This is a genomic window from Vibrio sp. HB236076, assembly GCF_040957575.1.
Taxonomy (GTDB): Bacteria; Pseudomonadota; Gammaproteobacteria; order Enterobacterales; family Vibrionaceae; genus Vibrio.
Genome location: NZ_CP162602.1, coordinates 288,357 through 519,042, shown reverse-complemented (window position 1 = coordinate 519,042; position 230,686 = coordinate 288,357). Strand labels below are relative to the sequence as shown.

Annotated in this window: 194 protein-coding genes, 1 tRNA gene and 1 pseudogene (2 of these 196 only partly in view); 97 read left to right on the top strand and 99 right to left on the bottom strand. The window is 45.2% G+C overall.

The genetic code is table 11. The features are described 5' to 3' along the window. The 5 genes from arsJ to AB0763_RS15565 all read right to left on the bottom strand — a co-directional run. On the bottom strand, nt 1-804 hold the 5' portion of the coding sequence (arsJ, locus tag AB0763_RS15585) for an organoarsenical effux MFS transporter ArsJ (RefSeq protein WP_306099384.1). Its footprint begins 420 nt before the window's first position; only the first 804 of its 1,224 coding nucleotides appear in the window; the start codon lies at nt 802-804; its stop codon lies off the left edge, out of view. Between the two features lie 51 nt (nt 805-855). Beyond that, nucleotides 856-1,350 (bottom strand): cyclin-dependent kinase inhibitor 3 family protein, encoded by a 495-nt coding sequence (locus AB0763_RS15580; protein WP_306099356.1) that lies wholly within the window; start codon nt 1,348-1,350, stop codon nt 856-858. 11 nt (nt 1,351-1,361) lie between these two features. Then, complete coding sequence (locus tag AB0763_RS15575) at nt 1,362-2,363, bottom strand: ArsJ-associated glyceraldehyde-3-phosphate dehydrogenase (RefSeq protein ID WP_306099355.1); 1,002 nt, start codon at nt 2,361-2,363, stop codon at nt 1,362-1,364. Nucleotides 2,364-2,374: 11 nt separating this feature from the next. Beyond that, nucleotides 2,375-2,716 (bottom strand): metalloregulator ArsR/SmtB family transcription factor, encoded by a 342-nt coding sequence (locus AB0763_RS15570; protein ID WP_306099354.1) that lies wholly within the window; start codon nt 2,714-2,716, stop codon nt 2,375-2,377. 70 nt (nt 2,717-2,786) lie between these two features. Continuing rightward, on the bottom strand, nt 2,787-3,164 hold the full coding sequence (locus AB0763_RS15565) for a hypothetical protein (RefSeq protein WP_306099353.1): 378 nt from the start codon (nt 3,162-3,164) through the stop codon (nt 2,787-2,789). 194 nt (nt 3,165-3,358) lie between these two features. Between AB0763_RS15565 and AB0763_RS15560 the strand changes: the two genes are divergently transcribed. The 5 genes from AB0763_RS15560 (at nt 3,359) to phoU (ending at nt 7,810) form a co-directional block, all read left to right on the top strand. Continuing rightward, a complete protein-coding gene (locus AB0763_RS15560) occupies nt 3,359-4,351 on the top strand; it encodes a PstS family phosphate ABC transporter substrate-binding protein (protein ID WP_306099352.1) in 993 nt (330 codons plus the stop codon). 99 nt (nt 4,352-4,450) lie between these two features. After that, nucleotides 4,451-5,353, top strand: a complete 903-nt coding sequence (pstC, locus tag AB0763_RS15555; RefSeq protein WP_368644283.1) for a phosphate ABC transporter permease subunit PstC — start codon at nt 4,451-4,453, stop codon at nt 5,351-5,353. Between the two features lie 2 nt (nt 5,354-5,355). Beyond that, entirely contained in the window at nt 5,356-6,276 is a 921-nt protein-coding gene (gene pstA, locus AB0763_RS15550) for a phosphate ABC transporter permease PstA (protein ID WP_306099350.1), read from the top strand. Nucleotides 6,277-6,362: 86 nt separating this feature from the next. Beyond that, complete coding sequence (gene pstB, locus AB0763_RS15545; protein WP_306099383.1) at nt 6,363-7,148, top strand: phosphate ABC transporter ATP-binding protein PstB; 786 nt, start codon at nt 6,363-6,365, stop codon at nt 7,146-7,148. 8 nt (nt 7,149-7,156) lie between these two features. Further along, nucleotides 7,157-7,810: a phosphate signaling complex protein PhoU gene (gene phoU, locus AB0763_RS15540; protein WP_306099349.1), complete on the top strand. Its 654-nt coding sequence runs from the start codon at nt 7,157-7,159 to the stop codon at nt 7,808-7,810. Nucleotides 7,811-7,869: 59 nt separating this feature from the next. Here the strand turns inward: phoU and AB0763_RS15535 are convergent, their stop codons facing one another. Further along, a complete protein-coding gene (locus AB0763_RS15535) occupies nt 7,870-8,757 on the bottom strand; it encodes a LysR substrate-binding domain-containing protein (RefSeq protein WP_306099348.1) in 888 nt (295 codons plus the stop codon). A gap of 139 nt (nt 8,758-8,896) precedes the next feature. On the opposite strand from AB0763_RS15535, the gene AB0763_RS15530 reads away from it, so the two are divergent. Next, the gene (locus AB0763_RS15530; RefSeq protein WP_306099347.1) at nt 8,897-10,078 is read left to right on the top strand and encodes an MFS transporter; all 1,182 of its coding nucleotides are present in this window, start codon (nt 8,897-8,899) and stop codon (nt 10,076-10,078) included. Between the two features lie 133 nt (nt 10,079-10,211). Here AB0763_RS15530 and AB0763_RS15525 read toward each other — a convergent pair whose 3' ends face one another. From AB0763_RS15525 to AB0763_RS15505, 5 genes are read right to left on the bottom strand one after another with little or no spacing between them, the layout of a single operon-like run. After that, complete coding sequence (locus AB0763_RS15525) at nt 10,212-11,459, bottom strand: amidase family protein (protein ID WP_306099346.1); 1,248 nt, start codon at nt 11,457-11,459, stop codon at nt 10,212-10,214. Between the two features lie 9 nt (nt 11,460-11,468). Continuing rightward, nucleotides 11,469-12,122, bottom strand: coding sequence for a DUF2848 domain-containing protein (locus tag AB0763_RS15520; protein ID WP_306099345.1), 654 nt, complete (start codon nt 12,120-12,122; stop codon nt 11,469-11,471). Between the two features lie 7 nt (nt 12,123-12,129). Beyond that, a complete protein-coding gene (locus tag AB0763_RS15515; RefSeq protein ID WP_306099344.1) occupies nt 12,130-13,410 on the bottom strand; it encodes a TRAP transporter large permease in 1,281 nt (426 codons plus the stop codon). After that, nucleotides 13,407-13,940: a TRAP transporter small permease subunit gene (locus tag AB0763_RS15510; protein WP_306099343.1), complete on the bottom strand. Its 534-nt coding sequence runs from the start codon at nt 13,938-13,940 to the stop codon at nt 13,407-13,409. The genes AB0763_RS15515 and AB0763_RS15510 overlap by 4 nt, the downstream gene beginning before the upstream one ends. Nucleotides 13,941-13,944: 4 nt before the next feature. Beyond that, the gene (locus AB0763_RS15505; protein WP_368644281.1) at nt 13,945-14,931 is read right to left on the bottom strand and encodes a TRAP transporter substrate-binding protein; all 987 of its coding nucleotides are present in this window, start codon (nt 14,929-14,931) and stop codon (nt 13,945-13,947) included. Between the two features lie 241 nt (nt 14,932-15,172). On the opposite strand from AB0763_RS15505, the gene AB0763_RS15500 reads away from it, so the two are divergent. Further along, nucleotides 15,173-16,066, top strand: a complete 894-nt coding sequence (locus AB0763_RS15500) for a LysR family transcriptional regulator (protein ID WP_306099341.1) — start codon at nt 15,173-15,175, stop codon at nt 16,064-16,066. Nucleotides 16,067-16,090: 24 nt separating this feature from the next. Here the strand turns inward: AB0763_RS15500 and AB0763_RS15495 are convergent, their stop codons facing one another. Next, a complete protein-coding gene (locus AB0763_RS15495) occupies nt 16,091-16,867 on the bottom strand; it encodes a putative hydro-lyase (protein ID WP_306099340.1) in 777 nt (258 codons plus the stop codon). Nucleotides 16,868-16,949: 82 nt separating this feature from the next. Beyond that, complete coding sequence (locus AB0763_RS15490; RefSeq protein WP_306099339.1) at nt 16,950-17,492, bottom strand: ricin-type beta-trefoil lectin domain protein; 543 nt, start codon at nt 17,490-17,492, stop codon at nt 16,950-16,952. Nucleotides 17,493-17,730: 238 nt separating this feature from the next. On the opposite strand from AB0763_RS15490, the gene AB0763_RS15485 reads away from it, so the two are divergent. Further along, nucleotides 17,731-18,663 carry a GGDEF domain-containing protein gene (locus AB0763_RS15485; protein ID WP_306099338.1) on the top strand — a complete coding sequence of 311 codons (933 nt, stop codon included), beginning with the start codon at nt 17,731-17,733 and terminating at the stop codon, nt 18,661-18,663. A gap of 58 nt (nt 18,664-18,721) precedes the next feature. On the opposite strand, the gene nagK is transcribed toward AB0763_RS15485, so the two are convergent. The 12 genes from nagK to AB0763_RS15425 all read right to left on the bottom strand — a co-directional run bounded on the left by nagK (nt 18,722) and on the right by AB0763_RS15425 (nt 37,592). Beyond that, nucleotides 18,722-19,639, bottom strand: coding sequence for an N-acetylglucosamine kinase (gene nagK, locus AB0763_RS15480; protein ID WP_306099337.1), 918 nt, complete (start codon nt 19,637-19,639; stop codon nt 18,722-18,724). A gap of 127 nt (nt 19,640-19,766) precedes the next feature. After that, a complete protein-coding gene (locus AB0763_RS15475; RefSeq protein WP_306099336.1) occupies nt 19,767-22,550 on the bottom strand; it encodes a glycoside hydrolase family 3 N-terminal domain-containing protein in 2,784 nt (927 codons plus the stop codon). Between the two features lie 115 nt (nt 22,551-22,665). Next, the gene (locus AB0763_RS15470; RefSeq protein WP_306099335.1) at nt 22,666-26,100 is read right to left on the bottom strand and encodes a hypothetical protein; all 3,435 of its coding nucleotides are present in this window, start codon (nt 26,098-26,100) and stop codon (nt 22,666-22,668) included. An 87-nt stretch (nt 26,101-26,187) separates the two neighbouring features. Continuing rightward, nucleotides 26,188-27,123: an ABC transporter ATP-binding protein gene (locus AB0763_RS15465; RefSeq protein ID WP_306099334.1), complete on the bottom strand. Its 936-nt coding sequence runs from the start codon at nt 27,121-27,123 to the stop codon at nt 26,188-26,190. Next, nucleotides 27,120-27,989, bottom strand: coding sequence for an ABC transporter ATP-binding protein (locus tag AB0763_RS15460; RefSeq protein ID WP_306099333.1), 870 nt, complete (start codon nt 27,987-27,989; stop codon nt 27,120-27,122). Before AB0763_RS15460 ends, AB0763_RS15465 begins: the two co-directional genes overlap by 4 nt. Then, a complete protein-coding gene (locus AB0763_RS15455) occupies nt 27,986-28,927 on the bottom strand; it encodes an ABC transporter permease (protein ID WP_306099382.1) in 942 nt (313 codons plus the stop codon). Before AB0763_RS15455 ends, AB0763_RS15460 begins: the two co-directional genes overlap by 4 nt. 48 nt (nt 28,928-28,975) lie before the next feature. After that, nucleotides 28,976-29,950: an ABC transporter permease gene (locus AB0763_RS15450; RefSeq protein WP_306099332.1), complete on the bottom strand. Its 975-nt coding sequence runs from the start codon at nt 29,948-29,950 to the stop codon at nt 28,976-28,978. A 103-nt stretch (nt 29,951-30,053) separates the two neighbouring features. After that, nucleotides 30,054-31,700, bottom strand: a complete 1,647-nt coding sequence (locus AB0763_RS15445; RefSeq protein ID WP_306099331.1) for an ABC transporter substrate-binding protein — start codon at nt 31,698-31,700, stop codon at nt 30,054-30,056. Between the two features lie 378 nt (nt 31,701-32,078). Beyond that, complete coding sequence (locus AB0763_RS15440; protein WP_306099330.1) at nt 32,079-33,116, bottom strand: LacI family DNA-binding transcriptional regulator; 1,038 nt, start codon at nt 33,114-33,116, stop codon at nt 32,079-32,081. 184 nt (nt 33,117-33,300) lie between these two features. After that, a complete protein-coding gene (locus tag AB0763_RS15435; RefSeq protein WP_306099329.1) occupies nt 33,301-34,866 on the bottom strand; it encodes a glycoside hydrolase family 16 protein in 1,566 nt (521 codons plus the stop codon). Continuing rightward, the gene (locus AB0763_RS15430; RefSeq protein ID WP_306099328.1) at nt 34,859-36,232 is read right to left on the bottom strand and encodes a glycoside hydrolase family 30 protein; all 1,374 of its coding nucleotides are present in this window, start codon (nt 36,230-36,232) and stop codon (nt 34,859-34,861) included. The genes AB0763_RS15435 and AB0763_RS15430 overlap by 8 nt, the downstream gene beginning before the upstream one ends. A gap of 37 nt (nt 36,233-36,269) precedes the next feature. Further along, nucleotides 36,270-37,592 carry a carbohydrate porin gene (locus tag AB0763_RS15425; protein ID WP_306099327.1) on the bottom strand — a complete coding sequence of 441 codons (1,323 nt, stop codon included), beginning with the start codon at nt 37,590-37,592 and terminating at the stop codon, nt 36,270-36,272. A gap of 379 nt (nt 37,593-37,971) precedes the next feature. On the opposite strand from AB0763_RS15425, the gene AB0763_RS15420 reads away from it, so the two are divergent. The 3 genes from AB0763_RS15420 (at nt 37,972) to AB0763_RS15410 (ending at nt 40,567) form a co-directional block, all read left to right on the top strand. Beyond that, the gene (locus tag AB0763_RS15420; protein WP_306099326.1) at nt 37,972-38,817 is read left to right on the top strand and encodes an enoyl-CoA hydratase/isomerase family protein; all 846 of its coding nucleotides are present in this window, start codon (nt 37,972-37,974) and stop codon (nt 38,815-38,817) included. Between the two features lie 106 nt (nt 38,818-38,923). Continuing rightward, nucleotides 38,924-39,109, top strand: a complete 186-nt coding sequence (locus AB0763_RS15415; RefSeq protein WP_306099381.1) for a YdcH family protein — start codon at nt 38,924-38,926, stop codon at nt 39,107-39,109. A 273-nt stretch (nt 39,110-39,382) separates the two neighbouring features. Beyond that, the gene (locus AB0763_RS15410) at nt 39,383-40,567 is read left to right on the top strand and encodes a NupC/NupG family nucleoside CNT transporter (protein ID WP_306099325.1); all 1,185 of its coding nucleotides are present in this window, start codon (nt 39,383-39,385) and stop codon (nt 40,565-40,567) included. A gap of 94 nt (nt 40,568-40,661) precedes the next feature. Here the strand turns inward: AB0763_RS15410 and AB0763_RS15405 are convergent, their stop codons facing one another. Continuing rightward, on the bottom strand, nt 40,662-40,979 hold the full coding sequence (locus tag AB0763_RS15405; protein WP_306099324.1) for a DUF3574 domain-containing protein: 318 nt from the start codon (nt 40,977-40,979) through the stop codon (nt 40,662-40,664). Between the two features lie 487 nt (nt 40,980-41,466). Between AB0763_RS15405 and AB0763_RS15400 the strand changes: the two genes are divergently transcribed. Together AB0763_RS15400 and AB0763_RS15395 are read left to right on the top strand one after the other, a co-directional pair. Next, entirely contained in the window at nt 41,467-42,117 is a 651-nt protein-coding gene (locus AB0763_RS15400; protein WP_306099323.1) for a hypothetical protein, read from the top strand. 261 nt (nt 42,118-42,378) lie between these two features. Then, nucleotides 42,379-43,758, top strand: a complete 1,380-nt coding sequence (locus AB0763_RS15395) for an L-cystine transporter (RefSeq protein WP_306099322.1) — start codon at nt 42,379-42,381, stop codon at nt 43,756-43,758. A gap of 129 nt (nt 43,759-43,887) precedes the next feature. On the opposite strand, the gene AB0763_RS15390 is transcribed toward AB0763_RS15395, so the two are convergent. The 3 genes and pseudogenes from AB0763_RS15390 to AB0763_RS15380 all read right to left on the bottom strand — a co-directional run bounded on the left by AB0763_RS15390 (nt 43,888) and on the right by AB0763_RS15380 (nt 45,963). After that, nucleotides 43,888-44,151, bottom strand: coding sequence for a hypothetical protein (locus AB0763_RS15390; protein WP_306099321.1), 264 nt, complete (start codon nt 44,149-44,151; stop codon nt 43,888-43,890). Nucleotides 44,152-44,385: 234 nt separating this feature from the next. Further along, a pseudogene (locus AB0763_RS15385) lies at nt 44,386-45,052 on the bottom strand (NAD(P)H-dependent oxidoreductase). A 146-nt stretch (nt 45,053-45,198) separates the two neighbouring features. Then, nucleotides 45,199-45,963 (bottom strand): transporter substrate-binding domain-containing protein, encoded by a 765-nt coding sequence (locus tag AB0763_RS15380; RefSeq protein ID WP_306099320.1) that lies wholly within the window; start codon nt 45,961-45,963, stop codon nt 45,199-45,201. Nucleotides 45,964-46,212: 249 nt separating this feature from the next. Here AB0763_RS15380 and AB0763_RS15375 point away from each other — a divergent pair, with 249 nt between their 5' ends. Beyond that, entirely contained in the window at nt 46,213-47,184 is a 972-nt protein-coding gene (locus tag AB0763_RS15375) for a LysR substrate-binding domain-containing protein (protein WP_306099319.1), read from the top strand. A gap of 369 nt (nt 47,185-47,553) precedes the next feature. Here the strand turns inward: AB0763_RS15375 and AB0763_RS15370 are convergent. Next, a tRNA-Gly gene (locus tag AB0763_RS15370) sits at nt 47,554-47,627 on the bottom strand. On the opposite strand from AB0763_RS15370, the gene AB0763_RS15365 reads away from it, so the two are divergent. The 3 genes from AB0763_RS15365 (at nt 47,607) to AB0763_RS15355 (ending at nt 51,038) form a co-directional block, all read left to right on the top strand. Beyond that, nucleotides 47,607-47,732, top strand: coding sequence for a hypothetical protein (locus AB0763_RS15365; RefSeq protein ID WP_306099318.1), 126 nt, complete (start codon nt 47,607-47,609; stop codon nt 47,730-47,732). The two genes, AB0763_RS15370 and AB0763_RS15365, sit on opposite strands and share 21 nt — an antisense overlap. A gap of 209 nt (nt 47,733-47,941) precedes the next feature. Beyond that, the gene (locus AB0763_RS15360; protein WP_306099317.1) at nt 47,942-49,186 is read left to right on the top strand and encodes an Nramp family divalent metal transporter; all 1,245 of its coding nucleotides are present in this window, start codon (nt 47,942-47,944) and stop codon (nt 49,184-49,186) included. Between the two features lie 271 nt (nt 49,187-49,457). Further along, nucleotides 49,458-51,038: a BCCT family transporter gene (locus AB0763_RS15355; RefSeq protein WP_306099316.1), complete on the top strand. Its 1,581-nt coding sequence runs from the start codon at nt 49,458-49,460 to the stop codon at nt 51,036-51,038. Nucleotides 51,039-51,147: 109 nt separating this feature from the next. Here AB0763_RS15355 and pstB (AB0763_RS15350) read toward each other — a convergent pair whose 3' ends face one another. From pstB (AB0763_RS15350) to AB0763_RS15330, 5 genes are all read right to left on the bottom strand, one after another. Further along, nucleotides 51,148-51,894, bottom strand: coding sequence for a phosphate ABC transporter ATP-binding protein PstB (pstB, locus tag AB0763_RS15350; protein ID WP_306099380.1), 747 nt, complete (start codon nt 51,892-51,894; stop codon nt 51,148-51,150). Between the two features lie 86 nt (nt 51,895-51,980). Further along, entirely contained in the window at nt 51,981-52,817 is an 837-nt protein-coding gene (gene pstA / locus AB0763_RS15345) for a phosphate ABC transporter permease PstA (RefSeq protein WP_306099315.1), read from the bottom strand. After that, on the bottom strand, nt 52,814-53,740 hold the full coding sequence (gene pstC, locus AB0763_RS15340; RefSeq protein WP_306099314.1) for a phosphate ABC transporter permease subunit PstC: 927 nt from the start codon (nt 53,738-53,740) through the stop codon (nt 52,814-52,816). The genes pstA (AB0763_RS15345) and pstC (AB0763_RS15340) overlap by 4 nt, the downstream gene beginning before the upstream one ends. A gap of 71 nt (nt 53,741-53,811) precedes the next feature. Continuing rightward, nucleotides 53,812-54,849: a phosphate ABC transporter substrate-binding protein PstS gene (gene pstS, locus AB0763_RS15335; RefSeq protein WP_306099313.1), complete on the bottom strand. Its 1,038-nt coding sequence runs from the start codon at nt 54,847-54,849 to the stop codon at nt 53,812-53,814. Nucleotides 54,850-55,203: 354 nt separating this feature from the next. Then, complete coding sequence (locus AB0763_RS15330; RefSeq protein ID WP_306099312.1) at nt 55,204-56,091, bottom strand: LysR family transcriptional regulator; 888 nt, start codon at nt 56,089-56,091, stop codon at nt 55,204-55,206. Nucleotides 56,092-56,222: 131 nt separating this feature from the next. On the opposite strand from AB0763_RS15330, the gene AB0763_RS15325 reads away from it, so the two are divergent. Both AB0763_RS15325 and AB0763_RS15320 read left to right on the top strand, forming a co-directional pair. Then, on the top strand, nt 56,223-57,419 hold the full coding sequence (locus AB0763_RS15325; RefSeq protein WP_306099311.1) for an MFS transporter: 1,197 nt from the start codon (nt 56,223-56,225) through the stop codon (nt 57,417-57,419). A 284-nt stretch (nt 57,420-57,703) separates the two neighbouring features. Further along, entirely contained in the window at nt 57,704-59,227 is a 1,524-nt protein-coding gene (locus tag AB0763_RS15320; RefSeq protein ID WP_306099310.1) for an ATP-binding protein, read from the top strand. A 33-nt stretch (nt 59,228-59,260) separates the two neighbouring features. On the opposite strand, the gene AB0763_RS15315 is transcribed toward AB0763_RS15320, so the two are convergent. The 5 genes from AB0763_RS15315 to AB0763_RS15295 are packed head-to-tail and all read right to left on the bottom strand — an operon-like array spanning nt 59,261 to nt 63,996. Beyond that, a complete protein-coding gene (locus AB0763_RS15315) occupies nt 59,261-60,556 on the bottom strand; it encodes an HD domain-containing phosphohydrolase (protein WP_306099309.1) in 1,296 nt (431 codons plus the stop codon). Nucleotides 60,557-60,565: 9 nt separating this feature from the next. After that, nucleotides 60,566-61,867, bottom strand: a complete 1,302-nt coding sequence (locus tag AB0763_RS15310) for a sensor histidine kinase (protein WP_306099379.1) — start codon at nt 61,865-61,867, stop codon at nt 60,566-60,568. Nucleotides 61,868-61,888: 21 nt separating this feature from the next. Continuing rightward, complete coding sequence (locus AB0763_RS15305; RefSeq protein ID WP_306099308.1) at nt 61,889-62,470, bottom strand: chemotaxis protein CheC; 582 nt, start codon at nt 62,468-62,470, stop codon at nt 61,889-61,891. Then, nucleotides 62,467-62,832: a response regulator gene (locus AB0763_RS15300; protein WP_306099307.1), complete on the bottom strand. Its 366-nt coding sequence runs from the start codon at nt 62,830-62,832 to the stop codon at nt 62,467-62,469. The genes AB0763_RS15305 and AB0763_RS15300 overlap by 4 nt, the downstream gene beginning before the upstream one ends. A gap of 3 nt (nt 62,833-62,835) precedes the next feature. Beyond that, nucleotides 62,836-63,996 carry an HDOD domain-containing protein gene (locus tag AB0763_RS15295; protein WP_306099306.1) on the bottom strand — a complete coding sequence of 387 codons (1,161 nt, stop codon included), beginning with the start codon at nt 63,994-63,996 and terminating at the stop codon, nt 62,836-62,838. Nucleotides 63,997-64,246: 250 nt separating this feature from the next. Here AB0763_RS15295 and AB0763_RS15290 point away from each other — a divergent pair, with 250 nt between their 5' ends. Together AB0763_RS15290 and AB0763_RS15285 are read left to right on the top strand one after the other, a co-directional pair. Beyond that, a complete protein-coding gene (locus AB0763_RS15290; protein WP_368644133.1) occupies nt 64,247-65,266 on the top strand; it encodes an ABC transporter substrate-binding protein in 1,020 nt (339 codons plus the stop codon). 9 nt (nt 65,267-65,275) lie between these two features. After that, nucleotides 65,276-66,550, top strand: a complete 1,275-nt coding sequence (locus AB0763_RS15285) for a diguanylate cyclase (protein ID WP_306099304.1) — start codon at nt 65,276-65,278, stop codon at nt 66,548-66,550. 39 nt (nt 66,551-66,589) lie between these two features. Here the strand turns inward: AB0763_RS15285 and AB0763_RS15280 are convergent, their stop codons facing one another. Beyond that, the gene (locus AB0763_RS15280; RefSeq protein WP_306099303.1) at nt 66,590-67,366 is read right to left on the bottom strand and encodes an SDR family oxidoreductase; all 777 of its coding nucleotides are present in this window, start codon (nt 67,364-67,366) and stop codon (nt 66,590-66,592) included. A gap of 126 nt (nt 67,367-67,492) precedes the next feature. Here AB0763_RS15280 and AB0763_RS15275 point away from each other — a divergent pair, with 126 nt between their 5' ends. Continuing rightward, on the top strand, nt 67,493-68,281 hold the full coding sequence (locus tag AB0763_RS15275; protein ID WP_306099302.1) for a lipase: 789 nt from the start codon (nt 67,493-67,495) through the stop codon (nt 68,279-68,281). An 81-nt stretch (nt 68,282-68,362) separates the two neighbouring features. Here AB0763_RS15275 and AB0763_RS15270 read toward each other — a convergent pair whose 3' ends face one another. After that, on the bottom strand, nt 68,363-68,785 hold the full coding sequence (locus tag AB0763_RS15270) for a phosphate-starvation-inducible protein PsiE (protein WP_306099301.1): 423 nt from the start codon (nt 68,783-68,785) through the stop codon (nt 68,363-68,365). 121 nt (nt 68,786-68,906) lie between these two features. Here AB0763_RS15270 and AB0763_RS15265 point away from each other — a divergent pair, with 121 nt between their 5' ends. Together AB0763_RS15265 and AB0763_RS15260 are read left to right on the top strand one after the other, a co-directional pair. Then, nucleotides 68,907-69,116, top strand: coding sequence for a hypothetical protein (locus AB0763_RS15265; protein ID WP_306099300.1), 210 nt, complete (start codon nt 68,907-68,909; stop codon nt 69,114-69,116). A gap of 205 nt (nt 69,117-69,321) precedes the next feature. Next, nucleotides 69,322-70,512: a type III PLP-dependent enzyme gene (locus tag AB0763_RS15260; protein WP_306099299.1), complete on the top strand. Its 1,191-nt coding sequence runs from the start codon at nt 69,322-69,324 to the stop codon at nt 70,510-70,512. Between the two features lie 60 nt (nt 70,513-70,572). Here AB0763_RS15260 and AB0763_RS15255 read toward each other — a convergent pair whose 3' ends face one another. Continuing rightward, nucleotides 70,573-71,625 carry an FAD:protein FMN transferase gene (locus tag AB0763_RS15255; RefSeq protein WP_306099298.1) on the bottom strand — a complete coding sequence of 351 codons (1,053 nt, stop codon included), beginning with the start codon at nt 71,623-71,625 and terminating at the stop codon, nt 70,573-70,575. A 212-nt stretch (nt 71,626-71,837) separates the two neighbouring features. On the opposite strand from AB0763_RS15255, the gene msrP reads away from it, so the two are divergent. The 4 genes from msrP to AB0763_RS15235 all read left to right on the top strand — a co-directional run bounded on the left by msrP (nt 71,838) and on the right by AB0763_RS15235 (nt 77,936). Beyond that, nucleotides 71,838-72,839 carry a protein-methionine-sulfoxide reductase catalytic subunit MsrP gene (gene msrP / locus AB0763_RS15250; protein ID WP_306099297.1) on the top strand — a complete coding sequence of 334 codons (1,002 nt, stop codon included), beginning with the start codon at nt 71,838-71,840 and terminating at the stop codon, nt 72,837-72,839. 18 nt (nt 72,840-72,857) lie between these two features. Then, nucleotides 72,858-73,433, top strand: coding sequence for a sulfite oxidase heme-binding subunit YedZ (locus tag AB0763_RS15245; RefSeq protein ID WP_306099296.1), 576 nt, complete (start codon nt 72,858-72,860; stop codon nt 73,431-73,433). Nucleotides 73,434-73,604: 171 nt separating this feature from the next. Continuing rightward, a complete protein-coding gene (locus AB0763_RS15240; protein ID WP_368644126.1) occupies nt 73,605-76,946 on the top strand; it encodes an MHYT domain-containing protein in 3,342 nt (1,113 codons plus the stop codon). Continuing rightward, nucleotides 76,947-77,936, top strand: coding sequence for an HD domain-containing phosphohydrolase (locus AB0763_RS15235; RefSeq protein ID WP_306099295.1), 990 nt, complete (start codon nt 76,947-76,949; stop codon nt 77,934-77,936). A gap of 30 nt (nt 77,937-77,966) precedes the next feature. Here the strand turns inward: AB0763_RS15235 and AB0763_RS15230 are convergent, their stop codons facing one another. After that, nucleotides 77,967-78,686 (bottom strand): NUDIX domain-containing protein, encoded by a 720-nt coding sequence (locus AB0763_RS15230; RefSeq protein WP_306099294.1) that lies wholly within the window; start codon nt 78,684-78,686, stop codon nt 77,967-77,969. 246 nt (nt 78,687-78,932) lie between these two features. Here AB0763_RS15230 and pncB point away from each other — a divergent pair, with 246 nt between their 5' ends. Beyond that, complete coding sequence (gene pncB, locus AB0763_RS15225) at nt 78,933-80,240, top strand: nicotinate phosphoribosyltransferase (RefSeq protein WP_306099293.1); 1,308 nt, start codon at nt 78,933-78,935, stop codon at nt 80,238-80,240. A gap of 989 nt (nt 80,241-81,229) precedes the next feature. Here pncB and AB0763_RS15220 read toward each other — a convergent pair. From AB0763_RS15220 to aroG, 7 genes are all read right to left on the bottom strand, one after another. Next, entirely contained in the window at nt 81,230-82,198 is a 969-nt protein-coding gene (locus tag AB0763_RS15220; RefSeq protein ID WP_306099292.1) for a succinylglutamate desuccinylase, read from the bottom strand. Between the two features lie 12 nt (nt 82,199-82,210). Beyond that, nucleotides 82,211-83,566 carry an N-succinylarginine dihydrolase gene (gene astB, locus AB0763_RS15215; protein ID WP_306099291.1) on the bottom strand — a complete coding sequence of 452 codons (1,356 nt, stop codon included), beginning with the start codon at nt 83,564-83,566 and terminating at the stop codon, nt 82,211-82,213. Continuing rightward, nucleotides 83,563-85,056 (bottom strand): succinylglutamate-semialdehyde dehydrogenase, encoded by a 1,494-nt coding sequence (astD, locus tag AB0763_RS15210; protein WP_306099290.1) that lies wholly within the window; start codon nt 85,054-85,056, stop codon nt 83,563-83,565. Before astD ends, astB begins: the two co-directional genes overlap by 4 nt. Further along, nucleotides 85,043-86,086, bottom strand: a complete 1,044-nt coding sequence (gene astA / locus AB0763_RS15205) for an arginine N-succinyltransferase (protein WP_306099289.1) — start codon at nt 86,084-86,086, stop codon at nt 85,043-85,045. Before astA ends, astD begins: the two co-directional genes overlap by 14 nt. A gap of 20 nt (nt 86,087-86,106) precedes the next feature. After that, nucleotides 86,107-87,117 carry an arginine N-succinyltransferase gene (locus AB0763_RS15200; RefSeq protein WP_306099288.1) on the bottom strand — a complete coding sequence of 337 codons (1,011 nt, stop codon included), beginning with the start codon at nt 87,115-87,117 and terminating at the stop codon, nt 86,107-86,109. A gap of 99 nt (nt 87,118-87,216) precedes the next feature. Then, a complete protein-coding gene (locus tag AB0763_RS15195) occupies nt 87,217-88,128 on the bottom strand; it encodes a helix-turn-helix domain-containing protein (protein WP_306099287.1) in 912 nt (303 codons plus the stop codon). Nucleotides 88,129-88,279: 151 nt separating this feature from the next. After that, complete coding sequence (gene aroG, locus AB0763_RS15190; protein WP_306099286.1) at nt 88,280-89,335, bottom strand: 3-deoxy-7-phosphoheptulonate synthase AroG; 1,056 nt, start codon at nt 89,333-89,335, stop codon at nt 88,280-88,282. 373 nt (nt 89,336-89,708) lie between these two features. On the opposite strand from aroG, the gene AB0763_RS15185 reads away from it, so the two are divergent. Then, nucleotides 89,709-90,731 carry an OmpA family protein gene (locus AB0763_RS15185; RefSeq protein WP_306099285.1) on the top strand — a complete coding sequence of 341 codons (1,023 nt, stop codon included), beginning with the start codon at nt 89,709-89,711 and terminating at the stop codon, nt 90,729-90,731. 405 nt (nt 90,732-91,136) lie between these two features. Then, on the top strand, nt 91,137-92,843 hold the full coding sequence (locus tag AB0763_RS15180) for a phospho-sugar mutase (protein WP_306099284.1): 1,707 nt from the start codon (nt 91,137-91,139) through the stop codon (nt 92,841-92,843). A gap of 72 nt (nt 92,844-92,915) precedes the next feature. On the opposite strand, the gene AB0763_RS15175 is transcribed toward AB0763_RS15180, so the two are convergent. Then, a complete protein-coding gene (locus AB0763_RS15175) occupies nt 92,916-93,533 on the bottom strand; it encodes a fumarylacetoacetate hydrolase family protein (protein ID WP_306099283.1) in 618 nt (205 codons plus the stop codon). Between the two features lie 370 nt (nt 93,534-93,903). Here AB0763_RS15175 and AB0763_RS15170 point away from each other — a divergent pair, with 370 nt between their 5' ends. Together AB0763_RS15170 and AB0763_RS15165 are read left to right on the top strand one after the other, a co-directional pair. Next, nucleotides 93,904-94,830 carry a porin gene (locus tag AB0763_RS15170; protein WP_306099282.1) on the top strand — a complete coding sequence of 309 codons (927 nt, stop codon included), beginning with the start codon at nt 93,904-93,906 and terminating at the stop codon, nt 94,828-94,830. A 436-nt stretch (nt 94,831-95,266) separates the two neighbouring features. Continuing rightward, on the top strand, nt 95,267-95,884 hold the full coding sequence (locus AB0763_RS15165; RefSeq protein ID WP_306099281.1) for a glutaredoxin domain-containing protein: 618 nt from the start codon (nt 95,267-95,269) through the stop codon (nt 95,882-95,884). Here the strand turns inward: AB0763_RS15165 and AB0763_RS15160 are convergent. Further along, nucleotides 95,881-96,243: a hypothetical protein gene (locus tag AB0763_RS15160; protein WP_306099280.1), complete on the bottom strand. Its 363-nt coding sequence runs from the start codon at nt 96,241-96,243 to the stop codon at nt 95,881-95,883. The genes AB0763_RS15165 and AB0763_RS15160 overlap by 4 nt on opposite strands. An 82-nt stretch (nt 96,244-96,325) precedes the next feature. Beyond that, complete coding sequence (locus tag AB0763_RS15155; RefSeq protein WP_306099377.1) at nt 96,326-97,597, bottom strand: peptidoglycan DD-metalloendopeptidase family protein; 1,272 nt, start codon at nt 97,595-97,597, stop codon at nt 96,326-96,328. A 384-nt stretch (nt 97,598-97,981) separates the two neighbouring features. Between AB0763_RS15155 and AB0763_RS15150 the strand changes: the two genes are divergently transcribed. After that, on the top strand, nt 97,982-99,358 hold the full coding sequence (locus AB0763_RS15150) for a YjiH family protein (RefSeq protein ID WP_306099279.1): 1,377 nt from the start codon (nt 97,982-97,984) through the stop codon (nt 99,356-99,358). A gap of 40 nt (nt 99,359-99,398) precedes the next feature. On the opposite strand, the gene AB0763_RS15145 is transcribed toward AB0763_RS15150, so the two are convergent. Further along, complete coding sequence (locus AB0763_RS15145) at nt 99,399-100,772, bottom strand: alpha-amylase family protein (RefSeq protein WP_306099278.1); 1,374 nt, start codon at nt 100,770-100,772, stop codon at nt 99,399-99,401. A gap of 92 nt (nt 100,773-100,864) precedes the next feature. Continuing rightward, nucleotides 100,865-101,143 carry a peptidylprolyl isomerase PpiC gene (gene ppiC / locus AB0763_RS15140; RefSeq protein WP_306099277.1) on the bottom strand — a complete coding sequence of 93 codons (279 nt, stop codon included), beginning with the start codon at nt 101,141-101,143 and terminating at the stop codon, nt 100,865-100,867. Nucleotides 101,144-101,276: 133 nt separating this feature from the next. Here ppiC and AB0763_RS15135 point away from each other — a divergent pair, with 133 nt between their 5' ends. After that, the gene (locus tag AB0763_RS15135; RefSeq protein WP_306099276.1) at nt 101,277-102,185 is read left to right on the top strand and encodes a chemotaxis protein; all 909 of its coding nucleotides are present in this window, start codon (nt 101,277-101,279) and stop codon (nt 102,183-102,185) included. Here AB0763_RS15135 and AB0763_RS15130 read toward each other — a convergent pair. After that, nucleotides 102,182-102,643 (bottom strand): TetR/AcrR family transcriptional regulator, encoded by a 462-nt coding sequence (locus AB0763_RS15130; RefSeq protein ID WP_306099275.1) that lies wholly within the window; start codon nt 102,641-102,643, stop codon nt 102,182-102,184. The genes AB0763_RS15135 and AB0763_RS15130 overlap by 4 nt on opposite strands. A 403-nt stretch (nt 102,644-103,046) precedes the next feature. Here AB0763_RS15130 and AB0763_RS15125 point away from each other — a divergent pair, with 403 nt between their 5' ends. Both AB0763_RS15125 and AB0763_RS15120 read left to right on the top strand, forming a co-directional pair. Beyond that, nucleotides 103,047-103,346 (top strand): DUF406 family protein, encoded by a 300-nt coding sequence (locus tag AB0763_RS15125; RefSeq protein WP_306099274.1) that lies wholly within the window; start codon nt 103,047-103,049, stop codon nt 103,344-103,346. 238 nt (nt 103,347-103,584) lie between these two features. Further along, complete coding sequence (locus tag AB0763_RS15120; protein ID WP_368644268.1) at nt 103,585-104,106, top strand: hypothetical protein; 522 nt, start codon at nt 103,585-103,587, stop codon at nt 104,104-104,106. A gap of 86 nt (nt 104,107-104,192) precedes the next feature. On the opposite strand, the gene AB0763_RS15115 is transcribed toward AB0763_RS15120, so the two are convergent. After that, nucleotides 104,193-105,308 (bottom strand): 1-acyl-sn-glycerol-3-phosphate acyltransferase, encoded by a 1,116-nt coding sequence (locus AB0763_RS15115; RefSeq protein ID WP_306099272.1) that lies wholly within the window; start codon nt 105,306-105,308, stop codon nt 104,193-104,195. 359 nt (nt 105,309-105,667) lie between these two features. On the opposite strand from AB0763_RS15115, the gene AB0763_RS15110 reads away from it, so the two are divergent. Further along, complete coding sequence (locus AB0763_RS15110) at nt 105,668-106,345, top strand: AraC family ligand binding domain-containing protein (protein ID WP_306099271.1); 678 nt, start codon at nt 105,668-105,670, stop codon at nt 106,343-106,345. Between the two features lie 55 nt (nt 106,346-106,400). Here AB0763_RS15110 and AB0763_RS15105 read toward each other — a convergent pair whose 3' ends face one another. Together AB0763_RS15105 and AB0763_RS15100 are read right to left on the bottom strand one after the other, a co-directional pair. Next, nucleotides 106,401-106,877, bottom strand: a complete 477-nt coding sequence (locus AB0763_RS15105; RefSeq protein WP_306099270.1) for a hypothetical protein — start codon at nt 106,875-106,877, stop codon at nt 106,401-106,403. A gap of 24 nt (nt 106,878-106,901) precedes the next feature. Continuing rightward, a complete protein-coding gene (locus tag AB0763_RS15100) occupies nt 106,902-107,417 on the bottom strand; it encodes a nicotinate-nicotinamide nucleotide adenylyltransferase (RefSeq protein WP_306099269.1) in 516 nt (171 codons plus the stop codon). 95 nt (nt 107,418-107,512) lie between these two features. On the opposite strand from AB0763_RS15100, the gene nadE reads away from it, so the two are divergent. After that, on the top strand, nt 107,513-108,340 hold the full coding sequence (gene nadE / locus AB0763_RS15095; protein WP_306099268.1) for an ammonia-dependent NAD(+) synthetase: 828 nt from the start codon (nt 107,513-107,515) through the stop codon (nt 108,338-108,340). Between the two features lie 68 nt (nt 108,341-108,408). On the opposite strand, the gene AB0763_RS15090 is transcribed toward nadE, so the two are convergent. Continuing rightward, complete coding sequence (locus tag AB0763_RS15090) at nt 108,409-110,220, bottom strand: MOSC N-terminal beta barrel domain-containing protein (protein WP_306099267.1); 1,812 nt, start codon at nt 110,218-110,220, stop codon at nt 108,409-108,411. Nucleotides 110,221-110,432: 212 nt separating this feature from the next. On the opposite strand from AB0763_RS15090, the gene pyrC reads away from it, so the two are divergent. Beyond that, nucleotides 110,433-111,464 (top strand): dihydroorotase, encoded by a 1,032-nt coding sequence (pyrC, locus tag AB0763_RS15085; RefSeq protein ID WP_306099266.1) that lies wholly within the window; start codon nt 110,433-110,435, stop codon nt 111,462-111,464. A 256-nt stretch (nt 111,465-111,720) separates the two neighbouring features. Then, nucleotides 111,721-112,200: a YbaK/EbsC family protein gene (locus AB0763_RS15080; RefSeq protein WP_306099265.1), complete on the top strand. Its 480-nt coding sequence runs from the start codon at nt 111,721-111,723 to the stop codon at nt 112,198-112,200. Between the two features lie 116 nt (nt 112,201-112,316). On the opposite strand, the gene AB0763_RS15075 is transcribed toward AB0763_RS15080, so the two are convergent. Further along, nucleotides 112,317-113,108, bottom strand: coding sequence for a helix-turn-helix domain-containing protein (locus AB0763_RS15075; protein WP_306099264.1), 792 nt, complete (start codon nt 113,106-113,108; stop codon nt 112,317-112,319). Between the two features lie 182 nt (nt 113,109-113,290). On the opposite strand from AB0763_RS15075, the gene AB0763_RS15070 reads away from it, so the two are divergent. Together AB0763_RS15070 and AB0763_RS15065 are read left to right on the top strand one after the other, a co-directional pair. Further along, the gene (locus AB0763_RS15070) at nt 113,291-113,785 is read left to right on the top strand and encodes an acyl-CoA thioesterase (RefSeq protein WP_306099263.1); all 495 of its coding nucleotides are present in this window, start codon (nt 113,291-113,293) and stop codon (nt 113,783-113,785) included. Nucleotides 113,786-113,859: 74 nt separating this feature from the next. Beyond that, on the top strand, nt 113,860-114,111 hold the full coding sequence (locus tag AB0763_RS15065; RefSeq protein ID WP_306099262.1) for a hypothetical protein: 252 nt from the start codon (nt 113,860-113,862) through the stop codon (nt 114,109-114,111). Nucleotides 114,112-114,160: 49 nt separating this feature from the next. Here AB0763_RS15065 and AB0763_RS15060 read toward each other — a convergent pair whose 3' ends face one another. Together AB0763_RS15060 and AB0763_RS15055 are read right to left on the bottom strand one after the other, a co-directional pair. Beyond that, the gene (locus AB0763_RS15060; protein WP_306099261.1) at nt 114,161-114,367 is read right to left on the bottom strand and encodes a restriction endonuclease subunit S; all 207 of its coding nucleotides are present in this window, start codon (nt 114,365-114,367) and stop codon (nt 114,161-114,163) included. Nucleotides 114,368-114,403: 36 nt separating this feature from the next. Further along, a complete protein-coding gene (locus tag AB0763_RS15055; protein WP_306099260.1) occupies nt 114,404-116,320 on the bottom strand; it encodes a methyl-accepting chemotaxis protein in 1,917 nt (638 codons plus the stop codon). A 306-nt stretch (nt 116,321-116,626) separates the two neighbouring features. Between AB0763_RS15055 and AB0763_RS15050 the strand changes: the two genes are divergently transcribed. From AB0763_RS15050 to AB0763_RS15025, 6 genes are read left to right on the top strand one after another with little or no spacing between them, the layout of a single operon-like run. Continuing rightward, nucleotides 116,627-117,580 carry a MoxR family ATPase gene (locus AB0763_RS15050; protein WP_306099259.1) on the top strand — a complete coding sequence of 318 codons (954 nt, stop codon included), beginning with the start codon at nt 116,627-116,629 and terminating at the stop codon, nt 117,578-117,580. Between the two features lie 4 nt (nt 117,581-117,584). Continuing rightward, nucleotides 117,585-118,502, top strand: a complete 918-nt coding sequence (locus AB0763_RS15045) for a DUF58 domain-containing protein (protein WP_306099258.1) — start codon at nt 117,585-117,587, stop codon at nt 118,500-118,502. Nucleotides 118,503-118,506: 4 nt separating this feature from the next. Beyond that, on the top strand, nt 118,507-118,974 hold the full coding sequence (locus AB0763_RS15040; protein ID WP_306099257.1) for a DUF4381 domain-containing protein: 468 nt from the start codon (nt 118,507-118,509) through the stop codon (nt 118,972-118,974). Further along, nucleotides 118,967-119,944: a VWA domain-containing protein gene (locus tag AB0763_RS15035; protein ID WP_306099256.1), complete on the top strand. Its 978-nt coding sequence runs from the start codon at nt 118,967-118,969 to the stop codon at nt 119,942-119,944. The genes AB0763_RS15040 and AB0763_RS15035 overlap by 8 nt, the downstream gene beginning before the upstream one ends. Beyond that, nucleotides 119,944-121,800, top strand: coding sequence for a VWA domain-containing protein (locus tag AB0763_RS15030; RefSeq protein ID WP_368644258.1), 1,857 nt, complete (start codon nt 119,944-119,946; stop codon nt 121,798-121,800). The genes AB0763_RS15035 and AB0763_RS15030 overlap by 1 nt, the downstream gene beginning before the upstream one ends. A gap of 10 nt (nt 121,801-121,810) precedes the next feature. Then, nucleotides 121,811-123,490, top strand: a complete 1,680-nt coding sequence (locus AB0763_RS15025) for a BatD family protein (RefSeq protein WP_306099254.1) — start codon at nt 121,811-121,813, stop codon at nt 123,488-123,490. 307 nt (nt 123,491-123,797) lie between these two features. Here the strand turns inward: AB0763_RS15025 and pstB (AB0763_RS15020) are convergent, their stop codons facing one another. The 4 genes from pstB (AB0763_RS15020) to AB0763_RS15005 form a co-directional block, all read right to left on the bottom strand. Then, nucleotides 123,798-124,547: a phosphate ABC transporter ATP-binding protein PstB gene (pstB, locus tag AB0763_RS15020; RefSeq protein ID WP_306099253.1), complete on the bottom strand. Its 750-nt coding sequence runs from the start codon at nt 124,545-124,547 to the stop codon at nt 123,798-123,800. A 35-nt stretch (nt 124,548-124,582) separates the two neighbouring features. Next, nucleotides 124,583-125,446: a phosphate ABC transporter permease PstA gene (gene pstA / locus AB0763_RS15015; protein WP_306099252.1), complete on the bottom strand. Its 864-nt coding sequence runs from the start codon at nt 125,444-125,446 to the stop codon at nt 124,583-124,585. Between the two features lie 5 nt (nt 125,447-125,451). After that, nucleotides 125,452-126,381 (bottom strand): phosphate ABC transporter permease subunit PstC, encoded by a 930-nt coding sequence (gene pstC / locus AB0763_RS15010; protein WP_306099251.1) that lies wholly within the window; start codon nt 126,379-126,381, stop codon nt 125,452-125,454. A gap of 74 nt (nt 126,382-126,455) precedes the next feature. Then, nucleotides 126,456-127,277, bottom strand: a complete 822-nt coding sequence (locus AB0763_RS15005) for a phosphate ABC transporter substrate-binding protein (protein WP_306099250.1) — start codon at nt 127,275-127,277, stop codon at nt 126,456-126,458. Between the two features lie 288 nt (nt 127,278-127,565). On the opposite strand from AB0763_RS15005, the gene AB0763_RS15000 reads away from it, so the two are divergent. Next, entirely contained in the window at nt 127,566-129,206 is a 1,641-nt protein-coding gene (locus AB0763_RS15000; protein WP_306099249.1) for a methyl-accepting chemotaxis protein, read from the top strand. Between the two features lie 146 nt (nt 129,207-129,352). On the opposite strand, the gene AB0763_RS14995 is transcribed toward AB0763_RS15000, so the two are convergent. Continuing rightward, nucleotides 129,353-130,678 carry a DEAD/DEAH box helicase gene (locus AB0763_RS14995; RefSeq protein WP_306099248.1) on the bottom strand — a complete coding sequence of 442 codons (1,326 nt, stop codon included), beginning with the start codon at nt 130,676-130,678 and terminating at the stop codon, nt 129,353-129,355. Nucleotides 130,679-131,106: 428 nt separating this feature from the next. On the opposite strand from AB0763_RS14995, the gene AB0763_RS14990 reads away from it, so the two are divergent. Next, a complete protein-coding gene (locus AB0763_RS14990; protein ID WP_306099247.1) occupies nt 131,107-131,376 on the top strand; it encodes an Lpp/OprI family alanine-zipper lipoprotein in 270 nt (89 codons plus the stop codon). 542 nt (nt 131,377-131,918) lie between these two features. Here the strand turns inward: AB0763_RS14990 and AB0763_RS14985 are convergent. The 4 genes from AB0763_RS14985 to AB0763_RS14970 are packed head-to-tail and all read right to left on the bottom strand — an operon-like array spanning nt 131,919 to nt 135,992. Next, on the bottom strand, nt 131,919-132,806 hold the full coding sequence (locus AB0763_RS14985) for a L,D-transpeptidase family protein (protein WP_306099246.1): 888 nt from the start codon (nt 132,804-132,806) through the stop codon (nt 131,919-131,921). 45 nt (nt 132,807-132,851) lie between these two features. Beyond that, on the bottom strand, nt 132,852-134,264 hold the full coding sequence (gene phrB / locus AB0763_RS14980) for a deoxyribodipyrimidine photo-lyase (RefSeq protein ID WP_306099245.1): 1,413 nt from the start codon (nt 134,262-134,264) through the stop codon (nt 132,852-132,854). Continuing rightward, nucleotides 134,261-135,055 (bottom strand): MerR family transcriptional regulator, encoded by a 795-nt coding sequence (locus AB0763_RS14975; protein WP_306099244.1) that lies wholly within the window; start codon nt 135,053-135,055, stop codon nt 134,261-134,263. The genes phrB and AB0763_RS14975 overlap by 4 nt, the downstream gene beginning before the upstream one ends. Beyond that, nucleotides 135,045-135,992 (bottom strand): DUF523 and DUF1722 domain-containing protein, encoded by a 948-nt coding sequence (locus tag AB0763_RS14970; protein ID WP_306099243.1) that lies wholly within the window; start codon nt 135,990-135,992, stop codon nt 135,045-135,047. Before AB0763_RS14970 ends, AB0763_RS14975 begins: the two co-directional genes overlap by 11 nt. Nucleotides 135,993-136,235: 243 nt before the next feature. Here AB0763_RS14970 and AB0763_RS14965 point away from each other — a divergent pair, with 243 nt between their 5' ends. The 4 genes from AB0763_RS14965 to AB0763_RS14950 all read left to right on the top strand — a co-directional run bounded on the left by AB0763_RS14965 (nt 136,236) and on the right by AB0763_RS14950 (nt 141,027). Then, nucleotides 136,236-137,723, top strand: a complete 1,488-nt coding sequence (locus AB0763_RS14965) for a lipopolysaccharide assembly protein LapB (protein ID WP_306099242.1) — start codon at nt 136,236-136,238, stop codon at nt 137,721-137,723. Then, nucleotides 137,723-139,300 (top strand): GGDEF domain-containing protein, encoded by a 1,578-nt coding sequence (locus AB0763_RS14960; RefSeq protein WP_306099241.1) that lies wholly within the window; start codon nt 137,723-137,725, stop codon nt 139,298-139,300. Before AB0763_RS14965 ends, AB0763_RS14960 begins: the two co-directional genes overlap by 1 nt. Then, entirely contained in the window at nt 139,297-139,779 is a 483-nt protein-coding gene (locus AB0763_RS14955) for a peptide-methionine (S)-S-oxide reductase (protein ID WP_306099240.1), read from the top strand. The genes AB0763_RS14960 and AB0763_RS14955 overlap by 4 nt, the downstream gene beginning before the upstream one ends. Nucleotides 139,780-140,304: 525 nt before the next feature. Continuing rightward, nucleotides 140,305-141,027 (top strand): PilZ domain-containing protein, encoded by a 723-nt coding sequence (locus AB0763_RS14950; protein ID WP_306099239.1) that lies wholly within the window; start codon nt 140,305-140,307, stop codon nt 141,025-141,027. A 58-nt stretch (nt 141,028-141,085) separates the two neighbouring features. Here AB0763_RS14950 and AB0763_RS14945 read toward each other — a convergent pair whose 3' ends face one another. Next, nucleotides 141,086-143,449 carry a Lon protease family protein gene (locus tag AB0763_RS14945; protein WP_306099238.1) on the bottom strand — a complete coding sequence of 788 codons (2,364 nt, stop codon included), beginning with the start codon at nt 143,447-143,449 and terminating at the stop codon, nt 141,086-141,088. 149 nt (nt 143,450-143,598) lie between these two features. Further along, entirely contained in the window at nt 143,599-144,447 is an 849-nt protein-coding gene (locus AB0763_RS14940) for a mechanosensitive ion channel family protein (RefSeq protein ID WP_306099376.1), read from the bottom strand. A 273-nt stretch (nt 144,448-144,720) separates the two neighbouring features. On the opposite strand from AB0763_RS14940, the gene AB0763_RS14935 reads away from it, so the two are divergent. The 10 genes from AB0763_RS14935 to modB all read left to right on the top strand — a co-directional run bounded on the left by AB0763_RS14935 (nt 144,721) and on the right by modB (nt 154,410). Next, nucleotides 144,721-145,386, top strand: a complete 666-nt coding sequence (locus AB0763_RS14935) for an HAD family phosphatase (protein WP_306099237.1) — start codon at nt 144,721-144,723, stop codon at nt 145,384-145,386. Nucleotides 145,387-145,810: 424 nt separating this feature from the next. After that, nucleotides 145,811-146,782: a ubiquinol oxidase subunit II gene (gene cyoA / locus AB0763_RS14930; RefSeq protein ID WP_306099236.1), complete on the top strand. Its 972-nt coding sequence runs from the start codon at nt 145,811-145,813 to the stop codon at nt 146,780-146,782. A gap of 8 nt (nt 146,783-146,790) precedes the next feature. Beyond that, nucleotides 146,791-148,812 (top strand): cytochrome o ubiquinol oxidase subunit I, encoded by a 2,022-nt coding sequence (gene cyoB / locus AB0763_RS14925; protein WP_306099235.1) that lies wholly within the window; start codon nt 146,791-146,793, stop codon nt 148,810-148,812. Continuing rightward, nucleotides 148,802-149,401: a cytochrome o ubiquinol oxidase subunit III gene (gene cyoC / locus AB0763_RS14920; RefSeq protein ID WP_306099234.1), complete on the top strand. Its 600-nt coding sequence runs from the start codon at nt 148,802-148,804 to the stop codon at nt 149,399-149,401. The genes cyoB and cyoC overlap by 11 nt, the downstream gene beginning before the upstream one ends. Beyond that, nucleotides 149,401-149,715, top strand: coding sequence for a cytochrome o ubiquinol oxidase subunit IV (cyoD, locus tag AB0763_RS14915; RefSeq protein WP_306099233.1), 315 nt, complete (start codon nt 149,401-149,403; stop codon nt 149,713-149,715). The genes cyoC and cyoD overlap by 1 nt, the downstream gene beginning before the upstream one ends. A gap of 7 nt (nt 149,716-149,722) precedes the next feature. Next, nucleotides 149,723-150,586 (top strand): heme o synthase, encoded by an 864-nt coding sequence (gene cyoE / locus AB0763_RS14910; RefSeq protein ID WP_306099232.1) that lies wholly within the window; start codon nt 149,723-149,725, stop codon nt 150,584-150,586. Nucleotides 150,587-150,816: 230 nt separating this feature from the next. Further along, a complete protein-coding gene (locus AB0763_RS14905; protein ID WP_306099375.1) occupies nt 150,817-151,329 on the top strand; it encodes a mechanosensitive ion channel domain-containing protein in 513 nt (170 codons plus the stop codon). A gap of 66 nt (nt 151,330-151,395) precedes the next feature. Next, nucleotides 151,396-152,856, top strand: coding sequence for a deoxyribodipyrimidine photo-lyase (locus tag AB0763_RS14900; protein WP_306099231.1), 1,461 nt, complete (start codon nt 151,396-151,398; stop codon nt 152,854-152,856). 89 nt (nt 152,857-152,945) lie between these two features. Beyond that, nucleotides 152,946-153,746, top strand: coding sequence for a molybdate ABC transporter substrate-binding protein (modA, locus tag AB0763_RS14895; RefSeq protein WP_306099230.1), 801 nt, complete (start codon nt 152,946-152,948; stop codon nt 153,744-153,746). Beyond that, a complete protein-coding gene (modB, locus tag AB0763_RS14890) occupies nt 153,736-154,410 on the top strand; it encodes a molybdate ABC transporter permease subunit (protein WP_306099229.1) in 675 nt (224 codons plus the stop codon). The genes modA and modB overlap by 11 nt, the downstream gene beginning before the upstream one ends. A gap of 19 nt (nt 154,411-154,429) precedes the next feature. On the opposite strand, the gene AB0763_RS14885 is transcribed toward modB, so the two are convergent. The 3 genes from AB0763_RS14885 to AB0763_RS14875 all read right to left on the bottom strand — a co-directional run bounded on the left by AB0763_RS14885 (nt 154,430) and on the right by AB0763_RS14875 (nt 159,409). Further along, a complete protein-coding gene (locus tag AB0763_RS14885; RefSeq protein WP_306099228.1) occupies nt 154,430-156,316 on the bottom strand; it encodes a TRAP transporter fused permease subunit in 1,887 nt (628 codons plus the stop codon). Between the two features lie 125 nt (nt 156,317-156,441). Then, nucleotides 156,442-157,371 carry a TAXI family TRAP transporter solute-binding subunit gene (locus AB0763_RS14880; RefSeq protein ID WP_306099227.1) on the bottom strand — a complete coding sequence of 310 codons (930 nt, stop codon included), beginning with the start codon at nt 157,369-157,371 and terminating at the stop codon, nt 156,442-156,444. 388 nt (nt 157,372-157,759) lie between these two features. Beyond that, nucleotides 157,760-159,409 carry a methyl-accepting chemotaxis protein gene (locus AB0763_RS14875; protein WP_306099226.1) on the bottom strand — a complete coding sequence of 550 codons (1,650 nt, stop codon included), beginning with the start codon at nt 159,407-159,409 and terminating at the stop codon, nt 157,760-157,762. 284 nt (nt 159,410-159,693) lie between these two features. On the opposite strand from AB0763_RS14875, the gene AB0763_RS14870 reads away from it, so the two are divergent. Further along, nucleotides 159,694-160,290: a DUF2057 family protein gene (locus tag AB0763_RS14870; protein WP_306099225.1), complete on the top strand. Its 597-nt coding sequence runs from the start codon at nt 159,694-159,696 to the stop codon at nt 160,288-160,290. A 70-nt stretch (nt 160,291-160,360) separates the two neighbouring features. On the opposite strand, the gene glgB is transcribed toward AB0763_RS14870, so the two are convergent. From glgB to AB0763_RS14855, 3 genes are all read right to left on the bottom strand, one after another. Continuing rightward, on the bottom strand, nt 160,361-162,535 hold the full coding sequence (glgB, locus tag AB0763_RS14865; RefSeq protein WP_306099224.1) for a 1,4-alpha-glucan branching protein GlgB: 2,175 nt from the start codon (nt 162,533-162,535) through the stop codon (nt 160,361-160,363). A gap of 269 nt (nt 162,536-162,804) precedes the next feature. Further along, the gene (gene malQ / locus AB0763_RS14860; protein WP_306099223.1) at nt 162,805-164,994 is read right to left on the bottom strand and encodes a 4-alpha-glucanotransferase; all 2,190 of its coding nucleotides are present in this window, start codon (nt 164,992-164,994) and stop codon (nt 162,805-162,807) included. Nucleotides 164,995-165,009: 15 nt separating this feature from the next. Beyond that, nucleotides 165,010-167,460, bottom strand: coding sequence for a glycogen/starch/alpha-glucan phosphorylase (locus AB0763_RS14855; RefSeq protein WP_306099222.1), 2,451 nt, complete (start codon nt 167,458-167,460; stop codon nt 165,010-165,012). Nucleotides 167,461-167,622: 162 nt separating this feature from the next. Between AB0763_RS14855 and malT the strand changes: the two genes are divergently transcribed. The 3 genes from malT to sstT all read left to right on the top strand — a co-directional run bounded on the left by malT (nt 167,623) and on the right by sstT (nt 173,287). Further along, entirely contained in the window at nt 167,623-170,370 is a 2,748-nt protein-coding gene (gene malT / locus AB0763_RS14850) for an HTH-type transcriptional regulator MalT (RefSeq protein WP_306099221.1), read from the top strand. Between the two features lie 371 nt (nt 170,371-170,741). Next, a complete protein-coding gene (locus AB0763_RS14845) occupies nt 170,742-171,653 on the top strand; it encodes a DUF368 domain-containing protein (RefSeq protein WP_306099220.1) in 912 nt (303 codons plus the stop codon). A 422-nt stretch (nt 171,654-172,075) separates the two neighbouring features. After that, nucleotides 172,076-173,287, top strand: coding sequence for a serine/threonine transporter SstT (sstT, locus tag AB0763_RS14840; RefSeq protein ID WP_306099219.1), 1,212 nt, complete (start codon nt 172,076-172,078; stop codon nt 173,285-173,287). 65 nt (nt 173,288-173,352) lie between these two features. Here the strand turns inward: sstT and AB0763_RS14835 are convergent, their stop codons facing one another. Further along, entirely contained in the window at nt 173,353-174,534 is a 1,182-nt protein-coding gene (locus AB0763_RS14835) for a tetratricopeptide repeat protein (RefSeq protein ID WP_306099218.1), read from the bottom strand. 245 nt (nt 174,535-174,779) lie between these two features. On the opposite strand from AB0763_RS14835, the gene glgX reads away from it, so the two are divergent. From glgX to AB0763_RS14815, 4 genes are all read left to right on the top strand, one after another. Continuing rightward, on the top strand, nt 174,780-176,759 hold the full coding sequence (glgX, locus tag AB0763_RS14830) for a glycogen debranching protein GlgX (RefSeq protein ID WP_306099217.1): 1,980 nt from the start codon (nt 174,780-174,782) through the stop codon (nt 176,757-176,759). A gap of 137 nt (nt 176,760-176,896) precedes the next feature. Then, nucleotides 176,897-177,643 carry a DUF481 domain-containing protein gene (locus AB0763_RS14825; RefSeq protein WP_306099216.1) on the top strand — a complete coding sequence of 249 codons (747 nt, stop codon included), beginning with the start codon at nt 176,897-176,899 and terminating at the stop codon, nt 177,641-177,643. A 271-nt stretch (nt 177,644-177,914) separates the two neighbouring features. After that, the gene (locus tag AB0763_RS14820; protein ID WP_306099215.1) at nt 177,915-179,753 is read left to right on the top strand and encodes an ABC transporter ATP-binding protein; all 1,839 of its coding nucleotides are present in this window, start codon (nt 177,915-177,917) and stop codon (nt 179,751-179,753) included. A 98-nt stretch (nt 179,754-179,851) separates the two neighbouring features. Continuing rightward, nucleotides 179,852-180,559: a DUF445 domain-containing protein gene (locus AB0763_RS14815; protein WP_306099214.1), complete on the top strand. Its 708-nt coding sequence runs from the start codon at nt 179,852-179,854 to the stop codon at nt 180,557-180,559. Nucleotides 180,560-180,623: 64 nt separating this feature from the next. On the opposite strand, the gene AB0763_RS14810 is transcribed toward AB0763_RS14815, so the two are convergent. The 6 genes from AB0763_RS14810 to pdxH all read right to left on the bottom strand — a co-directional run bounded on the left by AB0763_RS14810 (nt 180,624) and on the right by pdxH (nt 188,350). Further along, nucleotides 180,624-180,896, bottom strand: a complete 273-nt coding sequence (locus tag AB0763_RS14810; protein WP_306099213.1) for a hypothetical protein — start codon at nt 180,894-180,896, stop codon at nt 180,624-180,626. A 205-nt stretch (nt 180,897-181,101) separates the two neighbouring features. Continuing rightward, nucleotides 181,102-182,595, bottom strand: coding sequence for a sodium/proline symporter PutP (gene putP, locus AB0763_RS14805; RefSeq protein ID WP_306099212.1), 1,494 nt, complete (start codon nt 182,593-182,595; stop codon nt 181,102-181,104). A 69-nt stretch (nt 182,596-182,664) separates the two neighbouring features. Beyond that, nucleotides 182,665-183,372, bottom strand: a complete 708-nt coding sequence (locus AB0763_RS14800) for a 1-pyrroline-5-carboxylate dehydrogenase (RefSeq protein WP_306099211.1) — start codon at nt 183,370-183,372, stop codon at nt 182,665-182,667. Further along, nucleotides 183,369-186,512, bottom strand: coding sequence for a bifunctional proline dehydrogenase/L-glutamate gamma-semialdehyde dehydrogenase PutA (gene putA / locus AB0763_RS14795; RefSeq protein WP_306099210.1), 3,144 nt, complete (start codon nt 186,510-186,512; stop codon nt 183,369-183,371). The genes AB0763_RS14800 and putA overlap by 4 nt, the downstream gene beginning before the upstream one ends. A gap of 210 nt (nt 186,513-186,722) precedes the next feature. Then, complete coding sequence (locus AB0763_RS14790) at nt 186,723-187,520, bottom strand: AraC family transcriptional regulator (RefSeq protein ID WP_306099209.1); 798 nt, start codon at nt 187,518-187,520, stop codon at nt 186,723-186,725. A gap of 194 nt (nt 187,521-187,714) precedes the next feature. Continuing rightward, nucleotides 187,715-188,350 (bottom strand): pyridoxamine 5'-phosphate oxidase, encoded by a 636-nt coding sequence (gene pdxH, locus AB0763_RS14785; protein ID WP_306099208.1) that lies wholly within the window; start codon nt 188,348-188,350, stop codon nt 187,715-187,717. Between the two features lie 204 nt (nt 188,351-188,554). Between pdxH and AB0763_RS14780 the strand changes: the two genes are divergently transcribed. From AB0763_RS14780 to AB0763_RS14765, 4 genes are read left to right on the top strand one after another with little or no spacing between them, the layout of a single operon-like run. Beyond that, the gene (locus tag AB0763_RS14780) at nt 188,555-189,943 is read left to right on the top strand and encodes an HlyD family type I secretion periplasmic adaptor subunit (RefSeq protein WP_306099207.1); all 1,389 of its coding nucleotides are present in this window, start codon (nt 188,555-188,557) and stop codon (nt 189,941-189,943) included. Nucleotides 189,944-189,970: 27 nt separating this feature from the next. Then, the gene (locus AB0763_RS14775) at nt 189,971-190,648 is read left to right on the top strand and encodes a transglutaminase-like cysteine peptidase (protein WP_306099206.1); all 678 of its coding nucleotides are present in this window, start codon (nt 189,971-189,973) and stop codon (nt 190,646-190,648) included. Between the two features lie 5 nt (nt 190,649-190,653). Further along, complete coding sequence (locus AB0763_RS14770) at nt 190,654-192,570, top strand: EAL domain-containing protein (protein WP_306099205.1); 1,917 nt, start codon at nt 190,654-190,656, stop codon at nt 192,568-192,570. A gap of 17 nt (nt 192,571-192,587) precedes the next feature. Beyond that, nucleotides 192,588-194,705 carry a type I secretion system permease/ATPase gene (locus AB0763_RS14765; RefSeq protein ID WP_306099374.1) on the top strand — a complete coding sequence of 706 codons (2,118 nt, stop codon included), beginning with the start codon at nt 192,588-192,590 and terminating at the stop codon, nt 194,703-194,705. A 9-nt stretch (nt 194,706-194,714) separates the two neighbouring features. On the opposite strand, the gene AB0763_RS14760 is transcribed toward AB0763_RS14765, so the two are convergent. The 4 genes from AB0763_RS14760 to AB0763_RS14745 all read right to left on the bottom strand — a co-directional run bounded on the left by AB0763_RS14760 (nt 194,715) and on the right by AB0763_RS14745 (nt 201,453). After that, nucleotides 194,715-196,091: a GGDEF domain-containing protein gene (locus tag AB0763_RS14760; protein WP_306099204.1), complete on the bottom strand. Its 1,377-nt coding sequence runs from the start codon at nt 196,089-196,091 to the stop codon at nt 194,715-194,717. A 1,015-nt stretch (nt 196,092-197,106) separates the two neighbouring features. After that, nucleotides 197,107-199,104 (bottom strand): GNAT family N-acetyltransferase, encoded by a 1,998-nt coding sequence (locus AB0763_RS14755; protein ID WP_306099203.1) that lies wholly within the window; start codon nt 199,102-199,104, stop codon nt 197,107-197,109. Nucleotides 199,105-199,248: 144 nt separating this feature from the next. Further along, nucleotides 199,249-200,229, bottom strand: a complete 981-nt coding sequence (locus AB0763_RS14750) for a ParB/RepB/Spo0J family partition protein (protein WP_306099202.1) — start codon at nt 200,227-200,229, stop codon at nt 199,249-199,251. Nucleotides 200,230-200,232: 3 nt separating this feature from the next. After that, nucleotides 200,233-201,453 (bottom strand): ParA family protein, encoded by a 1,221-nt coding sequence (locus AB0763_RS14745; RefSeq protein WP_306099201.1) that lies wholly within the window; start codon nt 201,451-201,453, stop codon nt 200,233-200,235. 1,300 nt (nt 201,454-202,753) lie between these two features. Between AB0763_RS14745 and AB0763_RS14740 the strand changes: the two genes are divergently transcribed. The 4 genes from AB0763_RS14740 (at nt 202,754) to AB0763_RS14725 (ending at nt 206,179) form a co-directional block, all read left to right on the top strand. Beyond that, nucleotides 202,754-204,727, top strand: a complete 1,974-nt coding sequence (locus AB0763_RS14740; RefSeq protein ID WP_306099200.1) for a replication initiator protein RctB domain-containing protein — start codon at nt 202,754-202,756, stop codon at nt 204,725-204,727. Nucleotides 204,728-204,883: 156 nt separating this feature from the next. Next, nucleotides 204,884-205,087 (top strand): PA3496 family putative envelope integrity protein, encoded by a 204-nt coding sequence (locus AB0763_RS14735; RefSeq protein WP_306099199.1) that lies wholly within the window; start codon nt 204,884-204,886, stop codon nt 205,085-205,087. A 99-nt stretch (nt 205,088-205,186) separates the two neighbouring features. After that, a complete protein-coding gene (locus AB0763_RS14730; protein ID WP_306099198.1) occupies nt 205,187-205,387 on the top strand; it encodes a DUF3283 family protein in 201 nt (66 codons plus the stop codon). Between the two features lie 75 nt (nt 205,388-205,462). Continuing rightward, a complete protein-coding gene (locus tag AB0763_RS14725; protein ID WP_306099197.1) occupies nt 205,463-206,179 on the top strand; it encodes a YebC/PmpR family DNA-binding transcriptional regulator in 717 nt (238 codons plus the stop codon). A gap of 177 nt (nt 206,180-206,356) precedes the next feature. On the opposite strand, the gene AB0763_RS14720 is transcribed toward AB0763_RS14725, so the two are convergent. Next, the gene (locus AB0763_RS14720) at nt 206,357-206,713 is read right to left on the bottom strand and encodes a DUF413 domain-containing protein (protein ID WP_306099196.1); all 357 of its coding nucleotides are present in this window, start codon (nt 206,711-206,713) and stop codon (nt 206,357-206,359) included. Nucleotides 206,714-206,969: 256 nt separating this feature from the next. Between AB0763_RS14720 and AB0763_RS14715 the strand changes: the two genes are divergently transcribed. Beyond that, nucleotides 206,970-207,869, top strand: a complete 900-nt coding sequence (locus AB0763_RS14715; protein WP_306099194.1) for a LysR family transcriptional regulator — start codon at nt 206,970-206,972, stop codon at nt 207,867-207,869. A gap of 99 nt (nt 207,870-207,968) precedes the next feature. After that, on the top strand, nt 207,969-208,316 hold the full coding sequence (locus tag AB0763_RS14710; RefSeq protein ID WP_306099193.1) for a hypothetical protein: 348 nt from the start codon (nt 207,969-207,971) through the stop codon (nt 208,314-208,316). 31 nt (nt 208,317-208,347) lie between these two features. Here the strand turns inward: AB0763_RS14710 and AB0763_RS14705 are convergent, their stop codons facing one another. The 3 genes from AB0763_RS14705 to AB0763_RS14695 form a co-directional block, all read right to left on the bottom strand. Then, nucleotides 208,348-210,018 (bottom strand): RluA family pseudouridine synthase, encoded by a 1,671-nt coding sequence (locus tag AB0763_RS14705; protein WP_306099192.1) that lies wholly within the window; start codon nt 210,016-210,018, stop codon nt 208,348-208,350. A gap of 206 nt (nt 210,019-210,224) precedes the next feature. Further along, nucleotides 210,225-211,067 (bottom strand): S-formylglutathione hydrolase, encoded by an 843-nt coding sequence (fghA, locus tag AB0763_RS14700; RefSeq protein WP_306099191.1) that lies wholly within the window; start codon nt 211,065-211,067, stop codon nt 210,225-210,227. A 52-nt stretch (nt 211,068-211,119) separates the two neighbouring features. Beyond that, nucleotides 211,120-212,268 carry an S-(hydroxymethyl)glutathione dehydrogenase/class III alcohol dehydrogenase gene (locus AB0763_RS14695; RefSeq protein WP_306099190.1) on the bottom strand — a complete coding sequence of 383 codons (1,149 nt, stop codon included), beginning with the start codon at nt 212,266-212,268 and terminating at the stop codon, nt 211,120-211,122. 186 nt (nt 212,269-212,454) lie between these two features. On the opposite strand from AB0763_RS14695, the gene AB0763_RS14690 reads away from it, so the two are divergent. Continuing rightward, nucleotides 212,455-213,330, top strand: a complete 876-nt coding sequence (locus tag AB0763_RS14690; RefSeq protein ID WP_306099189.1) for a LysR family transcriptional regulator — start codon at nt 212,455-212,457, stop codon at nt 213,328-213,330. Here the strand turns inward: AB0763_RS14690 and AB0763_RS14685 are convergent. Further along, nucleotides 213,322-214,110, bottom strand: a complete 789-nt coding sequence (locus tag AB0763_RS14685; RefSeq protein WP_306099188.1) for a siderophore-interacting protein — start codon at nt 214,108-214,110, stop codon at nt 213,322-213,324. The two genes, AB0763_RS14690 and AB0763_RS14685, sit on opposite strands and share 9 nt — an antisense overlap. 87 nt (nt 214,111-214,197) lie before the next feature. After that, complete coding sequence (locus AB0763_RS14680; protein WP_306099187.1) at nt 214,198-214,350, bottom strand: hypothetical protein; 153 nt, start codon at nt 214,348-214,350, stop codon at nt 214,198-214,200. 561 nt (nt 214,351-214,911) lie between these two features. On the opposite strand from AB0763_RS14680, the gene AB0763_RS14675 reads away from it, so the two are divergent. The 13 genes from AB0763_RS14675 (at nt 214,912) to AB0763_RS14615 (ending at nt 230,501) form a co-directional block, all read left to right on the top strand. After that, a complete protein-coding gene (locus AB0763_RS14675) occupies nt 214,912-216,330 on the top strand; it encodes a sodium:alanine symporter family protein (protein WP_306099186.1) in 1,419 nt (472 codons plus the stop codon). A 542-nt stretch (nt 216,331-216,872) separates the two neighbouring features. Further along, complete coding sequence (locus tag AB0763_RS14670) at nt 216,873-217,559, top strand: GntR family transcriptional regulator (RefSeq protein WP_306099185.1); 687 nt, start codon at nt 216,873-216,875, stop codon at nt 217,557-217,559. Between the two features lie 30 nt (nt 217,560-217,589). Next, nucleotides 217,590-219,101, top strand: a complete 1,512-nt coding sequence (locus AB0763_RS14665; RefSeq protein WP_306099184.1) for an aldehyde dehydrogenase family protein — start codon at nt 217,590-217,592, stop codon at nt 219,099-219,101. A gap of 60 nt (nt 219,102-219,161) precedes the next feature. Then, complete coding sequence (locus tag AB0763_RS14660; RefSeq protein WP_306099183.1) at nt 219,162-220,046, top strand: NAD(P)-dependent oxidoreductase; 885 nt, start codon at nt 219,162-219,164, stop codon at nt 220,044-220,046. A gap of 45 nt (nt 220,047-220,091) precedes the next feature. Beyond that, nucleotides 220,092-220,874, top strand: coding sequence for an SDR family oxidoreductase (locus AB0763_RS14655; RefSeq protein WP_306099182.1), 783 nt, complete (start codon nt 220,092-220,094; stop codon nt 220,872-220,874). 29 nt (nt 220,875-220,903) lie between these two features. Then, entirely contained in the window at nt 220,904-222,037 is a 1,134-nt protein-coding gene (locus AB0763_RS14650) for a pyridoxal phosphate-dependent aminotransferase (protein WP_306099181.1), read from the top strand. Nucleotides 222,038-222,051: 14 nt separating this feature from the next. After that, the gene (locus AB0763_RS14645; RefSeq protein WP_306099180.1) at nt 222,052-222,933 is read left to right on the top strand and encodes an alpha/beta fold hydrolase; all 882 of its coding nucleotides are present in this window, start codon (nt 222,052-222,054) and stop codon (nt 222,931-222,933) included. After that, entirely contained in the window at nt 222,930-224,171 is a 1,242-nt protein-coding gene (locus AB0763_RS14640; protein ID WP_306099179.1) for a hydantoinase/carbamoylase family amidase, read from the top strand. The genes AB0763_RS14645 and AB0763_RS14640 overlap by 4 nt, the downstream gene beginning before the upstream one ends. 43 nt (nt 224,172-224,214) lie before the next feature. Continuing rightward, a complete protein-coding gene (locus tag AB0763_RS14635) occupies nt 224,215-225,036 on the top strand; it encodes an ABC transporter ATP-binding protein (RefSeq protein WP_306099178.1) in 822 nt (273 codons plus the stop codon). 11 nt (nt 225,037-225,047) lie between these two features. After that, complete coding sequence (locus tag AB0763_RS14630; RefSeq protein WP_306099177.1) at nt 225,048-225,929, top strand: ABC transporter permease; 882 nt, start codon at nt 225,048-225,050, stop codon at nt 225,927-225,929. After that, nucleotides 225,926-226,876 carry an ABC transporter permease gene (locus AB0763_RS14625; RefSeq protein ID WP_306099176.1) on the top strand — a complete coding sequence of 317 codons (951 nt, stop codon included), beginning with the start codon at nt 225,926-225,928 and terminating at the stop codon, nt 226,874-226,876. Before AB0763_RS14630 ends, AB0763_RS14625 begins: the two co-directional genes overlap by 4 nt. 52 nt (nt 226,877-226,928) lie before the next feature. Continuing rightward, entirely contained in the window at nt 226,929-227,936 is a 1,008-nt protein-coding gene (locus AB0763_RS14620) for an ABC transporter substrate-binding protein (RefSeq protein ID WP_306099175.1), read from the top strand. 162 nt (nt 227,937-228,098) lie between these two features. After that, the gene (locus tag AB0763_RS14615) at nt 228,099-230,501 is read left to right on the top strand and encodes a putative bifunctional diguanylate cyclase/phosphodiesterase (protein WP_368644275.1); all 2,403 of its coding nucleotides are present in this window, start codon (nt 228,099-228,101) and stop codon (nt 230,499-230,501) included. A gap of 44 nt (nt 230,502-230,545) precedes the next feature. Here the strand turns inward: AB0763_RS14615 and AB0763_RS14610 are convergent, their stop codons facing one another. After that, nucleotides 230,546-230,686: the 3' portion of a copper resistance protein NlpE gene (locus tag AB0763_RS14610; protein ID WP_306099172.1), read on the bottom strand. 393 nt of this gene lie beyond the right edge of the window; only the last 141 of its 534 coding nucleotides appear in the window; its start codon lies beyond the right edge, outside the window; the stop codon is at nt 230,546-230,548.

Below are 230,686 nucleotides of genomic sequence, written 5' to 3'. Positions count from 1 at the left end.
GATCCCCTGAACAAAACCATAACCAATCACCCACAGGGCCAAAAAGCCGCCAACCATGCTGTGATCCCAACCAAACACCGACCCCAAATAGATCGGTAGAGCAATCACAAACCACACATCGCGGGCACCAAATAAAAACAGGCGCGCCGCAGACAAGATGTTGACACTGCGTGACTTAGAAAAAATTTCAGAAAATTTTGGTTTCGTTTTGGCCTTGCCCAAATCCGATTTGAGCCCCATCACACTGCCAATAAACACCAAGACCAAGACCAAAGCCATCGCGGCAACGGCATACTGGAAGCCAATGGTCGCTAGCAATGCACCACCAATAAAGAAACCCACCCCTTTTAAGGCATTTTTTGAGCCGGTTAAAATGGCAATCCATTTGTATAATGCGCCTTGTGCCTCGTCGGGGACCAAGGTTTTGATCGAACTCTTGGCACTCATTTTATTGAGGTCTTTAGCGATACCCGACAGCGCCTGAGCGGCCATGACCCAAGGTATCGTCAACCAAGCCGGCGGCAGGGCCAGCATCGCCAGGGCAAAAATTTGCATCGCCAAGCCAACATTCATGGTCCGATTTAACCCCAGACGCGCTCCGAGCCATCCGCCGATCAAGTTGGTAACGACCCCAAAAAATTCGTAAAAAAGGAACAGTGAGGCAATTTCTAACGTGCTGTAGCCCAAGTCGTAGAAATACAGCACAATCAACATGCGCAAAGCGCCATCGGTGATAGTAAAGTTCCAGTAGTTGAACGTAACTAGCATGTATTGACGAACACTGGCACTGAGTTGAGAAAGCATAAATGTACTCGCTAAATCAAATAGAGCCACAAGCGTGGCTCTTTAAAACACTTATTGTTGCGCCACTTGCTGAATATAAGTGACTTGATCTTGTTTGGTAAACGCCCCTGGTCTAAGGGCTTGTACTTGAGTGATGATCTCATCAAGTTGCCACCCTTTTTCCAACAGCAAATGGGCGGCAAGCAAACCGGTACGGCCAGAGCCCCCCATGCAGTGCATTGCGATTTTTTCGCCTTTTGCCAATGCCGCTTCAAGAGTGGGCATCATGGCTTGCCATTGCGCTTGAAACTCAGCGCCAGGAGCTTTGTCATCTTCGATCGGCGCGTGACACCAGGTCATACCCGCTTGTTCGACCACTTGCGGTAAATCACCAACGGATTTGGCGTCCATCTCTTGTTGACTCAAAGCCGTCACAACCACACTCACGCCTTGCGCTTTTAACTGAGCGACGCTGTCGACTAAGGCTAATTCTTTGGTGCCAGGGCAAGGGGTTAAAATCAATGCCGCTTGGTTTTCTAATGGCAGTTCCCAAGTAGGATGTGTCATGTTGTTATTCCTTATGCCTGACCAACTTTGCGAACTAACTCAGCCGTGCGCGTTGCATAGCCCATTTCGTTGTCGTACCACGCGTAGATTTTGACCATGCGTTTGCCGACAACCATAGTCGATTGCGCATCAACGATAGTAGAACGCTGATCGCCTTTATAATCAATTGAAACCAAAGGACGGGCTTCAAAACCAAGAATGCCTTTAAGTTCGTTTTCTGATGCTTCTTTGAGCAGTGCGTTGACTTCTTCTACGCTGGTGTCTTGCTTAACATCGAAAATAATATCGGTAAGCGAAGCGTTCGCCAAAGGAACGCGAACGGCATGACCGTTAATTTTACCGGCAAGCTCAGGGAAAATTTCAACAATCGCTTTTGCAGACCCGGTGGTGGTTGGGATAAGGCTCATACCACATGCGCGGGCACGGCGAAGATCTTTATGGGGCGCATCCAAAATGGTTTGCGTGTTGGTCAAATCGTGAATCGTGGTGAAAGCCGATTGCTCAATACCCAATTTTTCGTGAATCACTTTCACAACCGGGGCAATACAGTTTGTCGTACAAGACGCGGCAGTGACAATGCGGTGTTGTGCTGGGTCAAAAATCGCATCGTTGACACCCACCACGATGTTGGCGATGCCTTCTTCTTTAACCGGAGCCGAAACCACAACGCGTTTGACACCTTGAGCGAGGTACTTGTTTAAAAATTCGGATTTGCGGTGTTTACCTGTTGCTTCAATCACCACATCGCAGTTTGACCAGTCAACGGCATCGATGTCTTTTTGTTGCGTGGTCGCGATCACGTTACCATCGATGATCATACTGTTGCCATCGCTGGTCACTTCGTGGTGCCAACGGCCTTGAACTGAGTCGAACTCCAATAAATGCGCTAACGTAGCCGCGTCACCTGCGACATCGTTGATTTGAACGAATTCGACTTCTGGCCAATCAAATGACGCTCTTAACGCCAAACGACCAATGCGACCAAAACCATTAATTCCGACTTTAATAGACATGTAATTTTCCTCTACGCACAGCAATTATCTTGCTGCTTCATTTGTGCTAAACGTTGAATATCTTGTTGGTATTGTGCGGTTAAACATTGAGAGTTGACCAAATCTTCAATTTGACGGCGCATCCAACCGGGCAAATCATCCGCCAAGCGATAAAACACCCAAAGCCCTTCACGGGTATCAAGCACCACACCACTCGAACGCAACAGCGCTAGGTGACGAGACACTTTTGGCTGACTTTCATCTAAGGCCTTTGCTATCTCACCCACACAGACCTGCTCTTCTCTGGCAATCAGCAACAAACATCTCACCCGAGTTTCATCTGACAATAATTTAAAAAATTGATGAGGTAGCATAATCAATCTCTCTACATTCGTATATACATATATAGTACCAACCATGGGTATCTTGTCAAACGAAAATTAGTCACAGATGAATATTAAATCGGGAAGTAAAATAACTAATGTGGCTTTGTAGCTGCTGTGTTGCACTTTGATCACTGTCTATCTGCCAATAGACATTTTTTTGATAAGCACTTTTATGCTTGTTGAAGTGGTTCATCGCGCAATTGATATCAATCACATAATCGTAAGCCGGCTCATCGATGAACGAAGGCTCGAGATAGGTGTAACCAAAATAACCCAATCGCTCCAAAGACTGACAACACTGCGGATCACAACAAGTATGGCCATCAAACCGAATGTCGTACCTATCCCCTGCTTTTTCAAACAACAATTGCGCCGCGATGCAGGCCAGTTCTGGCTGAGGTGAACTAATAAGGTAAACCGTTCTCTTATCCGACATTGCTAAGCTCCTATACGATACATTGGCAATATTTCATTTCTATTAATAAGGTCGCTTCTCTATAAACCCTAAATCAAAAATCACGAACTGTATATATGAATAAGTGAATATGTGGATCTGTTAATTAAATTGTCATATTTCTTTTGTAAGGTGAGTTTCGAGTTAATCAATGACACACAAAATGGAGAAATGTCATGAAACACACTTTAACTGCCGCGCTTGTTGGTGCTGCTCTGTTTTCTGTAGCGAATAGCGCTAGCGCTCGTGATTTAGTGAAAATCGATGGGTCAAGTACTGTTTTTCCTATCACTGAGGCGGTTGCTGAAGAGTTCCAAATTGCGGAAAAAGGCAAAACCATGGTAACCGTGGGAATTTCAGGTACCGGCGGTGGCTTTAAAAAATTCTGCCGTGGCGAAACCGACATTTCTGATGCATCACGACCAATTAAAGATTCAGAGCGCAAACTGTGTGCTGAAAACGGTGTTGAATTCATCGAACTACCCGCAGCGCTTGATGCCCTGACCGTGGTGGTTAACCCAGAAAATGACTGGGCAAAGCAGTTGACAATTAAAGAGCTGCAAAAAGCTTGGGAACCGGCTGCACAAGGAAAAATCACGTCTTGGAACCAGTTAAACCCGAACTTCCCTGATCAACCGCTAAAACTGTTTGGCCCAGGGACCGATTCTGGTACTTACGATTACTTCGTTGAAGCGGTTGTCGATGGCAAATCAAGCCGTGGTGATTACACCGCAAGTGAAGATGACAATATCATCGTGCAAGGCATTTCCAACGACAAAAATGGCCTTGGCTACTTTGGTCTTGCTTATTACGAAGAAAACAAAGACAAGCTAAAAGCCGTGCCAATCAGCTGGAAAGGCGGTGAAGCGGTCGCCCCTAGCCTAGAAACGGCTAAAAATGCAACCTATCAACCTCTTTCTCGTCCTATCTTTATCTACGTAAGCAAAAAGTCAGCGGACGAAAAACCCTATGTTGACCGTTTCGTTAAGTTTTACATGGACGAGCACAAAGCGCCTGAGCTAGTCAAAGAAGTGGGTTATGTGCCACTGCCTGAACAAGCTTACAAACAAGCGCAAAAGAACTTCGAAATGCGTCGTACTGGTACGGTTTTCCACGGTGCTGAAATCGGTGTTGGTATCGAAGAGCTACTAAAACGCGAGCCAAAATAATTGCCCTTTTCGCGTCATTGAACGAAGAGGGCCAACGCCCTCTTTTGCTGTTTTTTTCGAGAAGAAATTATGAATCAAATACAATCCTCCCCCGTCAATATGAGAGCCAGTGAGGCCTTTTTAAAACGCCGCGCGTTTTGGAACAATCTGAGCCGCACGTTATTAATGCTGGCGGCGTTTGCTTCCGTGTTTGTCACATTAGGCATCGTTTATGTGTTAGTTTCTGAGTCACTGCCCTTTTTCAAACACGTTGCCATCAGTGACTTTTTAACCGACACCCAATGGACTCCGATGTTTGAAAATGCCCACTTTGGTGTGATGACTCTCGTCTCAGCCACGATCACCGTTGCCGGCATCGCACTGGCCGTTGCCATTCCAGCCGGGATTGGCTTGGCCATTTACCTCAGTGAGTTTGCCTCTAATCGCGTCCGTGAAACGGTAAAACCTTTCCTTGAGCTACTCGAAGGGGTACCGACGGTTGTGTATGGTTTCTTTGCATTGTTATTTTTAACCCCCTTACTGCAAACCTTTATTCCTGGCCTTTCGGGTTTCAACCTACTGGCACCTGGCCTAGTGATGGGAATTATGATTTTGCCCTACACCGCGTCTGTAAGTGAAGATGCGATGCGCTCTGTGCCGATGCACTTGCGCGAAGCGGGCTATGCGCTGGGCTACTCGCGCTTTAAAGTTGCCATGCACATTGTCATTCCCGCAGCGTTATCGGGTATTACGGCGGCCTGTATTTTGGGGATGTCGCGCGCAGTCGGTGAAACCATGGTCGTCGCTATCGCCGCAGGGCAAAACCCCAACTTTGGTTTTGACCCAACAGAAGGCGCGGCAACCATTACTTCCTTTATCGTGCAAATGGCAATGGGCGATCTTCCCCATGGCACCATTGCTTATCAATCGGTTTTTGCTGCCGGCTTAATCTTATTTATTATTACGCTGATTTTTAACGTGATCGGCTTCTTCCTTCGCACTCGTTTCAGAGAGGTTTACTAATCATGTTAAGCCAAAGTTTACCGTTAGAGCGCATTGTCGATAAAAACAAACGCGCGGATAGAATTGTCGCCACCGTCGGCATTACCATTTTGCTGATCGCCTTATCCTTGCTGGTGAGTGTATTTGGCCAGCTGTTATACGAAGGTTTTCCGCGCTTATTTGATGCCAATCTGTACACCAACTTCCCTTCGCGTCACGCGGAAAAGGCCGGAATTTTATCGGCTTGGGTTGGCACCAGCTTGGTGATGTTAGTCACCGCGTGTATCGCCATTCCTTTTGGTGTCGCTGCCGGTCTGTATTTGGAAGAATACGCGCCCAAAAACTGGTTAACCAACATCATTGAAATCAATGTCAGCAACTTGGCCGGTGTCCCGTCGATTATTTATGGCTTATTGGCTTTGGGCCTGTTTATTTATGGATTTGGTCTTGGCGAAAGCATTATTACCGCAGGTTTGGTTCTCGCGCTTTTGATTTTGCCTGTCATTATCGTTGCCACCCGTGAGGCGATTCGCAGTATTCCTCAAGAATTGCGTGAAGCGGCTTATGGCCTTGGCGCGGATCAATGGCAAACGGTACGTATGTACATTTTGCCTGCGGCTCGCCCTGGCATTTTAACCGGCACCATCGTCGGACTGGCCCGTGCAATTGGCGAAGCGGCTCCGGTCATCACCATTGGCGCGTTAACCTTTATTGCCTTCTTACCGACCTCTCCGTTCCAAGGGGAATTTCCTTTTATTAACTTCGAATGGCTATCAAGCCCTTTTACCTTGATGCCAATTCAATTGTTTAACTGGGTATCACGCCCACAAGCTGAATTTCACGTTAATGCTGCAGCGACCGGCGTCGTACTAATGGCCATGACCATTATGATGAATGGTATCGCTATTTACATCCGCTACCGTCTACGCCGTAATCTAAAATAAGAGTGAACCAAATGATGACTACAACTAGTGCAAACACCATGAGCCAAACGACACCGACCGCGTCAGTCAAAACACCACAGCCTGCAATGGCAAGTGCAGCGCAAATCCAACAAGACAATTTGCGCGCTGAGGTGAAAGATCTCAACTTCTGGTACGGTGGTAAAGTCCAAGCCCTTCACGGTGTGAACTTGCCGATTGCCGACAAAAAAATCACCGCTTTGATCGGCCCATCTGGTTGCGGTAAGAGTACCTTATTGCGCAGCTTTAACCGCATGCACGACTTATACCCAGGCAATAAATACCAAGGTGAAATTCTACTTCACCCTGGGGCGAATAATTTAATCAATATGGACCCCGGCTTGGTGCGTTTAACCGTAGGCATGGTGTTCCAAAAACCCAACCCATTCCCGAAAAGTATTTATGAAAATGTCGCGGCGGGTTTGCGCATTCGCGGGATTAAAAATAAAGCCGATATCGATGAGCGAGTCGAAACCTCACTGCGCGGCGCAGCGTTGTGGGATGAAGTCAAAGACCGCCTAAATAGCTCTGCTTTTGGCCTATCGGGAGGACAGCAGCAGCGCTTGTGTATTGCTCGCGCGTTGGCGCCCATGCCAGATTTGTTGTTGCTCGACGAACCGACATCGGCGCTAGACCCTATCGCTACCGCCAAAATTGAAGAGTTGCTCAGCGAGTTACACAAAGAGACGACCGTACTCATGGTGACTCACAACATGCAACAAGCTGCCCGTATTTCACATTACACCGCGTATATGCACATGGGTGAGATGATTGAATTTGCCCCAACCGATCAACTCTTTACGACACCAAGTAAAGAAAAAACCCGTGATTATATTACCGGTCGATTTGGGTAATCTTAGCGATGGTCTCTCATACACTGAGTAATTTTGACCGAGATCTCAATGGTATTCGAACCGAGCTCAATGCCATGGCAGAGAATGTGCAGTTTCAGTGTCAACAAGCGCTGCAGGCCTTGTTAAACCACGACGCCTCTATTGCAGAGGCGGTTGTGGCTAAAGATACACTGACCAATCAATCGCTCAAAAAAATCGAAGGCCACAGCACCAATGTGTTGGCCAGACAACAAGCGGTTGCCGATGATCTGCGCTTTATCTTGTGTTCGATGCGCATTGCCCCTCACCTTGAACGCATTGGTGATTACGCCAAATCGACCGCGCTCAAATCGGAGCACTTTCCAAATGGCTTACCGGCGCAGTGGCGTGAAAAACTTGAGCGTATGCAACGACACTTGCTGACCATGTTTGATCATGTCATGCAGTCGTATAACAGCAAAAATTTGGCTCAAGCTGGGGTAGTGTTTGAAGGCGATGATACGTTAGATGTCTATTATCAAGACATTTACATCAGCTTAATCGATACCATTCAACAGGGGCAAGGGAGCAGCAAACAATGGGTAGAATTGCTGTTTATTGCCAAGAATTTTGAACGCGCTGGCGATCATGTCAAAGACATCTCTCGCGATGTGCAGTTTATGATTCGCGGTCACCTCACTTAAGACTCTCTGTTTGTTCTAATAACAAACCGGCCAAAGCAGACAAGCGCTTTGGCCGGTTTTTAATCTAAACTCAAGCGTGAGTCGATAAAGTCCAAAAAGGCCGATACCCGCCTAGACAGTGTGGTGGATTTATAGTACACCGCGTTGACTTGCTCACGATGTGAGCCCATCACTCTTTGTTCGTGAAACAAGCTCACCAGTCGGCCGGCGGCAATGTCTTGCTTGACCATAAACCCCGACAGACAAGCAATGCCATTGCCCGCTAACACCAACTGGCGCACGGTTTCGCCATTGCTCGAAATCAAGTGGGGCGGCTCATGCATTACAAAGCCCTTCAACGGCCATTGGTTGAGGACTTTGGCCCCCGATAACGCAATCAAATGATGTTGACTGAGCTGCTCGACCTCACTGGGAACCCCCGCCTTGTTTAAATAATCGGGCGAGGCAACAATATACAGTGGGCTGTACCCCAAACGCCGAGCGTGCAGTGTCGAGTCTGTTAGCTTACCGATGCGAATGGCAATGTCGGTGCGGTGTGCTAACAGATCAACAAACCCTTCATTTGAAGTTAATTCCAGATCAATCCCTGGGTACAAGGCTTTAAACTCGGCCACTAACGGGACGATTTGGTGCAGAATAAATGGGCTCGCGGCATCGACGCGCAACCGACCTTTAGGCAGTGTTTTTTTCGTCAATAACTCTTCTTCAGCCAACGTCAAAACATCGAGCCCTGAGCGTACCCTCTCGATAAATTCGCGCCCCTCATCCGTCATTTCTACTCGCCGCGTGGTGCGGTTGAGTAAGCTGACCCCAAGTTTCGATTCAATGTGATTAACCGCGCGTGACACTTTCGCCACTTGCACATTCAGTTTATCGGCTGCCGCTGAAAAACCGCCGCAATCCACCACGGCCAACAACATCAATAACTCATCAGAACGTGATAACACCGCGCCTCCAGTCTGTCATACTCAATATTTTATTAGCTATAATAATTACAAAAGTGTTTTGTTATAACAACTATTTTTGACAACAATAAAGCCGCGCATAATGCCCCCATTCCTTCCTAACACTTTAAGAGAGAACATTATGCCACTTGCATTATTGGCATTGACGCTAAGCGCCTTTGCTATTGGTACCACGGAATTCGTCATCGTTGGGCTGATCCCAACCATGGCCAATGACCTTAACGTCTCCTTGCCCTCGGCAGGGTTATTAGTCAGCTTGTACGCATTAGGCGTGGCAGTCGGCGCTCCTGTGCTCACCGCCTTAACCAGTCGCTTTCGCCGTAAACCGGTGTTATTAGCGGTCATGAGTTTGTTTGTTATCGGTAATATTGTCGCTTGGCAATCACCGAATTACCAAACCCTGATTACGGCACGTATTTTAACCGGCCTGGCTCACGGCGTTTTTTTTTCTATTGGATCAACGATTGCGACCAGCCTGGTTGCCAAAGACAAAGCCGCCAGTGCCATTGCCATTATGTTTACCGGTTTAACCGTTGCTTTGGTCACTGGGGTGCCTTTAGGGACTTGGATCGGACAGCACTTTGGTTGGCAAACCACCTTTTTTATCGTCGCCATTTTGGGGCTGATCGCCTTAATAGGCAGCGCTATTTTGATCCCTCGTCGCCTCGCCCAGCCTAAGCCGACCCGTTTGTCATCGCAGTTAAAAGTACTGGCCGAGCCAAGATTATTACTCTTGTATTTGATCACCGCCTTTGGCTATGGCGGCACGTTTACCGCGTTTACTTACCTAGCGCCTATCTTGCAAGAGATTACCGGCTTTAGTGGTAATGCCATCAGTATCATCATGTTGGTTTATGGTGTTTCCGTCGCTGTCGGCAACATTTGGGGCGGTAAATTGGCCGATAAGTGGGGACCAGTCAAAGCCTTAACCACCATTTTCATTGGCTTGGCTGGGGTATTATTGCTATTTAACGTTACGGCTTATAACCCCGTACTTGCAGTATTAACCATTTTAATTTGGGGCGCGTTTGCCTTTGGTAACGTACCAGGGCTGCAAGTTTACGTGGTACAACTGGCAGAAAAGTATGCTCCCGATGCCGTGGATGTGGCGTCTGGCCTCAATATCGCCGCTTTCAATGTTGGTATTGCTATCGGCTCGATTGTCGGCGGCTCTGTAGTGGAGTCACTGGGCCTAATGAATACGCCTTGGATTGGTGCTATCGGTGTCTTTATCGCCTTACTACTCACGCGATTTAGCGGCGTACTCGATAAAAAGCCCCCTATGCGTACCGTCTCAAACTAGTCTGTTCCCGAAGCCAAATGAGGGTTACTTGAGAAAGGTTTAAATACCAGCCCATAATGAAAAAAAACGCGTTAGGCAGTGCTTTGCCTAACGCGTTTTTGTGACAGCGTCACTTAAACCTTCGCGCTGCTGATCAGATTTCAAATGGCGCGGATATTAGCGCTTCCACTTGCTCTGCGACATTCAGTAAATGCTGATCACAACCGTTGGCCATAGTGAGCATCAAACCTGAAGAGAGGCTGTTTGCGACCATAGGTAATGACACACTACAGGCATCGGCGACATTGGCGACACTGGTGTTTCGCAAACACATCAAATTGAGCTCGTTATACCCTTGCTCAGATTCCAAATCGGCAAACTTAGGCGCGTTAATTGCCACCGTCGGCATCAACAAGACTTTATCTTTAAACTGATGGGTAAACTGTGCAATTAATTGCGCTCGTAACTGCAAGGACTGTTGGAACTCAGCGTCACTCACTTGCTCAGCTTTAGCCAGCCGCGATTTCACCCTTGGGTCGAGATCATCGCTGTCGAGCGCAAAGCGCTCGGCGTAATAGCGACTGCCTTCAACGGCTGAAAAATGCCATATGGGTAAGGCTTTATAATCTTCGAACCAGCTTACCTCTCGCTTTTCAACCGCATACCCCGCCTCAATCAGGCGTTGTACCGCCTCATCAAAACGGTGAGCAACATCAGCATCCATACCATCAAAACCAAAATTGGTGGGTACGACAAAGGTCGGTATGCCGTCGAGGGCATGATCGCTCAAGACCAGCTCTGACATGACTTGCCAGGCCAGACGACAATCTTTCACACTGCGAGCGATAGGCCCAACACTGTCTAAAGAGTCAGATAAAGGCAAACACCCTTGTCGTGGTACTGACGATTGCGAAGGTTTAAATCCAACTAAGCCACAAAAAGCCGCAGGGATACGCAACGATCCTCCCGTATCGGTCCCTAAGGCGATATCGACAATACCCGCCGCCACCGACACCGCACCGCCACTGGTCGAACCGCCCGGTATGCGTGTTTCATCAAGTGGGTTTTTCGCTGTACCATAATGTGGATTGAGCCCCAAACCAGAATAAGCCAGTTCCGTCATATTGGTATGGCCAACAAGGTGAGCGCCTGCGTTTCTCAAGCGCTCAACACTGATGGCATCTTGACGAGCCAGGTTGTTCTGGAGCAATTTGGTCCCCATCGTGGTGCAGTAACCCTTGACATCAAAGGTCGACTTGATCGATATCTTTTTGTTGCTCAATGGCCCTGTTATTGTCTCACCGGTTGGGTGAAACAATTGGTAAAAAATAGCGGGATCCGCTCGCGCAATCTTTTCAGACAATCGTTCGGATAAGTCCTCGGCGTTGACGTGTGAAACCATAATTCTTCCTCAAGAAACGACTGAAAGCTCATCGGCTTGGTAGCAAAGTGTCAGGGTGCGATCCAATACCGGGTCATAGGCCTGCATCTTAAATTTCGGCGTTCGTCTCACGCCGCCAATCGCGCCAAACGTGCCACACAACATGGCACTATTGTCTGGTAATTGTGCTTTGTCGATGAGCTCTGTCAATGGACGAATCGCCGCTAATGTCCCCTCTTGATACAACACCCATCCCTCGCCTTCATCAAGCCAAGACGCCAGTTGGATTTGCTCTAAGTGATCAACAATGTCACCCCAAGGCCAAAGTTCATCACTGATGGGTTTCGAGCACACTTGCTTGGAGTGAGCAACGGAAAACGCTTCGAGCTCTCGGTCGGTATGATCAGAGGCAATGCCAAAAAAGTACTCACCGCCTTGGCGAACCACCACCGGCTCCACTTCTCCTGAGGTGCCCGCACTGAGCACTTGGATAGAATCAGAGGTAGTTAACATCTGCGAACTGACTTGATAAAACAAAGGAACCGTAGATGGTGGTGCTACGCCAAGCTCGGCCAACTCATCGATATGATGCTGCACTGCGGCTTGATCCCGGGCGGTCCACCCCGCAACGATCAAGGTCTTTATTTCTAGATTTTTGTTCATTCCGTTGATTAAAAATTGCATAACACACCTATAAATTATCAGGAAGGTATAAAGAAATGGATGGGAAGGCGATCAGTAACACCACCATCAGCAGCATCACCGCGACATAAGGCAAACTGCCGAGAATAACATCGGTAATTTTTCCGTTTTTACGAGCTGAGTTGACCACATATAAGTTCAAGCCGACCGGCGGGGTAATGAGTGCCATTTCCACTAAGACGATCATTAAAATGCCAAACCAAATTTTGTCGTAGCCCATTTGCACTATGATCGGCACAACGATTGGGATCGTCGCGACCATCAAAGATAAGGTTTCGATAAAGAAACCCAGAACGATGTACATCAAGACAATAATCAACAAAGTAGACAAAGGCGTTAAACCCAAACTTTCAATCGTGGTTTGCAACACTCGACCTATCCCTGCTGCGGTCATGGCAAAGTTAAGCACATAAGCACCTAATACAATCAGCATGATCATCGCGGTAATACGAATGGTGCCTTTTAGCGCCTCAATGAGCATATTGTGGCTGTATTGTCGGTAACTCAAAGCCAACACCAGCGAGAAAATCACCCCCAGTGCGGCGGCCTCGGTCGGCGTTGCCCAGCCAAGATAGATGGAACCGATAATGCAAATGAGCAGCAAAATAATCGGCACTAAATCGGGTAGTGAAGCGAATTTCTCTCCCCATCGGCTGTATTGACGCGGGCCGCCTAACGCGGGCCAAATGGAACAGAGCACAATGGTCACCAGCATGAACATTAACGCCATGGCCAAACCAGGGACAATACCGGCTAAGAACAACTTAGGGATCGAGCTTTCGGTCAAAAAACCATAAACAATCAAATTAATCGACGGCGGAATTAAGATACCCAAGGTCCCGCCTGCGGCAATCGAGCCGGCAAAAAGCTTTTGGTCGTAACCAAGCTTCGCCGCTTGCGGTGTGGCGACCGTCGCCACCGTAGCTGCCGTCGCAACGGATGACCCCGAGGTCGCCGAGAACATGGTCGACGTCGCAATGTTGGCGTGAATTAATCCACCCGGTAACCAAGCCACCCATTTGTTCAGCGCCATGTAGGTGCGCTCAGCGACGCCCGAACGCAATAAGATTTCACCAATCAGTACAAAAAGTGGGATAGCGATTAAGGTGGCATGATTAGACGATGACCAAAGAACTTGTCCCAGCCCTTTCATTAAAGGGAAAAAGCTGTAGAAATGGTCGATGCCAAATGCCAATAAAAACAATACAATACCAACAGGTATCGTCAGGGCTAACAAACCCAGTAACCCGGTTGAGGTAAATAGGATCATACTTCAGACTCCGTTCCAATTACCTTGTCCACTTGCTCAAATCGTTGAGTAAGAAAATAGTAAACGCCTACCAATAACAACACTGTTGAGGACAGGGCGAACCAACACCAACCCAACATCCATATCGTCTGTGGGATCACCAAAGGCACTTCGAGAGCGGTGTTAGACAGCGACTGAGAACGAATGCTTTTTTCAACCACGGTCGTCACTTTTAGCGCCGCATAAATGGCCACAAACGACACGCTGGCCATGGCCGCTAAGTCGAAAAGGCACTTTACCCTTTGTCCAGCGCGGGCACGCAGTAGATCAATTCTGACATGCGCTCGATGCACCAAAGCGTAGCTTATCCCCCAACTGGTGATTGCGGCCATTAAGTAACCAGATAACTCTTCAGAGCCGCTAAAATGTATTCCCAGGGCTCTCAGTACAATTTCCAGGCTAGTCAAACCAACGCCGACTAACAGTGCGATGCCGGCGATGATCGCTACCCCATTGTTGACTCGCTTAACGAGCGTAATAATAGGGCTCATTGACTTATTCCTTGTTGGCGGTTAACCCAACCACTTGACCGACGCTGGCATTCCACTGCTTGGTCCACTTGTCACCGGCGCGTGTAGACCAATCCGGTAACACATTGGCTTCAACCAATTGGCGAGCTTTGTTCTTATCCGCATCACTGGCTTTGACTAAGGTCATGGTGCGCGTATCGCCTTTGCTACACTCGCCATTGCCAGTCAAACACGCAATGTCTTCTTGAACGGATTTTTCGGCATCTTGCCAAGCGGGTTGCTCAAATTGCTCGCTGACTTGGCTTTGTATCAAGGTTTGCTGATCAGGCGACAGCGATTGCCACTTGTCTAGGTTGATTGCCGTGACCACAGGATCCCAACCACCAATCGGCAAATCTAACAAGTACTGACTCACTTCCCACCACCCGGCACTGTAGCCAGAACCGGCGCCGGTCACCGCACAATCAATCACGCCGCGTTGCAAAGCGCCGGGGACTTCACCAAAGCTAATGTTGACACTTTGTGCCCCAAGCGCCTCTAAAAATTTCGCCGTCATACGCCCTGAAGCGCGAATTTTCTTGCCCGCTAAATCGTCTAGGCCTTGGATCTCTGACTTACAAAACACCACCTGAGGCGGATAAGGGGCAATGGCTAACAGCTTGGCATTGAATTGATTTTGGTAAATTTCATCCACCATAGGGCGAGCAGCATCCACAACCGCTTTGAACTCTGACACTGTGGTCGCGGTTAAAGGCACATCGAGCGCTTCCAGGGCCGGTGCATCAGAAACGGCATAATCGGCCACCGTCATCCCGACATCAAACACCCCGTCACCGAGCATGCGAAACACATCACCGCCACCAATGCCCATCTGATCATGAGTCGTCATCTGTACGGCAAATGCATTGTCACTCGCTTTGGGTAGCGTTTCGGTCCAAAAAGGTTGTTCGTACTGTTTGTACAAAGGCAAGCTACTCCAACTGCCCACGACAGCTAAGGTTTCATTGGCCATTAACGAGGAGGAGCCGGCCAATAGCGCGATGGCAACAAGAGTACGGGCCGTAGACGGCAAGGTTGAGGTTGGGAGCACAGTAGTCATACATTGATTCCTTTCAATTGAACGTGTGAGATTTAACCAAGTTGTTTTTACACTTTCAGTGTCGGTGTCACTACCAATAAAGTCAAATCATCATTTTTTTTCTGCTATGATAAATTTAATTTATCACATAGCTCGAAAGAGTTTGGACGCTTCGATGACGTTTGAACAATTAAAAACCTTCAGTCGCGTGGTGCGACTTGGCGGTGTGCGCAAAGCCGCTCTCGAAATGCATTTGACCCAACCTGCGGTATCCGCCCGTTTAACCGCTCTAGAGCAAGAGCTTGGCGTGTTGTTACTCAACCGACAAAAAAGTGGCGTGACACCGACCAAAGAAGGGCTGTTGTTGTTGGCTCACGCTGAAAAAATCGAAGCCAATATCGAACAAATCAGAAAAGATTTGATCCCTAAACAAGAAATTGTTGGCGTGTTAAGAGTGGGCGTTGCCGAGACCATTGCCCGCTCTTGGTTGTCAGAGTTTTTAGCTGAGCTTAGAGAATGCTATCCGAAAGTCATGATCGAGCTCAGTGTCGATGTCTCTCACCACTTGCGAGATCTGTTACAGCACCGGCAGATGGATTTGGTGATCTTGATGGGCCCGCTGCCCGAAGGCAATGTTGAAAACTTATCACTGCCGCCTTTTGAACTGGCGTGGTATTGCGCGGCGAGTGCGTCAATCACCAATCTGAGCGCACAACCGATTATCACTTTCCCAAAGGTTTCGAGACCTTATAAAGAATTGGTCGCTCAATTGCTTGAACGTTATGGCGATCCTGGGCAAATTTTCTCATCCACAACCTTGTCGACCAGTTTGGAAATGGTGTCTGCTGGGATCGGGATTGGGGTGTTACCGGTTTATTTGGCTCAGCCATTAGAGCAAAGTGGTAAATTAAAACGATTTGACCCCGGTTGGAAACTGTCTTCACTGCAATTTACGGCGTCTTATCTCAACGACCCTACCGATCACCTGGTCGCTGAAATTGCCAAAATGGCGCAAAAACAAGCCTATCAATACGCGCTACAACACGATGGGTTATCCTCGGATTGGTGATCAAAGCGAGCACGTGCAAACCAGTTATTCACGCAAAGCAAATTCGCGATTTAGCCGGTCGGTGATGAGCATCTTACCCGGAGCGTGGGTAATACAAAAAGGCGGTTTACTGCGGCGAATGGCGTTTTGTGGTGTCACCCCACAAGCCCAAAACAGCGGGATCTCGTGCGGCTTCATGTCCACCCTATCACCATAGTCAGGGCAATTGAGATCAGCAATGCCGATCAAGCTCGGATCCCCCATATGAATGGGCGCACCGTGCGCTTTGGGAAAACGACTGGTGATTTGAATTGCCTCAATCGCGTCTTTGGCAAGAAATGGACGCATCGACACCACATAGTGACCTTGAAATCGGCCAGCACTTTGGCACGGTAAATGAGTGTTAAACATTGAGACGTTTTTGTTTTGCTCAATGTTGCGCACACTCAGGCCCGACTCGATTAAGGCTTCTTCAAACGAAAAGGAGCAACCCAGCACAAAAGTGACCAGGTCGTCACGCCAGTGCTGCTGTAGATCTGCCACTTCAGCCTGGTATTCGCCGTCTTGGAAAAGGTGGTACTGAGGTACATCGGTCTTAATATTGATATCGTCGCCAAGCGCCTTGATATAGGGATTGCCGGCTTCTCCAACCGCAATCAAGGGGCAAGCCACTGGGTTGCGTTGGCAAAACAACAAAAAGTCTTCGGCCCAATCTTCGGGTAAAATAACCAAATTGGCCTGTAGATACCCTTTCGCCAGGCCACTGGTGGTGCCCTGAAATTGATTACTGCGGATTTTTTGACGCAATTCTAATGCCGTCATACCCTACTCCTTTAGGTTTTATTGGCGTTTCGCTGTTCATGCTACCCTTGCTCAGGCGAATCTATCATACTCAATCAAACAATTATCCGTCCATGTCGGTTCGGTAGCGCCATTGCTGAAAACGAGCGCGTTGCTCACTGCATTGAGCTAAGGTGAGATCTTTAATTTGATGATCGGAGGTGCCATTACGACCGCGTCGGGTATCTAGTGATGCAGTAAAACACAAGGATTGGTCACTGACTGGTCGCAAGGTGCCATCCTTTGCCAGCACAATTTTTTGTCTTGGGTCGTCAGCGCATGGCGCCAAGCTCACCGTGCTGCCTGCCTTGATGTCTTCAACTTGAGCACACACGTCAAATTTAGGCATATAGAGCTGATGTTTTGCCAATAACTCGCTATCAAACATTTGATCGTCACCCAACGCGCCTTTATAGCTGTAACAGGTATGCACTTGTAAACCATCACTTGGCTTAATATTAGGGCCGCCTCCTTTGATATCGAGACAATACCCGTTTAAATAGCCATCCAGGTTATCTTTTAGTACCACTTCAACCTCGGTCGCTTTCACCGACGTTGACAAACACATTACCACTACGCTTAGCGCCGTCACCATTGTGTTATGCATGATCACCTCTCTTGTAATGAACACATTCAATATAAAGACTCTACATAGTGATGTCTATTTTTCGTTCAGGCGTTAATAGCCAAGCTATCAATAGAGCAAATCAATGATAAAACGGTGAATGATAACTTAAAAAAGTGTGACTTTACACAAGGTTATGAGGAGATATCACATTAAAATCACTCCACATTTTCCATAACCGTTTATACTTAAAACAGACCCTTTAGGCTTGAGTTACACAATGAAAGATCACCTCGAATTTAATTTATACCAACAAGTACTCGATATATTACCCACCCCCGTTTTGATCAAAGATCACAGTCTTCGTTACGTCTTTATCAACACAGCATTTGAGCAACTTTTTCAAGTTGAAAGGGAAAATATCATTGGCCATTTAGATTCTGAAGTGTTCAAAGATCGTCAAGTGTCGCAATGTAATGGCGGTGACCTAAGGGTTTTAGCCACAGGTGACATAGATGAAGCGTACGAAAGTGTGTTTAATCGCGAAGGGGAACAAAGAGAAGTCATTACCCGCAAGAATCGATTAGTACTGACGACGGGAGAAGTCTTCTTAGTCGGTACCATACACGACATTACCGAAGTCTCTCAAATTAATCAAAAATTACTCGCCAGCCAAACCAAGCTCAAATATCAGTCTCAACAGCTTGAAATTATGGCCGCAACCGACCCTTTAACCGGTTGCGATAACCGGCGCTGTTTAGAAACAAAATTGCCGTCATTATTTGCGCAAGCTAACAATAACGGCGGGCTATTAGCGCTCGATATTGACCACTTTAAACGCATCAATGATTCATTCGGCCACCAAATGGGGGACGTCGTGCTTAAAACCTTCACCGATATCATTCGTGCACAAATTTCTGAAAAAATCCCATTTATCCGTATGGGGGGCGAAGAGTTTTTACTCGCTTACCCCGGTGCGACATACGAGGAGCTCAGCCATTTAGCGAACACCATTCGCGAACGCGTGGCATCCTACGACCAATGGCCAGTAAACGCGCCCCTTTCTATCACGGTCAGTATTGGTCTGTCACACTCTACACATCAAGAAAATTGGCATCTTGAAAGCTTAATTCATCAAGCAGACGAAGCGCTTTATCAAGCCAAAGATCAAGGTCGCAATCGCGTCATCACCGCACACACGGCAGGCCAATAAAAACCCAATGGCAACCTAGTTGGTTGCCATTGGGGTATGCGCCAATAAAAATTGTCTCTTATTGTTCACTGGGTAAATTTAAAAACGCCGCCCCGCGTACGCCCCCCGAGTCACCAAACTGAGCCGCAACAAATTTTGGCGCTTGGACACCAGGCATGAGCTCTGGCTGAATGTGAGACGCTAATTTGTCAATCAGCCACGTAAAATTGGACAAACCGCCGCCAAACACCACAATATCTGGGTCGAGAATCGTGATGATACTGGCTAGGGATTTTGACAACACAGACATAAAACGGTCTACGTGCTCACACGCTTTGCCCTCGCGCTGTGAAAATCGTGCCACTATCTCTTCTGCGCTCAATTGCTCCTGATAATACGCGTGATAGAGCTTTTCGAAGCCCCGTCCCGATAAATACGCATCCAAACAGCCTTTTTTGCCACAACCGCACTCAAACAGAGGCGGGTTTTCGCCTAACGCCCACCAAGCATCGATCGGCAAACGCGTGTGACCATACTCCCCCGCCATATGATTATGCCCTGAAATAATTTTCCCATGGTGAACGATGCCCGTGCCACACCCCGTGCCGAGAATCACGCCAAGTACGGTGGTCATCCCTTGACTGTGTTCAGCGTGAGATTCAGATAACGCAAAACAATTCGCGTCATTTTCAATTTTGATCGGTCTTAAGAGCAAGGCTTCGAGATCGGGGCCTAAACATTGCCCATTCGCGGCGGGCACATTCACCGTCTGCACCTTCCTGGTGACCGCATCCTCTATGCCGGGAATACCGACACCGATGCTTCCTTGGGTATTAAATTGCTTATCCGCCTCTTGAGCCAGTTGGACGACGGCATTGAGCAGGGCTTGGTAATCCTTGGTTGGCGTGGCCACCCGCTTTTTATGTACCGCTTGTTGTGCTGAATCGAAAACACACAATTCTATTTTGGTGCCGCCGATGTCAAATCCATACAGCATATCTGCTCCTGTTATACTTTGCTAAGTTCAAGTCAAGATAAGGCGCTGACCTAAACTGACGGTCACATATCCGAGTACTCACGACCTCACGATCAAAGAATACTCGGACATCAGATTGTTCAATCGCCTATTGTTTTACCAAGCTTAAACATTCGATGACAAGACCGGGTTTAAACCATTCCAGTTCAACCGTGTATCCACCTGGCTCTAAAGAGACGGTGATCCCTTCAATATCAACCGGCTTTCCTTGGGTACCATTGGTCATCACTGACATCGCATAATGACCGTTAAAACTGACACTGCAAGCCGATTGTGCCAATGCATCCCTTGAATAGACGACCTTAGCCACGATCTTGTATTGACCGGCTTGCTCGACCCGTAAACGGATGCGTTGATGGCTCGACTGAGAACGAGTGACCTCACCTTGGTGGTGATTAATACAAACCTCGGGCGTGAAGTTTGTCTCTTCACTGGCCACAAAGTGCTTGACCGGCTGATAACGAACTAACGGCCTTTGCATGGCTGGGGTTGTCAAAATAAACCGGCAAATGTTGATTGCACTGCGCTGCAGTTCGCCAAGCGTTAACTGCCCTTGCTCTAAGCCACTGAGCGTATTGTCATTCATGGGGTTTTGCTCTGCTCTGTCATTTTCCACCACCATGTAAAGATCGTTTTGCGCTCTGACCATGTGCGCGGTATTGGACAACGCCGCTTCGCCTCCGTCGACCGGATGATTCATTTTCGCCCACCAATCACTCATCACAATACCATCAAATTGCCATTCGTGGCGCAAAATATGGGTGGTTAAGTCGTAATGAGACGCCGACCAATAATGGTTAACTGGGTTGTAAGCCGTCATGATGGATCTCACTTTGCCTTGCTTGACCGCCATCTCAAACGGCTTTAAATGCAACTCACGCAAAGCCCGCTCCGACAATTGGCTTTCCACATCATGACGCTTGGTTTCTTGATCGTTGGCACAGAAGTGTTTGACGGTCGCCGTCACCCCCGCAGAGTCCAGCCCTTGAATTTGCGCAATGGCTATCGCGCCGGTCAAGAAGGGGTCTTCGGAAAAATACTCAAAATTACGACCATTGAGCGGATGTCGGTGCAAGTTGATGCCAGGGCCAAGCAAATTATCGATCTGATACGCCTGCATCTCTTGGCCTAACGCGCGGTAAAGGGCTTGGTTAAGCTCGGGATTCCACGTACAACTTAATAAGGTGCCAATCGGGACCTGTGTGGCTTTATGGCCACTGTCTAGCCGAATACCTGATGGGCCATCACTACAACACACTAATGGTATGCCCAAATCAAATAATGAATCACTCACTCCGCCAAAGGTTGCCGCCGTCCCCGGGGTAACTTTCGGACTGCACATGCCTTCACCGCGAACCAAGGTTGCGAGCTGCTCTTTGCTCATTTGCGCGACAAAGTCAGTCAACTCGGCGTGGCCATCTCGGACATCAGCCAATCGTATCCCCCGCTCGCCAGTGATGCTCAACGCTGGCGGCAACGCCCTTTTAATGCGTTTTTCAAGGCAATATTGCCGAGTCGGGACCGGCTCGTAACGGGCGTTATATGTCCTATCGCTCAGTTCTTCACCTGGTCGCAAACGTTCAAAAGCCACCAGCGGTGCCATCGCCGACTGCTTTTTATCGACCACTAACGTCGATGAAAGTGACCAACAAGACGGCAATAGACTCGCTTGTTTTACGCTGTTACCCAAATAGAACCGATACTCGCCTGCTTCGAGTACCTCACAAAAGCGGTGGCCTGATACCCCACTATCGTCGTACGATGCCAAACTTGACACTGGCACCGATAAAGACAAGCTCTGCTCACCACCAGGGGCAATATTGGCCGTTTTTTGAAAAGCCACTAAAACTCGAGCCGGTTTACCAAGCTGCCCCTGCGGCGCTTGGCAATACAGCTGAACCACTTCTTTACCGGTAAACGTGTCACCATTATTGCGCACGGCAATATCAAAGTGCAGCACCTCATCACGTCCTTGGCCCTCGGTTCTAAAGCCAGACAACTGGGTGGTAAAATCGGTGTAAGACAAACCAAAACCGAATTCAAATTGCACGCGATCAGGGGCAAAGGTTTCAAAATATCGATAGCCAACATAGATATCTTCGCCGTATTGATTCGCCTTGATACCGCCAAAATGCGGGTCGGAGGGGTAGTCACTGAGTTGATAAGCAATGGTGTCGCACAGCTTTGCGCTCGGGCACACTTGACCAGACAGCACATCAGCCAGTGCATGGCCGCCTTCCATACCCGCAGCCCAACTGTACAACACCGCTTTAATGGTTTCGTGGTGAGGAGTACTCGTTAACCAAGACATGTCGATAATATTGGTGACGTTTAATACCACCACGACCTGTTGAAAAAACTGGCAGCACTGGGTCAGTAAGCCTTGCTCGGTGTCGGTTAAAAAATAACTGCCGGCTTTGGCTTGATTGTCTTGATCTTCACCCGCCGTACGCCCTATCACCACGATGGCGACATCCTGCGAATGGCAATAACGGCGCAGTAAATCGCTATCAATGGGCATTTCTTTTTGAAACCACGGCTCGGTCGCCCAACCGCCGCCGCCGTCATCAAACGGGTTTTCAGCCACCCAGTCTTGATATAGCGACGCCAGCGGTTGATTAAGCGTTAGACCAGGCTGTTGGCGAAGGCCGTCAATAATGTTAACCGCATAGGGGACATTAACCGCGCCACCAGAGCCGGTTCCACTGCGATACGTATCTAGTTGGCAGCGGCCAAACACCGACACTCGTTGATCCGGTGAACACGGCAGCACACCATCGGTATTTTTAAGTAACACCATCCCCTCCGCAGCCGCTTGGCGACTGAGCGGAGCTATGGCTTGTTGAGCGAAAAGAAAACGATTTTGTTCCATTTTTTTACCTAATAAATTGTTCGTGTCCGCACCTAGAAAGCGCTTTCTTAATTGGCCTCTATTTCGTCCTTGAGACCCAAAACAGACCGATCAGCGTGCGGCCACTGTCTATAAATTATTGACGGAGCCACGAAGCCGGGATATCAACTTCGATGCGTTCTATATCCCCATTACGAGCAAAGACACGTTCACTCACCTCACGGCTCAGCGGCAGCGAACCATTCTCAATGACCGATGAATCACGAAAATAGAGACGACACTGGCCTTGCCCATTGACACTGAGACGATAAATAAACGGCACTTGGCAATACGTGAAGGCCAAACACCCGGCTGGCAACGCTATGGTTTGTCGTTCGCCATTAAGCGACACGTATTCAAAATCTTGAGGCTGGGTTAAGAATTCACTCACCGGCAACAAACTCGGATTAATGTGTATTCGGCCTTGTATAACCTGAATGCCGAGCTCGTTAAAACGAGTCAGAATTTCTTCTTTGACTTGGCCAGTCATACCGGGTTGTTGCGCCCCTGCCTGTTTAGGGGTGTGAGAGTAAGGGTCGGTAGGAAAGGCACCGTAAGTCGCCGGAGTCTTGTTAAAGCCAATGCCTTCGCGAATGCGATAATAATAATCCGCTAACTGGTGGCACTGGGTACTTTGCGCGTCTTTTGCCCGCGCGGCGAGGTAGTTTTCTTGAACTGCCAAGAGCAATTTCGACACCATGTGCCAGTAAATACACCCTAGGCCCTCATAACCAAACATGGTGCCTGAACGCCCCGTGAACTGACGATGATTAAAGACCGATTCATAACACGCCAACACGGTTTCTCTATCCTCTTGTGTAAGCGCCGGATTGTCTTTTGCCATTTGCTCTAGCATGCGCGCGCAGTCACCGGCATTGGCGAACTCAGGGTTAAAGTGATACTGACCATTGATATCGCGCTCAACCAGTCGAGTATCGCGCTCTTCTACCATTCTCGCTAGCCAAGGCAATGTGTGAATTAGGTCAGCCTCAAGGGTATTTTTCTCCATGAACGTGGCCAATGGACGGTCTGGATACAACATAAAACTCTGTTGATCGGGGCGATACAAGTCGCTGTCAAATAGGCGGTCTAACAACTGCACCGCTTGCTGAGCAGACAAAGCCCCCGAACTCAATACCGCCACTTGCCCTTCTAACATGGGGTATAGTGTCTCGACCGACACGTTTTTTCCCATTGGCTTAATGATGTTGTAAGCGTGGTATAAACCATCGGCGCGCTTATTGTGCGCAATGCTGTTATCGATGACCACTAGGCTGGCATCCAGCAAGCTCAGGATCTCGTCTCGCTCCAGAGCGCGTTGCCCAGAGAAACCATCCGGGTAAACCTTAGCTCGGTAAGTGTGGGCAATGTGTTGTAGTGTTTCGAGAAACTCGCCTCGCTCTGTGTCGTTAAGCGGACGTTGCGCCAATTGGCTCGCAGCCTGGGCAAAGTGGTTTTGCAACGCCAATAGCCATTCGGTCACTTCGGTGGACAGACGCACCTCGGCGGGCAGATTGAGCAACATTTTTTGCATAAATACGACATATCGGCGCAGATAATACAAGGTCACCATCGAGAGGCCATTGCCAACAATGGCATTATTGGCATCGTTCCACTCCGGTCTTTGGGTATTAAGCCAAATGCCACCATCCACCACCAAATTGCTGAGTTTAGACAACAAGGGAACGAGGATTTTTTCCAATAAACTCACCAAGTAGACTTCACCTTGCTCATCTAACAGTAAGCGTCCGTCACTGCCCATACTGGCTACGCGCTGATCGATCTGCGCTTGGCGTTGATGATCAAATTCAATCGTCTCTTTGGGGTTTTGATACAATTGTTCAACACCACACATCCGATACGGAACGTTGGCGTAACTGTAACAAGCATTCATCAATGCCTGCTGTAACCATTCGGGGTGGTATTGATTGGCCAGTTCGAGAAACTTGAGTAAGTAGATGATTTGATGATCGCCCCAATAGCCAATATTGCTCCATGGGTCATCGGCATCCACCACTTCCCAGTCGATACCGTCTTTGCTAATGCGATATGGGTTGTAGCCATCAAACGTCGATGCATTGACAAACTTAGCGATAAAAGAAGCAATAAAATTGGGGTAACTGAGTGCCAGCGCTTCCCAGTTTTGGAAAATATCGCGCCAATTGCCTTGGTAAGACAATAATCGCTCTCCCGCTTTATTGCGCACTTTGATCTCATAATGATTCCACGGCCGGCTTGGGTCGCCATGCCGACGGCCAAACGTTAACGGCAAGTATTCGTAACACAGCCTTTGCAGTTGCTTATCACCGGTGTGTTGCGCTTTTTTAAGTAAAGTGAGTGACGACAACTCATTGGGTAAGTTATCGAGAAAAAGGTGATGTTTTTTCGCCAAGACACGGTTGGTCTGACCGCACCATTGGCGAAAGTCACTTTTTTCGAGATCGTAGTTATGAGCAAAGATCCCGCCGCGCATGGCATTAAACAAGACATTGGCATAGTGGTGAACCGTGGTCGTTTCTTGTGAGGTTAACTGCCAAGCATCGGCCCCAGACATTAACTTTTTAAGCTGGTCGTGATTCTCTTCAATGCTAAGCTCGATTTGCGCGGCTAAATCGGCAGTGGAATGCAGTGTTTGCTCAAGCGCCGCGATATCGCTGTGGGTTTGATCGATCTCGGCCACAATCCACCACTGCTTAGCGTCGCCAGCATCTAATTGACACGATTGAGTCACAAAATACGCCCCGCGTACGCCACGAGTGTGCCGCTCTGCGCTGATCGATTTGCCTTGGCGAAAAGCCTTGAGCTGAGTGCTCGACAGTAACGTCGGACCTTGCTCAACCCCGACAGAGAACACGGTCGTCGCTCTTAATGATTCGGCTGGCTCCGCTTTATCACTTAAAGCCGCGTACATAGAAAATAATGCCAGTGAGCTGTCGTTCACTCGCTCATTCCATTTATAGGCGTCCACCAATGCACTACGCGTTTGCAATGCCGCCAAGGGGGCCCCGGCCGGCAACAGATTTTGAATGCCATCGAGCAGTTCAATCGACAGTGAAGCGTCGCTGAGGTTGCGCAGCGTGGCATGCCGCACAAAGCCAAACGCCTCACTGGTACACCAGCGATAGCAAAAAGACAGGCCTAACGTATGGTTGATTTCTTCGAAGACAATTTGATCGCCCACGGTGTTTTTATACACATGGCGTTCAACACAATAAAGACCATCATGGTGTGGGTTAAAGGGTTCCCAACAACGCCATTGCTGATCTTGTTCGACTTTGATGATGGTTTTTGAACCGGTATTGTCGGCATTTTCGTGAATATGATCGACTGAGCGGTAGGGAAAGAGCGCATTTTCAGGCCGAATTCTCCCCGCTGTCAGTCCTCCCGTCGAGGAAATAAACAACCAGTGATCACTGGCTGACACTAAGCTAATAAAAAACGCGGGCATCTGATCGACGTGGGTAATTTTATAAAAACGATCGCCGTGGAGATCGACAAACTCACCAGATACAGATTGATTGTTATGTTCCATATTACCACCTAAGAAAGCGCTTTCTTAAACGCTTATTTTTTTAGTTATATAACGGCTCTTATCGGCACTTTTGCTAACGAACCTAGTTCAAGCGACACTCTGCCATACTTTGACAAAGTGATTTTTAGACACTTGGCGAAAATCACTTTGCCACTTTGCACTGACTGAGCGTATTTTCTCCGCCGCTTGTGCGTAATTTGGCTGACTTGCCAACAATTGAGAAAATGGCAAATCGGGATCCGGGACGGCGGAAATTAACAGCTTGGTGTAAGGGTGCTGTGGGTTGCTCAATATTTCTTGTGTCTCTCCCCACTCCACAATCTGTCCTCGATACATGACCGCCGTTTCCTCTGCGATGTAATGTGCCGTAGTTAAATCGTGGGTGATATACAAAAAGCCAATGCCCAACTCCCGCTTCATTTTTTGCATCAAATTGAGAATGCTCAAACGAATCGACACATCGAGCATTGAGGTCGGTTCATCGGCCAAGATCATTTTTGACCCAACCGCCAAAGCGCGCGCCAAATTAATTCGCTGCCGCTGGCCTCCACTCAATTGATGAGGGTATTTTTCCAACACTTCGTTCGGCAACTCAACCAAATCCAGCAGCGATTGGATTTTTTCAGAGATAGCGCGATCCCCCATGCCCTTTTGGTGAATTTTTAACGGCCTCATCAGGTGATGATGAATGGTGTGAGTCGGGTTTAGGGAGCCAAACGGGTCTTGAAATACCATCTGCACCTGGCTTCGATAAGCGAGCTCTTGTTTTCGGCCTTTGATATCATTGATATTTTTACCCTGAAATAAAATTTCCCCTTCGGTGGCGGCGTGCACTTTGGTGATCAGTTTGGCACAGGTACTTTTGCCACAGCCCGATTCGCCCACTAAGGCCAAGGTGCGACCGGTATAGAGATTAAAACTCACGCCTTGCAGTGCGTGAAATTGCGCTTTTTTGGCGAGTGGGCCACCGCTTGAAAAGGTTTTTACGACATTATTGAGTGAGATAAAAGGTTGCTGACTCATTGTATTTCCTCCAAAACCTGATCAAGATCGATACTAGAGCGTCTTCCCTGATGAATATTTGGAAAGGAAGCCCATAACTCTTGGGTATAGGGATGTTGTGGGTGATTGCGAACTTGACTCGCCTGATTTACCTCGACTATTTTTCCATGACGCATAACCGCTATGCGATCGCATAATTGACTCATTAAGGCTAAATCGTGGGTAATAAACAACACAGAGAAACCAAATTGTTCTCGCAGTTGATAAATTTGCTGCAGTATTTCTCGTTGTACTACGACATCCAATGCGGTGGTCGGCTCATCCATAATAATGAGCTGTGGGCTGAGCGCGAGCGCAATGGCAATCACCAGACGCTGGCGCATACCACCACTAAATTGATGGGGGTAATCATTCAGGCGCGACTTGGGAATATTAACAATTTCTAATAGTTCTTCAGCTCTGGCTTTGATGTCTTTTTTGGTCACTTGATTGCCCATGTGACGAACAATCACATCTTCAAACTGCTCTCCGACGGTGATCACGGGGTTGAGGGCGTTCATCGCGCTTTGAAATACCATGGCAATGTCGCTCCAACGTATCGCTTGAAGCGCCTGCGGTGACAAAGATAAAAGATCTTGCTGATCAAAGAGGATTTCACCGTGTGAGATCAAAGCCGGTGGTCGATGTAACTGAGTCAGGGCAAACGCAATGGTGCTCTTGCCACACCCTGACTCACCAGCCAAGCCAAAAATTTCGCCTTTACCAATATCAAAACTCACGCTTTTTACCGCTTGAAACGTGCCTTTTTCCGTAATGTAATCGACACACAACTCGCGGACCTTAATCAGCGGTTGAGGATGAAAGGCATTTTGCTCTATAAAACTCATTGTTTTGCTCCTCTTTTCGCGTCAACCGCTTTTTTGCGCAGCGCCCACAATTTCATATGAGATCCGGTCTTGAGTTTAGGATTGCTGATTTGATCGATGGACATGTTAATCAGCGCTAACGCCCCGCCGGTCATCGCCAAGGCCAGCGCCGGTACCAACATTTCCCACCAAGCTCCGGTATAAAGTGATGAAGACGTTTGTGCCCAATACAGCATAGAGCCCCAACTCACTTGTGTGGCATCACCGAGCCCTAAAATCCCCAGGCCGGCTTCAGCGCCCATGGCGTAAATGACCGTACCAAGAAAGCCACCGAACACGATCGACACTAAGTTGGGCAAAATTTCGACTAAAATAATGCGTATTTTCGATTCACCCATCACTTCAGATGCGATAATAAACTCTTTGTTGCGCAGTGCCATGGTTTGCGAGCGAATGACACGCGCCCCCCAAGGCCATGAGGTAATTCCAAGCAGAACGGTGATGACCATCGACCCGACCTGCCCCAAAAAAGCCGCCAACACGATAAGCAATGGCAATTGTGGAAAAACCAAAAACACATTGGTTAGGAAGTTGAGCCACTCATCGGTTTTTCCCCCCAGATAACCGGCGGTAATGCCCACTGCGACGGCGATACCCATCGCAATCAAGCCTGCAAAAAACGCCACAGAAAGGCTTTTTCGCGCGCCGTAAAGCACCTGACTAAACACATCGCGTCCACTGCGCGTGGTGCCCAAGACGTGCTCCGCATTCGGCGCAACATGGGGGCGTCCCGTGCGTTTGTTGGGATCGTATTGAGTGAGTAAAGGCGCCGCTAACGCGCACAGTAAAATCACCGTGATCAATCCACCGCCTATCATGCCGGTGTAATTGCCCTGGAAAAACGCTTTGACCTTAGCGCTGAACAATAGCGCACTGCGCCATCGCGAAGTCGGTTTCATATCGGAGTCACTCGTGTTAGATGATAGTGAAATACTCATATAGGGTTCCTACTTAGAAATTCGAGGATCAAGCCAAACGTACAACAAGTCGGCAATCAGGTTCGCCGTTAACACCGCCGTCACTAAGATAAGTAAAATCGCTTGTATCAATGGGTAATCCCTGGCCATGATCCCTTTGAGCAAAATATTGCCAAGCCCTTGGTAGTTAAACACCACTTCCGTCATGATCGAGCCGGCAAAAGAAAAGCCGATTGCCATGGCAATCGCTGTGGCCACCGGTAGGATTGCGTTGCGTCCGGCGTAGCGAAGCATGACTCGGTAGGAGCTCAACCCTTTGGCTTCGGCCATGGTGACGTAATCTTCACCGAGAACATTGATCATCGCATTGCGCATATTAAACACCCAAGTGGCGATCCCAACGACAATCATTGAGCCCATAGGTAAAATTGCATGTTTGGCCACACTGCCAATAAATTCCCAAGTCAACCCAGGATCAATTTCGGGATCATAAGTGTAGGCCAGGGGTAATAATTCCAACTTCAAGCCAAAAAAGTAGAACAACAATAACGCCGTGACGATATAGGGAAAATTACTTATAAACGCCAGTATCGGCGGAACCCATTGGCCAAATAATCCGTCTCGTCGATACGAGGCATACGTACCAATACTGACCCCAATGATCAGCGACACAATTAACGAGCCCAAGGCAAGAAACAGCGTCCAAGGCAACGCCATGCCAACGACAGTGGTCACATCGATGGGGAACATCAATACCGAGGGACCGAGGTTGAGTGTAAAAACGCTGTGTAGATACGCGATGTATTGTTCAAATAACGAGCCATCGACAAAGCCATACATTTCTCTGACGGCGTCCATCTGCGAAAGATCCATTTTACCCTGGGCCGCAGCGAACATGGCTTCAATCGGATCGCCAGGCATGAGCCTTGGAAGGTAAAAGTTAAACGAGATGGCAATCATAAATGCAGTAAAATAAAAGCCGAGCCTTCTCAAAATAAAGTTCATAATTTGGTTTCCTTTTGCTTTGAGCGCTTTGGTGAACCGCCATATGACAGAGCCAGGTTACATGGCCCGCCAACAAAACCGCACCAAGCGCTCATCACACTCATCATTGCTTAAGGTGCAAATGATTAATAATTAAGTTGCGATTACCACCGTCGTAAAAGCTTGGCTGTACATAAGCATCATCGGCATTAGGCCAACCGACAAAGGTTTTTGTGCTGTATTGAAACCAAGTTGGGTTTGAGAACAAGGGAATAAAAGGCAACTGCTCTGCGGTCATGGTTTGCAATTGAGACAAAATTACAGCTTGCTTTTCTTGATCATTCGTCAGGCCAAAATCGTGAAATAACTTATCGAATTGTTCACCATTGATACCGTGCCCAGCATGCCAACTTTTGCCAATTTGTGAGCGAGCATAATACGCTTGATAAGCTTCTATCGGGTTACTGCCGATCAGTGACCAGTTGATCGACATGGCGTAATCTCCCTCTTTTAAGCTGCGATCGTAAACAGACCAATCCACTGTTTTAATGTTGGCTTTAATCCCTATCTCTTGGTAATACTCCGACACCATCTGAACTACCTGTATCCAGTCGGTCCATCCGTTGACGACATCGATGTCGAACGCTATCGTCTCGCCGTTGGGCAAATCGCGAAACCCATCGCCATCCAAATCTTTATAGCCCGCTTCATCCAACAATTGGTTGGCTTTATCTGGATGATACTCGGTTAAGTAGCGGTATTTTTCACTGATGTTGGTGTCGATGTATTGCTGATAAAACTCACCGATCCCACCGGCATGGTGATTGACGGTTGGGTACCCATAAGCGGCAATATCCACGATCTCTTCTCGATTTAATGCCATCGAAAGGGCTTGCCTAACTCGCACATCATCGAACGGTTTGCGTTTGGTATTAACGTAAAGGTGAATGGCATCATTGGCGGGGTACCAGTAATGATGATGTTTGGGATCCAAAGACACATAAGTGCGATCGACATCGGCAATAAAGTTAGAGCCCCAATCGAGCTCACCTTTCATCAAGGCCGGTTGGACCTGAGAGTTATCGTTGTAAGAGCGATAGGTGATGCAATCGATATAAGGTCGGTTCGGCAAATAATAATGCTCGTTGCGGCAAATTTGCATCTGTTGTGGCTTGATAAATTTTATATTTGTCAGTGGACCACTGCCCACCGGATCAGGGTTAGTAAAGGTTGGCAAGTCTTTGGTTGGGATGGTCTGCCACACCGCTTTTGGCACAATATGATATTTGGCTAAGCTCCACAGAAAGGTAGAATCTGGGCGGTTTAACTTAAAGACCACTCGAGAATCATCCATCGCCTCCACACTGTTGAGTTGGCCAGAGCTCCAAATGGCTTTGACATCAAATGCGGGAACATCCTTGGTTAACTGATAGCTAAACGCAACGTCTTGCGCAGTTAATGGTGATCCATCTGACCAGTGTAAATCAGGTTTTAACCTAATGGTGATTTGTGTTAAATCTTTTGAATACTCGGCCGATTGCGCAAGGCGGTATTCCATCTTGCCGGTCATGTTATTAAAAAACATCAGCGGCTCGTAGAGGACACCATCAAATAAGCCCCCTGCCGTATACGGGTTGTAGTTTTCCACAAAACCGGTATTGATGATGGGCACGGTTAAATTTCCGCCGTGAGGGATCTCAGAGACCTCGGCGACCGCCCCCGTAGAGAAGGCCCCGACAAGCGCGAGTGCAATGTGTGTTTTGTTGTGCATGGCAAACCCTTTTCTCGTTTATATTGGAATGTCAATGTGGTTATTTTTATATCGTTTGTGTAATGTCTGCTAAAAAGAAAGCGCTTTCTTTGTGGTGATATTAGTGACAGGCAAGTACAGAAGCAAGGACAACAAGGGCAAAGCTATAGGTGGATCACATTAATCAATTCACTTGTGTTAACTCGATCAACACGACAGGATGGTTCGTCATTTAATAAAGAAAATCATTAAATTAAAGCGTTGATTTTAATGAATATATTCACATGAGGCGCAATCGTATGAGTTTAAAAATAAAGACGCAAATAAACAACCTCACCAATCTATCCCTTGGTGAGGTTATCTTCGTAAGCTAGGTTTAATCTCTGAGGTGTTCTTTGACTAAGAAAGCGCTTTAACGGAATGACGCTCGATTAACGTAGGCAACAGCATTTTATCGATGCCATCATTGGAACGGCCCATTAAGCTGTTTAGCACGCATTTCGCCCCTTGAATGGCCATGTCTTTGATAGGAAAGTCAATCGTGGTGAGTGGAGGCGACATGTATTGGCTGTAATTATTGTTGTCAAAACCGACAATCGAGATGTCTTCTCCAACGGTTAACCCTCTGTCTTTGCAAACATTATAGGCCATCACGGCGATATTGTCGTTCATGCAAAATAAGGCTGATATTTCGGGGTCGCGATTTAATAACCGCTTTATCGCTTCATCGTTTTCTTGATAATCAAAACGACCTTCAACGACGAGAGAAGCATTGTATTCAATGCCATGCGCAGACAGGGCGTTGCGATACCCTTGCAAGCGTTCGCGACTGTCAACTTTGCTTAATTGCCCGGTCACACAGCCTATTTTCTTATGACCTTTGTTCACCAGGTAATCAACCGCTAAGTAGCCACCGAGTTCATTGTCGATGCGGATACACTTGTCTGCAATTTCTGGAATATAGCGATTGAGTACCACTGTCGCGGGCGATGTTGAGACAATCTCGAGAATGTCGTTATCGCTGAGCATATCGGGGATCAAGACAAAACCATCGACTTTCTTCGCATTCAAAAACTGTATTGAATCTTGCTCCCGCTCATAAGACTCATAACCACTGGTGATGATTAAGTGATAATTTTGCGCGCGGACAATCTCTTCAACGTTGTGCATTAAAGGGCCGTAAAAAGGGCCGTCTAAGGTCCCCACTAGCATCCCGATACTGAACGACTTGTTCGATGCCAACGCTTGAGCGAATGCATTCGGTTTGTAACCTAGCTTTTCTATCGCCGCAAATACTTTTTCTTTGTTACTGGGTTTTACCGACTGATGGCCGTTTAATGCACGAGACACGGTTGACTGAGAAACACCGGCTAATTCTGCAACTTCTTTTATTGTTATCAATGTTTTATCCCTGAGTTGGCTATTCGTCGCTGACATGCATAGCAACCTAAACAAACCTATTGACTGGCGTTATATAAAATATTACCACAAAACCGAAAAGATAAAGATAACCTTAACAATCGCTTAAGTCATATTTTTGCATCAAAACCCCGATCGAACTCAAGTCTTTTGCTCTTAAATGTCACTAAAAAAGTCAGGGTGGTCTAAGCCACCCTGCCATTTATTTCTCTAGGGAAATCGACCTCACTTTCAATTTCATATCTCGGCCATTAATTGGCTCAAATACCACCGCATTGACAATGCTGGCTAAATCAAACCCCTTGGTATGCGACTTAAAAGACGCGATGGGAAATTCATAGCGTTTCCATTGGTCTAAAGAGGCTAATTGATTGTTATCAATATCAATTTGAGCAACATTTGGCCAACCGCTGTCTAACTTGATCGCCAGGCCATCGGCGTCGTTGTTGACGATAGCCATCTCGATCACCAACTTGCCTTGTGAAAAACCCGACAGATCGAGCGTGCCGTTACTCGCCCCGATATACGCATTGCCTTGATTGATGATGTGGATATCCAACTCGCCATCGTGCCATTGGCGTTGATCATTACTTTGGTTATCCCACCCCGATAACGCCATGCCATCGGCAATGCCTAACGGTGTCAGCACCTCGAGTTTATCGGTGCCAACCATCACTTGGGCGCTGGTCAGCGGCGGCTCGGTTGTCCCTGTATTTTGTATTGCATCAGGGTTAACCGGGCTTGAACAGCCTTGGCCTGTCTTGGTATTTGCACTGCACTGATAAACCCGAACGTAGTCAATTTGCATTTCGGCGCGTTCTAAATTGGGGTCGATCCCCTTGTCATTGGTTTCACCTGCCCAAGAGCCACCGATTGCCAAATTGAGCAATAAATGAAATTTTTGATTAAAGGGGGCGTCGTCTGGACCACTGACCCATTGCTGTTGGTCATTTTGATATTGGGTCCACCAGCCGGCTTGGGTTTGCGTCGCGTAGTGTACCTCATCGACGTACCAACGAATTTCGCCTTTTTCCCACTCGATGGCGTAGGTGTGAAAGTCATCGGCAGGGTTAATCTCATCGTTGCCAAAGGTGTATTCTGTTCCCGATGAAACATTATTGGGCCAATTTTTTCCGTAGTGCAGTGTGCCATGCACTCGGTTTTCCGGTCTGATATTCCCCGCTTCATCTTGATAGGTCGTGTGCAAGTTAACGGCTTCAACAATGTCAATTTCACCAGATGCCGCCCACCCGCCATAGACAAAATCACTAGGGAGCATCCATACCGCCGGCCAAGTGCCCTGCCCCTGTGGCATCTTAGCTCTGACCTCAAAGCGGCCGTATTGCCAATCGGCTCGGTCTTTGGTCCTTAACCTTGCCGACGAGTAAGGCAGTGTCTTTGTTGCACTCGATTCATTCCAATCTTGTGGAGTGGCAGGGCCAGTGGTTTGCTGTTTTATTGCTCTGAGCGTTAGCACACCTTGATCAACGAAGGCATTTTGATCATTTTTGACATAGCATTGTTGCTCATCATTGCCGCCGCCCCAACAGTTCTCTTCAAACTGCCATTTACTTTCATCGACTTTCGAACCATTGAATTCATCATGCCATACCAGTGACCACTTCCCTTTTTGAGTGGGGACTTGCTGTTGGTTTGTCACACTGGTCACAACAGGGCTATTTTGCACTGTTTGAGGCGTAGAATCGGCACACCCAACAATCATGCCAGCACAACTGATGACACCGACGAATGGAATGTATTTATGCATGATCATTATCCTTATTGTTTTTTTGGACCACCACGGTTTGGATGGCGCGTGCGGGTAAATCGATATATTGCGCTTGGCCACCATGTTGCAAGCGGTAAGTCATGGCGTCACTGGAGCGATTCATAACCACTAAAATTAACCGCCCATCGAGGTTTTCAAACGCGGTGGCTTCGAGTTCATCACTGCTCGTCGCGACTGCCACGCGTTTAGCGCCTAAACCGATAAATTTTGAAAAATGGCCAATGTAATAGTAAGACGGGTTATAAATTGGCAGTTGGTTGTCGAGATCACAAAGGATCGGCGCACTGCACAAATTGCCAACGTGATTCGGCCCGCCAAACTGATCCAAAAACAAATTCCAATCACACCAGCTGCTGGTACCGTGATTTAAATCATTGATGATCGAATGACCATAGCGCTCAGCAACCTCCCAACTGCCAATGTGCGGGCCGCCCTCTTGGCAACCTTCGGTAAACCAGATCGCGGTATCGGGATAAAGCTGGTTAATCAAACTCAAGTTGTCGTAGTTGTCACCTTCATACCAATGTATCCCGACCCCGTAGACAAATTGACTGGCAATGGGGTCATCGAGCATGACTTGCGCGCGGTGAAAAGCCTCGGCGCGGTTGTGATCCCAAAAAATGAGTCGAACATCACTAAGCGCTTGTTTGCCCAAGGTTGGGCCGAGATAGTCACGGACAAAATCCCTTTCTTGCTCTGCGCTGTACAAGCAAGAATCCCAAATTTGCGTGGCAGCCGGTTCATTTTGCACACTGATGGCGTCAATCGTGACCCCGTGCTCACGCATTGCCTTGATGAACTTACAGTAATAGTTTGCCCATGTTTGACGATACTCCGCTTTGAGTTCGCCGCCGTGATTCATCTGCTGATTGGTTTTCATCCACTCTGGCGGACTCCAAGGCGAGGCAAGCAACGGCAATGGTTGTTTCGCCACTTGCTGTGCCCGCAAGATAAGTGGGATGATTTCTTGCAACTCTCGCTCTAGGCTAAACGCGTTTAAATCGGGGTCTTCAACCTCGCAACACGCCCAGTTGTGCAAAGAAAAATCACAGCTGTTGATGTGGGTGCGGCCTCGGTTGTAGGCAAGTCCTTGAACTGGGTCAAAATAAGCGCTCAGCAACTCTTCTTGTACCTCGGATGGCATGGCGTGGAACACATGCGCCGCCGATTCAGTAAACGCGCCACCGAATCCCTCCCAGGTTTGAAAGTGAAAACGACTATCAAGATAAACCTGTTGTATCGGTTGATGGCGTTTTTCGGCTAATTGTGACGTTGGCACCAAAGGCTCGCCGTCGTATTCACGCCATTTTTGCTCACTGTGTAGAGCGGTTTCTACGATTTTCATTCTTCATTCACCATAGTCGTGGTTAAAGGGCCATTGATTACCAGGAGACATCGGCTTGAATACCGACGATGGTATCGCCATCACCATCGTTCGCTTCTGGCAGGTAACTGGCCACAAAGCGAATTTCTGGCGCGATGCCTTGCCCAACGCCCATCACGACAGTCGGTGCAACAGTGATTTTTTTCTCAAACCAAGTACCGCCATTCCAGTTTTTGTAGGCGTAACCGATTTCAGATTGAATATAAAAGTTTTCACTGACAGGAAAAGTAGGTCTTACCATGGCTGAGAACCAATAATCGTAAATATTGTCTTCTGCGTGATCATTGTATTGCGCTTGAATTGACGGGAATACGTTGATGCCGTTGTCAAAGAAATACCCACCCCAGAACAGCAAACGCGCGGAGGTGTCATTCGTGTAGTTATTGGCCATGGTCGCCGCGCCGCTCACGCCCCCTTTGGTGACACTGCCTGGGCGATAGGCGTTATAAGTGGTCAAGGTTCCGCCTAATAATTGCTGAGACCCCAAGCCGATACCCCCTTGAGCGATGATCTTGGAAAAACCATTGCCTGGTATCCAGAAAAAATCGTCTCTTGAATAAGTTAAGCTCAAATCGGCACCGCGGTCTGTGTATTTGGTGTAGTAGGCATCCACCGCCTCAACCCAAACACTGTTGTAATCGTCCCAATAACCGTCTGTCCCGGAGGTATAACTTTGGTTGTCGTGCATGTATTTTAACGAGCCATCGAGTTTCCAGGTGCCCCAATCAACCCCTAAATGCACCGTGTGTAAAATATTATTGGTATCGAGATCCCGTGTGAGGTTATAGTCTTCGTCTTCGGTGCGATCACTGGCGATGTAGGCAAAATCCACTTTCGCATCACCGACTTGATAATCAATCACACCCGCCCCGGTTCCGGAATAATCGATATAGAAAAAATCGGTCATAAAGATGTAGTTTTCATCTTTGGCATAACTGCGTTTTCCGGCCCACAAAATGCCTGAATCTAAAACCCCTTCGTACTCGAGATAAGCATCAGGAAAATCCGAAGCGCTGTATGAGTCCGTGTTATCTTCCTCACCGACCGTGACTTTGACTGATTTTCCATTGTCTAACACCCATTTTTTAGACAGGCTGATACTAAAGTCGTTATCAGCCTCAACCCCAAGACGACCGACCATTTCTTTCGTTACGCCAGCCCAGGTTGAGCGCTCCCAATCGTCAGTGCTAGACGATAGTGTACCGGAGCGAAAATAACCGTGAAATTCAAAGGTCTCATCAACCGCCGCTACGCTAGGATGAACATAACTCAGTGATGTGCACGCAATCATTAAAGAAAGCGCTGTCTTTTTTGTTTTCATGTTTGCCTCTCGAGACTTTTAGGGTTATTGGTTTTTTTATTTCATCTTACTTTTGAAAGCGCTTTCTTTTAAGTTTTTATCGGTTTTATCAGAACTGCTTTCGCCAATCAGTATAAAAGGCCTAAAGATTAAAAAAAGTGACCACTCTCACTTAAGAAAGCACTTTCTTCTGTTTGAGTTCACATTTTCACAAGCTCAATGACTTCCACAGCTCGAAATGTTCGCCGTTTGTTGATCAGTCTTTTACCGCTTCATTGTTTACTTTTTATAGAAAATGATTAGCTAATAATGTTTATTATCAACAAAACCATTGCTTGATAGGCTTTATTTGCACCGAGAGTGTCGCCAGACCATAGCCCGTACACAAAAGGAATTCATCATGAACTATCAAGGTTATACCACATTCACTGCACAACAAACGGGGGCGGTATTACGCGTCACGTTTGATTTTGGTCCCGTTAACGTACAAGGGCAAGAGATGCTTGAAGATCTCATGGGGCTCGCCATGCGCCTCGAAAGGGATCGCAGTGTTAAGGTCGTCATTTTTCAATCCGCAAACCCAGAAATTTGGGTGTGTCACTACGACACCAATTTGCTTAAAGAGATGTCCACCGAAGCCGTTGCTCGCCAGGATGCTAAACTGCTTGATTTGCAAATTGTATTAGAGCGGATCAGTAAACTGCCCCAAGCCACTATTGCCAAGCTAGAAGGGGTCGCGCGTGGTGGTGGCCACGAGTTTGCTTTGGCTTGTGATATGCGCTTTGCGGTCCGCGGTAAATTCAAAATGATGCAAATGGAGGTTGGAATGGGCATTTTGCCTTGTGGTGGCGGCGCTTCTCGTATGGCTCGCCAAACCGGCCTTGGTAGAGCACTGGAAATCATTTTAAGTGCTCGAGACTTTAGCGCCGATGAGGCCGAAGCCTATGGCACCATCAATAAAGCGCTCGATGCCGATGAAATTGGCCCTTACGTGGATGCATTAGCCGAACGCATTGCTCAATTTCCCCCAGAATCCATTAATGCGTGTAAGCAAGCGGTCTACGAGTCGATAGATAAGCCCATTGATGAAGCGTTAAAAGCGGAAACCTACTGGTTATATCAAGCCACCAGTAAAACACCCGCCATCAAACGCTTTGCTACCGCCGATGCCAAAGGCATGGAATACGACCTTGAGAACCAACGCCATTGGGAAGCCTTGGTCATGAAAGTACAAGATATTCAATAACCTTACCCCGTAATACCGCCAACGCAGCTCGATTACTTACTAAGAGGTGATTTATGTTGGGTGAAACCATTGTTTACTAAACGACTTTCCCCATTTAACGGATACAATCCAAACCTTAAACCAGTCGGATCAGACCTTTGCGCAAAAAGCGAAGGAGTACCATCAAATCGATGAGGAAATCCGCAAGCTAGAACTGAAAGACTCACCGATCATTGATGAAGCCATGCAGCGATTAAAACACCATCGAACAGTGTTAAAAGATTGGCTATATCGTCAATTGATTTCAGCTTAAGTGGATGTGAGTCATAAAGGGTGAGCCATAGTTTTTTATATTTATTAATGCCATTCACCCTTTTTACTTTTGATAACTCAATCAAGGCTTACTCATCAATATAATATTCAGTTACGGTAAAATGACTAGAAAAAATCAATATATAGGTAGATAGAGAATCACTTCTATTTAACACCTGATTTCAACGTATTCTACCCCGTACAACATTAAATATAATCGTATTTTAAAAAAAGAAACGATATTATTATCAGACTCTAAGAAAGGATTATATTTATGCCATCAATTTTTCACTTTATATTATCATTAATAATGATATTTACTTTGTCTTTTATTGTCAGTTATGAAAAAAAATCGGTCAAGGTGCGTTTTATTGTTCAACTGCTATTGGTAGAAGTCGTCATCGCTTGGGTATTACTCAATTCGAATGTTGGTATCACGGTAGTCAGTGCCATTGCCGGTCTTTTTGATCACCTATTAGCCTTCGCCGCTGAAGGGATAAACTTTGTATTCGGCAACATGAGCCAGCAAGGGTTGGGGTTTGTTTTCTTTAACGTACTTTGTCCTATTGTTTTTATTTCTGCCTTAATTGGGATTTTGCAACACTTTCGCCTATTACCCATTTTCATTCGATTAATCGGAACCGTACTGTCCAAGATCAATGGTATGGGCAAGTTAGAATCTTTTAATGCTGTCAGCTCACTCATGCTAGGGCAGTCGGAAAACTTTATCGCCTATAAGGGCATATTACACACCTTGTCAGCACGCCGAATGTACACCATGGCCGCAACGGCAATGTCTACTGTATCGATGTCGATCGTTGGCGCTTACATGTCGATGATCGAAGCAAAATACGTCGTTGTCGCCATCATACTGAATTTATTTAGTACCTTTGTCATTCTGTCGATTATCAATCCATATGACGCGACGGATGAACCTGAGCCAGAGCTCGCTGACTTGCATGAACAACAAAGCTTCTTTGAAATGTTAGGCGATTATATTTTGGCAGGGTTCAAAGTTGCGATGATCGTTGCAGCCATGTTGATGGGCTTTATCGCCTTACTATCAGCCATCAATGCAGTATTTAGCGCCGTGTTTGGTTACAGCTTTCAGGAGTTAATGGGCTATCTTTTTTATCCATTGGCCTGGATCATTGGCATTACTGGTGATAACACCCTGAGCGCGGGCAGCATTATGGCAACCAAACTGGTATCCAATGAGTTTGTTGCTATGTTGCAACTCAAAGAATTGGCAGCGCAATACACACCTCGTAACCTCGGTATTTTATCGGTTTTTCTAGTGTCATTTGCTAATTTTGCCTCTATTGGTATTGTCGCTGGTGCCATAAAGGGCATTAATGAGCAGCAAGGTAACCTTGTCTCTCGGTTTGGTTTTCGCTTAGTTTATGGTGCGACATTAGTCAGCTTATTATCAGCAGCCATTGTTGGGTTAGTCATTTAAATGTTGTACTAGCAACAAACTTTAGACTAACGTTAAGTCTGCCCATCACAAATACCCTTTTTTCTAGTACTTGTGATGGGCAAGCAAAAATACTCTAGAAAGAAACGCAGCGATGGCTGTCCAGTCTCATCACAGATTCTTGATCAAATTGAGATTGATACAAAGCACGTATCTCGTCGACACCACGAAGGCTTTGCTCCTCACGCATTGGGTAAATCAAGGTCAAAACCCGACTGCCCTCTTTTACCACAGCGCCATTATTACCTAACCATTGCCCTTGGGCTTGGCTTACGGTCAAACCCGCAGTAAAGCGAGGCGTCACTTCTTGATCGACAAAGGCTTGCCATTCACTTTCAGAAATAGTGGAGCCATCAGGACGACTCAAACCAAAAAACAACTCACTCTCTTGCATGGGGTTTCCCACAATACAACTTTTACTTTCTGGATCATGAGATTGTACAGTGCTACAACCTGGTAAAACCAAGCCGAAGAATAAAGCTGAGATTAATTTGTATTGTTTTAATAAACCATTGTTTTTCATTTACACGACTCATTAGGGTTAACTTTTATTACATGATAATAAATATTTTAATGAGCATGAAATAATATTTAATGTTCTCAATGCAACTTAATAAACTTTCATTTATTAAGTTGCGAGTGTTATTTATATTAATAGTTACGTTCACAGTATTTATCAATAAATATCCGTTAATGGGCATGAACGTTTCTCTCTGCAAGGCGAGACAACCATCCTGTTACCCGTGTAGATGGCCACTTAACTTCTAGCTAAAAATGTCGATTGATGCGAATTTATCTACAATCAATTGACAGAACACCTCTTTTTTGTGATCTGCGTCAAATGTTAATATTGTTTTATCTTTTTTATATCAGGTAATACCATGAAGAACGTTACAATCAAAAACGCGTTTTTACTGCAGTTTCTGCCCTTGCTTGCCACCTTGCTCATCACCTTGGTGATTGGAGTTTACAGTGTAAAGTGGGATCACACGACCTCAGAAAGCTCCTTGATTGAACTGTGTCAGGCCGGCTTTATGTTGTTTGCTTCCGCTATTTGCTTCGTTCAACGCAAAAAAAGTGCGCACCTTCCTTTGATTTTTACCATTTTGAGTGCTTTCTTTGCCGTTATTTTCATTCGTGAAATGGATTATCACATCGAGTTGTACTTTCCCCATGGTGCTTGGAAGTACCCTGCTCTTTTGATCATGGCGTTGACTGGGGTCTTTGCTTGGAAAAACCGCCAAGCCTTAGTCAAAGAAATCAACGTATGGATTAACCTTCCACAGTTTCACACCTGGTTATTGGGCTTTTTGATCGTCTTCGTCTTCTCGCGTCTAGCGGGTATGAACGATTTTTGGCAGTCTTTTTTAGCTGATAACTATATGCGCGATATCAAAAACTTAGTTGAAGAAGGACTTGAGTTATTGGGCTACGCTTTAATGCTCAATGCCGCTTTATTCTTTGTGATATTAGATCCAAGGGTCAAACAAAGCCAGACCGTCGCCAATAAGACCATCGCCACTCACGGCTAAACCTTGCGTCAAGATGTGAAGAAAAGCATGAGCACGCCTCATGCTTTTTAGTCTCTCAGCGCAATCTATTTATCCCTCGTGAGGCAAATATTTAACTCAGACCTTTTTATATCAATAAGTTGCTTATTTGTTATTACTATAAGCTATAACTCATACCACTTTGTCATTTTAAAAATAAGCCTCTAGCCGCTACCTTACCGCGCTTATTTTATCCCCCACATTTTAAATTATCAGAATAAAGTTCTGTACAAAGGTATATCCATGACCCTGGCTGTAATAATTTCACTGGCTGTTTTTATTGGCATTATGTTGTACTTGTTCAAGCAGCAACAAGCACAACACACCTTGTCAAGATTGGTGCTCATAGGACTGATCACCGGTTCGCTGTTTGGTTTGGCCTTACAGTTGATCTTCGGCGAAGGAAGCGCCGTCACTCACCAAAGTTTAGAATGGATTAATATCGTCGGCAAAGGTTACGTCGGCTTGTTAAAAATGGTGATCATGCCTCTCGTTTTAGTGTCGATGATCTCCGCAGTGGTCAAACTCGACAAAGGCGGCTCACTGGGCAAAATTTCTTCTCTGACCATAGGTGTGCTGTTATTGACCACTGCAATTGCCGCGCTGATCGGTATCGCTGTTGCCAGTATCTTTGGACTCAGTGCTGATGGACTCACAGAGGGCGCTCGAGAAACCGCTAGAATCGCAGTATTACAAGACCGAGCGGGTATGGTCAGTGATTTAACCATTCCACAGATCTTGGTCAGCTTTATTCCGACCAACCCTTTTGCAGATTTAACCGGCCAACGTTCGACCTCGATCATTGCCGTGGTTATTTTTGGCGTACTGGTCGGTATTGCGACTCGTAAAGTCATGCATGAGAACGCGCAATTAGAATCGCCACTGCGTAACTTTGTCGAGTCTGCTCAATCTGTTGTTATGCGCTTAGTTAAAATGATCATGGCCTTAACGCCCTACGGTATTGCCGCGTTAATGGCAAAAGTGATCGCCACTTCCAGCGCCAATGACATCCTCAACCTGTTGGGCTTTATTGTCGCTTCTTATGTGGCGATTGCGATCATGTTTGTGGTACACGGCGTCTTGGTCTCCTTTGTTGGCGTCAGCCCAATCGCTTTCTTCAAGAAAATTTGGCCAGTCTTAACGTTCGCCTTTAGCTCGAGAAGTTCGGCGGCAACCATTCCGCTAAACGTGGAAGTGCAAGTGAGCAAACTCAATGTGCCACCCGCCATTGCTAACCTTTCCGCTTCCTTTGGCGCGACCATAGGCCAAAATGGGTGTGCCGGGATTTACCCTGCCATGCTGGCGGTGATGGTGGCGCCAAGTATGGGCATTAACCCACTTGATGTGCATTTTATCGTCTCTCTTGTTGCCATGATCACCATTAGCTCATTTGGGATTGCCGGTGTGGGTGGCGGCGCGACGTTTGCGGCGTTAATCGTGCTCCCAGCAATGGGCTTACCGGTTACCATTGTGGCCTTATTAATTTCAATAGAACCTTTGATTGATATGGCGAGAACCGCGCTCAATGTCTCTGGTGCGATGACGGCCGGTACCATCACCAGCCGCGTATTAAAATCGTCAGCAGAAAGTGATGATGTGCAATACCAACAGCGCCAAGCTTAATAACACCTTAGCCAAGAGTTTGAATACTCTATATGGCAAATAAAGAGTAAAATACTGTTTGTTTTAAAATAAAAAACGGATAATGCCAACCAGGGCATTATCCGTTTTTCGTTATCATATCGCGCTTAATTATGATGCCGGCTTTTCAAAACACATAACAGCGGCCGAATTAGCCTTGTTGTCCGTAGTATATTCCGAGACATAAATCAGCTTCCAGCCATCGTATTTTTCTAGAATACTATTGGTACGACTATCACTACCGGTTGAATAGTTCACACAACGAGTCATCATATTTGTCCCCTCAACGCCAGACTCTCTGACTTGAGAACTAATATTTGCTCCAGAACAACCTGCCAATAAAATGACCAAACCTAAACTGATAATTGATTTCATTATTTTTCCTTATTAATTCACATTAGCAACATTGGCTAATCGAGTTGCATAATAAGGCGTTAACATTTTTCTGACAATATAAATATTGTTTTATGACTAAACTTTCCGACCTCATTTCATTGTCTATTTCTAACCTTTATGTATCTTAGTTAGCAGAGACATGATAGCTACAAGTCATTTTTCTGGCTGCTCAATATTGACGTATTTACTTATAAAAATATTCTCGACTGAGCCTTAGATAACTTCAACAACCGTTTCTAATGGTAAACGTGCTTTTGGCAATCCGTAGTTGTAGTCTTCATCGACTTTGCTGTAACCCATCGCCAATGCCACTTCACAAACATGACCATCGAGCTCTTTGGCAAACAGCTTACCCAGCATGTCTGGATCTACCCCTTCCATCGGCGTAGAAGCAATACCTAAACGCGCCAAAACGTGCATGATGTTACCCAAAGCAAGGTACACTTGCGCCTTAGTCCAATTGCCATTGTAACCCTGTTCATCGGTATTTTGCTCTGCAAATGCGTAAGCGCCCATAAACATATCGTACATATCGTACATATCGGGCGGTAAGTGACCTGAACTGACTTCAACATCAACGCGCTTGCTAAACTTCTCTTTAGTAAAAATGAGGATCGTAAGCAAACAGAATCGTATGAGAAGCAGCCTTGGCATGTGGCTGATTAAATTGATGTTTATGCTCAAAAGAATCGTGCAATCTTTGCTTGGCGTCGTCGCTTTCAATCACGACAAACTTCCAAGGTTGCGAATTAATTAAAGAAGCAGACAAACGCAGCGCTTCGTTAATAATCTCGAGGTCTTGTGCAGAGATGCGCTTTTGTGGATCGTATTTTTTGGCGGTGTAACGCGTGTTCAGATCGTCGAAAATAGATTGAGACATTATTTTCTCCAAGGGCTTTGCTTTGACAGGGGCTCAGTGTATAGCGCTGTCGCAAAAAGAGAATACGCCTTGAATTGAAAACAGTTTTCAAACATTGTTGATAATGAAAAGCGCCTTGTCTCAACGACGCCTTTCGGCTGTCTTCACTATTGCAGTTGGTTATCTTGCATTATCTGTTTATCAATCCCTTTGAGTACCAACTCATCCATCATAAAATTCACCGTATTAAGCCAACGTTGCTCCCCTTTCGGCACCAAATAACCAAATTGACTTTTCGTGAAAGGGTTTTCTTCTCTGACCGCTTCAAGTCTCGCGTCGGTCGCTTGATAATACAAGGCTTCAGGCGTTTCTGTTACCATGACATCGACGTCACCTCGAGCTACCGCTTTAGGTACATCGAGATTATTTTCGTATTTCACCAACCTCGCCTCGGTAAGAAACTGGTCGGCAAATTTTTCATTGGTACCGCCGATATTGACCCCGACTTTAACCTCTGGCTGATTGACCTTATCCAAACGATCAAACTGCGACGATTTGCCTTTTGCCACCAAGAACACTTTACCAAAAGTCATGTAGCCTTGAGACTGCTCGGCAACCAACTGTCGACTGATTTTGCGCGTAATGCCACCCATGGCAATATCGTATTTGTTTGCTTGAAGATCCGCGGTTAGCGTTTTCCAGGTTGTCGGAACAAAGCGCACCTCTACCCCAAGTTGCTTAGCAAAGTATTTTGCAACATCAATATCATAGCCGCGGTAGGTTTTATTTTCTAAGTGGCTAAACGGTTTGTAATCGCCCGTTGTGCCGACTTTGACATAACCCCGTGCGACGATGTCGTCCAGGACATCGGCTTGTACTTGAAAGGCCAAAGCCGCCAGTGCGGTGAGAGCGACCTTGTGAACAATTTTCATATTGACTCCCTATGAGTAAAACCCTTGACTTATCAGCATCAACAGATAAGCGAAATGATTTCACTGTTTTATAAATAACATCAATAATCTACAATACAATAATCAAGAGTGATTCGATATACGCGAATCAGGAAAGCACTCTATTTTCGCTGTCAATATAAGGTATACTGTTGTTTATCTTGTACATAAAGCCAGACTCTCAGTGTGTTTTGACAGTTGGCATACCTCTTTTCAAGCAAGGAAACCGCTATGAAGCTGCAACAATTGCGTTATATTCGTGAGATCCAACGAAATGGCTATAATATTTCTCTCACCTCTGAAAAGTTGTTTACTTCACAGCCAGGCATCAGTAAGCAGGTGGCTTTACTTGAAGATGAATTGGGTATCCAAATTTTTGAGCGCCAAGGCAAACACTTATCAGGGCCGACTGCGGTGGGGAAACTGGTCATTGATGAAGCCAGTAAAATGCTGGATATTGAAGAGCGGATCAAAGCCATTTCCAATAGTGTCACGTCACCTGATTCAGGCCAGCTTCACTTGCATACGACCAATGCCATCGCCAAGTTTTTACTACCTCAAGCGTTGGAGTACTTTATGAAAAAATACCCCAACGTCACCTTGCATTTAGGCACCATAGAACCGGGGACAAAAAGCGTCGCTTTCCCCTCTGGCCCGTTTGATTTTTCGATTGTCGCTCATGATGTCGAAGAGCAATTAGGGCTGACCATTTTACCGGCTTACAAGTGGTCTTTGTCCTTGATTTTGGCCGCCGATCACCCTCTGGCTCAAACCGATCAATTGAGCCTCAATGATCTTGCCGATGAAAAGATCATTAGTTATGAGCTCAAATCAACGGGAAGAACCGCAATCGATCAAGCTTTTTCACAAGCGGGGCTACGACCTCATTACGCCATTACTGCGATGGATTCAGAAGTGATAAAAGAGTATGTGAGCCGCGGCGTTGGGATAGGAATCATTGCCTCTGTGGCCACTCATGAGATCAGCGATAAATTAGTGGTTCGTTCGCTAGAAGGGCTTATTCCAGATTGTTACGCTTGGATCTGTTTCAACAAAAACAACTTCTTGCAGGGGTATATGTATGATTTTATCGAAAACTTTGCCCCTCACCTTACTCGCTCTGTCATTCAGCACACTGCCACCCTGCCAAAAGCCGAAATGATGCAGTATTTTAATGACCACCAACTGATGACCTATCAGTAAACCTTAATTCGAGGTTGATGATGTAGTTTCCCCACTCCATGGGTAAGATTAGAGTACAACCGGGTAAAGGATGGTTTGATGGATTATCAAGCCATAACCTATCCAATATGACTAAATGCATTACATTTCAATAAGATTGATATCGTATATCTTAACCCAATAGCACACCTTGCCATTATTGACGCAATGGTTTTTAGTCATCGAGACACAAAAGCTGTACCATTAATAGTAATGAGTCGATCATTTCGTCATTGAAGAGCATTTAAATTAACGTATTGATTGAGTAAGGCTGAATAATGTACATATTACATTATTGAATAATGTGGGCATCGTTTTTTAAACTGGATATAAATGCACTGGATAAGAGATTGGAGCGGGCAGCGGGAATCGAACCCGCATCATTAGCTTGGAAGGCTAAGGTAATGCCATTATACGATGCCCGCAGCACCGAAGCGATGGAGTTACTATGCCATAACTCTCAGAAAATAAAAGCCCTTTTTTATCAAGACGAAACCGTTCGCTCAAACTTTACCCAAAACGTTGAATAAGCCAGCATGATTCACAGTCTCTTCTGCCTATTGCCGGTAAACCGCTCTTGGTATGATGATTTTCATTGACTTACCACGCCAAAGGGGTATAAGCGCATTGTATCAATCTCTCTGACCTATGACAGCTATCGGTAAAAACCTTGACTCATGGCTTTAAATAAAAGTGATTCTCATTTACAGTATGTCAGAATTTTTATGTGGGTATTTCCATGACAACCATTTCCAGCTCAACAAAAAAAGGGCTTTTTGCCTTCCCACTTAAGCTTAAACGCCAACTCTTATTACTTGGCCCAGCTTTTATCGCCGCGATTGGCTACATTGACCCCGGTAATTTTGCTACCAACATCGAAGCCGGTGCCTCTTATGGCTATCAACTGCTCTGGGTGATCCTGGCCGCGAACTTGATGGCGATGCTCATTCAGTACTTGTCAGCCAAGCTAGGTATCGTGACCGGTAAAAACCTCGCTGAACACTTACGTGACCGGCTGCCTAAATGGGCCATTATCCCCTATTGGATACAAGCTGAATTGATCGCCATTGCCACTGATCTTGCCGAGTTTATTGGTGCCGCTGTCGGTTTCCAGCTTGTGTTTGGTTGTAGTTTGATGGAAGGGGCAACCATTACCGCCTTTTTCACCTGTGCTATTTTGTTGATGGCAAACAAGGGGCAGAAACCCCTTGAGTTTATTATTGGCAGTTTACTCGTCATCGTTGCGGCAATTTACATTGTTGAGCTTATAATGGCGAAACCCGACGGCGCAGCCTTTGCCACGGGCTTATTGCTGCCTTCGATCGCCTCTACCGAGCAAATCTTTCTCATCGCCGGTATGTTAGGAGCAACGGTAATGCCCCATGTTATCTATCTGCACTCCGCTTTATTTAAACAGTCCACGGGACAAAATAAGCTTTCACAGCTCAAATCAACTCGAGCGGATGTCTTGGTTGCCATGACCATTGCTGGCTTTGTCAATATTGCCATTGTAGCGATGGCAGCAGCGGTGTTTCATTTTTCCGGGCACCAGCATGTCGCTGAGATTGAAACCGCGTATCACACCCTTACACCACTGCTTGGGCAATCTGCAGCGACCTTATTTGGCTTGTCTTTAATTGCCTCTGGTCTTTCCTCAACCACAGTCGGGACTATGGCCGGTGATGTCGTGATGCAAGGCTTTGTCAAATTCCGTATTTCGCTGTGGCTAAGAAGACTGGTCACCATGGTCCCCTCCTTTGTCGTTATCGCAATGGGAGTTAACACCACTGACATTTTGATTTTGAGCCAGGTTATTTTGAGTTTTGGTATTGCGTTAGCACTGATCCCATTACTCAAATTCACCAATGAAAACAAGACAATGGGCGACTACACCAACAACCGATTGACTCAGGTGACCGGTGTTTTAATTACCGGTCTGGTTGTGTGCTTAAACGTCTATCTGCTTTATACCGTTCTCGTTTAATATGTTCAGCTTAGGGTGTCTTGGATAAGAGACCCTTTTTAGGGTACGCGCTCAATAATTATACGTAAAACAGTCAAATTTTTAACACAGCACAAACTATTATTACGCTAATAAAAAACAACTTATGCCTTAATAAACAATAAGATAAAAAAACAAAGCTGTACATTTACATTTTTGATCACAAAAAAAGATTTGTGCACTAATCATTTTTTCTCTATATTTATTGAGCAGCAATTGTGCTGAGGATGTTTTATAAATATGAGAACCCATCATGGATTACCATAATAAACAATACAGTATCGACACGACAGATTATCAAGTCGGGCAAGACAATATTCAAAAATGGGGATTTGATGTTCACAACTCCGTTTTTGGTATCAGCGCTGGACTGATCCTGTTATTTTTACTTTCTATTGTGTTGGTTGACCCAACCACCGCAAAAGATGCCTTGAATGGCTTAAAAAATGGCATTATTGACCAGTTTGACTCCCTCTTTATGTGGTCCGCTAATTTCTTTTTAATTTTCAGTCTCGTGATCATGTGTTCGCCCCTTGGCAACATTCGCCTTGGTGGTAAAGAGGCCAAACCTGAATTCTCAAAAGCATCGTGGTTAGCCATGTTGTTTGCCGCGGGTATTGGTATCGGCCTACTCTTTTGGGGGGTGGCAGAGCCTACGGCTTATTTCACCGACTGGTGGGGCACGCCTCTCAATGTAGAGCCTTACTCTGAGCAAGCGCGCAGTTTGGCCCTTGGTGCCACGGTCTTTCACTGGGGTTTCCACGGCTGGGCTATCTATGCGTTAGTCGGCTTAGCGTTGGCCTTCTTCGCCTTCAACAAAGGGCTCCCTTTGTCAATGCGTTCCGTTTTCTACCCAATCTTTGGTGATCGTGCCTGGGGTTGGCTAGGTCATGTGATCGACATTTTAGCCGTTTTATCGACTTTGTTTGGTTTAGCGACTTCCCTCGGGCTTGGCGCTCAACAAGCGACCAGTGGGATTAATTATATCTTTGGTACCGACGGTGGTATCGGCATGCAAATTGGCGTGATCATCTTTGTCACCTTGATTGCGATTGCCTCTGTGGTCCGCGGCCTTGATGGCGGTGTGAAGCTGCTCAGTAACATTAATATGGTCTTTGCTTTTTTGTTACTGGTATTAATTTTTGCGCTGACGGCAGGCAACGCCATAGACTCAATCAAAGCAACACTGTTTGGGTATATCGAAAATATCATTCCGCTTAGTAACCCACATGGTCGAGAAGATGAGAGCTGGATGCACGCTTGGACCGTCTTCTACTGGGCTTGGTGGATTTCTTGGTGTCCTTTTGTTGGCATGTTTATCGCGCGTGTCTCGAAAGGCCGTACAGTCCGCGAATTCATTTTTTGTGTGCTGTGTATTCCAACTTTGGTGATCTTGATTTGGATGGGTGTCTTTGGTGGCTTGGCAATCGACCAAGTGATCAATAAAGTGGGTGAGCTTGGCACCAATGGTTTAGGTGATATTTCACTGACGCTATTCCATGTCTATGAGCAATTGCCTTTTGGCCATGTGATTTCAATGGTATCCATTGCCTTAGTTTTGATCTTCTTTATTACCTCATCAGACTCAGGCTCATTGGTTATCGACAGTATCACAGCGGGTGGTAAAGTTGATGCACCAGTGCCACAACGTATTTTCTGGGCTTCAGTTGAAGGTGCCATCGCCGGCGCTCTATTGTGGGTCGGTGGGAGTGATGCATTGCAAGCGCTGCAATCTGGTGTGGTTGCAACAGCATTGCCGTTTAACTTCGTGCTTATCTTGCTGTGTATCAGTTTATGGCTAGGCTTGAGAACAGAGCAAAAGTACTATCGTTAATTATGGCTTTTTTGCCATTTGCGGTTGAGCCTGTATTCTTAGCTCAGCCGTAAAGAGAACACAAGGCCAGTCAGCTCCCTTCTGACTGGCCTTTTTCATAAAGCCCGCGTTAGCCAAAGCGGCCTTGAATATAATCTGCGGTCATGGCTTGCTCTGGTTGCATAAACACCTGCTCTGTTTGACCAAACTCAATCAACTTACCAAGGTGCATAAAAGCGGTATAATCGGATATGCGCTTGGCTTGCTGCATATTATGCGTCACTATCACAATGGTAAAGTTCTCTCTTAAGCTCTCCATCAAAGACTCGATGCCTTGGGTCGCAATCGGATCGAGAGCCGACGTTGGCTCATCCATTAACAGAACCTCGGGTTTTAAAGCGATGGTGCGGGCAATACATAAACGTTGCTGCTGGCCACCTGACAGCCCACTTGCATCTCGGTCGAGCTTATCTTTGACTTCCTGCCATAAGTGAGCCTGTTGTAACGCTTCTTGGACTCGTTTATCCATATCCGCTTTATTCAAAGTTTCGTTCAAACGAAGACCAAAGGCGATATTGTCATAAATACTCATTGGAAATGGCGTCGGTTTTTGAAAGATCATACCAACCTTGCTACGCAGTTGATTAACATCACAGTGTGGGCTGAAAATATCTTGCCCATCGAGTAAGATCTTCCCTTCGGTAAAGGGCTCAGGATAGAGCTCAAAAATACGGTTAAACGTACGTAGTAACGTTGACTTACCACACCCCGATGGACCAATAATCGCCGTCACTTTGTTTTTATAGATTGGCATAGTCACCCCATACAGGGCTTGATTTCCTTTGCCGTAATAAAAATCGAGGCTGTCAATAGACATTCTTTGAACAGGGTTTATCGATGGCTTACTCACCGAAAGCGCACCGGGGCTGACCACAGCAAGTGTTTGATTGTTGGTATTCATTGTCATCTCCGTTGTTTGAGCAAGACAGGTAAAAGCCTTGAGGACATATTGATCGCCAGTACCGTGACGGTGATGATCAGCGCGCCACTCCATGCCAGATCATTCCAATGCTCATAGGGGCTCATTGCGAGGTTGTAAATCGTCACCGGTAAGTTGGCCATTGGCGCATTCATATCCCATGAAACAAACGAGTTACTCAAGGCGGTAAAAAGCAGCGGAGCGGTTTCTCCACTAATACGCGCAAATGACAACAAGATGCCCGTGATAAGACCGGGCGCAACGGCTCGATAACTCAGTGTCACCGTCACTTTCCACTGCGGTGTTCCTAACCCCGCGCCGGCTTCTCGCAAGCTGCTTGGCACCAGTTTGAGCATCTCTTCGGTGGTAGAAATGATCATTGGCAGAGCAATGATCGCCAAAGCGGCACTGCCCGCCCAACCAGAAAAGTGACCAAAAGGCTTAACGAGTAAAAGATAAACGAACAAGCCAATCAAAATAGAGGGGGCAGACATCAACATGGCATTCATAAAACGAATGGCATCCGCCAATTTAGACTGTCGCCCGTACTCAGCAAGCCACGTCCCCGCCATGACGCCCACCGGAATCGCCAGTCCAATCCCAATCGAACTGATCAGCAGTGAGCCAATGATCGCATTAGCCAGCCCGCCTCCGCTTTCTCCCGGTGAAGGCAAAGCCTGAGTCAATGTCGACCAAGAAAGCGCTTTGCCACCTTTACTGATCAAACTGACCATGATCACCGCTAATACCAACAAACCAAAGGCACTGGCCAGGTAACACAATGCTTTAAACAAGGTATTCTTGATTTTTCTTTTCTTCATTTTTTCAGTTCGCCTTGACGCAATTTGATGCGGGCATACCCCATCACGATCAGAGTTACAATGAACAACACCACACCAAGTGCCAATAACGTCGACATTTTGATCCCTTCTGCCTCGTTAAACTGATTGGCGATCGTGGCAGAAATCGATGTCGCCGGCATAAATAATGAGGCGTTAATCTCTTGTGAGTTGCCAATCACAAAAGTGACCGCCATGGTCTCTCCCAAAGCCCGCCCGAGAGCAAGAATAAATGCCCCCAATATCGCACTTTTGATCGCGGGTAACAGCACATACAAAATCACTTCAAAGCTGTGGGCACCAATCCCATAACTCGCCTCTCTGAGTACGGGAGGAAGCGTTGATAATGCCTCTTTGATCAGCGCCGTGATGATCGGTAAAATCATCATGGCCAAGATCAAACCCGCCGTGAACAACCCCTGGCCAAGTGGCGCGCCGCCAAACAGTGCACCCACTATCGGCAGACCGCTGACGTGTTGAATAATCCACCACTGTGGGCCCGCTGCAAACCAAGGGGCAAAGACAAACAATCCCCACATACCATAGATGATACTCGGTATGGCCGATAACAATTCGATGGCCATAGAGATCGGCTTGGCAAGCCAAGAGGGCATAAATTCACTTAAACAAACGGCAATAATAATCCCCAATGGCGCTGCAATAATCACCGCAATCAGTGAAGACACTAACGTCCCGTACAACGCATTGCCAGCACCATACAAGGACTGCATCGGATCCCATTGGGTACTGAAAATAAAGTCGATGCCAAAGGCTTTTATCGCGGGGTAAGCACCGCCAATCAAGGTGGCAAAAATGGCGATCATGATGGCGCCAATGAGCATGGCACTCGACCAACTCCATCGCTTAAATAAGCGGTCGTGAAAAGTATGAGACGTAGCGAGCACAGGTATTCCAAACTTTTATTCAACTAACGATAAAAAAGACAGGCGCAAGCGACCTGTCTTTCGCGAGACAATTAATACACAGATTGACCGTTTTGGCCTTTAATATCGTGCTTCCACATCGTCTCAACCCTATCCACAACCGTAGCCGGCATAGGTACATAACCTAAGTTCGCCGCCAAGTCGCCATGTTGATATCCCCAGTTAAAGAAGTTGAGCACTTCTTTCGCCGTTTCTGGTTTCGTTTGTTCTTTGTACATCAAGATGAAGGTGGCAGCCGTGATTGGCCAAGATTGAGCGCCTGGTTGATTGTTGAGATCAACCGCAAAGCCCGGAGCGTGCTGCCAATCGGCATTGGCAGCCGCGGCTTGGAAACTGGCTAGGTTTGGCTCGACAAAGTGGCCATCTAGGTTTTTCATCGCGGTGTAGGTGAGGTGATTTTGTTCAGCATAGGCAAACTCAACGTAGCCCAATGCACCTGGGGTGCGTTTGACCATGTTGGCGACTCCTGCATTGCCTTTACCGCCGAGATTGGTCGCCGCTTTCGGCCAAACCACTTGTTTCCCTTGCCCAACGTGATCAGCCCAGTCTTTACTCACTTTTGCAAGATAGCCAGTGTAATTGTAAGTAGTACCAGAAGAATCAGAGCGGTGGACGACAAAAACGGCTTGGTGAGGTAAAGCTAGGCCCACATTATCGGCTTTGACTTCCTCATCATCCCAAAATTTAACCTTGCCGGAATACAAGTCTACGAGCAATTGACCTGAAAGTTTTAGCTGACCCGGTTCAATGCCTTTTAAATTGACAACCGGCACAATGGAGCCCATCACCGCTGGAAATTGCACCAGGCCAATCTGATTGAGCTTTTCTTCGGATAGGGGCGCATCAGATGCGCCAAAGTCGACGGTTTTAGCGGTAATTTGTTTAATGCCGCCCCCGGATCCAATGGATTGATAATTTAATTTATTGCCCGTTTGCGCTTGGTATTGTTTGGCCCATTTCATATAAACTGGGTATGGAAAAGTCGCCCCTGCCCCAGTAATGGTGGTTTCCGCCATCACTGAAGCAGACATTACGCTCAAAACGGCAGAGATTAAAGCAATGCGTTTCATGTTAGTTCTTCCCTAAAAAAGTGTTAGTAAATATGACAAAGCGCTGCGAGCGTAAACAGGCTGTCACTAAAATAAAACACTCAAAATTGAAAGGGAATTTGCTTTATTGATCGGCAAATGTGACAAAAAGTACATTAAAATGTCATGTTAAGGCTTTATTTGCTCATTGACTGAAAGAATAAAAAATGAGTAAAAATGCTCGTGAATAATGAATAACGAGCAAATATGACGGATAAGCCCAGTGACTGTCACAAAAACTTCATAACGATATGACGTTGTTTATTTTTCTTATCAATACCTATGTCGATAATAGGCACGGCCACTTATAATATAACTATATATGCATATTAACTTTTAAACATTTTGGTCTTTATTGACTTCTGATAAAACAAAATCGCGAAACACTTGGTTAGCACGAGATAAGTAACTGTCTTTACGCCAAGCGAGGCTTAAATCGATATGAAAGTTTTCCTTGAAAGGTCGGGTAACAATGTCATCGTCTTCTTGTATCGCGACCTTCCACATCGGTGAGATTGCATAGCCACGCCGGATCACCGATTTAATCAGAGGAAGTAAGTTACTGGTGAAAGCCACTTTGGGACTCATTTGCTCAATGACACTCATTTTTTCTATTAGTGTATGGTGGTAATACCCCTTGCGAAAAAGCACCAGTTCATGACTCAGAAAATCACGATAGTCAATACTTTGCTCTTGGGTTAAAGGGTGATCACTTGACATGCACACCACCATTTCCTCGCTGATCAGCGGTCCGCTCGCCAACTCTGGAACCAAGTCTTTATCCGCCACCACCCCAAGTTCAATACTGCCATCTAACACCATTTGGCGGATATTTCTCGTTCCGGTATCTAATACATTCACCGATAACCCCGGGTATTGATGTTTAAATCCCATCAAAAGTGGCGGCAAAAAATACGAGCCGAGCATACTTGGCACCGCAACTTCCACTTCGCCTTGCTCGACGCCTTCTAAGGCTTGCATCGCCATTTTAGCGTCTTCAGACTGTTTAAGAATTTGTTTAACATGCAACAAAAATTGCTCGCCGGCTTTGGTTAATACCACGCCTCTGTCCCGTCGGTGAAACAGCAGTATATTGAGTTCTGTCTCCAACTTTTTCACACTGGTGCTTATCGCCGGTTGGGCAAGGTGCAAGTGCCGAGCCGCTGCAGAAATACTGCCGAGCTCAGCAACGGCGTGAAAGTGTTTCATCTGTTTTAATTCCACTCTTTGTACTCTTTTTTTCTAAGCCACATTGGGTATAAATAATATTTATCTATGTCATAAAAACAAGATATTTTATTTATTATCGATGAATCGGTAAGCTGAAAGCCTCTTTCAACAACCTATGCGACGAAGTGAAAAATCTAACCCATTACCAACGAGTAACCCTCTCTATTTGTCTTTGCTCTTTTGTCACCTTTGCTAACATCTATTGGATGCAACCTCTTATCCCTGTGATTCAAAGCAGCTTTGACATTACGCCTTTACAAGCCAATCTATCCATGTCGGCCCCTCTACTCGGCATGGGGATAGGATTATTATTTTTCGCCAGTCTTTCTGATGCGATGGGTCGCTGTTCATTGCTGCTAATGGGTTCTGCGGCAGGGTTGTTGGTCTCCTTGATGCTTCCATTTGCCGACAACTACACAATGTTTATTGTTTTGCGTTTTGCGCAAGGTGCTTGCCTCGCGGTATGCCCTGCAGTTGCCGTACCACTGCTTGGTGATGAAATGCGCAAAAGCTGGCTACCTGCGGCAGTCGGCTACTACATTGCGTGTAATACGCTTGGCGGTATTAGCAGCCGCTTAATTGGCGGTATTGCCACCGAGCATCTAGGGGGGTGGCAACTTTCTGCGGTGGTGATTGGTATGACGAGCTGCCTGTTTTATATCGCGATTTACTTTATCTTGCCCAAACAACGACACTTTGTGGCAAAGCCCTTTAAAGCCAAAGACAGTCTGGTTCAATTTGCCAAGCACTTGTCATCAGCACAGCTCCTTTGCCTATACACTCTTATCGGTATTGCGTTTGGTTGCTTTGTCAATATCTCAAACTATTTGATGATTGAATTAGAAGGCGAACCTTTTAACTTGTCTAGCGATTTGCGAAGCTTGATGTTTTTAACCCTTTTAGGCGGTACTACCAGTTCCACTTTAGCGGGCAAATTTTCAGCTCGCTACAGTCTTCGTGCGGGTATCGCTTTAGGGTTAGCCATTATGTTGACAGCCAATGTATTACTCAGCGTTCACCACCTTTTTACCCTTATTCTTGGCATGATTTTATTGTCATTTGGCTTCTTTTTCTGCCACAGCCAAGCGAGCACCTTAGTCAATCAAAGTGTCACTAAAGCCAAAGGCAGTGCTCAGGCTCTTTACAGTTTGTTTTATTATGCTGGGGCAAGTTTAGGTGTGTTCGTTTTAGAGCCGTTTTACCAAAACTGGGGCTGGCAGGGTATGTTATTGGCGACAAAAGTCGCTTTGGTATATTGCATTGGCTTGGTCATGTGTTATCGCTACATTAAAAAACGTCAATACAACAAACTTCATGCTTAATTGGCAAACCGTCATTACTCAATAGAGGATAATTATTCTCGACCTCGACGCGAGCGAGTAGCTTAAAAGAGTTACTTAGCTCGCACTTCTTATCGAATTCTTAACTTTTTAGCGCTTCAGCGACTATTATTAATCATGTCTCTAATTAACCTTTGCAAGTATATTCATATTGTTTAATCGCATACTCTCCGTTCTGATTTAGCCTTTCAATGATTAAAACACCGCTGTCATTCGACAGGAAAAGTAACGACAAGGTGAGTATTTTCTAAGAGGCGTAATAAACCATGTCAATAAGAATGAAAACCATCCTTGGCCTTAGTATGATTCAACTCTTGCTGTGTATGGCTATTTTTACGCTGAGTTTTCGTTACTTAACCCATGAAAATAAACAACGCTTCGAGCAGCAGGTACAAAGTACGCTATCAATTAGTCAAACACTGACTCTCAGACCTATTCTTGCCAATGATTTAATTGCTCTACGAAAACTATTAACCACACTGGTTGAGCAATATAACATGGTATACGCTGAAATTCGCTCGCCAAATAAAGTGATACTGGCTCAAAGTGGTGATAGAGCATCACTTAATAACTTAACTGCTGAGAATAAAGTGGCCCTAGATCAAGTGATTGTCTACCAAGGGACCCCCATCGCGTTCGCCACTCTCTACTTTGATCTCACCGAAACTAACACCCAAATGGAAACCATCAAACACAACTTTTTGGCTCTTAGTTTTATTACCGTGCTTATTATTATCGCTATCGCTTATTGTTTGGGGCATTATTTAACTCGCAGTTTATCTAAACTCGAGCAGGCCGCACTCAAGGTGGCGTCAGGGGAACGAACATTTACTTGGCAATCATCAGGAAATGATGAAATATCTGTTGTGGTCAAAGCTTTTCGACATATGATTGATAAGCTTTGTGAATCTGAACAAATCTCAGCTCAATATCAACGAGCACTAGAGCAACAAGTACAGCGCAAGAGCCACAGCCTTAAAGAAACCAGTGATGCTTTAACGCTCGCGCAACGTCAGTTGGTCGACTCTCAGAAAATGGCCGCCATTGGCGTTATGTCTGCAGGTGTTGCCCATGAAATAAATAATCCCATCGGGATTATTCACAGTAACTTGCAATTGTGTAAAGAGTATTTAGTTGAATTAGAAGACCAAACTGTAAACCCCAACATTCAAAACAACCCGCAAACTGACGACAGGATAACGCTCATCAATGAGTTAAATGACTGCATCGACGACTCACTTATCAGTGCCAATAGAGTAAGAACAATAATTGAAAAGTTAAGTCACTATGCTTCAGATATTACGATTGATGAAGGTAATTCAAGCTCATGTGATATCGTATTTCCCTTGTTTAAAGCGATTGAAGAATTGGATACGCTCAACGAGGTACAAATTAAGACAGATCACAGTTTATACAGCTTGCCTAAAACCACTGGCAGAGAAGCTCGTTTAAAGGCGTTATTTGTCGAAGTTCTTAAAAACGCGATCAATGCCTGTCACAAATCGCCTCATGATCAACCTAAAGTAATTACGATAAGCTCTCGCCAAGAACAAACGCAATTTAGTATATTCATCCACAACACTGGGCCATTTATCGATGAGAAAGATTTAGAGCATATATTCGAACCGTTTTTTACTACCCAAAAAGTCGGTAATGGCGCAGGGTTAGGCCTCACTCACGCCTACGACATAATGAAACGGTACAATGGCAAAATCGAGATTGCCAACCACCCAAAGGTTGGCGTCGAAGTTGCGCTAACTTTTCAGGCAAATGTCAATAAAGACAATTAAAAGCCATAACGCAATGATTAAATATCTTAATGTCTAAATATGAAACGCCAAGGGCTGCTCACTGGTGCGATCTAGCTCTTTTAACCTTTGTAGCAACGCAGAGTTAATCTCTTGACCCGCTGTCAACATCAAACTGCCATTGGGTAAATACACATCTTTTTTAATCGTGGTGCCCACTTTTAAATCATCGACACCGACACACAACTGCACGCCATCAGTTTGAGTTAGGTTCTTAATCATCGAGAGATAAAATTTGACAATAGCAGGATCGTACAATCGGTTTTTGTTCTTGTCTAAAAAGGCGTAAGCACTTCTCGTCGTCATACGACGGGCATTAATGGGCGATGCCACCAGGTAATCGTAGTTTTTAACCACCCTCAAAATCCGCGCGCCAACCGGTATTTGCTCGGCTTTTAAATGTTGTGGAAAACCTGAGCCATCATAGTTTTCATCCTGATGCAGAACAATGTCGACAAGAGGTGAAAAACGTTTGATTTGGCCAATAACCTCACTGCCTAGTTGCGCATTGACATTGGGAAACTGCACACCACCAGATTCATACTTTTTGGCTAAATCGTGATTTAAACCGCCAATCAGGCCAATTTCATGCATCAATGCCGCTAAGTACACGTGGTTAATTTCACTATCGGACAAACCTAATACTTTCGCAAGCATCTTGGCTTGCTCAGCAATTCTTTCTGCATGATCCCTTGGCTGACCAGTGGCATGCTGTATAATGGCAGTTAACATGCTCAGAATATCTTTAAAAGTTTGCTGACGACTTTTTAACACCGTTTTTAAGTTATAATTTGTTTCTTGCAGCAACTTTGTTCGCTGAGTAACCTTCTCTTCTAACTGTTGATTCCACTGCGCTAGTTGCAGGTTTTTTCCTTCTAGCTCTATCATGAGTTTGGCTTTTTCTTGCCGTAATGTATAAAGCTCGGCCACTTTTTCAATTGTCAATTTTAAACCGGCATTGTCCCAAGGTTTGGAGAGATAAGTATGAATACCCCCCTCATTCACAGCGCGTATGGTCGAGTCCATATCACTGTAACCTGTCAATAAAACCCGCATTGACTGGGGGTTTATCTCTTTTGCTTTCGCGAGAAACTCCGCTCCATCCATCTCTGGCATTCTCATATCGGAAAGTAAAATAGGGACGTCATTAGAAGCTAAGTACTCTAACGCCTCCACTCCTGAGGTAAAGGACACGACATCGTAATCACGCCTTAATACTCTCGTGAGCGATTTTAAGATATCGGCCTCATCATCAAGTAAGAGTAGTTTGAGCTTATCGACATCAGTCACAGTCTCTGTAATCGTGTCCATATTTCCCCCTTATAGAGCAGTGTCTTTCTTTTTCGGCCCCGCTTGGGGCAAGATAATTTTAAAACAGCTCCCTTGTCCTAATTCACTCGTCACTTGTATTTCTCCCTGATGGGCCTTGATAATGTTATAAGACACAGATAGCCCTAACCCTGTCCCTGACCCTATGGGCTTGGTGGTATAAAAAGGCTCGAAAATTCTTTTTATTGTTTTTTTATCCATCCCACATCCAGAGTCTTTAATGACCACCTCAACATTGGTGCCACAAGGTTGTATACTGATAAAAATACTTCCAGATTCTTCAATCGCTTGACTAGCGTTAACTAACAAATTGAGAAAAACTTGATTTAACTGCATAGGCTGGCAAAAAATTTCTGGTGTATCAGGATGATAATCTTTAATTAGTTCAACATTGTACTTAAGCTCGTTATTTATTATTTTCAACGTTGATTCAATACCTTTTTCAATTGACGCCATCCCCCACTCCGAATTATCAACATGCGAAAATTCTTTTAAGTTTTTAACAATTGACATCACCCGAGACGAACCTTCCAATGATTCTTTTATTAAATCTCCAATATCATCAATGAGATAATCAAGCTGCTTAGTTAAAAATATAGATTTACAGTCTTCAATTAAGCTATCATCACCTTTTTCAATAATTTTTTTATTTATTTCATCAAAGGCTTCATTATACGATTTAAAATACTCCTTCAAGGATTGTAAATTTGAGCTGATAAAACCAATTGGGTTATTAATTTCATGTGCAATACCTGCAGACAATTGCCCGATTGATGCCATTTTCTCTGATTGTAAAAGTTGACTTTGCGCTTCTTTTAACTTCAGCAAGGCTTTTTGTACTTCAGAGTGTTCTTTTTCGACTAATTGAATAAATGCTTTGATCTCTTGCTGTTGGCAAGCTTGAGTTGTCACGTCATAAACACACAAGCACACGTGTTCTAGTTGCCCATTATCACTGTGAAGAGGAATAAACTCCAAATCTTGGAACATTTTCTCTTCCACTCCAGAAATAGGGCGTGAGCTAGTAAAAGGTAATATGTGGGGTGCGTGCTCCCACGACGAAAAACTAGGTGACTCAATAACAAAAGCCGTATCAATTTTGCGTTTCAAAAAGGTTTCCACTTCAGGGAAAACCGTCAAAATGTTACGACCAACAAGTGTGTCAGAGATGTATTTTGCACGAGTTACAAAGTACTCATTGGCGCTAACAATCGTATAGTCTTTTCGGATAATACAAATCGCAAAAGAAAGTTGATTAAGTAAATCAGACAACATGAGCTTAGCTTTCATCAGTTACAAACCTCACTCTCTAAATTAAAGCCATTCATTTAATTGTTCGATTACTTTATCCATACCTTCATCGGCCAAACAAATAACCGTTTTTGTTTCAAACTCTGCTGACTCAATTAAAAAAGCCACTTCCATAACGATAAAAACACGCCATTGATCAATCGCCATCGATTGATTAGAGGGTTTAAACATACTGGGAGGTTGCACTCTACAGTTCAATTCAAGCTGCTGACATACCCCTTTTAAACTCGCGCCGCTTAAAATATTTGAAATCTCCAACAGACTGTCAAATATTTCCATCTCGTTAAGGTCGTCCTTATCGTGATATTGCAAACCTTTGGCGACAGTATGACCGCCTTTTTTACTTAACAGCGTAATTAATTCCCCGGTCATTCCACCATAAAATGATTGCCGAGTGTAATAATACTCTGACTCCACTAAGCTTAATTTTTCTAATTCAGCTTCATTCGCTAATCGAATTGCAGGAATAGTTAATGTGACGTGTAGATTAAGAAGACGAGCTAATTTATCTGCAGCTTGCCCCATCGAGATGTTTAGGAACTCTTTTAAGGTATCCTGGTGATCGCTATTTAGCATGATATTCATAGCAACCCCACCTTTTTAAGTTCGTTCGCCAACAAGTCTTTATCGAGAGGTTTTTTTAAGAAACAAACCGCACCGAGTGAGGCCACTCTTTGTTGGGAGTAAGGCTGAATGTCGGCGCTGATAACAAACACAAAATTCCTCGCCGTTTGCTCTTTTAATGCTTCTAACACCTCAAACCCATCCATCTCTGGCATGGTCAGGTCTAAAAACAACACATCGGCTAATCCCTTTTGGTAACACTCCAACGCTTGTAATCCATTCTCTGCTTCAGTAATGGAAATGTCCCAGTCGCTTGGTAGCGCTCTCATCACCGCTTTGCGAGACATGCGTGAATCATCGGCAATTGTGACCATTATCGACATCATTTACTCCTTGAATGAGAGTGACAACTCTGCTAGTTTTTCAACCACTTCAGGTTCAAATTGTTCGGCAAATTGTTCGGCACAACCTTGTTGATTGGCCCTCTTCCAATCTCTGGCTAACCAAAGGACGAAACACACCGATTTATCCTCAAGCTCGACTTCATCTTCAACGGCGTCGAGCATTAAGGTGACATCACAAAGCTCCATCTCTAACCCCCAAAGTAAAAATAAGTAGCTATTAATGATCGCTTGATTAGAAAAGTTTTCAGAAATTAGCAAGTCCGGTAGTTGTTTCTGATTATCTAGCAAGATGAGATCGCCCAAGCTAGACAATAAAGCCACTAAATAAATGGACTCTTGTTGTTCTAAGGTCAAACTGAACCTTTTTGCTAAGAATCGTGCCGTTTCTGCCCAATGTAAATGGTCTGAAGTGATGGTCTGGTACTGGTGGGGTGATAACGTTTTGAATTGGTTTTCAGTAAGCATGATAGAAGCAATGGACTCCACCACATTAAGACCTAACCGGTTTACCGCATTTTCTAATGACCGAGTCGGGGTCATAAAACCGAGAAACGAAGAATTGGCTGTATTGACAATTTTTGCTGATAAACCGGGTTCTTCTTCTATAATTTTGACAATTTGCTTGGCATGCAAAAACTCTTGTTTTGCCGCTTTCCTCAGTTTTTGGATACATTCAGGCAAGACAGGAATATTGTTCAGCCCAAGCAGAGTTTCCTTAACGTCTGGTGAGAATGGGAACTGATGTAAACGCTCGGTACGAATAAATACATCGTTAAAATCATCATCGGTGAATGGCTTGGGAATCACAAAATGAATTGATTTGTCAACGATGATGTTAACATCAAAGTTGACTCCCCCGGTAATCAAAGCTCGTACGGAGAGAGGAAATTGCTCTGCCGCTCTTTGCAACAGCTGTGTGCCTTTTATCTTGGGCATCATCAAATCGCAAATGATTAAATCGGGCGCTTGCTCAATCTGCGCTTGCCAATCACTCGCCTCTTGAATACAGGTCAATGTCCATCGTGGGCGTAGTCGACGAATCAAGCGACGGGCGGCACTTAGCATCAACTCATCATCATCAATGTAAACGACATGAAAACAATCTTGATTCATCAGCGCGGATTTCCCCTGTAAGTTCATCATTATAAGTTATTTAATACTATGAACATTAAAGTTGTGAACAGATTAGCTTGTCTATTCAATTATTAGAAGTTTAGAGCCGCAGTGCAGAACTTGCGTACCATTGACTTAAAAAACTTCTCTCTCAACTTATGATTTGTGATAGAGCTCAAGCAATCCACATTCTTTGTGCAGAAGTAAGAATCCAACTATATAGTTTACTAAGATCGTTTTAATTTCACTCACTAAAATTAGAAAAAAACAAGTATCGGCAATGTCAGTTACACGGGTCAAAAAAATGACAAAAACAATAAAATTCAAGCTATTATTTCCAATAATCCTATTAACTTCATTGGCTTTTTTATTATTCCAACAAAAATATTCACAATTGAAAGACTCAAAAAAGACATCCATTTCCATCGCAGTTTCACACACCCCATTATCTGCGCCTTTTTTTATTGCTCAGCAACAAGGTTTTTTTTCACAACACAATCTTGATGTCACGCTCGTTAATTGCAGCGGAGGTGTCCGTTGTATGAAAGAAATGTTTTCAGGGCATGTCGATTACTCAACAGCATCAGAGACGGTCGCCATGTTTAATCGATTTAATAGACAAGATTTTAATTTGCTTTCCAGCTTTGTCACCTCAACCAATGACATTAAAATCATCACGAAGAAAAGCAATAACATTACACGAGCTGCCGATTTACTCTCACGACCAATTGGGGCAATTAAGTCAAGCGCCAGTGAGTTTTACCTCGATACCTATTTATTGTTAAACAATATTAATCCCAATTCGGCTCAAATCGTTTTTTACTCCCCAGAGGAGCTCAGCCAAGCTTTGCTCAACGATGACGTCGTCGCCATCAGCACTTGGGAACCGCACATTTATAATATAAACAGCCAAAATGCCAATTTGCTAACCGATCTTAGCCTTAATGGTATTTATCAATTGAACTTTAACCTCTTTTCGATGAAACACCCGATGAGTACTCTTTCAACAACCGATAAAAAACTGCTTGATTCACTTCGCAGCGCGATTGACTGGATAAGCAATAACGATGAAGAAACACAACAAATCATCGCCGACAAACTTTCAACATCGAAACAGCAAATCGCATGGACATGGGGAGATTACTTTTTCCATTTATCTTTGAGTAATTCTTTGTTAGCAAATATTGAATTACAAGCGCGATGGGCGTTGGAAAAAGGGCGGATACCAAAGCAACCCATGCCCAATTTTCGAGATTTGTTGACGACCGAGTCCACTCCCGCCCCAGTAAAATTAAACTAGGCCGCCGCCATGCTAAAGTCTCTCTCTCACAAATTAATGCTGCTTATTGTGATCACGCTGACGCTTTTTGTCTTGACCGTAACGTCAATGAAAGCACTGTTAAGTACACAGCAAAGCAATCAAAGAAGTATGGAAGTATTGATTCATCTTCAACACCAGGTCGACCGTATTCAAAGTCAACTTTGGACCTATCTTCAATACCAAGACGAGCCCAGCTTAACCAATATTGAGAAAAGTCAGGTACATTTAGAGGCATTCTTAAATACTGCCCCTGATTGGTTAGATAAAAGGCATCATTTATTTCGCCTTAATCGCGATTTGTCATCATTGATCGCTTTTGAGCAAGGATATCAAAGAGTCAGTCCGCCATTTAATAATACCCTACGAGGTATCGATATCCTCAATGCACGATATGACATGATCACTCAATCGATGAAGGATGCTGTCGGACAAATTCAACGGCAGATTATCTCTACCAACACCTTGATTCACCGTACAACTCTCATTGCAACTTCAACAAAATTACTGGCTTTCACTGTGGTCATAATGGTGATTTCCTATATCATTTTTCGTCATACTCAGACTGGATTTAGAGTGTTAAATCGCCGAATAAGTAAACTTGCCAATGGCGACATGGACTCTCAGATAGCCTGTGCGAACTTAGATTTAGAGTTCGACACAATCGCCAAACAATTTAATAGTATGACGGCACAGCTCAAAAACATTACCTTTAGCCGAGATGAACTCAAAGCTGAGATCGAGAAGCAAACACAGATTTTAACCACGCAAAAAGAAGAATTGGTTTACCTTTCAGAGCACGACTCTCTCACGGGGTTACTCAACCGACGTGCGTTAACAGAAGCACTAGAAACCGCAATTCACAAAGCCAAGCGAACTAAATACAAGTTAGCCGTACTCTTTATTGATTTAGATAAATTCAAAGCCGTGAATGACCATTATGGCCATTCCGCAGGGGACTTCGTATTACAGACGACAGCTAAGCGCATCTCTGACAACATAAGAGAGTCTGACTTTGCGGGGCGTTTAGGCGGCGATGAATTTGTTATCTGTTTAGACTTAGTGGATAATTTTGTTGCTTTGCAGCCAAAGATTAAACAAATCCACGCGGTCATAAAAGAACCAATTTATTGGCAAGACCAAGAGCTATCTGTTGGAGCCAGTATTGGAGTGAGCTATTATCCAGACGACACACAAAATACCCATGAACTGTTAACCCTCGCCGACCAACGTATGTATACAGATAAAAAAGCGACGTCTATTTAGTTGACCGTTTTGATTAGCGGGCTGACAAAATTGCTCTCGCTATAAGCGACGCTCCATGGTTTTTTGTGAAAAATAGCTCACCCACCGTCTCGGCAATAGTGGCACGATCCAAGTTAATAACGCGCCCAGTCCTTTGTTATCAAATGCAATGCGTTTTCCATTGAGCATGGCCTGATAACCCACACTCGCGGTGTGGGGGGCAGATTTTGCCATCCCCCACGCTTTTACGCCCTGCAGCCCTCCTCTTTTGACAAAGTCGGTATCCACAGGGCCGGGACACAAAGCGGTAACCGTCACCCCTGAGCCGGCTACTTCTTGTGCAATCGCTTCGCTAAGTGACGTGACGTACGCTTTAGTCGCGTAGTAAGTCGCTTGCAATGGCCCAGGTAAAAAAGAGGCGGTCGAGGAGACATTGAGGATTTTCCCCGAGCCTTTGACGATCATTTCTGGCAAAAAGCAATGGGTTAATTGTGTTAACGCCAAGATATTGACCATCACCATTTCCCTATCTTGCTCAAATTGACGTTGATAGAAAGGCCCGTAGCCGCCAAAACCTGCATTGTTTATCAAATAATCGACTGACATATTGAGCTGCTTAACACTTTGATACGCTTCATTAACGGCCTGAGTAGAAGAAAGATCAGCGACAATGACCTCGACTCGGATTGGCCAACGCGCCAGTAACTCGTTTTTCAACGTAAGCAAATCGCCTTCGTTACGGGCGATCAAGATTAAATCACCACCATGACTCGCATGTATTTTAGCCAGCTCTTTACCTATACCTCTTGAAGCTCCGGTAATTAACGCTGTTGCCATAAAAATCTCCTGACCCTTTAGTGAAAAGCGTATAATTTTACCTAATTTTTCTGCTCAAGTTCATAGCACGGTCACAAAGTTTGCATAGTGTATGTCATTCTGCTTGTTTCACAATCACGATAAACTTTGAAGCCATTAAAACGTTATCAATACGAACGCTACGCTGTATTATGTAATCTTGCCTACCCCCGTGTTTTCAAACAAACGCGCTACGGTTTTGACCCTAACGGACAAAGAGTCATTAAAAACCAGTATGGTAAGATCATGATCCGAGTGCTTTGGAACAAGGAAAAAGAAGAAGTGGTGGTGGTATTTAAAGGCTCTCACAGCCTAAGTGACTGGCTGTGGAATTTTGCCATGTGGACGAAAAGTTTAGAGCAATGGCGATTGCCTTATCGCATTCACGCCGGCTTCCATCATTTACTCCATCAAGAAAGCCAACCCAGTCACAATGAAGACTCGTTAGGCTTGAGTGTTTTTGAACGCCTGAATGCGATTTTGGTCCCTCTCATAAAACAGGGAAAGCGCATCTCGATCACTGGCCACTCCTCAGGCGGTGCCATTGGTTGTGTGGTCGCCGATTATCTCGAGCGACAATATCCTAAATCGATCAAGCGCGTCGTGACATTTGGTCAACCTGCTGTCGGAGATTGGCGGTTTAAACGTCGCTATAAACTGAGCCACAAAACCTATCGCATTTGCTGTGATATCGATATTGTTACCTTTATGCCTCCAGTGCCCTTTGTCTATTGGCATGCCGGTAAAGCTCTGTGGCTTTACAATGGCCGTATCTATGAAAACACCCCCACACTCATTCGCCTAGGGCGCTCACTGCTCAGTTGGATTATTCGTCCTTTCTCTTATCACCTCATGAGTAAGTACATTAGAAACAAAGATTTTTTTGACGAACGCTAAAAGCCACCAACGCAACGTAAACACAAAAAGAGCCACGCCGCCCTCGGAATGGGGTATGACAAGGCCCAGTATAAAGCTCAGTTAAGGCTGGTTGTCTTTTTTGGTCATGCTGTTGTCAGCATCGCCGTAGGGGTAACGGGTGTGCCCGAAACGAATTAATAAAATCGCCAAAGCGACAATAAAAATCGCCCCCGACAATCCGAGCATACGCCAAGTATCAAGGTTTTTCATATCAAGTGCCATGTACCTAGCCAAAGCAACAATCACGATGTACAAGGGCATTCTCACCGGTAATCGCCCCGATTTTAGGTACAAACCAACCATTGCCAAAACTTCAAGATAAATAAACAGCAATAGCAGATCGGCCAAGGTCACTGCTTTATTACTGATGACTAACCAGACTTCTTGCCCCATGGCGATGACCGTCATTACCGCGATGAGTAATAACCCGAGATCCTCGACCAAACTCAGTGACCGGTTTCCTATTTTTTTTAATACGCTCATCCATAACCCCTTAGGCTATTCAACTAACTCAAAATTGACTCAAAACTGGGTAAAACCCCACAGAACGGAACTCAAGTTCTGGCAGCATAATCAAACTCACCCTAATTGGATTAAACTGAACATGAACAACTTAAAACCATTAACACTAGCACTGCTTATTCTCGCCCCCAATGCGTTCGCTAACAGCCAATCACCAAACCAAAGACCTAAAAACTCAGATGTAAAAGTGTGCCAGCAAGATAAAGATTGTCAACAAAATCAAGAATTTCTTAACAACCAAGAGCAAGAGTTACAACACTTTTTCTCCCAAGAAGAAAAAAAATCGAAATAATCGGTAAATTTTTATTGCATTTAAAAAATGATGCCACTACTATCGCGACGATTCTTGATGATAGCCAATCCGAGTACATCACATTCGTGGCAAGGCGATAGAGCAACTATCCAAGGGGTAAACTTTGCTAGCGTTCATCGCGCTCAATTTTGCTCTTTCACGGCCAATTTCACCTTGTAAGAGCAATGTTTTTCGGATAAAAAACATGGCACATTTCACTCCCATCGGCGAAACTTTTCTTGCAAAAAATTCGCTTAATTCATCACAAAAGAACTGGCTAGCTCAAACCGCTAACCACTACGGTACGCCGAGTCTTATACTGGATCTAGACAGTGTAAGAATGCAGTATCGCGCCTTGACTCGTGCATTGCCCAACGTCACATTACATTATGCACTAAAACCGCTTCCACATGCTGAAGTCGTCAAAGTGCTGGCACAAGAAGGGGCAAATTTCGATCTGGCCACCAATGGTGAAGTGGATTTGGTGCATCAATTAGAGATTGACCCGAGTCGTACCATACACACTCATCCAATCAAAAAGCCAGCCGATATTCAACGCGCATTAGACTATGGCTGCCGTGTGTTTGTCGTTGACAATTTGAATGAACTCAAAAAGATGATTGAGTTTCGCCACCAAGTGATGATTTTGATTCGTTTGAGTTTTAAAAACCCCGATGTGTCGGCCGATCTATCGAAAAAATTCGGTTGCTCGCCACAAATGGCCATAGATATTGCTAAACAAGCTTATCAGTGGGGAATCACAGTACAGGGCTTGTCATTTCACGTTGGCTCACAGACTTGCGATCCACTGAAGTATGTCCACGCAATCGACGTTTGTGCTGCGGTCATGGAGCAAATTATCGCCCAGGGGTTACCGGCTCTAACCACCCTTGATATCGGTGGTGGTTTTCCCGTTGCGTACAGTGATAAAGTGCCGAACATTGACGAGTTCTGCCAGCCGATAAACTTGGCCATCGCAAAGTTGCCGCAGAATGTCACGGTCATTGCTGAGCCTGGCCGCTTTATAGTTGCCCCGTGTATGACCGCGTTAACCGCTGTGATAGGCAAAGCCCAGCGCGACAACCAAACATGGTATTACTTAGACGATGGTTTATATGGCTCTTTTAGCGGGTTAGTTTTTGATGAGGCTCGATATCCAATTCAAGCTCTTAAAGAGTCTGAACAGCGTTTTTCGAGTGTGTTAGCGGGACCAACCTGTGACAGTATTGACGTAATTCACGATAATATTATGCTGCCTGAGCTAGACGAAGGGGATATTTTAGTGACTAAAATGATGGGCGCTTACACCAGCGCCACTGCAACGGATTTTAACTTTATCCGCCGCGCCAACATCATCGTGGTTGAGCAGCCTGCCCTTTTATCGATGGCAGGTTAACCCCGAAACACGGACAGAACGACCAAAACGAGACGCATTGATGTCTCGTTTTTTAATGGCTTACTGCGTCAATGAAACACGGGGGCTATGGCGCAACGCATCACTAGTGTGCTGCGTCAAAACCTGGCCGTCTTGCTCAATAAAAAAGACCTCAAGCCCTTGTTTTTTAGCAATAAGTTGTCCTTGCTTCGGCCCTAGACACATCATGGCCGTTGCCCAAGCATCTCCCAACACAGGATCTTGGCCAAATACCGAGCTTGAAACCAAATGATGGGCGACTGGGGCACCGGTCCTGGCATCGAGGATGTGGGAATACGACTTACCATCTTTGTCAAAGGAGTGATGATAACTCCCCGACGTATCCAAGGTCACCCCCGCTGTCGATAAAATGGAGACCAATTGATATGGCTCAATCCCTTGCTGTTGAGGAATGGGCTTCTCAACGGCAATCTTCCAATGACTGCCGTCGGGTTTTTGGCCTTTTATCTGCATATCTCCGCCAAATTCAATCAAGTAATTATCAATATGTCGCTGTGCCATTATTTGGCTCAATTCGCCAATGGTATACCCCTCCCCCATAGACGAAAAGTCTAAGGCAACACTCGAATCGAGCTTGCGAATTCTTTTGTTGGTAGGGTCGATCTCTATTTTGTCCAAACCAAGATGCGCTTGAACCTGCTCAATGTCTGCTTGGCTAGGAACGACGAATTGATCTTTATCAAAGCCCCATAATGAAAACAAAGGCCCAATAGTAGGATCGTAGCAGCCTAAGCTCTGCACATTCACTTGATGAGCAACGTGCAGTAATTCGATGAAATCCTCAGAGACCTCTTGCCAAGCAAGAGACGGATTGCGATTGAACCGAGAAATGAAAGAGTCTTCGCGATACGTCGATAATTCTTTGTCTATTGCTGCCAATTTTTCTTCCAGTAACGGCTGTAAGACTTCGGCAGAAACATCAGACTCTGACCACCAACTAATATGATAACTGGTACCTTGAGCAAATCCTTCTGTTTTGTGCAGCGGTGCCACTTTACTACAAGAAACTAACACGGTGAGAAATGAAAAAATAACCACGCGGGGAAAACTCGAAAACGAGGTAAAATACGACATGTGTAAACCGGTTAAATAATGAAGTTATTTATAGTATCAAGGAGCTATCACGAATACCACGACATCCCTGTTCTCTGTTCTCTGTTCTCTGTTCTCTGTTCTCTGTTCGGCTAGCGTATTTTAAACCAACGAAAAAGATATTCCTGCTCGGTGAAATTTTTTCATTCTTTGCCAGGTCTTATCATTAGTAGAGGCCTTTGCGAGTACCAGCTATGAAAAAGCGTTTTAAACCATCCCAATCGTTTAAAGATCATCAGGTTACGGATGAATCTGTGTATTTATCCCGGCGAAAAGTCCTGGCTCAAATGGGCTTTGCCGGCGTCGGAGCTTTAATCAGTCAAAAGGCGAGCGCATTTGATTGGTGGCAACAAGGCGATGATGACAATACCCCCCCCATGACACAGTCATTGACATATTCAGCTGACAAGAGTCAGCAGCAAACCTTAACACCGTTTGAAAAAGTCACCCAGTACAACAACTTTTACGAATTTGGCACCAGTAAAGAAGCCCCTGCCGAAAACGCACAAAACTTTAAAACTAACCCCTGGCAATTATCCATTGAGGGATTGGTAGAAAAACCCATCACATTAGACTACGACGACCTACTCAAACGCTTTGCCTTACAAGAGCGCATTTATCGACTGCGCTGTGTGGAGGCTTGGTCTATGGTAATCCCTTGGATTGGTTTTGAGTTGGGCGAACTCATCAAACAAGCCAAACCACTTTCCAGTGCCCGTTATGTTCAATTTGAAACCCTTTATGACCCGGAGCAGATGCCTGGTCAAAAAAGTCGTATTTTAGGCGGAGGTTTAGATTACCCTTATGTCGAAGCGCTAAGACTCGATGAAGCCATGCACCCATTAACGTTAATGAGTGTCGGTTTATACGGAAAAACCCTGCCCCCTCAAAATGGCGCACCAGTACGCCTTGTCGTGCCTTGGAAATATGGGTTTAAAAGCATTAAATCGATTGTAAAAATAAGGCTGACGGATAACCAACCATTGACAACTTGGAATAAAATCGCCCCTCAAGAGTACGGCTTTTATGCCAATGTTAATCCCAACGTCGACCACCCACGTTGGAGCCAAGCCACAGAGCGCCGCATTACTGCTGGAGGACTATTTTCAACCAAAAGAATCGATACCGAATTATTCAACGGCTATCAAGAAGTGGCCTCTTTATATCGCGATATCGACTTAAAGTTACAGTTTTAACCTCCAAGTGAATTCATAATGAAGTTGCTCAAGTTTGTTCTAAACCTTTCAATTCTTGGTTATGTGGCCTACGCGGTGACAATTGCCATTTCTGGCCAAGTGGCAGACCCTGTGCAATATCTTTTGCATACGACCGGATTAACGGCGTTAAAACTGTTATTGCTGACTGTTGCGATAGGACCGATAGCAAAATGGTTGAATAAACCCGGTTTAAATATGTGTCGAAAAATGCTGGGGCTTTATACTTTTGCCATCGCGGGGATGCACCTACTTACTTATCTCACCTTTGATTTGCAGTATCAATGGGCAGAAACCTTTCAAGCCATTATCTATCGACCCTATATCACACTCGGTTTTTTGAGTTTTGTGTTATTGACCCTATTAGCCCTCTCATCTTTTGATTGGGCTAAAAAGAGACTCAACAAATATTGGAAACGTATTCATAACGGGGTGTATGTCATTATCGTTTTGTGTTTATTACATTTTTCTTGGTCACAAAAAACCATCTGGGATGAGGCGTTATACTACTGGCTGACTGGGTTAGTGCTTTTGTACCTCAAAATGAAACCTCAATTAACCAATGCCAAACGATAAATAGTGACAACAAAGAGTGGACATAGATTGTGCATAAACCGGCAATAAACACTGGTAATAATTATTTTTGAGTAAAGGATCAACACAAATAAGCTGAATTTGTATATAACACTAAAACTCTTAGCAAAAATAGACTAGTATTAACTCATTGATAATTTATTTGCCCTATCCATGCTTGAGTCTATTTTTTCAGCCTTCACTATTCCTCCCAATAGTGAAATGCTCGTTGGTCATTACAATTATTGGCTTGTGACACTATCAATTTTAATCGCCATCTTTGCGTCATGGATGGCCTTTAAAGCCGCATCCTTTACCCGAACTCAAAGCAAATTTTGGGCGCGGCAACTTGTGTTGGCCAGCGGTAGTCTCGCGTTAGGATCTGGGATCTGGTCAATGCATTTTATTGGCATGCTCGCCTTTGATATACATATGGCAATTCACTACGACGTCGTATTGACTATTATTTCAATGCTACCTAGTTTGGCGGCCTCGTGGGTAACCCTTTATCTTTTACACCAACGAATTTTATCTTCTCACAGTGTCGTCATGGGCGGGATCTTAGTCGGCCTTGGCATAGGCACTATGCACTATATGGGCATGGAAGCGATGCAAATGGGCGCTATGTTGCGCTACGATTTGACTACGTTTTTGTTGTCTATTGTTGCCGCCGTCGTTCTGGCTTCCATCTCCTTGTCGATTCGTTATAGCATCTCTCGCTTGTTGCCAATTGTATTGAGCGATAATACGGTGCAAGTGATCGCCGCGATTGTGATGGGCTCGGCAATCTCGAGTATGCACTACCTAGGCATGGCCGCTGCTCGTTTTCCTCAAACGGCAGACATGGCACACCATGTAATGGATGACTCTTACCGTACAGGCCAATCGATGTTCTTATCGGCGGCGGTAACTTTTGTGACAATCGTAGTAATAATATTGGTTTTTATCATCAACCTAGCGCTGCAATACAAAGAAGTTTCTGAGCGAGCAAGAAACAAACGCAACCGATTACAAGCGATGATGAATACTGCGGTTGATAGCATTATATTGATCGATGAGAACGCCATGGTTGTCGACGCGAATATGGCCGTTTACAAATTATTGGGTTGGCGACCTGAGCACATTATTGGCCGCAATATCAAAATGATCCTGCCACCCATGTATCAGCCTGATCACGACAATTTTGTTAAAAATTTCATCAACACAGGCCAAGCAAAAATTATTGGCTCAGGCCGTGAAGTCGAAGCTCGGCACAAAGATGGTACTCACATTCCCGTAAGGCTTAGCATCGGGCACTTTGAAGATAATAACCAGCACTATTTTGTTGGCTTTATTTCCGACCTCAGAGACCGAATTGGCATTGAACAAGCATTGAGAAGTAATGAAAGTCGCTTTCGTTCTGTACTGAGTAACATGCCAGGTACCGCTTATCGACGTGCCGACTATCACCAAAGCCCGATGGTTTACATTGGTGAGGGTATTGAAAGCCTGACTGGCTACCCAACCAAAAACTTTTTATCATCGAACAAATCCGTGCATTTTTTAACCTTGATTCACCCCGATGATCGAGAGCGCTATCAAAATTTAAAATGGAACAACAATACCTTCGCCATTGAATATCGCTTAATTCATAAAGATGGCAGTGTACACTGGGTCTATGAACACGGGGTCAAAGTTCACGATGAAATCACCCAAGAAGCTTGGATTGATGGTTTTATTATGGACATCACTGACCGTGTTACTTTGCTTGATGAGCTAAAAATCGCCAAAGAGAAAGCAGAGCACGCCTCGGCTGCCCGGGCGGCCTTTTTGGCAAATATGAGCCATGAAATCCGTACGCCAATGAATGCCATTATTGGCTTTAGTGATCTTTTGATGCAATCACAACAAACTGTTGCTAATGCCAAACAAATTGCAACAATCAATCAATCGGCTCGTTCTTTATTGCATTTGCTCAACGACATCCTGGATAGTGCGAAATTAGAGAAAGGGAAACTGGAACTTGAGGTCAGGCCCTTTTCTCTAACGGAAGAAATCGACACGGTTATCTCTACGTTGTGGCTGCAAGCTAAAAACAAAAACATTGAGCTAAACACGCAAATTTCAACTGCGTTGCACCCTGCTTATATCGGCGCACCAGAGCGAATTCGACAAGTGCTGATGAATTTGATTGGCAATGCGGTAAAGTTTACCCAACAAGGTCACGTTTTACTGACCGTTGAAACGACAGATGATGGTGTCTGCTTCATTATTGAAGACTCGGGTATTGGCATGAATGAAGCACAAATTCGTCAAATTTTTGAGCCTTTTGCACAGGCAGATGCCTCTATGAGTCGACGCTTTGGCGGAACGGGACTGGGTACGACGATCAGTAAACAATTGATTGAACTTATGCACGGAGACATCGAGTGCCATAGTGAATTAAATGTCGGTAGCACCTTTATCATCACCTTACCGCTAGAACCTACGGAACTCCCTCAAGAGGCACAAAAAAGCCAGTCACTACAAAATTTACCGCCATTAACTGTGTTGGTCGTTGACGATATTGACCAGAATATTGAACTGCTCTCCCTCATGCTAAAACGAGATAACCACAAGGTCCTCACCGCCAAAAATGGCGAGCAAGCATTGGAAAAAATGGTTGATCACCACTGTGATGTCGTTCTGATGGACTTACAAATGCCGATACTTGATGGCTTATCGGCAGCCAGCCTACGCCGTGATTTTGAACGTGAACACAACTTACCCGCGACACCGATCATTGCCCTAACCGCCAGTGTGTTACAACAAGACCGTTTAGAGGCCACCCAAGCTGGTATGAATGGTTTTGCCAATAAACCCATTGATTACCCGAAGCTATGTAAGGAAATGGCGACCGTATTACAACTCGATTGGCACAGTGAAGGGGACACTGAGGACGATCAATCCTCCGACAACCGCTTGTTTAATTTAAATCAAGCCATTAATTTATGGGGTGATGAGCACAGTTATTGGCATCAAATTAGACGTTTCCTACAACAGTGGCCAAACTATATTCAAGAGTTTGATGAAGCCATTGAACAAAAAGACAATATCAATGTTGTACGTCTTGCTCATACTCTCAAAGGCTTAACTGGTAATCTTGCTTTACCCGCAGCAATGGAGAAATTTGCTGCATCAGAAAAGCACGCCAAGCACAACCAATTGTCTCTCAGTCAGCAAGATTGGCAACAAGCCACCGATTACATCGCGCAATTAACATTACAAGTTCCCAGTGATGACAACGCCGTTGAATCAGACAACGCCGATACCCCGTCACTCAATAGTGCCGACGTGATCGCTCTATTCGATACCTTAATTGGGCAACTAGAGCACCACCAATGTGAAGATGAATTGATTGAACAACTAACAAATTTACTAGCCAAACAGTATTCAAGTCAATTAGAAAAGCTGATCAATGCCGTTGAGGACTTTGAGCTTGAACAAGCTCTGCAACATGCACGTACGTTAAAGCAACAATTTCATAAGGCAAGTTAAATGGATAAAAACGCACTAAAACAAAAGCTTTTAATTGTTGATGACGAAGCGGTCAACTTGCGTATTTTAAAAATCACTCTTGAACAAGACTACCAATTAATGTTTGCCAAATCAGGTCAACAGGCACTGCAAATTGCACAAAAAGAAACACCCGATTTAATCTTACTCGATGTGATGATGCCAGACATGACTGGTTTTGAAACTTGTCAGCAACTAAAACAACAATCTGACTTAGAACATATTCCGGTCATTTTTGTCACCGCGCTCAGTGACCCTGATGATGAAACCAAGGGCTTTGATGTCGGTGGCGTGGATTACATTACGAAGCCGATTTCCCCCGCCATCGTCAAAGCTCGCGTCAAAACCCACCTATCCTTGGTAAACGTCGATCAAATAAAGCGCACTCAACTCGATATTATTCACATGCTTGGTCGCGCGTCTGAATACAAAGACAATGAAACTGGCTTGCACGTCAAACGCATGAGCGAATACTCACACTTATTGGCTTTAGCAGCAGGATGGAGCGAAGATGAAGCGGAAGCTTTACTGTATGCCGCTCCCATGCATGACATCGGCAAAATTGGTATTCCTGATGCCATATTGCAAAAGCCGGGCCCTTTGTCTGATGAGGAGTTTGATATCATGAGGCAACACCCAATCATGGGGCTGCACATTATTGGCGAAACCCGTTCGCCATTACTGCAATTAGCGAAAGTCGTTGCCCGGACCCATCACGAAAAGTTTGACGGCAGCGGATACCCTGAAGGGCTTGTTGGCTCAGATATACCTCAAGCAGGGCGTATTACCGCCATTGCGGATGTTTTCGACGCCTTAACCAGTAAACGTCCATACAAGGATGCCTGGCCTTTAGAAAAAGCATTCGCACTTTTAAACGATCAAAAAGGCAAGCACTTTGATCCAGAATTGGTCGATTTATTTATCAGTCAAAGAGACAAAGTCGCTCAAATAAACCAAAAGTGGCGAGACTAAGCACCAGTCTCGCATTTCTCATCAAATCAATTAGTTACGAAGGCAAGTTTGAAAATACGTGACCCTATCACAAGCTAATCGAAAAACTTTTGCCGGTTTGCCTCCAGTGCCTTTGGGTGATGAGGCCATTTTATTCGCACTGACAATCACACCAGTATCAATTAAGCGCCGTTTAATGGTCATGCGATTTACCTCAACGCCGAATTTTTGGTACGCGGTAATGATGTCGGAGACCAAGAATTCCTTTTCCAGTAAAAAAAGGACCACAGAGGTATATTCGACGGCAGCGCGCAGCTTTTTCCAGGCGTGGTGAATTTGAGCCTGATGGTCGAACGCTAACCCGGCCTCCTTTGTCGCCATTAACTCATCAATATCAACCCATTTGACTCTATCTTGCTCTAAGCCTGAATCGTTAATCTGCTGGACATTAGACGCATTACACAGGGCATAATGCGAAATACTGACACTCCATCCCTCTGGGTCGCGTTTCGCGTTGCCATCAACCAAAGGATCGCTAATGAAATTGGGGTAAGTATGAACTTTTTGCCGACAAATCCTTTTACGTGCTGACTCAAAATCTTTGTCGGCCGGCTCCCCCCCAAGATGGGACATATCTTCGTCATACACCCAGCCCCCCGGGATAGCCCATTTATTGAAATCTGGCCGCTGGGGATTATTCCTTTTTAATAACAACACTTTTAAGCCTTTCTCTGACAGACAAAGACAAACCATATCAATGGTAACTATCATCACTCCCCCTATTTTTTACTCTGTCATTCTAGATCAGAGCACATCGGCACTCAATGAGTTTGTTCAATATTGTTCCAAACTTAACGTAATGACCAAGACAAGTAACCCAGAAGCACATGACTCTTCCATGTTGATATATCGACTTTATTACCTGCTAAATTTGACTTTGAAGAAGAGCTGAATTATCTTCACTTCAAGTTAACAACATTTTGTTACTAAGTCATATCACTAAAAGAGGATAGGGGAATGTGTGCAACAGTATTCTCACCATCAATCATACAAAGTCTGTTAGATTTGGACGCCTACAAAATCAATATGATGCAGGCTATTCACACCTTTTACCCCGATGTCGAAGTGCGATACGAACTGATTGTTCGCTCCGATGAAGATCTCAGCCCTCTCATTTCAGACATTCATAGCCAAATTCAATCGCTGGCTGGATTATCCTTTTCACCTGACGATATAGACTACCTAAAACAACACGCGCCTCACCTTAAAACAAGCTTTCTCAATACCTTGCACTATTTCCGCTTTACCCCGAGTGAGCAGGTACAACTGGGCTTTGTAGAACACCATGATCGCAAGCAACTCAGCATCAGTATTCGCGGCGCTTGGCGTGATACCATTCTGTATGAGACCTTAGTCATGGCCATTATTTCTGAAGTCAGAAGCCGTCAATATTGGCACTCCGTTTCAGCGCAGCACATCAAAAACGTGATTGATGACAAAGTACAACACCTCAAATCAGAATTAATGAAAAGAAACATCGACAACTTTTCTCTCACAGAAATGGGCACGAGACGTCGATTTTCTTCACAAGCTCAAGATATCATTCTGTCAGTGTTGACCAAGGAAATACCTCAGTGCCTCGTCGGCACCAGTAATATTCATTTCGCCAGAAAATATGACTTAACACCGATAGGCACCATTGCCCACGAATGGTTTATGGGACACCAAGCGTTTAGTCACGTGGCAGATTCCCAACAACAGGCATTGAAACAATGGCTCAATGCCTTTAATGGTCAACTTGCGATTGCGCCAACGGACACCATTTCGATTGATGCATTCCTTAACGATTTTTCTCCTCAGCTTGCCAAAGCTTATGATGGTGTAAGGCATGACTCGGGCTGCCCATACACTTGGGGAGACAAGTTAATCGCGCATTATCAACAATTGGGAATTGATCCAAAATCAAAATTATTCATCTTTTCCGACGGTCTCAATTTTGATCAAGCACTCGATATTTGCCAATACTTTGCGGGACGCGTTAACGTGTCCTTCGGTATTGGTACCTTTTTAACCAATGATTTAGGGGAGTATTATAATAATGAAGGGGAGCTTTATCACCCGCTCTCTATCGTGGTCAAACTGGTTGAGTGTCAGCACAGACCCGTGGCTAAAATCAGTGATGAGCCCAAAAAGGCAATGTGCGAAGACCCTATTTTCCTCGCCCATGTGAAGAAAACGTTTAATCTCGATCTTAACCTAGAGCAACTGTGCGAAACACTACGAAAAGCGCCATATCAAAAAAGGCGCTTGTACATCGCCGCATAGCGGATGTTCTTTAATGAATAGTGGCCCTGCTCGCCAGGGTCACCTATGCCGCCAACGTAATCGATTAAGAATGACGCCTTATTGCAATGAGCCGTGAACAAACCGCACTCACCATGGTTACTTATACCAATATGGCTCAGCCACTGCGTTGATATCTCATTGGTATTGGAACCTCACCTCTAAAACAGCCACTTTTTCACACCGGATTTTGCAAAATAAAAAATCACTGCAAAATAAAAACAAACCTTTGAAATCAGTTGCTATACACCAAAACAAAAAATAAAGATTGCCTTAAAAAACATATAGATAGGGTCGGCGAAAAGTTGGCATAGTTAATGCCTAATAGATAATGACCCTTATTAAGCCGAGGGTCACCTAGCCAACTGACGTTGTTAGTGAACCCTATTTTGTTCACATGTTACGCGCCAATCCATTTTATGGGTTGGCGCTTTTTTATGCTTTATACCTAGACCCAGATAAAACTCAATAAAACACGCCACTTTTCAGTCCCCTCCCCTGTTGTAATGCAAGTGCCCTTTTTACTGTATTGCAAAATGAAATTTATATTGCAAAATAAAAACAAGTAATTGAAACAAGTTGCTATACATAGACAACAGAAATAAAAAAAGCAATTTAAAAACAATAAGATAGGGATAAATAAAAAACTGGCACGGTTAATGCTTATTAAATAATGACCCTTATTAAGCCGAGGGTCACCTAGCCAACTGACGTTGTTAGTGAACCCAATTTTGTTCACACATTACGCGCCAATCCATTCTCTGGGTTGGCGCTTTTTTATTGATACCCAAAGTAGCAGTGACAAACATAAAACCAACTTGCTTTTAGCAACAAACGCACTCTTGCTTCCCATGGGTCATTGCCAAGCTTGGCAAAATAAAATAACGGTTTGCAAAGCAAAAATGCACATTTGAAACAAGTTGCAATTCCCAGTCGCGAGAGATCATGATAAACAATGCCTTTTACTCTTTTTAGTCACAAGGCACAATGATCATCCCCGCCCTCAGGCCGACAGCAACATTCGGATTAGGGAATAAAATACATGCGCCAGCATCTTGGTTCCAATATTCATAATCGCCGTCTTGTGCAACTTTGTGATTCATGGCTATTGGCGTGAAATTAGGCGCCGTGTCTTTGAGGTCAGTGAATCTAAACTGTTCGCTTTGTTTGTGAAGGACTTGCTTGACAGTAAAAAGTTCAACGTTTCGTAAGGTATCGCTTTTCGACAATTCGTCGGTGAGTAAAAGCTGGATGGCTTTGATTATCGACTGGAATGGTTCGAGCTTGTTCTCACCAAATGGCAACGCTTTACCCAACTCTAAAGTACAACTTAGCGCCCCTAATTGATGGCATGTCCAAGATGTAAACGTACCACTTGGCACCGAATTGATCACCAACGCATTCAACTCACAATGGCAAAACAAGCGGTAAAATGCAGACGATTTATCACAGTGATCGGGTAGCACACCAAATTTTACTTTCAATGACTCTCTAATCGCCGTGTGCATATCAAGGTGCCAACACGTGTTACCATTCGCTTGCATGATAAACTTCTCGACCTGAGCTTTGATTGCCACAACGCGCTGGTATTCGCCACCTAATTTTGTCTGCGTGGGCGCTAAAAATAAGCGGTTCATATCAAACTTTATAAAGCGCTGACCGGCTATCATGGCATCGAAATTACCGAACACGATTAACACATTTTGTCGCAGCGCCAACTTACCCTTGAGCAAATCCATCATAAACGAAAACAAGATCTCTATCGGCGCCGTTTCATTACCGTGGATCCCGGCGGAAAGCACTAAGTACTTGGTAGAGGCCGTTCTTGGTGTAAACTCGATGATGCCCTTTGCATGACAATGCCAGGCTAACTGTGCATTTTCACCTATGCTTGGCTCAACTTGCCCTGAACGTAACCACGATTTGAGATCATAATCCACGGGGGACTCCTCTTATGACTTCGACTTGTTTCCATTTTGTTGAAACGGATACAAAGATCCTAGATTCAGTATTTGTGTCAGTTGATCAAGCGCCACTCGATTTTCCTCAAGCAATTGTGGATCGAGTAAATCCTCTTCACTTAATCGATCGCGATAATGCTTTTCAACCCAGTTCACTAAGCGCTGATATTGCTCATTGTTCATGATGCTCGATGGATTCATTGCCATTCGCTCTTGCTCGGTCAACACAACCCGTAACCGCAAACAAGCCGGCCCGCCGCCATTGCGCATGCTTTCACGTAAATCCATCACCATCACTTGATCGATACAATCACTCGATGCAGTCAAATGTTGTAAGTAAGCGGCAACGTTGCGATTTGCTTGCGTCTCTGCAGGTACCAATAACAGCATTCTTCCATTGGCTTTGCTCAGTAGCTGACTGTTAAATAAGTAACTTTCAACCGCATCTTGAACACTCACTGCCTCTGTGGGAACCTCTATTGGTTGAAATTTGCTCCCTTGTTTTGCCAGTCGCTGCTCGATGGTAGAAAAAACCGAGGTTTGATCGACAAAAGCCTCTTGGTGATAAAACCAAACCGGGCCATTCGTGACCGAAATAACGTCATTGTGAAATACGCCTTGATCGATGACGTCTGGATTTTGTTGCAAAAATAGAGTGTCATCCTCTAAAAGCCCATGCCGATAAGCAATAGAGCGACACGCTTCCAGCGTTTGTCTCGCCGGATAATGACGTGGGCCAGGTTGAGTTTGACTGCGCCCATAGACAAACACTTCGACGCCGGGCTGCCGGTCATCGACCGATAATCGATTGTGATTCGCCGCACCTTCATCGCCAAATAACGCCTGTTGTGGCAGTGCCGAATGAATAACAAAATGATTGGAATCATTAAAGGTGGCTTTTAACGCCGCCTCTGTTGCTTTCGCTTCAATAGAACGGTGAAATTTATTGTTGAGGTTCGCTACACTAAAGTGCACTTTGCCATCTCGCGTATCAGCGGATGGAGAAACCGTCGCCGCATTGGCCACCCACATTGACGAAGCCGAGCTGACTGCAGAAAGTAATTGAGGATGAAATTTATGTACCTTGGCTAATAATGATGCGTCATTGTTGGCCGAAAAGCCGAGCTGATTTAAGACCTCAATGCACGGGCGCTCCTGGGGAGGCAGTATTCCTTGCACATACCCCATGTCGTGAAGCGCTTTCATTTTTTTTAGCCCCTGTAGCGCCGCCAGTTTTGGGTTTGAGACCGCTCTTACATTGGCCGTCGAGGCAATATTACCGTGTGATAACCCCGCATAGTGGTGTGTGGGGCCGACCAATCCATCAAAATTGGCTTCCGTACTCATTCTGACTCTCCTGGTAATGGGAACAATGTTAGGCCAGGTGCTAATTGACTGGGTAGGCTAACGTATTGAGATTCGATACTGGCCATTGGCCAGGCGCAGTAATCCGCGGCGTAATAGGCGCTCGGGCGATGATTACCCGACGCACCAACCCCGCCAAATGGGGCACGACTCGACGCGCCAGTTAACGGTTTGTTCCAATTAACGATTCCAGCTCGAATCCGCGCAGAAAAGTACTCGTATTGACTGCGAGATTCACTAACCAAGCCAGCTGACAAGCCAAATCGCGTGTTGTTTGCCTCCTCAATCGCTTGGTCAAACTGCTGATAGCGCTTGATCATCAAAAGTGGGCCAAAGTATTCCTCATCTGCAGCATTATCAAGCTTAGAGACATCTAAAATACCCGGGGTCACAAAAGCGAGCTCAGGTTCTCGATGTTCCATTGCTAACAAAACGCTTGCACCTTGTTGAATCAAACCTTCTTGTACCGCCATTAAGCGCTCTGCCGCCTGCTTGGAAATAACCGGCCCCATAAAGGGTTGTGGCTCTTCATTCCAACGACCCACTTGAATCGCTCGGGTTACCTCAACAAGGCGTTCCACTAACGCATCCCCTTGAGCTCCTTGTTTAATCAACAAACGGCGCGCACAAGTACAACGTTGACCCGCAGAAATAAAGCTGGATTGAACAATTAAATGAACAACGGCATCAATATCTGAAAAATTGTCGATGACTAAGGCATTGTTTCCACCCATTTCCAAAGCCAGTATTTTGTCTGGCTGGGTCGACAGTTGCTGATGCAATTGATAGCCGGTATTGGCACTGCCAGTAAACAGCAACCCATCGACGAGCCGGTGACTGGCCAACTCTTGACCAGTCTGTCCTCCTCCTTGGACAAGATTAATCACGCCACAGGGCAAGCCTGCGTTTTGCCACATCTCTAGAGTAAACTGTGCCGTCCAAGGCGTGAGTTCACTGGGTTTAAATACTATGCAGTTACCGGCAATCAGTGCGGGAATAATGTGGCCATTGGGTAAATGACCGGGAAAGTTATAGGGACCAAAAACGGCCATGACACCATGTGGCCGATGGCGTATCACAGCCTGACCGTCGGCCATTGCCGTTACACACTGTCCGGTGCGCTGATGATACGCCTCAATGGATATCTCCACCTTGTTTATCATGGCTTGTACTTCGGTACCACTCTCCCACAAAGGCTTACCTGTTTCTTGACTGATGATCTTCGCAAGGGCTTGTTTGTGTTGTTCCAGTTGCTGTGCAAATGCCTTGATTACCGCCAGTCTCTGCTCTAATGGCAACAGAGACCAAGAGATAAACGCTACTCTTGCGCTCTGTACCGCGTTATCGACAGTGTCTGAGTCGCTGTGAACCCCTTGCCAAATCGTCTCTCCCGTGGCGGGATTTTTTTTCGTCAACACCGGACCTTGTGTGGACTGCCATTGTTCACCAACAAGTGCATTAGGCTGCTGCATGTGTCTTCTCCTGTGCAAATAAAGAGACGGCTTTCACTTCATCACCCGTCTGTACCGATAAGGCTTTGGCTTGTTTTGCCGATAAATAAAGACGGTGCCCTTTGATTAATGGGGTAGCCTTGATCGCTCGATAATCCTGAAAAGACGTATTTCCAACCAACATTTCTGCTTCACCAGCAGACACTTGTTCCTCGATAACCACTTGGTAGCTGAGGTGATCTTTAACAATACGCAAATCTCGGACATAGGCTTCTAACGTTGGCCCGCCATCGAAAATATCGACATATCCTTCATAACGCATCCCTTCACTCTCCAAAATTTTACGCGCTGGCTCCGTATTTGGATGGACTTTAGCGATGGCGTCTTTGGCCTCTTGACCTAAAAAGTCGATGTAAAGAGGGTGTTTGGGCATCAGTTCAGCAATAAAGGCTTTTTGGCCAATTCCCGTTAAATAATCGGCTTTGGCAAAATCAAACGTAAAAAAGTGACGTCCCAGGCTTTCCCAAAATGGCGATTGCCCATGCTGGTCGGAATACCCTCGCATTTCAGCAATGATTTTACTGGTAAATAAAGATTGAAACGTGGCGATAAACAGCAAACGAGCCTTCGATAAAAAGTGGCCATTGCGGCTATGACGGTAATCGGGGTGCAAAAAAAGTGTACATAACTCACTGTTGCCGGTGTGATCATTACTCAAAAATAACGTTGGCATAGTAGTATGAACGCCCAACTCTCTCGACGCGTGTACGAGTGTCCCGACTCGGTAGTGATACCAAGGGTCACAAAGCCCTATCGCCACTTCAATACCCGATACCCCAACTGCTTTTTTCGTCTCGGTATCTTCAAGAACAAACAAAAAGCCTTCATCTTGCTTCTCTGCCTTTCCTTGCCAAGTCGCTATCATACGCGCAATGCGCTCGTTCAAACTGGCCTGGTGCTGGGGCAACGAGGTAAACCCGACACCGGATAATTCCGCTAATGCCATCAATAAGTCACAATCCGAGCCTTGAACTGGGCGAATGACCATCATAATAATTCCCTTTCAATAAATTACAGCGCAAATAACGTGACTTTTTGCGCTAAAGCAAGCCCAAGTTGTGCCATGGTCTCACGATCAATGACGCAGCGATCTCCGCTGACATCAGCATGCACCATGGCCGTTGAAAAACCATTAACATGCTCAAAGCCCAACAAGTACTTCTTCGCTCCAATGAGAACGTCACCTAGCTCAATTTGAGCCTTAAAGCAAAATTGCCAAATCGCTAAGCTGTTTGCCTGCGCCGTGACGATCGGGCCGGCATCAAAGATTTCAACATACTTATTGGAACGAAAGCCTTGGTCGCTAAGCAATTGATGTTGTAGATGAGTACTGTCATTCACTTGCCCGATGGCAGCTTGTGCCTTTTGACTTAATAAAGGTACATAAATCGGGTAATGGGGCATGAGTTGAGCAATATATGAGCTTCCTTGAGGCCCGTTGAGCAACTCGACGGCTTCATAATCCATTTGAAAAAATCGTCGTCCGACATCTTGCCAAAAAGGGGAATCACCCTGATCGCAAAGACCGCAAATGACCGCCATCCAATGTTCGGAGAAACGGTTGGGCTGCGCGGCCATAAAAAGCAAGCGCCCCAAAGTCAGTAAAATGGGAGAAACTCTATGCTCGACCTCTTTTGCCAAACAAAAAGAAACCAGTTGTGAGTGATCACTTAAATCGTGGGTCAACGTCAGGGCATGAATACGACTGTGGACCCCTAAAGACGGAGAAGAGTGAAATAAGGTCTCGTTTCGAAAAGAGTAAAAAGGTTGTTTATGACCAGCAAGGGCGTGAATCCCTGCAACGCCAACCCTTTCGTTGGTCGCCGAGTTTTCCAGCACAAACAAGTAACGCTCTTCACCAGGGCTAACCACTTGTTGAGCAAAAGACCAAATGGAATGGTCGATTTTCTCGCGTAGTAGAGACTTATCACTGGGTAGCGTATAAACCATCGCACCGCTTTGACAAGCTAATTGATAAACAAAATCCAAGTCGGATTGATTGACGGGTCGCAACACCAGCATACGACGCTCCATGTCGTTAATCGTGTCTAATAACTTATCGCAACCCCGCTGCCAATACTTTCAAATTTACGACCTTAGCTATCAAATTTGCGACAGGCTTTATGAATAAAAAGCCTTGCGTTCATCGCTTGGCGTACGTTGAAAACAAGCTCGATAGGCAGAAGAAAAGTGAGCGCCACTGGAAAAGCCACACATCAACGCAATTTGTACAATAGAATAATTACTCTCGCGCAGTAAGAAACGCCCATGCTCTAAGCGCAGCGATAAATAAAACTTAGAAGGTTGCTCACCGAGAACCTGTTTAAACCGCCGCTCTAACTGACGTCGTGAAATGGCAAGAGAATGGGCAATGTCTTCACAGGTTAAAGGCTCTTCTATATTGTGTTTCATCAAACTAATCGCCTGATCAAGATCATCGGGCAACTCTCTGGTGTCGGTCGGTTGCTCGTGTTCATCTTGAGCCACTTCTAACACATTTTCGCCGCCTAACAGGCGCTGAAACGCACTGTGATCGGCAATAGACAATACCTGCCGGTCTTGCCATAACGGCTTTTGAATGACTTGGTTTCGGCCAGGGGTTGAGCCCCAATCGCCGCTTTCTTCGAGTGTGAAAGCAAGGTGGTGCTGTTGATCTAACCCTGATGTCAACCACCATCGGCGAGCCTCACCGAGCAATACCATTTGGCTATTATTGCTCAACAAGTCTCGTAATGTGTGACACTCCAGAAATGATAAGCGGCACTCATGCTCAGCGATCAACCAACAGGAATCACAGTGCTCTAAATCAATCAGGTGCCGATCAAAATTTAAGGTTAAACACGGTTTCTCGAACTGTTGCCACGTGCTTAATGAACTGGCTTGAGTGGCGATGAGTTGGATACGTATCGAAGGGGAAGCGTTAGAGACGGTTGCCAACCAACCAAACAGAGTATTGAGCGTTGAGACGGACACTTCACCACAAATCACCCATGACCATTGGGTCCCCAACCTAGGGAGAATTGCATCATGCACATAACATCCTTTTACAGTAAGTGCGACCACAAAGCCTCAGCACTTATCAAAAAAGTCATCTTAGCGAAGAGCGCTTTTCATTCACAAGCACAAGGTACAAAAAAACCCGGTTTATACCGGGTTTTGGGATCACAATCATAGTGGCTGCGTATTAACCTCGTTGGCGGCGTTGTTCAACCGCTTGCGCCAATTGACGTAAAACATTTTCGGTATCTTGCCAACCTATACAAGCATCGGTAATCGACTGGCCGTAGTTCTTAGCACGACCATCAATTAAGTCTTGGCGCCCTTCTTGTAAATGCGATTCTATCATCACCCCAAACACGGCTTGCTCACCAGAGGCAATTTGCTGACTGACATCCTCAGCCACCAACATTTGTCGTTCAAACTGTTTTAAGCTATTCGCATGGCTAAAATCAATCATCACTTTTTGCGGCAATCCTAACTTTTCTAGGTTCGTCTTAACCTGTGCGACATGATCAGCACTGTAGTTTGGCTCTTTACCACCGCGTAAAATTATGTGGCAATCGGGATTACCGTCCGTCTCTACAATAGCGGAATGGCCAAATTTGGTGACAGACAAAAAGCGATGCGGCGCACTGGCTGAGCGAATCGCGTCTGCAGCAATGCGAATATTACCATCAGTGCCGTTTTTAAAACCAACCGGACAAGACAGCCCTGAGGCAAGCTCACGATGGACTTGAGATTCGGTGGTGCGAGCACCAATCGCGCCCCAACTGATCAGATCGGCCAAGTATTGAGGCGTAATCATATCGAGAAATTCACTGGCCGTAGGCATGCCCATTTCAGTTAGATCAAGTAACAGTTTACGGCCGATACGCACACCGTCGTTAATCTCGTAAGAATCGTTGAGATACGGATCGTTGATTAGACCTTTCCAACCCACCGTCGTTCTTGGCTTTTCAAAGTAAACACGCATGACCACTTCAAGTTGGCCTTTTAACTCATCACGCAACACTTTTAAACGCTGACCGTACTCTAACGCCGCTTCAGTGTCGTGGATAGAACACGGGCCAATCACCACTAATAAACGATCGTCTTCGCCTTCGAGAATTTGATGAATCGCTTGACGTGACTGATAGGTTGTAGCAGCAGCTTGCTCACTGGCTGGAAACTTCTCAAGAACCGCGACCGGTGGTAGAAGTTCACTTACTTTTTTTATTCTTACATCATCAGTTTGCAACATACTATTACTTCCTAGTTTGCAATGAAAAGTTAACCGCTCAAAATGCGTTTGCGTTCAATGGGGCTTAACTTATCGCCTCTGACCAAAATTGGCAAGCACTAAATTAAAAAAAAGGCAAACAAAAACCAAACAATGAAATTAAATTACACCGTAAAGAAAAGTTTACTTACACGAACGTATCTAAATCATTGCAAAGAAATGACATTTTTTTTTGAACTTGATCTAAACTTACCCATGTTGTTAGTGAAATACAGTTTCATTAACACTAATAATCTATCTCAGGTTCATAATAAAGATAATTATGGAAGGGTGAGCTTTTCAACGAGCCACTCTAATAAAGCAATAAAGCAAAAATTAAGTAGAAGGGTTTCAAATGAATAAAAAATTCACCTTGTCTCTAATTGCAGGACTTGTGAGCAGTGGTCTTGTCGCGCAAAACGCACTCGCAGAAGTCTACGTTGGCGGTCAAGCAGGCTACACTAACCTAGACAACGCTTGTTACGTCAGCGACGGTTGTGATGACGAAGGCGGAGCTGCTGGCCTTTACCTAGGTTATCAAGCCAGTGAACACGTTGGCATTGAACTCGGTGCTGACTGGTTAGGTAAATACGATGTTAATTACCTTGACAACGGGGCATTGGCAACCAGCGAGCACAACCTCTCTGCTATTTCTTTAATGCCTAAGTTTAATTTCCCTATTGCCGATAACTATGACGTATTCTTCAAACTCGGTGCAGCTTACATGCAGTTTGGCGATGCCAATGATGTCGTACCAACGGCGGCTGTCGGTGCGGAATACCACATTTCAAAAGATTGGGGTGCACGCTTGGCTTACCAACGCTACCAAGGTTTTGATGATTCTGTTTTTGACGACATGGACACCAACGTGTTTACGGTTGGCCTAACGTACAAGTTTGGTCAAGCAGAAGCGGCGCCAGCGCCTGTTGCTGTCGAGCCAAAACCTGAGCCGAAACCTATTGTTGAACCAAAACCTGAGCCAAAACCAGAGCCAATCCCAGAATGGATTACTAAACAGCACGCTAAGCAATACGACGAAAGCACCTTTGAAGTTGGCAGTGCCGTTCTTTCTGACGCGGGTAAACAAGCGTTGACGCCATTAATGCACACTTTAGTGCGCTTCCCTGATGCAGAAGCCGTGATCACTGGTCACACTGACTCAACTGGCGCAGCGTCATTTAACCAACGTCTCTCTGAGCAACGCGCTCAAGCCGTGGCAGATTTCCTTACTGCAGGTGGTGTGAACCCAGACAAATTGACCGTGCAAGGTAAAGGTGAGTCTTCTCCTATCGCGAGCAATAACACTTCTGAAGGTCGTAAACAAAACCGCCGTGTAGAAGTTGAAATTCCTAAGTTTGAATACAAAACTCAGCAATAATCTCTATTGTGAAGACGTATTGAACCAAAGGGCGCCTCGGCGCCCTTTTTTACGTCTGAATTGACCGAACACTCTGCCTTCAACTGCACCATTAGATAGGAGCCGCAATACCAACCTGATTAAATATGAAATCGCGTTATTTAACCCGCTAGGGTAGCCAGCTATTTAATCAGAAGATATAACATGCCTGTGCTCAATAATCGCTCGCAATACAGGGCAACAGACTGCTGGTTAAAAAAGCTCAATCGGCTATGTTGTTGCACTTTTTTACAGCCCGGTGATAAGCGACCTCACCGCCTCATCGTCAGGCTAGGTTAAATGTCAGTTTATCGATTGCTCTCTTGGAAATATGATCTCAATTCCATTACATTGACAGTCTATGTGGATAAATGACTTAGGTATAACATGACCGATATTCAAACCTGGCTAGCACGAGATCCCGACCCTCGTACTCAACAACAACTAGAGCAGTTGCTGCAAGAAAACAACCAAACTGAGCTTAACGACCGCTTTCGCGGCCGCTTAGAATTTGGAACAGCAGGCCTGCGCGGCAAAGTGGGGGCAGGCCCCAATCGAATGAATCGCCTAGTTATCCAAGAAACCGCAACGGGTCTAGGTCAATATTTACTATCACAACATGACGATGCCACAAGTCGTGGTGTAGTGATAGGTTATGATGGCCGTCCAGACTCTCAACAATTTGCCCAAGATACCGCGGGCGTGTTGTGTGCTCTCGGCATTAAGGTATATTTGACCTATCAAGTCGCCGCCACCCCTATTGTTGCCTTTGGCATCCGTCATCTCAATACCGTTGCCGGTGTTGTGGTCACCGCCAGTCATAACCCGCCTGAGTACAATGGCTTTAAGGTGTACTGGCAAAATGGCGCGCAAATCATCGCGCCACACGACCAAGGCATTGCGGCTGAGATAGAGAAAGCCACCACCGAGCCCCTCAACGTTATGCCGCTAGAGCAAGCTGAGCAACAAGGTTTACTCGTTTGGCTTGAAGACGATTATTACCAAACCTATCGCACTGCCATTAATCAACAGCCTCTGTTAACGCCACACGCTAATAGCGCCGGTCAAGTAATCATTGCTTATACCGCCATGCACGGGGTGGGCGCACAAATGGCTGAGGCATTGCTCAACGATGCCGGCTTTACACAGGTATTTAGCGAAGCATCACAACGCGAACCCGATGGCACCTTCCCAACCGTCAATTTCCCCAACCCAGAAGAAGACGGCGCAATGGATCGCGTGATCGCACTAGCCAAAGTGAAAGGGGCCGACATCGCCTGTGCCAATGACCCTGATGCCGATCGCTTTGCGGTGGCCGCTAAACAAGCGGATGGTCAATACACCATGTTAACCGGTGATCAAGTCGGGGCATTATTAGGTGATTTTGTGCTCAGTCAGTCTAAAGATAAGACGGTCTTGGTTGGCAATACCATTGTCTCTTCGCGCTTACTCTCTGCGATCGCACAGCAACACAATGCCGAATACTATCAAACCCTAACAGGATTTAAGTGGCTGACTAATGTCGCGATGGAAAAGCAAAGCCAAGAGAAGCCTTTTGCTTTCGCCTACGAAGAAGCCTTGGGTTACACCATCGGCAGCACGGTGTGGGATAAAGATGGCTTGAGCGCTTTAGTTGCCTTTAGCCAACTCACCGCACAGCTCAAAGCGCAAGGCCTAACGGTATGGGACAAATTAAATTCTCTCTACCAAGAGCACGGCGTGTATCTCAATGCTCAGCGAAGCATCGCACTAGATCCCAACCAGCCGCCAATCGGCGATAGCTTGCGCGCCAATCCGCCAGCCAACATTGGTGGACAGAATGTGTCTGCAGTCGAGGACTTTAAACTCGGTGTGCGCACTACCAAAGAGGGGCAGACCTCTGAGATTGATTTGCCAAGCAGTGATGTCTTAATCTATCACCTCGCTGACCAATCTCGCGTGGTGGTTCGCCCTTCGGGTACTGAGCCCAAGCTCAAATGCTACTATGAAGTGATTCAAGACGTTCAAGACGGCCAAGATGTTCAACAGGCTTATGAACACGCCAAACAACGCATGGCAGATCTCATTGCCACGCACCAAAGCACCATTGCCTAACTGAGTACGATAAATCAGCGGCCGAGTGATAAAGGGTTATCACTCGGCCGTTTATTCAACACCTTGCTTTTTTTATTGTGCAACCCACTGAATTTCAGTGATGATGGTATCGGCGTTTTTAAGCCGTGCGAGAAATACATCGCCTTGTTCTACCACTCCCACGCCTTTTGGTGTGCCTGTCATAACAATATCGCCATCTTCTAGATCGGTATAGGCCAATATTTGAGTTAAAATTTGTTCGGGCTTGTGGATCATTTCACTTACCCCACCCGCTTGTACGCGCACGCTGTTGATCAACAACTCCAACTTTAACTGCTCAATCGGCATGTCGCCGAGGTCAACAAAGCGACTGAACAACGCAGACGCATGGAAACTCTTCGCTTTTTCCCAAGGTAACCCCTTCCCTTTCAAACGTGATTGCGTCTCTCTCTTGGTCAAGTCCAAGCCTACCGCCACACTGACAAACTGGCCCCGTTCAACCAAAAAGCACAATTCGGCTTCGTAATGTAGAGGTTCATCGAGGTGGCGGCTGTGTAAATGCGCACTAATGGCACTGTTGGATTTATGGAATACCACCATTTCATTGGGGGTTTCGTTATTTAACTCGCGAATGTGCTCAACGTAATTACGTCCGACACAGACCACTTTTGACGGGCTCAACTCACCTCGTGAGCAGGTAATTGTTTGCATTGCTTGTCCTTAATCGCTGCACTAAACCGTATGAATGAGAAATGTAGCCTAACAGAAACTTATCCTGTCGTCTGTTGTGCTATACACAAACTCAACAACGGCCACCGCGAATACGCTTTACATCGACACTAACATGGCTGAAAAAGTTCCAAAGGCAAAAACGGTCATCGTACTTTTTCTCACACACTTTCAAAGCAATTAAAATAAACCAATGAATTTAAATGCAATTTTAAACCTGTGTCATGGCTAGGTCATAAAATAAAAATATAACTGTCATCAATTATCCATCTCTCTTTCATTTTTAAATCGTACCTTACTCGCAAACGGCAACGAGCACGTAAGCTCATTATTCAAATAAGGTAAGAAAATCATGAAAAAAGCAGCGATCGCAACTGCAATCCTATCCGCATTGGTTTCTGGCTCGACACTCGCAGCCACTGTCTATGACAAAGAAGGTACGTCACTCAAGATTGGCGGCCGTGCAGAAGCGCGTTTCAACATTTCTGACAACAATGAATCAGATGCCGACGGTACGAGCTCATTCGAAGATAAATCTCGTGCGCGTGTCAACATCAAAGGAAAAACTCAGGTTACGGATTCATTGTATGGTTTTGGTAAGTACGAAACCGAATTTGATACGGATGATGAAGTCAACAACCGTTACGTTTTTGCCGGTATTGGCACCGAGTTTGGCGAGTTTTCTTACGGTAAACAAGACAGCGCACAAGTCATGCTAACCGATTTCACAGACACCCTTGCTACCTTTGGTGGCGAAGCGGCTGATGCTGTTGATGGCAACAAAGACAAGCGCACCAATAACTTCCTATACTCTGGTAAATTTGACGCAGTTAAATTGCAAATGAACTACATCGCGGCGGATGAGCAAGATGCGGACAGCTTTGGTTTAGCAGCGCTTTACTCAGCAGACATGTTCTCTGTCGGCGCGGGTTACGTTTCTCAAGAAAATGGTGACGATGACGACAACCAAATCAATTTCGCCGGCGAACTTAGCCTTGATATGTTCACGCTAGGCGCGCTTTACACCATGGCGGAAGTAGGTGACGACGACTACGATGGCATCGAGCTTTCTGCGAAAATGAAAGCCAGTAAAGAATTGAGCTTACTTGCGGTTTACAACAAGGGTGAGTACGACGATGCTGGTGATATTGTCGATGAGTTCACTCTCGAAGCGGTCTACAAGTTTAACGGTCACATCCGTACTTACGCCGGTTACAAATTCCAACAAATCGATGACAGCGATGACGAGCTTCAAGCGGGTATTCGTTACGATTTCTAAATGGATAGCCAATCAACTGCCTTTAACCAGCCCTCGGGCTGGTTTTTTTATTCCCCATCAATGAGCAAGGTTCACTAATTCAGTGCAAAAACACGTGCCATTGAACGAAAATATCCATCAAAAAAAACAAAGTTCCCAATTATCAGTAACTTATATAATTGGCACGCTGATTGCTTTATTATACTTAGCAAATGCTTGGCAGCGTTTGTGCTTCTCGTTCTTAATTACCATTCAATTCTCCCGCGGTGGGAATTCTTTGAATCGGCAGTTTGCCTCCATATTTGGAGGCTTTTTTTTGTCCTTTTCTAACTCAAGTCACAAACCAATAACGCTCACGATGCCTGAAAGAAAATCACCTGTGCTTGGGTCTATAATGAATAGAAACCAAACCATACTCGTTACCCGTTACTTGGTACTTTTTCTTTCGAGGACTTCAATGATGACACCAATTAAACTCACCTTATATCGCTGGGCCGGTCAATGGGGACCATTTAAAGTCAATATCCCTTGTGGCGAATGCACTTTAACCTTAGATATCATTAAAGATGTCATGGATAACGAACTGAGCCAAGTGCCGATCGAACTTGAGGTAAAAGATTGGTTACCCAATTGGTGGAAAGTGTTGCCCAAAGGCGGACTCCACGCGCCTATCGTTTTATTGGGTAACAAAGTTATAAGCCAAGGTGAAGCCCTAAACAGAGCCGCGTTAATCCAACATATCATCGGGGTTTGGGCTCAACAGCAATCCCCCCAAGGCAACGTTATTTATAGCAAAGATAACTGCCGCTATTGCAAGCAGGCTAAACAATTACTGGACGACACCGGCATTGAGTACACCAACCACAACGTTGTCAAAGACAGCGCCGCCTTGTATTTTATGATCCCAAATGTCAAAGCCCACATCGGTTTAAAAAGCCCAGTGACCATGCCTCAGATATGGTTAAATGGGCAATACATAGGGGGTTACCAAGAGTTACAAACTTACATCATTGACAATCAGATCACCGCCGATAATGTTTTGGATTTTAACCACAAAAGCGCCGTCAGTGGTTAATTTCGCTTGGGTTTGCTGTAAGGTTTGCCGGCCGCTTGGTAGGTGTCTTTGTCTTTAATATCAAATTGAGAATAAAAGAACCACGCCACAAATTGAACAACATCGTCCCCTTCATTCATGATGTGATCAAGGTATTCTTGCTCTTCACCTTGATCATCTTCGTCGGTAAACACGTGGTAAATACGCTGTTGCCCTTCGACTTCTGCCAACGCAAAGTGCCCACTAAGGGCTGACGCCGCACTGGAAATGTCTGTATTCTCGCACGCTTTAAGCCATTCAAGTGCTTTGGGTAGCGTACCTTGTTCAACGCAAGCGACGACTAGCTGTTGAAATTCATTGTCTGAAAGAAACGTATTCATGATTTTCCTCTACTTATAAAACAAGCACATAACCATTCAGTTATGTGCTTGTGGATTACTCTTATCGCTTTAGATTAGCCAGTTAGCTTGGGTTGTTTAACTGCTTTTTCTCTTGTAAAGCGATCAAGTTATTCATTTTATCACGCTGTGCATCAAACGCTTTGCGCTCTTTCTTAGGCACAGAGCTTGCCATCGGAATTTTGGCCGTCATGGCGTTAACCGGGCGATTGTAGACCAACAACTCATAGTGAAGATGCGGCCCGGTCACACGCCCAGTAGAACCGGACAGTGCTATCTTTTGCCCACGTGTTATTTTTTGCCCTTTTTTCACCAATATTTTACTAAGGTGTAAATAACGCGTTTTGTATTTGTTACTGTGCTCAATCACCACGTAATTACCCGCATAAGGGTGGTGTCTGATCATGACAACACGGCCGTCCCCAGTTGAATACACAGGTGTCCCTGTCGGCACAGCGAAATCCGTACCGTTATGAGGCGAAATACGCCCTGTGACGGGATGGCGTCTATTGGGGTTGAAGCCTGAGCTGATTCTTGGGCGATTGTGGACTGGATAGCGCACAAAAGCCCTTTGCAAACTTTCCCCATTGGCATCGTAAAATTGGCCATCGGCGTTCAAATAGGCCGAAATCACTTTACCACGATTGTAAATGCGGATCGCTTCAAGCTCAGTTTTACCAGTTGCTTCCCCTTTGATCGTTTGATTTTTTCTCACGATTTCAAATTTATCGCCAGCGCGTAAATCTTTTGAAAAATTGAGTTTATCTTTTAATAACGTCACGACTTGATAAATTTCATTACTGCTCAGCCCCAATTTATAAGCCGAACCGGAAAAGCTGCCACTAATACTGCCGACAACGGCTTGATGCTGCCATTGACCCGGCAGAGAAATATCTTGGTACGTGTAACTGCCATCGCTTTGTAACGTGTACACGGCTTTATCGGCAACGTTAAATACTAGCTCCATTTTGGCCAAGTTTCCCGTGGTTTCATCACGCCAAAATCGCAGGATGTCACCGGGCTTTAAAGTATCGAGCACCAAATAGTTTAAGTCGGTTTCCATGACTTTCATCATTTCACTGTAGCGAAAGCCCAACTGATTGAAAATCGAGCTTAGGTTATCACCTTGCTGAATTTGATACTCATAGTTAGGCGGGATCAGTTGTTCCACCTCTTGTTGTTCTTGTTGCCATTGAGTGCTCACGCTCTCAGTGGTTAAATTAAGGTCGATGGTTCTCGATAACTGTGGACCGATAATACTTTGACTAAAGCCCCAAAAAGCCACGATGGGCAAACTGATCGCCCAGAATTTTTTTTGGCTCAGTGTTTGCTTTATGGCCTTATTACTAAATTGAAAAGACACTGTGATTTACTCTTCTCTATATACAGTGGAAAAATGAGCGCAATTTGCACCAATAAAGTCATCATTGCCGCACATTCTACCGATATTTTGCAAAAATAACCATCTCACCGCCACTATGTCTCATTGAGTGACTATGGATGTGAGTGATACTTTAACTTGTGTTTCGGAGTGTCCTAGCACACAAGGGAAGATAAAAGCCACAGGTTGCACAACAACCCGTTTGAATATCTAATGATAGTAAGTGAATAGTATTGCAATGGCGACTTGAAACCGTTAATCTCTCGCCCCTTAAAATTGCACTTTGACTTAACTATCAGTTAAACCCTAAATACCGGGTTTACTTTATGAGTACTGATTATGAAACACAGCAACCAGACGCAACAGATAGGGACTATCTTCAAATTAAAATCGTTTTGGACTTTTTTCATCCCGTCATTAATTGGTGTTTTGCTCTTTATGGCGCCCATTCAGACGGATGACGGATTGACGATCCCAGTCGCTATCCTTGCCAAACTGATCCCTGCATGGTTTGGCGATCGCCTGGTTGCTTTGATCACCGCTATTGTTGTCGCGATGGCAATACTCTCTGTTGTCTATAGACTTTGGAATAACAAAAAAATTCCCTCTGCATCTTTTATTCACAGTTTATTGAACGTCACCACAACCTGGCTGTGCGTTCGCCTGTTTGGGGGGATTGCGATTTTTTGTACCTACTTTGAACTCGGACCAGAAGCGATTTGGCAAGCCAATACCGGTGGATTGGTTTTGCATGATTTAATGCCGACACTGTTTTCTGTCTTTATTTTTGCAGGCTTGTGTTTACCATTGCTGCTCAACTTTGGTTTGTTAGAGTTATTTGGTGCTTTGCTCAGTAAGATCATGCGCCCTGTGTTCAATTTGCCCGGCCGCAGCGCCATTGACTGCATTGCCTCTTGGCTTGGCGATGGCAGCGTCGGTATTCTGTTAACCAGTAAACAATACGAAGGTAAGTTTTATACTCAACGTGAAGCGGCCGTCGTCGGTACGACGTTTTCAGCCGTGTCGATTACGTTTAGTTTGGTGGTGATCGCCCAGGTAAAACTCGAACACTTATTCTTGCCATTTTACGGCGCCATTTGCCTAGCTGGTATCGTTTGCGCCATCATCATTCCCCGCTTGCCACCGCTTTGCTGGAAAAAAGATCATTTTATTGATGGCACTCCGGCTTGCGTTCAAGATGATGTCGTCCCCAATGGCCATTCTCGATTTTCTTGGGGCTTATCGCTGGCGCTGAGTAAAGCTGATTCTGTGGCTTCACCACAAGATATGCTCAAAGAAGGACTTAAAAATGCCATTGATATGGTGTTTGGCGTATTGCCTGTCGTGATGGGGATGGGGACGATTGCACTGATCTTGGCTGAGTACACGCCGCTATTTTCGCTTTTAGGCCAGCCTTTTATCCCTTACTTAGAGCTGCTCGGTATTCCTGATGCCCTACAAGCGTCGCAAACCATGGTCGTAGGTTTTGCGGACATGTTTATTCCTTCTATTTTAGCTGCGCCCATAGACAGTGACATGACTCGCTTTGTTATTGCTGCTATGTCTGTCACTCAGCTTATCTATATGTCTGAAGTCGGCGCTTTGCTGTTGGGCAGTAAAATCCCTGTCAACATCATCGAGCTGTTCGCCATTTTTATTTTGCGCACCTTGATCACGTTACCCATCATTAGCCTAGTCGCGCACGCTTTGTTTTAACCTTCTCTGTGACGGCGCTTACCCTGCGCCGTCCGTTTTCTCAATCCAGAACCCAAAGTGAATAGCTTTTTTCTGCCACGGTCAACTGACGCTGTGACAAACCTTGAGCACAGTCCTCAGGCCAAAGGCATCTCGCCTGCTCGCCCAACCAATCCGGTAAGCTCACCGATATCGAATGAGGCGCTTTGTTTATCACCACCCAGCCTTTAGGGCCTAAATCTGGGTGATAACGAGTAAAAATAAGTAACTCTTTTTGCGCCGAGTCAATACGCATCTCAAACCCATGCATGTGGTTGTGAAAAGACAATAATGACGACATTTGGGCCGACTGCCAAAGCGTTTGCCACCGAAGGTGAACATCGCTATCTTCTATGCCACTTAGGCGGTGCTCTGCATAAATTAACGGTACCCCGCCATCTCGGCAGAGCAAGTAGGCGTAACCCAACCACTCGCTGGTTTCATCAACTAACAAGGGCAAAAACACATCATTATTGGGAATATCATGAGTGATGATGAACGTCACGGCACGTTGTGGTGATAAAGCCTGACCAAAACAATAAGGGTCGATGAGCGTTTGTAAGTCTCCCTCAGAAGATAACGCCGAGCGCAAGGTATGAAACAAGGGAAAGTCATAAGCATCTAACGCGGTATCGGCTAAATAAGGGGCGAGGAACAATTCGTACTCTTGTTGCGTTGCACCGCCATCGGTAATGATTTCGCCAAAGACATGGCAATCTTGGCAAAGTTCTTTGTCCCATACGGCTTTTAAGTGTTCCAGGGAGAGGTGTTTGGCCGCATCAATACGAAACCCCACCGCGCCAAGCTGCTTAATGGCTTTGATATAAGCACGTTGGGCCTCAATCACTCGAGGTGTTGGCTTTAATGTCGGCAACCCTGGGTCGGACTGACCACCAGAAATACGCCCTTTTTGCACCTGGGTGCGATTGCGCCAGTTTTTGATCGCAAATGGCCGTTCAAAATCACCTTGTTCAAATAGGGGTAAGCTCAAGTCGCCAAACAACCGCCATTGGCTTGTTTGAGCTTCATTGTTGCGGTACTGCTTGAGCAATGACTCACTGGGGTATTGCAAATCATCGCGAAGAGAAGATTCATTGGCCATGTGATTGAACACCACATCGACATACAAACGTAAATTTTCTTTTGCCAGCGCGTGAGTCATGGCGACAAAGTCGTCGGTGTTGCCCAACTGATTATCGATGAGACGATAGTCTTGAGGTTGGTACCTTTGCCACCATGGCGTACCATCGCTTGTGTGCTCCGAGCGCATTGGCGGTGATACTAACACCGAGGCAAACCCAAGTTGTGCTATGGTCTTTGCGCACTTTGCCACTTCGGTATACGGCCAATCAAAGGCATGCAATATTGCATCGGTAGGCTGAACAACATCATCCATGATTCTTTCCTTCACCCTCTGTGCTTAACGATTTCAATGCCTAGCTATTTTTCTGATCAAGTAACATCATTGGCGTTGTCATTGATTATAGCTTAAGTCCGGTAGAGCACTTTAACCACATGCCAGCCAAACTTAGTTTTTACCAATTGAGGCGTGAGAATTTCACCTTGAAAACAGGCTTTATCAAATTGAGGCACCATTTGCCCACGGCGAAATTCACCTAAATCCCCACCGCGTTTGCCCGACGGACAAGTGGAATGTTTTTTAGCTAGAGTTTGAAACTTTGCCCCTTTTTTAAGTTGTAAGATCAGATCTTCGGCTAACTCTTTGTGTTTAACCAATATGTGTAAAGCTGCTGCACTTTGAGCCATAATACGCCTCTAAAGGTAAATTTCGTGTAGTATAAGTATCACAAATCACGAAAAATGATTGTGATAAAGCAATTTACCTATTATACCACTATGCTTAGTTCAGTGAATCATTATCCCAAAGCTAGGATAACCAATGAATAACTCGCAACGCGCCGCAGTAACTCAAGGTTTGTTGACCTTTCAATTAACCAATCGACAAACGTTTGCCATTGGTACGCTAAAGGTTCAAGAAGTGCTACCGCTGCCAAAATTAACACAAGTACCGGGATCACCAAATCACGTGATCGGTACCTCATACATCCGCAATCGCAAAGTACCGATCATTGATACCGCCGCAGCGATAGGCTTTCGGCCATTGAGTCAAGAGCAATACCCCAATTGTCAGCTGATCATTACCGATTGTCTTAAAATGGTGGTGGGCTTTTTGGTCAATCGCGTCGACCGTATTATTGAATGTGATTGGAGTAAAATTGAGCCGCCGCCGCACACACTGGGTTCGAATACCTTTGTTACTGGTGTCACACGGCACGATCAATCCTTGGTGCAGCTTCTCGATGTTGAACGATTGCTCGATCGCATCTCACCCAACTTAAAGCAAGCCGAGGTCAGTGCCATTGCTGTTAAAGAACAGCAACAATTACAAAAATTAAACTTATTACTTGTAGACGACTCTTCCATTGCGAGAAGACAGCTCTGTGATGCCTTAGATAAATTAAATGTCGAATACACGCTGTGTACTAACGGCAAAGAAGCGCTAGTCGCGATGAATCATGCCGCCAATGCAGACCGAGCCATCGATATTTTGGTCAGTGATATTGAAATGCCAGAAATGGATGGCTATGAACTGGTCTTTTCGGTCCAAAACGATCCCAGACTCAACAAAGCGTATCGCATTTTACACACCTCGTTATCGAGTGAGATTTCAGTAGAAAGAGCTCAGCAGGTCGGCGCACATCGAGCATTAGAAAAATTTAATGCCAACGAACTGATAGATGCCATCATTACTGGTGCAAAGTACTTAGAAAAAAATGCCGCTGTCTAACGGCATAAGTCAATGATCGACTGGCCTAATAACGCATTAATTCGTTGGTCACTTTGCAAAGACAAGCGAGCTTTTATTTGCACCAACAAATAATCAATGCACTTAGCAGCAAAACACTTGGATCCTTGCTTGGCAAACAAGTGATAAAATACCGTCTGTAAGATGATGGTAAACTCTCTCACTTTGAGCGCAGACATCCAACTTCGCTCAAAGGCTTCCACCCCAGATTGGCTGTCGAGATGCGACAGTAGCCGCTCCATGAGTATTGCTTCTACGCCTTCAGTAAAGTGGATTTTTTTAGGAAAGTGATGACAGATCCCCGTGCGAGAAATACCCGTTTGCTGACTTAAAGACGTGTAGGACATCTCTTCATACCCCAATGTTAACAATTGGTCGAACACCGCGCTTTTAATGGTATTGATCGTTTCATTGGTTTCTTGTTTACTGCGTTTGGGCATATTATCAACATTTCCGAACAGTGAAGTCTTGCACAGTTAGCCATACCAAGCTCAATGAAATAAAACCATTGAGAACTCAGCAGAATGATCTGATAAATCAACCAGAGCTGTACCGGACAACATCTCGTTAAAATCCTTGTTAATCAGACAATTAATGGTCTTATAATTTTTTTCCAGCTGCAAGTACAAAGCGAAAAATGCCGTAATAACTTAAGTTTTTAATATAAAATCATGAATGGGATCACATACTGTATTGTTATTTAAATCAATTAAAAGGCAATGAAAATGCTGCCTAGGTCACAGCAAACAGAATCGCATTCTGTTTGTTTTTTGATTTAAATCATAACGTCGGTTCAGTATTTCACTACTATTGCTCTATAGCCCCATTTGGAGATAACTAACAATGAGCAATGAATGTAATAACGTTTGTGAAGCCTGTGGCTGTGCTGGTGAAATTGGTTACATAATCCGCGAAGGCGATGAGTCCGTCAGTGTTAACCTTGAGTCTGCGACTCAGATGGCTTTAAACGATAAGATTGAGGTGTACCGTCAGCTCGCGCAATCCATCAACTCTGAAGTAGGGATAAACATTGATCTCAGTACCACGTACAACAACAAAGCCACTTTGCACTTTGTGTTTCCGGTCAGTGTAGAAAAGCTCATCTTTGAGCTTAAAATACGACAGTTTCCTCAGCAGGGGTAACCGATTCGCCACCCTCAATACTCTGTATAGCGTTGTCGTTATATCGTCGGATAAAGTAAGCGTTCTTTATGGATTTTACCTTCATCATGGATAATGATGGGTTATCGCTAGTGACCGACTTGAATTTACAGTAAAGTAGTATTGTCATGTTTTGCTGTGGTCGTTCATCTTGCTTCGATACTTGTGTTTACCTCTACTTACTTTTTGTGCTCAAGCAATAACGCTTGAGCACAATGACGTGCTCAATTTTCTCGATAACTATGGCAATTTAAATTTGACCCAAAAAGCCTTTTCCCAGCTGCCAAGTGGCCTGACTCTGCAAGGCAATCTCAACATCTCTCGAACGAACATTCAACGTATTCCTGAAGGGCTCAGTATCGACGGGCATTTAATCGCGTCGCACAGCGCCTTAAGCCGACTCGCCCCTGGAACCGTTATTAAAGGTTTTGCTGATCTCAGTTATACTCAGATCGCAACCTGGCCAATGGGGGTGAACGTGGGAGGCTATATCAATCTCTCGCACACCCCTATCGAATCGCTGCCAAACCGTTGGGTGGTCAAAGGGGATTTAAGTTTAGTAGGGAGTCGAATTGAAACCTTGCCTGAAGGCCTTCACGTGATGGGCAACTTATACATTGGGGGATCGCGGTTGACAACTTTTCCCAATACCATGACCGTGGATGGCAATATTTACTTGGGGGGTAATCGCATTACTACTTGGCCAACCGCACTCACATTAGGTGGTGCTGTCGCCCCTTAATCTACGTGGTTTGCAAGCTATGGTTAACGGGGGTCACAGGTGTTACCAAGCGCAGTAAACCGGTATTTATTGCGCTTGGCTAAACCCTATTTGTCGAGGCTGGTGTTGTTTACTGGGTTGGCGTAACTGGCGACGAGATAGCGCTGAGCACCTTCTGGCAAAGCTTTGAGCTTATCGGCAAAGCGTTGACAAGTTTCTTGGCTGATCGCATCGGTTTCTTGCCCAGAAGCCAATAAATTAATCGGGAACAAGTGATAATTGAGATGAATTTGACGATCGATTTCCGCCGCTAACGCTTCTGGCGTTTCAAAGTCTTGCTCAATCACATCACCAAATGACACCACAACTTTCCCCTTGTAGCCTGTGATACCTTTGATAATGCTCTCGATATCTTCAAACTCGCTTTTTTCGTAATTGCCGAGCTCGGATTTGGCATACAATTCGTTGGCCTTGGATAAATCACACGGGTCGTTTTCATAAGAAATCGAAACCGGGACAATGTTGAGCTGTTTCATGTAGTCAGCAAAGGACTGTTTGCGCTTGCGACCCTCAACGTGGAACATTTTCAAAATGGCCGGATCGGTAAAGTCATTGCCATCTTTTGCTCGCCCTTCTTTTTGTGCAATCCAAATAGAGTTATTGGTTTCTAAAGAATGCTTGATGTACCCGGAGAGTTGGGCTAATGCCTTCATCATTTCTCTCGGCGCTTTAAGTGAGCGTTTTACAATAAAGCTCTTATTGAGCTTCATAAGCTCCGTTGCACAAGGCATTTTCAAAAGGTTATCGCCAATGGCAATACGAACGGTTTGGTGCTGATGCGTGTGCAAGCCATAGTTGACTAACGCAGGATCCATGGCAATGTCACGATGGTTGGAAATAAACAAATACGATTGTTCTTTGTCCAATTTTTCCAAACCTCGGTATTCAACACCGTCGGTGGTTTGCTCAAGGGTATGCTCGAGAAACTTTTTTACTTCGTGCTGAATGACGGCCACCGAGTCTAACTTTCGCCATTTCATTTTAAGATACAAACGCAATACAGGCACAATACAACGACGAAACCACAGCGACTTTTGCTGATAACGGTGATCGATAATGGCGCGTAAGAAATCGTCATCATTGATCAAACGATCAATGGCAGCAGGAATTTCATCATCGTTGTAAGGACGAATATCTGCAAAGGGGTCTGTCATGTTGGTCATAGTTTTTCGCGATGCTCATTGCCCATCAATACATATCAAACCATGCATTCACAAGCTTTATTTTCAAGGGTTGGCATTAAATTGGAGCCATATTCTGAAGGTATTCGATAACATGTCAATACCTTTCACCTGCAATACTCGAGTCAAACCGGTTTATGAGAGGGCTTTGACCTAGGGGGAATATTGGTCGCAAGGTAAATTCATGACAGACCGTGTGTGTAAGGGCGTGTTCAGTGCGCATCAACAACGCGTATCAGCGAGCATCAACCGGCCTATCATCAATGACATTGTTGCCTTTTACCTCTTGGCAAGCCATTGACAACACGTTACTCTAGCGCACTCTTTTCAAGGTCTGCCTTATGAACATTGCCATAGAATATCAATACCACACGCCAACTCGTCTCCATATTTCGCCAAGAAAGCCGGCACTGAAACACCAGCTGTTTTTGCCGATGTCGGGCTTAGTACTGATCCGGATCGGGCGTTTAGACTATGCCATTGAACCAGGACAAGCTTTTTGGGTACCACAATCGTGTTTACACAGCGTTACCCTGCTACCGAATACGCAATTGCATCAAGTGAGCTTTTCCGTGCGTTTGCTCGACGCTTTTCCTCAGCAAGCCGGTTTTTTCACTCCCTCACCTTTATTGTCTGCCCTATTAGACAGAGCGCAACAATTACAACAGCGCTTTGATGATGCTCACCGGGACACGGCGTTCAATGACCTTCTCAACGTCATTAAAAACGAAGCCACATTGTTTTGCCCGCAACTTAACAGCACCGCCTTGAGTACAATAATACAAAACTGGCAGCACCTTGCTCCGTCTTCGTCAGTTGAGTTATCTTCGGACACAGAACCATACTGGCCAACAGAGATCAGCGATAAAGACGGTGTGGAGAGGCTATTGCTGGCAGTACGTGTACGAGAAGCAAAACGCCAGCAACTGTCAGGTCTTAAAGAATCGCAGATCAAAGGCGCGCTCTTCCCTGAACATGCACAAAGTTTACAAGAGATTCTGAGCCCTTGGTTTGACTAAATACCGAAGGGGGATTCTTGAGAAGGCCACTAGTGAGCATGAGATAGGACAGTGGCTAAAACGGCCACTCAACTTGTAATTGAATGTCTTTTAAGGCTTCTTGATGCCAACGGTAATCCAAGCGCCACCGGGCATCTCCGGCGTTGCGATCACCTAGGCCTAAACTCAATTGTAAGCCCTGGTTCATCAACCACTCTGTGGTGGTCATTTCACTTTCCATTTCCTTGAATTCATCAGGGACCCATAACCCTAAGCCAAGGTAATTGTCGTCAATACTCTGACTAATAATCGGCGCCTGATCTTCATTCATCCACCAAGATGACCAGTAGTCATTTTCTTTGTCACTTTCCAACCAAGGCAAGGCGACGTCAGCGACAATCCCGATATTGTAATTGAGGGTGTTGCACCATTCTTGTTGATATTTATTTTGATCAATCACAAGAGAAGGCTCGGCTACACAACTCGCCGAAGCGACATTCCATCCTGATACGACCAAAGCCGCGAGGAAAATGATATGAATGATTTTATGCATAACACGAAACCTAAATAATGAAAACTAAAGAAAGAGTTGTTGTTGCTCAATCATCTCTGCCACCGTTGGTGTGGTCAATTGATCAATTGATTGCCCTGACGCGAGCCTCTGACGAATCACGGTGCTTCTTATCGACACACGCTCTGGGCAAGCCAGTACAGACCAACGCGCCAAAATATCGTTTGCGCGATAAAACTGGCCAAACTTTAACAAATTATCGGGACCAATCACGAAAGTAATATCGGCATTGGGATACAAATCTTGAATTTTCTCTAACAATTGGAAAGTAGTCACAGTTTCAGAGTCTTGGTAAAGCTCTGACTCTAGTCGCAAACAGTCAATATTGCTCAGGTTGAGATCCGACATAAACGCCTCAACCAAAGTGCAACGTGTAGCATAGTCAAGCATCTCCTTGCCCCAAGCGTGCGCAATGCTAGGCTCAAGAAGCACGCGATCAAAATGGCTTAACGATTCAATGACATCTTTATGTCCTAGTGACGGCGGGTTAAATGCACTCCCAAATACAGCGATTTTTTCCATCTTATTTGCTTTCCCCTTTCAAGGAAGTTTTCTAGTGATATTATTGAGGTATGATACTATCAGATTAACCATGCTTGCAGAAAAAGGAATGTAGAATGGAACAAGAAATTCGCGATGAGATGCGTGTTTTACCCTCAATTGATGCTAACTTCGAAATAGAGCGCCGCGTCGCTTTCATAAAGAAAACGCTAAAGGCTGCAGGTTGCAAATCGGTCATTCTTGGCATTAGCGGTGGGATTGACTCAACCACCTGCGGCCGACTAGCACAACTTGCGGTCGATGAACTCAACCAAGAGACTGATGGTGGTTATCAATTTATCGCGGTACGCTTACCTTACGGTGAACAAAAGGACGAAGATGAAGCGCAACTGGCTTTGAACTTCATTCAGCCTTCTCATTCAGTCGCTGTCAATATTAAGCCTGGTGTCGATGGGCTTCACCAAAGCGCCCAATTGGCCCTGCAAGGTACGCCTTTATTACCGGCCGATCCAGCAAAATTGGATTTTGTAAAAGGCAATGTCAAAGCACGCGCTCGTATGGTGGCCCAATATGAAATCGCTGGTCTGGTCGGCGGCTTAGTACTAGGCACGGATCATTCTGCTGAGAACATCACTGGGTTTTATACCAAGTTTGGCGATGGCGCTTGCGATCTCGCACCTCTATTTGGGTTGAGCAAACGCCAAGTTCGCCAAGTGGCTGCCGAGCTTGGTGCTCCTGAAGTCCTAGTTAAGAAAACACCGACCGCCGATCTCGAAGATCTCACACCACAAAAAGCCGATGAAGCCGCACTCAATCTGACTTATGATCAAATCGACGATTTCCTCGAAGGCAAGCCTGTCAGTGAAGCCGTTGCCGCTCGTTTAATTGACATTTACACCAAAACACAGCACAAGCGTCAACCTATCCCAACCATTTACGACTAAAGCTGTACAGCCGGTGCTACGACACCGGCTTTTTACATGCATACGCTTTATTCGCGTTATCAGCAGGTTCAACGCTCGATTTCAATATCACTGTCGGCAATACAGCTACACGCTAACACAAACCCCTGCAGACGTTGTAACGTCGTTAAACCCAATAGCGAGTCAGGTTGAATGACTTTCCCTGACTTGAGTTTAACTTTACAACTGCCACAAAACCCAGCCCGACAACTGCTGGCAATGGGCAATCCCATTTTTTCAGCTTGGGCGAGTAATGACGTTTGATTATCGATGGTATAACGCTTGCCCTCACACGTGAGTTCAAACTCTTTTAATGGCGCTTGCTGCGCTTGGTAGCCAAACTGCTCCTCTTGTATGTCACGCACGCCTAACGCTTCGAGAAAACGTCGGCTGACTTGACGAAAGCCCGCCGGGCCGCAGAGATAAACACCATACTCATCGATGGCCGGTATCCCACTTAGGTGAGCCAGTGCCAAGCGCCCGTGTTGACCACGCCATGATGACGATGGCTGAGACAAAATATATTCCACCGTCAGGCTTGGCCACACTTGCTCTAATAAGGCCAGTCGATTGCGCCACACCATATCTTGTTCATCTCGACACTGATGGATAAAGTGCACTGGAGATGAATACCCTTGCTCAAAAAGCTGAAATAACATCGGCATCATTGGCGTAATACCGCTGCCCGCTGATAAGAATAATAACGGCTTAGTCACTGATTTTGGCAGTATAAACTCACCTTGTGGAGGCCATACTTTTATCGACTGGCCTGGTGAAAAGTGCTCGTGAAGATAACGCGACACCAGGCCATCATCTTGTTTTTTGACTGTAATTTGCACACCGTGGTTTAAGTCAGGCTCACCAGACAAACTGTAATGACGACGGTGGCGCTCACCATCAATCATCACCTCAATCGCGACATGTTGACCCGCTTGATAAGACCAATTGGTGTTTTCGGGTAATGAAAAATCAAAACTCATCATATCGTGTGTTAAGGGATAAGTGTCCTCACAAGTTAAGGTCAAGGGTTTCTGCTGCAGATCTTGATAGGGTTCTGGTGTTTGCCATTCAAGGACTTTGACCTCATCCCCTTCTTGAATCATACCTTCATTTTTAGCAACGAGGTTTTGACCAAAAAACACCCCCCCTTTTGCGGATAATCGAAATTGTGACAATGTTTTTAACGGCTCTTTTGAGGGTTTAAACGCCGCTTTATCAACATCAACGGTGGTTAAGATACAACGTTCACACGGCTTGACCACGTCAAATAGTACGTCGCCAATTTGCACAGTTTTCCAACGGTCTTCGACAAAAGCCTCGGTCGTCTTCACCACTAGATTCGGCCGAAACTGCGCCATTTGATGTATTTCACTGCTGCGCTCATTGAGCTCATTTAATGAGGCTTCCCCTATCAATAACAAGGGGTAACCATCGGCAAAACTCACAGCATGACCCAATTTAGGCCGAATTCGTTTCGACACTCGGCCAGTAAAGAGTAAATACACCTCTTGGCCCAATAAGTCAGAAAACCATTGATCCGCTTGTGGTGTTGTTCGATGCGCTTCAAAAGTATCGCTCCACACGGTGACCGTATGTAAGTCAGGCACAAACTCATCAAAGTTAAGCGTTAATGCCGGTCTATCATCGGCTGAGACAATCAATCCATCGGCGACAATAACCGCGTTGACCGACACCAATTCAGGGTAAACTCGAGCAGTCACCATTTTTCCATCCGCGGTGGCCAACATAAATCGGCGATCAAAAGCTAAACCTTGCTTTTCAACCCAAGAGCGCGATTGGCGAACTCCTGACGTCGATTTAATGGGATAGACAATGATATTACTCAACCTAGGCAGTGACATGAGATTCCTTATTCAAAAACGTGGGGTGAAAGCGCTAACAGACAGCCGAATACGATCGGTAATATCGGTTCTATTCAGACATTAGGCCGATAAAATGAACAAACTAACGTGCATTGTCATGCAAATTACTCTATCATCCTGTCGCCTAAAGAAAACGTTTGCGTTTACTCTTAGGTGACAGTTTAAGATCATAACACCACGGGAGCAATCAAATGACACAGATTTCACTTACTCGCCCAGATGATTGGCATGTTCACTTAAGAGATGGAGACGTATTAAGTGACACCGTACGTGACATCAGTCGTTATAATGGTCGCGCTTTAATCATGCCCAACACCACTCCTCCTGTGGTTAATACCGACATGGCAATGGCATATCGCGAGCGCATTATGGCCGCCAACCCTCGTCCTGGCTTTGAACCGCAGATGACGTTATATCTCACTGATAATACGGATCCTGCAGAGATTCAGCGTGCAAAAGACGCCGGCGTAGTTGCCGCTAAGCTCTACCCCGCTGGTGCGACAACCAATTCTGACTCCGGTGTCACGGACCCGAAGAAAATTTACCCGGTCTTAAAAGCGATGCAAGAGGCCGGTTTATTGCTTCTTATCCACGGTGAAGTCACCACGCATGAGGTGGATATTTTTGACCGCGAGAAAACCTTTTTAGAGCAGGTTCTTGCGCCTATCGTCAACGACTTCCCTAACCTAAAAATTGTCCTTGAGCACATCACAACCAAAGAAGCGGTGGAATTTGTTCGTCAAGCGAATGATAATTTGGCGGCCACCATCACGGTTCACCACTTGCTTTTTAATCGCAACCATATGCTGGTGGGAGGGATCAAACCTCATTTTTATTGCTTGCCCATTTTAAAACGCGGTACACACCAGCAAGCCCTTATCGAAGCGGCGACCAGTGGCAATAAAAAATTCTTCTTGGGTACCGACTCGGCCCCACATCCGAAAGGGGCAAAAGAGTCTGCTTGTGGCTGCGCTGGCTCTTATACCGCGCACGCCGCGTTAGAGCTTTATGCTGAAGTGTTTGAATCGGAAGGAAAACTCGATAATCTAGAAGGGTTTGCCAGTTTCCACGGCCCTGATTTTTACGGCTTACCACGTAACCAAGACCACGTTACTCTAGAGAAAAAAGCCTGGCCTGTCGCTGACACCATGCCATTTGGTCAAGATGTTGTGGTGCCAATCCGCGCCGGTGAAAACATTGAGTGGACCGTCACTGAAGGTTAATTTCTCTTACACGCCAACAGGAAATGCGATGCTGTTGGCGTGTTCTATGACCCATCCTATAATCATTCACCGTTGAGGCGACTAGGCCCATTCAAACGCCCTCTTCATCAAACTTAACTGACTAAAGCCGTAAAGAGTTAACCCAGCAACGCTTTAACCGACATTGCGCTCAGCAATAAGGTCAATGTGCTTTGCTCCCCCCTTATTGTCATGATATTAATAGTTATTCTAATATGACTACAGCAAAGGAGAGGCTATGAGCGTTGAACGCGTGAAAGCATTTTTAGCTCAGCATGCAACGGATTTAGAAGTGACGGAACTCACACAAAGCACAGCGACTGTACTAGAGGCCGCTCGGGCTTTTCAGGTCGAGCCTAGCCAGATAGCGAAAACCCTATCTTTGTATCTAGAAGAAGGCGTCGCTCTCGTTGTTATGGCGGGTGATGCAAAAATCCACAATAGTAAATTTAAACGCCATTTTGGTATCAAACCTCGCATGTTAAAAAGTGAAGACGTCGAGCCGTTAACTGGGTTTCGACCCGGTGGCGTTTGCCCTTTTACCTCACATCAAGGGGTCAGGATCTTTTGTGATGAAAGTTTAAAAGCCCACGAACATGTGCTTCCTGCCGGAGGCAATAGCAACTCTGGCGTGCGCATAACCCCCAATCAGCTTGCCAAGATTTGTCAAGCCGATTGGATTGATGTGGCCAAAGATCCCAGACTCGAAAACGCTTAAAAGGCCCGATGATAAAGCGCCCCGCCTGCGCTTTATCATTTGTCATTGCTTCCTATGTATATAAAGGCGACATTGACTGACGCAGCATCTGTTCTATTGCATTGAGCGCCCTTCAATCAACTCCATTTGAGTTTGTATTGCTCTGGGGTAACACCTGCGTATTTTTTAAACATATTGATAAAGGGGCTCGCCTGATTATAACCCAAGGTGATCGCCACTTCTTTTACCGTTTGCCCTTTGCGCAACAACTCCATCGAATACAGATATCGGCAACGCAAGCGCCACTCGGTAAAGCTCATCCCAAGCTCTCTTTGACAGTGTCTCGCTAACGTTCTCTCTGTGGTATGCACCACTATCGCCCACTCTTTTAGTGAACGCGTATCCGCCGGTTGTTGCTCAACCGCAGCCAAAATGGGAGCGAGGTGTTTGTGGGTACTGGTGGGTAAAAACGGCTCTTCGCTGGGCTGAGAGATAAATTGATCGAGCAAAACTTGAACTAGGCGTTGCTCGATTTCATTTCTGGCCCCAGCGGCGGATTTGCGACGGAAATCGTCGATAATGGCGGTGATGATGGGCGTCACTTTGATCAAGCAGGGCGTGGTAGCAAACAAGTCAGTGATGGCTGAGTCATTAATATTGATAGAACAATACTCCAATGGGCGACTGTTATAACTGCGGTGTACCACCCCAGCAGGTATCCAAATAGCCAAGTGAGGCGGGATAAAAAAGCGCGTATCATCACATTCCATTTCCAGCATTCCCCCACTAATGAGCTGTATTTGCCCCCAAGAGTGACTGTGTAAACGCGTTTCAGTGTGAGAAGAAAACGCTTCAAAATTAAAAAAAACGTCGTTGGGAATATCGGTTAACTCCAACGAGGGGTGCAATGTTCGCTTCGGTTGGTTCATTCGTGACTCACTTCCCCTTGAGCATCAGGTTGGTTTCTCTGTCTAGCAAAATACCACCATAGCGAAGTGAAGTCATAAGTTAATTTACTTTGTTGAATTACCGAGAAAATCAGAGCTATTTCAAGTTAATCCTTCATGCAAGCGGCTATAGTGTAGAAACAATAAGACAAGGAAAATAATTGATGACAGATCATACTGGAAAAAGAGACCTAACGCTGCGCTTTATGGCAGAACCTGGTGATGTCAATTTTGGTGGCAAAGTTCACGGTGGCGCTGTCATGAAATGGATTGACCTTGCGGCTTATGCCTGTTCTGCGGGTTGGAGCGGCAAGTATTGTATCACCGCTTATGCCGGGGGAATACGCTTTGTACAGCCCATTCATGTCGGCAATTTAGTCGAAGTGAATGCCAAGGTGATCTATACCGGGCGTTCATCCATGCACGTTGCCATCGATGTTCAAGCCAGCGATCCTAAAGTGTTAACCAATCGCTTAACCACTCACTGCATCGTCATTATGGTCGCGGTGGATGAACAAGGTAAACCAACCGATGTGCCCAAATGGGTTCCACAAACCGATGAAGACATCGCACTGGAACAATCAGCGATAAAACTCATGAATATGCGCAAAGAAATCGGTGAAGAGATGCAAGCCCATGTGAAGTATCTTATTGATTAAACATCATTGTCATATTTTGTTCACACTGTTTTGGTTTAATTTTTGCCTCTCTTTGATGGTAAGTAGGCAAACGTTTGGGTATTAAAAATACAACACTCAGTGAGTCCACCTTAACGGATCTCAAATCGGTCGAATATCAATGGGTCAGGACCATGTATGTCGAAGGTTACAACGACGATGACATTAATCGCTATATTCTGACTTGCTTTGGTGGAGATGAGATTTTTGCCGACTTGTTTCGCAAAGTCGCCTTGCAAAAAGAAAGTGTCTATACCCTACTAAGGTATTTAGAGTGTGCCCCTTCTAGTCGCGAATTCTTGCGCTGAGCACAGACGAATCGCTTAACAAAAAAAGGCTGCCATCGGCAGCCTTTTCTTAATGGATTGGCGCAGTATCATCCGGATTGTATTGCGAGAAATAATGCTCCAATACTTCGGGGGTTAACTTGCCCTCTTGCTCTAACTTTTTTAATTCAGCAACAATTTGTTTTTGCTGATCTAGGCTAGGTAATGCAACCTCAGCATCACTATCGCCCGCTTGTTCGAGAATCGACTCAAGCTCATTTTGGTCTTTGTCAGACATCTTACTACCTCTCAACTTTTGCTTGTGAGAAGAATATCAAATTTTAAAGCGGCCCACCAACTCATCGAGATGACGAGAGAGTTGTCGCAATGCTTCACTCTCTTGGGCGAGGTCTTGCGACGTGGACGTGGTCAGCTCGTTAATGCTGTTGATCTCTTCAACATTGTTGTTGATCGTTTGTACCACACTTGACTGCTCCTCAGTCGCGGTGGCGACTTGCGTATTGCGATCAGAAATATCCACAATGTGCTGAGAAATATTCGCCAACATAGCAACAGCTTCATCGCTGCTTGACACGCCTTGCTGCGTGATCGTTTGACCATTCTCCATCGCCGACACCGCTTGTTGAGCATCTTGCTGTAACTGGTGGATCATCTTCTGTATTTCCGATGTGGAGTCAGCCGTTCGACTCGCTAAGCTGCGAACTTCATCGGCAACCACGGCAAAACCTCGTCCTTGCTCCCCAGCTCTCGCCGCTTCAATCGCCGCATTAAGCGCCAGTAAATTAGTCTGCTCCGAGATGCCTTTAATCACATCCAGAATCGAACCGATGTTATTGGTGGTCAGAGCCAGTTGATTAATGACGGCGCTGATTTGCCCCACATCCTCAGAGAGTTTGCCAATAACAGATTTGGTATGTTCTACCACATTGCGCCCTTGATCGGCATGATCAGAGGCTTGGTTAGCGTAGTCGGCAGCGGTTGCCGCATTGGCTGCGATTTCAGAGATTGTTGCTCCCATTTGGTTCATCGCGGTGACAACTTGAATCGTTTGATCCCGTTGTTCTTGGCTATTGCTGTGTGTACTAGCCGCTTGCTCTGAGACCATGTGTGCCGTGGTACTCAGCTGGCGACTGGTATTAGACACCTCATCGATGGTGCGGTGGATTTTATCGATAAAGCCATTAAACCCACGTGACATTTGCGCAATTTCATCTTGACCTTTGATATCGATACGCTGGGTTAAATCCCCTTCACCCTGACCTAATTCGATGAACCGCTCTGCCAATAACTTAATCGGGCGCGTAATACTATTGGCTATCATCAAGGCCATGGCAATAAAGATAACCGCGACAACCGCAGTCACGACAATAATGTAAAAAAGCAAATCATTAAGCGCAGCAAACACCTCGGATTTGGGCACAACGCCAACCACATACCAATCCATACTGGCGATATATTGACTGGCGACAAAGACTTCCCCCTGCGCGGCATCCGCATCGATCAAGTTAAACTGCTGTGGGTTTAACAGCCCTTGTGAAGAAGCGCCATAAAGACTGAGTAGCGATTGATCTGACTTTGCGGTTTTGGGGTGAATTTTAACGTTGCCCTCGGCATCCGTTAAAAAGACATAGCCACTTTGTTCTAATTGATAAGACTGTAAGGTGGTGACCATCGACTGCAAAGAGCGTGACATACCCGCAACGGTGTTATTCTTGCGATTTTGGTAGTTGGTGAACATTTTAACTTCACCCGTTGGTTCTTGAAAAATACTGACGTTGGTGGTTTTTCCCGAATTCAGAAAATCAAAAAACCAGCTGTCTTGTTGATGGTTTAGCTGTCTTAGAAAGCCATTTTGATTCCAGTAATACGCGGTCTCTCGATTGGCAATTGAGGCATCATTCAGATCGTATTGCGCTTTAAGATCGTTAAGTTGTTCTACGATCATCGCCTCGGTAGCGCTATCGCGTTGCGACCCACTTACCGCCGAGGTAATAAATTCACTACTCGCCAACTGCTTCGAAGCCGACAGCATTTGGCTCACTTGACTGTCGATATCGGCACTAATTTTACTCAACACTAGGGGCAGTTCGATATCCACCAAACGATGACGCAGGAGCTCTCGAGCTTGCCCTTGAATGAGATAACTAACGATAATCGTGGAGGCTAAGACCGCAAAGGCCATAGCAAGGACAATTTTTTGTTTGATTGTCCACGAGTGAAAAATTGACATATAAATACCCAAAATATGAACAGGTTAAAAGTATCGGCGGAGGAGGTAAAAACTCAAGTTGAGTACGGCGACTAGCAGAAAAAATTGGACCCATATCACATTGATAATATTGTCTTTCCGTGCCAATTCAATACTATAGTGTAGAAATGACAATTGGAATTAGGGCTCAGTGTGCCGACAACAGACCATTGTATACCGGCCGTCAATACAAGACCAACAATTAAATAAATATCTTTAATATCAAAATATTAGTTGAACTTTTTCCTCAGATGAATGTCTGTATAAAAAACGAGTTTTGAGGCAACAATGCAAGATAACTTCCAACAAGTTAGACACTATTTACACTCTCAAGTCATTGGCCAACAGGCCTTAGTGGATCAACTCTTGATTGCGCTGCTCGCTGATGGTCATATTTTGGTTGAAGGGCCCCCTGGGCTGGCAAAGACCAGAGCCGTCAAAACCCTGGCAGATATCATTGAAGGCGATTTTCACCGTTTGCAATTTACCCCAGATTTACTGCCGGCGGATTTAACTGGCGGTGATATTTATCGGCCAGAGACAGGCTCATTTACTTTTCAAGCAGGGCCCATTTTTAATCCTTTGATCTTAGCCGATGAAATCAACCGAGCACCGGCTAAAGTACAGGCGGCCATGTTAGAAGCCATGGCAGAAAAACAAGTGACCGCGGGGCGTAAAACCTACCCATTACCGGATTTATTCTTGGTCATGGCCACCCAAAACCCCCTCGAACAAGAAGGCACTTACCCCTTGCCAGAGGCACAACTTGACCGCTTCTTGTTGCACTTAAATGTCGATTACCCAGACAGTGACTCAGAACTTGCGATTTTGCGATTGAACCGGGGTGAAGCTCAAGGTCAGCAAGGAATGGCTAAACCACATCTGTCTCAGGCAGATATTTTTACTGCAAGAGAACAAGTCCTCAATGTGCATATGTCGGAAAGCGTCGAGCAATACATCATTCGCTTGATCATGGCAACCCGACAACCTGAGCACTATGACGACCAAGTGGCGAAATGGCTCACGATGGGAGTGAGTCCGCGAGCCACCATTGCCCTTGACCGCTGTGCTCGGGCCCACGCCTGGTTAGAGGGGCGTGATTACGTTACCCCAGAAGACGTTCAAGTCATGGCTTTTCCCGTGTTGCGCCACCGCTTGCTACTGAGCTATCAAGCTCAGGCGGAAGGCATCAGTGGCCATCAAGTCGTTGACCGCTTACTTTCTTTAGTCGGCAGCGCTTAATATCATGGCTCAAACTTCCCTACCTCCTCATGCCAACGGTGTGCACTTGACGCTCGATGAACTGCTGTATTATCGCAGTCAGTCGGTTCGATGGCTGCCTCCACAGCGCTCGATTTGGCGTCAAATGGCCGGCAATCAAACCAGTAAAAGCCCCGGACGAGGCATGGATTTTCACGAAGTCCGTCAATATCAAGTCGGCGATGACATTCGCACCATTGATTGGCGTGTCACAGCGAGGACGGGCAAGGCCCACACCAAGGTGTTCACGGAAGATCGCGAAAAGCCGTTACTCATATACCTCGACTTACAACCGACTCTATTTTGGGGCTCGAATTATGTGTTCAAGTCTGTACAGCTAGCGCATTTTACCAGTGTGCTAAGTTGGCTCACTTTGGCCAATCGCGATCGCGTCGGAGCCGTCATTCACTCGCCATCGCAAACCCTTCAATTGCCACCGTCATCAAGGCAAGCTAGGGTATTGTCATTATTGGAGCAAATGTGCGCGCTTCACAACCAGCACGTCACCGCGGCCTTTCAATCAGAGCAAGCCTTTCACCCAAGACCTTGGCAGACCATCGACCGATTAGCCCCTCACGGTGCCGATATTGTCTTACTCGGCGATTGGTCGCATTGGGGAAAGGACGATGAAAATGGTCTGCATTTGCTCGCTCATCGACACAGCCTGAAAATGGTTCAAATTGCCGACCCCATGGAACAAGGTCAAAGCCGGTTTCGAGGCCAATTTTGGGCAAAAAAAGGCCGCCGACAACAACGGATTAACTTTGGCCAACGCAAACAGCGACAATCATTTGAACACAATTTTATTCACCATCAGCAACGGATTAAAGATCTGTGCCAACAGCGAGAGATTGCTTTTCTCTGCCTCTCTAGTGGCCAGCCCCTTTTAGCACAACTCACTTAAACTTATGACGACGAATACGCACCCTTTACCTCTAGAACCTTCGCTATTACCCCCGACGCCATCTTGGCTGCCATTGTCGTGGGGCTGGTGGTTCATCATCGCTTTTATTTTGCTAAGCCTGGCAGGATTGGTGGTTTTTATACGCTGGCGCCATCGCCGCTACCGAGCAAAAAAAGCCGCGTTGGCTTTGCTCTATCGCCCAACCGCCCCACTGACCCCCTCTTCGGCTTTAGAGATTTTAAGGCAGGCCGCATTGAGTTATTTTGATCGACAAACCATTGCTAAGCTCAGTGGAACCCAGTGGTATCAATTTCTCGATCAGCAGATGAAAACACCTTGCTTTGTGGAACGGCAAAGCGCTTGGCAAAAAGCCCTCTACCAAGATGTTCACCAGGACAATCAAACACTGATCGACGATTGTTGCCTGTGGGTTGAACAGGCACTGCCACCCAAGAGAGGACACCATGAGTGACTGGTTAAGTGCGTTTAGCTTTCAATGGTGGTGGGCTTGGCTTGCTCTGCCATTGCCATGGTTTGTGTACCGTTTCTGGCCACCTCTTCCCAAACCCGGTGGCGTACAAATCGGCTACCTAAGCGATAGTGAGTCCTCCCCCACACAAGTGTCGCCTGTGCTTAAACTCTTGCTTTGCTTAAGCTGGTTTATGTTGATCGCCGCCTGTGCTCGACCTATATGGTTAGGCGATCCCATCACTTTCCACCCTAAACAAAGAGATTTGATGTTGGTAGTCGATTTATCAGGCTCAATGGCACAAGAAGACATGAAATTGGGTGATGAGTATATCGACCGTTTATCCGCCACGAAAACGGTGTTAAAACACTTTATTCAAAAACGACAGGGGGATCGGTTAGGCTTAATACTCTTTGCCGATCACGCCTATTTGCAAACGCCTTTAACCTTTGATCGTCAAACTATCGAAAAGCAACTCGACCGCACCGTGATCGGGCTAGTCGGCCAGCAAACGGCACTTGGTGACGGCATTGGGCTAGCAACGAAAACCTTCATTGACGACGACGCCCCTCAGCGAGTGATGATCGTTTTAAGTGATGGCAGCAATAACGCCGGCGTCCTCTCACCGAACGAAGCCGCGCAATTAGCTAAAAAATACCACGCCACGATTTACACTGTTGGCTTAGGTGCAGGAGAAATGTTGGTCAAACAATTTTTCATGACCCGCAAAGTCAACACGGCTGAAGATTTGGATGAAAAGACCTTGCAACAAGTGGCCGACCTAACGGGCGGTCAGTACTTTAGAGCAAGAGATACCGAAGATCTCGAGCAGATTTACAACACCATCAATCAACTCGAACCCGTGACAGGGCAGAGTCAAACATGGCGGCCACAAACCGATTGGTTTCACTATCCACTCGCGGCGTCTTTAGTTCTTTCCTTGATTGTTTTTGCTTGGCGGAGATTGCATTAATGACGGCCTTTCACTTCCTTTCACCTTATTGGCTACTCAATTTATTGTGGTTGCCACTGTTTGCTTTTTACCTCAACCGCCGCACTCAGTCGACGTGGTTGGCCCCACATCTGGCCAAACACCTGCAATCGGTCTTACCGAACAAAACCACCTCCGTGAGACTGTGGATGGCGATATGGATACTCATGACCCTGGCTCTCGCCGGTCCAAGTTGGCAAAAACAAACGACCGCCAATTTCTCCTTAAGCAGTGCACGAGTCGTTGTCATCAGCATGTCTCCATCAATGTATGCCAAAGATCTAAGCCCAAGCCGACTCGAACAAGCTAAATATAAAGCATTAGACATGCTTCCATATTGGCAAGAAGGCAGTACTGGGCTTGTGGTGTATTCTGATCAAGGCTATACACTAAGCCCTATGACCTCAGACAGTCGGACATTAAAAAATTTAATTGAGCCTCTGTCTCCCGCTCTGATGCCCTCTCAGGGCGATGAGGCCGACAAAGGCCTTGCAGAAGCGATTGATTTACTAAAACAAACCGGGCAAGCCAATGGCAGTATTATTTTGATCACCGATCAGCTCAGTGATCGCAGTCTCAAGCAAAGTTTGGATCTGTTGGCGAATCATCATTATCGCCTATCGGTTCTCATGACAGCGACCGCGGACGGTGCCCCAATTCCATTGCCCTCAGGTGAGCTCGCTACGTCACAAAATGGTCAAACCGTCATTGCCAAGCCCAAGGTGGACAACTTACGCACCTTAGCCAGTGAGCAAGGCGGTATCGTCGTCCCCATTCGCGCCGATAATCAAGACGTACAACAGCTGATCGATTGGTCTAATAACGAGGATTTCAAAGGCGCGTCTGCACTGGGTGAGCAGCAATCAGACCTCAACAGCGGCATCTACTTATTACCTCTCATCGGCCTATTGGCGGCCTTGCTATTTCGCAAAGGCCTGGTTTTAACCCTCGTGGCCATTTGTACTCAGGCTTGGTTCCCTAGCCCAGTTCAGGCCGCAGCCTTTTACAATGACGATCAAATGGCGATGCAGGCTTTCGAACAGCAGCGATATTCACACGCCGCAGAGCAATTTCACGACCCGCAATGGAAAGGTTTGTCCTATTATCGAGACGGCCAATATTCTGCTGCGATCCAAGCATTACAAGGTCAGCATGACCCCAATGCACGCTATAATTTAGCCAACGCTTACGCGCAGGATGGCCAATATCAAAAGGCAATCGATATTTATCGAACGCTGATTGAAAACAATCCTAATTTTACCGCTGCCCAGAAAAATTTAGCGATCGTGGAACAGGCCCTCAAACAACAGCAACAGCAACAGCAACAGCAACAGCAACAGCAACAGCAACAGCAACAGCAACAGCAACAGCAACAGCAACAGCAACAGCAACAGCAACAGCAACAGCAACAGCAACAGCAACAGCAACAGCAACAGCAACAGCAACAGCAACAGCAACAGCAACAGCAACAGCAACAGCAACAGCAACAGCAACAGCAACAGCAACAGCAACAGCAACAAAAATCTGCGCCACAAAATCAGCGCAGTCAAGCACAATCGGCCAATAATGGGACCGCGCTATCGCCTAAAAAGCGCCAGAGTGAGCAGCTACCTAACTCACCAGAAACACAACGACAAAGCCAAATACCAAAAGAAAGCCAACAAGATGCCAAAGGCCAAAAAGACCATCAGCAAGCCGTGAGGTCACGACAAGACAACCCCGCAGACCCAGAGTTGAAACGGCTGCAAGCGGTCGAAAATGCGCGAGACCCCGCTGGATTGATCCGTGCCGAATTGCGATTGCAAGCACAACAAAAGTTAGCGGAATCTAAACAATAGTGTGGTAACCATGAAAATAAACCTCTGTAATGTCTTCTTTTTCACTCTGTTTGGCTTATTCACTTGCCCGTTGTTTGCCGCGCCTGTGGCCAGCGTATCGAAAACACAGGTTGTTAAAAATGAGCTGATCCAACTGACCATTCGCGATGACGATATCCACGACTCAGACGACTTGGATTTGAGCCCGCTTCGAGCGCGTTTTGTTGTTGGCCAGCCCCACTACTCAACCTCGAGGAACATTATCAATGGCCAGTACTCCTCGCAAAGTGAGTGGGTTATTTCACTGGCGACCAGTGAGACTGGGCAAGTGGTTATCCCCGCGCTTAAAGTGGCCAATCAGGTAACCCAGCCGATCACGCTCAGTGTGTCCGCGTCACCGACTACTCTCAAAGCCAGTCAATTCATCGCCAGTGATGTCAAGGTTGCCGATACCACTCTTTACCCACAACAAAGTACTCGAGTACAAGTCAAACTGATCATCAAAGCCGATACACGTCGTATTGAAAACCCGAGTATTACCCCGCCCACGATTGAAGGAATGACGTTAACACCACTGGGAAAATCTCGCCAATATCAAGCCGTGGTTGAGGGCATCAATGCGACGGTTGTCGAGCAAAACTTTGAACTAACGGCAGAAAAAGCAGGGACTTATCAGTTAATTGGTCCGGCATTTAATGGCACTTATTACTATCATGCCATCAATGCCAATCGCACTCAGGTTTTATCACTACAAACGCAAGGAACGCAGACCGCCATTACCGTAAGCCCAATACCAAACCAGACTGATGGCGATTGGTTGCCAGCTCATCACCTGGTCCTTGACCAACAATGGCAAGACAGCGATGGACAAACCATTAAAGAGCCAGCAGCGGTCAAAGTGGGTGATGCCATTACACGCACCCTCACTCTAAGCCTCTCTGGCCTGAAACCCGAGCAGTTTCCCAGCCTAGACATCAACTATGGCAATGATGTTCGCGTTTATAAAAACAAACCCCAATTTAATACCGATGAACAAGGCCGTACAACGATGACAGTCAAGCACGTTTTGATCCCCACTCAACAAGGGCAGGTTTCGCTCCCTGCATGGTCTCTCAACTGGTGGGATACCGACAGCAATCAATCACAGACATCTCAAGTCGCGGGATTGACCTTAACAATTAAAGAAGCAAACACGCCGCCTGCCCATTCCGAGACTGTCCAAACCGGAAAGTCGCTGAACACAGCAGGCTCTCGCGACATGCAAGGCGTGAGCGCTTTTTGGCAATATGCGGCTCTATCCTCTTGGGCCGCTTGGATTATCAGCGCGGGCTATTTTATTTGGTATCGCAAGCGACGCTCGACGCCTTCCACGTCTGCTCATGACAATGAACCAATGGGCAACGAAGAGAAAGCCAACGCACCGATGATCCCAGGCATAAAAAAACGCGTTAAGCTAAGCCGTGATCCACTGGCTGAAATGATAAAAACCGGTAACGCGGCTAACATCCAATTTCATCTTGCCAAGTGGCTGAAAACGCAGCCATTGTCGGACACCACTAAACAGCAGATCACACAAGAGCTGCAAGTCATGATGAAAGCCCATTACCATCCACAAGGTGGAAACTGGCAGCCAGACCACTTGTTGACGCTCTATCGACAAGCGAAAAAAGAGCAACCGACTAAGGCCGCCCCACTTTTAGCAAGGCTCTGAATCGCGTCGTATACTACCGAGGTGACTCACAGTAACTCGCGAGTTATACCAATCTGATTAAGTATGTGGTCAATGATAGCGCAGGGAAAAAGCTTGAGAACAAGGCAACCTATTTATTTATAAATACAAGACAGTTAGTAGTTGTTCTACAAGTGATTTTCTTAACGACGTTATCGAGTTTTTTAACCCGCTAGGGTGAACAGCTATTTAGTTAGATGGGTATAAAGAGTAAACACAAAAAAGCCCCTCAATTGAGGGGCAAAGTGTTTCCATCGCTTAATTATTATTCTGTTATAAAAAGAAAGAGTTAGCCAAAGTCACCGTTAACGTACCCTTTGGTACGGTCATCTTTAGGCTGATTAAAAATATTGGCCGTGTCATCATGCTCAACCAACTCACCCATCAAAAAGAAAGCCGTGCGGTCTGAAATACGACGAGCTTGCTGCATCGAGTGCGTTACAATGACAATGGTGTAATCTTTTTTGAGCTCTTCCATCAACTCTTCAATTTTGTGGGTAGCAATAGGATCGAGCGCTGAGGTAGGCTCATCCATTAGGATCACATCTGGCGCCATGGCGATTGTGCGCGCAATGCACAAACGCTGCTGCTGACCACCGGACAAGCCAAATGCATGTGCTTTTAGTCGGTCTTTCACTTCGTCCCACAATGCTGCACCACGCAGCGAACGCTCAACCACTTCGTCGATGTATTTCTTGTCTTTGATCCCTTGAGCGCGTAAACCATAGGCGACATTTTCATAAATGCTCATCGGAAAAGGGTTAGGCTTTTGGAACACCATTCCGACTTTAATACGCAAATCCGCCACATCTACGTCGCCGTAAATGTTTTGTCCATCCATATCCAGCTTGCCGGTTATTTTGACGCCTTCGATGAGGTCATTCATTCGGTTTAAACAACGCAATAGTGTTGACTTACCGCAGCCAGAAGGGCCGATAAGTGCGGTTACTTGGCGAGTTGGAATCGGCAGATTAATCGATTTCAATGCTTGGTTATCGCCGTAGAATAAATCGAGATTTTCAATATCAAACTTGTTCATTTTATTTCTCTTAAACTTGTCAATGCATTGGTTGATCAGTACGTCGCAGTATTAAAGCGACGGGCGATAAGCTTAGTAATAGTGTTGATCAGTAACACCACGACAATCAAAACCGTTGCGGTACCGTAGGCTTGGTTCCACTCTTCTACGGTAAATAATTCTGTGGTTAATTTGTATAAGTGCACAGTGAGGGTCCGCCCTGAGTCAAGTAATGAATCAGGAATACGCGCCACCATCCCCGCGGTGAGGAAAACCGGAGCAGACTCACCGATCACACGGCCAATACTCAAGATAACCGAGGTCAAAATACCCGGCATCGCACTGGGCAAAATAAGACGCCAAATGGTGTAAATTTTTGATGCTCCAAGACCATATGACCCCTCGCGATAGGTCTGAGGCACTGACATCAATGCTTCTTCCGTTGTGCGAATGATCACAGGTAAGATCAAAATACTTAGGGTTAATGCCCCTGAGAGAATTGAGAAGCCCAGTCCCAGAATCGCCACGAAGAACGTCATCCCAAACAAACCAAAGATGATCGATGGAATACCGGCCAGTGATTCAGTACAAAAACGGATCACTTTCACCAATCGACTGCCCACTTTGGCATACTCGGTTAGATAAATCGCCGTCATAATCCCCAATGGCGCTGCCACAGCAATCGAAGCAATCACCATGTACACGGTCGAAACAATCATAGGGAAAATACCGTGCTCATCACCCGTGCGGGTGTAATCATCACTGATAAAGCTCCAATCGACGTGTTGTAAGCCATTGGATAATATGTACCAAATAATCCAGAACAAAAAGCCAACGGTAAGCCCCGCTGACACCCAAATCGCGCCGTTCAATAGACGGTCTTTATTTTCTCTGGCTTGTTTTAATTTTACGGTATCCATGGAAATCACCTTGCCTTCTCACGGTTTAAATAAAGTAACGCCGCATTCAAAATCATAATAAACACCAGCAAAACTACCCCAGTCGCATAAAGTGCATTGGCGTGTACACCACTGGCATAAGACATCTCAATGGCAATATTGGCTGTTAAAGTACGCGCTGAATCCAAAATACTGCCTGGCATTGCAGGCGCATTGCCCATCACCATAATGATTGCCATGGTCTCACCGAGCGCACGGCCGATACCCAAGATGACCCCGGTCATGATGCCAGAACGCGCAGCGGGAACGAGAAGTTTAAAAATGGTGTAAATTTTTGAAGCGCCGAGCGCCAGCGAGCCTTCTTTATAAGCTCGAGGTACCGCGCGAATCGAGGTTTCCGAAACAGTAATCACCGTCGGTAAAATCATCACACCGAGCACAATAATCCCAGCCAAAATGGTATTACCGGCTGGCACATCAAAAATTTGTTGAATCAAGGGAACAATGATGACCAAGCCAAAAAAGCCATAAACCACGGATGGGATACCGGCTAACAGCTCAACGGCTGGGCGAATAATATCCGCCAGTTTTTTGGGGGCGACTTCGGCAATGAAAATGGCCGTTAATACACCGATAGGAACACCGACAACGACTGCGCCAATGGTAGAAACAATCGACGCCACGATCATCGTCGCGACACCGTATAGCGCGGGTGGAAGCCAGTTTTGGCCTAAGACAATGCCCGAAACCCCAACTTCAGCAAAAGCAGGGATACTTTCTTGGAAAATAAAATAAGCAATGATGGCAAGGGAAACAATGCCGATCACCGCACTGGTGAGAAACAAACCGTGAAAGATGCGCTCTTTGACATCAACGCGTTTGGAAGTGCGCAGTCTTGGCTTGGTCTCTACTTGAGCAGAATCATTCATAATTTTCTTACTAGAAGCGATGGTCATAATATAGGTCTCACAGTTCACTGTGAATCAAAAATGGCTCAGCCCAAGGTGGGCTGAGCAACTAAAGGTAGAGATTAATGGATTGAGATGTAACCTTGTGCATCAACCATTTTTTGTGCTTCAGCAGAAAGCATCCAGTCTAGGAATTTTTGTGTTTCTGCTGACGGTTGGCCTTCTTTGTAAAGAACGAGGAAAGGACGCGCCACTTTGTATGAGCTGTTTTTAACATTGGCAACAGTGGCTTCTACGCCATCAACGGCCAAAGCGTGTACTGTGCTGTCCACGGTACCCAGAGAAATATAGCCAATCGCGTATGGGTTTGAAGCAACCATGGTTTTCAAAGCACCGTTGCCGTTAGCAACTTGAGCGCGTTGAGAAATTGCAGAAACGCTCTTACCATTGATTTTCATTTTTAGAGACATGATGTCTTCAAAAGCACCACGAGTACCTGATGCCGTATCACGAGTGATAGCAACGATAGGCTTGTCTTCGCCGCCAACTTGTTTCCAGTTAGTGACTTCGCCTTTGTAAATGGCTGAAACTTGATCAGAAGTTAAACCTTTAAGCGTGTTCTTTGGGTTAACAACAACCGCGATACCATCGCGTGCAACCACTTCTTCAACCAAAGTAGGTTCTTTTTCAGATTCTTTTAGGTTGCGAGATGACATACCTAAATCCGCACTGCCATTTTTAGCCGCTTTAACACCTGCAGAAGAACCTGGGCCTTGAACTTCGATAAATACTTCAGGGTGTTTTTTCATGTAAGTTTCAGAGAAAACTTCCATCAATGGTGTCACACTACTAGAACCCACAGCAGAAATGGTTTCTTTTGCTGAAACGGGAGTGATTGCCATAGCGCTTAGAAGTGCAACTGCACCGATAAATGTTTTTTTCATCACAATATCCTTTGTTGGCTTAATTGCCGTTGTTGTCTGAACGAGAGTCACTCTAGATATTTAATGTGACACTTGTGTTTCAGTTAATTGAACGCTAGATGACAAATTACCTAAAGCTATACTTGGTTCACAAAACACTCACTAAAGTGATATCATTAATAGGCCAAACCCACTAATGATAGTATTGAAAATAATATTCATTCCCTCATAATACCGGCTATACCCTTGAGTTAAGCTATTAAATTACTTTTAAAAGTGACGACTTTACTTTATAAGGCACCTATTTAAATGCGGCATTTGTTATCGAACTTTTCAGTCAAAACCCAAATATTTACCCCGGTATTACTGAGTACACTGTTGTTGTTAGCCGGCTTGCTGTACACCACTCAATCGCTCAAATCGGCTTTTCAAGAGGTCAGCCAGGCCACCGCGAGTTTAGTTGACTACAAATCGGCAGAAAGTGATATCGTATCAAGTGCTTACGATATGAGAATCAAAGCGATTTACAGTTTGTTTAACCCTGACGACGTACGTTCATTTTTCTCAGTTCTGCGTCAAAAACAAAGCTTGATTGAAGAAAAACTGGCTATTATCGATAAAATGCCCGGCATTCACCAAGAGACCATGGGCCTATCCAATGCGCTAAAAGCGTACGTTACCTTTTCCCAACACACCATTGAGCCACAACTCATCACGCGTAATCAATCGGGGTTTACTGCTTCGCAACAAGCCGAGTTTAACCGAGCAATGGAGACGTATCGTCATCTAGGCCAAGACATGCTCTCTGCGATCGATGCCCTGTCACTCAAACTCAATCAACTCTCGATTGACAAGGTCGCGCAAAGCGAAGCCACCCACAGCCAAGTGCTGTCCTATGCCTTGATTGGTTTGTTCTTGGTGTTGGGTTTCGCCATGTTCATTAGCTGGGCCTTGGCCGGTTGGATTGTTCAACCAATTCAATCTCTACAAGCCACGATGCGCAGCGTTGCTCAAGGCAATTTATTGGTCAAAGCCGAAGAAGTTGGCCGCAGCGAGGTCGCCGATTTAGCGCAAGACGTCAATAAAACCATTGTCCAACTAAGACAAACTGTGCAAGTGCTGGTACGTATTAGTGTTGAAGTTTCGGCAGCAGCCACCGAACTTGCGACTGTAATGACGCAGTCGAGACAAAACTCCGATCAAGAAAAAATGCAGGTCGAGCAAGTGGCGACGGCAGTAAATGAATTAGAAGTAACCGCCAGTGACGTGGCTAAGAGTGCCGAAAACGCTGATGAGGCATCACAAGAGGCCCATCAGCTCGCTCAAGACAGTATGAATATGTTTGATCAAAGTAGCCGAGCAAACTCGCAAATGTTTGCTCAACTTGAGCAAGCAGCGGATGTGGTCAGCTCTTTAAAATCTCAGTCGGATAAAATTGGTCAAGTGATTGAAGTGATTCAAAACATTTCTGAACAAACCAATTTATTGGCTTTAAACGCGGCCATTGAGGCCGCCCGCGCCGGTGAAAGTGGCCGGGGCTTTGCGGTGGTCGCAGACGAAGTGAGAATGCTTGCAGCGCGAACTCAAGAGTCAACCAAAGAGATCCAAACCATCATTGAAGAATTGCAAAACAAATCTGGTGATGCGAACAACAGTATGCGCGCGAGCATCGAAATGTTGGGTACCAACCAAACCTTATCGACCGAGCTCAATAAAGCCCTAAGCAAGATTACCCAATCCATTGAGTCTGTCACTCAAACCAATATTCAAGTCGCAACGGCTTCAGAGCAACAAAGCCAAGTGACCAGTGATATCAACACAAACTTAACGAATATATACGATCTCGTGAGCCAAAATGTAACGGGAATTACTCAAGCCGCTGCCGCTAGCCAAGAGTTATCCACGCTAGCCGAAAACCAAAAGAACAAGTTGGATTATTTCAAAATTTAATGTCGTTACAATTAAGTTCTGTTGCTTAATGAGACGTATACTTTAGCGCATGACAGCCATTATTCCCCTTGTCATTGATGTAAAGTATTCGCCAAATAAAAAAACCGCTTCATAAAGCGGTTTTTTTAGTGCTGAGCAAATAAGGATTATTCCGTTGGCTTAGGCTTTTTTTTAGGAACAAAAACATCATCACCAACAGAGACATTTTTGTAATAGCTTTTATCGCGTGCCTTCGTAGACTGGCTATTTTTGTTCTTCTTCGCGACTGGTTTTTTCGCTTTCGGTTTCTTGTTAACACCTTTAAAAGGTTGACGCTCTTTAATGCCTTTGAATTTACCGGTTAACCCTTCAAAGACATCGAAATGGATATCTTGTTGTAGATAAGCCTCGACACGTTTAAAACTTTGCCAATCTTTGGGCCCGACAAAAGAAAGTGCGAACCCTTTATTTCCAGCGCGGCCGGTACGACCGACTCGATGTACGTACTCTTCTGTATGCTTTGGCATATCAAAATTAATGACGTGAGTCACCGAAGCAATATCAATTCCTCGCGAGGCAATGTCCGTGGTGACCAATATTTTAAACACCGCGCGTTCAAATTGACTCATGATGGTATTGCGCTGTGATTGATTTAAATTGCCACTGAGCGCGACCGCTTTCATCTTTAACTCGTTCAACTTAATAGTTAAACGCTCAGTATCAGCACGGGTCGCGGTAAAGATAATCACTTGCCGGTATTTTGCTTGCTCTAGGGCTTTCATCAGCAGCGCTTCTTTGTGATCAAGGTGATCACAAAGATAAAACTTCTGGGTGATATCCTTGTGTTCCGCGTTAGCAGAGCCAATGGAGATACGGCGCGGAGTATTGAGCATATCACTGGCAAGATCATTGACTTCAGCATCGTCAAGCGTGGCAGAAAACATCAGCGTTTGACGTCGGCGGTGTTTGGCCGCTCGGTGAATATGAATCAGTTGGGCGGCAAAGCCAAGATCCAACATTCTATCCGCCTCATCGAGAATTAAAGTATCTAAGCCGTCTAAAAACAGTGAGCGGTGCTCAAGGTGATCCGCTAAGCGGCCCGGAGTCGCGACAATAAATTTGGGGTAGCGACGCAAGGCTTTCACTTGGTCATTAAAGTTTTCACCACCAACAATGAGGGCGGCGTGATAAGTCAAACCGCCCAACATAGAACGCAGCTCAGTGTACACTTGCTTGGCCAACTCACGGGTGGGCGCCAAAATGACGGCTCTTGGGTCTTTTGCCGAAAACGCTTTACTCTTAAGCGCTTTGTGGAGCATGGGGAGAACGAATGCCAGTGTCTTTCCTGAACCGGTTTTTGAAGACGCGAGAAGATCCTTGCCCGCTAACGCAACGGGTATCGCTTGCTTCTGAATATCAGTAGCCTGTTTAAAATCGTAGTGATTCAAGTTTTTTAATAGGCGATTGTCTAGACCTAACTCTTTAAATTGCAAAAGTGTTTCCCCATAATGAGTTGAGACATAAAACACGGTTTATCCAAAATGACGGTAAACCTAAGTAACTAACCATGGCGATGATGCCAATTAAAGCAACCATGACGATGGTGATAAAAAATCAACCGCCACTAATAACCATTATATCAAGGGCCGGTTTGAGGGCAATAATACCTTGAAGTAGGCATTTAAGCATAGTGATCACAAAAATTTTATCAAAAATTGAAATCGATTTTACACAACAGCCATTGTAAGGTGAAATAATGATTCTACTTTGCGCTTTGAAGCCATACTTTAAATTCGTATTTTCACCTGACGCAAAGAGAAATGACGAATAATTAGCCAACGCGCTGAGAAAACGTTACTATAAAAATAATCGTTTATACAAAATGTTAAACGAGCATTTAAAAGCATCTAAGGAGTTTCAAATGAAAAAGATTTTGATCGCGACTGCAGCTACTTCTGTTCTACTTCTTGCTGGTTGTGCGTCAGGCCCAGATGAGCAAACCACTTCAGCGCTATCTGATATCCAAACTCGCCTTGATTCTATCGAGCAAGATATCTCTAGCATCAAGAGCCAACAAGCAGATACAAATGCAAAAGCATCACAAGCTGCTGAAGCCGCTGCTGCTGCTCAAGAAGAAGCAAGCCGTGCAAACGACCGCATCGACAACATTGCTCAGTCTTACACTAAGTAATGTGCAAAGTATACACGTAACAACCTTGGTTAATCCGTGTATCACATTGAGATATTAAAAAGTGGCGACATATTCTATGTCGCCACTTTTTTATTTATCGAATCGATAGAATACCAATCTAACTCAATATCTGGTCATCTTAGCTGGTTAAAAAACTCGATAACATCGTTAAGAAAATAACAGGTAGAGTAACGACTTAGATTCCGTGCTTGATAAGAAAAGGCTCGCCTTGTTCTCAAGCTTGATCTGTGCGCTGTCATTGATCACATACTTAATCAGATTGGTATAACATCATTGAAGTGTCGGCTTAAAGAAATATCACTTGCCGTTTTTATTACTTATTCGATCTGTGCAACCGCCCCAGATCATTGACTACCCCATTGCGTAAAGGTATTTCTGTTTTCGTTGCCACACGTCTGTTTACGGTAACCTTTATCATCAAAAGCAGGATAATTGAATTGCCCACTCATCGTAATCAAAAAAACTCGTTACTCAGCTAAAGCGAGCAACGAGTTGTTGTTATTCATCAAGGTAGGCAACCGCTATTGATGCGCCGCAATCATTTTGGGGATCCCCGTCTGAGTTAAGATGGTTGATTTCGCTAGTTGAGCATCTAACTGATACTCATCAAGCCACCATGATAATTCGTCAGGGACTTGTAACGACTCTTTCTTACCATCACTGCGAGTTAAAGGTTCATGAGCTTCAACAAATACGGTTCTGTCCGGCTCTAAAGACACTTTCACCGGGCGGTTAATGATTTGTACTTTTGTCCCTCGTTCGACGTGATGAAATAACCAATCAATATCTTCTGGCTCCATTCGAATACAACCGGCACTGACTCTAAGCCCAATACCAAAATCTTTGTTAGTGCCATGAATCAAGTATTCTCCGCTGCCATACGCTAAACGCAAGGCATATTCCCCAAGCGGATTATCGGGACCAGCTTGCACCACTGCAGGAAGGGTTTTGCCTTTCGCCGCGTATTCTTTGCGAATGTTTGCTGTCGGTGTCCAGGTTGGGTTCGGTCTTTTCTGGCTGATATGGGTTTCCATTTCAGGTGTATCGCGACCGATACGGCCAATACCAACCGGGAAAATATGCACCACAGGTTTATCTGGGTCGAAGTAATAAAGCCTTAATTCCGCTAAGTTGACAATAACACCTTCTCGCTTGACCAAAGGAAGAATAAATTGAGTTGGAATCGTCAATGCAAAGCCAGGTTGTGGTAAAAATGGATCGACACCGCGATTGGCTGCCATTAATGACAAGAAACCAATATCGTATTGTTTGGCGATACTGGCCATCGTCTCGCCCTCTTCAACAATGTGATGCTGTACACGGCCGACTAGGCGGCTACCTTCAGGGGGCAGTGGAAACGTGAGTGCATGCGCTTGGTTTGCCAACAATGCCAAAGCGCTTACCGCCATGACTTTCCTAAAGGTTAAGCGCAACCTATCGCCAAAATGAAACATCTATTCACCATCTTTTGCTTGTTTAAACCAGTCTAAGGTTATCAGCCTTGCCTGCTTGTGTTCTACCATGGGCTCGGGATAAGTCAAGGTGTTAAATCTCGACCAGCGCCAAGGCTCGTGTATATAGTTATCCGGCACTGAGGCCAACTCAGGCAGCCAACGTCGAATAAACTGACCCGCCTCATCAAAGCGCTTACCTTGGGTTATCGGATTAAAAATCCTAAAATATGGCTGGCCGTCACAACCGGTTGATGCAGACCACTGCCAACCTCCATTATTAGCGGCAAAGTCACCATCAATCAATTGACTCATGAAATACTGTTCGCCCAACCGCCAATCAAGCTGCAAATCTTTAACCAAAAAACTGGCAACCACCATTCTTAATCGATTGTGCATCCAGTAATCTTGATTGAGCTGCCTCATTGCGGCATCGACAATCGGATAACCTGTTTTCCCTTGCTGCCAACGCGTCAACCAGGCTTCACTTTGTCGCCATTGAATACGAGTTTCCCAAGGTAAGAATGCCTGACCTTTAACTAACTTGGGTTCAAAAAACAACAAATGTTGGTAAAATTCTCGCCAAATTAATTCACTCAGCCAAGTTTCTTGCCCCTCGTTCAAATCACTATGATGACTTTCATAAAATAAACGGGCAACACATTGACGTGCCGATAATGCCCCTATCGCCAAATACGCCGATAAACGACTGGTTGCATCCAAACTGGGAAAATCTCGTCGCTGATGATAATGCCGGCTTTCTTGTCGACAAAATTGCCGTAAGGCGGCTAGGATTTCACGGGTTTGTACAGGCCAATTCGTCGCAGTATCGACAACAGGGTAATCCCAAACCACATCGCCGTGATAGCGCCATTGAGTAACGTCTTGCCGATGCTCTGTTGCAGGGCTCGTTTTCTCAATAACAGGGGGTTGATATTGCTTTAACCACGCTTTTTTATAAGGCGTAAAAACTTTAAAGTACTCGCCTTGTTTGTTTAACACCGCACCCGGCTTTAATAGGCATTTATCGTCGAAACTGCGCCATTTAACCTGATGTTTGGTCAAGTGCTCAGCCACTTTTTCATCTCTGAGCACCTCGTTGACTTCATACTCTTTGTTGGCGAAAACCTCATCACAGTGATACTCACTCACCACTTCGGCCAACAGGTCAACCATGTCATCGAACGTCGCCACTTGCTGGTATAGCAAAGGAATATTGAGAGCGTCCAGCTCATGATTTAATTCTACTAGACGTCGCTTTATCAAATCCGATTGCGCCGGTGACATGTGGTGTGTTTGCCATTGCTCTGGGCTAGCTACATACAGCGCAAGTACCGGCTCCCCTGTGTCTATTGCTCGCAGTAACGCCGTGTTATCCAAAGTGCGTAAGTCGCGTCGAAACCAAACTACTTTCATGCATCCCCCCCGTCAAAGTGTAGAGTGGTAATCACTTCACTGACCTCAAGCGCCACACCTCGCTGCTTTAATTGCGCAATCGTCTCGAGTTGTTTAGAAGTCAGTTGATGTTCAGAGAAAATAGAAACGCGGCTCAACTCATCAATATCGAGTAACTTAGAAAAATCTTGGCAACCAAAGAGAGTTGTCACCACCACGCCAGATTCACTCAACTCTAGGGCTTTCAACCAAGTGCGAAGACTCTCCATCGGCTCTAGGCTCACCAACATGCAATGCCCTTTGCTCGCGGCCTTATTATTGGCGTCGATCATCCACGCAAACTGTTGAGAAACCAAGGTTACTAAGCAACTTGACGCAATGGATTTCACATTGACTTTTAGCGCGTTAATCGCCGCTAACAAAGGTTCAAAGAACTGATCTTTGACAATGTCTAAAGGGTACTCTTTACAAACCGTCGATAAAATGGCCTGTGCTTTTTGTGACTTTAATTGCGTCAGTGCCTGCACCATTTCTTGCACTTCATCAAGACGCATTACCGGTTGTGGGTTGACTTCTTGAGTCCCCAATAAGGGTTTCACTTTGCCTATCGCGACACCGCGTGACAGCCAGTGCTGAATTTCTTTTATCAGAACAATGTGCTCTTCAGTGTATAAGCGATGCCCTTTTGGTGTACGCTCAGGTTGAACGAGATTATAACGCCGTTGCCACGCTCTCAAAGTCACGGGCTTGACACCGGTCATTTCAGAGACTTCACGAATCGCGTAGTAGCAAGGTGATACTTTAGAGTCCATAGCGCAGTTTTAACTCCTGAGGATGTGGTTGTAGAAATTTTTGCGTCTGCAAATAATCGTTTGGAAACATGTGTAGATAGTGCTTTAACAAGGTCAACGGAGCCAGTAAGGGTAACTCACCTATGCGGTATTGATTGATCACTTCAGCAAGTTCTGATTTTTGTTCTGTCGTCAGTGAGCGTTTAAAGTAGCCCTGAATATGCATCATTACATTGGTGTTATTTTTTCTGCTCGCTCTGTTTTCCATCGCTTGCATAAACTGCAAGCGATACTTTTGGTAAAATTCATCCGCTGGATATTCTTTGATGTTAGCGACCAGTTGGCCAAGCTCGCGGTAGGCGCTGGGATTATGAGCCATCAAGGTGAGTTTATAACGCGAGTGAAAGGCGACAATTTGCCCAGCGCTGTGTGCGTCTGTAACGGATTGATAGAAGTCGAACAAGGCGTATACACGGGCGATGAAGTTTTCTTTTAGCACAGGATCATTCAGTCGTCCGTCTTCCTCAATGGGCAACCAAGGCATGGTTTCCATCAATTGCTTGGTATAGAGACCAATGCCATTTTTTTCGGCGTGATTGGTTTGATAAACTTTGACCCTCTCCATGCCACAAGTTGGCGATTTTGCACAAACGATATAGCCACACAATTGATGGCTCAAGAGTTCTTGTGCTTTGTTTTTGGAATAGGTCTCCATTAAATCCGTATAATCTCGGTCGGGATTTTTCGTTTCGACCAGTGCAATTCGCTCTTGTTCAGATACCAATCGAATCGTCGGTCTTGGCACAGGTAGACCAATACCGACTTCAGGGCAAATTGATACAAATTCAAAGTGAGGACTCAACTCTTTTGTTACAAATTGGCTCACTTTGTGGCCTGAATCGAATCGAACCTTTTCACCAATCACACAAGAGCTAATACCAACAGGAATCTTTTTCATCTCAACACCTATACGAATTTATAATGTGTACAATTATTTTAGCAAAAAATCAGAATTGTACAATAATTAAAACTGTAGAGGTTTTTTGTGTAATAACTCACTGAATTAAAAGTAAATCAGAACAAAATTAGTGAGAAAGTGCTATAACTCTTATACTGATGAAAAATTTGTATGTCAGACGACAGCACGACAACCGATGTGGCTCACGCACAATTAAGTTCTATTCTGGGGTAGGTTATTACGTTGAATAAAAATCAAGAGCAACTCGAGAGTGAATTGGTACACTTAAAAGAGCAAGTTGAAGACTTTCCCGAAAAAACCTTGTTCATCGCTGAGCAATGCCAAATTCAAGCGCAAAAAATGTTATTTCCGCAAGGCGAAATTCAAGCATTGCTCATTCGTTCACATTGTTGTTGGTTTTTAAAAGAGTTTCGACAAGGTTACAAACTGGCGCGCGATGCTTACCGGCTGCTCATGACCCTTGAGACTGACGAGTGGTTGCCTCAGATATTGTACTTGCAAGGTCAGCATCACTGGGGACAAAAAAAGTTTTATTCTGCTCAGCAAGCATGGATTCAAAGCCTTGAGCAAGCAACATTGAGCAATGATCATCACATTTTGGTTGACAGCCTCATTGGTATTGCCAATATCTGGCGTGAAACAGAGCGTTTATCCCTTGCCACCAGCACGCATCAACTCGCTGCCGATATTGCCAATCAAGTGCGACTGCCGTTCAGAGAGTTAGATGCACAGCTGTTGGTCGCCAGGGATTACTACCTTGATAACCGCTATGTCGATATGTTGTCTACCCTTGATTCAGCTAGGGATTTACTCAAACACCACACGAATGATATCGCTTTAGCGAAAATCTGGGATTTTCGCGCTCTAGCACTGCTTGGCTTGGAGCGTTATCAAGACGCTGAAGCCGCGACTCATAAAGTCCATCAGCTCGCGGTTTCCCATGACATGACCTGGATGAAAGCCCATACCTATGTTAGGCAGGCGAGGCTCGCTTTGCTCAAACAGGAAACCGAGCAAGCGGCCCTGTACCTCGACAAAGCCCAAATTGCCGCCACCAATAGCGAAGACAAAGAAATCATCAGTCAGATTTATTTTCAAAAATCACAATTAGCAGAGCAACAAGGTAAATTTGATGTGGCGCTCGAAGCGTTTATCGAATACAAAAAGCACTCGCTTGTACAGCTTAAAGAACACACACAAAAAATCAGCTTTGACAACGCCCAAGATTCTCGGGCTCAACTAGAGAAACGATCGCGCAAAATTATCAACCGAATTCGCGGCCAATTCGAATACGATAGTCATAACCCCCTCACGCACTTGGTGTCTGAGACGTTTTGGTGGGAACAATTGGTGCTCTTTAAATCTGAGCTCAGCCATAGCCCCTATGCCATTGTATTGTTACACCATCAAAATAGTGTGTATCTAGATACCTGTACAGAAATCATTCATAGCTTGGCCACGGAGCACGATTATATCTCTCGGCTGAGTTCGGAGTATTTGGCTTTGTTGGTCACCGAAAATCACTGTGATTCTGAACGGGTTTATAACGCGATTTGCACCACACTTGACGCCTACCCTTGGGAAAGAAAATCCCTTGATAGCAACGATAAAGTGATGATTTCTTTACACGACATTTTGACTTTTCCCTTTACGCTCGATCAGCTTGAACAACACCAGCCAACCGCACTAAAATCGACAGGCCAACAATAATGGAAAATTTGCTTAACAAAGTCTCTGAAGCGGGTCTAGACCCCTCCGCCCAGTCTGGTGAAAACGCCATTATTTTCTGGAATCACATTCGCAAGCACATTGCGACAACGCCGATAGAAAGAGCCAACTGCTATATCATTAGCTCTGATTATCGATATTTACTGCAACAGCCACAACTCAGTATCGAAGAACTGCACTATGCATTGCAATTATTGAGCTTACCAGACGATGCCGAAACCATTTTGTTGGTGAAGATCAAACTCAGTGAGCGATTAATCGAAAGTGGTCAGTTCCAAGCGGCACTCGATGAGTTCGTCGATATTTCCAATATTTCTGTCAGTCACGGGTTTATTGATTCTTACGCGCACGCTTTGTTAGGTATGGGGGATCTTTGTCGCAGCTATGGCGACTATAAGCGAGCACTTAAATTTTATCAGCTGTTTGAAGCCATCGATCACGCTGTGAGCAGCCGTGCACTGCGACTGACATTTAAATTGGCTTTTCTCGACTGCTTTTTGCAACTTGGCCGCCTCAACGCCGCAGAAAATTTACAACAAGAGTGCGAAGACTTAGCGATACTGGTCAGTGACAAACGGTTATCCGGGTTGGTTTCTGTCTATTTTGCGCGCCTGAGTAGAACGAGAAACAAACCACTTGAGGCGCTAAAAGCCCTGGCAAAACTTCAACAAAGTCATGGAACTATCGATGCCTTTCTCGCCTGTCAAATACGAATGGAATTGTGCCAATGCCTGATGGCAATCAATCGTTCTGAATTGGCTTACAGCTTGCTATCCACTGGGAAAAGTCGTTTATTGTCAGTGAGCTCTCCTTCGGTAAAACATCACTATTATCAAACATTTTGTGATGTATGCACCAGCCTTAGGCGCTATCAAGAAGCCCTTAGCCATCAAAAGAAAAGTTTTCAATTGGAAACTGACCTGCTACGCAGTATCCCAATCATGGAGTTGGGAAGCAGTCAACTACGCCGTTTAAGTCGCTTTGAGCTCCAACTTAAATTGATATTATCAGAAATCGAAAATAAAGAGCTCAAAGAAACAACCGAGCAACACAAAAACAAAGTTGAAAAACTGACCCAGGATGTGCACACCGATCCTCTCACTCATCTCTTTAATCGCCGTTGGATGGAAATTAAGCTCAAAGATCTCTTGTTGCATCAAACGCCGTTCACCCTCTTAGTCATTGATATCGATCACTTTAAATCGATCAACGACGAGTTAGGCCATTTGGTGGGTGATAAAGCCATCGTCACCGTGGCAGAGCAACTCACCAAATACTTTAAATTTAGAGGGGCCTCTTGTGTGCGCTTTGGCGGTGAAGAGTTCTTAATACTGTTAGAGAAAAACACCCCCATACAAGCCAATATGCACGCGGAAAGACTAAGAGAAAACATTGAGTTATTTCCGTGGCAAACGATTTTAGGAGAGCGGGGCTTGACAGTCTCTATCGGTTTGACAGACCATCGCGATAATGAAAATACACAGCGAACATTTTATCGTGCCGATAAAGCGTTATATCGCGCGAAGGCCAATGGTCGCAATCAGGTTTGTAGTGAATGAAACACGTAATTTATTTTGCCGGCGGGTGTTTATGGAGTGTGCAAGAGTTTCTCAAACACATTCCCGGTGTCATCACCACCCAAGCGGGCAGGGCGAATGGCAATAGCGATCAACTCGTCGGAGAATACGACGGTTACGCCGAATGTGTCAAAACACAATTTGACGATCAACAAGTGAGTGTCGAACAACTGATGCACTTTTTTTTCGAGCTTATCGACCCTTATAGTATTAATAAGCAAGGTTGGGATGTTGGCCGAAAGTACCGTACTGGGGTATACAGTCAAAACGAACGACATTTAATCGCCGCGAGAGCCTTTATTGCCAAGCGTGATGACGCCGACAAAATCCAGGTTGAAGTGCTACCTTTGGTGCGTTTTATCGCCAGTGCTGACGAGCATCAAGACCGGCTTTCTCGTCACCCGGAAGATCACGTGCTCTGCCCTATTCCTTGGTCTCTACTGCACAAATACAAATCCTAAACGCTGTGATTATCGAGGCGATAAGTATAAACCCCACGTCAATTATCGCTCGTTAACAATATAGGGTTAACCACGCCATTTCCCCGTTGACGGTGAGGATGTATTTCTGGGCGACGACTTCCCTATCTAACGAAGATGGTATATAAAAAAGATAGGGTTCGCCGTAATCGATAACGAAAAACCAAGCGGACTTTTCAATAGAATAAAGCCCAATCTCATTGAGTACGCGGTCAACAAAATGCCGAGAAAAAACCGATAATTAGACCAACGTTTTTTAACACAATACGATTGAGTAAAACGGCTCAATATCATACCGATTTAACGGAATAACGGGTCACTCTAACGGGTTAATAAACTCAAAACATCGCTGAGAAAAACGCGGATAGACGAAAGACTAGAATTCTTATATTAATAAGAAAAGAGGTTGCCTTGACCTAGAGCTTTTTTCCTGTGCTGTCATTGACCACAAACTTCATCGGATTGGTATAAAACACATTTATAACGTCAACAGGCTTAACACAATTCATGACTCAATCAACACTTCAAAATACCTCTTTTCCCGATTCACCCACGTCCCCTTCGACGTCGACAATCAATAGTACAGACGCCTTAGCCATGCTTGATCACAGCTCAACCGTGGAGCTTGAGATTTGTCCACCCATTGGCGACAGTTGTCAGGTTCAAAGCCGCTTTTTAGGCTGCTATGATCATCAATACATTCTCATAGAGGAGCCTAGGCTGTCTTTCTCTGATAAACACTTGTATTTACAAGAAGGGTTTCGTATCAAAGTGCGAGCGATTTCGCCACAAGGCGAAGGGGCTGTGATCACCTTCCAATCCAAAATTGAGCTGACGATTAAGCACCCACTCAAATTACTGGCCTTGGCCTTACCCAGTGATATGCAAGTCTCCCAATTGAGGCAAGAGACGCGTGTGGCAGTCAAACTGCTGGGTCGAATTCGCTCGGGAGATTATAAAACCGAATGTGAAGTGCGCGATCTGTCTAAGGGAGGATGTCGCCTGTTAACGGCCCCGATGAGTCGCAACTTCACCGTGGGTGATCACCTGCAAGTCGATATCTTGCAAAGCGCTCCAAATGGTAAAACGCTCGTCACTTTAAGTGGGCAGGTCTGTAATACCCAACGTTCGATACATTACGCCAAAATAGGCATCGCCTTTGATGAGTTTGGCCAAGTGATGATGAAACGGTTAACCGATAAACTCAACCTCAGTACCACGAGGTCTTAGTATAAAAAAACCACCGTGATGTTACGGTGGTTTTTTTGCCTCAATTTATCGAATGGCCTTAACGGCGCAAAGCATTTAATCGCGACTGCGCGATACCCAAAATAGTTTCGGTTGGGTATACCCCTTCGCTATTCATTTCTCCTGCCTCTTTACCCATAAACATACTCAACGCCTCGTTGACATGATCGATAGCCCAAATGTGGAACTCCCCTTTTTCTACCGCTTGAACCACATCTTGTCGCAGCATTAAGTTGTGTTGGTTTGACTTTGGAATAATGACCCCTTGCTGAGCATGACGGCCTTTTATTTTGCACACATCAAAGAAACCTTCGATTTTTTCATTGACGCCACCGATCGGCTGGGCTTCACCAAATTGGTTCATTGAACCGGTGATCGCAATGTCTTGACGATTGGGCAATTTGGCAAACGCCGACACCACGGCGCAATACTCCGCCATACTGGCACTATCACCATCGACGCCACCATAAGATTGTTCAAAGGTTATCGTTGTCGATAGCGGCACTTTCGCGGTTTTACCAAACACAGAAGAAAGGTAAGCCGTTAAAATCATCACCCCCTTAGAGTGAATACTGCCGCCGAGATCAACGCTGCGTTCAATATCGATCACTTCACCGTGCCCATAAGACGTGGCGGCGGTAATCCGGTTTGGCGCACCAAACATATGATCGGTCGTTTGCAACACCGAAAGTGCATTGACTTGACCAATGGCTTCACCTTGGGTTCGGATCAGGGTCGTTCCCTTAGTAAAGGTTTCCATCACATTTTGCTGTAAGCGATTCGCTCTTAACTCTTGATTGTCCAATGCCTCTTGAACGTGCCCCATGCGGATCATGTTGGAGTTAGCCTGACGAGCGACATAATTGGCTTCGCGCAGTAAATTGGCGATCGTTGCCGAAAACAGTGAAATTTTATCTTGATCGCCTGCCAAGCGCGAACTGTATTCAATGATACGGGCAATGGCTTTTTTATCGCAATGCAGCAGTCCATTGTCGTGAACAATACTGGAAATAAAGCGAGCGTACTGCCATTCAGACTCACTGTTACGTGGCATTTCATCTTCAAAATCGGCGGTCACACGGAACAATTCACCAAACTCAGCATCGTAGTGTTGCAGCAACTGATAAGTGCGATAATCGCCAAAGAGAATAATTTTCACATCCAATGGGATCGGTTCTGGGTCAAGAGAGACCGAACCACTTAATGACACTTCTTTCTCCAATGACGTAAAACTCAATTGACGTGAGCGCAAGGCGCGCTTTAAGCCATCCCAGACATAAGGCTGCTCAAGCACTTTTTGTGCATCCATGAGCAACACACCACCGTTGGCTTTGTGTAGGCTGCCTCTGCGGATCAGTGAAAAGTCTGTAAACACTGTGCCTTTAAACGTGGCGGTTTCGATATAGCCAAATAAGCTGTGATAATTAGGCGACTCTTCAACAACAACAGGCATTTCATTGTTTTGATGACTGACTAAGACATTGACTTTATAGCGGCGTGGCAAATTGTTATCGAGCGCGGCCGTAGCAATTTCACCTTGCTCATTACTCTCTTCAATAAATACCGCCACATTGTCGATAATGTCCTTGCGCAGCTCGTTAATGTACTGCTTGAGTTCGCTGTAAGTGCGATACTTCTCTTTGAGCGATTTGATGACATGGTCAATGACGCCTTTGGTCACTTCATCGTTGAGCTTTTTAATTTTATCGCTGTAGCTTTGTTCCATTTCGGTAAGATCGCGCGCCATACCGCGCAACTTTACTTCGAGCTCGCCAATGGTTTGGTCAAAATAATCTTGCTCTTCCGGACTGAGCGCATCAAAGCTCTCTTCGGTGTGCTGTTCATTATCAGATGTAAGTGCGACAAACTGATAATCACCTTGGGGCGTGATCGTTAGGCTGATACCACTTTCTTTGGCTTCTTGAGTGATTTTCTCTAATTCGCTCTGTTGCTTTTGCGCTAACTGATTTTTGAGTTTATCGGCTCGGCCGTAGTAAAGCTCATTATCAAAAGCAAGCGGGATGGCATTGACCAATTTTTTGATCATCGCTTCCATGTCGACTTTAAACTCTGCCGCCACACCTCGAGGTAACTTGAGTACCTTAGGAACGCGAATATCGGTAAAGTTAGCCACGTAACACCAGTCAAACAAGGCATTTTCGTCGTGTTGATGGCGCTGTAAATAACGCAACACCATGGTGCGTTTACCCAGGCCATTTTCACCAATGGCAAAAATGTTATAGCCTTTTTCTTTAATAGACATGGCAAACTCAACCGCTTTTTTAGCTCGGTCTTGGCCTACAATATCATCGATTGGTTGCAACTCTTTGGTGGACTTACACGATAGTTGTTCAAGCTTCGCCACTGAATACAGTTGATTTGCGGATAATCTTTCCATTCCCATCAGCAACTCCTTGCGATGATTCTTTTTATAGTAAGAGCATTGTAAGCGGTTTTATATGACTTTTTAGTGACTTACACCTCACCCTACACCGTGTGAACACTTCTTGTACAAAGAAGTGCCAAAATTGTTTGAAATGCGAGCACATTGGGTTAATTTTTTTGCTCTGATGGGTATTTTCGGTGGTAAATCTCCATAAAATCGGCCCGTATTTGCTGCTCTAAAAGCGTTGCTTGTTCGGTTGGGCAAAAAATCATAATTTTGACTAACTGTTCACCGGTTAAGGTACTTTGAATATGAACATGTGGCTCAGAGCTCGGCAGGTCAACACCAGCGTGCTTTTCAATCATACTGTTGTAGCGTTTGGCAATTTCGTGAAAAGCGTGACAGTGTTCATGTATGCTCGCCATGATATTCGGAACCACTAAATACAAATTGACGAACTCCGTCACGGTAATCGTAAAATTGTGAAACACATAACGCTTCATAAAATTTAAGTTTTTTACTGGGTGGGTGAAGAATAAACTATTTGGTAACGTGGCGGTTTTGCCATTAAAGTGGTACTGGCCGTGATGTAAATCAATCTCTTGAATCACGGTGGCCATCAAATTGTGTTCGATCACTTCACCGCACAAATTGCCCACTTCAATCCAATCACCCACTCGAAAAGAACGTGAACTGGCTCGCTGGATCGAACCGGTAAAACACAAAATGATTTCTTTTGACGCCACAACGATCGCCACGGCAATGGCGGTCACAGACAGCGCAAACTCACTGATTTCAGATTTCCACAACACAAATAAACTCAACACCAATAGAGCAAAAATGCCATTTTTGGTCCACGACATCCAACTGCGCTGCTTTTCATTGATAAAAGCCCCTTGCCCCCGAATCCAAGCCAAAAGCACTTTTCTTGTCATCAGTAGAAAAAGTACGAGCACGCCAGTAAACAACGCCTTTTGTTGTGCAAAAAACTCGATTATTTGCCCCAAACCTTCCATCCACATATTCTACAACCTGTTGTTATTTGTGGTTTCGACACTCGCAGATCTCAAAAGATCCGTCACCTGTAAACGCAACTCAAACGCGTGTCGCTGATCCTAATATTAAGTACACTGAGTGAAGTCAACCGCTTTGCTCAAGGTCATACCAAGAGCAACACGCCACCAGCTGCCATGACTCATTGTGCTATGGTAAATGGTTTTCTTCACGGCATCACTATGAAACAATCACATTTTGCAAATAATAAAACGCTGGTTAATTAGGGAGTTTCAATGAGTGTTAAAGCGGTAATATTTGATATGGATGGACTACTTCTCGATACCGAGACATTGTGTCTGAGAGTGTTTGAACAAGCTTGTGACAAAGTCGGGGTCCCTTTTTTAGAATCGCTTTACCTCAGTATTATCGGTTGTAATGCAAAAACCATCCGCACTAAGCTCATCGAGGGTTATGGAAAGGATTTAGATTATGAACGGCTGCACCAAACGTGGCGACAAGATTACTATCGCATTATTAGCACCACGCCGATCGATAAAAAACAAGGAGTGTTGCCGTTGCTCACTTGGTTAAAATCGCAAAAGATCCCCACTGCCGTGGCCACCAGTTCAGAGCGCAGCGTCGCCGAGCAAAAACTCAAACTGGCCAACCTCGACCAATATTTTGACCATATCACCACGGGTTGTGAAGTCAGCTGTGGCAAACCCGACCCCGAAATCTATCAACTGGCAGCCTCGCGACTTAACGTACCATCTAAGCAATGTATTGCACTAGAAGATTCCAACAATGGCGTTAAAGCGGCCCTTGCCGCACAGATGCTGACTTACCAAATTCCCGACCTTGTCACGCCAGAAGAGTTCAAATCCAGTAAATACAAAATTCATGCCAATTTAAATCTGGTTTTGTCCGATTTTAAAAAAATGCATTCAGTCAAAAAATGAATTTGTAAATAAATATATCAATTCAGAGTAATGACTCGTAATCACTTCGATTAACACCTCCTAAAAAATGGACATGCAATTACTTAAATTCATGTTTTAATTACATTTAATTTAAAATGTCCATTTTTTCACAAAATCATACAAGATCAACAAAAATTTAATATATTAAAAATCCCCAAAAAAAACCCAACAAAAATGAAAACTTATATTTCATTTTCATTACGTGATGTTACTTGGGTTTATCAGGATAATGCGCGAAATGTAACAATTTGTTATTGATCTGAAATAAGTTAGTTTCATTTTTTGTCTCCTTTTCTTATTTCTTATCACTTAAGCCTTGTTACAGATTCACAAACATTATTCTTATTACTACCAACCCGCAAAGTGAAGCGATGCTTTACTTTGCAAAACATCGAGAAAGTCAATGGAAGCCTCAAGATATAAAAACATTTTGTCGCGGACTGGATTATGTGGTGCGGTTTTATTCCTGCTCTCAGGGTGTAAATTCGTGCTACTCGATCCAAAAGGCTCGGTCGGAGTACAAGAAAAAGAGCTCATCATCACGGCTCTTCTTCTGATGTTAATTGTTGTTATCCCAGTGATTTTAATGACAATTTACTTCTCCTATAAATATCGAGCGTCCAACACCGACGAAGAGTACAAACCTGAATGGTCTCACTCGACAAAAATTGAAATTGTCGTGTGGACTGTGCCATTAATCATCATTGCCATTTTGGGCACCATTACTTGGCACAGTACCCATGAGCTCGAGCCCTCGGTTCCTCTCAAGCACGAAGGGAAGCCGATGACCATTGAAGTCGTATCACTCGATTGGAAGTGGTTGTTCATCTATCCCGAGCAACACATTGCAACCGTCAACTACGTTGCCTTCCCCGAAGATGTACCGGTTAAGTTCAAGATCACGTCTGACAACATCATGAACTCATTCTTTATTCCTCAGCTGGGAAGCCAAATCTATGCCATGCCAGCCATGGTTACGCGCTTAAACTTGATCGCCGATCACCCTGGTGAGTTCGACGGAATTTCATCTAACTTTAGTGGTGATGGTTTTTCCCACATGAAATTTAAAGCGCGTGCTTTTGAGACAGAACAAGGCTTTAACGCTTGGGTTGATGAAGTAAAAGCGTCACCAAACTCTTTAAACTCGTTTGCTGATTACCGCCAATTGGCCAAGCCAAGTATCGACGTTCCGGTCACTTATTACTCTGCGGTTATGCCTGATCTCTTTAACTCTGTCGTCACACAATTCCCCGGTGGTATGCAACATTCAGGTGGTGTCGGCATGGGTACGAGCAAAGCAACAGGTCATCAGCACCATAGTATGACTATGGATGTTAAAGAGAGTCATGAACACATGACTGAAGATAAAGGATAATTGAGATTATGCTTGGAAGATTATCATTAGAATCGATTCCATATCATGAGCCTATTATCATGATAACCCTCGCAGTCATTGCTATTGTGGGTTTAGCGGTTGTCGCTTGGGTGACACGCCTTGGTAAGTGGCAATATCTATGGAATGAGTGGTTTACGTCGATTGACCACAAAAAACTGGGCTTTATGTATATTGCCCTTGCGCTGGTTATGCTACTGCGTGGTTTTGCTGACGCCGTCATGATGCGTAGCCAACAACTGCTTTCCTCTGCCGGTGAAGCGGGGTATTTACCGCCGCACCACTACGATCAGATTTTTTCTGCTCACGGTGTGATTATGATCTTTTTCGTCGCCATGCCATTGGTAATTGGTTTGATGAACTTGGTTGTTCCCTTGCAGATTGGCGCCCGTGACGTTGCCTTCCCCTACCTCAACAACTTGAGCTTTTGGTTGTTTGTCGTTGGTGTAATTTTAACCAACATGTCGTTGGGCTTAGGCGAATACGCACGAACGGGTTGGCTTGCTTACCCACCGTTATCGGGCATTGATGCCAGTCCAGGCGTCGGGGTCGACTATTGGGATTGGGCTTTACAGATTTCAGGGGTTGGTACCACGCTAACTGGGGTCAACTTCTTTGTGACCATTTTGCGTATGCGTGCACCGTCAATGCCAATGATGAAAATGCCTGTTTTCACATGGGCTTCATTGTGCGCTAACATCTTGATCATTATCTCTTTCCCAATTTTAACGGTCACACTCGCCCTACTCGCACTCGACCGTTACTTGGGCATGCACTTCTTCACCAATGATTTAGGTGGCAACATGATGATGTATGTCAACCTCATCTGGGCCTGGGGTCACCCAGAAGTGTACATTCTCGTCTTGCCTGTTTTTGGTGTGTTCTCCGAAGTGACCGCCACCTTCTCGCGTAAAAAACTGTTTGGTTACACCTCATTAGTTTGGGCAACACTGGTCATTACCATTTTGGCTTTTGTCGTTTGGTTACACCACTTCTTTACCATGGGTGGCGGTGCCGACGTCAATGCCTTCTTTGGTATTGCAACCATGATTATCTCGATTCCAACTGGGGTTAAGATTTTCAACTGGTTATTTACCATGTACAAAGGCCGTATTGAGTTTAAAACGCCAATGTTGTGGACGGTAGGCTTTTTGATTGTCTTTACCATTGGCGGTATGACAGGTGTCCTCTTGGCCGTACCGGGTGCTGACTTTATTCTTCACAACAGTGTTTTCCTAATTGCTCACTTCCACAATGTGATTATCGGTGGTGTGGTCTTTGGTTGCTTTGCTGGTGTCACTTACTGGTTCCCGAAAGCGACAGGCTTTATGCTCAATGAAAAATGGGGCACCAGAGCCTTCTTCTGTTGGGTGATTGGCTTTATGTTCGCCTTCTTACCACTCTACGCACTGGGCTTTATGGGCATGACACGTCGTATCAGTCAAGACATTAACCCAGACTTTATGCCATTCCTTGCGGTAGCCGCATTTGGTACGGCTATCATTGCCGCGGGTGTTTTGTGCCAAATCATTCAAATTGTGGTCAGTATCCGCGATCGCGATCAGAATCGCGATTTAACCGGTGACCCATGGGATGCGCGTACCTTTGAATGGTCTACCTCTTCTCCCGCTCCGTTCTACAACTTTGCGAAGTTGCCAAAAGGCGATGAAATTGATGCATTCTGGTATCAAAAGCAAAGCGGTGAGTTCAATCCAATGCAAGAAGAAGAGTACGAACCAATCCACATGCCTAAAAATACCCCAACGGGTATCTATGTTTCGGCGTGGTCATTGGTGTTTGGCTTCGCGGCCATTTGGTACATTTGGTGGCTTGCCATCATCGGTTTTGTCGGCATCGTCGTCACCTGTATTCGTCATAGTTTTAATGAAGACGTTGACTACTATGTACAGGTTGATGAAATCAAAGAGATCGAAGCCAAACGACGCGAGCAATTAAAGCAAGCGGGTTTCCAAGCTAAACAAGGTGATAACGAGGTGAATCATGCACACTAATGACGCTTCACACGCTCATGATCATCATCATGAAATCGCTGAAAATAAACTGTTCGGCTTTTGGGTTTACTTGATGAGTGACTGCATCTTATTTGCCAGTCTCTTTGCGACTTTTGCCGTATTAGCCGATGCAACCGCTGGCGGCCCAAGCGGCAAAGATCTTTTCGAGTTGCCTTTTGTCTTTGCCGAAACCATGGCGCTACTGTTTAGTAGTATTACCTTTGGTTTTGGTATGATTGCGATGAAACGTCGCAATCTTGCCGCGATGAAACTCTGGCTCGCGGTCACATTCATACTCGGTGCCTGTTTTATTGGTATGGAACTTTATGAGTTTCATCACCTGATCGAACACGGTGCAACGCCACAAAGCAGCGCATTTCTATCCGCTTTCTTTACTCTGGTCGGCACGCACGGACTTCACGTCAGCTTCGGCCTGATTTGGTTAGTGGTATGTTACTTCCAATTGAGTAAGAAAGGCATAACCGACACGTTAGAAACGCGCTTTGGCTGCTTGAGCTTGTTCTGGCACTTCCTCGACATTGTTTGGATTTGTGTTTTCACTGTCGTTTATCTACTAGGAGTAATGTAATGAGTCAACAACACTCAGAAACAGGCATCCGTGATTACGTGATAGGTTTTGTCGCTTCATTGGTATTAACGGTAATCCCGTTTTACTTTGCCGCCACGCAAAGCTTACCGAAGGGAGTAACGGTCGCCATCTTGTTAGGTTGTGCCATTGTACAAGTGATTGTCCATTTTGCGTACTTCCTACACATGGAAACAAAATCAGAAACCGGACGCTGGAACATGACCTCGTTATTGTTTTCCGCTGTCGTTGTCCTGATCCTGGTTGGGGGTTCAATTTGGATCATGTGGAACCTCAACATCAACATGATGATGTAGAGGCAGTATGATCAAAAGCTACCTTACCATTACCAAACCAGGCATTATCATTGGTAATTTAATTTCTGTCGCGGCGGGGTTTTTCCTCGCTGCAAAGTCAGAATCGGCGAGTGGTTGGCTGTTGTTGATCACGATGGCAGGTGTTGCTTGTGTGATTGCTTCAGGGTGCGTGGTCAATAATATTTTTGACCGCGATATCGACAGCAAAATGTCACGGACTCAACACCGCCCAATGGTCAAAGGTGATATCAATATCGATATTGCCTTTATCTATTCGGTCGGATTACTGATTGTCGGCACAGGCTTGATATATCAATTCACCAATCCACTTTCGGCAGTGGTGGTGTTACTTGGTTATATATTTTACGTTTTCTTTTATACCATGTGGTACAAAAGAACGTCCGTCTACGGCACGTTGATTGGCAGTATTTCTGGGGCGATTCCGCCACTTGTTGGCTATTTAGCGGTGACCAATTACATTAGTTTAGAAGCGATTATTCTCTTCGCGCTATTTTGTATATGGCAAATGCCGCATTCTTACGCCATTGCGATGTTTCGAATGCAAGACTATCAACAAGCCAACGTCCCTGTATTGCCGATTGTGTGTGGTATTGAAAAAGCGCGCAAGCACATGCAAGCCTATGTGGTGCTGTTTTCTGTGCTCTCGCTCGCTTTATACGCTTTTGGTCATGCCGGTTTTGAGTTCCTTGCGGTTGCCGCTTTGCTCTGCTTTATGTGGCTGAAAGTAACATTTCGTCGTATCAAAGAGGGCAATTACATCGCTTGGTCAAAAACGGTATTTAAAATGTCACTGGTTATTGTGATGAGTTTTAGTACTGTTCTTGGTATTGAGTTACTCCCCTTAATTTAACCCAAAAAGCGAAAGCACCCGCTTTCGCTTTTTCTTTTCCCCTACGATGACCTGCCACAAGTTATTTTGACCGCTACGAGATTCCGTTGTAACGTATTCTTTGTCTCTTACCATTGTGTTACTGAGCGAGCCTCTACCCCAGTGTATAAAACAAAGGATTACTTGTGATTGAATTTGCGCAGCTTCATCAAACTCTTCTGCTGAATCACGCCACGGGATACCGCGTGATCATGGCCTGCTTTGTCGTTGCCTTGTTTTGGTTAGTCAAACGCATTTCCAATCGCACTTTACAACAACTGGCCACGTCCAAAGGGGTCACACCCGCGCGCTACAGTTTTATCAAACGCTGTGTCAATGTGGCTTTGCTGTTTATCGCTTTTGCTTTTTTTTCGATAAGCACCGGGATTGGCTTTGGCGATGTCTCCTTATTTTTGTCTTCTATTTTTGCCGTACTCGGCGTTGCTTTAGTTGCGCAGTGGTCGATTTTGAGCAACGTCACTGCCAGCTTTTTGATTTTTTTCTCTTTCCCCTACCGAATTGGTCACCATATTCGCGTTATCGATAAAGACGAAGATATCAGTGGTGAGATCATAGACATTAGTATGTTTCATGTGGTGATTCGCCATAAAAAAGGGCATGTCATCGTTTACCCTAATAACCTGATATTACAAAAGGGCGTCATCAAGATTGCCCCCCCAGTAAAATCTTCGGTCAGCCGACTGTATACACGCCGTTCGAAGTAATCAGCCGCTGATCTGCTCTGTTTCCAACAACGTACTAAGTGATACCATTTTCAATGTCATCAGCCCATGGTCAATGTTGTTTGGTTTAAACGAGATCTACGCCTTTCTGATCACGCTCCACTCGCCCAAGCCTTGAGTGGTACAAAACCGGTTTTACTCATTTATATTTTTGAGCCTGAACTGCTCAACGATGCCCATTACCACACCCGTCATTGGCGGTTTGTGTGGCAATCGATTCAAGATATCAACCAGCAACTGAATTTGCATGGTGGTCAATTGATACCACTTTTCGGCCATGCGGTTGATGTGTTTCGAGCCCTTCACCAATACTTTGCCATCGACACCATTTACTCTTACCAAGAAGTGGGGCTTAAACTCACGTATCAAAGGGATCGTTCATTGCAACAGTGGTGTAAAGAACATGAGGTGTCTTGGCAAGAAAGCCCCTACACCTTGGTTAAACGAGGCCGAAAGCATCGCACTCAATGGCAACAAGATTGGCAACGCTACATCCACGGGCAACTTGAAAATATTAACTGGCAGGCGCAAATGCCTCCGTGGGCCGAATGGGACAAAGCGCTAGAATCATTACGCATGATCGCGCCTCAATCATGGCAAGCTCGCCAAAGGGGCTTTCAGACCGGCGGGCAAAGCATGGCATTGAACACCCTCAACGATTTTCTCAATCGACGGATGCAAGGATATCGCCAGTCTATCTCTAAACCGGCTCTAGCCAGGCATCATTGCTCACGTCTGTCTCCTTATCTTGCTTGGGGTAATATCTCGCTTCGACAAGTGTATCAAGCTTTGAACCGGTCTTCGTCACCTTGGCCACAGGCGGCGCGCTCATTTGCTAAGCGTCTACATTGGCATAGCCATTTTATTCAAAAGTTTGAGTCTGAACACCGCATAGAAAGCGAATGTTTCAACCCCAATTATGAGCGCTACCCCTATCGTTCATCGCAAGAGTGCCATTCTGATCTGCTCGCTTGGCAACAAGGGCAAACCGGGGTGCCGTTAGTGGATGCCTGTATGCGATGTTTACATGCCACCGGCTATATTAACTTTAGAATGCGGGCCATGTTGGTCAGTTTTCTTTGCCATCACCTCAACATTGACTGGCGACTCGGGGCAAAACACCTCGCCTCAATGTTTACCGATTTTGAGCCCGGCATACACTATGCCCAAATTCAGATGCAAGCAGGCGTCACTGGTATACACACGATCCGAGTTTACAACCCATACAAACAAGCACATGAGCATGACCCTGAAGGTCATTTTATTGCCACTTGGGTACCTGAACTCGCCGAATTGCCCGTTGAGTTAAGGTGGCGCCCCTCAGATATTACGCCAATGGAAGCCAGTATGTTTGACTTTCAATTAGGACAAAACTACCCCTTTGCGATTATTGATGTAGAGCGACAAGCGGCTAAGGCAACAGAACGCTTATGGCAATGGAAGAAAAAGCGCTCCACGATAAAACACACAAAGGCTTTGTTGAAAACCCATGTGGTTAACTCGGACTAACCCCAGCTCTAACAATGGTTTATTTCTCTCCACTTGCTAATTGCAACCAGACTCGCTTTAATAAGCTTTTGCCTTATAGAACTTTTCTCATGATGAATACATTAACGCTCTTCTTTACCTTGCTGTTGTCATTGTTACTCATACCCAACAGCCAAGCCGATGAAAACCAATCAGCTGAAAACAAAGTCTACGTTTATGCCGCCTCTTCTTTAACAAATGCATTAACTGACATTGCTAATCAATATCAACGTCATTACCCCAATCAAGCGGTCATCCTGAACTTTGCATCGTCATCGACATTAGCGCGACAAATTGCGCAAGGGGCCCCCGCTGATATCTACCTGTCTGCCAACGAAAAATGGATGGACTTTCTAACCGAGAAGCAATTTATTACCCCCAATACAAAACGTGACTTACTGACAAACCAACTGGTCCTGATCGCCAATAATAAGGTCAACATCGATGCGATAAACAGCGCTTCCAACTGGCCACTGGTCTCCTTTTTAGGTCACCAAAGACTTGCAATTGGCGACCCAGATCACGTCCCTGCCGGCATGTATGCCAAGCAAGCTTTACAAGCTTTATCACTGTGGGACCAACTCGACCAATTGATTGCTCGAACCAGTAATGTGAGAACGGCCTTAGCGTTAGTCGAACGAGGAGAAACTCCCCTTGGCATTGTTTATGCCACCGACGCCGCTATTGCCCAAGGGATCCGTGTGGTACGCCCATTTCCTGAACAACTGCACAACCCCATTCGCTATCCCATCGGTTTGATTGGGCCACATCCCTCACCTGAAGCGAAACGTTTTTACCAATACCTCAGTGAGAACGAGGCCAAGCGCGTGTTTAAACACTATCAATTTGGGAACGCTGAACGTGATCAGTGACTATGAGTGGGCGGCCATCATTTTAAGCCTTAAAGTGGCCTGTATTGCGGTGCTGGTCAGTGCCCCTTTTGCCATTGTGTGTGCTTGGGTCCTGGCCAAGAAAGAGTTTAAGGCCAAAGCGCTTCTCGATTGTTTTATCCACTTGCCTTTGGTATTGCCCCCTGTGGTCATTGGGTATCTGTTGCTGGTGGTTATGGGTAGGCAAGGGATAATCGGTCAGTGGTTATACGAATGGTTTGGTCTCACTTTTAGCTTCAGTTGGCGAGGGGCTGCCCTTGCCGCCGCAGTGGTGTCTTTTCCGCTTATGGTGCGTTCAATCAGACAGTCACTTGAAGCCATTGATCATCGATTAGAACAAGCAGCGCGGACCATGGGGGCATCAAGTCTGGCAACCTTCTTTCGCGTTACCTTACCGCTTTCATTACCAGGGCTGTTATCAGGGGTGGTGTTAGCCTTTTCAAGAAGCTTGGGAGAGTTTGGCGCAACCATTACCTTCGCTGCCAATATACCCGGAGAAACACGAACCTTACCGCTCGCGATGTACACCTTTATCGAAACTCCTGGTGCCGAATACGAGGCGATGAGGTTATGTCTCTTTTCCATCCTCATCGCCCTACTTTCACTACTCGTCTCTCAATGGCTAAGTCAAAGGATACATCGTTAGCGACCGGTGCCGAAATGTCTTATGCCTGTGTCACCACAGGCTTTTTCGCATTGACAAACACAATCACACCAATCGCCAATATCGCGCCAATACGCAGCATGTCACTGCTAAACAACACCATTAAAGCCAGAGCGAGTAATAACAAACGCGCTGGTTTTGATAACGGATTGATTAGACGCGCTTCAATACCACCAGCAAAAGCAACAAAGAGTGCCGCAGTTGCCAACACCCCAACCAAGAAGTGGAAAAGACTGCCATCGAGGAAGATTAACCCTGAGAACGCCATCATAGCGGGGATCAAAAAGAAGCCCTGAGCCAACTTAAAAGCTTGCACAGCCGATTGCATCGGTTTGGCATTGGCAATGCCCGCCCCGGCAAACGCTGCCAAGGCAATTGGCGGCGTGACGTTTGACGTTTGAGATAACCAAAATACAATCATATGCGCAGCCAAAAGCCCAACGCCAAAATCCATCAACGCGGGCACGGCCATAATAGACAAGACAATGTAAGCGGCTGTCACCGGTAACCCCATTCCTAGGATCACCGCCGCAACCGCAATCAATGCCAGCACAGACCACAAATAACCACCTGACATGGCAATCAAAAACTGAGTAAACTGTAAACCAATCCCCGTTTGACCGACGACACCAACCACAATACCTGCCGTTGCACAGGCGACGGAAATCGGTAATGCTAAGATTGCCCCTTCTTTGAGCCCTTCAATCACTTTTTGCCATTGTATCCGACTGTGGGCACGCAACATCGAGGCAATTAAAATCGCCGCGCATCCGGTCACGCCAACCAGTTGAGGGGAATAGCTCATCATCAATAATGTGGTGATCAAAACCAAAGGCAGTAAAAAGTGCCAACCATTGACTAAGATGGCTCTGGCTTTTTCGGTGGTTTCCATGCCTTCTAAGCCGAGTTTACAGGCCATCAAATGAACATAAAGCAACGTACAAGCAAAATACAAAATTGCAGGGGCAATGGAGACTAATAAAATATCACTGTAAGGAATACCCGTAAATTGCGCCATGACAAAAGCGCCCGCTCCCATAACCGGTGGCATGATCTGCCCTCCCGTTGAGGCTGCCGCTTCAATCCCTGCCGCTTGTTCTGGCTTATACCCGAGCTTTTTCATCATAGGTATGGTTAATGCACCCGTGGTGACAGTATTGGCAATGGCACTGCCAGAAATCGATCCCAAAGCGGCCGATGCGATCACGCTCGCTTTCGCCGGCCCACCGCGATATTTACCCGCAATGGCAAACGCCATATCAATAAAAAACTGCCCCGCCCCTGTCACTTGTAAAAAGGCGCCAAACAGAACAAAGATAAACACCACCCCTGCGGCAATCGCCAAGGGCGCACCAAACACACCATTAGTTGAATAGATATGGAAGCGGATGATTTCTTCTAAGCTAAACCCTTTGCTCGCCACCTCTGCAGGCAAAGCATCACCAAATAGCGCATAAGCCAAAAATAATGCGGCGATAAACACCATCACAAAGCCCACGGTACGTCGCGTGGCTTCTAATAATAACAACATTAAACTCAGGCCGGCCAATTGCTCTATTTGGCCTAACCCGTCTAACAAGAAACTAATATCATCATAGTCAAACTGTGCGATTACCAAGCACGACCAACAAGTCAATGCCACCAGCCCAAGGTCGACACAGCGACCTAAAAAATACCAAACGGGCTGACGCTCTGCACTGACGGAAGGATAAACCAAGAAGACCAAAACAAGGGCCCAAGTCAGATGGATGGGTCGAAAAACTGGGGCGGAAAGAGAAGGGTCAATACTTTGCCACAGTTGAAAAAGAGAAAAAAGGGTGGCGATAACAGCAGAACAATAAAGTAAGCCATCGGACAACACTTTATTTTTACAGATTGATGAGGTCATTGCGTACTCCGTGCAATTAATGAGAAATCAAATCCTCGATATTTGTTCAACCTAACAAACTCAAATATCCAAACAAAAAAATGCCCACCTATCCGGTGGACATTTCTCTCAACTCAAAGATGGATCTACTGACCCATTTCTTGACGGTATTGCTCAGCACCCGGGTGAAGTTGAGCACCTGGCAATTTTGTCATGTTTTCCAAGGTGGTGAATTTAGTGACACCAATCACTTGACGGATCTTATCGATGTTATCGAACGCCGTTTTGGTCATTTGGTAAGCGAGGTCTTTGTCCATTTTATTGTTGACGACCAAGACATTCCAAACCGCTGGCGCATTGAACGCATTGACATTGTTGTAACTGCCTTGAGGAACATCCAATTCAATGTAAGCCGGATTCGCCTTAGTGATTTCAGCCAACTCTTGCTCAGAGAAGGAAAGAATACGGATATCGCGAGTCAGGGCTAACTCGGTAATCGCACCCACACCAAGACTGCCAACAATGGCCCCAGCATCGATTTGACCATTGGCAAGGGCACTGGTGGTCGCCGTGTAGTTCAATGACTGCGCTTTGACATCACTTTCTTCAATACCCAGTGTTTTTAAAATATTTAATGAGCTCACTCGCGTACCAGAACCCGGGGCGCCAAGCGAAACACGCTTGCCTTTGAGGTCTTGTACAGAGTGAATATCAGAATCGGCAGGAACAATAAATTGCACGACATTTGGGTAAAGGGCAAACAGTACAGACACATCTAATTGACGGGGAAACGGCTTCTCTCCGGCCATCGCTTGAAGCACAACGTTGCCTTGTGCAATACCGACCAATTGCTTGCCTGATGCCACTTTAATGGTATTTTCAACCGATGCCGCCGTCACCTCTGCACGCATGTTAAAATCGGGTAGGTTTTCACTCCAAACCTTAGATAAAATACCGCCTAGTGGGTAGTAAGTGCCACTTTGACTACCGGTACCTATGGTGTAATTTTCAGCGTGTGCGGCTGTAGAACACGCTAACGCTAGTGTTAATAGACTCGCCTTAATGACCGACTTCATAGTTACTCCTTTCCTTGAAGACATTGTTGTTATCGTTATTTTTTAAGGCTCACTAGTAACGCGTCTACCCCCAAAACGTCAATCACTCACTTGTGTAAATGAGATCGCGATAACTATATTTCATTGTATCTCTTACCATTGTCACTCGATACGTGGGCAGTGATAATGACGCACAAGGGCTTAATAACGAGGCAAAAGGCGGGTTTATTGCCACATAATAAGTCTGGTTAATTATTGTCACGACGATGGTTTAAAAGCCAACATCGCGTTTTTAACCCGTGTTTGAGTCCTGTCGCTAGTAACTTGTTATCAATTTTTCGCCGAGATTAAAGCAAAAAAAAGCGCCTAGGAGCAGGCGCTGTTTACTTAAGAGACAAAAGCTTGGCATCTAACTCAGTTTAAAGACGCCAATTTGCTGGGACAATTTCTCAATCGACGTCGACACGTCTTCAATCGCTCGATTCACTTTAGCGCTACCTTGAGTGACTTGCTCACCTTGTTGGTTCATCAACTCCATGTTGCTGTCTACTTGACTGACGACGGCGCTTTGCTGCTCTGTCGCCGCGGCGATCTGCATAGAAAAGTCGGTAATGGTATTCACCCTTGAATTAATCAAGTTCATGGCCTCACCAGCAGACTCTGTGTAGGTTGACGTCTCAGAGGCGCGCTTAGAGCTAGAATCAATCACATTGACCGCTTCGCTCACTCCTTTATTTAATCGCTCAAGCATATCTTGAATACTCTGTGTCGATTGTTGGGTTTTTTGTGCCAACTGGCGAACTTCATCGGCTACCACAGCAAAACCTCGACCAGAATCACCCGCCCTCGCCGCTTCAATCGCTGCGTTCAAAGCGAGTAAGTTCGTCTGCTCAGCAATACCGCCAATAACATCAATAACGGAAGTGATATCGTGACTGTCTTGCTCTAAGCGACTGACCACTTGCGCGGCGGTTTCCATATCAGATAACAAGCTGCGCATTTTCTCAACCGCCAACTGAATGTCTTGGTGCGATTTTTCGATATCACCTTTTGACTGATTAGCTTCATCCGCAGAATTTTGTGACTGGGTAGCCACTTCACTGATGGCTGAGTTTAACTCTGACACCGCATCGACCATTTCTTGTAAAGAGCGGCTTTGTGAATGGATATGAGTTTGTGTATCCGCAGACACTTGATGGATACTCGCAGAGCGATCTTTAATTTCGACCACTTCATTATTGACTTTGAGCAGTAACGCCTGCAAATGACTCAAGAATTGATTGGTTGAACGAGCCAATTGAGAGAGCTCATTATTGCCAATTTCAGGTAACCTCAAGGTTAAATCACCACCAGACTGACTGAGTTCTTGCATTTTACTTTTCAATAAATCCAATCGTTCAATAAGCGATTTTGGCAGCCAAATCAAAAAGAAGAGACCGATTAGAATCGTCACACAAGTAATGTACAGCGTATGGGTCAACTGTTCTTTTTCGATGACGACGGTTTCATCAGCGATGAGGTGTCGAAACTCATCTAAACGGCCTTCAAATTTATCGTAAAAGTCACGCGTTGAACTAAACAATTGATTCTGTTCGCCCATTAGCAACTCTTGCGCCTTTGTCAGTTGGTTGCTATTAATCAGTGCCACCACCTTATCAGCACTGGCTTTCCATTGCTGGAACGACGCTTCAAACGCGCGTTGATGCGCATTGGCATTGGGCAAACCCGCTGCGGTGGCTAACGCTATCGGGTGCATCATACGATCAAGTGCTTGTTGTTGGTTTTCTGTATACCCATCAATGAATTTGGCTGGATCAGCGCCATCTTGAGCCGCGGTTAAGGCATCGCGAAGGCCAATAGCCGATTGATAAAGATCGCGGTCGCCATTGAGCAGCTCCAACGAGGCTGGGGTAATTTGTATTAATAGTTGATCAACATGTTCCGTTAATTGCTTGTTGTTATTCCAACTGACACCAGCCAGTATCAGTAGCGCGGTGATCATAAGCACCAATGGAATCGTCAACTGGCTTCTCAATGGTAAATTTGCGTACGCTTTCATCCTGTTTCCCTCAAAGTCAAAGCCAAAAATAGACTGCCAAACCGTGCCTCTGCCCTCTTATTTTCTTTCCGTTAAAAAACCGTTTTTTTAGGTGTACTAAATCGCGGGGCATGATTTTTAAACTATATCGGTCGAGTTGTTGACTCTTACAGGGGGAATTATTTGATCCGTGATATTCATCAACTAATTTGGTGATTTTTATGAGAAAGGCCTAAAAAATCGATTCATCATATCTTCATTTCTCTGTGTCACACTGGTCTAATATCAACAGGAAAACTACTGTCATGAAAAAATCATTTATTCTAGTCGGGTTAATGTTGAGCGCTTTCAACAGTTATGCTGAGGTCAGTATCGAGGTGCCAGATACGATCCAAATTTTAGCGGTCAACCAACAGGCGCCAAAACTCGAAGGCCATTTTTTTGCAAGCCAGAAAAACCTCACCCTTGCCGACGGCGAAAACCAAATCGTTTTTCGTTACCGTCCCTATTTTGATAAAGGCAGTGAACAGGTGATTGTCGAAAGCAAAGTCATTATTGCTCGATTTCATGCAACGAAAGAAAACCTTCGGTTTGAGCTGCCCCATTATCGCGATATTGACCAAGCGCAAGAGGCCATTGCTGATTTGCAATGGCGGTTACTCAATCAAGATAATCACCCAATTGAGCTCACGCAAGACAGACTGATCAAAGAAGGGATTCAAATCGGCCGAGACTACGTGCTCGAGGTTAAAGCTTACAACCAAAATGGCGGTAAAGCGGCTGTGTTGAGCAAACCCCTTACCGGTCCAGACAACAGTGTCGAGCAAGCACTGCATTATTGGTACCAACAAGCCGATGCCGACACTAGGCAGAAATTTAAAGCCTTTATTAACCAGCAATAAAATCCAATAAAGGTGGTGGATTGATGGCAGCCATCAAGCACTCAAACCAGAATACTTGATGGCTTTTGGCTTAGTCGAGATAGCGGTAAAAAACCGTCGCTAGGGGTGGGAGGCGTAAACACAGCGATTGAGCTTGCCCATCTTGAGCGCTCACTTTGGTTGTCACCTCTGACAATACCGAGTAATCACTGCCGCCATAAACGGCATTATCCGAGTTTAGCAGCAACTGGTAACGCCCAGCCTTTGGCACCCCCAAGCAATATTGATCATGAGGTACAGGAGTGAAATTGGTAATAATCAACACGCGTTGTCCATCAAGTCCAATCCGCTCGTGAGCAATAATACTCGCCTGACTATCGTCTTGTTTACGCCACTCAAACCCTTGTGACTCTCGATCGTTTTGATAAAGTGCAGGGGTATTTTTATACACGTCGTTAAGTTCAGACACGAGACGCTGAATGCCCTGATGGCGATCAAATTGCAACAAAAACCACTGCAGTTGGTCATCGTGATTCCACTCGGCGGTTTGCCCGAGCTCATAACCCATAAAGTTGAGTTTTTTACCTGGCTGACCATACATATAGGCCAAGTAGGCTCTCAAGTTTGCCGTCTTTTGCCATTCATCACCTGGCATTTTGTCTAACAGGGCTCTTTTTCCGTGCACCACTTCATCATGAGACAGTGATAAAACGTAATTTTCACTGTGGGCGTAAATCAGTGGAAAGGTGATGTCGTGATGATGGTATTGTCGATAAATAGGCTCTTTTTGAATATAGTTGAGTGAATCATGCATCCAACCCATGTTCCACTTAAAACCAAAGCCCAAACCACCGTATTCCGTGGGCGCGGTCACACCAGGAAAAGCCGTCGACTCTTCTGCAATCGTCATGGCTTTGGGGAAATGGAGGTAAACTTGCTCGTTGACCCACCGGAAAAAATTGATCGCATCGTAGTTTTGATTGCCGCCGTCTTGATTGGCAATCCATTGGCCGTCTTCTCGGGAATAATCCAAATACAGCATTGAGGCAACGGCATCAACACGGATGCCATCGATATGATATTTATCTAGCCAGAACAGGACATTGGCCAACAAAAATCGCCTGACGTGTTCTTTGCCTAAGTCGTAAATAAAGGAGTTCCAATCCGGATGCCAACCGCGACGTGGGTCGGGGTCGTGAAATAACGGCGTGCCATCAAAGTTCGCTAAGCCGTGACCATCGGCTGGGAAATGAGCCGGTACCCAGTCCAAAATAACGCCAATGCCGGCTTGATGACACTGATCGACAAAGAATTTAAAGTCATCGGGTTTGCCGTAACGACTGGTGGGAGCAAATAATCCCACCGGTTGATACCCCCAAGAGCCATCAAAGGGGTATTCCGAAATCGGCATCAGTTCAATATGGGTATAGCCAAGAGAAACAACATAAGGGATCAGCTGCTCTGCTAACTCGCGATAGGTTAACACCTGGCCGTTTTCATGACGTTTCCACGAGCCTAAATGCACTTCATAAATCGATATGGGTTGCTGATGTAATGGCTTGTGTTGACGATTTTGCCAAGCAGTGTCTTGCCATTGATATTGGCTGTGATCATAAACAACAGAGGCGAAAGAAGGGTATTGCTCCGCATAATAGCCCCAAGGATCCGCTTTATGAGGGAGTCCAGTGCCATCAGGTCCCTTAATTTCAAACTTATAACGCGTCCCCTCTGGCAAGTTAGGGATAAAAATCCCCCACACACCGTAGTCTAGCTTTTGCATCGGACACAGTCGACCATCCCAGTGATTAAACTCTCCAATCACACTGACCGAAGAGGCGTGAGGGGCATAGACTAAAAAGCGCACCCCGGAAATCGACGCCTCACCTCGCTGTAAAGTCACACAGTGGCTGCCAAGCGCTTGCGCCATTTTATCGGCCTGGTGAAGTGTCTCAAAGGCGCAGTAAATATCGTGAAATTGATATGGGTCTTCAATCAGCCACTCTTGATCACCTTTTTGCGCGAGTAAGGTGTAGTATTGGTCAGTCAAATCTAATGAGGATTCAAGAGTAAAGACACCTTGGTCGCCAACAAGGGCGAACCGCTCATCACCTAAAGACAAAAAAACGCGCTCGGCTTCTGGTGACCACACTCGTAAAGCAACATTTTTATCGGACTGATACGGGCCTAAAAAACTGAAAGGATCAGCAAAATTTGCCGCTGACAATTGAGCAATAACTTGCTTGGTATGACGTGGATGACAATGCAAAGGACTCTCCCTGTTCACACGTTTGGAATCATTTATAATCGAATTATCGTGCCAATCTCATTTGATAGCAGGGCGACATAGCGGGTAAAAAACTCGATAAGCCATTGAAAAAATCACCATTTGAAAACCAAATACCCCCAAATTAGTGACTCGGTTATCAAGTTTTTTAGCGCTATCACTGACCGAATACGTATCAGATTGGTATTACTCTTTTTGTAAACGCTGAATTTCGATATTCTTACCTTGAAGGAAACCCAGTTTAAATGCAACTAATTGAGCTTTCTTGCTTGGTCAATTGTGACCGCTAACCTCTCTACCTGTTGATGGTTAAACAAGTCCTCGATAGTCACCGACAGTTTTCGGCGCCAATTGGGGTACTCCTCAACCGTACCGGGAATATTGACCGGTAACTCCATTCCTAACCAATCTTCTAACTGCACCGCCATCAAGGACGAAGAGCCCAGCGCCAAATGTTGATGCAGCGCTAAGGCTAGCGTGTCATCCATCGGCACATACCGCGCGTCGTGCCCAATGTGACTGGGTAAACGCTGATACCAATGCAAACTATTGAGGATACTTTGTTTATCAGCCAGTCTTTCATCGTACAATCGCTTTAGGATGTCAGGATCATCATACAGACCAAATTCTTGCCCCATTTTAAGATCGTGGCAATGCCAATACCCTGTCAACGTCGGCATATCATGGGTACACAAGGTCGCAATCGACTTAGGTTGATGATGCTCTGGGGACACGATTCCACCATCGTGTTTTGATTGCTCAAAGAAATAGACGATAAAAGCATAAATACCGGTATCGAGAAGCTGTTGTTTGATCTCTTCAGGCACCGTCCCCAATGCCTCGCCAATCACACTGCACTTCGCAAGGTGAGATTCTAGCGCTAACAAGCCGAGTAAATCTTCTACTGGGTTATTAACATAACCGCCTTGATCCGCTCCCCCCGTTCTGGGAATCCACCACAAACGCAGTAAACCTAAAATATGATCAATACGCAGCGCGCCGCAATCTTTCATATTTTCGCGTAACAAGGCAATAAAACTTTGATAACCATTTTGTTGTAGTTGCCGAGGATCCCACGGTGGCAAGCCCCAATTTTGACCTTTCGGTCCCAGGACATCTGGCGGAGCGCCGATACTGGCAGAAAGCACCAATTGCCCCTCATCAGCCCAGGTTTCACTGCCTGAGTCTGCCACACCAACGGCGAGATCGCGATACAACCCAATCTTCATCCCTAAGGCATTGGCTAAACCCTGCGCCTCATCGAGTTGCTGGGCTGCAACCCATTGTAAATATTTGAAGAAATCTACCTTTTCTTTATTATCCAACACAAAAGCTTGTGAACCTTTCGCGTGGAAATGGCGAAAAGCTTCATCAAATACGGGCCAACCCCATACGGTTTTATCGTCGTTTTGTTGTTGACAGTGAATGGCGTCAAATGTCGCTTGATGAGTTAAGCTTGCTCCCCCCTGCTCGACAAATTCGACAAAGTCTTGCCCACGCTGTGAGTGCGTCAGTAAATGTCGCTGTACAAAGTCTTGATACAGCAAAAACAACACCTCGAGTTTTAACTCACTCACCAAACGATAATCGACCCAATCACTTTGCCTTGCCTGTTCAATTTTGTGTTGAAACTCAGTACTGCCCACTCGCTCTTGCGCCGTTTCACAATGTGAAAATTCAGCAACGGAGGTCACATCGATATACAAGGTATTTAGCCAACGTCGTGACGATGGACTATAAGGACTGACGGCTTCAGGGTTGGCGGGAAAAAGCGCGTGTATTGGGTTTAAGCCGATAAAATCGGCCCCTCGTTGCGCCATTTCACTCACTAACAATTTTAGATCACCAAAATCGCCAATACCCCAGTTATGTTCACTGCGCAATGAGTATAACTGAACACTCGGACCCCATAATTTTTCCCCCGCCGCTAATGCCGGTGCTTGGTAGCACTGCTGAGGGACAATCGCCACTTGAACTTGATAAGGATGACGGCGACGCTTGCGAATCACCGTCAGTTGGTGATAACCACATTCCAGCTCAACGGGAAGGTGTATGAACAGTGCCCCCCCTTGTTTTCGCTCATCTCTTACGACCGCTGCTTGCAAGTAACCTTCAAAGCATTCACCTTTGCTTGATTTAAGCTGCCATTGAAAGTCACTGGGCCGAACGGTGACGCCAAGGTTTAAGGCAATTTCGACTGCCTCTCCTTGTTTAATCACCGTTAAAGGCGCAATAATATCTGGCTTATTGATTTTTTCAGCCGACAGACGCAGCGCATCTTCACTTCGCGTGTCATAGCCCAAGCAAGCCAATAAGTTTAACTGAACTTGACTATCAATGTCGGTCTCTTGCCCCCAAGCATTGATATATCGTTGCGATAAATTGGCTCTTTTTGCCAACTCAACAATCACTTCTTCACTGATTTTTTCTGCAGGTTCCATCAACAATCTCCTTGCTTATCGAGCGGCAACGTCCAAGTGCCAAATGCGTTCAACGTAATCTTGAATAGAGCGATCAGAGCTAAATTTCCCCATTCTTGCCGTGTTCAAGATAGCCGATTTGGCCCATCGCTCAGGTTGCAAGTACAGAGCATCGACCTCGCGTTGTGCTTTTTCATAAGCCGCAAAGTCTGCCAAACACAAATAGGGATCGCCGCCATCGAGCAAACTGTCATAGACAGCGCGCAATTTACCCGGTTCACCAGGCGTAAATTCGTCGCCCAATAACAAGTCCATCGAGGCTTTTAACAATTCATCGTTATGGTAATAATCAAAGGGGTTATAGCCTTGTTGACGCAGTTCAGACACTTCATCCACCGTTAAGCCAAAAATGAAGATGTGATCGTCACCCACTTCTTGTTGAATTTCGACATTCGCCCCATCTAGAGTGCCGATCGTTAAGGCGCCATTCAGTGACAGTTTCATATTCCCCGTCCCTGATGCCTCCTTACCTGCCGTCGAGATTTGTTCGGACAAATCCGCAGCCGGAATAATTAACTCGGCAATACTGACGCGATAATCGGGTATAAAGACCACTTTTAAGTGCTCACACACTTGTGGGTCGTTATTAATTTTTTCGGCAACCTTATTGATGGCAAAGATAATCTCTTTTGCAAGGTGGTACCCTGGCGCCGCTTTCGCGGCAAAGAAAAACACTCTTGGTGCCATGGTAAAACTGGCATCGTTTTTAAGGCGGTAATACAGCGATAAAATGTGTAATAAATTCAGGTGCTGGCGTTTGTACTCGTGCAGACGTTTAATTTGAACATCAAACAATGCGCTTGGGTCAATCTCGACATCGAGATGCGCTTTCACCCATTCGGCCAATTTGGCTTTATTATCCAGCTTGATGTCCATAAACGACTTTTGAAATTCTTTGTCGTCCGCTAGAGGCGTCAACTCTTGCAGTTGTTGCAAATGCTTAGGCCAGTTTTCACCGATGTGACTATCAATCAGAGCAGACAAGGCTGGATTACAAAATTTAAGCCAGCGCCTTGGTGTTATCCCGTTGGTGACATTGGTCAAGCGCTGAGGAAACATCAAATCGAACTCAGGAAACAAGTCTTTTTTTACCAGTGATGAGTGTAACTCTGCTACGCCGTTGACGGCATAAGACCCGACCACAGACAAGTTAGCCATGCGTACCATGCGATGGAACCCATCTTGGATAATCGACAGTTTTTGTTGCTTAGCCACATCACCAGGCCATTTTTTGCGAACTTCAATCAAGAATCTGTGGTTAATTTCGTAAATGATTTCCATGTGCCTTGGCAGCAGTTGCTGAATCAGTGCTTCATCCCAGGTTTCAAGGGCCTCAGGCAACAAGGTATGGTTCGTATAAGCAAAGGTCTTGCTACAAATCGCCCATGCCTCGTCCCACTCTAATTGGTATTGATCGACAAAAAGACGCATCAGCTCAGGGATGGCAATGGCTGGGTGGGTATCATTGAGCTGTACGGTGTGAAACTCTGGCAGTGATGCCAGTGAACGATTTTGGGCAAGGTGGCGTCTTAAAATGTCGTGAATCGAGGCCGCACTGTGAAAATATTGCTGCATCAGACGCAGCGTTTTGCCTTTTTGGTGGTTATCGTTTGGATAGAGCACCTTAGTGATATTGCCAGCGTCAATCAAAGCGTGCTGGGCTTCGAAATAGTTGCCATTATTGAAACTTTCCAGCGAAAAAGGCGCAACTGCTCGACACTCCCACAAACGCAAAGGATAAACCGAGTTATTTTGATACCCCACCACAGGTATGTCCCAAGGCATGGCTTTCACTTCCATCCCGGGCACCCAGCGACGGCGCTCTTTACCCGCCTCTTGATAAACCTCAACATGACCAAAAAAGCCTATGTTTTGCGCAATTTCTGGGCGGGCGATCTCCCACGGATACCCTTCAACCCCACACCAAGCATCCGGGGCTTCTTTTTGTCGCCCTTGTTCAAAAGACTGCTTAAATAAGCCGTACTCATAATGAAGGCCATAGCCTACGGTTGGGTACTCTAACGTTGCCAGCGAATCCATAAAACACGCGGCCAATCGTCCAAGGCCACCGTTGCCCAGTGAGGGGTCACGCTCATTTTCAAGTAAATCCACCAATGGCTGGCCAAGCTCACTCATCACTTGTTCAACTTGTTGGTAAACGCCCAGACTAATCAAGTTGTTACCCGTTAAACGCCCAATCAAGAATTCAAGAGACAGGTAGCTTAACTGCTTCGATTGAGTGATAACCGGATCCGTTTCAGTATTGAGCATGGTCAGTACCGTCTGTTCGGCCAATGCACTGCCCATCGCCAAGTACCAATTGCGGGGCGTCGCATTGTCTTGCGTTGTGGCATAGGTTGCGGATAAATGGCGAATAACGCTTTGCTTAAAGGCCTGTTGATCAAATGAAGCTTCTTGGGTTGTCATCTTAAATCTCTCTTTCCGTAGAGTGTGGATCTCTACTATGAGACGATTTTCATCTGGCTGCATCCTCCTCCTACATCTCATTTTAAGGCTGAGACAAAAGGCGTAGACAAAATTCCTGTTATACTGTGTTCAGTTGAGTATATTTTTGTGAAAGGATTGGCAATGAATGAAAGCAAAGGCGTAAAAAAAAGCCACGGTCAATTACCCTGGATACGGCACAAAAATCAATGCGCCACGTATCCACAAGAATGGCCTATTCGCCGCCGCTTAGACACCCTACTCCATCGCCATGACAGACATTACCAGTGCATTTTCATCGAGGCGCCAGCCGGCTTTGGCAAAACCGAACTGATGCGGCATTGGTATAATACTGTTGACAACAAAGGTTGGTTAACGCTTGATGTCGATGACAGTGATCCTCAGCGCCTGATCTATCATTTTTTAAAAGCCTGCTCTCTCGCCTGCCAACATCCCATGACCCGGTGTTTTGACTGGTTAGCCCAAGACAACGTCGAGCAAGCACTTGAAACGGCTCTTCTCATTTTACAAGACCAGCCCCGCCGCATGTATGTGTTTATTGATGATATCCATGAAGTGGCAAGCACGGATGCTTTCGCGATGTTATCGAAGTGGTTCAAGCCGTTGGCGTACTCAATCACACTGATCCTCAGTTCACGCCAAAAAATGCCTTTTGCCACCGCGAAACGCGTGCTCTCTAAGCAGGACGCATTAATCACTGCAACACAACTGGCACTGACTGAAGAAGAAGCACAACTCAGCGCACCCATAAGCGCAACACAAGCTGATGCATACATTGCTTATACCTCGGGCTGGCCTGCTTGTTTTCAACTGCTGTGCCAATCTTCAGAGCCAATCACCATCGACCCTCAAGATTTACCCTCTCTTGATCCCGACACAAAAAAGGGCGTTCTTCACTCGGCGATATACCAATACGTAACAGAAGAAGTCATTGCACCGCTGCCCTTAGACTTACAATCTGCCTTACTCGACTTGTCGCTGTTTGATACCGTCAACAACGCCTTACTTCACGCTTGGCCTTTTGAAACAAATATCGAGCACGCCGTTGAGCAATTGACCACACGCTTTCATTTACTCAGCCGTTCTCGTGACGGCCAACTGGGTATGCCGGCCGTATTAAAAGGCAGCTTAGCTCAACTAAGAAAGCAGCGTTTCAGTCAACAACAACAGGCATTAAGTCATCGGCAAGCCGTTGATACTTTTCTTGATTTACAAGACCACTCCGCCGCTTTACGGCATGCATTGGCAAGTCAAGAACTCACAATTTTAGAATCGATACTCAATCAGCACGGATGGCAACTGTTAAACAGTGGTCAAAGTGTATTGGTCGAACAGGCGCTCAATCAACTTCCTTACCCGCATATTCTGGCCCAACCGGAAATTACCGTCTTACAAGCTTGGGTTCATCAAGGGCACAGCCAATTTGGACAGGTTGAGCGCTGCCTCCTTGAGTCAGAGCAATATTGCACACAAAATAAGATCAATTGGTCGCGGTCGGCATCAGGCCGTTACTGTGCGTTATTAGCCCAAATTGCCATGAATCGACACCAGGCTGACAAAGGCAAGCGATTGGCCAAAGAAGCCTTAGATAACATCCCCGCCGATGACTATCGCAGCCAAATGCTAGCGACCTCTGTGCTCGGTGAGAGCAACTTAGTACAAGGGCATTTACTCCGGGCATTATCCTTAACACAGCAAAGTGAACGATTGGCCAGACGGCATCAAGGGCATCAACAAGTGCTTTGGTCTTTGATACAACAAAATGAAATTTACCTCGCTCAAGGACGTACTCAACACGCCTATCAGCATCAAGAGCGTTTATTTCAATTTGTTCAAGACTATCACCTGTCCAACCATTCCTTGCACGAGATGGTCATTCGTTTGCGAGTCAAGCTGCTTTGGCACTGGGGACGCTTCGATGAGGCCATGTCTTACTGCCAGCAACAACCATCAAATGATGGCGAACACGCCGCGTCACATGACCTCTATCGTCAAGCGTTAATGGCAATGATAATGTATGCCGATCCGATTAAAAAAAATTGCTTCATCGATTGGGATTCGCTCAGTGATACCTTAACAACGGGTGAATACCACCCCGATTGGGTTGCTCAAGCATCGTCTGCATTGATCTATCATTGGGTAGAGCGAGGCAACCAGCATGCGTTAGTCGATTGGCAGAAAAACCATTCCCTTCCCAATACCTTCTGCAACCACTTTGATCAATTACAAGGCAGAAATCACATTCGTGTCCTGCGTTTTCAAGCTCAGTTCAAACAAGCGATTCATTTGACTCACCAGCTCATCGATACCTGTCATCACCATCAACTAAATTTTGACTGCCAGCTCAATGAAATTCTCTTGGCCGCCTTATACGTTGACAATGGACAGAAAACCAAAGCCCGTGAAGTCCTCAGTCAAGTCTTACCCAAAGTGCAGTCAAGCGGAATCGTCACGGCTTTTTGTTTAGAATCATCCCGTCTGCTTGAACTGCTAAACGATTGGCAAGACGATGGCGCACGACACCCTTGGCCGAAACACCACTTGCAGTACCTGCAAAAAGCGATGCAACAAAGCCAATATTCAGAGCGAAATGCAGAAACCACATTATTTGCTCCCGCCTTTGTCGAACAACTCCTCCATCGCGAGACTGACGTGCCTGAATTTATTCGCACTAGCCCGCTCACACCGAGAGAATGGCAAGTACTTGGCTTTATTTGGCTCGGATTGAGCAACGAAGAAATTGCCTGCAAGATGGACGTGGCGTACACCACAATCAAGAGCCATATTCGCAACCTATACCAAAAACTTGCAATAAGCAGTCGCAAGCAAGCGAAACAAAAAGCACAAGCCTTGATGGATTTAATGCATTAGTGCCGTAGAGAGCGCAATGGGAAGGCAAAAAAAAGCCAATCGCAAAAAAGAGGCGATTGGCTATTATATGATGTGAACAAAGTCCGTTCACTAACAACGTCAGTTGGCTAGGTGACCCTCGGCTTAATTAGGGTCAATTTAATTAATGCATTTAGTGTGCCAACTTTTATATTCCATAAGTAATCGATAAATGCACTAAAAATGTGTGATTGATTCCAATTTACAATGAAACGTTGCATTATGCGAATTTCAATTTGCAAATATAAGCCTATTTTCATATTTTTGCAAAAAATCATTCCAAGGGCTGTATCGCCATTATATTGCGCGCGACTTTCGGTATAATCAGTCAAAAAGTCACATATGGGATTTTCATGTCAATACTCAAAACCGTGTTGAAAGGCATTGCTATGGGCGCTGCCGACGTCGTACCTGGTGTCTCAGGAGGAACGATTGCTTTTATAACGGGTATATACGATAAATTACTCGAAAGTATTCGCCGTATTAACCCCTCTTTGTGGCGTCTTTATCGTCAACAGGGATTTTCCGCGCTGTGGCAGAACATCAACGGGACGTTTCTGGTCGCTTTGTTTTCTGGCATATTGTTCAGCATTGCCACCTTAGCCAAAGGCATCTCTTGGCTCCTTAGCCACCATCCAATCCCCACTTGGTCATTCTTTTTTGGCTTAATTTTGGTGTCGGTTTATCACATGCTCACTCAAGTTGATAAAAAGCGATTTCATCATTTTGTGTTACTGTCTGTGGCTGTGGCTTTTGCCTATTTTATTACCGTACAAAACCCGATCGATTTATCTTTTAATTTAATGACGGTTTTCTTCGCCGGTATGATAGCAATCTGTGCCATGATACTACCCGGTATTTCTGGCAGCTTTATATTGTTGTTAATCGGGATGTACACTCCGATTTTATCGGCAATTAAAAGCGCGCAGTTCGAGGTGATTGGCATTTTTATCTTGGGTTGCATTACCGGCTTGTTGTGTTTTTCACATTTGTTATCTTGGCTGTTAAGGCAATATCGCCATGCCACAATGATGACCTTAACCGGGCTCATGATCGGTACATTACCTAAGATTTGGCCTTGGAAGGAAACCCTGACCTGGCGAATCAATTCACACGGTGAGAAGGTGCCTAACCAAGAGCACAACTTATCGCCTTGGCAATTTGAACAAACACTTCACCAAGACCCGCAAGTGTTGATGGCGGTAGTCATGGCTGCGCTTGCTATTGCTCTGGTTTTGGTATTAGAAAGAAAAACCCGCGCTTAACTCTCCTCTACAAGGCAAACACAAACGCTTTATGTTTGCCTATTTTCTGCATAAACGTCCTAAACAAATGATTTAGAGCAAACAAAGCTGCTAAATATCAACAAAAACTAGACACAAAATAATACCAAGTTAGTATATGACCCCTCAGTTCTTCACGAGCTGAGGCGGTCACAACCACCTTGTGTTTTTCGCACGGAAAAACCGACTTTTTCAACCTGGCGTATCACTTAAGTTCACTATGAAGGAATCATAGTGAGTGAAAGAAAACATCAGGACGTGAAAATCGGTCGCGAATCAACTTGTGTGGCGATTTCAATGCCAATTCACCTTGGCCTGGCGGTGCCCGTTTTTAGGCACTGACCGATAACATTGAGATCAACTACTACGGTCACACTATCACCTAAATATTGCAGGAACAAAATATGCAACCAAACACTCTCGTTGCTCGATTTTTAAATGGCAACTTAGTGCTTCAAATCTTAGCCGGTATTGTACTTGGCTTTATCGCCTCCATTGCAACCCCTGGGTTCGCTCAAGACATCGGTTTACTCGGCTCTCTTTTTGTCGGTGCCCTCAAAGCTGTCGCGCCCATTTTGGTTTTTCTACTCGTTGTCGCTTCTATTGCTCAGCAAGGTCAAGGCAGTCAAACTCAAATGCGCCCTATCGTCTTACTGTATTTAGTCGGAACGGCTTTGGCCGCTTTTGTCGCGGTTATTATGAGTTTTCTCTTCCCTACTACGCTAACCTTGGTCGAAAGTGCTCAAGGGGCGACACCGCCAAGCGGCATTGCAGAGATCATGAAAACCCTCTTGTTTAACGTGGTCGACAACCCTGTACGCGCTTTGGTTAATGCCAACTATATCGGTATTTTGGCATGGGCAATTGGTTTTGGCTTAGTCCTACGACAAGCCGGAGAAACCACGAAAACGCTACTACATGATTTCAGTCATGGCGTTTCTCAGATCGTAAAATTTATTATCCGCTTAGCTCCTTTTGGTATTTTTGGCTTAGTGGCTTCAACCATGGCCACGACAGGTTTCTCAGCTTTAGCCAGCTATGCTCACTTACTGGCGGTTTTGCTCTGCTCTATGCTGATTATTGCCTTGATCGTCAACCCTGCTATCGTGTGGCTGAAAACACAGCGCAATCCCTACCCCTTGGTATTTAAGTGTTTACGCGAAAGTGGTGTCACGGCATTTTTCACTCGCTCTAGCGCGGCGAATATCCCTGTCAATATGGCGCTTTGTGAAAAGCTTAATCTTGATGAAGACACCTATTCGGTATCAATCCCGCTCGGCGCAACGATTAATATGGCCGGTGCGGCGATCACCATCACCACACTGACCCTGGCAGCCGTTCATACCATGGGCATAGAAATCGATATCGCAACAGCTCTGTTACTTAGTATCGTTTCTGCGGTCTCTGCGTGTGGCGCGTCAGGCGTTGCCGGTGGTTCACTGTTATTAATCCCTCTGGCGTGCAGCTTGTTTGGCATTTCTAATGATGTGGCAATGCAGGTCGTTGGGGTTGGCTTTATCATTGGGGTTATCCAAGATTCTGCCGAGACGGCTCTCAACAGTTCAACCGATGTGGTCTTTACAGCAGCCGCGTGCCAATCTAAACAAGACGCTTAATCTCAAATCAACGCCCCAAACCTATCTTTTGGGGCGTTTACCCACAGCCAAAACGGATATTGCACTTACTGAAAAGGTTTTGAAAAATCTAAAGTATTGTCCTGATTGCCATCCTCCGCGCGCGCTTCTGCTCCAGCGTTATCATCATTCAAGGCTTTTTCTTCCTGCGGGTTCTCTTTGTGCTCATTGTTCAATGGGGCTTGTGCATTCTCTGATCCGTCATATTGGTCTGACTCAACGGATTGCTCGGAAGGAAAATAACTAGGTCGTGAATACACCTTGTTGAGTGCTTTGATGATGGTATGTTTGCCAACATGGCCTGAATTGATTTTGTTAATCAGAGGATTCGCAATCGCTTGTAAACCTACAACGGTATCAACCCCTATGGTTGTTGCCACCTTATCTCGTGATGAGCGCGCTTTTTCATAACCAAAATGGCACGCGAGATAAAGCCAGACATAAGCCAAAGCATTACCGACAGGCCCACTTCCATACCATGCCATCCCTGCGTGATACATGGCCGCTGGGTAACCTTGCTCTGCCGCCCTTTCAAACCAATAGGCACCTTTAATTTTACTCGGCGCAGTACCTATCCCGTGAATATAACAATCACCCAAACCGACCATGGCTTGCGCGCTGTTTAACAGACTGGCTTTTTGATACCAAGATAAAGCCGATTCGCCTTCCCCCTCTTGCTCTTTATACTCATCGGCCAGATACAACATTGCATCCAAAGACCCTTTTTCGGCCGCGCGATGGATAAAACTCAGTCCTTTCGTCGAGTTTTTTTCTATGCCTTTGCCCTCGATATACGCCTTACCTGCTTTAAACAGAGAGTCAATATCTCCTTGATGCAGACCGGCAACCGCATAGCGCCAGAAGTTAGCCTTTTCTTTTAAAACAATGTCATCGTTAAACTTTTGACTTAAGCGAATAAATCCATACATGCCCATTTCGTTGTCTTTTAACGCCGCTTGCTCGTACCAATAGAGGGCTTGTTTAACATTATTTCTTTCTGACTCTTTGGCCAGAAACAACATGGTTGGAACGTGGCCAGACTCCGCTTTAAACTGGCGATCTTTCTTTTCTTGCTCTTTGGCTTTTAACATGGCATTTCGATAAGCCGCGGCCTGCTTTTTGCGTTCAGCCTCTAATCGTTGACGACGTAACACCATAGAAATCAGCCAGATAATAATGACCACCAAAGCCAATAACGTCGCGCCAATCGCCATTGTTATCGCGCTCATAAGTTTATATCCATTCCTTTATTCTCGCTTTTATATCGACCAATGTTATTCATACTAAACCTATTTTACAGACAAAAGTATTTTGCTGGGTTTTTATTTATCTCAATAATCAAAGATATTTTTGTATAACGTGCTCAAAAAAATCACTTTTTTCCCTTGTTTTCACCAAAGCGGTGTAATATTGATCAATCGTTTCAGTGGCGATGGACCGCCACTCCCGTTTCGTCAACTTAAAAGGGACCGCTATGACTCTCCAACACACGACTTGTTGCTCGCCTTTCCCACTAGGTGCGACCCTGTTAAAAGGCGGATGCCAATTTTCTGTCTACGCTCCTTTTCACTCTAAGATTCAATTAGCACTTTTTGATGATGAATCAAATAGCTATAACATCATTGAGTTGCCTTACCAAGAGGCAGGAATTCGCTATGGATTCGTTGCTGATGTCGTGGCAGGGCAAAGGTATGGCTACCTGATCGAAGTGGACGGCGAGCCGTTATTGATTTCTGACCCTTATGCGAAAAGCATTGATGCGCCGCTGAGTTATGAGCCCCCTTTTAATGCGAAAACCAGTTTTACTATTGCCAAAAGCGTGGTTATTGATAATGCATTTGATTGGCAAGACACTACGCCGCTGGCATTACCAAGAGAATCCGTGATTATCTGTGAAGCGCATGTCAAGGGGCTCACTCAGCAAAACCGCAAAGTGGCAAAGTCGCACAGAGGAACCTATTTAGGCTTAGTCGACCCTGCTATGCTGGAGTTTTACAAACAACAAAATATCAATACGTTACAATTACTTCCCGTCGCAGCTTGCATGCCGGAGCCACACTTACTCGCCCAACAAAAGGTCAATTACTGGGGGTACAATCCCTATTTATTTATGGCGCCCGATCCAAGATTTGCTATTAATGATCCGGTCTCTGAGCTTAAAACCACCATTCGAGAGCTGCATAAAAACGGCATTCAAGTCATCCTTGATGTCGTGTTTAATCACACGGCTGAAGGAGGTGATGACGATGTTATTTTTAATCTGCGCGGACTCAATCCAACGTATTACATTCAATATGGTGACCATTACGCCAACTTCACAGGCTGTGGCAATACGCTCGACCTTACCCACCAGCCAACCTTAAACTTAGTAATGGACTCCTTGCGTTATTGGGTAGAAGAATTCCACGTCGATGGGTTTCGCTTTGATCTGGCGGCCACTTTGGGAAGAGAGGGTGAACAGTTCAATCCGCAAAGTGGCTTTTTTAAAGCCGTCGCTCAAGACCCGGTTCTCAAGAAAACGTTACTGATCGCTGAACCTTGGGATATCGGGCCAAATGGTTATCAGGTCGGCAACTTTCCCTATGGTTGGAACGAGTGCAACGATAAATTGCGCGATGTCTCCAGAAGCCTTTGGCGTGGGGATGACGGTTTTATGCAAGACTTTACCACTCGCTTGATGGGATCGCGTGATTTATACCAAGCCATTGATTGGCCACATCGGTTGACCGTCAACTACATTACCTATCACGATGGGTTTACCCTACAAGATCTGGTCAGTTATCAAGACAAACACAATGACGCCAACGGCGAGGAAAACCGCGACGGCCACGGTGATAACCGATCTGCGAACTACGGCGTAGAAGGCCCAAGTAAAGACAAAAAGATCATCGCGATTCGCGAGCGTAAAAAACGCAACTTAAGCGCCAGTGTGCTGTTTGCCTTCGGGATCCCCCATGTCTTAGCCGCCGATCTTTTATCTCATTCACAGCAAGGAAATAATAACGCCTATTGCCAAGACAACGAGATCAGCTGGATCGACTGGGATCTCAATACCAGCAAGACATCTTTTCAGCACTGGCTAGCAACATTATTTTCATACCGACAATCTATCATGGCCAACTTTGTTGCGGCCTTTAGTGGAGAAAGCCGCAACAAAAACCGCGTGGCATGGTATCGCCCTGAAGGAGGCGAAATGTCGATGGACGACTGGCATCACTGCCGAGCGTTGCTATTGCATCTAGGTATTGGCAAAGACGGAGAAGAGTTGCTGTATTTACTCAACACCTCAGACCAAGAGTTGACCTTTTCCTTGCCTTTAGCCAGTTTGAGTGCTGCCAGTCTCATTTGCAACACAGCCAATGGCGAAGTAGGACCTAAGAAAATCTCTGCTAAAAAAAGGCGTGTTAAAGCAGACAGTATGCAAATTATTCACCTTAGGTCACCAAAGGTGTAGCCTCGCGTTATTCTTATACGATTTACTGTATTCTAATTGATTTTTAACACGTTTCTGACTTGTCAGCAGTGATGTTTTGACAAGTCAAAACGGGGATTTAGCTAGCCTAGTGATTTAATATCAACGATGAGGTCACTATGAAATTAGCGGTAATGGCTCCCCTGTTAGGTGGGCTTTTAATCTCGACAAACGCATTGGCGGAGACGCCGAGTAAAGATAAAGATGAAGGGTTAACCGGAAGCGCTAAACTGGGTTTTATTTACTCAAAATCCGATGATACCTCTTCTTCTCTTAACAGTAGCGGCGCACTGCAGTACAAAAAAAACAAAATCACCCATGCCTTATCCGCGAGCTCTTACTACACCAATTCCAGTGATGATGACGACGGGGTCAATAAATACACCCTTGATTACAAAGTCTCTTACACCTTTTATGAAGAGTATGCGACCTACCTTTCAAACCAATATAAGCATTCTCAATACGGTACGTATCGCCACGTTTACGACATTACTATGGGTATTCAAAACGACTTGGTTGACTCTGAAACCGCAACCTTAACCGTCGGTGGTGGTCCGGGTTATCGTTATTCAAAACGCCAAGCAAACGATGATGATTACCCAAATCAGGAAGAAAACGATTTGATCCTCAATGCCTTTATCTTGGGCAGTAAAGAGATTTCGAAATCTCTCTCGGTCGGTGGTAGTGCGGATGTAGATTACGGTCAATCAAACACAGAGTATACGCTGGGTGCAAATTTAACCAATAAATTGGTCGATGACGTCTCATTAATCCTCGATACTCAGTATATTTACAACACTGAGGTTTCTGATGATGATAACCATGATGAAATCTACAGCACTGTTAGTATTTCTTATGCTTTCTAATTGCTAAGCTCAGTGGTCATTTAAGCTTTAGGGCAATCCTCGATGAGGGGTTGCCCTAACAAGCACGTTGGTCTGATTGATTTTTAACCTCACCTCTTTTACATCAGCGCGATACATGCGCACTTTTCCCCTATCTTGCCAGGGCTTATGTCACGGCAGACTGTCATTATATTATTGCTCCTTTAACATCAATGATGTGATTACATTTTAATGCTTTTTCGCTAGTATCAATGATTCTCTTAGCCTCTCACCTTACGTTCTAGGATCATTAATGCTTAAGCGATTTGAAAAACTGACTTCCCCTTTTCCCAAGCGACAAGCAACCACCCCACCGTCTGGGTTGTTTGCCTTTTGTCGACACTACACCCGCGGTTTTGAAAAGCCTTTAGCCATCATGACACTCATGGCGACCTTTATTGCCATTATTGAGGTGAGTCTGTTTAGCGCCATGGGCCAGTTAGTCGACTGGCTGAGCACCAGTGACCCAGCCACCTTCTGGCAGGAAAATCAGACCTATTTGATTGGGTTTACTCTGTTACTGGTTATTGTGATGCCCATAGTCATCTTTTTTTATTCGATGCTGATTCATCAAACTTTGCTTGGTAACTATCCCATGTCAATTCGCTGGCTGGCACACCGCTATTTACTCAAACAGAGCGTCAGTTTTTATCAAAATGATTTTGCCGGACGCGTAGCGACCAAAGTCATGCAAACGTCTTTAGCAGTCAGAGAAGCCGTAATGAAAACCTTAGACGTTTTTGTCTATGTGTTGGTGTATTTTACCAGTATGCTCGTCATATTAGCTCACGCGGATTGGCGCTTGATGTTGCCGATGTTAGCCTGGCTAGTGACCTATATTGGGGTACAACTCTACTTTGTTCCGAAATTAAAAAAAGTGTCTTCTAAACAGGCAGATGCGCGTTCAACCATGACAGGACGCATCGTCGATAGCTACACCAATATCCAAACGGTCAAACTCTTTTCACACAGTCAACGAGAAACCGAATATGCCAAACAAGGTATGCAGGGCTTTCTTGACACCGTCCACGCGCAGATGCGCTTGGTCACTGGCTTTGACACCATTGTACAGATCAGTAACTACCTATTGGTTTTCTTTGTCTCCGCGTTGTCGATTTACCTGTGGATGAATGAAGCGATTTCGGTAGGCGCTATTGCGATCGCCGTCAGTTTGGCATTAAGAATCAATGGTATGTCTCGCTGGATCATGTGGGAAGTGAGTATGTTATTTGAAAATATCGGCACGGTGATGGACGGAATACGAACCTTATCTAAGCCCATTGATATTGAAGATAACCACAATGCGACCCAGCTTAAGGTGAGCTCTGGCGAGATTCAATTTAAGAATATTAACTTTAACTATGGCGAAGAAAAACCCGTCATTCAAAACCTCAATCTGTCGATCAAGCCTGGGGAGAAAATTGGCGTCGTGGGTCGCTCTGGCGCGGGAAAATCAACGCTCGTCAATCTGTTACTGCGCTTTCACGATATTCAGCAAGGAGACATCACCATTGATGGCCAATCTATCCGCACCATTTCACAAGACTCATTGCGAGCCCATATTGGTATGGTGACACAGGATACATCGCTACTGCATCGTTCGATCCGCGACAATATTCTCTACGGCCGCCCGGAGGCCAGCGAAGCAGAGTTGCAACAGGCGACAATACAAGCCCATGCCAATGAGTTTATTGATGACTTAACTGACCCCTTTGGCCAACGCGGCTTTGATGCTCAAGTCGGTGAACGAGGTGTCAAACTGTCGGGTGGACAGCGACAACGCATTGCCATTGCCAGAGTATTATTGAAAAACGCTCCTATCTTGGTCTTAGATGAGGCGACCTCTGCACTCGATTCTGAAGTCGAAGCGGCAATACAAGAGAGTCTGAACCAATTGATGGATGGTAAAACCGTAATTGCCATTGCCCACCGACTGTCCACCATTGCCGCCATGGACAAATTAATCGTACTCGACAAAGGTCAAATTGTAGAGCAAGGCACACACTCAGAGTTGTTAGCGCAAGAAGGAATTTATGCCCATCTTTGGCGCCATCAGACTGGCGGCTTTTTAGGTCAAACCCCAGAAGAGTAATATTGCTAGGCACGCTTAAGGTTCTTACTGGCTTGATTAAGTGTGCTTGGCGTAGATAATACTTGCCATTGATAAAATAAGATGAAGAAAGAGGTCTAATGAACAAAAGCATCGTCACCAATATCATTGCCATTACCGTCTGGGGCTTAGGCTATTTGACTCATCAGCCCTATTTAACTTATGCGGGATTATTTGCTTTTTCTGGCGCTGTCACAAACTGGCTTGCCATACACATGCTGTTTGAAAAAGTCCCGGGGCTGTATGGCTCAGGGGTTATTTTAACGCGTTTCGAAGAGTTTAAAACGGCGATTAAAACGTTATTAATGGAGCAATTTTTCAATCAAGAGCAATTAGAAAAGGCCATGAGTCAAACTCAGGGAAGTGACCTTATCGACTTTGAGCCGATCCTTAACAAGATCGATTTCGAACCGACTTTTCACGACCTCGTCGATGTCATTGAAGCCTCATCGTTTGGCGGTATGCTGGGTATGCTAGGAGGCAAAGAAGCCTTACTACCTTTAAAAGAACCATTCATTGATAAAATGCAAGTCGCCGTTGTTGAGCTGAGCCAACAACCTCAGGTTCAAGACGCGATACAAACGCAATTACAGCAACCTTTCGTCTCTGAAAAAGCATTAAGTAAAGTGGAAATGCTCATCGATCAGCGATTGGCAGAACTGACCCCACAAATGGTCAAACAGATGGTACAAGACTTAATAAAACAACACTTAGGTTGGCTCGTTGTCTGGGGCGGCGTGTTTGGCGGCCTTATTGGGTTGTTATCCAAATTAGTGATGACGATGTAACCGTTCTGTAGGTACGACAACAATCACGAATACCAGCCTGTGCCCGTCACAGGCTATTTTCATTCTAAGGCTGAAGTTGCTTGAAATTTAAGCGCGGTGTTGCTGATGGGCTCGAGGGAGAGTGGGATTCTCCAATCATTTTGGCGTGATTGCACACTCGACAAAAACACTGTGGTTCTAACTGATAATAATGCTGCCCCGAGATACACTTCGCCACGGTTGATGTCATTGACCAAATTCGTTGCACCAAAGAAGCGTCTTCAACAGCGTGACAACGCGTCATGATAACTTTGTGCGCCGTTTTCTTATCGCACACAGGGCAGTACATATCTGGCATAATTTCCTCTTAGCCTAAGGTTGAACATTTTTCGAGCTAAGCTAGCAAAATAATTCAATTCTCGAGTAAAAAATGAGACATGCTTAACATTATGTAACTTTAGATTGCAAACTTACAAAACTTTACTTTGTGCTAACAAAAATGCCCAGTGCAAAAACACTGGGCATGAGATCACAGGGTACACCGCAATGAGGTTACCTTTTACTTATTCAAGGTCGACCAATTTCTTTTCAAACTCTTGAAATTGAGTCTCAACATGGCTTTCTGGTTTACCCGTTAACAGGCTCACTAATACGATTGAAATCGATGAGAAGACGAAACCTGGTAAGATTTCATACAAATCAAACCAACCGCCTGAGAGCTGTTTCCAGACCACTATGGTGACACCACCAACAATAATACCGGCCAATGCGCCATTGCGATTCATCTTAGACCAGAACAAGCTGAGTAAAATAGCAGGGCCAAAAGCCGCGCCAAAACCAGCCCAAGCGTAAGAAACCAGTCCAAGTACCGAGCTATCAGGGTTTAAAGCCAATACCAAAGCGAGGAGAGAAATGCCTAATACCCCCACACGGCCAACTTTAACAATGTCTTCTGATGACGCGTCTTTTTTGATTACTTGCTTATAAAAATCTTCAGCCAGTGCAGAAGAAGAAACCAATAGCTGAGAATCCGCTGTACTCATAATCGCAGCAAGGATGGCTGCTAATAAAATACCTGCAATGACAGGGTTAAACGCCGCATTCACCAGCAACATAAAGATTTTTTCACCGTCTTCGAGCGAAGTTCCGGGATGGGTTGTGACGTACACTAAGCCAACCAGACCGATGGCGAGCGCCCCAATCATAGAAAGGATAGTCCACACTACCGCAATGCGTCGCGCCGTGGTCAAATCTTTATTAGAACGAGTCGCTTGGAAACGCGCCAGGATATGAGGTTGGCCAAAGTAACCTAAGCCCCAAGCCATCAAAGAGACTATCGCTATCCAACTTAATGGCTCCCCTTTCACATCATTCCACACAGACAATAAATGAGGGTTAATGGCTTCAAGGTTGTTAACAAGCTCTGTGGTACCGCTTTCCATCATCACGACGGGGACAAAAACCAACGCAGCTGCCATGAGTAAACCTTGGACTAAATCGGTCCATGCCACAGCAAGAAACCCGCCAAACAAGGTGTAAGAGACCACACAGACAGTACCGATGATAACGGCGGTGGTGTAATCCAAACCAAAGACTGTTTCAAATAACTTACCACCAGCCACTAATCCTGAGCTCGTGTAGAAAAGGAAGAAGAGCAAAATGAATAACGATGAGATCACTTGGATCAATTTCGACTTATCGTTGAAACGGCGTGACAAGTACTCAGGTAAGGTCAAAGCATCCGTTTGGATGCTAAACGTTCTCAATCGTTTGGCACAAATAAGCCAGTTGAGCCAGGTCCCCATCAACAAGCCACCACCTAACCAAACCGCTTCAATGCCAGACGCGTAAGCAAAGCCGGGCAAGCCGAGCAGCAGCCAACCACTCATGTCCGATGCGCCAGCGGAAAGCGCCGCAGGCCATGGGCCTAAGGTTCTGCCTCCGAGGAAGTAGTCTGAAGAGTTTGACGTTCGTTTGTACGCAATAACGCCAATTGCCAACATCAAAATAAGATAGGCAAGAAACGTACTTGTTATTGCGAAACTATTTTCGATCATGTGATATCCTCACTTGAAATAAGCCTTCCATGACCCTTTGACTTTCGTCAAAGGGCTAGAATATTCGAGTTAATGCGCCTCATTACCAAGCTCTAGTAACGTCGCATTGCCCCCGACGGCCGTTATATTTATTGTACGTGTGCGCTCGGTAATAAAGCGCAGCACAAGGTTGGGATCCTGCGCGGTCGGTAACGCAACAAAATCCGTTTCTGACACCATGCTGATGATCGCCCCATCGCGCTGAGCCAATGTTAGGTTGAGTGTTTGCTCGACGTCTGCAGTGCCGACATAAGCAAAACCTCTTATGTCCATCGCCAACAATGGCTGTAACGCATCATAAGGCGTTAACTGGACAACATTGGGTGTCAGATTGTTCAACTCATTTAATGCTTCAGTCATAATGGTATTGAATACTTCATTATCTGAACAAAAAATGATGGTATTTCCCGCTAAAAGCGAACTGGTCACTATAGCAAAAATCGCCTGTAATGCCGAGGGGGTATCGGTGTCCTTTGACATTGCGATGACACACACACCACGCCCTGAGCTGTACAACTCATTGGTTTCCCCGGTTGGCCCAGGCATATTCTCAACCTTATTGACCCAAGCTAAGCTGTGCTTTAACTGATAACGCATCGCCTTGGCAAGATCCGGGTAGCGGCCAAATAAAAAGCGCTCAAGAGAAAGTAAGTACTGACGTTTAAAGTCAACATCACTTTGGTTCCACTGTGGCCAAGCGTGATTGGCATCGGTAAAGTAGGTAACTTGATGACTCATTGTTGCTCTCCTTGTTTTGCCATTACTAAGCGCGTTTGACTAAATCGATACAAATAATGTGGCCCACCGGCTTTCGGCCCAGTTCCTGACAGCCCTTGTCCACCAAAAGGCTGAACCCCTACCACGGCACCGACTTGATCGCGATTGATATAGCAGTTTCCCACCCGCGCGTGTTTTTCAATCCAGCGATACGTGGTTTCATTGCGGCTGTGGATACCAAAGGTCAACCCAAATTTGGTATTATTGATGCTATCGACAACTTGGGCTAACTGATGCGAACGGTAACGAACAATGTGTAAAATAGGGCCAAAGTGTTCTTCGGTTAAGACAGAGATATCGTCAATTTCAAACGCCGATGGCGCAACGAAAAAGCCACGTTCACACTCAGGCAGCAATGGCGTTTTAGCAATCAAGGTGTGACTTTGCGTCATATTGTCAATGTGAGCGATCAATTTACTCTTGGCGACTTGGTCGATGACAGGCCCCACATCGGTGGCGTGTAAATAGGGCAGCCCTACCCGCAACTCTTTCATCGCCCCTTTGATTAATTCGATAATCCTATCGGCGACGTCTTCTTGTAAAAATAATACCCTCAATGCTGAGCAGCGCTGCCCCGCAGAGGCAAAGGCCGAACGCATGACATCGCGTACCACTTGCTCAGGCAGTGCCGTGCTGTCGACGATCATCGCATTCTGCCCACCGGTTTCAGCAATAAAAGGGACTGGAGTACTGTTGCGCTTCGCCAACGTCGTATTGATGCGCTGAGCCGTAGGTGTTGAACCAGTAAATGCAACACCAGCAATGGCGGGGTGAGAAGTCAGCGCTGGCCCTAACTCCGACCCGCGACCCGGCAATAATTGAATCACACTTGGCGGAAATCCCGCTTCTAACATGAGTTCAACTGCGCGAGCGGCGATTAAACTGGTTTGCTCGGCAGGCTTAGCAATCACAGTATTGCCCACTGCTAAGGCTGCGGTGATCTGACCGAGAAAAATGGCCAAAGGAAAGTTCCACGGGCTGATACAAACAAAAACACCACGTCCTTCACGAAGGGTATGGTAATCTTCCCCATCAAAACCGGTCACCGAATGCGAAGAATAGCTTTCTGCTTGCATGGCGTAATAGCGACAAAAATCCACCGCCTCGCGGACTTCATCAATCCCATCGTGTATGGTTTTTCCCGCTTCTTGATGACAAATTGCGACCAACTGCGCTTTATTCTCTTCCAATTTGTCGGCAAAAACGCGTAATAGCCTGGCGCGCTTACTCACTGGCTGAGCATTCCAATCGCAAAAAGCCGCCTGACTCGATTCAATGGCAACGGAAACATGATCAAGGTTAGCCTCAATAACACGACCGACTTCTATGGTTTTATCGTAAGGAGAATAAATCACGGTTGGACTCGCATTTTCCTTGATCATGCTTTCATAAGTAAATAGGCCATTGATCATCGGAAAAGCGTGCCATTTTCGATCTAAGTAACCCTTGACCTGCTGCTCAAAAGGTAAACACTCACTATCAACATTAATATTGACACCGCTGGAGTTTTTTCTCTCTTGGAAAATAGCTAATGGCAAATTGATCTGGTGATTGTGATAGGTTGAGTGTCGCTGCAATCCATCGACAGGGTGCTCGGTCAATTGCTCAACAGGGCAGTCGGCATCGACTAAACGATGAACGAAAGAACTGTTGGCGCCATTTTCCAGCAGTCGGCGAACCAAGTATGGCAACAAATCCTCGTGGCTGCCAACAGGGGCGTAGATCCTCACGCTTTGTTGATGATGCTTTTTAGCGTGCTCGTGTAACGCCTCCCCCATACCGTGTAAGCGTTGAAACTCATAATCTCGATGCTCTGCCATGACAGAAATTGCTGACACGGTATGCGCATTATGACTGGCAAATTGAGGGAATATATGACCTCTGACACTCTCGCCCAGTAAAAACCGAGCACAGGCCAAATACGCCACATCCGTTGATTCTTTGCGGGTGTACACCGGGTAATTTTGATACCCACCTTGTTGAGACCATTTGATTTCACTATCCCAATACGCTCCCTTTACCAAACGAACTGGAATGATATCTCCTTGATCCATCGCCAATTTAGTTAACCAAGCCAGCACCGCCAGAGCGCGTTTTGAATACGCCTGAACGACAAGGCCAAACTTGCCCCACCCTTTAACGCTAGAATGACGATAAAGTTTGGCAAACAGCTTGAGCGAAAGCTCTAAACGATCCGCTTCTTCGGCATCAATGGTGATGGCAACATCGTGCTCTCTTGCCGTTTCGAGTAGCTCAACCACTGATTGGTAAAGCTCAGTGAGTACTCGCTCTTGGTTAGCCGCTTCATAGCGAGGGTGTAAAGCAGACAGTTTGATAGAGACCGAAGGCGCATGCAGGCCAGTTTGTCCTGCTTCGGCAAGACCAACGGCTTTAATGGCGTGTAAATAATCTTGAAAATAGCTCTGGGCATCATCGTTGGTGAGCGCGGCTTCACCGAGCATGTCGTAAGAGTAAGTATACCCCTTGCTTTGATATTCGCGCCCATTTTTCTGTGCTTCTTGAATACTTCGACCAAGTACAAACTGGTGTCCCATCAACTTCATGGCTTGATACATGGCTTGTCTAACAACGGGTTCAGATAACTTATTGGCAAGGCGATTTAACGCTTGTGTAGGACTATTGATTTTTCGACTCTCGATACCGATAACTTTTCCCGTCAGCATCAACCCCCAAGTCGACGCGTTGACGAACACTGAATCAGAGTGCTTCAAATGCGACTTCCAATCCGCGACGGTCAATTTGTCTTTTATTAACGCATCGACAGTGGCTTTATCGGGAATACGCATTAACGCTTCCGCCAAACACATCAGTAAGATCCCCTCTTGGGTATCTAGGCTGTATTCCAGTAATAAAGCATCCACCATTTGCAATGCTTTTTTGTCGGCACGCACAGACTTGATCAATCGCGACGTTTGCTCAGTCATGAGCGCTTTTTCAGTCTCACTCGCCTTGGCAAAAGGCAGTAACTGCTCTATCCAACTCGATTCATCCACTTGATATAAAGGGGAAATAAACGACCATATTTCCTCTTTAGATTGAGCAAAAAACTCAGGTTTAAAGACCTCATTAGCAATCAACACAGGGCGTCCTCCATTCAACATTACTGACCGAAATCAACTTTCGCTCCCAGGTGCATAACCACGTCACTCCATTGTGAGCTAGGCTTATATTTCCCAGTGTAGATTGAGACGCCAATGTTTACTTGCGAAATACTCGTGTCTTTTTGTCAAAAGCTCTGATTATTAACACTGTCAATACATGCCAGTAACACGATTGGTCAAAAGACACAACTATCCGTAACGCTTTTTAAATGCGGAGGGTGAGAGCCCTTGTAGGCGAGTAAAAGTATGGGTAAAAGTACTTTGACTAGAAAACCCTGTCATGCCAGCGACCTGGCCAAGGGATAAATGACCTTGCTTAATTAACTCACAAGCGTGTTCAACGCGTTTGATCAAAACGTATTGATGAGGGGTCAGTGACATCTTTTCTTTAAATAATCGATAAAACTGGCTTTCACCGAGAAACACACATCCAGCTAATTGCGCGACACTAATACGGCGAGCAATGTGCGTGTCTATGTATTGATCCAGCAAGTCGATATTTAACCTCGACCGTCGATCCCCAGTCGATAGCCCAGTGATATGCGTATGCATCAAAGCAACGAGAGTATCGTGACACGCTCGGCTCAATAGTACGTCATCAGGGTATTGGTTCATCTCAAAGACCAACATTTCAATGATCTTCTTTAGGCGTTGATCCAGTTGAAAGTATACATGTGAAGTCGCTATCTCATTGATCTTATCTAAAAAAATGGGATCAGAATGGCTTGGAGAGGGCAAGTTTAAGACCAAAATATCCGGCGAAGATTGAAAACCGCCAAAAGCATGATCATGGCGAGAGCTGACAATACAACCTTGGCCAGGATTTAATACACTACCACAGCCAAGAATATCAAATTCTGCCTGTCCTTGAAGACCGATCACCACCTGCGGGTGCTCATGCTGATGACTCGCCATGGTCGAAGGCAAAGTCAGGATCTCGGCAGGTTTTAAATTGTATTGACTCAATTCAACAACACGACTCGACACTTTCATCCCTTAAAGCTGATTGGTGATTATTTAATATAGTAAAGGCAGCAACGGTAACCCATGCGTCTTGATCCTTGCTGGCACCGGCTGCCCATTTTACCTTCATGATCATAGTTCCGGAACTATGATCATGAACCACTAAGTTACGGCTAAAGTAAAATCAATTAATATCTATATTTCAATGCATTATATGATTAAGGCGCCAAACGATCGACGATCCACACTCCCCCATCACGTTGATAGAGAAAACGATCGTGTAACCGGTGTTCGCCACCTTGCCAAAACTCGATACTGTTCACTTTCACACGAAAACCGCCCCAAAACGATGGCATTGGAATATCTCCCTCAGCAAATTTTTGTTTTAATTCCAAAAATTTACCCTCAAGTACCCCTCTAGCGGATAAACGCTGGCTTTGTTTACTGGCAATGGCCGCTAATTGACTTTCTTTTGGACGCGATAAAAAGTACTTCATATTTTCTGTCGCACTGAGTTTTTCCACCTCGCCCGTGACATGAACCTGGCGATCAATATCATGCCACGGAAAGTGCAAACTGATTTTCGCGTTCTTTTCTAAGTGAGTCGCCTTGCGACTACCAAGGTTGGTATAAAAAACAAACCCTTGCTGATCGACATTTTTAAGCAGTACAATACGTTGAAAAGGCTGACCATTTTCGTCGACAGTGGCCACTGTCATCGCTGTGGGATCACTTAAATTAGCCTCTATCGCTTGCTTAAGCCAGTGGTTAAATTGTTCGATAGGGTCAGCGGCCAAATCCTTTCTTCTCAAACCACCTTTTGTGTACTCACGTCTAATATCTGATATTGACATATTGGTTCCTTTTGCTTTTTGTCTGATTTTGCGCTTGTCTTAATACAAACACAAGTGAGTTTAATTATAGATACGCACTCAAATAGACCCAGTGCCAAGAGTTTAGACAAAAGATGGTCATCTGATTGAAAAAGCAGCAATATTAAGTTAAAAGGTTGGGTATTATAATGAAAATGAATCATCCTATACGATTAGGTAGTCTCTATGCGAAATAAAACAAAGCCAGCGAAAGGTGCTGAGCTTGATTTTGTCGACGATCAAACGGCCGCGTTGCTTCTCAATACCCCCTCTAATGCCAAAGTACTGCTTTGGGTACTGGTGATATTTTTTGTATTAGCGACCTTTTGGGCTTCATGGGCACAAATCGATAAAGTGACCGTCGGCCAAGGTAAAGTCGTGCCCTCCTCACAAATTCAAATTGTACAAAGTCTTGAAGGTGGACTGGTCAAATCGATTTTGGTCAAAGAAGGTCAACAAGTTAAAAAGGGACAACAACTCCTTCTCATCGATGACACCTTATTTCAATCTAACTTTAGAGAAAAAGAGCAACAGGTCACCAACTTAAAAGCCAGTACCCAACAGTTCAGAGCGGCTGTCAATAGCGTTGTGATCAACCACGATGTCGACCCAACCGATATCGTGAATAGTATCAAGATCGACCAAAGTACTTTGACATTTGACGATGAATTTCAACAGGCTTACCCAAGCTTAGTGGCCAGAAGACAAGCTGAATATCTGCAGGATTTGTCAAACCTCAGTAACCAATTATCCGTTCTTCGACAACAAATTACGCAAAAGCAACAAGACTTAATCGAAGTCAAAGCCAGAATTCGCAATTTACAGTCGACGTTTGATCTGACACAAAAAGAGTACAATCTCACAAAACCTTTGGCAGATGAAGGCGTGGTACCTGAGGTCGAGTTGTTAAAATTGCAACGACAACTCAATGAAAGTCGCAAAGAGCTAACTTCGAGCCAACTCAAAGTACCTTTGCTCGAAGCAGCGGTGAGAGAAGCAGCATTGGCAAGAGTCGATGCGGCCCTGAAGTTTCGAACCGAACAACAACAAAAACTCAATCAAGCCCAAGATGAATTATCGTCGCTTACTGAGTCGACTGTGGGTCTACAAGATAGGGTGAAGAGAACAGTGATCACTTCACCAGTGACAGGCACAATAAGCAAACTCAATATCAATACCATCGGCGGCGTTATTCAACCGGGTAAAGATATTGTCGAAATCGTGCCAACAGAAGACTCACTCTTAGTAGAGGCGCGAATTTCCCCGAAAGACATTGCCTTTTTACACCCTAACCTGCGAGCGATTGTGAAATTTACCGCGTATGATTTCACTCAGTTTGGTGGCTTACAAGGTGAACTTGAACACATCAGTGCTGATACCAGTCAAGACGAGGACGGCAACAGTTTCTATATCGTCAGAATTCGCACTGACAAATCAGGCTTTGGTAACGAACAAGAATTGCCAATCATTCCGGGTATGACCGCATCAGTAGACATTTTAACGGGCAAACGTACGGTACTCGAATACTTAACCAAACCCATCTTGAATGCGAAGAGTAATGCATTAAAAGAATAGGAAACATGATGAGTAATACGCTTTAGTATGAAGAAATTATCCGCTTTTCTCACGACCATTATTCTGGTTTGCGCCAGTGTATTTGGGCTGGCTAACTCGACAAGCGATCAGATGTGGGTCAACGCTGTGACCGAATCATTTGGGCCGCGTGCAGGTCAGCGAGTGCAAGCTTGGCGCACACTTATTGAGCAAGGCCAACGCGACTCAACCATGGAAAAGCTAAACGCGGTCAATGATTTCTTTAATAGCCTGTATTTTGTCGACGATATTTACCTATGGGGAAAAAATGACTACTGGGCAACCCCTTTGGAATTTTTGGGCGCCAATGCGGGTGACTGTGAAGATTTCACCATAGCCAAATATTTTTCTCTGCTCGAGCTGGGCGTCCCAGATGATAAATTGCGATTAATCTACGTTAAAGCTCTTAAACTTAACCAATTTCACATGGTCCTGGCTTATTATCCAACACCAAGCTCGGTTCCATTGATTCTCGACAATCTCGATAAAAGCATCAAACCGGCCTCTTCGCGCGGAGATCTACTACCGATTTACAGTTTTAACGGTAAAAACCTTTGGCTAATCAAATCATCCTCAAGCAATGGAAAAGTCGCCGGAAACGCCTCCCGATTAAGCTTGTGGAACGATTTGCGTTCACGGGCCAAAAAAATGGAATTTAACAAACCTATTATTAACTATGATGAGTAATCACTATGACACTGTATAGACAACTTGTAGTTGGCATGATAACGGTATTCATCTTTTTGATGGCTGCAGTGCTAGTCATTGAGTTCAACACAACAAGAGATAACCTGCTTGAACAGCAGCGCTCTGAAATCAATAACACCATCAATACGGTGGGCTTAGCACTGACGCCATATTTGCAAGACAAGGATACGGTTGCCACAGAATCCGTACTCAATGCTCTGTTTGATGGCAGTAGCTATTCTGTGGTTAAGCTATCCTTTTTAGACAGCGATCAAGTCATTGAGCGAAAATACCCACAACGCTCAGCAAACGTTCCCGCTTGGTTTAGCAATTTAGAACTCTTCCACCCCATCGAAGATACCCGAGTATTGACCAGTGGTTGGATTCAATTTGCCGAAGTAACCATCATCAGTCAAACCGCCGCAATTTATGAACAACTATGGGATGCTTTTACCAAACTGATCAGTGCCATTGGCCTTACCTTTCTATTTGGTATACTGTTTATCTCGGCCATTCTCCATCGCGCCTTAAAACCGCTCAAAGCCATTACGGTCAAAATGCGAGATATCGCCAACAATCAATTTGGCCAGCCTCTCAAGACTCCTTCAACCACCGATCTCATCGCTGTGGTCGATGGGATTAACTTTATGTCGGCGCAAATAGAGGCTTCGTTTAAAGAACAAGCCAAAGAAGCACAAAGCTTACGTCAACAAGCCTATATCGATCCGGTTTCAAATCTCGGTAATCGCTCATACTTTCTCACTCAACTCGAGCAGTGGCTCAAAGAAGATGGCCATGGCGGTATTGGTGTTTTGCACGCGGAATACATTAGTGAGGCTTATGATGACAGAGATTATCAAAGCGCAGACCAAGCCGTTCGCAGCTTAGCTACACAGTTGACCAACTCTGCCGCTGTCGTCAATCAACAGGTGATGATTGCACGTATCTCTAGTGACGAATTCGGGTTTATTTTCCCCAATGTAGACGCTGATGAATTGCAAACTATCGCTGGTAATATCATTCACGATGTTGAAATGCTCGGCACTGATCCTACTGGCTCTGCCGACATGGCGATTGCATTAGGCGTCGCCTATAACAGTACACATAAAAGCCGTGGTGAAGTGTTATCTATGATTGATAATGCGCTGTCTAAAGCCAAAGCGGCACCAGAAAACAAATTTGGCTTTGTGAGCTCGGATACGGTTTCTAGTTTAATGGGTAAGCAGCAATGGAAGACCCTTGTCGAAGAAGCCATTCACGAGCACTGGGTAAAGCTTCGTTTCCAAAATGCTTGTTTCCCAAATGGCAAGTTATTCCATCGAGAAACGTTTTCATTGATCCAAAAAGACGATCAAGTGTATCGCGCTACGCAGTATCTCTTTGCCCTTGAACAACTTGATGCCACCGACATGTTCGATCAATACGTCATTAATGCCGTTATTGAAAAGCTTTCACAAGAGGAGAACCCCATTCCAACGGCCATCAATATCGCTCGCAGCAGCTTAATTGAGCCTAGCTTTATTCGTTTTGTCTCTCAGGCATTGGCCAACAATCCGAAGATTGCCGGCTACCTTCATTTCGAAATTGGTGAAGAAAGCTTTATTCATCACCCGAATTACTGTGCCCTTTTCTGCAACGCGATTCGTCAAGGCGGGGCAAGTTTTGGCGTGGATAATTACGGCCGTCACTTCCAGTCTCTCGATTACCTGAATGAATTTAGGCCAAATTACGTAAAACTTGATTATCTATTTACACATAATTTAGACGACGAAAAACAAAAATTCACTCTCACATCGATTTCGAGAACGGCGCAAAACTTAGGTATCACCACCGTTGCTTCTCGAGTAGAAACCCAACAACAACTTGATTTTCTTTCTGAGCACTTTGTGAGAGTTTTTCAAGGCTTTATTTTTGAGCAGTAAGGAGCCAGTGAGTGAAAATTAAAGACTCTCTACTAAATTCGTTGATTTACATCAGTCGTTACTACAATCTTGCCAACTCACCAGATGCTTTGATTGAGGGGTTGCCCATGTCTAATGGCAAGCTTACTCCTTTCTTGTTACCTAGAGCGGCAGAAAGAGCGGGTCTGATTGCCAAAGAAAACCAAGCTGAACTTAGCGATATTTCACCCATGACGTTACCTGTGATTTTGTTACTGGCAGACGGTGAATCTTGCGTACTCAATCAAATTGATGAAGAAAGTCAGACTCTTGAAGTCACCACGCTCGAGAGTGGCATGGTGCCAATCTCAGTCGATTTTAACGACATTGCAGAACGATACACCGGTCATTACTTTTTGGTTAAACGTCAGTTTCGCTATGACAACCGCACCGCTAACCTCAATCAATCGAGTCAAGGCCATTGGTTTTGGTCAACCTTGTGGCAATCAAAATCCATCTATCGCGATGTGTTTATCGCCTCAATATTTATTAACCTGTTTGCGCTTGCCGCACCACTGTTTACCCGTCTCATTTACGACAAAGTGGTACCCAATTTGGCATACGATACGCTCTGGGTTTTATCGAGTGGTGTCGCAGTCATTTTTATTTTCGATCTAATTTTAAAATTATTACGCAGTTACTTTATTGATGTGGCTGGTAAAAAGTCGGACATTCTTATTTCTAGCCGCTTGTTTAGCAAAGTGATGGGACTGCGCATGGAAGCCAAGCCTGCCTCAGTCGGTGCTTTTGCTCGTCACGTTCAAGAATTTGAATCCATCAGAGAATTTTTCACTTCCGCGACGATCACGACACTGATCGATTTGCCATTTGCCATTCTGTTTTTGTTGGTAATTTGGTATTTGGGTGGCCCTATTGTTTTGATCCCAATCATTGGGGTCGTTATTTTGATGCTTCACTCTTTTATCATTCAAGCACCACTAAGGCGCTCAATTGAAGAGGGTTCTCGGCTCGCGGCGCAAAAGTACGCCAATTTAATTGAAAGCCTCATCAGCCTGGAAACGGTGAAGTTATTTAGTGCACAGAGTCAATTTCAATATCGCTGGGAAGAAGCCGTAGCACATATGTCGAATTGGAGTATCAAAAGCCGACGTATTACCGATTCAATTCAAAACGCGGCAGGCTTTGTTCAACAACTGGCCAGTGTTGGATTGATCATTTTTGGTGTCTATCTCATTGCTGAAGGTGATCTTTCTATGGGCGCTTTGATTGCAATTACGATGTTAAGCTCTCGAGCCATTAGCCCTTTAGTGCAATTATCTATGCTCTCGACTCGTTACAATCAAGCAAAATCGTCAATGGAGATCATAGAGCAAGTCATGGCTTTACCTGAAGAACAAGAAACCGATAAGCGCTATATTCACCGTCCGATGATTCAGGGTAAAATTGAGCTCGACCGGGTTTCTTTCCGCTACCCAGACACCAGCACTTCAGCAATCCGAGATGTGAGTTTAACAATACATCCTGGAGAGAAAGTGGCTATTATTGGGCGTATTGGTTCAGGTAAAACCACACTAGAGCGTTTAATTATGGGGTTATACCAACCTACCGATGGTCATGTGCGTATTGATGACACCGATATTTCGCAACTCCACCACGTTGACGTACGTCGCAATATTGGCTGTGTGACCCAAGAAAGTCAGCTCTTTTTTGGTAGTGTGCGAGATAATATTACCTTAGGTAGGCCACTCACCGATGATCGCGATGTGCTTGATGCCGCTCATCGCTCTGGTGTTACCGCCTTTACCCAAGCTGACCCAGCAGGCTTAGAGCGACAAATAGGCGAAGGAGGCCATCAGCTGTCAGGGGGGCAAAGACAAGCGATTTGTATTGCTCGCGCGTTTTTAGGTCGACCGCCAATTTTATTGCTCGACGAACCGACGAGTGCCATGGACAACCGCTCTGAAATGCAGATCAAGCACCAACTCAAACAGTTACGCAGTGATGAAACGCTCATTTTAATCACTCATAAAACCTCCATGCTCGATATTGTCGACCGCATCATCGTCATGGAAAAAGGCGCGGTAATTGCCGACGGTCCAAAAGAGCATGTGCTTAATTCGCTCAAACAAGGCAAAGTTAAAACCCCAGCAGCTTAGACGCAGTGGCTAACTAAATTGGTAAACTTTATCTGAACTGAAGAAAACCTGATTTTTGCCTTTCTTTTTTGCCTGCAACGTCGCCATCTCTGCTTTAGAGATGGCGAAATTGATTTCTGAGCCACTCTCTTGATAGGCAACACCAATCGATACTGTTATGGTTTGTCTGTACTTTCTGTACAGTTGCTCGGTAAGATGGTGGCGCAATTTTTCTGCTAGCGACCAAATTAAATCCAGATGAGCTTGCTTCACCACAACAAGATAACTGTCTCCGTCAAAACGCACCAAATTTAACTTCGCTGGCAAACTGTCTTGCATCAGTTTTCCCATCTCAGCGATGACTTGATCTCCGAAACTAAAACCACAGTCTTGGTTAATTTTTCTCATATTATCAATGTCAACATTCATGACCCATAGCGAGTTATCTAGCGCATGCTCCTCCACCATCGATTGTTGTAACTCAGTCATAAATACATGCCTATTTAGCATGTCCGTTAATACATCATGGCGTTCCACCTTAGTAAGACGGCGAGTCAACACCGCGATACTTTTCTCGTGTTTTGCTCTTAACACCATATCGTAAATAACAAACGCAATACCTAACCAGCAAGCCATCATCACCATCAAACTAAAAAGGCTCATAACTGATGAAGCAATGGTTGTTTGCAATACTGTATAGCCAAGTACAAAAGGCACAAAATAACTCAGTAGTACTTTCATTCTCGCTTCACGGACGTCTTCACCTTGGCGCCAAAAATAGCCAAGTATGCCCTTTTTTGAGCGAACCAATAAATTTGCCCCGGTTAACAACATACCTAAAATCGTTGTAATCAAAGACATTTGACCGTGGAAATTTTCAATCTGATAAGCGTAGCCTGTGATCGACAACAAAGGAAAAAACAACGTCAAAAAACCAAAAATTTGGCTTAATGAGACTTGGTGACATTTACGAAAATAACAACTCAATAATAGAAAACTAAACATCAGTAACGTATTAATGCCCATCTCGTTATTCAATCCAGCGAGTTGTTCCGACTTTACTACCTCTGAAAATGGGCTAATGTCTTTTGTAATTTCAAGAGGTAGTAACCACTCAACCCACTCGGCAAATAGATAAACACCGGCTATCAGTAACGCCAGTACGCCCAAAGCATGCCTAACCTTTTTACGTGGTGTCACAAAAAGAATATCTAGGCTCAGTAACAAAAAAAGGATTGCCGTTACCGGATTAGTCGCTGCGCCATTTTCAATCGGGCGATAGATATACTCAGCATTTAATGCATAACCAAGCAAAGTAAAAAGACTAAAAAATGAAACAATTGATACTAACGTGATCGACAGTTTTATCACTGACTGTTTAACAAGAATTTTCGGTTCCATTGACATGGCTTTATGCACCTAGGTTTGTATATACATAAAGTGTAGTCAGTAACATTTCAAACTGCGAGTTTTTACAAGACAATTGTTTTCTTTAGCTTTTTGTCAATAATTTACACTGTAAATTACCACACAGTGTGTTCTCGTTACCATCAGAGCTCCTAACGGTATCCATCATTTGACGCTATCAATATTATGGGCGTTTATCTCTTTTCCTAAGCGATAAACAAGCCCTTTGAAACGTCATTGTAAGCCATTAAAACACTTACTATGACCTAAGTAACAATAAGGCCTATATTCGCTCTCATAGGCCTTTACAGAGCGTAAAAACAGCAAAAAAGCCCAGAGTGAACAGAGAGATGTATTTCAACGATACTGTTACCCATCACCGTAACGAGTATTAAACAATAGCCTGCCTATTCATTTAATTTGCTGTACGGTTCTACTGAGCATCAATATCGACCTATCAGGCAGAGTTTGCAATTCCCATAATTTGACGGCAAGTCAACAATATCACGCTTAATATTTCTGAAGGGAAATGACTTAGGCTGTCATAGTAGAAGGAGAAAAATATTGATTTAAGGACAATCGTGAAATGACAAATTGAGATTAGGTGGTGTGGTGTCAACAATATTTGAGCGACAACAATAAACGCATTATGATTTTGCATGGTAAGTCATCGTCTTAACATGTTCTTGGCAACTCAACAGAAATCGCCACTCGAACAAGTACAGCCCGCGATCATAAACCCGTCATCTTTGTAGCGGATGTTATTTAGCTTCCTCAATAGAAAAAACACGCCATCACCGTTATATCCATTTCCTTCACCGCCGTTAATGACAAATGCAGTCATCGCTTCCTTTGACCCTCGGTTAATTTACACTGTAAATTAAATGCCAGAGACCATGTCGTTTTCTATTATAGAATTAGCACAGATGTTTCGAGTTGCCTTGAGCACTCAAAATTTACAGTGTAAATCGACACTGATACAAATTTACACTGTAAATACCCCTGCCTACTGGATTTAAATGACGGACATAACGTCTTGGCGTAACGCCTTCTCAAGTTGCTTTTTACCGGTCAAGGAAAATTCAAAGCAAAGTGATTGGGTATCGTAATGGCAAAATACCGCGCGCAGCAATAACGCCGAGCAAAGCGATACTCGCCCTGTCGATAACAACCAAGGTTGTAATAACGGACGAACAAAATCAAAACTTCCGCCCCCTTGGCTAAAAATGTTGAGTACGCTTTCACGGGCAGATGCAACAGCGCCAGCTTGAGGTGAGGTACACACATTACTGAGTAATAAACGCAATAATGGAATGTCGATCGGGGTGTTCAACTGCTTCATATTCTCAAGCAATTGTTCAGAGTAAATATCGCGTAAAGATGTCAGGACTTCTCGACTGCGCTGATGGCAGGGTTTCACCATCAATATAGAGTGAGTACCACTTGCGGCATCACGAGTTAACCCAAATCGAACGGGAAAGAAATCTAAGCTTAGCCAAAACGACAGTAGCTCAACATCCGCACCAAAACTGACACTAACAAAATCGAGCGGTAAGTTTGCTTCCACATACTGACATAATTCAGTCGCAATACCTTGCCGTTGTAGGTGAGGATGCACAGCAATTCGCATGATACGCTGACTGCTCCAATAACCGGCTTCTAAACAACCTAGATTCGTCATCAATATTGAGGTGGCTAGTTGCCCTTTAGGACGAGATTTTCCCGAAACAATATTGGTGACCTTACCGGTGTCTAACCGCCCCTCTTGATTAACTAAACACGTCGCAACAACCTGATCGTTGAGTTCAGCGATCACCATATTTTGCTCAGAGTTTTCGATCAATTGATAGACATCATTCGGGGTCGTTTGATAATGAGCTTGGACTAACAAGCCGATACATTGGCGCAATAAAGCAGGGTTATCGATTAAGTCGGCCTTGTCTAATACGCGGTAACGAAGATGAGTTCCCGAATGGTAAGTGATGGGCTCAATCTCGCTATCGAGCACAAAATGATGATTCAGCCAATGCTCTATTTTATCGTTTGCAGCCCAACGTATCGGTTGATCTAAATGCAAATGAAGCACGGTTTCTCGCAATGACGCTAACCAAGGCAGAAACTTTAATGTGAATCCCCTGCCTGAACCTTCATACCCATGAACTGTGGTTGAAAAAACCATACGCGAAAACGCTCGAGCCCAGTGCTTTAACATAGGAACAGGGATAGCACCCGCTTCATCGACGAATAACAAATCACAATCCATTCCCGGGGTTACCTCTGCAGGAGGAACAAATCGCAGACTGTTAGTACTGTACGTGAGTTGATGAGGATGAAGTGTTTGTGCATCAGGTAATTCACTTAAGGCATGCCTGAACAATGTCGACACTTGACGAAAAGAAGGTGCCGTCACCACTATCGAACATTGGGAACGAGTTGACAGTAAATGAGCACAAGCAATACCAAGTGCAGACGATTTGCCACGCCCTCTATCTGCGGTTAACACCAAAGGCCGGTTCCGATGACCTGTGGCAACCTTAATAATTTTTCGAATCGCTTCATTTTGTTGTTTAAAGGAGAGATTATTTTGACTCGATTTGAGCTCTTCAATATCCTTGCCACTCATCGGCCAGTGAGTCAAATCAGAAAAAATACGATTTAACCATTGACTGGCTAAAGCATCATGTTGTCGTGGAGGAATAATTAACGCAATGCCCCCTCCTACTAAGGTCCCTAAAACACGACAAAAGTGATTGGCATCAAAACCGCAGCGAAAATCAAGGACGATAAAATCAAACTCCATCCCCAACACATGCTGAGATTGAGATAACGTAATATGAGTATCGGCATTAAATGCACAATGGCCAACAGAAAGCGTGTTCGAAGCGATGCCATTTAACTCAGCAAAATAGAGTGGGATATGACCATCAATCCAACTATCACTCTGTGTGACTAAAAAAGCACTACGAATAAAGAGGGATTGGTGTTTGATTAAGACATCACGAATAGTATTCAAAACAAGTCACTTGATAATAACAACATGATTTAATGGTATCACAACGGCTGTTCGGTCGGATATACAAGTACTACCGACCGAAGAAACAAAAAAACCTCAACGACCTTTCGATCATTGAGGTTGATACGTGACAAAACAACGAGACTATTGAATTTTTTGTTTGATTAATGCCAAAATTTCTTCCGCTAATCTATCGTCAACTTTACTCAAGTTAAGCGTTAATTGCTGCCCTTTACGCACATAATGTGCTTTGCCTTTAACCAATTCTGTTTTAGAACTGGTTGAAGGCTTAGACGGCTTAGGTGCAATTTCTTCAATACAAGACTCTAATTGCTCCGTCACTTCTTTGGTGATACGAGCCACACCTGATGAGTGAGACTGTTGCCAAATAGGGACTTCATCACTGTGACAACGCTCGATAAGTTGTTGCTGCTGTTCATGACTGAGATTAAAAAACTGCTTATGCAGTTTGACGATCGTGGGACGACCTAATTCACTGACATTTGGATAAGCTTGCAATAATTCTAAGGGTAGAGACGCGGCTTTTAATGCCCCACTCACTAAAGCTTCACTGCATTGAAACATCGCAGCGAGGGCTTTTTGATCGCTTGCTTCACCACTGTCTAGCTTAGCCTGCATCTCTTTGCCGCGCTCATACAGAGATAAGGGTTTATGAGCATTGGCTACATCAGAAAGAAACTTGGCATGCTTTGAATCAATGTTATCAGCAACATAGATTAAAAAATCTTGTTTCGCTAATAAACATGACATACGGCGGCGACTGCCATCCAAGACTTCAATGCTGCCATCTTGAGTACGACGCCCAACCGCTGGGTATTGTTGACCATGAACCTTCAGGGTCGTCAAAATATCGGCAAGCGCAGGTTCGGTAAGAAATGACTGCTCCCGAGCATTCTGACTAAAGACACGCGTTTTCGCTTCAATTTGATCTGCGGGTATCTGTTGCAGTTCAAATTCAACCTTGACCTCCCCTGCAACGGCTAGTTCAATAATTTGCGCTTTATCCTTTGCAGCACTTTGCGCTTCTTGTACCGTCGTTGCTACACGACGTTTATTTGCTTTACCAAATAATTTGGCATTCAAATCCGATGTTTTAATACTCATACATTACACACCTTGATTTAATGCATTCCAGTGGGAATGAAGAACTCGCTCAAGCTCCAGGGCACTTTTTTGTACCGCATCTTGAGCTGTAGCTAATGTTTTTTTACCGCCTTCGAAATCGCCAGTCGTTAAGTCAAATACGGTACTGTAGGTATCGGCGCAAGTTTCAAAAGCCCGACTGCGGGGAATCGTTGCCATCATCACTTGCTCAGCCAGTAGGTAATTCATTTCCGTTAAAACAGAGACTTGTTTTTTATTGTCATCTTCAAACATGGTTGGCATCAGACGGACAAACTCCAAGCCCCGCCAGTCTTCAGGGAACATTTCATAGACCGTAGGTAAATGTTGGAAAAAGTTAACCGTTGAAGCCCAGTCTAAGCGTTTCGCAGCACAGGGGATCAACAAAGCGTTAGAGGCGTACATCGCATTCCAAACCAAGGGATCGACGTGTGGACCGGTATCAATCATGATGATGTCGAACTGATCTGAAATTTTGTCAATCAGCTTTTCTTTTAATAATTTGACTATATCAAGTGATTGATTGGTCGATAAATACTGCCAAGCTTCTGCGTTAAACATCGCATCTTCAGGGAAGGCAGAGATCGTTTTTAAGTTCGGATACTGAGTAGGCATCAAAACGCTTTTTTGTAAAAACTCCAAGTCGACATCTTGCCCTTCAGGGACATTATCCAACATAACATCGACAGCAGAATAGATATTATCATTTTCAGATAAACTGACTTGAGGGTTAAGAAATAAACGCAATGAGCCTTGTGGGTCTAAGTCAATTAAACAAATTCGATAGCGTTTATCAAGATTAAGGGCCAAACACGCCGCTAAATGTACGGCAGTCATTGATTTACCCGTACCGCCTTTTTGGTTTTGTACGTTAATAATCCAAGGTTTATTGTCCTTACTCTTTTTTCGCTGATGAAACTTATCCACGCCTGCCGCATCCATGAGCATATGTGCTTCATCTAAAGAAATAGAATAATGGTTGGCATTGTTTTTCGTAAACTGATGTCCTTCAGATTCCATACGGCTGATCGCATCGTCTAATTTTCTGCGAGTCAAACCAGAGCGAGTTTCCATTAATGCTTTAGACATAGGTGGAAAGTGATTGTCTTTTCTTTCTTCTAGAACAATTTCAATTCGATCGGCTTGGACTTGTTGAGTTTGTTCGGCAAGTTGATGAAGATTATCAATTGTTTGCTGTCTTTTCATACGGATCAAATTCCTTGGAGTATTTAAACACAATAGTACAGCAAAAAGTAAAAAATACAACAAATAGGTGAACAAGACTTTTAGTGACTAGATCACAGATTTGATTACTGATAACAATAAAGAGCTGAAATAGTTCATTAGAATAGTAAATAAAAAGCTCAATTTTCACTGCAATTTTTTCTGGTAACCAACTTGTTTCTCTAACTTTACAAAAGAGTTACAGCGTCACATATTTACATTGTAAACACGGAACGATTAATTTTATGGCATAAATTACGGTCGATGTGATTTCAATATGTACTGACGATGAATATTCGCGAATGAGTCATAAGAAAGTTGAGCTAAACAAATTCAAAAGCACTGAATCAAGTGTAGAAAAAATCACGATCAGACTGAAATCGATAAAAGACAAATTAAAACTGAATTTTTTGCTGACCAAATGAAAGGATAAGTCATGGGAATAGGGGAGTGGGCTCATTATCTCCCCCCCCAAGACAAACGGAACGATGATCAAGGAAATAAGGCGATCAAATGAAAAAACAGGCCTCTAAAATGAAGCATGATCAAGGGATAGTAAAGCATTTAAGATCCTTGTCATTGGATCACAAATGATTGGAACGATGATCAAGAGAAAAAAAAGTCCCGGAAGCATATACTTTGCCCAGTAAATTACGGAAAGTGTTTATTCAACTGGGCTCAATCTCATTAGAACGGCTTCAATCAACCTTCTTCAATGCTGTAAATCAATTCAAATCACCGAAATACACCTTGATCATGCTTTCAATATCAAGCTAAATAGTATTGATACTCAAGCAATAAGTCCGATAAATGAAAATAAATAAACTAAATACAAAAAATAAAGATATTAGCGATCAAGCTTAAACTTGATCATGCTTTCGAACCCCAAAAAAGCTTACTAATCCCTGATAATGATGTTGAAGAACAGTCAATGAAAAATAAATTGTGGATAACTTGAGGATAGACAATGATCATCGTTTTGAGATCGCCTTGATCATTGTTAGTGCAACCCTTTGATCATACTTACAGAAATAGTTGATCATATTTCCAGGCTTTGATTGATCATCGTTTCAAATCAACTTTGATCATGCTTTCGAAGAGGATTTTTAAAAGCATCTTAAAAACAGAGACTTATAGTTATACTCGTCGTCAGATCACTTAATCATTTAACCACTTAGATCATTAAAATCATAAAGATCAGTTTATAAGCTTTTTCTTTATTTATTTTTAAAATTACTTTATGCTATGGAAACATAACTAAATTACATAAAGTGTATTCCCAATGATTACCCAAGAAAAACGCTTGATCAAATTGCCAAGAAATCACAAAGATGGGCATCTTTTTGAAGTACACCCATCGTTAACAGATTGGATAGAGCAATATCAACATTTTAAAGGGGTAACAAAAAGCATCTTAGAGTTATTAAATTTGATCTCTCTAAGAGGGCTGTCGACAAAAGACGGCTTAGTTTCAACCACTGAAATCATCGAAGCTACAGAAGGACAAATTACTCGAGCCGCGATTCAACAAAGATTGCGCTCTGCCGTTGCCATTGGCTTATTTCAACAAATCCCAGTTCGTTTTGAGGAAGGATTAGCTGGGAAAACAATGCTGCACAAATTTGTTAACCCAACCCAACTTATTTCCGTTTTAGGCTCTTCTGGACTGGTCACAGACAAAGTTAGACTCACAGAAAAACAAAAACGCTCTAAGGCATTGGCACAAACTCAAGTCAATAAACAATTGCTCACAGAACACGGGCTTAACACACCGCCATCCATGCGTGATGAAGCTGATCAATTCATCGTATCACCAACAAATTGGGCAGGGATCATTGATCAAGCACTCGCGCCACCCCGAACACGAAAAAGTTATCAGAAATCGATGGTGTCAATCTCTGGCACTAAAGCGATCATTGAAACACGATCATCAAAAAATATCATGACCGTTGATGATCTCATGACACTGTTTGCTCTGTTTACTTTGACGGTTCAATATCATGATCACCACAAAGAATACTACCAACTCGATGCCAAACACGTACCTAACAAGACGCCATTATACATTACTGATATTTTAGCTCTGAGGGGCAAAAAAGACAGTGGCCCAGCTCGTGATTCTATTCGAGACAGTATAGACCGTATAGAGTTTACCGACTTTCAATTACACGAACTCACCGGACAATGGCTGAGTGAAAATATGCCCGAAGGGTTTAAAAGTGATCGCTTTCGTTTTATTGCTCGAACGATCACCGCTTCAGAAGAAGCACCGGTAGAACAAGCTAGTGGTGAAATCCGTATTAAACCCAATTTATACATCTTGGTTTGGGAACCCTCGTTTTACGAAGAGCTACTCACAAGAGATTACTTTTTCTTGTTCCCACCTGAAATTTTGAAGCAACATACCTTAATATTTCAGCTCTATTCCTTTTTCAGAAGTCGTCTGGTAAGACGCCATAGCGATACGATGTTATTGAGCGATCTCAATACCAAATTGGCGCGCAACATTGAATGGCGACGTTTTTCTATGGACATGATCAGAGAATTAAAAAAACTCGCCGATAAAAAGATCAGCGATGATCTGTTTGTGGTCAATCTATGGGGTTATCACTTAACGATAAAAACAGTAAAGAAAAATAATAAAATTGCAGATTATTCATTTGATATTCGTTGTGATGTCGATGAAGTACTCAGGTTTTCACGGGCGAGAACCACCAATGCGGGCAAGCGAAACATGGCGCCAACATTGCCGAACCCACTTCGCCATGAAATGGTTTCGAAACAACAATTAGAAAAAATGGCGGAGATTATTGACGGCGAATTTGAGCCAATTCAACGTAAAACCAATCGATCTAAGAATGGGTTAGGAAGGCGGATCAAACTCAAAAAGCACTCGGTTGAGATCAATGCCGACGAGATCACCATTACTTTATCAAAATACACCTCCACAGAAGCGCTAGAACGCAGTATAAACGCGTTATCTGCTATGACGGGTCATAGTTATTCATCTATCGAAGAAGAATGCGTAGAGCTCTTAGAGAAGCTTGAATGGCTAAAAGTGGATGATGAAGTCATCCCTTATGAAACCTTGAGCAAATTGGTTGAACTCTACAGTGATAGAAATGGTGAAAATTTACTTTCAATTGAACGCTTAATCTCGGGTTTAGCCGTTCGTCGTAAAGTATGCCGACAGATTTTTGAAGGCCACCTTGATGAAACGGTATTTCGCGCGTTAGACGACATGGCACGGACGTAGATCTTTTCTTTATCACTTTAAAAAAACAGCGTTATCGTCTTGATCATCGTTCCGTGAAAATGGTGATCATTGTCACATAAAGCGATTTTTATTCTTATCAGTAACGAGGAGTTTTGTTATCAAGTAATGGCTGTTCCATGGTGACTGGGAGGGGTTATGTCAATTAATTCTATCGATCATGACGAGATGGCAACAATGGCACATAAATGGGAAGAAGATGACGACTCACAAGAACTCACTTCTAAACGTAAGACCAGCGCTGATTCTGCGGCTGCACGCCGACGAATTGAAGCTTTGAGAGACATTCGAGAAAGTGGTTTGTCAATTGAAGAAGCGAAAGAACTGGGCTTACTCCATTAAATAACAACTTCAAGAGGCGATGTTCTATCGTCTCTTTATTTTTGAAATTCCTATCTTATGCTATCATCCCGGTTTTGTTATCAACGATGGGATAACACAATGCCATACAATCTTTCATTGTTGTCGCCCGATGACAAATACAAGATAGAATTAGACAAACAAGCTTCTTTTCTCGTCTGGCAATGGCGTAATGCCAAGGTTGGCGAGGAAGTGTTTGAACAGGAAATTCAAAAACTAAAACGTGAACAATACCAACAATGGTTTATCGAATCGATTGAAAAGTACAAACAACTCAGTTGATTACCTTATTGATCTTCCATTATGATCACGTTTCATTAAAGAATATTTTATTTTTCAGTTAGAGAGACCACCCCAATGGGAAGAAGTTTTGAAGTGCGTAAGGCCTCAATGGCCAAAACTCAAGGCGCAAAAATTAAAGTTTATTCCAAATATGGTAAAGAGATTTACGTTTGTGCCAAAAATGGCGGTCCAGATCCTGATACCAACTTGTCTTTACGTCACTTGATCTCAAAAGCCAAAAAAGATCAGGTGCCTTCACACGTCATTGATAAAGCATTAGATAAAGCAGCCGGTGGCGGTGGTGAAGAATATCAACCTGCGCGCTATGAAGGCTTTGGTCCTGGTGGGGTTAGTGTGATTGTTGACTGTTTAACAGACAACGGCAACCGTACTTTCCAAGACGTTCGCCAGTGTTTCGTCAAAACCGGTGCAAAAATTGGTAGCCCAGGCACCGTGGCACATATGTTTGATCATCAGGCCGTTTTTCAGTTTGCCGGAGAAGATGAAGAGTCGATTCTTGAGACGCTCATGATGGCGGATGTTGATGTTACCGACATTGAAGAAGACAGTGGTACTATTACTGTCTTTGCACCCCATACCGAGTTTTTCAAGACCAAAACCGCGTTAAATGAAGCCTATCCTGAATTGACTTTAGACGTTGAAGAGATCACTTTCGTACCTCAAACGTATTCTGAAATTGAGGGTGAAGACGTCGAGAAGTTTCAAAAATTCCTTGATATGCTTGATGAATGTGACGATGTACAGCAGGTTTATCACAACAAACAAGACTAATACCAATCTAACTAAATAGGTATCACCCTCATCCGCTGTGGCGAGGTAGTTGGTTATTTAGTTAATCCGATTTGTTAAGCGTCTGAATAATTAAGGCCGGTGAATACACCGGCCTTCTTTTTTATAGGAACAATGGTCTAAGTGACCTTTGCTTTCACGGTTTATAGTGCAACTCGATCAAGCTTCTTCGACCAATGAGCTGTCGTCTTGATAATCTTCGAGGCTCTCTGGTTTGTTCTTGCCGTTTAAGGTGTGAAAACGCTTGCGACCTCGGGCCAGTTGAATGTACTTGAGCCAAGTTCTCTCAAGTTTAGTTTTCGCTTTTCCTGGGTTTTCTAACACTTTGACAAAATGCTTTTCTTCGCTGTTTTCTGGCGTGAGTATTCCAGTTTCAAGCCCTTGCATTGTGTCGCCATATTGAATCAGTAACTCTTCTTCCGCAAGAGTAAAATCGCCAGATTTAGCAAAGCCACGTGGGAATTTAACATTATCATAGAAGCGTTTTTTCCCATTTCGGAATTCAGTGTCAGACATGTCTAACCTCATTAAGTGATAAACTCACGGCTACTCCCGTTGTGCACTTGGCACTTTATTCGTCACTTGTGACAGGAATAGGGCATAACCTTATTAATTGGTGGTACTAACGGGCTTTTCTTTACTCGATATACTGATATAGTTCAGAAACAGCCTTTAATGCGAAACTTAGGCTCAAAAGTAAAAAAAGAAAAACAAAATCTTTTTATCGTGATGATAGTATTTCATTATTAGTTTAAAAACGGGTTTGGATTTAATGGACGTCAAAGTATTTCGTACTTTCTTAGAAGTGGCTAAAGTTAGGCATTTTGGTCGTGCGGCAGAGAATTTATACATAACTCAAGCAGCGGTGAGTGCCAGAATCAAGCAACTTGAGAGTTATTTTGATGCACAATTGTTTCAGCGTGACCGCAATAACATTCAGCTGACCAGTGCGGGAGAGCGTTTGATCAGTTACGCTGAAATTATGGTCAATACCTTACAACAGGCTAAAATGTCGCTGTCTTTAGAAAAAGATCAAAGTCTTCAGTTAACTCTCGCGGGCACGGCGAATATTTGGGATGCTTTTCTACAAAATGGCCTGAGTCTGATCACGGAATCTTTCAGTGGCTACGGCTTTTTGGCTGAAGTCATGCCAAGAGAACAACTGACTCGTCGATTGAGTGAGAGGACGCTGGACATGGCTTTTTCACTTGAACAGATAAAGTCCGATGAAATTACCTATAAGCATATCGCCGATCTGTCACTGATTTTTGTGTCAACAGAAGCTCAGTTTGATGAGAACAATTTTAATGCGCCCTATGTGTATGTTGACTGGGGTACGCGTTTCGCCTCTGAACATTCAGAACGTCACGTCAATGCCAATACGCCGTATTTACGCACTTCGACAGCGAGAATCGCTTTAGATTTTATTCTCGAAAGGGGAGGGTGTGCTTATTTACCGATTTCGCTGGCTAAGCCTTTCGTTGAAACTAAGCAGTTATACATCAACCAAGATCAACAAGCCTGGTCGTTGCCGATTTACTTGAGTTATCGAAAAAACAGCACCAGTATTGAAGCGATTCAACAAGTTGAGGCGTTATTGAGTGAGACGGATCCATTCACGTCGTACAGCTTACTTCAGGCTGGTAAAATTAGTGATGGTTTGGTCGATTAGCAGGTTTACAGTGTAAATTTTTAACCGTCTTCTCAATCTACTTGGTGTTTATCCGCTATAATATAAATGGGCACCAAGTACGACTTGTGGAGGTGTAAGATGGCGATTCAGCGCAGACATTCGGGAAATCAACGTTCTTTAAATTTTGATAATGACTTTACCTCTGAGCAGCGTCAACGCTTTACGAAAGTCGCCAACAGTGCAGCAAAGCAGAAAGGCGATGATGACTATTCACCGCAAGCCCGGATTACCCCTCCTGAAACTATCACACCCGCAGAGTCAAACTCTGGGGGTAGGGAACCTCAATTTAAGTCCACACTGGCGAAACAACACCATCAACAAGCCAAACGAAATAAAAGAAAAAAGAAACGCATGCAAAAGTTGCTTGCTGTGGCGTTGCTGATTTTTCTCATCGCTTGCTTGTATGGTATGTATCACCTCGATTAGGTGAAAGTTCAAACCGTTCGTCTTTTGTCTGTCATGGTGTATAAAATGAACAGGGCGCGTTAAACGTCATCGCTTGATGGGTATAGGGATGCAGTAGCTCGAGCTGGCCGGCGTGTAAAAATAACCTTTGCGCCGGTTTTCCGTATAGGTCGTCACCAATAATAGGTGTATTGAGTCCTTTGTGGTGGGCACAGTGAACTCTTAGCTGATGAGTACGGCCGGTGTGCGGGATCAAGGTTAGCAAGGTATATGCTTCGGTTTGTTCTATGACGTGCCACTCGGTATGAGCGGCTTTGCCTTGCTCTTCACAGACTTTCTGCCTTGGTGAGTCGTACAAATCGGCGGTGAGAGGCAGGTGGATTTCGCCACTTTGCGTTGACAAGGGACCTTGGACTCTAGCCCAGTAGGTTTTTTTCACTTTACGGGTGATAAACTGTTTTTGTAAATTGCGATTAGCCCGTTTGGTCAATGCAAAAATTAACAGCCCTGACGTTGCCATGTCCAGGCGGTGAATAACAAAAGGGCCTTCTGCATTCGGGAATTGCTGTTGCAAACGGGTGAAAACCGAATCTTTGATATGACGACCAGGGACAGAAAGAAAGTCGGCCGGCTTATTGACCACCACAATCGCCTCATCTTGATAGATTATCTCGAAACTTTTGTTCTCAGCCGGATTCTTTTTTAATGGATCATCCTCAACATTCAACCCTTTGAGCATGTGGGTCAGTATCGGCAAACATTTGCTTTGGCACGACGGGTAGTAGTGTTCGTGTTTACGTATTTCACTTTTCGGAGATGAGCCCCACCAAAATTCGGCCAAGGCGACAGGTGTATAATGATGCTGATAAGCCCATTGTAATAATTTTGGGGCGGCGCATTCTCCCGCACCGGCTGGTGGAATCGGGGTTTTGGTTTCGGAAAAAATGGCCAACAGATCTTGGCTTTCTCCTTCGGCATTGAGAAAGTGATACTGAGCAAAAATGTCTTTTTGTAATAGCAATGATGCATGAGCGCGTTGTTGTTCTTTGCCTATCAGTTCATCATTGATGGCTTTAATCGCTTGATTGAGTGTCGCAAGGGATTGATCTCGTTGTGCCTTTAATTGTGACACTGCGCGCTTGTCATCGACACTTTGTTGGCCAAGTTCGTTGAGGTAATGCGTAAGCTCGCGACCATTAAGTCGACTTTGCGCGTCTTGCCTTGCTTGTTTTCTTTGTGCTCTTCGCTGTGCGTTGAGCGCTTGCTGATCCGTGATTTTAGTTTGCCAGTATTGGGTCTGTTGCTCCAGTTGTTGGGTTAAACGCTCAAGTTCGGGCTTTTGCTGACGTTGCCATGTTGCGAGCTCGTCGGATAAGTTTTGGATGCGTTGGCGCTTGGTACGATAAAAATCATCATGTTCAAGTAAGTCAAACACCGGTGGCACAAAGCCAGGCCAATGGTTTTGATCATCAATTTTCCCTGAAAATGCCGCGAGGTAACCCACTTGCCCTGTGGGACTGATCACCACCAATACGCCAAACATTTTGCCGTTTTGATTCTCGGTTTGATTCCAAGCGGGGGCCTTCAGTCTGCGGGCTTTAAGATCGTTTGCCGCTTGAACGGCGAGTGGGTGTGGCTGATAAAAAAAGGGAAACGTAAACTGCGAAGGTAGCTCCGAATCCATCGGCTCTAGTGCGGTAAAATATGGCGATACAACAGACATAGCAAACTCCAAGTCATTGGTCAGCAATTGTAGCGTATGAAGGAAAAAAATTGTATCTAATCAGTGTCAGTCTGTAACCGCTTTGCCAAATGGATATCCATATTAGGGTCGAATTGAACCGAGGTCTTCGCTAGTGTCATGTGTGCATGGCAAAGCCAACACGTCTTCGACCCATTTTTTGCGCGCGTTAACTTGGCGCTATCGAGTTACGCCTTGAAGAGGTGCTGAGCGTGAAACTCAAGGTGCTGCTCGATAAACGTCGCAATAAAGTAATAGCTGTGGTCATACCCCGATTGCATTCTTACCTCAACCGGCCATTGATGGCTGTTGACCAGGTCGATGAGCGTCTCGGTTGCGAGTTGTGAGGCTAAAAACGCATCTTCACTGCCTTGATCGACCAAAATCGGTACCTGGGTGCCCAACTTTTTAAGTAATAAGGTACTGTCGTATTCTTGCCAATGCGTTTTATCATCACCTAAGTAGTGTTCAAAGGCTTTGATTCCCCATGGGCTTTGAGTCGGGTGACAAATTGGTGAGAAAGCCGAAATTGAGCAATAATGTGGTTGATTGCGAAGGCCAATAACTAATGCGCCATGGCCGCCCATACTGTGGCCGGAAATGGATTTTTTATCCGTAACAGGGAAGTGGCTTTCAATTAAATAGGGCAATTCTTTATAAATGTAATCATACATTTGGTAATGATTTTGCCAAGGTGGCTGCGTGGCATTGAGGTAAAAACCCGCCCCTTGGCCCAAGTCATAACTCGGGTCATTGGCAATGTCTTCACCTCGCGGACTGGTGTCGGGAGCAACAATGGCGATACCAAGCTCTGCGGCGACTTTCATTGCGCCTGATTTTTGCATGAAGTTCTCATCAGTACAGGTTAAACCAGACAGCCAGTATAGTACGGGAACAGGATTTGCTGGGCTGGCCTGGGGCGGCAAGTATATCGCAAAGCGCATTGGGCTTTGTGTGCTTACAGAGTGGTGGCAGTATTGCTTGTGCCATCCACCAAAGACTTTATTTTGACTGATATTTTCGATGTTCATTCGGTCACCTTAAAAAAGTACACGGCCTAAAGGCGTTAGGCCGTGAAAGAATTTATTTGTCCATGTGAATCACAGTGCGAATCGACTTGCCTTGGTGCATCAAATCAAACGCCTCATTGAGATCTTCAAGCGACATGGTATGAGTGATAAATTCTTGTAAGCCAAATTCACCAGCGAGGTAGCGTTCGACGATTTCTGGTAGTTCAGAGCGGCCTTTAACGCCACCAAAGGCAGAGCCACGCCATACTCGGCCGGTCACTAATTGAAATGGACGAGTCGAGATCTCTTGCCCAGCACCCGCAACACCAATGATGACCGATTCACCCCAGCCTTTGTGACAACACTCTAGTGCTTGTCGCATCACATTGACATTGCCAATACACTCAAACGAATAATCGACGCCACCATCCGTTAACTCGACAATATACTCTTGGATGGGTTTGTCGATGCTGGTTGGGTTTATCATGTCGGTCGCGCCCAACTGTTTAGCGAGATCGAATTTGCTCTCATTAATGTCGATGCCAATAATACGGCTTGCTTTTGCCATGCGAGCCCCAATAATCGCTGACAGGCCAATACCGCCAAGGCCAAAGATCGCCACGGTATCGCCCTCTTGTACTTTTGCGGTATTTAACACCGCGCCCATCCCCGTGGTCACGCCACAACCGAGTAAGCACACTTCCTCAAGTGGCGCCTCTTTGTTGACTTTGGCCAAAGAGATTTCCGGTAGCACGGTGTATTCAGAGAAGGTTGAGCAGCCCATGTAGTGGAAAATGGTCTCACCATTAATCGAAAAGCGGCTGGTGCCATCTGGCATTAAGCCTTTACCTTGTGTTTCACGTACCGCTTGGCAGAGATTGGTCTTGCCAGACAAACAAAATTTACACTGACCACATTCAGCAGTATATAGAGGAATGACGTGATCGCCGACTTCAACGCTGGTGACGCCTTCGCCCACCATTTCGACAATACCGCCCCCTTCATGGCCCAATATGGAAGGGAAAATGCCTTCCGGATCTTCGCCTGACAACGTAAAAGCGTCAGTGTGACAGACCCCAGTGGCGACGATTCTAACGAGAACTTCCCCAGCTTTGGGAAGTTCGACATCGACTTCTTCCATTTTTAACGGTTGATTGGGTCCCCAAGCGACAGCGGCTTTGGATTTGATTGAGGTTTGTCCTGGTTGTAGGTTCAGTGTCATGACATTATCCTTTGTTGTGGTAAAAGTGTGGTCGTTATACCAATCTGATTCAGTGTGAACTCTCGGTTTCGCAAGATAGATATTGCGATTCACCAAAGTATAGACACATTGTAATTTGTTTATTTGATGAGATAATCTAGTCAAACAGTAAATTACTTTTACGTATTTGTAATAATTAGAGGTGGTATGGACTGGGAAGGGGTATGTGAATTTGTCGCGGTGACACAAGAGGGAAGCTTTACTCAAGCCGCGAATAAGTTAGATACGTCGGTTGCGCAAGTGAGCCGTAAAGTCAACGCACTTGAGAAAAGGTTAGGTGTGAAGCTTTTGCAAAGAACCACCCGAAAAATCACCTTAACCGAAGCAGGCCAGGTGTACTTTCAGCAGTGTCACCCTTTGGTTGAAGCTTTGCACATGGCCAATTTAGCGGTGACCTCATTGCAGCAAAAGCCGCAAGGAAAAATAAAAATGACGGCCCCTGTCGCCTATGGTGAACGGTTTTTTGTTCCGTTAATCAATCAGCTACTGGTCGAACACCCGCAACTTGAATTGGACTTAGTACTGAGTAATCGAAACTTAGACTTAATGGATCACGGCTTTGATATTGCGATACGCGTGGGGCGATTGGAAGAGTCGAGTTTAGTGGCCAAGCGCTTAACCAGTCGGCAATTGTATGTGTGTGCCAGTCGTGACTACTTGCAGCGTTTTGGCGAGCCTCATTCATTGTCTGAGTTAGCTTCCCACCAGTTATTGGTTGGCTCGGCCGATCATTGGCATTTTCGCTCTGATGGCTTAAATAAATCAATCAAAGTCCAGGGTCGTATCAAATGCAACAGTGGTAACGCCCTGATGGATGCGGCAAAACGCGGGTTGGGTTTAGTCCAACTTCCCGATTATTATGTCAATCAGGCGTTACAAAGCGGCGAACTGGTGGAGGTGTTGGCCGCGTTTCGAGAAGAGCGTGAGGGCATTTGGGCGGTTTACCCTCAAAACCGTTATTTGTCACCCAAAGTGAGGTTAGTCATAGACTACCTGTCGGCGCATTTATCAGCGTTAGGATAATGACGGTGAGGCTTGGGCTGCATCTTGCTGTTTTAATATTTTGTGTCCGTCTTCTGTTACGCCCATTTTCCAATAACTGCTGATATAGATATGGCTGCGCTCTACGTTTTTGTCATTGCGAAAATACTGGCGCAGCGCGCGCATATTATCAAACTCACACGCACACCATACGGATGCTTTTCCTGTCAGCCAAGGCAGTGCTTTTACCGTGTCACTGAGCGATTCAGATTCATCAATCCAAATGACCTCGATCCCTTCAGGGGATTCAATAGATTGTTTATCTTGTAAGTCAACCACCTGAATCACCGCATAACCGTGAGCGGTGTTCGGAAGCGCTTTGATTTTGGCACTCAGCGCCGGTAGGGCAGTCATATCTGCGGCCATAAAAAACCAATCAGCTTGTGGATTGATGGGATCAAGTACGCCAGGCCCGGCAATCGATAAGGTATCGCCCACTTGGGTTGTCATCGCCCAACGCGCGGCAAAACCGCCACTTAGGTCTTCGACATTGTGGCGAACAAAATCGACAATGATTTCACCTTGTGCCGGGTGAAATTCTTTAATGGTGTAGGTGCGCAAAATAGGACGCTGCTGGTTGTCGAGCATCGCTTGGATATCAGTGCCGCCTTGCTCATTAAAGGCTAATTTGATGTAACCACCTTCACACTGTGCAGGAAAAGAGGAAATGGCGTCGGCGTGCAGCGTAATTCTTTGCATATTTTCAGTAAGTTGCACACTGTTAGTCACAGAGACGGAAGTGAAATTAATGCTCTTTTTCATTTTTGTTACCAATAATCATTCTCATTTAGTATAGAGTAACGAAATTCGCTATTTGATCAAGGCTCAAAAGTGGCTCATTAGTTAATTTTAAACGTCTAATGACCCGGTGCTGAAAGCCAGTTTATGTCTTTTGTGTGTAATGTGCTGCGCTGTTGTTTGTTCGACAATGCGCTGAACGCCAATTTTCATTGCCGCTAAAAAAATCGCGCATTGTGACGCGCGGTTTAACTTACCTTTCATAGCTCAGCGTTTTTTCATATCGCTAATCTTCGGGGAAATTTAGAATTTTTGACCATTTGGTCAGTCAGTTTGTGCGATGAAATGGAGCCAAATAAGTGATCTAAATCACTTTTTAGCCTAGGGAAATATTGCTTATATGGCTGAATGATAGGGTCAATCGACATTAAATATTGTGAGAGATCCGCCCTATATATGACTTAATTGGCGGTATTATTTTGCGCAATTAGGAGAGGTATCCGGTAAATGATAAAGAAGGTTAATAATTTATTTTCCTTTTAAATCAATACGATTATCGATTATTTTTTTCACTTGTCACGGATTCAAGAGCCGAGTATCAATTTAGAAAATCATTAGTGACTCGTCCTTAATGATTTTTTTATCAAAAACTAATCGTTTCCTATATGACTTCGATTAAGTATAATTCGCCACCAACTCGAGTATTCATGGATAATTCATCTTGTGTTCACAAGGTGGACATTTAAGATTGAGCAGCCATTGGCTTACAAAAACATCATTCTTAATGTTACTCGAGAACGATAAGATTTTATTCAAGGAGTACAAATGGAATTCTTACAGTCCTTTTTTGGATTGATCGGCGACCTTACTTGGGGTTGGGCTTTAGTGCCATTTCTGATCATCTTCGGTCTATTTTTTACCATCGTTACTAACTTTGTTCAGTTCCGATACTTTAAACGCATGTTTCGTGTACTGAAAAAAGACACCAATCAACCGGATGATAAAAAAAGCATCTCAGGTCGTGAAGCACTATTGCTTTCTATCGGCGGTCGCGTCGGTGGCGGTAACATTGCCGGTGTGGCCGTTGCGATCACATTAGGTGGCCCGGGTGCCGTGTTTTGGATGTGGATGGTCGCGTTAGTCGGTATGGCGACGAGCTTAATTGAGTGTTCTTTGGCGCAGCTATTCAAACGTCGTGAAGGCGATCACTTCCGCGGCGGCGCGGCATTGTCAATCATGCATGGTCTGGGTAAAGACTACCGTTGGTTGGCGTGTCTTTATTCTGTCTGTCTAATGGTGTCTTTCGCGATTGGCTTTAACGCTTTCCAAGGCAACACGGTTGCTGGTGCCATTCAAGATAGCTTAGGCGTATCGCGCATTTACACCGGTATCGCTTTGGCGATCATTGTTGGTTTCATCATTTATGGTGGCATCAAACGAATTGCAAAAACCTGCGACATCATCGTTCCTATCATGGCCGTGGGTTATATTGTGATTGCCCTATTGATCATTGTGATGAACATCGGTGACATCCCAGCGGTATTTAGCTCAATTGTTAAAAACGCCTTTGGTTTAGAGCAAGCTGTTGGTGGCGGTATGGGCGCGGCACTGGCACAAGGTTTACGCCGCGGTTTGTTTTCAAACGAAGCGGGCTTGGGTTCTGCACCTAACGTAGCAGCCACTGCTGATGTCCCTCACCCGGTGACACAAGGTATTTCGCAGTCGTTGTCTGTGTTTATCGATACCATTATCGTGTGTAGCTGTACGGCTTTTGTCATCTTGTTAGGCAGTGTTTATGTCCCTGGTGCTCAAGATGTTGACGGTATTGTTCTGACACAGCAATCGTTAGTGTCTCATTTAGGTGAGTGGGCTAAGTACTATTTGACGGCAGCGATTTTGTTGTTCTCATTTAGCTCAGTAGTTTACAACTACTACCTAGGTGAGAATGCATTGACCTTCTTAACCAAAAATAAAGCCGCCGTACATGTGTTGAGAATTGCCGTTATTGCGATTGTACTTCTTGGTGCCGTGGCGCCAGGTGCGACGGCGGTCTTCTTCTTCTCTGATCCACTGATGGGTGTCTTAGCGATTGTTAACTTGCTCGCGTTGATCATGTTGTTCCCAACGGCGATGCGCGTTCTAAAAGACTACGGTAAGCAGCTAAAGCAAGGCGCCGAAGAGCCGGTCTTTAACCCAGAAAACTTTAAAGACTTGGATATTGATCCAACGGCTTGGAAAAAATAACCATTGAGATAAAACCGTTTTGATAGCGGCTACATGGTGAATGTAACAAGACCCTCGATAATCGAGGGTCTTTTTTTATTTCAGCAATGCGATGAGCGCCGTGTTGATCGTTGGTTTTGTCTCGTTAGTCAAATGCGTTTATCTTAGGTGTGCTGACATTGCTAAATCGCCCCCCACACCCTCTATTTTTCTTAAAGTGTCGCGTTCGTTGTCTTTCTTCTCTGCTTTTCTATTTATCTCATCCTATTTCAGCCCGACTCGCTCAGTGAGCGGAGGGTTATCCATTCTAATGGTCTGGTGTTTTTTTTGTGCACTCTGTTCAAAAAAGGTGCAGCAGGTTTGAAATATTAAAAGCCACTTTATGTATACATATTTACTACTTTTGTATTTTTAAAATTAATTTTTGAGTTTTATTAGTGTGTTATTGATTTTAACTGAGTGTTTTGTAACCACTGGAATGGTATTTGCTGTGTACAAAATAACATCAGGCTAATTCTGATAATCAGATGCCCACACGGTAAAAGAGACAGTGAGTAGTGAGTATGGATCATGAAAAATTATTAAAGATAGGCCCTTCTAAAGCGAGAATTTCAGATAACCTCCGGTTTGCTTTAGAAGAAATGATCATTAGCGGCGAGCTTAAACCCGGTGCAAAAATTGATGAAAGTGCACTGGCAGAAAAGTTTCGTGTTTCGAGAACACCGATGCGTTCTGCGATTAATGCTCTGGAAGCGATTGGTCTTTTGGAGACGAAGCAAAGACAGGGAGTCTATGTGGCGCAAGTGTCAGTCCCTGAGCTGTTGGAAATGTTCGACACCATGGGAATGATGGAAAGTTTGTGCGCCAAATACGCGGCTCGCCGAGCGACAAACGATGATATTGAGCGATTACAGGCCATTCAACAGCGTTTAGAAAGGGCCTTAGAAAACGAAGATCCCGAACTCTTTTTTGCCATTAATAATGAGTTTCACGACGCATTATATGATATTTCCCACACCCAATTTATCCGTGAGCAGACGTCTTTGTTGAGGCGAAGAATTTCCATTTATCGCAAACAAGTGACGTATTTACCTAACCGTATGAAAGCCACCATCGGGGAACATGCACAAATTATCGAGGCGATCCGGACAAAACAGCCTGAATTAGCGATGCAGGCAGCCAGTGATCACGTGGTGTTACTTGGTGAAGATCTCGTCGATTTTATTGCCAAGCTACCACACTGTCATTAGTCATCATACTTAAATTCAGTAGGAACAATTATGTTATTAGCCAATATTCAACCGCAAGCGATCGACGGTAAACACCTATTCTATGATGGTTGTTTTCAACCGGTTTCCTCACCGCAGTACCGCGATATTTTATGCCCCGCGACCAATAAAGAAATAGGCAAGATGGCGATTGCGAGCTCGACCGACGTTGAAAAAGCGGTCTTTGCGGCTCAACAAGCTTTCTATCCGTGGTCTGCACTCGACCCGATGGAAAGAGGTCGCTACTTAAGAAAATTAGCAGACATTATTGCCGATAACATGGAAAGTCTTGCAGCTTGGGAGTCTAGGCTCACGGGGCGACCCATCCGAGAAATGAAAGCCCAAATGAGTCGAATTCCTGAATGGCTAGAGTATTTCTCAGGTATCGCACTGGGGCTGGAAGGCGAGTCAAATGTGCTAAAAGGCGGACTGCAAGCCAGTACGGCCTATGAGCCTTATGGGGTTTGTGCTCTGCTTACGCCTTGGAATCACCCGATTTTAATCTTAGTCAAGAAAATGGCCGCTGCTTTAGCTGCGGGCAATACGGTGGTGATTAAACCGTCTGAATTGGCGCCCAGTACATCACTTGTGTTGGCCTATTGGTGCGCTCTTGCTGGGTTTCCTCGTGGTGTGGTTAATGTCGTGACCGGAGAGGCTGAAACCGGTGCGGCCTTGTGTGCGAGTGAGTCTGTGCGACGCATTGACCTAACCGGTGGCACTGAAACCGGAAAGAGAGTCGCCGCAGCGGCCGCAGAGCGACTTGTGCCGTGTACTTTGGAGCTTGGCGGTAAAACACCCGTGGTTATTTTTGGTGATACCAACATTGACCAAGCCGCCGCAGGGGCCGTATTTGCCGCGTTTGTTGCTTCGGGACAGACCTGCGTGTCCGCCAGTCGATTCATCGTTCATCAATCTGTGTACGAACCGTTTCTTGCTGCGCTTAAACAGCGGACAGAACAGCTTAAATTAGGCTGTTCATCAAATCTAACCACCGATGTCGGTCCCGTTATCTCTTCGGCCTCTCGTCGGCGCTGTGAGCAATTTATAGAACAGGCCAAAACGCAAGGGGCGCGCCTTATCAGCGGGGCAAAGCACGCTGAGCTCGAAGGCGATTTAGCACAGGGTAATTTTGTTACCCCGACCATTTTTGCTGATGTGACTCCCGCGATGACGCTGTTTCGTGAAGAAGTGTTTGGCCCTGTGATTGCCGTGACGCCTTTTGAAGATGAACAGCACGCATTGCAATTGGCCAACGATACGCCTTTTTCACTGGGCGCTTCTATTTGGACGCGTGATATTGCCCTTGCCCATAGGATGGGGCGTCGTATTAAAGCTGGGATGATTTGGATTAATGATCACCATAAAAATGATCCTCGTTCGATTTGGAGCGGTTCGGGTGAGAGTGGCTATGGTGTCGAAAATGGGTGGGATGCTCTGAAAGCCTACTGCATTAAAAGAAACGTTGTCGTGTCTTGTAATCCGACCTTTGATGATTGGTTCGCTGGTGGCAGTCGATATGGCTAAGAGCGATGGGTAACCCAAAACAAAGACGTGACATGTTCAATAACCAAGGGAAGTGAAGTCATGAAATTAGGATTTATCGGTATAGGTAAAATGGGCACTGGGATCGTGCGTAATTTATTGAAAAATGGCCATCATGTGATTGTTTGGGATCGCTACGAAGAGCCGGTTGCTGAGTTGGCGGCGTTAGGGGCCGAAGTCGCTCAAGACTTGGTCGAGGTCGCCAAATATGACGTTGTTTTTTCTATGTTGGCTCACGATGAAGCGATCGAGACCGAGTTGATAAACAGTCGTTGGTTAGAAACGGTGGCGAACTCTGCCTTGATTCACGTGAATTTATCAACCATTTCGGTTGCTTATGCAAAAAAGTTGCAATTACGACACGAGAGCAATGGGGTGACGTATGTCGGGTGCCCCGTGTTCGGCAGACCCGATGCTGCATTAAATGGCACCTTGAATTTAGTGGTGGCTGGCCCTGCAAAAACGCTTGATTTCTTACAACCTGCATTGTCGGCGATCAGCGCGCAAACCTGGGTAGTTGGTGAGCAGGCCTATCAGGCCAACCTGGTCAAAATTGGCGGCAATATGATGATTGCGTCCGCGATTGAGTCGATGGCAGAAGCCACCGCACTAGGGACAGCGAATGGTATCGATCGCAATATTATGTTGGATGTTTACCTATCGGCTTTGTTTCCCTGTGGTGTTTATCAAGGCTATGGCAACTTTATTCGTCAACGCGATTACCAGCCCGTGGGCTTCAAATTACCCCTCGGATTAAAGGATGTGCGACTGGCATTAGAAGCGGGTGAGCAATCTCGTGTCCCCCTTCCTTTAGCCAGTGTGGTTCATCAAAGTTTAGTACAAGCCATGGCGTGCGGATACGAAGATAAAGATTGGTCTTCCTTGGCGGAAATGTCTTATGTTCGAGCCGGTTTGATAGAGAAATAGTCGTTTAAACATATATGGATAGTGAAGTTTTAAAAGGAATTAAAAATGGATTTGCAGCTTAGTGATAAGAAGGTGTTGATTACAGGGGCATCACAGGGGATTGGCGAAGGGTTGGCCTTTTCTTTTGCCGAGCAGGGGTGTGATTTGCACTTAACGGCTCGCTCTGAAGAGAAACTCTCGGCAATGGCGATTGAAATTGCAGAGAAATATGACGTGCAAGTCACAACGACCGCCGTCGATATGACGGCAAACGGCGCTTGCGAATTGATTGTTGAGCAAGCTGGTGACATTGATATTTTGATTAATAACGCTGGTGTCATTCCAAGTGGCAGCCTCTTTAATATTGATGCCAAGCAATGGCGCGATGGTTGGGCTCTTAAGGGGTTTGGGTATGTCGACATGATTCGATTGGTTTACCCCAAAATGAAACAAAGAGGGGGCGGGGTGATTTTAAACAACATTGGGAATGGCGGTGAAGTTTGTGACCCCAACTATGTGGAAGGTGCGGCTGGAAATGCTTCTATTATGGCCATAACACGAGCGATAGGTGGAAGCAGCTTAGACGACAATATTCGCGTGGTTGGCGTGAACCCAGGTCCGGTCGATACCCAGCGCATTTACAATATGTTGAAAAAATTTGCTGATAACAAACTCGGGAGTGAAGAAAAATACGACGAGCTGTTAGAACAATATCCATTAGGTCGTCCTGCCAAGGTACATGAAGTCACCGATTTGTTTTTATTTTTAGCGTCCTTTCGCTCTGGGTATACCTCTGGGACGGTGTTTACGGTTGATGGTGGTATCGCCGCTCGTCGCTCTGTCGTTTAATTGTCGAGACATATATTAGGTTATTAGCAATGAAAAAATTTGAATTGAGAAACCAATATTTTGATGCCCTTTGTCACACCGAAGGGCTGATGTGGCTTGGGCAAAATACCAACCATTACGAGCCAGACGAATCGGTTAAACAAGCCATCATTGATACGTTAGACAGCGGTGAATATCACGCTTATGCCCCTCCTGCTGGCTATGAAGAGTTGCGTCAGTTAATTCGAGAAGACATGGGAATACCTCAAGCAAGTGTGTTGGTGACCGATGGTGCTGTTGAAGCGTTATTTAACGTGTGCAGTAACTTGTGTAAGCCCGGTACGGACTTTGTGACCACAAACCCAAGTTGGGCATGGCCAATGCGTTTCGCTGAGAAAATGGGCGCGAATGTCGTTGAGATTCCGATTTACGGTGAAGAAAATCAGTTTAAGTTGACGCCAGAACAACTGCGAGAGGCGGTGTCAGAGAACACCGAGGTCATTTATTTGGTGGATCCGAATAACCCACTGGGAACTTGCCATACTAAAGAGGAAATTCAAGCATTTGCCGACATCGCCCGCTCAGTGGATGCTTATATTATTCACGATACAACCTATTTTGCTTTCGCTGAATCATTTACACCTATGTATTTGTTTTATCCAGAGAAAACCCTGCAAATTTATAGTTTTTCTAAATGGTTAGGGCTAGCTGGGATGCGACTAGGGGCCGTCTTGGCCAATGAGGATATTATTGAGCGCCTGGCAACGGCGCCGCCCAATAATTTGGGCAGTAATGTCATGTCTCAGCGAGCGGCAATTGCCGGATTAAAGACGAAGTCGCAGTGGTTTCCTAAAGTGTGGGAGCGTCAACGTCGTAACCAAGCGGTGGTCGCCCATGCCGTCAGTCAGATCCCCGGCCTGCATGTGCCGATTTACCCCTCACAGGCAAACCTATTGATTATCGAGACGGTCGAAGCAGGGATCGATCCTAAAGCCTTAGTCGCCGCTTACCAGACGAAAGGCATCATGATACGTCAAGGTATTTATCACACTCAAAAATTTGGTGACCGCTTTGTAAAAGTGAGCCTGACCGTTCCAGAAGAGTGGGCTGACCAATTTTGCCAATGGTTACCAGAAATGGTTGAGCTGGCAAAAACTATTGAGATTCCACACGATCTTTTTTAAAGCAGGAGCAAGTGATGCCATTTGTTAACACGGACGATAACGTTAATTTGTATTTTGAAGAAGTCGGCTCAGGAGAGTCGATCATCTTTGTTCACGAGTTTGGTGGGGATATGCGCAGTTGGGAGCCACAAATGCGATATTTTTCACGTCATTATCACTGTATTGCCTTTAATGCACGAGGCTACCCACCCTCCGAGGTTCCCGAGGCATTGGAACAATACACACAACAACGCGCAGTGAAGGACATCCTTGCCATCATGGACCACTTACAGCTTGAAAAGGCCCATATCGTTGGATTGTCGATGGGGGGCTTTGCGGCGGTTCATTTTGGGTTAATGGCGCCAGAGCGTGCGCACTCATTGGTTGTGGCCGGCGCGGGCTATGGCGCAGAAAAACACTGCGAGGAATATTTTCGACAGGTTTCCCATCAGGTGGCAGAGCAGTTTGAACAACAAGGCTCGGTGCAATTTTCGAAAACGTATTCTATGGCCGCCAGTCGTATCACTTTTAAGATCAAAGACCCTCGTGGTTGGCAGGAGTTCGCGGATCAATTATCTGAGCATTCCGCCCTGGGGGCGGCGATGACAATGCGCGGCGTTCAAGCGAGGCGACCTTCTTTGTATGATTTAGAACAACCTTTGCAAGCGATGACAGTACCGGTATTGATCATTGTCGGAGATGAAGACGATCACTGTTTGCAACCGGCGATCTTTATGAAAAAAACCATTCCTGCTTCAGGGTTAGCGGTTTTTCCAAAGTCAGGTCACACGCTGAATATCGAGGAGCCGGGGTTATTTAATCAATTTGTCGGTGATTTTATGACAGCCGTTATCCAAGATAAGTGGTTGCCGCGCGACCCTCGTTCTCTTCCTTCAGAAATAATGAAAACATCATGAACATTGCAAATTTTACTTGTGCTACACGACTGTGGCAACGGCATGAAACGCTGTCGAAAATTGGCGCGACCCCAAACGGTGGGGTGGATCGAGCGGCCTTGACGGTGAATGATTTTCTCGCGCAAAAGCAGTTGTGTGAATGGGGGGCGTCTATCGGCATGACGGCGAGTCGAGACAGAGTCGGCAATCTTTTTTTAACGCTCAAAGGGCTCGATTCACAACGCGCTGCGGTGATGTCTGGCTCCCATCTTGATTCTCAACCAACCGGAGGGAAATACGATGGCGTGTACGGGGTGTTAGCGGCTTTGGAGGCTTGCCATGCCATGGTAGAGGCTGGGTTTACACCGCTTAGTGATATCGTGGTCGTCGCTTGGATGAATGAAGAAGGGTCGCGATTTGCCCCGGGAATGATGGGGTCGGCCTATTTTTCTGGTCAGCGCTCTCTTGAACAAATCTTGCCTGTCCAAGACCAGAAGGGAATCACGGTCGAGCGTGCTTTACAACACAGCCATGAATACTTGAGTCACATAAGCATCGCAGAGCCACCGGTACCGGCTTATTACTTAGAAGCGCATATAGAGCAAGGGCCGGAATTAGAAAAAAAACACATCCCAATTGGGGTGGTCACCGGTATTCAAGGCAAGAAAACCTATCGAATCACCATTGAAGGAGAGGCGGCTCATGCCGGTACTTCGCCAAAGCGTGAACGAAAAGACGCGCTTTTGGCTGCGGTGAGAATGATTGCCGACATGGATCGTGAATTTACTGATGAGCACGATTTAGTCAAGTTCACCGTTGGGGCTTTGGATGTCACACCGAATGCCCCTTCCGTGGTGCCAGAACGCGTGGTTTTTTCTATCGATTTGAGACACCCTGACAACGCTGTTTTACGTCGCTTTGGCGATCGAGTTGAGGCCATTTGTCAATCTGTTTCAAAGCCTTGTTCAGTTCAGGTTGAAGCACTGTCTTCGGCGATGTCACTGACGTTTTCAGCATCGATGCAAAAGGAGATTACAACCGTGAGTGAAAAGCTTGGTATCAAAACTCTGCCGTTGCTTTCTGCTGCAGGTCATGACGCCCGTTATCTGCATCGAATTTGCCCAAGTGCCATGTTGTTCATTCCTTGCCATAAGGGAATAACACACAACGAAAAAGAGCGGATTGCAATAGACGATGCGCATGATGGCGCCAAGGTATTGGTTAACGTGTTGGCGGAACTGGCTTGTCAACGAGATTGATGAAACAAGTCAATGAAAATACACGTATTGAGGAGAATTTTTCATGGATGAAATAAGTGTAGAAATGAATGAATCAGAGAAAGACAAAGCGCGATCAATGATCGAAGTTAACGACTTATCACTGGTTTTTAATACCAATGATGGTGATGTTCATGCGTTGTCGAATATCAATTTAACCATTCGCCAAGGTGACTTTGTCTCATTTATTGGCCCATCGGGTTGCGGAAAAACCACGCTATTAAGAGTGATCGCGGATCTCGAACAGCAAACTGGCGGCTCGATTACCGTTGACGGAACCTCACCTGAAGACGCTCGCTTAAATCGCTTGTACGGTTACGTCTTTCAAGCTGCGGCGTTATTACCTTGGCGAACCATTGAAAAAAACTGTGCTTTGCCATCTGAAATTTCTGGATTTTCACCGCAAAGGAAACAGGCATTGATCGATAAATACCTGGCCATGGTGGGCTTGCAAGATTTCCATCACAAATACCCTTGGCAGTTGTCCGGTGGCATGCAACAGCGAGCTTCTATTGCGCGAGCGCTGTGTATTGAACCCCCATTGCTATTAATGGATGAGCCTTTTGGTGCCCTCGATGAAATTACTCGAGACCATATGAATGTTGAGTTGCTAAAAATATGGCAAGAGACAAAAAAGACCGTGGTATTTGTCACGCATTCCATTGCCGAAGCCGTGATGCTCTCGACCCATATTGTGGTGATGTCCCCTCGACCGGGCAGAATCGTTAAAGTGATCGAGAGTCCTTTACCCAGAATGAAGTCACTAGGGTTAAGAGATACGGAGTTGTTTCATGCCGTTGCGGCTGAAATACGCCAAGCCTTGGCTCATGAACACGCCATTGATTAGGGGAGAGGAGCATGGATGCATCTTTATTTAAGCGCAAAGGCTGCGCTATTGTCGTGACGGTCATTACCATCGTCATACTCTGGTACATTGCCGCATTGTTGATGAATGGCAAGCAGCTAATCGATACTTATGAAAGGCAAAATAAGTCTTGGACTTACCAGCAAATTCTCGAGGGGGCTTATGACGTCAAAAGGCCAAAGTTACCCCCACCACACCAAGTGGTTGAGCAATGGTATAAATTCGTTTTTGATACCAAACTGACATCAAAACGCTCTTTGGTTTATCACTCGGTTATCACGTTGCAGTCAACCTTGTTGGGCTTTGCTTTAGGGGCACTGTTGGGTATCGCCATCGCCATTGGTATTGTCCATAACAAGACGTTGGAAATGAGCTTTATGCCCTGGGTTATCGCTTCGCAAACCATTCCTATTTTGGCCATTGCCCCTATTATTGTCGTTGTCCTTGGGGCGGTAAATATTACAGGGATAGTTCCTAAAGCATTAATCTCAATGTATTTGTCTTTTTTTCCTGTTGCCATAAGTATGGTGAAAGGGTTGCGTTCCTCCGATCCTCTACACTTGGAACTGCTGCGAACGTACAACGCAACACCCACTCAACTGTTTTGGAAATTACGTTGGTACTCCGCGCAGCCTTATTTGTTTTCCAGTTTAAAAATTGCCATTGCGGCCTCTTTGGTCGGGGCAGTGGTGGCGGAGTTACCAACCGGAGCACAGGGCGGTTTAGGGGCGAGATTACTAAGTGGGTCCTACTACGGTCAGACCACACTGATTTGGGCAACGCTGTTAATGGCCGCTCTCTTGGGGTATGGGTTGGTCAGCCTAATTTCCGTATGGGAAAAAAGGGTACTTAAGCACCGAGGACAGAAAGTATGAAAAGACGATTCATGTTCAGTGTCTGCATCGTGGTATTACTCGCTCAAGCCTGTGTTGGGTTTACATTAGAGCCGGGAATATATCAGCGATTAAATGGCGTCATTTTACTGCTGCCACTCTCGGTATTGGCTGCGTTTAAGCTGATGTCTTTACTGGCGAACACGGAGGGAGAAAACCAATGGGTGAAAGTCATGGTGCCGAGTTTATTTGCGCTTATCATTGTAATGACTTGGCAAAGTGTAACCAATGGCTATGCGATTTCAAAAATATTATTGCCTACTCCAGTTGATATTTTTGCTGCATTTTGGGGCAATCTCCCGACATTATGGTCCGATTTTAAGCAAACCTTCCTTAAAGCCGTCGTGTCGGGTTATTTGATCGGTTGCTGTGCTGGGTTTGCTGTGGCGGCAGTCGCGGCGCGAAGTCTCTTTTTACAGCACTGTCTCTTGCCATTGGGCAATTTTGTCTCAGCCATTCCTATCATCGGTATTGCGCCTATTATGGTGATGTGGTTTGGTTTTGACTGGCAATCGAAAGCCGCAGTTGTGGTCGTAATGACATTTTTCCCTATGTTTATTAATACCTTATCTGGCTTGCAGTCGGTTGATCCATTACACAAGGATTTAATGAATACTTATGCGGCTAACTCGTTACAAGTGTTTTTAAAGAGCGAATTGCCCCAAGCGATGCCGTTTATTTTTAACGCACTAAAACTCAACTCAACGTTGGCATTAATTGGCGCAATCGTTGCTGAGTTTTTTGGTACACCGATCGTTGGCATGGGATTTCGAATTTCCACCGAAGTGGGTCGCATGAATATGGACATGGTTTGGGCGACGATTGTCGTCGCAGCTTTGGCTGGCTCAGTGAGTTATGGCCTGTTGGCATTATTGGAAAAAATGGTTTTGTTTTGGCATCCATCGATGCGAGCGACAAAACACAAATAAGTAGTAAGGAAAAACCACATACGTTAATTACTTTTATACATTGGAGGTATAAATGAAAAAGCACATGGTTTCTTTATTGACAAGTGCAGTCACAGTCACGTCGTGTTTCAGTGTTTACGCGGCAGAAAAAGTCACTTTGCAACTCAAGTGGGTAACGCAAGCGCAATTTGCGGGTTATTACGTTGCGTTAAATAAGGGGTTTTACAAAGACGAGGATCTCAATGTCATCATAAAGCCAGGCGGCCCTGATATTTCACCGGCACAAACCTTGGCGGGAGGCGGAGCGGACATCATTGTCGATTGGATGCCTTCGGCATTAGCAACGCGAGAAAAGGGCTTGCCACTGGTGAACATTAGTCAGACCTTCGCGAAATCAGGGATGATGTTAACGTGTTTAAAATCAAGTGGGATTTTAACCTCAAAGGATTTTTCTGGGAAAACATTAGGGGTGTGGTTTTACGGCAATGAATACCCTTTTTTAAGTTGGATGTCTAAGTTAGGGTATGAGACGACAGGTGGGGACCAAGGCGTTACCGTATTGAAGCAAGGCTTTAACGTTGACCCCATTTTTCAAGGTCAGGCCGATTGTGTGTCAACCATGACATATAACGAATACCATCAGGTCTTAGATGGTGGTTTAACAACGGATGAGATCTCGTTGTTTAAATACGAAGATCAAGGCGTAGCCACTTTAGAGGATGGGCTTTATACCCTAGAAGATAACCTCAAAGACCCGAAAACAGTAGAAACCTATGCCAAATTTTTAAGTGCTTCACTGAAGGGGTGGGAGTGGGCTGCAAACCATCCAGAAGAAACGGCAGAAATCATTCTTGAATACGATGACACCGGAGCACAAACTTACGAGCACCAAGTTCGTATGATGAAAGAAGTCGCGAAGTTGCTCAACAGCGGTGAGAGTAACATTGGTTACCTTGATCCAATGGCTTATCAACGAACGGTCGATATCCTGTTGAGTAGTGAATCTGCGCCTGTGATAACCAAAGAACCCGTTAATGCTTATTCGCACGTGGTGTACGAAAAGGCCATGAGTCTGAAATAAGGGACAGCGAAGTGGCTTATCAAATCCAATGCTGAATACAGTATTGGATTTTTTTTATAATTAAAGTCATCAGATAGGATGAAATCAGTTGCGTAATTGCCAGTGGTAAAAAGGCTTTTTTCAATTTATGCTGACGTTAATAATAATTGAGGGCTTTTGACAATGTGGCTACTGTTTTTCGCTCAAGTTGGCTTATTTTCACTTTTTCCGTTGTATTTTACCTTCCAAACGGATCATTTACGCCGAGTTAATTTCTATATTTACCTTTCATTAATTCTTTTTGTGGGTGGATATCTTGGCAATATTTATTCGCTCCCTTTAACCGACAGTATTCATGTGTCAGCGGGTAATCTCTGTTACGGCGCGTTTATGATGACGTCAGTGCTGTTGGTGTGGCTCGAAAAAGACGTCACCTTATTAAGACAAATTATTCGTTTGGTTATTTTTATTGATCTGTTTAATGTGTTGACGTCAATGTTAATCACCACCATGTTGTCGTCTGAGTCTATTGTCAATGTCCACAACACACCGATTGAGGTATTTAGTATTTCCGTCCCCTTTATTGTGCTGGGCGGGGTACTGATCATCAGTGAGCTCTTTGTTCTATTGCTGTGTTTTGACTTTATTAAGCGTTTGGCGTTGTCCTCATTGCTTTCGCTGGCTTTGTATATTGTTTTGTTTGTTGCGGTACTTTGTTTAGATGGGGTGCTCTTTCCCCTTATTGCGTTTGGGTTTACGCCGGAAATTATTGCCATTGTGATTGGCGGCTTGTCGGGTAAATTTGTGACTGCATTGAGTTATGCCGCGGTATTATTCTTTTTTGCGCTGTTTCGTCGAGAGGCCTTTTTAACTTATTTGGCCAGTGGCACCGCTTCTTGGCGTCGCTTGTTCATGTCTTCGGATCATTTACAGCGTCGCTTGGTTGAAAAAGAAAAAAGTTTGCAACAAGCCGATTATATTTTTCAAAACAGTATCGAAGGCCTCGCGATCATCGATAAAAACGGGGAGTTGATAAAAGCTAATCCCGCTTTTTACAGCCAGGTCGCCCTGTCTTCGCAAACAAAAAACATCAATGAGGTGTTTTATCATCAAGGTGAACCGGTTTGCTTTAAGCCGTTAATAAACTACTGGCGTGGTGAGGTGGAAATTCATCGCGGCAGTCAACGATTTGGGCTGTTAGCCATCCAGGTTGAGCAAGCTATCGACGGGTTAACTGAGCGTTTGGTCTTATCCTTGGTGAATATTCAAAACTTGAAAGAAGCACACCAAAAATTGGATCACCTTGCCAAGCACGATCCTTTGACAGGCTTAGCTAACCGGCGGGTGTTAGATAGGGAAATCGCGCAATTGTCCGGCTTACCCGCAACATTACTCGCCATTGATATAGACAGATTTAAAACCATTAATGATAGCTTTGGCCACGGCGGTGGCGATATCGTATTACAGTGTATCGCCAGTCGCTTACTGTCGCTGTGTCAACAGCCAGAATATCGCCAAAGTGTGTTATGCCGTGTCGGGGGCGATGAGTTTACCATCCTGATTGCCAGTGGTGATGAACAACATGCCTTGTCGTTTGCTCATCAAGTTCAGCGATTGTTTGAGCACGTTGTGATGATCGACAATAGCACGCAAGTTTATGTTTCAGCGACATTGGGGCTTAGCGTGCAACAAGAAGGGGAATATCGAAACTTGATCCACGAGGCAGACGCCGGTTTGTACGCCGCAAAAAGAAACGTACGCGGCAGCTTAGGGCGTTATGAAGAGAGTTTAAGTCAGCGCAGTGCGAGAAAATTGCTGATTACTACCCAGCTCAAAAAAGCCTTAGATCAACAAGCACTGTCAATTGTATTTCAACCTCAGTATTCGCTGATTGAAAAGCGTTTTGTGGGCGTAGAAGCCTTGGTTCGGTGGACCGACAGTGAACTCGGAAAAATATCACCTGCTGAGTTTATTCCCATCGCTGAAGAAAGTGGCCTTATCCGGCGTTTGGGGGATTGGGTGCTCTATGAGTCATGCTGTGTAATGAAACAATGGCAGCAGCAAGGTTTACAAGCGATAAAATTGTCGGTGAACTTGTCTTCTTTGCAGCTGCAAGTTGGCGATTTTGCCGAGCAAGTCGCAAAAGCACTGGCGATGTCGGGCTTACCTGCTGAGGCCTTACAACTCGAGTTGACCGAGTCTGCGGTATTGGAAGGGGAGCATTCTGTGTTATCAAAATTGGATGAGATCAAACGTTCGGGAGTTTCTCTGGCGATAGATGATTTTGGTACGGGTTATTCTTCACTGTCTTATATCGCGAAATGCCCTTGGGATAGCTTAAAAATTGATAAGAGTTTCATTGATGGGCTCCCCGGTGATGAAGAGAAAATTAAGATGGTGAGGACCATCGTCCAGTTAGCGCAAAATATGAAGCTCACCATTGTGGTCGAAGGAGTAGAGAGTAAAGCCCAGGTTGATTTTTTGAGCACACTGGCCTGTGATGTGATTCAAGGGTATTACTTTGCCAAACCACTGGATGGCGAACACGCTTTTGCCTTAATTAAGAATAAAAACGCCAGTGATTAACACTGGCGTTTGAATGGTTGACGTTATTAGCGAAAGGAAGGAGATTACTCTTCCATGCCCATCGGTTCTTTTTTCAGTGTGTACTGGGCCGCAAGATCGCCTTTGATCGGCTCACCATTATTATCGAGTTGGGTGAGAGTTCCTTGGCTAACCGCATAGTGACCGACTTGTTGGCCTTGGCTGTC

Excerpts from the sequence above, each read along its gene's own strand:
- AB0763_RS15435 (WP_306099329.1), bottom strand. The coding sequence starts at position 34,866 with ATGCATAAATACATTCCATTCGTCGGTGTCATCAGTTGTGCTGGCATG.
- AB0763_RS14635 (WP_306099178.1), top strand. The coding sequence starts at position 224,215 with ATGGATGAAATAAGTGTAGAAATGAATGAATCAGAGAAAGACAAAGCG.
- AB0763_RS15075 (WP_306099264.1), bottom strand. The coding sequence starts at position 113,108 with ATGAACCAACCGAAGCGAACATTGCACCCCTCGTTGGAGTTAACCGAT.
- AB0763_RS15490 (WP_306099339.1), bottom strand. The coding sequence starts at position 17,492 with ATGCATAACACAATGGTGACGGCGCTAAGCGTAGTGGTAATGTGTTTG.
- AB0763_RS15050 (WP_306099259.1), top strand. The coding sequence starts at position 116,627 with ATGCAAGATAACTTCCAACAAGTTAGACACTATTTACACTCTCAAGTC.
- AB0763_RS15405 (WP_306099324.1), bottom strand. The coding sequence starts at position 40,979 with ATGCAAGAGAGTGAGTTGTTTTTTGGTTTGAGTCGTCCTGATGGCTCC.
- AB0763_RS15570 (WP_306099354.1), bottom strand. The coding sequence starts at position 2,716 with ATGCTACCTCATCAATTTTTTAAATTATTGTCAGATGAAACTCGGGTG.
- AB0763_RS15005 (WP_306099250.1), bottom strand. The coding sequence starts at position 127,277 with ATGAAAAAAACATTTATCGGTGCAGTTGCACTTCTAAGCGCTATGGCA.
- AB0763_RS15110 (WP_306099271.1), top strand. The coding sequence starts at position 105,668 with ATGAACATTGCCATAGAATATCAATACCACACGCCAACTCGTCTCCAT.
- sstT (WP_306099219.1), top strand. The coding sequence starts at position 172,076 with ATGCAACCAAACACTCTCGTTGCTCGATTTTTAAATGGCAACTTAGTG.
- AB0763_RS14720 (WP_306099196.1), bottom strand. The coding sequence starts at position 206,713 with ATGTCTGACACTGAATTCCGAAATGGGAAAAAACGCTTCTATGATAAT.
- pstA (WP_306099315.1), bottom strand. The coding sequence starts at position 52,817 with ATGAAGAAAAGAAAAATCAAGAATACCTTGTTTAAAGCATTGTGTTAC.
- AB0763_RS15320 (WP_306099310.1), top strand. The coding sequence starts at position 57,704 with ATGTCAATAAGAATGAAAACCATCCTTGGCCTTAGTATGATTCAACTC.
- AB0763_RS15530 (WP_306099347.1), top strand. The coding sequence starts at position 8,897 with ATGCCACTTGCATTATTGGCATTGACGCTAAGCGCCTTTGCTATTGGT.
- AB0763_RS15575 (WP_306099355.1), bottom strand. The coding sequence starts at position 2,363 with ATGTCTATTAAAGTCGGAATTAATGGTTTTGGTCGCATTGGTCGTTTG.
- AB0763_RS14945 (WP_306099238.1), bottom strand. The coding sequence starts at position 143,449 with ATGGGAATGGAAAGATTATCCGCAAATCAACTGTATTCAGTGGCGAAG.
- AB0763_RS15400 (WP_306099323.1), top strand. The coding sequence starts at position 41,467 with ATGAAGAACGTTACAATCAAAAACGCGTTTTTACTGCAGTTTCTGCCC.
- AB0763_RS14665 (WP_306099184.1), top strand. The coding sequence starts at position 217,590 with ATGTTATTAGCCAATATTCAACCGCAAGCGATCGACGGTAAACACCTA.
- AB0763_RS14855 (WP_306099222.1), bottom strand. The coding sequence starts at position 167,460 with ATGACAACCCAAGAAGCTTCATTTGATCAACAGGCCTTTAAGCAAAGC.
- AB0763_RS15525 (WP_306099346.1), bottom strand. The coding sequence starts at position 11,459 with ATGGTTTCACACGTCAACGCCGAGGACTTATCCGAACGATTGTCTGAA.
- AB0763_RS14845 (WP_306099220.1), top strand. The coding sequence starts at position 170,742 with ATGTCAATACTCAAAACCGTGTTGAAAGGCATTGCTATGGGCGCTGCC.
- AB0763_RS14770 (WP_306099205.1), top strand. The coding sequence starts at position 190,654 with ATGACACTGTATAGACAACTTGTAGTTGGCATGATAACGGTATTCATC.
- AB0763_RS15580 (WP_306099356.1), bottom strand. The coding sequence starts at position 1,350 with ATGACACATCCTACTTGGGAACTGCCATTAGAAAACCAAGCGGCATTG.
- AB0763_RS15145 (WP_306099278.1), bottom strand. The coding sequence starts at position 100,772 with ATGGATGATGTTGTTCAGCCTACCGATGCAATATTGCATGCCTTTGAT.
- AB0763_RS15470 (WP_306099335.1), bottom strand. The coding sequence starts at position 26,100 with ATGGAACATAACAATCAATCTGTATCTGGTGAGTTTGTCGATCTCCAC.
- AB0763_RS15485 (WP_306099338.1), top strand. The coding sequence starts at position 17,731 with ATGAAAGATCACCTCGAATTTAATTTATACCAACAAGTACTCGATATA.
- AB0763_RS15060 (WP_306099261.1), bottom strand. The coding sequence starts at position 114,367 with ATGTCTGACAAAGACCAAAATGAGCTTGAGTCGATTCTCGAACAAGCG.
- nadE (WP_306099268.1), top strand. The coding sequence starts at position 107,513 with ATGGAACAAGAAATTCGCGATGAGATGCGTGTTTTACCCTCAATTGAT.
- AB0763_RS15355 (WP_306099316.1), top strand. The coding sequence starts at position 49,458 with ATGGATTACCATAATAAACAATACAGTATCGACACGACAGATTATCAA.
- AB0763_RS14735 (WP_306099199.1), top strand. The coding sequence starts at position 204,884 with ATGTCAATTAATTCTATCGATCATGACGAGATGGCAACAATGGCACAT.
- AB0763_RS15440 (WP_306099330.1), bottom strand. The coding sequence starts at position 33,116 with ATGTCAGCGACGAATAGCCAACTCAGGGATAAAACATTGATAACAATA.
- AB0763_RS15375 (WP_306099319.1), top strand. The coding sequence starts at position 46,213 with ATGAAGCTGCAACAATTGCGTTATATTCGTGAGATCCAACGAAATGGC.
- AB0763_RS14760 (WP_306099204.1), bottom strand. The coding sequence starts at position 196,091 with ATGTCAATGGAACCGAAAATTCTTGTTAAACAGTCAGTGATAAAACTG.
- AB0763_RS15390 (WP_306099321.1), bottom strand. The coding sequence starts at position 44,151 with ATGAAATCAATTATCAGTTTAGGTTTGGTCATTTTATTGGCAGGTTGT.
- pstS (WP_306099313.1), bottom strand. The coding sequence starts at position 54,849 with ATGAAACGCATTGCTTTAATCTCTGCCGTTTTGAGCGTAATGTCTGCT.
- AB0763_RS14730 (WP_306099198.1), top strand. The coding sequence starts at position 205,187 with ATGCCATACAATCTTTCATTGTTGTCGCCCGATGACAAATACAAGATA.
- glgX (WP_306099217.1), top strand. The coding sequence starts at position 174,780 with ATGACTCTCCAACACACGACTTGTTGCTCGCCTTTCCCACTAGGTGCG.
- modA (WP_306099230.1), top strand. The coding sequence starts at position 152,946 with ATGATGAATACATTAACGCTCTTCTTTACCTTGCTGTTGTCATTGTTA.
- AB0763_RS15265 (WP_306099300.1), top strand. The coding sequence starts at position 68,907 with ATGAACAACTTAAAACCATTAACACTAGCACTGCTTATTCTCGCCCCC.
- fghA (WP_306099191.1), bottom strand. The coding sequence starts at position 211,067 with ATGAACATCGAAAATATCAGTCAAAATAAAGTCTTTGGTGGATGGCAC.
- AB0763_RS14905 (WP_306099375.1), top strand. The coding sequence starts at position 150,817 with ATGGCCTGCTTTGTCGTTGCCTTGTTTTGGTTAGTCAAACGCATTTCC.
- AB0763_RS15150 (WP_306099279.1), top strand. The coding sequence starts at position 97,982 with ATGAAACACAGCAACCAGACGCAACAGATAGGGACTATCTTCAAATTA.
- AB0763_RS15360 (WP_306099317.1), top strand. The coding sequence starts at position 47,942 with ATGACAACCATTTCCAGCTCAACAAAAAAAGGGCTTTTTGCCTTCCCA.
- AB0763_RS15070 (WP_306099263.1), top strand. The coding sequence starts at position 113,291 with ATGACAGATCATACTGGAAAAAGAGACCTAACGCTGCGCTTTATGGCA.
- AB0763_RS15420 (WP_306099326.1), top strand. The coding sequence starts at position 37,972 with ATGAACTATCAAGGTTATACCACATTCACTGCACAACAAACGGGGGCG.
- AB0763_RS15505 (WP_368644281.1), bottom strand. The coding sequence starts at position 14,931 with ATGGCCAATGAAACCTTAGCTGTCGTGGGCAGTTGGAGTAGCTTGCCT.
- AB0763_RS15240 (WP_368644126.1), top strand. The coding sequence starts at position 73,605 with ATGCTTGAGTCTATTTTTTCAGCCTTCACTATTCCTCCCAATAGTGAA.
- AB0763_RS14950 (WP_306099239.1), top strand. The coding sequence starts at position 140,305 with ATGACTCAATCAACACTTCAAAATACCTCTTTTCCCGATTCACCCACG.
- AB0763_RS15185 (WP_306099285.1), top strand. The coding sequence starts at position 89,709 with ATGAATAAAAAATTCACCTTGTCTCTAATTGCAGGACTTGTGAGCAGT.
- AB0763_RS15115 (WP_306099272.1), bottom strand. The coding sequence starts at position 105,308 with ATGACCAACATGACAGACCCCTTTGCAGATATTCGTCCTTACAACGAT.
- AB0763_RS15515 (WP_306099344.1), bottom strand. The coding sequence starts at position 13,410 with ATGATCCTATTTACCTCAACCGGGTTACTGGGTTTGTTAGCCCTGACG.
- cyoD (WP_306099233.1), top strand. The coding sequence starts at position 149,401 with ATGAGTCAACAACACTCAGAAACAGGCATCCGTGATTACGTGATAGGT.
- AB0763_RS15280 (WP_306099303.1), bottom strand. The coding sequence starts at position 67,366 with ATGGCAACAGCGTTAATTACCGGAGCTTCAAGAGGTATAGGTAAAGAG.
- AB0763_RS15040 (WP_306099257.1), top strand. The coding sequence starts at position 118,507 with ATGACGACGAATACGCACCCTTTACCTCTAGAACCTTCGCTATTACCC.
- AB0763_RS14695 (WP_306099190.1), bottom strand. The coding sequence starts at position 212,268 with ATGACACTGAACCTACAACCAGGACAAACCTCAATCAAATCCAAAGCC.
- AB0763_RS14670 (WP_306099185.1), top strand. The coding sequence starts at position 216,873 with ATGGATCATGAAAAATTATTAAAGATAGGCCCTTCTAAAGCGAGAATT.
- AB0763_RS14835 (WP_306099218.1), bottom strand. The coding sequence starts at position 174,534 with ATGAGCGCGATAACAATGGCGATTGGCGCGACGTTATTGGCTTTGGTG.
- AB0763_RS15520 (WP_306099345.1), bottom strand. The coding sequence starts at position 12,122 with ATGCAATTTTTAATCAACGGAATGAACAAAAATCTAGAAATAAAGACC.
- AB0763_RS14975 (WP_306099244.1), bottom strand. The coding sequence starts at position 135,055 with ATGGACTCTAAAGTATCACCTTGCTACTACGCGATTCGTGAAGTCTCT.
- AB0763_RS15395 (WP_306099322.1), top strand. The coding sequence starts at position 42,379 with ATGACCCTGGCTGTAATAATTTCACTGGCTGTTTTTATTGGCATTATG.
- AB0763_RS15425 (WP_306099327.1), bottom strand. The coding sequence starts at position 37,592 with ATGAAAACAAAAAAGACAGCGCTTTCTTTAATGATTGCGTGCACATCA.
- AB0763_RS14675 (WP_306099186.1), top strand. The coding sequence starts at position 214,912 with ATGGAATTCTTACAGTCCTTTTTTGGATTGATCGGCGACCTTACTTGG.
- AB0763_RS14625 (WP_306099176.1), top strand. The coding sequence starts at position 225,926 with ATGAAAAGACGATTCATGTTCAGTGTCTGCATCGTGGTATTACTCGCT.
- malQ (WP_306099223.1), bottom strand. The coding sequence starts at position 164,994 with ATGGAACCTGCAGAAAAAATCAGTGAAGAAGTGATTGTTGAGTTGGCA.
- AB0763_RS15510 (WP_306099343.1), bottom strand. The coding sequence starts at position 13,940 with ATGAGCCCTATTATTACGCTCGTTAAGCGAGTCAACAATGGGGTAGCG.
- AB0763_RS14940 (WP_306099376.1), bottom strand. The coding sequence starts at position 144,447 with ATGGAAGGTTTGGGGCAAATAATCGAGTTTTTTGCACAACAAAAGGCG.
- AB0763_RS15560 (WP_306099352.1), top strand. The coding sequence starts at position 3,359 with ATGAAACACACTTTAACTGCCGCGCTTGTTGGTGCTGCTCTGTTTTCT.
- AB0763_RS15365 (WP_306099318.1), top strand. The coding sequence starts at position 47,607 with ATGCCATTATACGATGCCCGCAGCACCGAAGCGATGGAGTTACTATGC.
- AB0763_RS14885 (WP_306099228.1), bottom strand. The coding sequence starts at position 156,316 with ATGACCTCATCAATCTGTAAAAATAAAGTGTTGTCCGATGGCTTACTT.
- pstA (WP_306099252.1), bottom strand. The coding sequence starts at position 125,446 with ATGGATACCGTAAAATTAAAACAAGCCAGAGAAAATAAAGACCGTCTA.
- AB0763_RS14710 (WP_306099193.1), top strand. The coding sequence starts at position 207,969 with ATGGCGATTCAGCGCAGACATTCGGGAAATCAACGTTCTTTAAATTTT.
- AB0763_RS14985 (WP_306099246.1), bottom strand. The coding sequence starts at position 132,806 with ATGGCGGTAAGCGCTTTGGCATTGTTGGCAAACCAAGCGCATGCACTC.
- AB0763_RS15410 (WP_306099325.1), top strand. The coding sequence starts at position 39,383 with ATGCCATCAATTTTTCACTTTATATTATCATTAATAATGATATTTACT.
- astB (WP_306099291.1), bottom strand. The coding sequence starts at position 83,566 with ATGAGTACGGAAGCCAATTTTGATGGATTGGTCGGCCCCACACACCAC.
- AB0763_RS14875 (WP_306099226.1), bottom strand. The coding sequence starts at position 159,409 with ATGAAAGCGTACGCAAATTTACCATTGAGAAGCCAGTTGACGATTCCA.
- pstA (WP_306099350.1), top strand. The coding sequence starts at position 5,356 with ATGTTAAGCCAAAGTTTACCGTTAGAGCGCATTGTCGATAAAAACAAA.
- AB0763_RS15055 (WP_306099260.1), bottom strand. The coding sequence starts at position 116,320 with ATGTCAATTTTTCACTCGTGGACAATCAAACAAAAAATTGTCCTTGCT.
- astD (WP_306099290.1), bottom strand. The coding sequence starts at position 85,056 with ATGCAGCAGCCTAATGCACTTGTTGGTGAACAATGGCAGTCCACACAA.
- AB0763_RS14990 (WP_306099247.1), top strand. The coding sequence starts at position 131,107 with ATGAAAAAGATTTTGATCGCGACTGCAGCTACTTCTGTTCTACTTCTT.
- putP (WP_306099212.1), bottom strand. The coding sequence starts at position 182,595 with ATGATCGAAAATAGTTTCGCAATAACAAGTACGTTTCTTGCCTATCTT.
- AB0763_RS15235 (WP_306099295.1), top strand. The coding sequence starts at position 76,947 with ATGGATAAAAACGCACTAAAACAAAAGCTTTTAATTGTTGATGACGAA.
- AB0763_RS14800 (WP_306099211.1), bottom strand. The coding sequence starts at position 183,372 with ATGAGTCATCAAGTTACCTACTTTACCGATGCCAATCACGCTTGGCCA.
- pstB (WP_306099380.1), bottom strand. The coding sequence starts at position 51,894 with ATGTCTATTGACAGCCTCGATTTTTATTACGGCAAAGGAAATCAAGCC.
- AB0763_RS14935 (WP_306099237.1), top strand. The coding sequence starts at position 144,721 with ATGAGTGTTAAAGCGGTAATATTTGATATGGATGGACTACTTCTCGAT.
- AB0763_RS15460 (WP_306099333.1), bottom strand. The coding sequence starts at position 27,989 with ATGAGTTTTATAGAGCAAAATGCCTTTCATCCTCAACCGCTGATTAAG.
- AB0763_RS14655 (WP_306099182.1), top strand. The coding sequence starts at position 220,092 with ATGGATTTGCAGCTTAGTGATAAGAAGGTGTTGATTACAGGGGCATCA.
- AB0763_RS14660 (WP_306099183.1), top strand. The coding sequence starts at position 219,162 with ATGAAATTAGGATTTATCGGTATAGGTAAAATGGGCACTGGGATCGTG.
- nagK (WP_306099337.1), bottom strand. The coding sequence starts at position 19,639 with ATGCTGTATGGATTTGACATCGGCGGCACCAAAATAGAATTGTGTGTT.
- AB0763_RS14780 (WP_306099207.1), top strand. The coding sequence starts at position 188,555 with ATGCGAAATAAAACAAAGCCAGCGAAAGGTGCTGAGCTTGATTTTGTC.
- AB0763_RS15025 (WP_306099254.1), top strand. The coding sequence starts at position 121,811 with ATGAAAATAAACCTCTGTAATGTCTTCTTTTTCACTCTGTTTGGCTTA.
- AB0763_RS15090 (WP_306099267.1), bottom strand. The coding sequence starts at position 110,220 with ATGTCACTGCCTAGGTTGAGTAATATCATTGTCTATCCCATTAAATCG.
- AB0763_RS15475 (WP_306099336.1), bottom strand. The coding sequence starts at position 22,550 with ATGGAACAAAATCGTTTTCTTTTCGCTCAACAAGCCATAGCTCCGCTC.
- pstB (WP_306099383.1), top strand. The coding sequence starts at position 6,363 with ATGGCAAGTGCAGCGCAAATCCAACAAGACAATTTGCGCGCTGAGGTG.
- cyoA (WP_306099236.1), top strand. The coding sequence starts at position 145,811 with ATGGAAGCCTCAAGATATAAAAACATTTTGTCGCGGACTGGATTATGT.
- AB0763_RS15255 (WP_306099298.1), bottom strand. The coding sequence starts at position 71,625 with ATGTCGTATTTTACCTCGTTTTCGAGTTTTCCCCGCGTGGTTATTTTT.
- AB0763_RS15105 (WP_306099270.1), bottom strand. The coding sequence starts at position 106,877 with ATGCATAAAATCATTCATATCATTTTCCTCGCGGCTTTGGTCGTATCA.
- AB0763_RS15245 (WP_306099296.1), top strand. The coding sequence starts at position 72,858 with ATGAAGTTGCTCAAGTTTGTTCTAAACCTTTCAATTCTTGGTTATGTG.
- AB0763_RS14775 (WP_306099206.1), top strand. The coding sequence starts at position 189,971 with ATGAAGAAATTATCCGCTTTTCTCACGACCATTATTCTGGTTTGCGCC.
- pstB (WP_306099253.1), bottom strand. The coding sequence starts at position 124,547 with ATGAACAAGTTTGATATTGAAAATCTCGATTTATTCTACGGCGATAAC.
- pdxH (WP_306099208.1), bottom strand. The coding sequence starts at position 188,350 with ATGTCAATATCAGATATTAGACGTGAGTACACAAAAGGTGGTTTGAGA.
- AB0763_RS15135 (WP_306099276.1), top strand. The coding sequence starts at position 101,277 with ATGAATAACTCGCAACGCGCCGCAGTAACTCAAGGTTTGTTGACCTTT.
- AB0763_RS14745 (WP_306099201.1), bottom strand. The coding sequence starts at position 201,453 with ATGAAAAGACAGCAAACAATTGATAATCTTCATCAACTTGCCGAACAA.
- aroG (WP_306099286.1), bottom strand. The coding sequence starts at position 89,335 with ATGTTGCAAACTGATGATGTAAGAATAAAAAAAGTAAGTGAACTTCTA.
- AB0763_RS15450 (WP_306099332.1), bottom strand. The coding sequence starts at position 29,950 with ATGAACTTTATTTTGAGAAGGCTCGGCTTTTATTTTACTGCATTTATG.
- AB0763_RS14870 (WP_306099225.1), top strand. The coding sequence starts at position 159,694 with ATGAAAAAATCATTTATTCTAGTCGGGTTAATGTTGAGCGCTTTCAAC.
- AB0763_RS14810 (WP_306099213.1), bottom strand. The coding sequence starts at position 180,896 with ATGCCAGATATGTACTGCCCTGTGTGCGATAAGAAAACGGCGCACAAA.
- AB0763_RS15160 (WP_306099280.1), bottom strand. The coding sequence starts at position 96,243 with ATGAATACGTTTCTTTCAGACAATGAATTTCAACAGCTAGTCGTCGCT.
- AB0763_RS14680 (WP_306099187.1), bottom strand. The coding sequence starts at position 214,350 with ATGAAAGGTAAGTTAAACCGCGCGTCACAATGCGCGATTTTTTTAGCG.
- msrP (WP_306099297.1), top strand. The coding sequence starts at position 71,838 with ATGAAAAAGCGTTTTAAACCATCCCAATCGTTTAAAGATCATCAGGTT.
- AB0763_RS15285 (WP_306099304.1), top strand. The coding sequence starts at position 65,276 with ATGCTAAAGTCTCTCTCTCACAAATTAATGCTGCTTATTGTGATCACG.
- AB0763_RS14685 (WP_306099188.1), bottom strand. The coding sequence starts at position 214,110 with ATGAAAAAGAGCATTAATTTCACTTCCGTCTCTGTGACTAACAGTGTG.
- AB0763_RS15445 (WP_306099331.1), bottom strand. The coding sequence starts at position 31,700 with ATGCACAACAAAACACACATTGCACTCGCGCTTGTCGGGGCCTTCTCT.
- AB0763_RS15035 (WP_306099256.1), top strand. The coding sequence starts at position 118,967 with ATGAGTGACTGGTTAAGTGCGTTTAGCTTTCAATGGTGGTGGGCTTGG.
- phoU (WP_306099349.1), top strand. The coding sequence starts at position 7,157 with ATGGTCTCTCATACACTGAGTAATTTTGACCGAGATCTCAATGGTATT.
- AB0763_RS15130 (WP_306099275.1), bottom strand. The coding sequence starts at position 102,643 with ATGCCCAAACGCAGTAAACAAGAAACCAATGAAACGATCAATACCATT.
- AB0763_RS15100 (WP_306099269.1), bottom strand. The coding sequence starts at position 107,417 with ATGGAAAAAATCGCTGTATTTGGGAGTGCATTTAACCCGCCGTCACTA.
- AB0763_RS15295 (WP_306099306.1), bottom strand. The coding sequence starts at position 63,996 with ATGATGAACTTACAGGGGAAATCCGCGCTGATGAATCAAGATTGTTTT.
- AB0763_RS15290 (WP_368644133.1), top strand. The coding sequence starts at position 64,247 with ATGTCAGTTACACGGGTCAAAAAAATGACAAAAACAATAAAATTCAAG.
- AB0763_RS14640 (WP_306099179.1), top strand. The coding sequence starts at position 222,930 with ATGAACATTGCAAATTTTACTTGTGCTACACGACTGTGGCAACGGCAT.
- AB0763_RS14725 (WP_306099197.1), top strand. The coding sequence starts at position 205,463 with ATGGGAAGAAGTTTTGAAGTGCGTAAGGCCTCAATGGCCAAAACTCAA.
- AB0763_RS15200 (WP_306099288.1), bottom strand. The coding sequence starts at position 87,117 with ATGCTGGTGTTGCGACCCGTCAATCAATCCGACTTGGATTTTGTTTAT.
- pstC (WP_368644283.1), top strand. The coding sequence starts at position 4,451 with ATGAGAGCCAGTGAGGCCTTTTTAAAACGCCGCGCGTTTTGGAACAAT.
- AB0763_RS14880 (WP_306099227.1), bottom strand. The coding sequence starts at position 157,371 with ATGAAGTCGGTCATTAAGGCGAGTCTATTAACACTAGCGTTAGCGTGT.
- AB0763_RS14960 (WP_306099241.1), top strand. The coding sequence starts at position 137,723 with ATGGAAAATTTGCTTAACAAAGTCTCTGAAGCGGGTCTAGACCCCTCC.
- AB0763_RS14620 (WP_306099175.1), top strand. The coding sequence starts at position 226,929 with ATGAAAAAGCACATGGTTTCTTTATTGACAAGTGCAGTCACAGTCACG.
- AB0763_RS15230 (WP_306099294.1), bottom strand. The coding sequence starts at position 78,686 with ATGATAGTTACCATTGATATGGTTTGTCTTTGTCTGTCAGAGAAAGGC.
- AB0763_RS14690 (WP_306099189.1), top strand. The coding sequence starts at position 212,455 with ATGGACTGGGAAGGGGTATGTGAATTTGTCGCGGTGACACAAGAGGGA.
- AB0763_RS15180 (WP_306099284.1), top strand. The coding sequence starts at position 91,137 with ATGACCGATATTCAAACCTGGCTAGCACGAGATCCCGACCCTCGTACT.
- AB0763_RS14900 (WP_306099231.1), top strand. The coding sequence starts at position 151,396 with ATGGTCAATGTTGTTTGGTTTAAACGAGATCTACGCCTTTCTGATCAC.
- AB0763_RS15125 (WP_306099274.1), top strand. The coding sequence starts at position 103,047 with ATGAGCAATGAATGTAATAACGTTTGTGAAGCCTGTGGCTGTGCTGGT.
- phrB (WP_306099245.1), bottom strand. The coding sequence starts at position 134,264 with ATGAAAGTAGTTTGGTTTCGACGCGACTTACGCACTTTGGATAACACG.
- AB0763_RS15380 (WP_306099320.1), bottom strand. The coding sequence starts at position 45,963 with ATGAAAATTGTTCACAAGGTCGCTCTCACCGCACTGGCGGCTTTGGCC.
- AB0763_RS15270 (WP_306099301.1), bottom strand. The coding sequence starts at position 68,785 with ATGAGCGTATTAAAAAAAATAGGAAACCGGTCACTGAGTTTGGTCGAG.
- pstC (WP_306099251.1), bottom strand. The coding sequence starts at position 126,381 with ATGACCATCGCTTCTAGTAAGAAAATTATGAATGATTCTGCTCAAGTA.
- pyrC (WP_306099266.1), top strand. The coding sequence starts at position 110,433 with ATGACACAGATTTCACTTACTCGCCCAGATGATTGGCATGTTCACTTA.
- AB0763_RS14650 (WP_306099181.1), top strand. The coding sequence starts at position 220,904 with ATGAAAAAATTTGAATTGAGAAACCAATATTTTGATGCCCTTTGTCAC.
- AB0763_RS15260 (WP_306099299.1), top strand. The coding sequence starts at position 69,322 with ATGGCACATTTCACTCCCATCGGCGAAACTTTTCTTGCAAAAAATTCG.
- AB0763_RS15045 (WP_306099258.1), top strand. The coding sequence starts at position 117,585 with ATGGCTCAAACTTCCCTACCTCCTCATGCCAACGGTGTGCACTTGACG.
- AB0763_RS15175 (WP_306099283.1), bottom strand. The coding sequence starts at position 93,533 with ATGCAAACAATTACCTGCTCACGAGGTGAGTTGAGCCCGTCAAAAGTG.
- AB0763_RS15300 (WP_306099307.1), bottom strand. The coding sequence starts at position 62,832 with ATGTCGATAATGGTCACAATTGCCGATGATTCACGCATGTCTCGCAAA.
- pncB (WP_306099293.1), top strand. The coding sequence starts at position 78,933 with ATGTGTGCAACAGTATTCTCACCATCAATCATACAAAGTCTGTTAGAT.
- ppiC (WP_306099277.1), bottom strand. The coding sequence starts at position 101,143 with ATGGCTCAAAGTGCAGCAGCTTTACACATATTGGTTAAACACAAAGAG.
- AB0763_RS14715 (WP_306099194.1), top strand. The coding sequence starts at position 206,970 with ATGGACGTCAAAGTATTTCGTACTTTCTTAGAAGTGGCTAAAGTTAGG.
- AB0763_RS14750 (WP_306099202.1), bottom strand. The coding sequence starts at position 200,229 with ATGAGTATTAAAACATCGGATTTGAATGCCAAATTATTTGGTAAAGCA.
- AB0763_RS14815 (WP_306099214.1), top strand. The coding sequence starts at position 179,852 with ATGAACAAAAGCATCGTCACCAATATCATTGCCATTACCGTCTGGGGC.
- AB0763_RS15080 (WP_306099265.1), top strand. The coding sequence starts at position 111,721 with ATGAGCGTTGAACGCGTGAAAGCATTTTTAGCTCAGCATGCAACGGAT.
- AB0763_RS14615 (WP_368644275.1), top strand. The coding sequence starts at position 228,099 with ATGTGGCTACTGTTTTTCGCTCAAGTTGGCTTATTTTCACTTTTTCCG.
- cyoC (WP_306099234.1), top strand. The coding sequence starts at position 148,802 with ATGCACACTAATGACGCTTCACACGCTCATGATCATCATCATGAAATC.
- AB0763_RS14645 (WP_306099180.1), top strand. The coding sequence starts at position 222,052 with ATGCCATTTGTTAACACGGACGATAACGTTAATTTGTATTTTGAAGAA.
- AB0763_RS15495 (WP_306099340.1), bottom strand. The coding sequence starts at position 16,867 with ATGACGGCATTAGAATTGCGTCAAAAAATCCGCAGTAATCAATTTCAG.
- AB0763_RS15305 (WP_306099308.1), bottom strand. The coding sequence starts at position 62,470 with ATGAATATCATGCTAAATAGCGATCACCAGGATACCTTAAAAGAGTTC.
- AB0763_RS14955 (WP_306099240.1), top strand. The coding sequence starts at position 139,297 with ATGAAACACGTAATTTATTTTGCCGGCGGGTGTTTATGGAGTGTGCAA.
- AB0763_RS14705 (WP_306099192.1), bottom strand. The coding sequence starts at position 210,018 with ATGTCTGTTGTATCGCCATATTTTACCGCACTAGAGCCGATGGATTCG.
- AB0763_RS14740 (WP_306099200.1), top strand. The coding sequence starts at position 202,754 with ATGATTACCCAAGAAAAACGCTTGATCAAATTGCCAAGAAATCACAAA.
- AB0763_RS14825 (WP_306099216.1), top strand. The coding sequence starts at position 176,897 with ATGAAATTAGCGGTAATGGCTCCCCTGTTAGGTGGGCTTTTAATCTCG.
- AB0763_RS15565 (WP_306099353.1), bottom strand. The coding sequence starts at position 3,164 with ATGTCGGATAAGAGAACGGTTTACCTTATTAGTTCACCTCAGCCAGAA.
- AB0763_RS15000 (WP_306099249.1), top strand. The coding sequence starts at position 127,566 with ATGCGGCATTTGTTATCGAACTTTTCAGTCAAAACCCAAATATTTACC.
- cyoB (WP_306099235.1), top strand. The coding sequence starts at position 146,791 with ATGCTTGGAAGATTATCATTAGAATCGATTCCATATCATGAGCCTATT.
- AB0763_RS14820 (WP_306099215.1), top strand. The coding sequence starts at position 177,915 with ATGCTTAAGCGATTTGAAAAACTGACTTCCCCTTTTCCCAAGCGACAA.
- AB0763_RS15430 (WP_306099328.1), bottom strand. The coding sequence starts at position 36,232 with ATGAAAATCGTAGAAACCGCTCTACACAGTGAGCAAAAATGGCGTGAA.
- AB0763_RS15455 (WP_306099382.1), bottom strand. The coding sequence starts at position 28,927 with ATGAAACCGACTTCGCGATGGCGCAGTGCGCTATTGTTCAGCGCTAAG.
- AB0763_RS14630 (WP_306099177.1), top strand. The coding sequence starts at position 225,048 with ATGGATGCATCTTTATTTAAGCGCAAAGGCTGCGCTATTGTCGTGACG.
- AB0763_RS15170 (WP_306099282.1), top strand. The coding sequence starts at position 93,904 with ATGAAAAAAGCAGCGATCGCAACTGCAATCCTATCCGCATTGGTTTCT.
- astA (WP_306099289.1), bottom strand. The coding sequence starts at position 86,086 with ATGATGGTCATTCGCCCAGTTCAAGGCTCGGATTGTGACTTATTGATG.
- AB0763_RS15500 (WP_306099341.1), top strand. The coding sequence starts at position 15,173 with ATGACGTTTGAACAATTAAAAACCTTCAGTCGCGTGGTGCGACTTGGC.
- AB0763_RS15315 (WP_306099309.1), bottom strand. The coding sequence starts at position 60,556 with ATGGACACGATTACAGAGACTGTGACTGATGTCGATAAGCTCAAACTA.
- AB0763_RS15465 (WP_306099334.1), bottom strand. The coding sequence starts at position 27,123 with ATGAGTCAGCAACCTTTTATCTCACTCAATAATGTCGTAAAAACCTTT.
- malT (WP_306099221.1), top strand. The coding sequence starts at position 167,623 with ATGAATGAAAGCAAAGGCGTAAAAAAAAGCCACGGTCAATTACCCTGG.
- AB0763_RS14970 (WP_306099243.1), bottom strand. The coding sequence starts at position 135,992 with ATGAAAAAGATTCCTGTTGGTATTAGCTCTTGTGTGATTGGTGAAAAG.
- AB0763_RS15165 (WP_306099281.1), top strand. The coding sequence starts at position 95,267 with ATGATGACACCAATTAAACTCACCTTATATCGCTGGGCCGGTCAATGG.
- cyoE (WP_306099232.1), top strand. The coding sequence starts at position 149,723 with ATGATCAAAAGCTACCTTACCATTACCAAACCAGGCATTATCATTGGT.
- AB0763_RS15030 (WP_368644258.1), top strand. The coding sequence starts at position 119,944 with ATGACGGCCTTTCACTTCCTTTCACCTTATTGGCTACTCAATTTATTG.